This window comes from Pseudomonas sp. Pdm06 (assembly GCF_014851795.1).
Lineage (GTDB): Bacteria > Pseudomonadota > Gammaproteobacteria > Pseudomonadales > Pseudomonadaceae > Aquipseudomonas > Aquipseudomonas fluorescens_AA.
In genome coordinates, this window is record NZ_JACVAH010000008.1 from 113,306 (window position 1) to 291,426 (window position 178,121).

Genomic DNA, 178,121 nt, shown 5'->3' on the forward strand with positions numbered 1-178,121 from the left:
TGCAACTGGTGACCCCGGGGATTCGTCCGGCGGGCAGCGCCCAGGACGACCAGCGTCGCATCCTGACCCCGCGTCAGGCGCTGGACGCCGGTTCCGACTACCTGGTGATCGGTCGCCCGATCAGCCAGGCCGCCGATCCGGCCCAGGCACTGGCGGCGGTCGTGGCCGAACTGGCCTGATCCAACCCTGAAGGGCCCTTGTGGGAGCGAGCTTGCTCGCGATAGCGGTATGTCAGTCAATAGCAATGTTGACTGACAGGGCCTCATCGCGAGCAAGCCCGCTCCCACAGTTGTTTTGTGTCAGACCTTGAGTACGAGTTTCCCGAAGTTCTCCCCGCTGAACAATTTGGTCAGCGTCTCGGGGAAGGTCTCCAGCCCTTCCACAATGTCTTCCTTGCTCTTGAGCTGCCCCTTGGCCATCCAGCCGGCCATTTCCTGCCCGGCGGCAGCGAACTGCGCGGCATAGTCCATCACCACGAAACCCTCCATGCGGGCCCGGTTGACCAGCAGTGACAGGTAGTTGGCGGGGCCCTTCACCGCTTCCTTGTTGTTGTACTGGCTAATGGCACCGCAAATCACCACGCGGGCCTTGAGGTTCAGGCGGCTGAGCACGGCATCCAGGATGTCGCCCCCGACGTTGTCGAAATACACATCCACGCCTTTGGGGCATTCGCGCTTGAGGCCGGCGTGGACGTCTTCGTTCTTGTAGTCGATGGCGCCGTCGAAGCCCAATTCATCGACCAGGAATTTGCATTTGTCGGCACCGCCAGCGATGCCCACCACACGACAGCCTTTGATCTTGGCAATCTGCCCGGCGATGCTCCCCACCGCACCGGCGGCGCCCGACAGCACCACGGTCTCGCCGGCCTTGGGTGCGCCGACGTCCAACAGGGCGAAATAAGCGGTCATGCCGGTCATGCCCAGGGCGGACAAGTAACGTGGCAGCGGTGCCAGTTTCGGATCGACTTTGTAGAAACCCCTTGGCTCGCCGAGGAAATAATCCTGCACACCCAGGGCACCGTTGACGTAGTCCCCGACCGCGAACCCCGGGTTGTTCGAGGCAATCACTTGGCCGACACCCAGCGCCCGCATCACTTCACCGATGCCCACCGGTGGGATGTAGGACTTGCCCTCGTTCATCCAGCCGCGCATGGCCGGGTCCAGGGACAGGTATTCGTTCTTCACCAGGATCTGGCCATCTGCCGGCTCGCCCACCGGTACTTGCTGATAGGTGAACGTTTCGCGGGTCGCGGCGCCTACCGGGCGTTTGGCGAGCAGGAACTGGCGATTGGTCTGGGCAGTCATGGTTGGCACTCAAGATGAATGAAGACTTGTTGATAGACCTTCGAGGCGGTTGCCGCAAGGTTCGCCGCCTCAGCGAATGCACTTCGATCCAACCCAGTGATAGTGCCTCCAGCGCCGTTATCACTGGCGCCCATGAACGTCCAACCGGCATCTGGATAGTGCTGCCGTGCCACGCCAGGCTGTGGCTACACTGGGGCGACCCCGCATTCTTCGAGGAACAGACAATGAGCATGACGTTTTCCGGACTGGTCGCCGTGGTAACCGGCGGCGCCGCAGGCATTGGCCGTGCCACGGCCCAGGCGTTCGCGGCAGAGGGCCTGAAAGTGGTCGTGGCCGACCTGGACGTGGCGGGCGGCGAGCGTACGGTGCAGTCGATTCGCGATGCGGGCGGCGAAGCGCTGTTCGTGCGCTGCAACGTGACGCTGGAAAGCGATGTGCAGCACCTGATGGACGAGGTGATCAAGGCCTATGGGCGCCTTGACTACGCCTTCAACAACGCCGGGATCGAGATCGAGAAGGGCAAGTTGGCCGACGGTACCCTCGACGAGTTCGACGCGATCATGGGGGTCAATGTGAAGGGCGTCTGGTTGTGCATGAAGTACCAGCTGCCCTTGCTGCTGGCCCAGGGCGGCGGTGCCATCGTCAACACGGCCTCGGTGGCCGGCCTGGGCGCTGCGCCGAAGATGAGCATCTATGCCGCTTCCAAGCACGCCGTGATCGGCCTGACCAAATCGGCCGCCATCGAATACGCCAAGAAGAAGATCCGCGTGAATGCGGTCTGTCCGGCGGTGATCGACACCGACATGTTCCGTCGTGCCTATGAGGCGGACCCGAAAAAAGGCGAGTTCGCCAATGCCATGCACCCGGTGGGGCGTATCGGCAAGGTCGAGGAAATCGCTAGCGCCGTGCTCTATTTGTGCAGCGATGGCGCGGCGTTCACCACCGGCCATTCCCTGGCGGTGGACGGCGGCGTCACGGCGTTCTGAGGACGTTTCCCTGAGCTTGTAGGACAAAGCCCGCACTGGTTGCGGGCTTTTTCTTTGGGCGGCGAAAAATCCTCGGAGCGGCCTATCAATGTGTTTCAAAGGGTGAGAATCGGCGGTTTTGGCGACGTTGTCGTACATCGTTCGGGAGTGCCCTGTGCTTAACTGTTTCCGGAAATAAAACAAACGCTTAGGAGCTTGGTTACTCATGGAGTTGAGAATCGACCGGCAGGCCTTGGTGCCTGTCGTGCAGCAAATCGTCGACGCGCTGACCGGCTGGATCCGACAGGATGCGGTTCAACCGGGGACGCGCCTGCCGTCCGTGCGCCAACTGGCGCGGCAGAACCTGCTCAGCCAATCCAGCGTCAATGAAGCATGTGAACGCCTGGTTGCCCAAGGCCTGCTGGCGTCCCGGCATGGCTCCAGCTTTTTTGTCGCGCCAGCCCCCACATCCGGGCAGGCGGGCATCGACCCGGAGCGGCGGCAGGATATGCCCGCCGAGGGCGTTGATTCGCCGCCCTGGGCGTTGAAGCTGGGGTGTGGCGGGTTACCCGAGAGCTGGCGTGAAAGCGATGACCTGGGTTATGCGATCCGGGAGGTCACCCGCACCGACATGGCGGGGTTGTTCAACTACAGCACGTCGCTGGGGTTGCCCGCCCTGCGTGAGCAGTTGTCCAGGCGCCTGAAGCAATTCAATATCGAGGCCGATAAAGACCTGATCCTGACCACCACCGGGGCGACCCATGGGCTGGACCTGATCGTGCGGACCCTGTTGCAGCCAGGCGCTTGCGTGGTGGTGGAGAGCCCCGGCTATTCAAGCCTGTTCGACCTGCTCAGGTTGCACAAGATCGACATGATCGAACTGCCCAGGACCCCACGCGGCCCGGACGTCGACGTGTTGCAAGACTTGTTGGCGACACACCGGCCCAGTGCGCTGTTCGTCAACAGTGCCTGTCACAACCCGACCGGCAGCAACCTGGCACCGGCCGTGGCCCAACGGTTGTTGCAACTGACGAAGCAACACGCCGTGCTGGTGATCGAAGACGATGCTTATGGCGACTTCCAGAACTCGGCGCGAACCCGGTTGGCAGCGCTGGATGCCGACGTGGTCTACGTGGGCAGTTTCTCGAAGACCCTGAGCAGTTCGTTGCGCGTTGGTTTCGTGGTGGCCGGGCCGTCCATTATCGCGCGGCTGAGCGAGGTCAAGGGCATCACCAGCATGGGTGGGTCGCGGTTCTGTGAGTCGGTGCTTGCCAACCTCCTGGCCAATGGGGCCTATCGCAAACTGGTCCAGCGCCAGCGCCAGCGTTTGGGCGTCGATACGGCGGCGCTGCTGCAGGTATTGGAGGATGCCGACTGGGAGGTCTTTGGCAAACCGGCCGGCGGGCTTTTCATTTGGGCAAGACCGCCCATCAGTGACTACGCTGGATTACAGCGTCTGGCCAAGCGGTTCGGCGTGTTGTTGTCCTCACCCACGGCCTTCAGCCCTTCGGGCACCGACAGCGACTGGCTACGGATCAACGTGGCCTATGCCCGTGATCCCCGGGCGCTGGGGTTTTTTCGGGCCGCGGCTCTGGATCGACCTCAAGTGTCCTGAAAACGACGCGGCTGTAGCTTTTTGCCATTATTCCGACGCCAGCATCTTGTGTTGCAGGGCGTCTCGTTGCGAATCTGCAATCAACACACACTGGCAGAGGACTGAGCGCAATGATTTCGGCCGTGCAAGGACGTTTTGCCAACCTGGGTATGGCAAAAAAACTGGGTATCGGATTTGTCCTGGTGCTGCTGTTGACCGCTGTGGTCGCGGCCATCGGCGTCTGGTCCCTGCAGACCATCAGCTATCGCTTCGATGGCCTGAAGCAGATGTCGTCCCTCAACAGCGGGTTGCTCAAGGTCCGGCTGCTGGAACAGGAATACGCCTCGCGTTCCGACCCCAAGACGGCCGATGCCCTGCGCCAGGGTGTCGACGGGCTGCTGGCCCTGGCGAACGAGCTCAAGGCGCAGTCGCCTGCCAACGTGCCGGTGATGAACGACGTCGAGCAGGCGCTGGGGGCCTATCGCAAGGCATTCGACGAGTTCGTCGGGCTGAGCCAGAGCAAGGACCTGGCGCTGGAAATGGCCAGTTGGTCGGTGTCCAGCGTGGCCAACAACCTCGATGTGTTGCAGGCCGGGCTGGCGGATGACGGTACCTATACGTTGAAAGACTCCGAAGGCAAGGAAGGGGCCGAATTCATCGAGCAGGCCAACCAGATCAGCGAAGTGTCGCGGTTGATGTTGCAGGCCATGAACGAAGCGCGGGTCCGTTTGGACCAGAGCCGCAAAGGCAACGTCGAGGGCGCCGGAGAAGGCAGCATCGAACAGGCCGAGCAGGCCATGAAACAGGCCGAAGCGCTCAAGACCACGGTCAAGGACCCGGGGTACCAGACCGTGCTTAATGAAGTGGCCGGGCACATCGTCGGGTTCAACGAGCAATTGGCCGAGTACACCGGCCTGTTGGCGAAGGAAAAAGTCGTCTACCAGCAACTGCACGAGCGTGCCGATCAAGTGGTGGCGCGGGTCGACCAGGCCTTCAGTGCCGAAGACCAGGCCATGCAGACCGAACTGAAGAAGAATTCGCTGCTGATCATTGGTTCGTCGGCCTTGGCGTTGCTGGTGGGGTTGATCGCGGCGTGGGTCATCACCCGGCTGATCGTGACGCCGCTGCGCAGTGTCATTCGCGTTGCCCAGCGGATCGCGGCGGGTGACTTGAGCGCCACGGTGGAAGTGACGCGTCGGGACGAGATTGGCCAGTTGATGCAGGCGATGCAACAGATGGGCGCAGGGCTGAGCAGTATCGTCAGCGGCTTGCAGGCCGGGATCGAGCAGTTGGCCAATTCGGCGCAGTCGCTGTCGGCTGTGACCGAGCAGACCAACCTGGAAGTCAGTAGTCAGAAAGAGGAAACCGAGCAGGTCGCCACGGCCATGAACCAGATGACGGCCACCGTGCACGATGTGGCGCGCAATGCCGAAGAAGCGGCACAAGCGGCCCAGACTGCCGACGACAAGGTCGAAAGCGGTCAGCAGGTGGTGCGCCAGAGCATGGTGCGCATCGAACAACTGGCCGATTCGGCCACGTCGGCCAGTTCCAGCATCGAAAGTCTCAGCGCCGAGATCCAGAACATCGGCACGGTGCTGAGTGTGATCAAGAGCGTGGCCGAGCAAACCAACCTGTTGGCCCTCAATGCCGCTATCGAGGCGGCCCGTGCCGGGGAGCAGGGCAGGGGCTTTGCGGTCGTGGCCGATGAGGTGCGGGCCCTGGCCAGGCGCACGCAACAGTCCACCGAGGAAATCGAGCGACTGGTGAGCGCCTTGCGTTCAGCGGCCCAGGCTTCCGTGCAGCAGATCCAGAGCAGTGGCGAGTTGGTGAAGATGGCGGTCAGCGACGCACTGCAGACCGAGAGCGCGTTGGGCAGTATTGCGGCGGCGGTATCGTTGATCCAGCAGATGAACCAACAGATCGCCGCGGCAGCCGAGCAGCAGAGCTCGGTGGCCGAAGAGATCAACCGCAGTGTCACCAGCATTCGCGCCAGCGCTGATCAATCGTCCCTGGCGATGCGCGGCAATGCCGCTTCCAGCATCGAGCTGGCGCAGTTGGGGGTTGAGTTGAAAGGGATGGTGGGGCATTTCAAGTTGTGAGTCCGCGATAGCGGATCCAACATGCCAACAGTTTTGCCTGCCTGGCGGTGTACGGGCATAGCTTACAGCCCCGTGGCGAGGGAGCTTGCTCCCGCTGGGCTGCGAAGCAGACCCAGGATTCGCGGGAGCGCTGTGCACTCCAGCGGGAGCAAGTTCCCTCGCCACAGAAACTCCACCCGCACAGGGTGGAGCCTTATCAGTCGTAGACCTTCTTCTTCTTCCACTCGTCGTTTATTTCGTCGTCCTTCAAGCCTTCGGTCAACTGGTTGACCTCGCCCTCGACCGGCTGGGTGCTGGCCAGGACCTGGGCATTGGCGCGGGCCAGGAGTTTCTCCAGGTAGGCCAGTTGTTCGGCGTAGACCTGTGGTTCCTGTTGCTTGCGCAGGTACTGCACGCCGCGCTCGAAGGCCAGGCGAGCCTGCCCGGGTTGTTCTTGCTGCAAAGCCTGCTGGCCGAGGTTGTTGAAGAACTCGATGTGCAGCAGCACCAGGATGTGCCGCACTTCACGGATCCAGCGCTTGGCTTCGTTGGGCGGCAGGAAACCGTCCTGGGCGGCGCGGGTGATCTGGCCATGCAAGGCCTCGAGCAGAAAGCGAACGTCCTTGGCCTTGGCTTCGGTCTGGATCGGTGCCGGTGGATTGCTCACCGGGATCGATTCACCCTGGGCAACCAGTGCGCTCAGTTCATCCAGGCGTGCCTTGACCGCGGAATTGGTTTTATCCAGGTTCAGCAGGCGCTGGCAGACATTCATCTCGAGGCGCGTTATCAACAACTTCAGGGCAGGGGTCATCAACTGCCCGGGAAAGGTTTCGGTGAGCTCGCCACAGCGACGCATGCGGTCGTTGAGTTCTACCTTGGTGCGGGCCTTTTCCAGCTTGTTGTTTTCCACCACGTGGTTCATGTAGCCAATGGCGATCAACAGGGCGATCCCGGCTACGACGAGCAGGGTGATCATGAGTGGTGTCACCGGTAAGACCTCTTTATTAGGGTACGCATGTCATGAGTGTAGTGGCTTGGCTTTTAAGCGCATAGGCCCGAGCGACGTGATTAGACGGGCGTCGTGCTGTTTATAGGACGCATGATCGGGTAGGAGCACATTGCCATCATTTGCTGGGCGCGACTATAGCGTCTCGGCGGGCGACAGAATATAGGCGTCAGAGACCGGACGAGCAAAATGTGCGGATCGCCCCCCAAACCGGGCGAAGTCATTGATTTAAATAAATTTATATCTGGGGGTTGACGACCCTTCAATCCATCCATAGAATGCGCGCCACTTACAGCGTAAAGCACTCAGCCAAACGCTCTAAGTAGTGAATGTTGTACGTGTGTCCCCTTCGTCTAGTGGCCTAGGACACCGCCCTTTCACGGCGGTAACAGGGGTTCGAGTCCCCTAGGGGACGCCAATGCGGGAATAGCTCAGTTGGTAGAGCACGACCTTGCCAAGGTCGGGGTCGCGAGTTCGAGTCTCGTTTCCCGCTCCAATTTTAAACAGTGTTGCTTTCGGGCAGTGCTGAGTGAAGCCAGAGCCGACATCTTCGGATGCGGATTTGGGCACTGAAATACACACCATGTGTTTCAGTTAGCGTGTCCCCTTCGTCTAGTGGCCTAGGACACCGCCCTTTCACGGCGGTAACAGGGGTTCGAGTCCCCTAGGGGACGCCATTTGCGGGAATAGCTCAGTTGGTAGAGCACGACCTTGCCAAGGTCGGGGTCGCGAGTTCGAGTCTCGTTTCCCGCTCCAAATTCAAAAAAACGCCGCTCATACGAGCGGCGTTTTTTTATGCGCGTGAAAAGGTCATTCAGCGCGTATAGATCTTTAACGGACGATTTTCGTTGTCTTGGGGGGCTTGCTGCGCTTTACCTTAATAATGAAGGTGAAGCGAAATTACTTCATGCAAAACTTAAGGTAAAACGCTCAGGAAGATTAATAGTTCATTCCTAAAAAAAAGCACTTCTCCTAACCTTCCAGTACCCATTCTGGAGGTGCACTTATGCTGATTTTTGTTAAATCGATGGTCATTGGGCTGTGCATCGCAGCCCCTGTGGGGCCTATTGGGCTGTTGTGCATACAGCGAAGCCTCATGCTGGGCTGGAGAGCCGGTTTCGCAACGGGATTGGGGGCCGCCACTGCCGATTCGATCTACGGATTCATCGGGGCCCTCGGGGTCACGGCCATCATTGCGACGCTGATCAGCTTCAAACCTTGGTTGTGTATTTTTGGTGGACTATTCCTCGCCTACATTGGCTATCAGACAATACGATCGAAGGGTGGCGCGACCGCCATGGCAGGTGAGCGTGCCAACATGTTCAAAGCCTACTCGACCACGCTGTTCCTGACCCTGTCGAACCCCATGACCATCTTGTCGTTTATCGCGATTTTTGCCGCGTTGAGCGATGGCATGGCCAGCGACCAAGGCGGCCAGCACGCCTTGCTGCCGATGGTGACCGGTATATTCCTGGGCTCGGCTGCCTGGTGGCTGGGCTTGAGCGGGTTCTCCTCCATTTTCAAGGCGCGGATTGCCGAGTCGAAGCTAAGGCTGATCAACTACTTTTCGGGGGCGACCATCACCGTTCTGGGGGCCTACCAGGTCGCCACTGGCGTCATGCTGGCTACGGCAACCTGATAAAAGAGGTCTTACTGCAGTCTGGACTCGACATACGCCCTGAAGCGGCCTATGGCTTGGGTGACGTCTGGGGCGGTGGCATTGCTGAATGAAAGCCTGACCTGATTAGCCGCCTCATTCGTCAGCGAAAATAAGGTGGTGGGGAATACGATCACCTTGAACTGCTGGGCGCATTCGCGCATTTCACAATACCCAAAGGCGAAAGGCAGCCGCAGATTGATGAAGAAGCCGCCTGTCGGATGATTCCAGCTGACCGTTCTTTGGGCGCCGACCTTGAGTGGGAATTCACGTTCGAGGCATTCAAGCATGTGGTCTCTTTTCTGCGTATAGGACAACACCCTGGGTTGGTTCAGCCCTTTCAGCGAGTAGTTGTTCTCGATCAGCAAGCCGGCGACGACCGCTTGGCACAGGGCAGGGGTGTTGACGGTGATCAGGCTTTTGGCCTTGCATAATCGGGCACTGAATGACATGACACCGGCGCCTTCCGGCGCGACCACATAACCCATGCGCAAGCCCGGAAAAATCGATTTGGCAAAGGAGCCGAGCAAGAATACTCGACTGCTGTCGATGGACTTCATGGACGTAATGGCATCGCCTTCGTATCTGAAGTAACGGTAGGCCGTGTCTTCAAGGACGAAAAAATTCTTTTCATTGGCCAAGGAAAGCATGGCTGTCCTGGCGTGATAGGAGAGGCTGTCGGCGGTCGGATTGCTAAAGTCCGGAACGGCATACAGTGCTTTGATTTTTTCCCCTTTGGATTCAAGTGCTTCAATGATTCCGCGCAGGGCGATTGGGTCGAGAAAAGCCGCCATGGGGACGGGGACTATTTTTATGCCCAGCAGTTTTGCGATGCCCGTGATCCCGGAAAACACCGGGTCAGGCACTAATAAAATCCCACCGCCTTCAAAAATGGACAGGAGCGTCAAGGTACAAGCTTCCTGAAACCCCAGGCACACCACGATGCTTTCAGGGTTGGAGACTGTTATCCCTTCATCCGCCTGCAAATAGGTGGCGATTGTTTCATTGATGATTCCCGAGGTTTTTCCATATTGGCAAAGCAGCGTCGCCAGTGACTGCCCAGTGCCGGCAACGTGAAGTTTGTATTGGGCCAGGCCTCTGTCGATGAGCGACGGGTCGCACTGCTGGTCATCGGGTCGACCGGAGGCCAGTGAAATGGCCTCCGGATTTTCCTGGGCGATGGAGTTTAGAAGGTGGATGACGTTCAGGAGGGGGTCTTCGAATATCGTGTTTTCGAATGCGCTGGACACTTTTCGCTTCTCCATAAAAAAGCAACGAGCCACTGAAGGCTCGTTGCTTGTGATGCCACGCTAGGCAGGATCGAGTGAGCTTTTCTGATCGACCTTGCTTTCCATGGTTTCGAATGCCTGGAGCAGGTCCTCCTTGAGGTCTTCAAGATCCTCCAGGCCAAAGCACAATCGAACCAGGCCTTTCTCGATGCCCATGTCCGCTTTTTCCTGATCCGTCATTGAGGCGTGGCTGCCGCTGAAGGGCTGGGCGACCATCGAGGTCACGCAAGCCATTCCGGTGCCGGTGCCAAACCATTTGAGCGCGCTGGTGAACGTTTTGTAAAAGGGCACCAGATCGGGCCGAATATCAACAAACACAATGCCGCCATAACCGGTCAATTGCCGACCATCGATGCGTGGGTAATAGACATGCTCGATAAAAGGCAACTCGCGCAGATAGTTGAGCATGCTTGCTGTCGTCTGGCTGTGTTTTTCCATGCGCAGGTTGAACGTCTGCATGCTTCTGCGCAGCAACCAGGCGCTATTGGGGGTGAGTATCGTGCCTGAATAAAAGCGACCCTCAAGGAGACGGTTGTAAATCGTTTCATTGTTGACCAGCACCAAGCCGCCCATGACATCACTGTGTCCAGAGAAGTATTTGGTGGCGCTGTACAGGGATATGTCGGCGCCAAAATTCAACGGCTTCTGAAATATCGGCGTGGCCCAGGTATTGTCAACGACCACCAGCGCCTGCGGGTTGTTTTGCTTGACGGCCCTGCTGACCGCATGGATATCAATGTCTTTCAGGAAGGGATTGGTCGGTGTTTCGAAAATGACCATGTCGACGTTGGCCGGCAAGGCCTTCAGCCCCTCTGCCGTGGTGAGATCCAGAATCGTCAGGTGTGCGCCGATACGTGCCGCATAGCGCTGGAACAATTTATAAGAGCAGCCATAGATGTATTTGTTGATGACCAGCGAAGCACCCGGTTTCAACAGTTCCAGCACCATGTAGATCGCGCTCATCCCGGTGCTGTAGGCCAGGGCATGCTCACTGCCCTCCAGGGACGCGACGACCTGTTCCAATTCCGTCACGTTGGGATTGGCTTTCCTGGAATAGAAGAAGGCCGAGTCAGCGTTGAAAGCGCTGCACTGATAAATAGGCGTTACCGAAGGATGGGCGTCCCGGTCATCCACCTTGATATGAAGTATTTCAGTAGACACTTTCATGCTTGGCTGACCAGTTTGATGACCTGTTCATACATGTTTTGCTTACCCTCGTAACCCACGGTCGGGGTGATGTCATTTTGCGAAATACCAATCTCTTCAATCGATTCTGTCGGGAAGTGGGCCCTGTCGAAGACTTCATGGAGGTTCGAGTTCACGCCGTTGGGAAGCCAGACCTCAGGGCCTGTTTCATCGATGCGAGCCTTGGCAACGATGAATCGATAGCTTTCATGGGGGCGCAAGGTCAGTGATTTCCAATCGCTGTTGTGCCCGTCCGTATAATTGCGTCGCAGGTAGACGGTCTGTTCGAAGTCTTCGGTATTCAGCACTTGGGCGTGCAGCGACACAATGTCTCCGTGCCACTCGAACTTTCGCTTCTCGTAGGCGCTCAACGCGTCCTCGCGCAACTCGACAGGGGCGTTCGCCTGGTGTTCACCCAGCAATTTGAAATGCGCATCATGTCCGCACTGAGAGCAGCATCCTTTGCTGTCCAGTCCGATGATTTCAGCGTTCAAGCCATAACGGGTGACGAGCAGGGCGTTACAGTGGTTGCAACTGGTATTGGTCCCTTCGACGTCATTCACGTTACCCAGGTAGACATGCTCAACGCCCATGCTCCGAGCAACGTCCCGAGCCTTCAGGAGCCTGTCCACAGGCGTGCGGATGCTGTTGCTCATCTTGTAATCGGGGTGAAACCTGACGAAGTGCAGCGGTACGTTCGGGCCCAGTTCATCCAGGACCCACTGGCTGATTTTCCTGGCCGTTTCCTCGTCGTCGCTGATGTCGGTCACCATCAAGGTGCTGACCTCGACATATTTGCCGGCGTCATAGACTTTCTTGATGCCCGCCAGAACGGGCTCTACCCAGCCGGTGGTGACCTTGCGGTAGTATTCCGGGGAGATGGATTTCAGCGAAATCGAGAAAATATCGATGACCGGCAATAATTCATCAATGGCCTCTTCGCTGATGAAGAATGCCGATTTATAGAGGTTGATCAGGCCCGCTTCCTTGGCCAGCTTCGCTGTGTCGAGGATGAATTCGTGCCAGACAACGGGGTCGTTATACGTCCAGGAAATGACGCGTATGCCGTGCTTGAGTGCGGTTTCCACCACCTGCTCGGGGGTGTAGTAGTAAACGTCCTTGTCGGTGACGTACTTGGCCTGCGATGTCTTCCAGTTATGACAGTAACCGCAGTTGAGCATGCAGCCGATATTACCCAGGGACAAGATTCGCTCCCCCGGGGCAAAGTGGAAAACGGCTTCGGTTTCGATTGTCTCTTCGGTGCTGTGAACGCCTTTACCGTAGTTTAATGTAACGAGCCTGCCCCCACGGTTTCCGCGCACTTTGCAAAAACCTAACTTGCCTTCCTGGATAACACAGTTGCGCGGGGAAAGATGACATTTCACAGCGCCCCCGGGGAGTATTTCTTCCAGTTTTGCCGGGCTGCTTTCCAAGGTCCAGTTTTTATTTTTTGTAGTGTCCATCTTTCACTCCTCATCACGGAAGTTGCCATCAATAGCATCGGTTTAAAAAGTCGAGGCGAAACGATCCTGCCGCCCTGCAGGGCAGTCATAGTTGTAGATTTATTAGTAAGCGGATGAAGCGCTCATCAATCCATAGTTTTTAAGTGCAAAGCGCTTGGCATTCATGTTCATGAACGGTTGAATAAGCGGGCCGATCACCAGCAGAAATGCAATCGTGCCGATACCGAAGGGCCCGCCTAAAAGCCAACCGCTCGAAAAGATGCCGATTTCAATAATCATTTTGGCTTTGGTGAACGACCAGTTCCATTTGGATACCATGGTCAATACCACCAGGTCCATGATCCTGATGCCGATACCGCTCATGATGATCAAGGCGGAGGAATAGGCACACAGCATCAGCCCCGAGGCCAATAACGCGTACTCATTCATTCTGACGATCAAATACTCCCCGAGCCCCAGCCACGACCAGAGATCAATCAGCAGCCCAGTCAGCGTCGTTGTAATGAAGGGACTTATCGGTGGGTATTTTTTGTTCCAGAGCACCCACCATGTCAGGAAAAACAGCGATACGATAGCCGAGCAAACGCCCATGCCCAGCATGAGTATTTTATCGATCGAGATGATCAGGACATCTAACGGGTCAGTACCCAGTTGGCTGATGATGAAACACTTGGCACCCAACGAAAAGAAACCGACGCCCATCAGGTACATCAGTAACTGATCTTTCTTGAAATGCCGGAGACTTAGGACTTGCGTGCCAATGTGCTGGACGAGCGGGTGAGGTTTTTTTTCACACTTTTTCTTTTCATCTTCCATGCGAACACCATCCCTGGAGAGAATATTTTATTATGAGTGCGTCACGCTAAAGAGCAGGGCCGTTGATTGCCCGGTTTCTTTTCAGGTTTTTCAGGCTGGAAATAGACTAGCGCCATGCTTTATTTTGGTGCATGCTTTTTTTAATGAAAAACGCGGGCTTTTCATTAAAATTTATACTTTTAACCGGGGAAAACGCACATGGATCGTATAGACGTCAAAATCCTGGGTAAGGTACAGGACTGTGGTCGCATTTCCATCACAGAGCTTTCCAAGCACGCGGGGCTTTCTATTCCTGCCACCAATGACAGGTTGCGCAAACTTGAAGACTCCGGGGTCATCAAGGGCTATTGCGCTCAGTTAGATCCAACCAAGCTGGGGTATGGCATATCGGCTGTCGTCGGCATCACCACCCTCAAGCCGGCGAAAGCCAAATTGATAGCGACACTCACCGACATACCCGAAGTCGTCGAGTGCCTGCACATCACGGGGAATGACTCCTATCTGATCCGCATCTACGCCAGGTCCATGGCTGAGATCGAGGACATTATTGCGAAAATCAATGCGTACGGTGAGACCCGAACCAGCATTGTCCTGTCCATTCCTATCGAGAGAAGAAAACTCGCCCCGTGAGTCAGGGCGCCTGTCAGGCAGCGGCGGGGAGTCGATCGACGAGGTCGTTCCCCGACCATGGGCGTCCGGTCTAGCTCTGGCACGGGTGGGGATGCTTATAGAAAGATGGCGATAACGCTACAAAACCTTTCAACCCTCAAGGCTGTGCACCAGGTTTTCAATCGCTTCCAGGGCGGCCTCATCCGGTGGCTCCGGTGCCGGATGTGCGTTGCGCATCTGGTACGCGAGACGGTATTCACTGGGCGTGCAACTGGCGTATTGCTTGAAGGCGCGAGCGAAGTAGGACGGGTCCTTGAAGCCGGCCTCGTAGCCGATGCTGGTGATGGGCATCTGGCTGTTATCGAGCAACTCCTTGGCGAAGCTCATGCGTTTGTTCAGCACGTAGTCGGTGAAACCGAGGCCATTGGCTTCCTTGAACACCCGGCTGAAACGAAACGTCGTCATGCCGCAACGCTTGGCCAGGTCGCGCTGATCGATGCTGTCGCGAAAATGCTGGTCGATGTACAGCATGATGTGGCTGAGGGCCTGGTGCTTCTGGTGCCCGGAGGTCAGGCGAATGCTGTCCGGCAGGGTCGGGGAGTGGTCGATCTGCGAGGTCTTTGCTCGGCCATTGGCATTGCGGCGCAGCTCGCACAGTTGCACCACGGCCGTGAGGTAGCGCTTTTTCTCGGCGGTGGACAAGGGCAACACCATGTATTCCCAGACGCTGGAGCGCATGGCCCACACCGCCAGCTCTTCGGAGTGCTGCACGGTGAACATGGTGATGGGCGTGCCAGGAACGGTTCGTTTGATCTCCAACAGGCGTCGCAGGCCCGGCGTGTCCGGGCGGTCGAAATGGATGCAGATCATGTCGACCTGTTCCGCGCTGGGCAGCATGGCGTTTTTTGCCAGGGTGCAGTCGCACGTGTCCTGGAACAGGGAGACGAGTTCCTGGGTGGACCGATCATGGGTCAGATCGACCCATAACAGCTTTGGCTTTGCAGTCGAATTGGACGCCATAGGACGACTACCCACAGGTGCTTGCTGCCCTTTAGCTAGCAGTATTGCCACTGTGCCATCATTTCGCCGAATAAATTTTTATAAAAGTCCGATCGTTTAGCGCCATCCGTCGTCATGGGACGCCCGTTCGCAGTGTCCCAGTGCTGGATTTCCCGCTCCGGCGCCTTTCCTGTCCGGCGCAAAAAAATCCTAGCGATGTGCAAAATCCTCCTAACGGCACTGACCACCTGCTGACTAGGGTTGCATCAGGCAGTTCGCAATGTACTGCCCTTGATAAACAACCCGATGAGGTGTGCGAAATGACTCTTCAAACAATCAAGGCTTCGGTGCTGAAGTTCGCCAAAGATGAAGATGGCCTGACCATTGTGGAATACGCCGTGGCCGGTGGGTTGATCACCGTGTTGGTGGCCGCCGCGTTTGTGCTTCTGGGCGGCGCCGTGAACACCAAGATCCGTGCGCTGTGCCAGGCGGTCAACGGCAACGTTGCCTGCTGACAGCGGCAACTTGCAGTGAAGGGGGCACGGTCACTTTCAAGGAAAACCGTTTGCGACTCTTTTGCAGTGAGTACAACGAATCAATCAAATGGACTTCGCGCTGTCCCCTCCAATCAAGTTCGTAACAGTACTTCTGACCCGCGTGAGGTTCATGAAATGACTCTCCAGACAATAAGCAACTCGATCAGCAAGTTCGCCAAAGATGAAGACGGCCTGACCATCGTTGAATACGCGGTGGCGGGAGGCTTGATCACGGTGTTGGTAGCGGCGGCCTTCGTCCTTCTGGGCGGCGCCGTGGATACCAAGATCCGGGCACTGTGCCAGGTCGTCAATAGCAACGTCGCCTGCTAACGAAAATCCCCCCAGGGAGACGCATCATGTCCATGGAACTGCTGGTGTCGACGGTACTGCTGCTAGGACTGCTGGGGGTGGCGGTGGTGAGCGATCTGCTTCGCCACCGCATCCCCAACACATTGGTCCTGTTGGGCCTTGCCCTGGGATTGGCCGGCCAGGTGTATACCGGCGGGATCGGTGGCCTGGGCGACAGCCTGTTGGGCATGCTGATCTGTTTCGCGCTGTTCCTGCCCATGTACGCCGTCGGTGGCATGGCCGCCGGTGACGTCAAGCTGATGACCATGGTCGGCAGCTTCCTGCCTTTTCATTACGCACTGTGGGCGGCGCTGTTCAGCCTGATCGCCGGCGGTGTGTGCGGTTTCCTGATCGTCCTGGCCCGCGGCCAACTGCTCCAGACCCTGGGACGCTACTGGTTGATTGTACGAGCCCAGGCCTATCTGGCGCCGACTTCGGATGAAGTGGCGGGCAAACCCTTTCCCTATTCGATTGCGATCCTGATCGGCACTTTGAACAGCGTTTACTGGCAACTGGTTGCCGGCGGCTGGGGAGTCTAGTCATGCACGTCATCAACGATAGCGATGCCTACCCCAGCGAACGAGAAGCGGTGCAACGCCTGGCACCCCAGCCATGTACCATTCGCGACACAGGCCTGACCGACAGTTTCCTGGGTGAACTGGTGTGCAAGCATCTGCATGACGCCGGTGTGCTGGACATGTCGCGGCTGGTCGAGCGCCTGGCCCTGACCGGCGCGGTGTTGGAGGAAGTCCTGGCGTTCCTGCGCAAGGACGGTCGTGTCGAAGTGCTGGGCCAGTTGGGGCAAACCGGTGGGCAGACGCTGCGTTATGGCCTCACCGAGCGCGGCCGCAGTTCGGCCCGTGATGCCCTGGCCCGCAGTGGCTACATCGGCGCGGCGCCGTTCCCGGTGAGTACTTATCGCTCGCTGATCAAGATCCAGACCATCCACCACGGTCGCATCACCGCCAAGGACATGAACCAGGCCTTGGCCGGCCTGGTGCTGAGCCAAGGCATGCTCGACCAGTTGGGCGTCGCCCTGAATTCCGGGCGGGCGATCATGATCTACGGGCCGGCGGGCACGGGTAAAACCTATGTCAGCAGCCGATTGATCCGGCTGTTCGCCGAGGCCATCTGGGTGCCCCATGCCATCGTCATCAACGAGTCGGTGATCGAGATCTACGACCCGCAGGTGCACCAGCGCTTGGACGACAATGGCCAAGCGAACAACCTGATGCTCAACGAAGGCATCGACCGCCGGCTGCTGTGCTGCAAACGCCCGATCGTCATCACTGGCGGCGAGCTGAGCATGGAGCAGTTGGACGTGCGCTACGACCCGTTCACCCGGCAATACCAGGCGGCGTTGCAGCTCAAGGCCAGCAACGGCCTGTTCATCATCGATGACATGGGGCGCCAGCGCATGGCCCCCGCTGAGTTGCTCAATCGCTGGATCGTGCCCATGGAGGAAAAGCGCGATTTCATCAACCTGGGCGGCGGTCGGCATTGCGAACTGCCGTTCGACCTGGTGCTGGTGTTTTCCACCAACCTCAATCCCCTCGAACTGGCCGACGAGGCCTTCCTGCGGCGCATTGGCTACAAAGTGCAGTTCGGCTACCTCAAGCCCGAGGATTACGAACGCATCTGGCGCCAGGAGTGCGAGCGCCTGGGCATCCCGTATGACGTGCTGTTGGTGCGCTATGTCCTGCAGCGGTTGTATGCAAGCGAAGGCATGCCACTGGTGCCTTGCCATCCCCGTGACCTGTTGAACATGGCGCTCGACCGCCAGCGTTACCTGGGCGGTTCCGGCCCCCTGTTGCCGCAAGAGCTGGAATGGGCCTGGCACAACTATTTCGTTCAGCTCGACTTCCTTTGATCTGGAGATACCGACATGAGCTCTCGTACGCTTCCGCTGATAGGCGTTTCCCTGGTAATGGGCCTTGGTGCCGCATGGATGGCTGACTCCTGGCTGAGCGCACGACTCAACGCGTCCCCCGATGATCATTTGCGAAGCGTGGTGGTCGCCACGGTGGAAATCCCCTTCGGGCAAATGGTCGAGGCCCAGCAAGTCACCACGGTGCGCATGCCCATGGACACGATCCCGGACGACGCTTTCGATGCCAGCGAACAGGCCGTGGGCAAGATCGCCACCTTCGACATCCTGCGCGGCGACATCGTGCGGGGCGCGCGTCTGAGTGAGCACTTGGGCGGCAGCACCCTGGCTTCGCTGATTGCACCGGACAAGCGCGCCATTTCGGTCCGCGTGGATGATGTGGTCGGCGTCGGGGGCTTTCTCTTGCCGGGCAACCGGGTCGATGTACTGGCGACCAAGACCACCAGCGCCGGCAGCAACAGCGCCACGTCCCGGACCATCCTGGAAAACCTGCGGGTGCTGGCGGTGGACCAGACGGCGGGCACCGACAAGACCCAGCCGGTTGTGGTACGGGCCGTGACCCTGGAAATGTCGGTTACCGAAGCCGAAGCGCTGGTCACGGCGCAAACCGAAGGCAAGCTGCAATTGGCCTTGCGCAACCCGTTGAACCTGGAGAAGAAGGCCGTGGCCGTTGCGCCGCCAGCCCCTGCGCCGGTCATGGCGATGGCGGCCGCCCCGGTGCCAAAACCTGTGGTGCAGCGCAGTGCCAAGCCGCAAGGCGGGGCGATCACGCTGATCCGCGGCGTTGAAAGCAGTGTGATCAATGTCCGCTGAGTGACGCCTCCATGCCAGGCCCGCCCGGGCCGTGGCGATGCCGATCCTCAAACGTTGTAGATGAGGGCTCGATGATGAATGCCAATATCCGGCGCCAGGGAGGGGCGGTGAGTGTACTGATGGTGATCGCGCTGGTAGCGATTTCCATGATGGCGGCCTTGGCCCTGGATGGCGGGCACATGCTGCTGAACAAGACGCGCCTGCAAAATGCGGTGGATGCCGCGGCCTTGGGCGGCGCCAAGACCCTGAGCCAGGTGAGTGGCGGCATCAACATGGCCAGCACCACCCGCGCGGCGGCCCTGGACACGCTGAACAGAAATGCCAACGCCTCAGGCAACACCGAGCTGGCCACCGCGGTTGCCGGCAACCCGGGGGCGTTTGCCGTGGTGGAACTGTCCAGCAGCGTCTATGGCCCGTTCTCCTATCCCGGGCCTAGCGATGCCAAATACGTGCGGGTGTCGGTGGCCAGTTATCAATTGAACGGGTTTTTCTGGAGTTTCGTGCAAACGATGGGCAGCGCCGGCTTGGGCAACAAGCGCGTGGCGGCGATTGCAACGGCAGGTCCCAGCCCCACCTCGCCTTGTGACTTGGCGCCGTTGATGGTGTGTGGCGATCCCACTCAATACAACCCTGGCGCCGGCAACTTCTGGGGCTACCAATTTGGCGATCTGGAGGTCTTGAAAACGGCGGCGGGGAACACATCGCCCATTGGGCCGGGCAATTTCCAATTGCTGGATTTCGGCTCGGGCGGCAGTGCGGTCCGGGAGGACCTGGCCGGTGGTGGCTCGGTTTGCCGCAGTGTCGGGAGCAACGTCCAGACGGCGCCGGGCAATAAAGCCGGCCCCACTTCCCAAGGCCTGAACACGCGCTTCGGTATCTACAATGGTCCGGTCAGTTCTTCGGACTACCCACCGGACCTGGTCACGGCGTCAGGCACTCCGGCGATCACCTACAACGATGCGCTCTCCCAGGCGCAATACAAAGGCAAAGCCGTCACTTCGAGCAACGGCGATCTTTCGGCGGGCGGCGAGGCGATACAGGACTACAACGACTGGCGGGCCAAGGTCGCCGCCTGTGTGGCGGGGGGCGCCAGCGGCTGCCAAAGCAACGGGGTTTTCGAGCGCCGGATGCTGAAGATCGTGATTGGCAATTGCACCGGCAAGCAGGGCGGCTCCACCTCGATTCCGGTCCTGGGGTTTGGCTGCTACTTCGTTGTGCAGCCGGTGGATGGCGGGGGCTCGGACTCGCTGGTTTTCGGCCAGTTCGTCAAGGAGTGCGAAGGCGACAACGTACCCGGTCCTACGCCCTCCACCGATGCCGGCCCGCAGATCATCCAGCTCTACAAAACCTATCTCAACGGCAGCGGCACTCCGAGCACTGACTCGTAGGAGGCGTCATGGGACTTTCTCAGTTCAAACCCGCGCAAGCCCAGCAAGGCGTGGCGCTGGTGGAGTTCACCCTGGTGCTGCCGTTGTTGCTGTTGCTGCTGCTGGCCTTCGGCGAGTTCGGCCGCATGCTCTACCAGTACAACGTACTGTTGCAGGCCAGCCGCGATGCCGACCGCTTCGTCGCCAGCCAGGCCTGGAACTCCACCCTTGGCGCCGTCGCCTTGGGTAGCACGCTCCTGACCCAGACGAAAAACGTTGCGGTGTATGGCGTGCCCAGCGCGACGGGAACCGCCGTGGTGTCAGGCTTGACCACGGCGAATGTGCAGGTCGCCGCCGAGGGCATCGATCATGTGCGCGTCACCATTACCTACACCTTCTGCCCGGTGATTGGCGCGGGCAACTGCGCGGGTTCGATCCCAGGTTTCTTCGGTAATGCCATCCCACTGGGCATCCAGTTGGTGGCGACCACTGTCATGAGGGCGCTGTGATGAATCACAAGCACATGCGCGGCACTTACATCGTGGAGTTTTCCTTCGTGGGCTTGCTGGTGTTCATCCTGCTGTTCGGCGTGGTGGAAATGGGCCGGCTGTACTTCACGGTCAATGCGCTGGATGAAGCGGCGCGCCGTGGCGCGCGGCTGGCGGCGGTGTGCAATGTCAGCGATCCGGTGGTCTTGCGCCGGGCCATCTTCAACGCCGCGACGGACGCCGGCACCAGCCAACTGATCAGCAACCTGGCGACCTCGAACCTGGCGCTGACCTACCTGGACGTCAACGGTGCCGTGGTAGCGAACCCCACCGACACGTCCGGCGCCACCGGCTTTCGAGCCATTCGCTATGTCCGGCTGAGCGTGCAGAACTTTGTTTTCAACCTGTTCATTCCCGGCTTGGGCGTGCCCATTACCTTGCCCACGTTCAGGGCAACCTTGCCACGCGAAAGCCTTGGGCGTCATTCCGATTCCGGGGAGATCACACCATGCTGAACACCAGGGAAAATCCGCTCTCGACCGCTACCGGTAAAGCCGGGCTGCGAATACTGATCAGCAGCCGCGACGCCACGTCCCTGCGCGACCTGCAATGCGTCTGCCAGCGCATGCCAAGCCTGGAAGTCAGCACGCGCCTGGTGAGCAATGGGCATGTCGATCCGCTCTACGGCCTGGACCGCATGCCCGACCTGTTGCTGTTGCGCGTCAGTCACCTGTGGCGCGAGGAATTGTCAGCCTTGCTGCAACGTCCGGCCCATGAACGTCCGCCGATGCTGGTGTGCGGTCCCTTGGGCGAGCAGGAAGGCATGCGCCTGGCGATGCAGGCCGGTGCCCGGGATGTGCTGCCCGAACCCATCGCCGACACGGAATTGGTGGCGGCGCTGAATCGCCTGGTGGCGGAAGTCCGTCTCGGCAACGGCAACGAAGGGAAGCTGGTCGCGGTGATCAGCGCCAAGGGCGGCTCCGGCGGAACCCTGGTGGCGTGCAACCTGGCCCAGCAGCTCAGCGCCCGGGCAGGCAATACGCTGTTGCTGGACATGGACCTGCAATTTGGCAGCGTGACCCATTACCTGGACGTGGCGCAGTCCCACAGCCACCTGGAAGTGCTGCAGCAGATCGATGAGATGGACAGTGTCGCGCTACGGGGTTTTTGCAGCCACTTCAGCCCGACCCTGCACGTCCTGGGAGGCCGGGCCGGTGAGTTGTGCCTGCCCCAGGATGCCCAACCCGAACAGCTCGACGCCCTGTTGCAACTGGCCCGCGCCAGTTATGACTGGGTGGTGGTGGACCTGCCGCGGCAGATCGATCACCTCACCGGTTCGGTACTGGAACAGGTGGACCGGGTGTACGTGGTGGTGCAACAGAGCGTCAGCCACCTGCGTGATGCCAGCGCTCTGGTGCGGATCCTTCGCGAAGACCTGGGCGTGCGCGGGGAGCAGTTGCAGATCGTGATCAACCGCTATGACAAAAACGCCGCCGTCAGCCTCAAGGACATCGGCGAGGCCCTGCGCTGCGCGAACCTGTCGAAATTGCCCAATGACTTCAACCTGGTCAGCCAGAGTCAGAACACTGGCGTGCCGTTGGGGCTGCATGCGCCGAAGGCGGCCATCACCGCTGCCCTGCGCGATTTGACCGAAGACCTGGTCGGTCACCAGATGGCCACGGACAAGGGCCTGCTTAAACGTGCCTTCAACCGTTTCTTCGGGGGATGACCCATGATCAGCGACTTTCGTAACCGCTTGCGCAAACAGCCCGCCAAACCTGGTGCCGCCGCGGGCGCCCAGCCCGGCGATGGCTTGCCGGACCCGACGGACGCCTTGATGGCCTGGGAGCAGGCCATCCCGGACGTGCTGTATGAAACCCGCAGCCAGGTCACGCCGGTGGAGGCCGAATGGCGGGAAAAGATCTACCAGCAACTGCTCAAGGTCATGGACCTGTCGTTGCTCGATGCCCTCGAGCAGGCCGAGGCCACGCGGCAGATCCGCGATATCTGCCAGCGCCTGCTCGAGGAACATTCGGCGCCAGTGAGTACCGTCAGCCGGCAATTGATCATCAAGCAGATCACCGACGAAGTGCTCGGCCTCGGGCCGCTGGAACCGCTGTTGGCCGACCATAGCGTGTCCGACATCCTGGTCAACGGGTTTGCCTCGGTCTATGTCGAGCGCTTCGGCAAGCTGCAACGCACCGACGTGCGTTTTCGCGACGATCAGCATTTGCTGAACATCATCGACCGCATCGTGTCCAGCCTGGGGCGCCGTATCGACGAGTCTTCACCGTTGGTGGACGCCCGGCTCAAGGACGGTTCGCGGGTCAACGCGATCATCCCACCGCTGGCCATCGACGGTCCGAGCATGTCGATCCGGCGCTTCGCGGTGGACCTGCTCAATACCGACAGCCTGATCCAGGTCGGCACGATGACCCCGGCCATTGCCTTGCTGCTCAAGGCTATTGTTCGTGGGCGCCTGAACGTGCTGATCTCCGGCGGGACCGGCAGTGGCAAGACCACCATGCTCAACGTGCTCTCCAGTTTCATCCCCCACAACGAGCGCATCGTCACCATCGAGGATTCGGCCGAGCTGCAACTGCAACAGCCCCACGTGGTACGCCTGGAAACCCGGCCGTCGAACATCGAGGGGCGTGGCGAGGTGAGCCAGCGGGAATTGGTGCGAAACAGCCTGCGCATGCGCCCGGACCGGATTGTCATCGGTGAGGTGCGTGGTGCCGAGGCGATGGACATGCTCACGGCGATGAACACCGGCCACGACGGTTCGCTGACCACCATTCACGCCAACACCGCACGGGATGCGCTGGGGCGAATCGAGAACATGGTGTCGATGACCGGGGCGACATTTCCGATCAAGGCCATGCGTCAACAAATTGCCTCGGCCATCGATGTGGTGATCCAACTGGAGCGTCAAGAAGACGGCAAGCGACGCGTGGTGAGCATGCAGGAGATCAACGGGATGGAAGGGGAGGTCATTACCATGACCGAAATTTTCTCCTTCGTGCGCCAGGGCATCGGCGAGCACGGCGAGGTGCTCGGGGAGTATCGGCCCAGCGGCATGATCCCGGCCTTCCGCGATGTGCTGGCCAAGCGCGGCATCGAGTTGCCGCTGACCTTGTTTCGCCCTGAGTGGATGGAGGGCCGCACGTCATGAACAATATCCCCAGCGAGTTCATCCTGATTTTCCTTGGCATGGTGTTCATCGCCGTGTTCCTGCTGTCCCAGGGCGTGGTGGTGCCGGTGTTCGGCGAAGCCGGCAAGATGCGCAAGCGTATTCGCGGGCGCCTGCATGTGCTGGAGAAGGCCAACCACTTGCCCAACATGCAAACCGTGTTGCGGCAGAAATACCTGACGCGCCTGTCCCCCCTGGAAGCCCGCCTGGAACAACTGCCGTTCATGGCCAACCTGACGCAGTTGATCGAGCAGGCCGGCCATGAATACCGGGCTTATCGGGTCATGCTGCTCGGTCTGGTCCTGGGGGTGGCGGCCGGTGCCTTGGTGCTGATGGTCTCGCCGGTCTGGTGGATGGCGCTGCTGGCGGCATTTGCACTGACCTGGGCGCCGGTGTTGAAAATCCTGCGTGACCGCAACAAGCGCTTCGCCGCGTTCGAGGAAGGTTTGCCGGATGCGCTGGACGCCATGTGCCGGGCCTTGCGCGCCGGGCACCCGTTCAATGAAACCCTGCGTCTGGTCGCCGAGGAGCACAAGGGGCCGGTCGCCCAGGAATTCGGCATGACGTTTTCCGACATCAACTATGGCAACGACGTGCGCCGGGCCATGCTCGGGCTGCTGGAGCGGATGCCGAGCATGACGGTGATGATGCTGGTGACCTCGATCCTCATCCACCGCGAGACCGGCGGCAACCTGACTGAAGTGCTGGAGCGCCTGAGTCGGCTGATTCGCGGGCGTTTCCGGTTCCAGCGCAAGATCAAGACGTTGTCGGCGGAAGGGCGCATGTCGGCGTGGGTGCTGGTGGCGATCCCGTTCGTGCTGGCGATCGCCATCGTGCTCACCAGCCCCAGCTACATGCCCGTGCTGATCAATGACCCCATAGGGCACAAGCTGATCATCGGCGCGTTCTGCGCCATGTTGATCGGGATTTTCTGGATAAGAAAGATCATCCGGATCCAGGTTTAAGCGCTGTTGCGCCGAGAGGTTTCAGTCATGGACTTTTTGCTCGGATTGTTGAGTCGGTTGACCGGTAACGAAGAACTGGCACGCCTGTTGTTCATCGCTGCGATTGGTCTCAGCACAGTGCTGGCGGCCGTCGCGCTCCTGCTATTGATGCTGGGCCTGCAGGATCCGGTGCAGCGGCGCCTGGCGCTGATCAAGCGCGGTTACGCTGGCAGCACGGTGGGGCAGGAGGCGCCCAGTAACCTGCAGCTGCTGTTGGAGCGGGTCGGCCAGCGCTTTGCTTCGACCGACCAGGCCCACACGTCCGCCACCCAGACCTTGCTGACCCACGCCGGTTACCGGTCTGCCTCGGCGGTGCAGATGTATTGGGCCGTGCGCCTGATGTTGCCGTTGTTGCTGGTCGGCATTGCGTTGTTGCTGCTGCCGATGGTCAAGGTTTCAGTGGCCATTGGTCTACTGGCGGTAACCCTCATCGCAGGTATCGGCTGGTTGCTGCCGGCGATCTACGTCGGCAAACGCAAGCAGGCGCGCCAAGGCCGGCTGCGCGCGGCGTTCCCGGATGCACTGGACCTGATGGTGGTCTGTGTCGAGTCGGGCCTGGCCTTGCCCACGACGATTGAGCGGGTGGCTGAAGAGATGTCGGTCAGCCAGGTTGAGTTGGCCGAGGAACTGGCGTTGGTCAATGCGCAGATCCGGGCGGGCATCACCAGTACCGAGGCGCTCAAGCAACTGGCCGTGCGCACCGGCCTGGAGGATATCCAGGGCCTGGTCAGCCTGCTGGCGCAAAGTATCCGTTTCGGCACCAGCGTGGCCGATACCCTGCGGATCTACGCCGATGAGTTTCGCGACCGGCGTACCCAGGCCGCGGAAGAAATGGGCGCCAAGATCGGCACCAAGCTGATCTTCCCGCTGATCTTCTGCCTGTGGCCGAGCTTCTTCCTGGTCGCTATCGGCCCGGCCATGATCGGCGTGTTCAGGGCCTTCGGGAATATGTAGACCGGTGAGTGTCCATGAGTCTTGTGTTCACCACAGGCCCATTGTGGGAGCGGGCTTGCTCGCGAAGGCGGCCTGACGGCTGGAGTTGCTCTTGTTGACTGAGTACATATCCATTGCTGCGGTAACGGCTGCTTAGGGTTTCGCCCTGACGGCGACTCACTTTCGAAAATCCGGAAGCCGGCCCAGGCGAAAGTTAGCAAAGCGCTTTTTGCCCCACCACTCGGTGCCTCGCCCAGGCTCGGCATGCCCGAACGAAGGCATTGCTCCGTGGGCCCGCCGCGAAGGGCCATCCATGGCCCAGCGCGGCTATCCCGGCATCCATGCCGGGATGCCCACTACGCAATGCCTACGTTCGGCCATCGTGGTTAACGGGGCGCCCGAGATCAACATCCACCCCGAGGCGGCCTAGTAGCCGACCTGGCTCTCGCGGTCGTACACCCCATCTGTTTGAGCAGAACCTGTGGCAGCAAAGCTTGCTCGCGATAGCGGTGGGTCAGTCCATGAAGATGTTGGCTGTCAGTCTGCCTTCGCGAGCAAGCCCGCTCCCACAAGTGATCTGGGGTGTTCATGAGTCTTGTGTTCAGCACCGGCCCATTGTGGGAGCGAGCTTGCTCGCGATAGCGGTGGGTCAGTCAATGAAGGTGTTGGCCGTCAGTCCGCCTTCGCGAGCAAGCTCGCTCCCACAAGTGATTCTGGGTGTTCATGAGTCTTGTGCTCAGCACAGTCCCATTGTGGGTGTTCATGAGTCTCTTGTGCTCAGCACAGCCCCATTGTGGGAGCGAGCTTGCTCGCGATAGCGGTGGTTCAGTCAATGAAGGTGTTGGCTGTCAGTCCGCCTTCGCGAGCAAGCTCGCTCCTACAGGTTTGCTCCTGTGATCTGCCGACCGTTCAAACCAAAAGACCACAGCCTCCGGGAGTGCCTACATTCGATCCAATGTAGGCACTCCCGGAGGCTGTGGTCTTTCGTTTGCCGCGTGTTTCATTTGCTGCTGGTGATTTCTCCACCCGAGTCCTGGTCAAAGAACTCCGGGATCGGGTAGTTGAAGCTGTTGAGCCAACGCTGCATGGCCATCTCGCGTTCGGCGGCCGAGGCGGTTTGCAGGTTGGTGGAGGCCACCACGCCGCGAATCTGCAGTTGCATCCAGCTCTCGGTGCCTTGCTGTGCGGCCGAGGAGGGGCCTGGCTCAATGGCCCAGGCGGCGGTGGACAGGCTCACCATGCACACGATCATCAATTGTTTGGTCATCATTTCTTGAACTCCTCGTAACGCTCTACTTGATTGCGCCGGTTGAAGCATCGACGACCTCGGTCAGGCGGTTGGCGGGTGACATCGCTGCCTGAGAGGCCGAACCCCTGATTTTTTCCGCACGGGCTTGGGCATCTGCCACTTGCTGGGGACTGAGCTTGGCCATGTTCGCGAGCTCGGCGGCCTGCTTCCAGTTGTCCTGATAAATCAGCAGGGTCACCATGTTGAGCGCGGCCAGCGTGTCGGACTGCTGGAGCTCCATGGCGGTCATGAACTCGAAGCGGGCTTCTGCAATGCGTCGCTGATTGAGGTAGACAACCCCCAGGTCATTGCGGATCTTGCCTTCGGTCGGGGCCATTTTCGCGGCGTGTTCGAGGTATTGCGTCGCGGCCGCGTTGTCATTCTTGGCAGCCGCCAACTGACCCAGGCCATGTTCACCGTCAGCGGCCAGGCATGTCCCCAGCAGGCTTTTGTACAGCGGTTCGGCCTCGTTGCGGCCCATCAGGCGCAGTACCCGTGCCTTGCGCAGGCGGACCTGGACCAAGTCTTCGGGCAAGCGTTCGAGGTTCGCCAGGCTGGCGTATAAGCGGCCCTCGTTGGCCATGTCTTCCGCCATGTTCAAGGCCAGTTCCTGGTCGGCTCCGGGCTTGGCGCAATCGGCCGTGCGTGAAGCCACCACGGCGTTGCTGGAACAACCGGCAAGCATCAAGGTCGCCGCTAATGCGATCACTGTTTTCATGGAATACCCCTTGGCGAACCGTTGGACGTCGCACGCGTTGCACACCAGGCGCCGGCTCATTGGGAAAGCCCGCTGCGGTTGTCGAACTCGCCATGTTCGAGGAAGTACATACGGTAGAAATTCGGGTCGTAATTGCGCAGTTGCTCACCCGGCAAGGTCGGCAGTTGCGCGTCGGCCGCCAACGGTTGGACCAGGTGCGGTGTGACGATCATCAGCAGTTCGCGCTCTTCGCGGTTGATGGAGTTGTCACGAAAGAACGCGCCGAGAATCGGCACGTCGCCCAGTCCTGGAAACTTGTTCACCTGGGCGCTGTTGCGGGTGCTGATCAGGCCGCTGATGACGAAACTTTCGCCATCGGCCAGGGCGATGCTGGTATCGGTACGGCGCACGGTGAGTGCTGGCACCAATGTCCCGGCGATGTTCACCGCGTTGGTGAAATCCAGCTCACTGACTTCCGGTGCCACCTTCAAGGCGATGCGATTCTTGCCGATGACGGTGGGGGTCAGGGTCAGGCGAATACCGAATTCCTTGTACTCGATGGACACATTGTCGCTGCCGGCACTGGGTACCGGGATCGGCACTTCGCCGCCGGCCAGGAAGCTCGCGCTCTGCCCGCTGAGGGCCACCAGGCTCGGCCGCGCCAGGGTATAGGCAAAACCGCTGCCTTCCAGGGCGTTGATCATCAACAGGGTCTTACCGGTGGCGAAAGACAGGTTGAACATGTCGTTATTGACCGGCAATGAAGGCCGGACAACACCGCCGATGGTGGGCAAGGTCCTCGGCGAGCCGAACAGGAAATTGCCACGGCTGCCGAAAATCGACGTCGAGGCTTCCTTGAGCTTGGTCCGGCTGACTTCAACGAAACGGATGTCGGTCTGTACCTGGGCGAGCAGCATCGGGTCTTCGGAAGGCATGCTCGCAGCGCCCGTCAGTGCCTCAGTGGCCCGGCCTTTGACAAAGACCATGCTCTGGCGCGGTATTTTCGAACAGTCGGTCCAGACCATCAGGCTGGTGGCGCCGGGCGCCAGGCCCGTGAGGATGAAGGCATCGCTGCCACTGGGTTGCACATCGGCAATTTTCGGGTCGCCGACAGCCAATTTCGTCACGGGTGCGAGGATACGCAGTTCGCTCTGGAGCCCTTGGCCGACCTCGAAGGTCGCCGGCAGATTGTCCAGTTGCGAACAATTTGCCGCAGCGGCCTGAGCCGCATCCAGGCCAAGGCCCATCCAGAACAGGCCATGAATGAAATGTTTTAAAACGGGGGCGGTGCGCTGGGTCATGAAGTGATCCTCGATAGAGAGGCCATCCTTAGGCTTAACCAGTGCCACGGATCACTTGAGAGGCCCGGGCTGCCCCTTCTATTTCATCCAACCCTTCAGCGGTCCGGGCACAGGCCTCGTTGCTACAAGCAAACGGGCGCATTACACCGGCCTGACCGAACGGCAGGCAGCTTACGAAAAAGCTTTATGGGAACCGGAATATCCGGGTTGTCGAGCAAGGAGACCGATGTCAATCAGGTCGTCTGAAGGGTGATTTGACCCTGCCTTGTTCTCGCTTCTTTTTGAAGGTAGTCCAAGCATGGCAAAGCGCCACGCCTCAAACAAAAAAAACGACTAAAAAGTGACGGAAGGAAAATTGGTGATCAGGTGACCGTCAATAATTTGTCTTTTGCGTGTTTTTCCCGTGACAGATTTACATGAGAAAGAGGGCCGCCTTGCGACGAAAAAATCAGGATCACCCCGTGGTGTATATTTTTTACGGCTTAGCGCTGGTGTTCTCCTGCAAGCGCTATCAGCAGTGCCTCAGGCTGGTCTGGCTCGTGGATCAGGCTAAGGCTCAGTTGCAGCAACGGGGCGTGGTGTGGGTGATCCGTTGATCCGATTTGGGCGACCTCGAAGACCACATAGGGGTTGTGTGGATAGGCCCGGCGAGTTTCGAAAGCTGCGCGCAATACGTTGCTCAGTCGATCGAACAGCCGTTTTTCAGAGTGATTTGAATGCTCAAGCAGTACTGCTCGCTGCCAGGCCTCAGGAGTGAACACTATGGGCAACTGAAGGGGGGGCAGTCTTTGCAGTTTGAGTGAACCGAACATGGTGTGCCTCTTTTGAGCGCGCGAAGAAACCGGCCCATGAGGGAAAGAGCCTTTCCCGTGGTGGGGTGTGGAGAAACATGAAGGGTTACCTGGGAAGCAGAACGCGCCGCTGATCGAGGTACTCGACGCCAAGGACCGGGGGCCGATCCGTCTAGGTCGAGTAGGCCCGAGAGCCGCGGGCCACGGCGGGTATCAGTCCACGTGGTAGTGAACCGACAAGGTGCCTTTCTTTTGTGAAAGCGAGGCAATGGTGACTGTTCCCAGTTCCTGCAGGCACCGTACGTGAGTGCCGCCGCAGCCATAGGCGGACAGCTCACCGAAACCGACTTCTCGCGTGCCTTCGCGCAATGCGATCAGGCGAGGCAAATCCTCGGCAATCCACTCATCGATGCCTTGCTGGATGATTGATCTGTCCAGCTCCTGAGGGTTTTCCCCAGGCTGGAATTGCACACGGCTTTCGCCGGGCCAGTGGTGGGCCTTGATCGGTTTCCAGCCACGGCTTTCGGCAAAATGGCCGATCAGGTGCCCGGCCGAGTGCAGGCGTGAATTCAATTGTCGCCGTTGCCCATCCACGCGGATCGTGGCCATGCCCGGGGCTACTGGGCGGTCGACGTAATGAATGATCTGTTGCCCGTCCTGAACGACGCGCAGTACTTGGCCGTCGTCGATCCATCCGGTGTCGCAGGGCTGCCCTCCGCCCTGGGGGTGGAACAGGGTGGCGCGCAGCACCACGGCGAATTCGTTTTCCTGGGGGCTGCAGTCCAGGACTTCCACGTTGGCCTTGAGGTCATCGCTATGGAAAAAAAGGCGAAGCGTCATGGTCCATATCCACATCAGAAATTGTGACGGGATTATAGGTAGCGTGTAAAAGGGTGATAATCCGTTCAAATTTCAAAGGACTGTTGCGTCATGAGCACAAATCTACCGTTGCCGTTGCTCGCCGAAATGGCGGTCTTCGTCAAGGTCGTGGAGACCGGCAGCTTTTCCGAAGCGGCCCGCCAGTCAGGCTCATCGCCGTCGGCCATCAGCCGCAGCATTTCTCGCCTGGAGAAAGCCCTGGCGACCCGATTGCTGCAGCGCACCACCCGCAAGTTGCGTTTGAGCGATGGCGGGGAAGAGGTGTTCAAGCGCTGCCAGGAGATGGTCGCCGCCGCTCGGTCAGTGATGGAGATCAGCGGCCAGTTCACCCAGGAAGCGGAAGGGCGCATCCGCGTCAGCGTGCCCAAGGCCGTGGGGCGTTTCGTGATTCATCCACACATGCCTGAATTTTTGCGCCGTTATCCGAAGGTCGATGTGGAGTTGTTCCTGGAGGATCGGCCGGTCGACCTGATCGATGATCACGTGGACCTGGCCATCCGGATTACCGATCAACCATCAGCCGGGCTGGTAGGGCGTCAGTTGCTGACCATTGACCACCTGCTCTGCGCCACGCCGCAATACCTGGCGGAACACGGTGTTCCCACGCATCCCCACGATTTGCTGGAGCACAGTTGCATTTACTTGGGCGAAACGCCCAATGACGCGCGTTGGAAATTCAAGAAAGGCAGCAAGTCGGTCACCGTAGGCGTGCGCGGACGCTATGCGGCCAATCACACGGGGGTACGGTTGGGGGCGGTCTTGCAGCACATCGGCATCGGTAGCCTGCCGTATTTCACCGCCCGTCACGCCTTGGAACAGGGGTTGATCGTGCAGGTGTTGGCCGACTGGACGTTCCTCGCTTCGTACCACGGTGGCTTGTGGTTGTTGCATTCGCCGACCCGCTACCTGCCGCCGAAGCTGCGGGTGTTCATTGATTATCTGGTGGAGTGCCTGGCGAAGGAGCCGACCTTGAACAAGGTGGCGGGAGGAGGGCGTTCCAGCAAGGTCGCGGCGCACTATGAGTTGCCGGAAAGTGACGGGTTGTTCTGACGGGCCCCATCGCGAGCAAGCTCGCTCCCACAGAAAGTCATGATCAACCGCAGCCAGTGTGGGAGCGAGCTTGCTCGCGATGAGGCCCGTCCAGGCAACACATTTGGGCAAGGCCAAAAAAAGGCCCGCCGGTTTAACCGTGCGGGCCTTTTGCATGACGGATCGCAATCAGTGCTTGCTGTCCTGGTCCGACATCGCCAGCAGTTGCTTTTCCTGGTTCCAGTCGAAAGGCTCGTCGTTTTGCTCGGCTTCGAAACGACGTTCTTCCAGGGCCTGGTACAGGGCGATTTCTTCGTCAGGCATGTAGTGCAGGCAGTCACCGGCGAAGTACCAGAGCAGGTCGCGAGGCACCAGGTGGGCGATCTGTGGGTAACGCACGATCACTTGGCACAGGAGGTCCTGGCCCAGGTACTGGCTTTCGATCGGGTCGACGGGCAATTGCGCGCGCAACTCGTCGAAGCGCTCCAGGAACAAGGCGTGGCTTTCTTCGGGCACTTGTTCGGCCTCACCCACGGCGACCAGGATGCTGCGCAAGTGGTCAAGCAAGACAAGGTGATCGGCAACGACATTGGACACGAGATAAGTCCTCAAGAGCAAAACGGGCGCAGGAGTATAAAGCCCTTGCGCCCGCTTTTATAGGTGAAGAGCTGTAGGTGAAGAGCTACAGGTGACGGCGTGCCTGGCCGTCAAGATCAACGGACCTTGTCTTGCGCCAGCGTCAGTTCGGCCTTGTCGAAATCATCCACGTCGATGACTTTGCGCCGCGCCGCCTCGGCCGCGCGCAAGGCCTGCGCCTCACCGGCTTGCAGCACGCCGGCCTCCAGGGCCGCATCGATGAGGGGTTCGCCAGGCGCCGGATTGAGCTGTCCCTGCTTGAGCGCACCGTGCAGTTTCTTGTGCAGCGGATGGGCGGCCGCCAGCAGGTCGGCGGCGTGTTGCAGGGCGCCCACCGGATCGTCGGTCGATTGCGGGCGATAGCAACCCTGCAGCAACTCTTCGAGAGTCGGATCACCCTTGGGCCGGCCGATGACCGCGGCCACCTCGGCGTCGAGCCTGTCGCTCGGGCCCTTGTGACGCCGACCGAAGGGGAACACCACCAGGCGCAACAGGTAGCCCAGTACCCGGTTCGGGAAGTTGCTCAGCAGTTCATCCAGCGCACGTTCCGACTGGCCGAGGCTTTCCTCCATGGCCCAGGTGAACAGCGGCGTCATGTGGTCCGGCGAATCCAGGTCGTGATAACGCTTGAGTGCGGCGGACGCCAGGTACAGGTTGCTCAAGACGTCACCCAGGCGGGCCGACAAGCGTTCGCGGCGTTTGAGCTCTCCGCCCAGCAGCATCATGCTCAAGTCCGCCAGCAGCGCGAATGCCGCGGCCTGCCGGTTGAGGGCGCGGAAATAACCCTGGCTCAAGGCATTGCCGGGGGCCTTCTCGAAATGCCCCAGGCCCAGGTTGAGCACCAGGGTGCTGGCGGCGTTGCTGACGGCGAAACCGATGTGCTTGAGCAACAAGGCATCGAACTCGACCAGCGCCTGGTCCTTGTCTTCACGGGTTGCCAGGGCCATTTCCTTGAGGACGAACGGATGGCAGCGAATGGCGCCCTGGCCGAAGATCATCAGGTTGCGCGACAGAATGTTCGCGCCTTCGACCGTGATGAAGATTGGCGCACCTTGCCAACTGCGACCCAGGTAATTGTTCGGGCCCATGATGATGCCCTTGCCGCCATGTACGTCCATGGCGTGGCTGATGCACTCGCGACCACGCTCGGTCAGGTGGTACTTGAGGATGGCCGACAGCACCGAAGGTTTTTCCCCCAGGTCCACGGCGTTGGCGGTCAACATGCGTGCCGCATCCATCAACCAGGCGTTGCCGCCGATGCGCGCCATGGCTTCCTGGATGCCTTCGAACGCCGACAACGGTACGTTGAATTGTTCGCGCACCTGGGCGTACTGGCCCGTCACCAGGCTGGTGAACTTCGCAGCGCCGGTGCCCACCGCCGGCAGGGAAATCGAGCGCCCGACCGACAGGCAGTTCATCAGCATCATCCAGCCCTTGCCGAGCATGGCCTGACCGCCGATGAGGAAGTCCAGCGGGATGAACACGTCCTTGCCCCAGTTCGGTCCGTTCATGAACGCGGCGCCCAGGGGCAGGTGACGGCGGCCGATATGCACGCCTGGGGTGTCGGTGGGAATCAAGGCGAGGCTGATGCCCAGGTCTTCCTCGTCACCCAGCAGGTGGTCGGGGTCATACGCCTTGAAGGCCAGGCCCAGGAGCGTGGCCACCGGGCCGAGGGTGATGTAGCGTTTTTCCCAGTTCAGGCGCAGGCCGAGGGTTTCCTGGCCCTCCCATTCACCCTTGCAGATGATGCCGGTGTCGGGCATCGCCCCGGCGTCGGAGCCGGCCAGCGGACCGGTCAGGGCGAAGCAGGGGATATCGTCGCCGCGGGCCAGTCGCGGCAGGTAATGGTCGCGTTGCTCGTCGGTGCCGTAGTGCAGCAGCAGTTCGGCCGGGCCGAGGGAGTTGGGGACCATCACGGTGGAGGCCAGGTCGCCGCTGCGCGTGGCCAGTTTCATCGCGACCTGGGAGTGGGCATAGGCGGAGAAGCCCTTGCCGCCATATTCCTTGGGAATGATCAGCGCGAAGAACCCGTGCTCCTTGATATGGGCCCAGGCTTCAGGGGGCAGGTCCATGGCCTGACCGATCTGCCAGTCACTGACCATCGCGCAGAGGGCCTCGGTAGGGCCGTCGAGGAACGCCTGCTCTTCCTCGGTCAGTTGCACCTTGGGGTAGGCCAGCAGCACGTCCCAGTCCGGGCGGCCGCTGAACAGTTCGCCATCCCACCACACCGTGCCGGCATCGATGGCGTCACGCTCGGTCTCGGACATGGGCGGTAGGGTTTTCTGGAACCAGTCGAACATCGGCGCGCTGAAATATTTGCGGCGCAGGTCCGGTAGCAGCAGCGGGGCCGCGACAGCCGCGAGCACCACCCAGAGGATCAGCATCAGCCAGCCGGGCGCATGGCTGAAAATGCCCATGGCCAACAGGTAGGCCGCGACGATACCCAGCGCGGGCAGCGGGGCGGTGCGCCGATGCGCCAGCCAGGCGATCCCGACAACCAGGACCAGTATCCACAACAACAGCATATGTAATCCTCCGTGAACCAAGGCAAAACCGACTTTCAGAGCTTAGACGGCATCTGCAAAACCGGCAGTCGGCGCGATGTGATTGAATTCCTGGGAAACCCTGGTTGCATTGCGCCAGTCTGGTTGGCAACAGCCGCGGGAAATCGTTCGTTAACAAGGTGAGAAAACGCCATTGTTTGGCCGGAATGCCGTTATCCCTGGGCCGGGGCGGTGGATAAACTCGAGGCAAGCCCTCCGTAGGAGCTGCCGAAGGCTGCGATCTTTTGATCTTGATCTTTCGCTTGCGATTCAACTGTCTGGGACAAGATCGCAGCCTCGTTGCACTCGACAGCTCCTACGCGGGGGTGATGTTTTTCCAGAGGTCTTTCCTTATATGCAGCAATACCTGAACCCCGGCCGCTTCATCGACAGCGATCATCCTGCGGTCATCGACTTCGCCGAAACCCACCGCGGTGCCGAGCGCGACCCGCGGGCCCAGGCGGTCAGCCTTTATTACGCCGTACGCGAGGCGGTGCGCTACAACCCCTATACCTTCAGTCGCGACCCGGCAACCCTGCGCGGCAGTTACGCGCTGGCTGCGAGTGAAAGCTATTGCGTGCCCAAGGCCACCTTGCTGGCCGGCTGCGCCCGGCATTGCGGCATCCCGGCGCGTATCGGCCTGGCGGATGTGCGCAACCACCTGTCCACCCCGCGTCTGCTGGAATTGCTCAGGAGCGACGTGTTCGCCATGCACGGTTATACCGAGCTGTACCTGAACGACCGCTGGGTCAAGGCCACGCCGGCTTTCAACCAGGGCTTGTGCGCGTTGTTCGACGTGGCCCCGCTGGAGTTCGACGGTCGCCACGACAGCGTCTTCCACCCGTTCAATCGGCAAGGGGCGAAGCTGATGGAGTACATCACCGACCATGGCCAGTTCGCCGACGTGCCCGAGGCATTCTTTTTCGAACACCTGGAGAAGTGCTACCCGCATCTGTTCGGCGAACAGGTGCCGCGCCTGCTCGGCGACATGCAGGGCGATTTGAGTCGCGCCTGATCCGGCGTATGCTGCTGCGGCATTTATCCATCGAGGACGCCGTGATGCTGAAGATATGGGGCCGGAAAAATTCATCGAATGTGCGCAAGGCACTATGGTGCGCGGAAGAGTTGGGGCTGGCCTACGAGGCCATCGATGCGGGCGGGGCGTTCGGTGTGGTGGACACGCCCGAGTACCGCGCGAAAAACCCCAACGGCCGCGTGCCGATGATCGAGGACGACGGCTTCGTGCTCTGGGAATCCAACACCATCGTGCGTTACCTGGCGGCCCGTCATGCGTCGGGTTCGGCCTGGTATCCTGCTGACGTACAGGCCCGGGCCCAGGCTGAAAAATGGATGGACTGGACCACGTCCAGCTTTGCCGCACCGTTTCGCACGGTGTTCTGGGGCGTCTTGCGCACCCCGGCCGAACAACAGGATTGGACGGCTATCCATGCGGCGATCAAGGAGTGTGACGATTTGCTGGCCATGGTCGAGCGGACCTTGAGTGAACAGCTTTACCTGTCGGGTGATGAAATCGGCATGGGCGACATTCCCTTGGGCAGTTTCATTTATGCCTGGTTCGAGATGCCCATCCAGCGCGCCGAGCGGCCTGCCGTACAGGCCTGGTACGCGCGGTTACAGCAGCGTCCGGCCTACCGCAAAGCCGTCATGACCGCGTTGACTTAATACCTACTATCAACACACTTGACTGTACTTGTGCGGCGACGCCAAGCACCATTGCCTTGGTGCGCCGTGTTGCATTGCTCGCCGCCCGCCCTTATCTATTCTTTTCTTCCCTCCCTTCTTGGTGCGTAATCCGATATGAGTTCCGCTCTGTCCATCCGGCAGCTAACCAAAACCTACGGCAACGGTTTCCAGGCCTTGAGTGGTATCGATCTGGATGTCGCCGAAGGTGATTTCTTCGCCTTGCTCGGCCCTAACGGTGCCGGCAAATCCACCACCATCGGGATTCTTTCCACCTTGGTGAACAAGACCAGCGGCACGGTGAACGTGTTCGGTCATGACCTGGACCGCGAGCCCGCAGCCCTCAAGCGCTGCATCGGCGTGGTGCCCCAGGAATTCAACTTCAACCAGTTCGAAAAGACCTTCGACATCGTCGTGACCCAGGCCGGTTACTACGGCATCCCGCCAAAGATCGCCAACGAGCGCGCCGAGCAGTACCTGACCCAATTGGGCCTGTGGGACAAGCGTGACGTGCCGTCCCGTTCACTGTCCGGCGGCATGAAGCGTCGCCTGATGATCGCCCGCGCGCTGGTGCATGAGCCGCGCCTGCTGATCCTCGACGAACCGACCGCGGGTGTGGACATCGAGCTGCGTCGCTCGATGTGGAGCTTCCTGACCGAGCTGAACCAGAAAGGCATCACCATCATCCTCACCACCCATTACCTGGAAGAGGCTGAGCAGTTGTGCCGTAACATCGGCATCATCGACCATGGCACCATTGTCGAGAACACCAGCATGCGCCAGTTGCTCAGCCAACTGCATGTGGAAACCTTCCTGCTGGACCTGAAACACGACCTGAAGACCGCGCCCCAGCTCGTCGGCTATCCGGCCCGCCTGATGGACAGCCATACCCTGGAAGTGCAGGTGGACAAAGCCGTGGGCATCACCGGGCTGTTCACCCAACTGGCCCTGCAAAACATTGAAGTGCTGAGCCTGCGCAACAAAACCAATCGCCTCGAGGAGTTGTTCGTGTCCCTGGTGGAGAAGAATCTGGCGAAGGTGGCGGTATGAGCATGAGTTCCGAACTGCGCCCCAACCTCATCGCCCTCAATACCATCGTTTACCGTGAAGTCCGGCGTTTCATGCGGATCTGGCCGCAGACGCTGCTGCCGCCGGCCATCACCATGGTCTTGTACTTCGTGATCTTCGGTAACCTGATCGGCCGGCAGATCGGCGACATGGGTGGCTTCACGTACATGGACTACATCGTGCCGGGGCTGATCATGATGTCGGTGATCACCAACTCCTACGGCAACGTGGTGTCGAGTTTCTTCGGCAGCAAGTTCCAGCGTTCGATCGAAGAGTTGATGGTCTCGCCGGTGTCGCCCCATACGATCCTCATCGGCTACACCTTGGGTGGTGTCCTGCGCGGCCTGGCGGTAGGCCTGATCGTGACCCTGCTATCGTTGTTCTTCACCGATTTGCAGGTGCATCACCTGGGGGTGACGGTCTTGGTGGTGGTGCTCACGGCCACGATCTTTTCGCTGCTGGGTTTCATCAATGCCGTGTTTGCGCGCAACTTCGATGACATCTCGATTATCCCGACGTTCGTGCTCACGCCGCTGACTTACCTGGGCGGGGTGTTCTACTCGATCTCCCTGTTGCCGCCGTTCTGGCAGACCGTATCCCTGGCCAACCCGGTGCTGCACATGGTCAACGCGTTCCGCTACGGCATCCTCGGGGTGTCGGACATCAAGATCAGCATCGCCATCACCTTCATGCTGGTGGCAACCGTGGTGCTCTACATCGGCTGCGCGCGGTTGCTGGTCAGCGGGCGCGGCATGCGCACCTGACCCCAGCCCCCTGTGGAAGCGAGCTTGCTCGCGATGGCGTCGGGTCATTCAGTCATTTTCTGGCTGGCACACCGCTATCGCGAGCAAGCTCGCTCCCACATTGAAATGCATTCCCTTGCGGGAGCTTGCTCGCGATGGCGTCAGTCGAAACACCACAAAAAAGGCCTCCATTCCCAGGAGGCCTTTTTTGCATCTCACATCCGGCTTTTCTTGCGCCGCCGCCACTGTCGGGCCACCCACCAGCGCCAGTAACTCATGGTGACGAAGTAGGCCAGGGCGCCGAGCACCAGGCCGGTCACCACCGAGCCCAGCAGGAATGGCTGCCACAAGGTGGACAGCTGGCCGCTGATCCATTCCCAGGTCAGCTCTTCGGGCAGTGTCCGGGCGGGCACGTCCATCAGCCAGGCGCCGGTCTGGTAGGTGCAGAAAAACACCGCAGGCATGGTGATCGGATTGGTCAGCCACACCAGGCTCACCGCAATCGGCATATTGCCGCGCACCGTGACGGCCAACGCGGCGGCCAGCAACATCTGCAACGGGATCGGCAAGAACGCGGCGAACAGGCCAACAGCCATCGCCCGGGCCACGGAGTGCCGATTGAGGTGCCAAAGGTTGGGGTCGTGCAGCAGGGTGCCGAGAAAACGTAAGGACTTATGTTCCCGAATGCTCTCTGGGTCTGGCATGTAACGTTTGAATAGGCGCCGGGGCATAGGCTTCTCGGTCGGTTCAACGCAGTAAAGGCCGCAAGTATGTCTGGATTCTACGGCTGGCAGATTCAGACTTTGTGACAATTGATAACGCCGGGGGTGCCGCCGAGCGTCTATGCCTGAAGAGGGGCACTCTCAAGGACGGGTTATGCGCACAGGGTTAGTCGCGCTTGCATTGGGGTTGTTGGCCCCGATTTGTTTACCGGCACTGCCGCCGTTGTGGCTGGTTGCAGCCATGCCGGTGCTGGGGCTGATGGTGTTGCCGTTTCGAACCTACCCGTTGGGTTTTTTCCTGTTCGGGCTGGCCTGGGCCTGCCTGTCGGCGCAGTGGGCGCTGGACAATCGATTACCCGCCGCCCTGGACGGAGAAACCCGTTGGGTCGAAGGGCGCGTCGTCGGTTTGCCGCAACAGGGCGACGGCGTGGTGCGCTTCGAACTGGCCGATGCCCATTCACGTCGTACCCGATTACCGACAACGATGCGCCTGGCCTGGTTCGGGGGGCCGCCCATCAACAGTGGCGAACGATGGCGATTGGCGGTGAAGCTCAAGCGGCCCGCCGGGTTGTTGAATCCACACGGCTTCGACTATGCCGCCTGGTTGTTGAGCCGCGGCGTTGGCGCGACCGGTACCGTCAAGGACGGGCGGCTCCTGCAAGCGGCCCGGGGCGCCTGGCGTGACGAGGTGCGCCAGGCGCTGGCACAGGTCGACGCCCACGGCCGCTCCGGCGCGCTGGCGGCATTGGTCCTGGGCGACGGCGGCGGGCTGAGTCGCGAGGATTGGCAGGTTTTGCAAGACACCGGCACCGTCCATTTGCTGGTGATCTCCGGGCAACACATCGGCCTGCTGGCCGGCCTGGTGTACCTGTTGGTGGCCGGCGCGGCGCGTTATGGCCTGTGGCCGGCGGGGCTGGCGTGGTTGCCCTGGGCCTGTGCGCTGGCCTTTTGCGCCGCCCTGGGCTACGGCTTGCTCGCCGGCTTCGAGGTGCCGGTGCGACGGGCCTGCGCGATGATTGGCCTGGTGTTGCTGTGGCGCTTGCGCTTCAAACAGCCGGATCCGTGGTGGGCATGGCTGCTGGCTTTCACCGGGGTGCTGGTGTTCGACCCGCTCGCCAGCCTGCGGCCAGGGTTCTGGTTGTCGTTTGCGGCTGTGGCCATCTTGATGTTCACCTTTGGCGCTCGCCTGGGGCCCTGGCGCTGGTGGCAAACCTGGACCCGTGCCCAGTGGCTGGTTGCGGTCGGCTTGTGTCCGTTGTTGTTGATCGTGGGCTTGCCGGTCAGCCTCAGTGGGCCGCTGGTGAACTTGCTCGCGGTGCCCTGGATCAGCCTGCTGGTCTTGCCGCCAGCGCTGCTCGGCACCGCATTGTTGCCGGTGTCGATCATCGGTGAAGGCCTGCTGTGGATCGCCGGCGGGTTGCTCGATCTGTTGTTCAAAGGGCTGGGTCTGATTGCCGGACGAATACCCGCCTGGGTCCCCGTTGCGGTCCCGCCGTGGGCCTTGGGCATCGCCGCTTCAGGGGCATTTTTGCTGCTACTGCCCAAGGGCGTACCGCTGCGTGTGCTGGGGTGGCCGATGGTGCTGCTGATGGTGTTTCCCCCGCGAGAACACCTGCCGCAAGGGCACGCCGAGGTCTGGCAACTGGACGTGGGCCAAGGGCTGGCGGTGCTGGTACGCACCCGGCATCACAGCCTGCTTTACGACGCCGGGCCGCGCTTTGGCGAGGCCGATGCCGGCGAACGCGTCGTACTGCCGACCTTGCGCAAGCTCGGTGTGCACGGCTTGGACCTGATGCTCCTCAGCCATGCCGACGCCGATCATGCCGGCGGCGCCCGAGCGGTGCGCAATGGGCTGCCGACGATGGAAGTCATCAGTGGCGATCCCGACGCGCTGCCCGATGAACTGCAAGCCGGGCCTTGCGACAGCGGCAGGCGCTGGGAATGGGATGGCGTCGGGTTCGAGCTGTGGCGCTGGGCATCTGCTGTCGAAAGCAACCAGAAGTCCTGCGTCCTGCTGGTGGAGGCCGGCGGCGAACGCCTGCTGTTGACCGGCGATATCGACACCCCTGCCGAGCGCGCCTTGCTCGACGAGGCCCTGGCGCTACCGATCCAGTGGCTGGCCGCGCCTCATCACGGCAGCCGCAGTTCGTCGTCGATGGCGTTGTTGTCGCGCCTCAAGCCGCACTCGGTGTTGATCTCTCGAGGGCAGGGCAACGCGTTCGGTCATCCCCATCCCCAAGTGATGGCCCGCTACCGCCGCTCGGGCCTGGCGATCTACGACAGCGCCGAGCAGGGCGCCATTCGTCTGCAACTGGGTGCGTTCGAGTTGCCGCGCACCGAGGCCGGTCATCGACGTTACTGGCGCGACCCGCCCGCCGTCGGGCCACCGGGGCAACATTGATCCAGCGCAACCGGCTGATGCGCTTATCGGCGGGGCGGGTCTGCAAGGCGAGTCTGTGTGATAAAGTGGCGCACTTTTTCGAGGGGGCAGTCACTGTGTGGGAATTGGTCAAATCCGGCGGCTGGATGATGTTGCCGATCATTCTGAGTTCCATCGCGGCACTGGGTATCGTTGCCGAACGCCTGTGGACCCTACGGGCCAGCCGCGTGACCCCGGAGCATCTGCTCGGGCAGGTCTGGGTCTGGATCAAGGACAAGCAGCTGAACAAGGACAAGCTCAAGGAGCTGCGGGCCAGTTCGCCGCTGGGGGAAATCCTCGCCGCGGGCCTGGCGAACTCCAAGCATGGTCGCGAGATCATGAAGGAGTGCATCGAGGAAGCCGCCGCCCGGGTCATCCATGAACTGGAGCGCTATATCAACGCCCTGGGCACCATCGCCGCCATGTCCCCGCTGCTGGGCCTGCTAGGGACGGTGCTGGGCATGATCGACATCTTCAGCGCGTTTACCGGCTCCGGCATGACCACTAACGCCGCGGTACTGGCCGGGGGGATTTCCAAGGCCCTGATCACCACCGCCGCCGGCCTGATGGTGGGTATTCCGGCCGTGTTCTTCCATCGGTTCCTGCAACGGCGCGTCGACGAGTTGGTCGTTGGCATGGAGCAGGAAGCCATCAAGCTGGTCGAGGTGGTGCAGGGTGACCGTGACGTGGACCTGGCTGGGGGCAAGCAGTGAAATTCCGCCGCAAGCCACGGGAAAACATCGAGATCAACCTCGCGTCGCTGATCGACGTGGTGTTCATCCTGCTGCTGTTTTTCGTCGTGACCACCACGTTCACCCGGGAAACCCAGCTCAAGGTCGAATTGCCGCAAGCCGTCAGCGGCTCGCCGGCCGAAGACCAGCAATTGAAGAACCTGGAAGTCACCATCAGCGCCGAAGGGGCGTTTTCGGTGAATAACCAGTTGCTGCCCAAGAGCGATCTGGCGAGCCTGATCGAGGCCCTGCAGAAAGAGTCCGGCGGCGACACCAACCTGCCGCTGTCCATCAGCGCCGACGGCAAGACCCCTCATCAATCGGTGGTCACCGCCATGGACGCGGCCGGCAAGCTCGGTTTCAGCCATCTGCGCATGACCACGGTCGAGGCGGCTCCCGCACCCTGATGGCCATGTCCGATCGATTGCTTGCCGCGTGGTACCAAGGCCACCCGGCCCTGACCCTGCTACGGCCGCTGGAGTGGTTGTACCGGCGGGTGGTGGTGAGCAAGCGCGAGCGTTTCCTGGCGGGTGAAGGCCCGATCTACCAGCCCCCCGTGCCGTTGGTGGTGGTGGGCAATATCACCGTGGGTGGCACTGGCAAGACGCCGTTGATCCTGTGGCTGATCCAGCACTGCCAGCGCAGTGGCTTGCGGGTCGGGGTGGTCAGCCGGGGCTATGGCGCCAAGCCGCCGCAACTGCCGTGGCGGGTCGCGGCCGAGCAGGGCGCCGACGTCGCGGGGGACGAGCCGCTGTTGATCGTCCAGCGCACGGGTGTGCCGTTGATGATCGATCCCGACCGCAGTCGCGCGGTCCAGGCGCTGCTGGAGGCCGAGCCGCTGGACCTGATCCTGTCCGACGACGGCATGCAGCATTATCGGCTGGCCCGGGACCTCGAGCTGGTGCTGATCGATAGCGCCCGGGGCCTGGGCAACCGGCGTTGCCTGCCCGCCGGACCGTTGCGCGAACCGGTCGAGCGCCTGCAATCGGTCGACGCCGTGCTGTACAACGGCGCCAGTGCCGACCGCGAAGACGGCTTCGCCTTCCAATTGCGCCCCACCGAACTGGTGAACCTGGCCAGTGGCGAACGCCGCCCCCTCGACCATTTTCCACCCGGCCAGGCCCTGCACGCCGTGGCCGGCATCGGCAACCCCCAGCGTTTCTTCAAGACCCTCGAAACGCTACACTGGCGGCCAATACCGCACGGGTTTGCCGACCATGCCGAATACAGTGCCCAGGCCTTGAACTTCACGCCAGCCCTGCCGGTGGTCATGACGGAAAAAGACGCGGTCAAATGCCGTGCCTTCGCCGCGCCCGACTGGTGGTACCTGGCGGTGGACGCCGCGCCGTCGCCGGCCTTCGCGGCCTGGTTCGATACGCAGTTGATGCGCCTGTTGCCGGATCGGCTCTTGCCTTAACACCTTTTACCCCAGGGGAACTCCATGGACACCAAACTGCTCGATATTCTGGCCTGCCCGGTCTGCAAAGGTCCGCTCAAGCTCAGCGCCGACAAGACCGAACTGATCAGCAAGGGCGCCGGCCTGGCCTACCCGATTCGCGACGGCATCCCGGTGATGCTCGAAAGCGAAGCCCGTACCCTGACCACCGACGAGCGTCTGGATAAATGACCACCGCCTTTACCGTTGTCATTCCGTCGCGCTTCGCCTCGACGCGCCTGCCCGGCAAGCCGTTGCTGTCGATCGCCGGCAAGCCGATGATCCAGCACGTCTGGGAGCAAGCCAGTAAAAGCAGCGCCCAGCGCGTGGTGGTGGCGACTGACGATGCGCGCATCGTCGAGGCCTGCAAAGGCTTTGGCGCCGAGGTCGTGCTGACGCGCGAAGACCATAATTCCGGTACCGATCGCCTGGCGGAGGTCGCGGCGAAGCTCGGTCTTGCCGCCGACGCGATTGTGGTCAATGTGCAAGGTGACGAGCCGTTGATCCCGCCGAGCGTGATCGATCAGGTCGCCGCCAACCTCGCGGCCCACACCGAAGCGCGCATGGCCACCCTGGCCGAGCCGATCGAGGATGTGCAGACCCTGTTCAACCCCAACGTGGTCAAGGTGGTCAGCGACCTCAATGGCCTGGCGTTGACCTTCAGCCGTGCGACGTTGCCCTGGGCGCGGGATGCATTCGCCCAAGGTCGCGATGTGATGCCGGAAGGCGTGCCGTACCGTCGTCACATCGGCATCTACGCCTACCGCGCCGGCTTTCTCCAGGACTTCGTCGCCTGGGGCCCGTGCTGGCTGGAAAACACTGAAGCCCTGGAACAGCTGCGAGCGCTGTGGCATGGCGTGCGGATCCATGTCGCCGATGCGCTGATCGCCCCGCCGACCGGTGTCGACACCGCCGAAGACCTTGAGCGCGTTCGTCGCCTGCTGGAGGCCTGATGCGGGTCCTGTTCGTCTGCCTCGGCAATATCTGCCGCTCGCCCACCGCCGAAGGCATCTTGCGCCACAAGTTGCGAGAGGCCGGGCTGGCCGGGCAGGTGGAAGTCGCTTCTGCCGGCACCGGTGACTGGCACGTCGGCAAGGCCCCGGACAAGCGCAGCCAGGCGGCGGCCTTGAAGCGTGGCTACGACCTGTCGGCCCAGCGCGCGCAACAGGTGACGCGCGCCGATTTCGCCGCCTATGACCTGATCCTGGCGATGGACAGCAGCAACCTGCGCAATCTCCAGGCCCTGCAACCGGCCAATGGCAAGGCCGAGCTGGATCTTTTCCTGCGGCGCTACGAAGCCGAACTCGATGACGTGCCGGACCCGTACTACGACGGCGAGCAGGGCTTCGAGCAGGTGTTGGACTTGATCGAGCGGGCCACCGATCGCCTGGTGATCGAATTGAAGGGGCGGTTATGACCTTGCAGGTACGGTCGGGCGTCAGCCTCAAGCCCTTCAACAGTTTTGGCGTGGACGTCAGCGCCCGGTTGTTCGCCGAAGCCCGCGACGATGGCGAAGTTCGCCAGGCGCTGGCCTATGCCAGCGAGCATGCCGTGCCGTTGCTGGTGATCGGCGGCGGCAGCAACCTGTTGCTGACTGGCGACATCGACGCCTTGGTGCTGCGCATGGCCAGCCAGGGGATTCGCCTGCTCAGCGATGATGGCGAACGGGTGGTGATCGAGGCCGAAGCCGGGGAACCCTGGCATCCCTTCGTCCAACATACACTGGCGCAAGGCTGGTCGGGCCTGGAAAACCTCAGCCTGATTCCCGGCACCGTAGGCGCGGCACCGATGCAAAACATCGGCGCCTACGGTGTGGAGATCAAGGATGTCTTCGCCGGCCTCACCGCCCTGGATCGCCAGACCGGCGAGCTGAGGGACTTCACCCTTGAAGACTGTCGGTTTGCTTATCGCGACAGCCTGTTCAAACAGCAAGCGGGCCGCTGGTTGATCCTGCGGGTGCGCTTTGCCCTCAGCCGCGCCGCACACTTGCACCTGGAGTACGGCCCGGTCCGCCAGCGATTGACCGAACAGGGTATCGATCAGCCGACGCCCACGGATGTGAGCCGGGCCATTTGCAGCATCCGCAGCGAAAAACTCCCCGACCCGGCCATGCTGGGCAATGCCGGCAGCTTCTTCAAGAACCCGCTGGTGCCGGCCACGCACGTGGCGTATCTCAAGCAGCAATACCCTGATCTTGTGGCTTATCCACAGCCAGGAGAGCAGATGAAGATCGCCGCTGGCTGGCTGATTGAACGGGCCGGCTGGAAGGGTTTTCGCGAGGGGGATGCCGGGGTGCATAAGTTGCAGGCGTTGGTGCTGGTCAACTACGGCGATGCCACGGGCGCGCAACTGTTGGACCTGGCCTTGCGCATCCAGAAAGACATTGCCGAACGTTTCCAGGTCGAGCTGGAAATGGAGCCCAATCGGTACTGAATTCGGTGGGAGCAAAGCTTGCTCGCGATCAACTGAACAACGCCCTGCCACAATCACGCACAGATCATTTGTGCAGGATTGTGCAGGGCGTTTTGCTTGATCCTGGGTTAATTTAGTTCGCTAACGATGCGACTATCGCATCCTAAAGGCCCGATGCAGACGCCTGTGTGCGCCTGCATAAGAGAGCCCGATCAGCCTGAGCCAGTCTGCGACAACCGACCTGTTACCCAAGCGGCAGATTGCTCGACCCCATCACTCGAATATTGTGCGGGCGTGCCCATGATTACCCTGAAACTCAATGGAAAAGACCATCAACTGGATGTGACCGAGGACATGCCGCTGCTGTGGGCTATCCGGGATGTAGCCGGTTACAACGGCACCAAGTTCGGCTGCGGCCTGGGCCTGTGTGGCGCCTGTACCATCCACATCGACGGCGCCCCGGCGCGCAGTTGCATCACGCCAATCGGCTCGGTGAAAGGGCAGGACGTCAGCACCATCGACGGCCTTCATGCCGACCCGGTCGGGCAAATCGTCCAGAAGGCCTGGCTCGACACGGCGGTGGCTCAGTGCGGTTACTGCCAGGGCGGGCAGATCATGTCCGCCACCGCGTTGCTCAAGACCAACCCCAACCCGAGCGATGAGCAGATCGAAGAAGCCATGGTCGGCAACATCTGCCGTTGCGGCACGTATAACCGGATCAAGACCGCGATCCGCCAGGCTTCCACTCACCTGAAGGAGGCCAAGGCATGAGCCGCTTGCCCGATGATTTCGTGCTGAGCAACCTCAGCCGCCGTGGTTTCCTCAAGGGTGCGAGCGCCACCGGCGTGCTGGTGCTGGCGGCGACGTGGGGCCTGCCGGATGCCTTTGCCGAGGAAAAGAAATTCGGCGCCGAGGGCATGCCCCATGGTGCGGTCGACGACCCGAAGGTGTACGTCAGCATTGCCAGCGATGGCAGCGTGACCGTGATCTGCAACCGTTCGGAAATGGGCCAGGGCGTGCGCACCAGCCTGAGCATGGTGGTCGCCGACGAACTGGACGCTGACTGGGCGCTCGTCAAGGTCAAGCAGGCGCCGGCCGATGAGGCGCGTTTCGGCAACCAGGATACCGACGGTTCGCGCAGCATGCGTCACTGGTACGAGCCGATGCGCCGTTGCGGGGCTGCCGCCCGGACCATGCTGGAACTGGCCGCTGCCGCTCAGTGGAAGGTCCCGGTGGGTGAATGCCATGCCCAACTGCACAAAGTGCTGCACCAGCCTTCGGGGCGCGAACTGGGCTATGGCGAATTGGCAACCGCCGCCAGTGCCTTGGCGGTGCCGGCCCGTGACAGCTTGCGTCTCAAGCAGCCATCCGAGTTCCGCTACATCGGCAAGGAAGCGAGCCGGGCCATCGATGGCGCGGACATCGTCAACGGTCGTGCGGTGTTTGGTGCCGATGTGCATTTCGACGGCATGCTCTATGCGGTCATCGCGCGTCCGCCGGTCTATGGCGGCAAGGTCAAGAGCGTGGACAGCAGCGCGGCGTTGAAAGTACCGGGCGTGGTCAAGGTGGTCCAGATAGAGGGGCGTCCGCTGCCCTCGGAATTCCAGCCGTTGGGCGGCGTAGCGGTGGTGGCGAAGAACACCTGGGCGGCGATCAAGGGCCGCGAGGCGCTGAAAATCCAGTGGGACGACGGCCCGAATGCCGGTTATGACTCCATTGCCTATCGCAAGGAACTGGAGGCGGCCGCCCTCAAGCCCGGAAAAGTCGTGCGCAGCAGCGGTGACCTCGACGATGCGCTGGCCAAGGCTGATTCGACGTTGGAGGCGTCGTATTACTTGCCGCACCTGTCCCAGTCCCCCATGGAGCCGATGGTTGCCGTCGCCCGGTTCAAGGACGGCCAATGCGAGGCCTGGGCGCCGAGCCAGGCGCCGCAGGTGACCCGTGAACGTGTCGCCGAACGCCTGGGCATTCCTTTCGAGAAGGTCACGGTGAACATCACGTTGCTGGGCGGCGGTTTCGGACGCAAGTCGAAACCCGACTTTGTCGTCGAGGCGGCGGTCCTCGCCAAGGAGTTTCCCGGGCAGGCAGTACGGGTGCAATGGACCCGCGAGGACGACATTCATCACTCGTACTTCCATACCGTATCGGCCGAATACCTCAAGGCCGGCCTGAACCAGGACGGCATGCCGTCCGGTTGGCTGCACCGCACCGTAGCCCCGAGCATCACCGCACTGTTCGCACCGGGCATGACTCACGAGGCGCCGTTCGAAATAGGCATGGGCGTGACCAACATGGCCTACGCCATTCCCAACCTGCGCCTGGAAAACCCCGAAGCGGTGGCCCATGCCCGGGTGGGTTGGTATCGCTCGGTGTCGAACATTCCTCACGGCTTCGCAATCCAGAGCTTCATTGACGAACTGGCCCACAAAGCCGGCCAGGATCCGCTGAAGTACCAGGTCAAATTGCTCGGGCCGGACCGTAAGATCGATCCGCGTACCTTGAGCGAAGAATGGAATTACGGCGAATCCCCCGAGCGTTACCCGATTGATACGGCGCGGATCCGCACGGTGCTGGAAACCGCCGCGAAGGCCGCTGGTTGGGGCCGGGAACTGCCCAAGGGGCGTGGCCTGGGGCTGGCGGTGCACTACAGCTTCGTCACCTACGTGGCGGCGGTGCTCGAGGTGGAGGTCAAGGACGATGGCACGGTGATCGTGCACAAGGCGGACATTGCCGTGGACTGCGGCCCACAGATCAACCCCGAACGCATCCGCTCGCAATTCGAAGGTGCCTGCGTCATGGGCCTGGGCAATGCCATGGTGGGCGAAATCAGTTTCAAGGATGGCAAGGTGCAGCAGGACAATTTCCATATGTACGAAGTGGCGCGCATGTCCCTGGCGCCCAAGGAAGTGGCCGTGCACCTGGTCACGCCGCCGGGTGAGGTGCCGTTGGGTGGGGTTGGCGAGCCGGGCGTGCCGCCGATTGCGCCGGCCCTGTGCAACGCGATTTTCGCCGCCACCGGCCAGCGTATCCGTAACCTGCCTGTGCGCTATCAGCTGCAAGGCTGGCAACAGGCCAAGGCCTGATGGACAGCGTCGATCTGAATGTCCTGCGCAGCGTGCTCGAGTGGCGCCGCGCCGGGCAGCGGGTGGTGTTGTTCACCGTGGTCCAGACCTGGGGCACTGCGCCAAGACCGCCGGGGGCGATGCTGGCCCTGCGCGAAGATGGCGTGGTGATCGGTTCGGTGTCGGGCGGTTGTGTCGAGGATGACCTGATCGCCCGGCTGCACGACGGCCGTATTCCGGCGGACGGTCCGCCGGTGCAACTGATCACCTATGGCGTCACCCGCGAAGAAGCGGCGCGCTTCGGCCTGCCGTGCGGCGGCACCCTGCGCCTGACCGAAGAGCGGGTGGGCGATCCGCAGTGGGTCGCAGCGTTATTGGAGCGCTGCGAAGCCCATGAAATCGTCGCCCGTGAGCTGACGCTGACCAGTGGCAACGTGGTCCTGACCCCGGCCAGCAAGACCGACGCCCTGGTGTTCGATGGGCAGGTGTTGCGGGCCATTTACGGCCCGCGTTGGCGGTTGCTGCTGATCGGTGCCGGGCAATTGTCGCGCTACGTGGCGGAAATGGCCCGGCTGCTGGACTTCGAAGTGCTGATCTGCGATCCGCGCAAGGAGTTCGTCTATGGTTGGGAAGAGCAGCATGGGCGCTTCGTCTCGGGGATGCCCGACGAAGCCGTGTTGAGCATCCAGACCGACGAGCGCACGGCCATTGTGGCGCTGACCCATGATCCACGCCTGGATGACATGGCGCTGCTCACGGCCCTGGACTCCAAGGCTTTTTATGTCGGCGCCCTGGGTTCGCGGGTCAACAGCCAGAAACGCCGGGACAACCTGGCTCAGCTAGGCTTGTCTGCGGAGGCGATTGACCGCTTGCATGGACCGATCGGCTTGCACATCGGCAGCCATACCCCGGCGGAAATCGCCTTGTCGCTGTTGGCCGAAATCGTGGCCATCAAGAATGGCGTGGAACTGCGGCAGAAAAAACCGCTGTAAGCCGTGGATAAGGAGGGCGTATGAGCGAGTCGATTGGCGCGATCATCCTGGCGGCCGGAACGGGCAGCCGTTTTCGCCAGATTGCAGGCCCCGACAAGGATAAATTGCTCGCCGATTGCACCGGGCGTGACGGTGCCGTGCGCTCGGTGATCGAGCAGGTGCTGGTGAATCTGCCAGCCTCCCTGGAAAAGCGCGTGCTGGTGACGAGCAAGGATCGACCGCAAGCCATTCGCATGGCCCAGGCCTATGGCTGCGATGTCGTGGAACTGGAGTCCCCCGGCCTGGGCGACAGCATTGCTGCCGGTGTCCAGGCCTGCCCTGAGCTGGATGGCTGGCTGATGGTGCTGGGGGACATGCCCTTCATCCTGCCGTCGAGCATCGAGCAGGTGGTGGCGGGGATTCGCGCGGACGGCATCAGCGTGCCGGTCCTGGCCGGTGAGTACGGGCATCCGGTGGGGTTTGGTCGTGGGTTTGGGCCGAAACTGATGGCGCTGACCGGTGATCGCGGCGCTAAGGTATTGTTTGCCGGGGCGCAGGTGGTCGAAGTGCCGGTGGATGACCCTGGCGTGACGTGGGATGTGGATGTGCCAGAGGCACTGGCCTTCAAATAACAGGCGACGCAGAACCCTGTAGGAGCGAGCTTGCTCGCGAAAGCGGTCTGACTTCAGTATTGATGCAAGCTGACCCGGCGCTATCGCGAGCAAGCTCGCTCCCACATTGGATCTCCAGTGGGCATAAGTCTTGTGCTTGGTCCCGGTCCCCTGTGGATAAGTCTGAAGGCATAAAAAAGCCCCGCCTGGGGTTACCAGGCGGGGCTTTTTACTGGGCGGTGGAATCAGGCGTGAGGTTTAGGCTCGTGCTCTTTTTCCAGGGCTTCAGTGTGACGCGGCGCGATTTCTTCAGCGGTGTGCTGAGGCTCGTCGAACGTCGGAGCCGATTCAACCGGGGTTTCGGCGGCCGGGGCAGGGGCTGCCTCGGCGACTTCTTCCACGACTGGCGCAGGCTCGGCAGCAGGCGCTTGAGCGGCGGCAGCGGCAGCTTGCTCGGCTTCCTTCTGCAGACGCTCGGCTTCACGCTTGCGACGACGCACTTCACGTGGATCGTTCGGTGCACGGCCATTCGCGGTCAGGGCGCTGGCAGGTGCAGGCTCTTCCACCGGGGCCGGGGCTTCGGCAACCACCGGCGCCTCGACCACTGGAGCAGGCTCGACCACTTCTGGCTCGACCGCTTTCACGGGCTCTGGTGCCGGCTCAGGCTCGGCAACAGGTGCCGGTGCGGCTGGCTCGGCGGTCCAGTTGAACGCAGTCTGCTCTTCGCGGACAGGTTCTGGTGCCGTTTCCTCGGCCGGTGCTTCGACGACCGCTTCGGCAGCAACGACTGGAGCCTCGACGACCGGTGCTGGCTCGGCGGCGACTTCAGCTTGAGGCTGGGCGTCAGGGGCCGGTGCGAGTTCCACTTCTGGCGAGGCGGTGGCTTCTACCGGGGTAGTGGCTTCGACCACAGGCGCTTCAACCGGCGCGCTTTCCACCGCAGCGGTGGCACGTTCGGCTTGTTCGTGAGCCTGGGCTTCAGCCGGAGCGCTGATCGCGCTGCTGGCAACGGCCGCAGTCACGGCCAGGCCGGCGGCCAGGTCCGCGGCGCTTGGCGCTTCGGCGTTCTCGGTGGATTCGGACTCTTCCGAACCTTCGATCACGTTGCCGTTGGCGTCGCGCTGACGTTCACGACGGTTGCTGCGACGACGCTGGCCACGGGAGCGGCGGCGTGGACGATCGCCTTCGGCGGTGTCCTGGCCATCTTCCTGCAACTGCTCTTCGGCGTTCAGCACTTCTTCTTCGCTGGCAGCGGCGGCTGCCTGCTCGGCGCGTGGCTGGCGTTCTTCACGTGGAGGACGCGGTGCGCGTTCTTCACGAGGCTGGCGGGCTGGACGCTCTTCAGCGGTGGCGGCAGCCACAGCCGGGGCGGCATCCAGTGGCTCGCGCAGTTCACGAACACGTTCTTCACGCTCGCCACGTGGCTTGCGGTCTTCACGCGGTGCGCGTGGCTGGCGTTCTTCACGGGGCGGACGCGGTGCGCGTTCTTCGCGGGCTACGACTGGCGCTTCCTCACGGGCTTCGCGCGGCTGGCGTTCTTCACGCGGTTCACGTGGCGCACGTTCTTCACGCGGTGCACGTTCTTCGCGAGGCTTGCGCTCTTCATCGCGACGACCGTTGCGGTTGCGGGTCTGCTGGCGACCGTTGCGGCGTTCTTCGTTGCGGGCAGGGCGCTCGGTAGCGGCAGGCTTGGCGACGACGGCCGGGGTAACGGGTTCTTCCTTGGTGGCGAACAGGCTGACCAGCGACTTTACCAGGCCTTTGAACAGGCTTGGTTCGGGGGCTGCGGCCGGGGCGGCAACCGGAGCGGCCACTTCGGTCGGAACCGGAGCGTTGGCGCGGGCCGGAGCAGTCTTGACCGCGGCTTCCTGGCGAACCAGGGTGCGAGTGGCGGCAGCCGGCTGGACTTCTTCCACTTCGGCGGCGGCAGCAGCGATTTCGTAGCTGGACTGGTTGGTGTGGGCTTCCGGGCTGTCATCGCGCAGGCGCTGCACTTCGAAGTGCGGCGTCTCGAGGTGATCGTTCGGCAGGATGACGATGCGGGCGCGGGTGCGCAGTTCGATCTTGGTGATCGAGTTGCGTTTTTCGTTGAGCAGGAACGCGGCCACCGGGATCGGCACTTGGGCGCGAACTTCGGCGGTGCGGTCTTTCAGGGCTTCTTCTTCGATCAGGCGCAGGATCGCCAGGGACAGCGACTCGACGTCACGGATGATGCCGGTGCCGTTGCAACGCGGGCAAACGATGCCGCTGCTTTCGCCCAGGGATGGACGCAGGCGCTGACGGGACATTTCCAGCAGGCCGAAGCGCGAGATGCGACCGACCTGTACGCGGGCGCGGTCGGCTTCCAGGCATTCACGGACCTTTTCTTCCACGGCGCGCTGGTTCTTGGCCGGGGTCATGTCGATGAAGTCGATGACGATCAGGCCGCCGATGTCGCGCAGGCGCAACTGACGGGCGATTTCTTCGGCCGCTTCAAGGTTGGTCTGCAGGGCGGTTTCTTCGATGTCGCTGCCTTTGGTGGCGCGGGCCGAGTTGATGTCGATGGACACCAGGGCTTCGGTCGGATCGATGACGATGGAGCCGCCGGACGGCAGTTCGACGACGCGCTGGAAGGCGGTCTCGATCTGGCTTTCGATCTGGAAACGGTTGAACAGCGGAACGCTGTCTTCGTAGAGCTTGATCTTGCTGGCGTACTGCGGCATCACCTGGCGAATGAAGGTCAGGGCTTCGTCCTGGGCTTCGACGCTGTCGATCAGCACTTCGCCGATGTCCTGGCGCAGGTAATCGCGGATAGCGCGGATGATCACGTTGCTTTCCTGGTAGATCAGGAACGGCGCGGAACGATCCAGCGAGGCTTCTTTGATGGCGGTCCACAGTTGCAGCAGGTAGTCGAGGTCCCACTGCATTTCTTCGCTGCTGCGGCCCAGGCCGGCAGTGCGCACGATCAGGCCCATGTCGGCTGGCGCGACCAGGCCGTTGAGGGCCTCGCGCAGTTCGTTGCGTTCTTCGCCTTCGATGCGGCGGGAGATGCCGCCGGCACGCGGGTTGTTCGGCATCAGGACCAGGTAACGGCCGGCCAGGCTGATGAAGGTGGTCAGGGCGGCGCCCTTGTTGCCACGTTCTTCTTTTTCGACCTGGACGATGACTTCCTGGCCTTCGCTCAGGACGTCCTTGATGTTGACGCGGCCTTCAGGGGCTTTCTTGAAGTATTCGCGGGAGATTTCTTTGAGGGGCAGGAAGCCGTGGCGCTCGGAGCCGAAATCGACAAAGGCAGCCTCAAGGCTTGGTTCGATGCGAGTAATCCGGCCTTTATAGATGTTGGCCTTCTTCTGCTCGCGTGCACCGGATTCGATATCCAGGTCGTAGAGGCGCTGGCCGTCTACCAGTGCAACACGCAACTCTTCGGGTTGAGTTGCGTTAATCAGCATTCTTTTCATGTAGTACCGTCGGTTTCCGGGCTGCCGGAAACGGCGTTCGGCACACACGACTTCTCACGGTCGGTGTCAGGTGCGTCCTGGAGATGGCGAGGCCATTCCAGTGTCCAGCGAGTTCGGCCCAATGATGGCGAAGTCGCGACGGACGCGTCCTGCTTGCTGGTACTCAAGCACTCAGTCAGGAGGAGGAATCAACCGGCGTCTGTGGACGAGATGAAGCGTCTAAATATAAGCCTAGTGCTACACAGTCCGACGGTTGTACGTCTCCACCCTACACGTATCCCTGATAATTCGGGTGCTGCCGCGCGCAGAATCCGCAGCGGGTTGGCATTTACCGTGAGCTCCGGAAGGGGAGGTCACGCATCATGGCTAATTTAGGCGTTGTTTCCGAAGCTCTCGCTCGGGGTCGTTCGCAGATGACTGCACTTTGTGAACTGGCCGTGAATGTGGCGCGCAAGGCGAGTCAAAACTCTGCTTTGCGGCGTATTTCAGGCCTCATGTCACCTGCGCTCGTTACACCTGAAAACTCTACCGTTACGTAGCGAAAGCCCCGTAGGACGGCCTCTCGTCCTCGTGAATTGCGTTGGTCAGGGCCGGTTTTTGACCGCTGGTCCACTGTCCAGCCACTTTTGGCGGCGTTCGCGACTATAGCAGCAATGATTAAGTGCTTCAATTCCATAAAAAATTGTTATGATCGCCGCCATGACAACTACTGCCCCTTCGACCCCTGGCGTTCAACTGCTCGAGGTCTCGCCGGAATATGCCGGCCAACGAATCGATAATTTCCTGCTGGCCCGGCTCAAAGGCGTGCCCAAGACCTTGATCTACCGCATTTTGCGCAAAGGCGAAGTGCGGGTGAACAAAGGTCGGATCAAGCCCGAATACAAGCTCCAGGCCGGTGACATCGTGCGCGTGCCGCCGGTTCGCGTGCCCGAGCGCGATGAGCCGGTGCCCTTGGCCCAGGGATTGTTGCAACGCCTTGAAGCTTCGATCGTCTACGAAGACAAGGCCCTGATCGTGATCAACAAGCCCGCGGGCATTGCGGTTCACGGCGGCAGCGGCCTGAATTTCGGTGTGATCGAAGCCTTTCGTCAGTTGCGTCCGGACGCCAAGGAGCTGGAACTGGTCCATCGCCTCGACCGCGACACCTCCGGCCTGCTGATGATCGCCAAGAAGCGCAGCATGTTGCGTCATCTGCACGAGCAGTTGCGTGGCGACGGTGTCGACAAGCGCTACATGGCGCTGGTGCGTGGCCGCTGGGAAACCTCCATCAAGCAAGTTCGTGCGCCGCTGCTCAAGAGCAACCTGCGTTCCGGCGAGCGCATGGTCGAAGTCAACGAGGAGGGCAAGGAGGCGCTGACGGTGTTCAAGGTCTTGCGCCGTTTCGACGACTTCGCCACCTTGGTCGAGGCCAAGCCGGTGACCGGGCGCACGCACCAGATCCGCGTCCATACCCTGCACGCCGGCCACTGCATCGCCGGTGACAGCAAATACGGCGATGACGATTTCACCAAGGAAATCCGCGACCTGGGCGGCAAGCGCCTGTTTCTCCACGCCTATATGCTCACCGTGCCGTTGCCCGATGGTGGCGAGCTGAAATTGCAGGCCCCGGTGGATGACATGTGGGCCAAGACCGTGGAGCGGCTGAGTGCATCCTGATTACAAATTGCTGATATTCGATTGGGACGGCACTCTTGCCAATTCCATCGGTCGGATCGTGGAGTCGATGCATGTCGCATCGGATCGCTCGGGTTTCGCCCGGTGCGACGATTTTGCGGTGAAGGGCATCATCGGCTTGGGGTTGCCGGAAGCGATTCGCAGTTTGTACCCGGAGATCGACGACGATGAGTTGGTGGTTTTTCGCCAGCACTATGCCGATCACTACATTGCGCTGGAGGCCGAGCCTTCGCCGTTGTTCGAGGGCGTGGTTCATACCCTTGAAACCTTGAAGGGCGAGGGTTATCGCTTGGCGGTCGCGACCGGCAAGGCTCGTCGTGGGTTGGATCGGGTATTGAAGGCCCATGGTTGGGACGATTATTTCGATATCACCCGTGCCGCCGATGAGACGGCCAGCAAGCCGCATCCGCTGATGCTCGAGCAGATCCTGGCTCATTGTGGGGTGCTGCCTGCGCAGGCGTTGATGGTGGGGGATTCCTCATTCGACCTGCAGATGGCGCGCAATGCCGGCATGGGTTCGGTGGCTGTCAGCTATGGTGCGCAGTCCATCGAGGCGCTCAAGGCGTTCGAGCCGCGACTGGCGATTGATCATTTTCCTGAATTGCACGCCTGGCTGAGCCAGCGCGCCGATTAAAGTCTGTTGAGGATGCATGTATGACCGATGAATGGAAGGCACCGGCCAAGGCGAGCGCTGACAACGGTGACGAAAAAAGCTGGAAGCTGCTGGAAAAGACCCTGTTGGCCGGGGTGGAGGAGCAGCGTCGTGCGCGGCGCTGGGGGATCTTCTTCAAGTGCCTGGTCTTCATTTATCTGTTTTTCGGCTTGGCGTTGATCTTCCAGGCGGTTGATGGCAAGAAGAGTCCGGGAGGTGGTTCGGCCTACACGGCGGTCATCGACATCGAAGGCATGATTGCCGACAAAGAGGCGGCCAGTGCGGACAATATTATCGGCAGCCTGCGGGCCGCGTTCGAAGATTCGAAGGTCAAGGGCGTGGTGCTGCGCATCAACAGTCCGGGTGGCAGCCCGGTGCAGGCCGGCTACGTCTATGACGAAATCGTCCGCTTGCGCGCGGCGCATCCGGATATCAAAGTCTACGCGGTGATTTCCGACCTTGGTGCCTCGGGTGCCTATTACATCGCCAGTGCGGCGGACCAGATCTATGCCGACAAGGCCAGCCTGGTGGGCTCCATTGGCGTGACGGCGGCGGGTTATGGCTTCGTCCAGACGCTGGACAAGCTTGGGGTGGAGCGCCGGGTCTATACCGCGGGCGAGCACAAATCCTTCCTCGATCCGTTCCAGCCGCAAAAGCCTGAGGAAACGGCGTTCTGGCAGGGCGTGCTCGACACTACCCATAAGCAGTTCATCGCCAGCGTCAAGAAGGGGCGTGGCGAGCGCCTGAAAGACAAGGAGCATCCGGAACTCTTCTCCGGGCTGGTCTGGTCGGGCGAGCAGGCGTTGCCGCTGGGCTTGATCGATGGCTTGGGCAGTGCCAGTTCGGTGGCTCGGGACGTGATTGGCGAGAAGGAACTGGTGGATTTCACCATCGAGGAGTCGCCGCTCGACCGTTTCTCGAAAAAACTGGGCGCCAGCATCGCCGAGCGTCTGGCGATGTGGATGGGGTTCCAGGGGCCGACGTTGCGCTAATTGCCAGCGCTGCTCTGAAAGATCGTACCGATCCTTGTGGCGAGGGAGCTTGCTCCCGCTGGGCTGCGCAGCAGTCCCTTTTGTTGCGTTCGCTTCGCAATCGAGCGGGAGCGAGTGCCCTCGTCACACAGGTATGCAGGCCCAGGCTTCAGGGGATTTGCACGCCCTCGGCCAGCAACATGTCCACCAGGCGAATCAGCGGCAGTCCGACCAGGCTGGTGGCGTCCGGTCCTTCGGTGCTCTGGAACAGGCTTACACCCAGCCCCTCGGCCTTGAAGCTGCCGGCGCAATCGTAGGGTTGCTCGGCGCGCAGGTAGCGTTCGACGCGCTCTGGATCCAGGGTGCGCATATTGACTGCAAATGCAACGCAATCGACCTGGCAGGCGCCTGTCTGGCTGTTGAGCAGCGCCAGGCCGGTCAGGAACGTGACCTTGGCGCCGCTGGCGGCCAACAGCTGTTCGCGGGCGTTCTCGAAGGTGTGAGGCTTGCCCAGGATGCGCTCGCCGAGCACGGCGACCTGGTCTGAGCCGATGATCAGGTGCCCTGGATAGCTTTGGGCCAATGCCAGGGCTTTTTCCCGGGCCAGGCGTTTGACCAGTTCGAGGGCGGGTTCGCCGGGCCGATGGCTTTCGTCGATATCGGGTGAGTGGCAGACGAACGGCAGCCCCAGACGGGCGAGCAATTCCCGGCGATAGATCGAGCTTGAGGCAAGTAATAAAGGCAGCATGGGCATCTCCAGGAGTCGGGGACGAATTCTAGCGAGGCACGCAAGTGACGGACAGGGCTGAATTTCCTTTGACATGGCCGGGGGCATCCCTATAATGCTGCGCCTATGTTGAATGACCCGATTCCACCTCACGTTGACCCGCGCAAATTGGCTGACCGTGGCACCACCCTTCAAGGTGAACTGCTGCTGGCCGATTTGAAGAGACTCTGCGACCCGCTTTCCGACGATGTCGGTACGGTCCAGGCCAAATTCGTTTTTGAACGAGATGAACGTAAATCTGTGGTTATCCACAGCTTTATCGACACTGAAGTCAAAATGGTTTGCCAGCGTTGTCTTGAGCTGGTCACCCTGCCGATCCACAGCGAATGCAGTTACGCCGTGGTGAAGGAGGGTGCGAATACCCAGTCGTTGCCGAAAGGTTATGACGTGCTGGAACTGGGCGAAGATCCATTGGATCTGCAGTCACTGATCGAGGAGGAGCTTCTGCTCGCCTTGCCCATTGTGCCTGCTCATCATCCGGAAGAATGCCAGCAGCCGGCGGGAGCAGATGAGCCCGAACCGAGCGAGGACGAGGTAACGCGGTCCAACCCGTTCAGTGTATTGGCGCAGTTAAAGCGTGACCCAAACGTTTAGGAGTTAATCAATTATGGCTGTTCAGCAGAACAAAAAATCCCGCTCTGCCCGTGACATGCGCCGTTCGCACGACGCTCTCGAGGCTAGCACCCTGTCCGTAGAAAAGACCACCGGTGAAGTTCACCTGCGTCACCACGTATCGCCAGAAGGCGTATACCGTGGCCGTAAAGTGATCGACAAGGGCGCCGACGAGTAATCACTTGTCCGCTCAAGTCATCGCGATTGACGCAATGGGCGGGGACTTCGGTCCCCGCAGCATTGTTCAGGCCAGCCTTGCTTGTCTGAATGCTACACCCTCGCTGCACCTGACCCTCGTCGGTCAATCCCCCCTCCTGGAAGACATGCTCAGCGGCCAATCGGCTGTGGATCGCGCGCGCCTGACGATTGTCCCTGCGTCCGAAATCATCACCATGGACGAAAAGCCGGCCCAGGCCCTGCGCGGCAAGCCTGACGCCTCGATGCGGGTGGCCCTTGAGCTGCTGCGTGATGGCAAGGTCCAGGCTTGTGTCAGCGCGGGCAATACCGGTGCGCTGATGGCGCTGTCACGCTATGTGCTCAAGACCTTGCCGGGTATCGACCGGCCCGCGATGGTGGCGGCGATCCCGACCCAGCGTGGGTTCTGTCAGTTGCTCGACCTGGGGGCGAACGTCGATTGCAGTGCCGAGCATCTGCTGCAGTTTGCGGTGATGGGCTCGGTCGCGGCTGAAACCCTGGGCATCGTGCGCCCTCGCGTGGCGTTGCTGAACATCGGCACCGAAGACATCAAGGGCAATCAGCAGGTCAAGCTGGCGGCCACGTTGTTGCAGGCGGCGCGGGGCATCAACTACATCGGTTTCGTCGAAGGCGATGGTTTGTACCGTGGCGAGGCCGATGTGGTGGTCTGTGACGGTTTCGTGGGCAATATCCTGCTCAAGTCCAGCGAGGGGCTGGCGACCATGATCGGCCAGCGCATCGAGACCTTGTTCAGGCAAAGCCTCGCTTCGCGGGTGGTTGGCGCCCTGGCGCTGCCGTTGATGCGTCGCTTGCAGGCCGACCTGGCGCCGGCGCGGCACAACGGTGCGAGTTTCCTCGGGCTGCAAGGTATCGTGATCAAGAGTCACGGGTCGGCGGGCGTGCAGGGTTTTCAGAGTGCGATCAATCGAGCGGTGATCGAGATCCAGGAGAACCTGCCGGAGCGCTTGCACGGTCGCCTCGAGGATTTGTTAACTTAGGCGTTTTCGTCCGACAATGCTTAAATGTGACCGGTCGGTTCAACCCGCCATCCAACTTTCAGTTTGCTAGCGCCCCCAGGGGCGTCAATTTTTGACGACAAGATCATTAGGGGCTTTGTTTTCATGTCTGCTTCCCTCGCATTCGTCTTTCCAGGGCAGGGCTCGCAGTCCCTCGGCATGCTGGCCGAGCTGGGCGCGCAATACCCGCTGATCCTCGAAACATTCAAAGAAGCTTCCGATGCGCTCGGCTATGACTTGTGGGCACTGACCCAGCAAGGGCCGGAAGAGCTGCTCAATCAAACCGATAAAACCCAGCCGGCCATCCTCACCGCCTCGATCGCCTTGTGGCGCCTGTGGCTGGCTGAAGGCGGCGCGCGCCCGGCATTCGTCGCCGGTCACAGCCTGGGCGAATACAGCGCCCTCGTGGCCGCTGGCAGCCTGAGCCTGGGTGCCGCGGTGAAACTGGTGGAGCGTCGTGGCCAGTTGATGCAGGAAGCCGTTCCGGCCGGGCAGGGCGGCATGGCCGCGATCCTCGGCCTGGAAGACGCCGATGTACTGGCGGCCTGTGCCGAGGCGGCGCAAGGCGAAGTGGTCAGCGCGGTGAACTTCAATTCCCCGGGCCAGGTGGTCATCGCCGGTGCCAAGGCGGCTGTCGAGCGTGCCATCGAGGGCTGCAAGGCCCGTGGTGCCAAGCGCGCCATGCCACTGCCGGTCAGCGTGCCGTCGCACTGTGAACTGATGCGTCCGGCCGCCGAGCGCTTTGCCGAGTCCATCGCTGCCATCGACTGGCAGGCCCCGCAGATTCCCGTGGTGCAGAATGTCAGCGCCAACGTGGCGCCTGATCTCGAGACCTTGAAGCGCGATCTGCTGGAACAACTCTACAAGCCGGTTCGCTGGGTCGAATCGGTGCAGACCCTGGCAGCCAAGGGCGCGACCGAACTGGTCGAGTGCGGTCCTGGCAAAGTGCTGGCAGGCCTGAACAAACGCTGCGCCGAAGGCGTATCGACTTCCAACCTCAATACCCCAGATGCCTTTGCTGCCGCCCGTGCAGCGCAGGCCTGAACAGGAGAAACTTGCATGAGTCTGCAAGGTAAAGTTGCACTGGTGACCGGTGCAAGCCGTGGCATCGGCCAGGCCATCGCCCTGGAGCTGGGTCGTCAAGGCGCCATCGTCATCGGCACCGCGACTTCCGCTTCGGGCGCCGAGCGTATCGCCGCGACCCTGAAGGAAAACGACATCCAGGGCACCGGCCTCGAGCTGAACGTCACCAGTGACGAATCCGTTGCGGCGGTGCTGGCAAGCATTCAGGAGCAGTTCGGCGCGCCGGCGATCCTGGTCAATAATGCCGGTATCACCCGCGATAACCTGATGATGCGCATGAAAGATGACGAATGGTTCGACGTCGTCGACACCAACCTGAACAGCCTGTTCCGGCTGTCCAAGGGCGTTCTGCGTGGCATGACCAAGGCTCGCTGGGGTCGAATTATCAGTATTGGCTCGGTTGTGGGTGCCATGGGCAACGCAGGCCAAGTAAACTATGCTGCGGCTAAAGCCGGTCTGGAAGGTTTCAGCCGTGCGCTGGCGCGTGAAGTGGGTTCGCGCTCGATTACGGTAAACTCGGTTGCACCGGGTTTCATCGACACCGACATGACCCGTGAACTGCCGGAAGCACAGCGCGAAGGCTTGTTGACACAGATTCCGCTGGGTCGTCTGGGGCAAGCTCAAGAAATCGCGTCCGTGGTCGCTTTTCTTGCGTCGGACGGTGCGGCATACGTGACCGGGGCTACAATCCCGGTGAACGGCGGGATGTACATGAGTTAAATGTGACGGATTGCTTCAAAAAAATGTCATACGAGCTGTCTAAAATCCGTTATAAAGCTGCAATCAATTTATAGACGGCGGGCCGCAGGGTTTGAGGAGTGAAGCTTTCGGTTGAAAAACCGAAAAGTTCTTCTATACACTTACCCACCGGCCAGCTGCCTGAATTTGTCCATTAGGAGTGAAAACAAGGTATGAGCACCATCGAAGAGCGCGTCAAGAAAATCGTTGCCGAGCAACTGGGCGTTAAAGAAGAAGAAGTTGTGAACACCGCTTCCTTCGTAGAAGACCTGGGTGCCGACTCCCTTGACACCGTTGAGCTGGTGATGGCTCTGGAAGAGGAATTCGAGACCGAGATTCCTGACGAAGAAGCTGAGAAGATCACTACTGTACAAGCTGCTATCGACTACGTTACCAGCCACCAGGCGTAATCGTATTCAGTCGTCGCTAGCTGTCATGGAAAAACCGCACTGCCGTCACGGCGTGCGGTTTTTTCTTTAGGCCTGATGCAAAGTCGTCATTAGAAAAAGGAGAGTGCTGTGTCGCGTAGACGCGTCGTAGTCACCGGTATGGGTATGTTGTCGCCACTGGGCACGGATGTGCCGAGCAGTTGGCAGGGCATTCTGGCTGGCCGCAGTGGCATTGGTCTGATCGAACACACCGACCTTTCTGCCTATTCCACCCGTTTTGGCGGCTCGGTAAAGGGCTTCAATGTCGAGGAATACCTGTCGGTCAAGGAAGCCCGCAAGCTCGACCTGTTCATTCAGTACGGCCTGGCAGCCGGTTTCCAGGCCGTGCGTAACGCTGGCCTGGAAGTCACCGACGCCAACCGTGAACGCATCGGCGTGGCCATGGGGTCGGGTATTGGCGGCTTGACCAATATCGAAGAAACCAGCCGCACGCTGCACGATTCGGGACCGCGACGGATTTCTCCGTTCTTCGTGCCGGGCTCGATCATCAACATGATTTCCGGTTTCCTGTCCATCCACCTGGGTGCCCAGGGACCCAACTACGCCATCGCCACGGCGTGCACCACCGGTACCCACTGCATCGGCATGGCCGCGCGCAACATCATGTACGACGAAGCCGACGTGATGATCGCCGGTGGCGCTGAAATGGCCGCTTGCGGTCTTGGCATGGGCGGTTTCGGCGCGTCCCGTGCGCTGTCGACCCGCAACGACGAGCCCGCCCGCGCGAGCCGGCCATGGGACAAGGGCCGTGATGGCTTCGTACTGTCCGACGGTGCCGGTGCGCTGGTGCTCGAGGAGCTGGAACACGCCAAGGCGCGCGGCGCGACCATCTACGCCGAACTGATCGGCTTCGGCACCAGTGGCGACGCGTATCACATGACCTCGCCACCGGCCGATGGCGCCGGTGCGGCCCGTTGCATCGCCAATGCCTTGCGTGACGCGAAAATCAACGGCGAGCAGGTGCAGTACATCAACGCCCACGGTACTTCGACCCCGGCCGGCGACCTGGCCGAAGCCCAGGCGATCAAGACCGTGTTCGGCGAGCACGCCTACAAGCTGGCGGTCAGTTCGACCAAGTCCATGACCGGTCACCTGCTGGGTGCGGCTGGAGCGGTGGAAGCGATCTTCAGCGTACTGGCGATCAACAGCCAGACGGCGCCGCCGACCATCAACCTCGATGAGCCGGACGACGGCTGCGACCTGGACTTCGTGCCGCACACTGCCCGCGGCATGGACATCGATGTGGTGCTGTCCAACTCCTTCGGCTTTGGCGGGACCAACGGTTCGCTGGTGTTCCGCCGGTTCGCCGGTTGATGGAAAGCTGGGTCGACGGTCAGCCAGCCGACGTCCTGTCGCTGAAAGATCGCGGCCTGGCTTACGGGGATGGGGTGTTCGAGACCATCGCCGTGCGCGGTGGCAACCTGCTGTTGCTGGAGCGTCACCTGCAGCGCCTGGAAGCAGGTTGCCAGCGGTTGGCGCTCAACGTCGACATGAGCGCGTTGAGCGCAGAGCTGGACGCCTACGCCCGCGGCCTGGGTGACGGCGTGGTGAAGTTGATCGTGACCCGTGGCGACAGCCTGCGCGGTTATGCCGCTGATCCCTCGACGCCGGCCAGGCGCATCCTGCAAGGCAGTCCGCCGGCCGCCTATCCCGCCGTCCATGGCGACCAAGGCATTCTTCTGTTTCCCTGCACCGTGCGTTTGTCCGAGCAGCCCTTGCTCGCCGGGCTCAAGCACCTCAATCGCCTGGAACAAGTGCTGGCACGTGCCGAATGGCGCGATGCGCAGTACGCTGAAGGCTTGATGCTGGACGCGTCCGGACGGGTGATCGAAGGTGTGTTCAGCAACCTGTTCCTGGTGCGCGATGGCGTCTTGTTCTCGGCGGACCTGAGCCGTTGTGGTGTGGCCGGCGTGATGCGCGCCGAATTATTGTTTCAAGCCAAGTCCCAAGGCATCGTCACGCAAATCACCGACATCAGCCTCGAACAACTGCACCAGGCCGATGAAGTCTTCGTCTGTAATAGCGTTTATGGCGTGTGGCCGGTGCGCGGATGCGGTTCGGCGCGCTGGTCGGTTGGCCCGCTCACCCGTAAACTGCAGACCCTTGCCCGTGCGCTATTGGATGTTTGATTCGTGAGACGTAAATTCTTGCTGCTGCTGGAGACCGGACTGGTCCTGGCAGGGCTGTTGTTGGGTGCTTCGGCCTGGAAGATTCATTCGGCGCTGCAACAGCCGCTGAACATCACCCAGGAAGAATTGCTGGACGTGCCCAACGGGACCACCCCGACCGGAACCCTCAAGCGCCTCGAAGCCGATGGCTTGATCAAGGACGCTTTCTGGCTGCGGATCTATTGGCGCTTCAATCTCGCCGACCAGCCGTTGCACTCCGGCGAGTACCGTATGGTGCCAGGCATGACCATGGAAGGCCTGATCGCCGTCTGGAAGCGCGGCGAAGTGGTGCAGTACAGTGTGACGCTGGTGGAGGGCTGGAATTTCCGCCAGGTGCGCGCTGCACTGGCCAAGGATGAAAAGCTCCAGCAGACCCTCACCGACCTGAGCGACAGCCAGGTCATGGACCGTCTCGGTCATTCGGGCGTATTTCCCGAAGGCCGGTTCTTCCCGGACACCTATCGCTTCGTGCGTGGTACCTCGGATGTCGACCTGCTGAAGAAAGCCTACGACCGCTTGGAAGACGTGCTCGCCAAAGAGTGGGCACAGCGTTCCGCCGATGTGCCTTACACCTTGCCGTACCAGGCGCTGATCATGGCGTCCCTGGTGGAGAAGGAAACCGGCGTGCCCCAGGAACGCGGGCAGATTGCCGGCGTCTTCGTACGGCGCATGCGCTTGGGCATGCTGCTGCAGACCGATCCCACGGTGATCTACGGCCTGGGCGAGCGTTACACGGGTAAACTCACCCGCGCCCATTTGAAAGAAGAAAACCCCTATAACACCTACCTGATCCCGGGCTTGCCGCCGACGCCGATCGCGATGGTGGGACGCGAAGCGATTCACGCCGCGTTGAACCCTGCGCCGGGCAACAGCCTTTACTTTGTCGCGCGTGGCGATGGCAGCCACGTGTTTTCCGATGACCTGGAGTCGCACAACAACGCCGTGCGCGAGTTCCAGCTCAAGCGCCGTGCCGACTACCGCTCCAGCCCGGCCCCGGCAACGCCGGGCGAGCAGGCGCCGATTCCGGCGGCATCGCCCGATACGGCCCCCGAAGCGGTGCCCCAGGTGCCGCCACAGGTACCGGCCCCCGAACCGGACGCCAGCGAGCCCCCGAGCCCGCAATGACTTTGATTAAGGATCGCCCCGTGACTGGCTTGTTTATAACGCTGGAAGGCCCGGAAGGCGCCGGCAAGAGCACTAACCGCGAATACCTGGCCGGACGCCTGCGGGCCGCCGGCATCGAGGTGGTATTGACCCGTGAGCCGGGCGGCACGCCGCTGGCCGAGCGCATTCGCGAGGTTCTGCTGGCCCCCCTTGAAGAGGTCATGAACCCTGACACTGAGCTGCTGCTGGTGTTCGCTGCCCGGGCACAGCATCTGGCCGAGGTGATTCGCCCGGCGCTGGCCCGTGGCGCCGTGGTGCTCTGCGATCGTTTTACCGATTCGACCTACGCCTACCAGGGCGGCGGCCGGGGCTTGTCCGTGGAGCGCATCGCCGCGCTGGAAACCTTCGTCCAGGGTGACCTGCGACCAGACCTTACCCTGGTGTTCGACCTGCCGGTGGAAATTGGCCTGGCCCGCGCCAGCGCCCGTGGCCGGCTGGATCGTTTCGAGCTCGAGGGCCAGGATTTCTTCAATGCCGTGCGCAACGCCTTCCTGGGGCGCGCGAAGGCCGATCCGGCGCGTTACCTGCTGATCGATGCCGCGCAGCCGCTGACCCAGGTCCAGCAATCCCTGGATGGCTTGCTGCCACGTTTGCTGGAGCGTGTCCGTGGCTGAAGCCTATCCCTGGCAAGACGGTCTCTGGCAGCAACTGGCCGGTCGTGCCCAACACGCCCACGCCTATCTGCTGCACGGCCCGGTCGGCATCGGTAAGCGGGCACTGGCCGAACGCCTGATGGCCAGCCTGCTGTGCCTGCGTCCGGGTGCTTCGAACGCCTGTGGTGAATGCAAGTCCTGCCTGCTGCTCAAGGCCGGCAGCCATCCTGACAATTACGTGCTGGAACCGGAAGAGGCGGACAAGGCGATCAAGGTCGACCAGGTCCGGGACCTGGTCAGCTTCGTGGTTCAGACCTCGCAGATGGGCGGACGCAAAGTGGTGCTGATCGAGCCGGTCGAGTCGATGAACATCAACGCTGCCAACGCCTTGCTCAAGAGCCTCGAAGAACCCTCCGGCGATACCGTGCTGCTGCTGGTCAGCCACCAGCCGAGTCGCTTGTTGCCGACCATCAAGAGTCGCTGCGTGCAACAGGCCTGTCCGTTGCCGAGCGAAGCGATGAGCTTGCAATGGCTGGCCCAGGCCTTGCCTGAGAACACCGATGAAGAACGTATCGAGTTGCTGACCCTCGCGGCCGGCTCGCCCCTGGCGGCTGTCAGCCTTCAGGCCCAAGGCGTGCGTGAGCAGCGGGCCCTGGTGGTGGATGGGGTGAAGAAACTGCTCAAGCAGCAGCAATCCCCCACGCAATTGGCCGAGGGTTGGAACGCCATCCCGCTACTCCTGCTGTTTGACTGGTTCTGCGACTGGTCGAGCCTGATCCTGCGTTACCAGTTGACCGAAGATGAGGCGGGCCTGGGGCTGGCGGACATGCGCAAGGTGATCCAGTACCTGGCGCAAAAAAGCAGCCAGGATAAAATCTTGAACATCCAGGACTGGATTCTTGCCCAACGGCAGAAGGTGCTGAGCAAGGCGAACCTCAATCGGGTGCTGTTGCTCGAGGCGCTGCTGGTGCAGTGGGCGAGTTTGCCTGGTCGAAACTGACAGACACGGCCCAGCTACTAAACTCAGCTCAACCGCAGCGGAGATCAGCATGAACGAACCTGTCAGTCCCGGCCCACGCAACGGCATCCTGTCCCTGACCATCAAGGACAAGTCAGTGCTTTACGCCGCCTACATGCCCTTCATCAAGAACGGCGGCCTGTTCATTCCGACCAACAAGCATTATCGCTTGGGCGACGAAGTGTTCATGCTCTTGAGCCTGATGGACGAGGCGGAGAAAATTCCGGTCGCCGGCAAGGTGATCTGGCTGACCCCCAAGGGCGCCCAGGGCAATCGGGCCGCCGGCGTAGGCGTGCAGTTCAACGACGGCGACAATTCGGCCCGCAATCAGATCGAAACCCACTTGGCCGGCTCCCTGAAGTCCGACCGTCCCACCCATACGATGTAGCCTGGCCTTTTATGCTTGTAGACTCCCATTGTCACCTTGACCGTCTCGACCTCGCTGCCCATGGCGGTTCCCTGGATGCTGCGCTGGACGCGGCCCGTGAACGGGGTGTGGGGCACTTCCTGTGCATCGGTGTCAGCGCCGACAACGCCGCCGACGTCAAGGCCTTGGCCGAGCGGTATGCCGATGTCGACTGTTCAGTCGGTATCCACCCACTGGATGTCCAGCCCGACGCCGCGCCGGCGCTCGATTGGCTGTTGCGTGAGCTCGATCATCCGCGGGTGGTCGCCATTGGCGAAACCGGCCTGGACTATCACTACGAGCCAGAAGCCGCCGACGTGCAGCAAGCCTCGTTCCGGCTGCACCTGGAGGCCGCCCGGCAGACCGGCAAGCCGGTGATCATCCACACCCGTGGCGCCCGGGCCGACACCCTGGCCCTGCTGCGTGACGCCGCGCTGCCCCAGGCCGGTGTGCTGCATTGCTTCACCGAAGACTGGGACATGGCCAAGGCGGCCCTGGACATGGGCTATTACATTTCCTTGTCCGGGATTGTCACGTTCCGCAATGCCGATGCCTTGCGCGACGTTGCGAGCAAAGTGCCGGCTGATCGGCTGTTGGTGGAAACCGACTCGCCTTACCTGGCGCCGATTCCGTATCGCGGCAAGCCGAACCTTCCGCAATACGTACGGGAAGTGGCGGAATTTCTGGCGATGTTGCGCGGTGAGTCCTACGAACGGTTTGCCGAGCAGACGACGGAGAACTTTAAGCAATTGTTTCCGCTGGCTCACGTCCGTTCGGTGGATGCCTGAATTTCATGCAAAAAAAACCCGGGTTCTGGGGGGTGAATCCGGGTTAAGACCATTAGGAGTAAAACAAAGGCACGCGGTCCGTTGGTACCTTTATCAGCGCGTCACTTGGGGGAGATGTCGCGCCGACAGTTCAAGTATTGATCAGTATGCCAACGCGTCCAGTCGGGCCGGGGCGGTTTTTAAACAAATTTGGAATACGCTCGCTTCGGATAAGTTCTCACTGTCGGCAAAGCTCGCCAGTGCGGCGCATTGGCCCGGGAAACGGCGAGCCGGGTGTGTACGGTTTTATGAAGAACAGTGGCCGAGAACGGATGATCCGTGCATTTTTGCGTAAGTTAGGCATAATACCCGGCTTCGAATTTTGACCCTTCAGACCTTTTTCTTATGCACAAAGAACCCCGTAAGGTCCGTGAGTTTCGCCGCCGCGAGCAGGAAATTCTCGACACCGCGCTCAAGTTGTTCCTCGACCAGGGTGAAGACAGTGTCACCGTCGAGATGATTGCGGATGCCGTGGGTATCGGCAAAGGCACGATTTATAAACATTTCAAATCCAAGGCGGAGATCTACCTGCGCCTGATGCTCGACTACGAGCGCGATTTGAACGAGCTGTTGCATTCGGCCGATGTGGACAAGGACAAGGAGGCCCTGTCCCGGGCCTACTTCGAGTTCCGCATGCGCGACCCGCAGCGCTACCGCTTGTTCGACCGTCTGGAAGAGAAGGTGGTCAAGGGCAACCAGGTGCCGGAGATGGTCGAGGAACTGCACAAGATCCGCGCCTCGAACTTCGAACGCCTGACCCTGCTGATCAAGGGCCGGATCAGCGAGGGCAAGCTCGAGGACGTGCCGCCTTATTTCCACTATTGCGCTGCCTGGGCGTTGGTGCATGGCGCGGTGGCGCTGTATCACTCGCCGTTCTGGAGCAACGTGCTGGAAGACCAGGAAGGTTTCTTCCAGTTCCTGATGGACATCGGCGTGCGCATGGGCAACAAGCGCAAGCGCGACACCGACGTCCCGAGCAACTGACTGGCCGCAAGGCAACAAGACATTCAGCTGCCTTATTGCGCCATGTCCGCTTACATGGCGCAGTGCCCCAGTAATATACTCAGGCTTGGGTCTTGCGAAATCTTGATTTTCAGGTCAATTATCGCGAGTCCGATTTTTCTTGTGCCGGAGTGATCCATGATCGTTGACCGTCAAGGCAGGCGTTTCCGTAATTTGCGGATCAGCCTGACCTCAGCCTGCAATTACGCCTGTACCTATTGCGTGCCTGATGGCAAGCGGTTGGTGGCTGCGCAGGATGAATTGTCGGCCGATGCCATGGCACGCGGCGTGGCCTATTTGATCGAGGCCGCCGGTATCGAGCGGCTGCGCATCACGGGCGGCGAGCCGCTGGTCAGCCCCAAGCTCGAGCGTTTCATGACGGCTGTAGGGCAGATGGGCCTGGAAGACATCAGCCTGACCACCAATGGCCAGTTGCTGGCGAAAAAACTGCCCTTGCTGGTGGACGCCGGTATTCGTCGCATCAACGTTTCCCTCGACACCCTGGACCCCGTTGCGTTTCGCAGCATCGCCCGTGGCGGCGACCTGGCGACCGTGCTCGACGGCATGGAACAGGCTCGGGCCGCCGGGTTGAAGATCAAGGTCAACATGGTGCCGTTGCGCGGACAGAACCTGGACCAAGTGATGCCGTTGCTCGAATACTGCCTGGAACGTGGTTATGAGTTGCGTTTCATCGAGTTGATGCGCATGGGCCACCTGGCCAGCGATTCCAACGCCTTCCTGCAGCAGTTCGTCAGCCTCCAGCAACTGCTCAGCCTGATCGGCGACCAGTACGAATACCTGCAAGCCGATGCGCCGGTGGATGCCACGGCGGTGCGCTATGAAATCCCGGGGCTGGGGCATTTCGGCGTGATCGCCAATGAAAGCGTGCCTTTCTGCCGGACCTGCTCGCGCCTGCGGCTGTCCTCTACGGGGTGGTTGCATGGCTGCCTGTCCTCCAGTAACCGTCACTTTGTCGGCGATCTTCTGGACAAGCCGCGTCACCAGGCGTTGCCCGCTCTTCAGCGATTGCTGGTCAAAGCCTTGGGAGATAAGCAGGAAGTGGCGTTCTCCGGCGGCGCAACCATCATGAAGATCATCGGCGGCTGATCTATTGCTATCGCGGGCAAGCCTTGCTCCCACAAGTACGATGCTTACCATGTGGGAGCAAGGCTTGCCCGCGATAGCAATTTCCCATTCCCCTGGGCACATCTGACCCCATCTCGATGAGCTGGCGCAAAAGCTGCATCCCACGACCATTCGCCGGTTTTCCGACACCGGTTTCTGGAGGGTAGGATGCGTAGCCTGGTTTTGCTGCTGGCCGTTTTGGTGCTTGGCGGTTGCATGAATGTCAGCGACATGGGAGAGGGCGTTCGTTATCACATGAGCGACGCCGGCCTGCTGGACCATAGCGACAGCCGTCGTGTGAACAACCTGCGTATTCAGCCTGACTCGTTCATCTACATCGCCCAGGGCGCCTTCGCTCCGCCGGGCAGTGCCTATCCGCGTCCCAACGTGGTGGCCGAAGAAGCCTTCAATGGTTTCATCGAATATTTCCCCATGGTCCGTCGCGCCCGTGTTCCCGAAGGCCTCGACCAGGCCATGGGCGAAGCCCGTTCCGCCGGTGCCCATTACCTGTTGTACACCCGCTTCGCCAAGGCCGATAACCGCATCGGCAACACCGACGAATGGCAGGATGAAGAGGCCGTGGATCGCCTCGGTGTCGATACCAGCGTGATTCAAATCATGTTGATCGAGACCAGTACCCAGTATTTGATTGATACTGCACGGATCAAGAGTCGTGGCGGTTTACTGACGTTGCACGACAAACAGCCCCAGGACCTCATCGCCACGCCGTTGCGTGAGTATGCCCGCAGCCTGCTGGGGATGAGCGACGAGTAATCACAAGGAGTCACCATGAGCGGACCGCAAAAAGCCAATGACTTGCTGGGGCAGATCCCCAAGACCAAAGGCCTGCCGCCGGTCCACTTGTGGAACCCGGATTTCTGCGGCGACATCGACATGCGCATCGCCCGGGACGGTACCTGGTACTACTTGGGCACGCCCATCGGGCGAAAACCGATGGTCAAGCTGTTCTCCACCATCATGCGCCGCGACGGCGATGATTACTTCCTGATTACCCCTGTGGAAAAAGTCGGCATCAAGGTCGATGACGCGCCGTTCGTGGCCGTGACCCTCGAAGTTGAAGGGCAGGGGGAAGGGCAGTTGTTGCGCTTCACCACCAATGTCGAGGAAACCACTGAGGCTGGCGCCGAGCACCCGTTGCGGGTGGTGATCGATCCCCAGACCCAGGAACCGGCGCCGTATGTGCATGTGCGCAGCAATCTCGAAGCGCTGGTCCATCGCAATGTGTTCTACCAACTGGTGGAGCTGGCGGTCAGTCGCGAGATCGACGGGCAGCGCTGGTTGGGCGTGTGGAGTAGTGGCGTGTTCTTCCCGATAGGCCTGGAACCCTGAGCCCTTGTGGGAGCGATGGTTGATCCAACATCTGTGTTAGCTGGACGTCCGCTATCGCGAGCAAGCTCGCTCCCACAGGGAATTTGGGGGGCCTGCAATATTTGTGTACGCCACCAGACCCTGTGGGAGCGAGCTTGCTCGCGAAGGCGTCGGCACATCCAGCATCTTCTTGACTGACCCACCGCTATCGCGAGCCAGCCCGCTCCCACAGTGGCCAAGTGAAATTCAAATTGACACCCAATCATATGATGATTAGCGTGGGCCTCCAATAAGAGTGGCCCGCGGGGTTTTCATGTCCAGCAGTTTTCATGCGTCGACCGTCGATTGGCTGGGGGGCTGGATAGCCGCCGGCCAGGTCAAGCCTGGGCAAACCATCAAGGTCGAAGCGGACCTGGGCGAGCAACTGGGCGTCAGTCGCACGGTGATTCGCGAGGCGATCAAGACCCTGGTGGCCAAAGGGATGCTGGAAGTCGGGCCGAAAGTCGGCACGCGGGTGTTGCCGGTGCGCCGCTGGAACCTGTTCGACCCCCAAGTGGTGGGCTGGCTGTCACGCAGCGGCCTGCCGGAAAACTTCGTCGATGACTTGCTGGACCTGCGCCGTACCATCGAGCCGATGGCGGTGCGCTGGGCCTGCGAGCGGGCCACCGCCGACCAGGTGCAGGCGATCCGCCTGGCCTACCATGCGCTGGAACGGGCGGTGGACAGCGGCGCCGATTACAACCGCGCGGACCAGTTTTTCCACGAGTGCATTCTGGCCGCCAGCCATAATCAATTCATCGAACAAATGGTCCCGGCCCTGGGGGCGCTGCTGGCGGTGTCATTCGAGGTGTCGGCGGCCGACCCGGATGAACTGCGCCGCACCTTGCCCATCCACAAGGACATCGCCGACGCCATCGCCGCCCGTGACGCGGCGCGGGGCGTCTGGGCCTGCATGACCCTGATCGATAACGCCGACCTGGCGATCAAACGCTTTTACCCCAATGTCATGGCGGGTCGAACAGACGCCGCCGGGCAAGTCGGGAACGGGAGGTTTCAATGAAGTGGACGGCTGTGACGGAACACCGGGCGAAATTGGGCGAAGGGCCGTTCTGGGATGCGCCGACCCAAGCCTTGTATTGGGTCGATATCGCCGGCAAGCAGGCCCTGCGGCTGATCGGCGCCAATGTGGAGATCTGGCAGATGCCCGAGCATGTCTCCGCTTTTATACCGACCCAAAGTGGCGACGCGCTGGTGACCCTGAGCAGTGGCGTCTACCGCCTCGATCTTGATTCGCCGGGCCTGGAACCGCGCCTGACATTGCTGTGCATGGCCGACCCCCAGCCAGGCAATCGCGCCAACGAGGCCCGTTGCGACCCCCAGGGTCAACTCTGGCTCGGCACGATGCAGAACAACATCGGTGCCGAAGGCGAGGACTTGCCGATCGAGCACCGGTCCGGCGGCCTGTTTCGCGTCGGGAGCGATGGCCGGGTCCTGCCCTTGTTGCGCGGGCTGGGCATCCCGAACACCCTGCTCTGGAGCCCCGATGGCACCACGGTGTATTTCGGCGACAGCCTGGATGGCACGGTGTATCGGCACTTTATTTACCCGGAAGGCAACCTGGCGCCTGCCGAGGTCTGGTTCGGTCCGCACCCGCGTGGCGGCCCGGATGGCTCGGCGATGGATGCCCGAGGGCATATCTGGAACGCCCGCTGGGACGGCAGTTGCCTGTTGCGGCTGACCCCGGACGGGCAGGTTGATCGGGTGATCGAATTGCCCGTCAGCCGCCCGACCAGTTGTGTATTCGGCGGTGAAGACCTCAAGACGTTGTACATCACCAGCGCGGCGAGCCCATTGGGTCATCCGCTGGACGGTGCCGTGCTGTCGATGCGTGTCGACGTGCCTGGCGTGGCCTGTACAAGGTTTGCCGGCTTAATCCCAGAATATGGGATGTAAATATATATATTGAGATTTTTTGGCGACCGGGTTTATAGTCGGCTCCATCGGCAATACGCACTCACACTAAAAAAACAAAACAGGTGAAGTGATGCAACGATCTTTCCCCGTACGCCCCGGCGGCGTACGCCGGCCGCTGTTCTTTCAAGCGCCTTCGCGCCGGTCATCCGTGGATGCCCGGTTTTTGTCGTGCCTGGGCACAGGAGCCTTGAGCCATGGCTGAGCCCTTGGTCTTGCCACCCGTGCCGGAGCCACCCAAGGGTGAACGCCTGAAGGACAAGGTGGTGCTGTTGACCGGTGCCGCCCAAGGCATTGGCGAAGCCATCGTCGCGGCATTCGCTTCGCAACAGGCCCGGCTGGTGATCAGTGATATCCAGGCGCAGAAAGTCGAGGCGGTGGCCGCCCATTGGCGTGAACGCGGCGCCGATGTGCACGCACTGCAGGCCGATGTTTCGAAGCAGCAGGACTTGCAGGCCATGGCCCGTCGTGCCGTCGAGCTGCACGGCCGCATCGATGTGTTGGTCAACTGCGCGGGCGTCAATGTCTTCCGTGACCCGCTGGAAATGACCGAAGAGGACTGGCGCCGCTGCTTCGCCATCGACCTGGATGGCGCCTGGTACGGTTGCAAGGCGGTGCTGCCACAGATGATCGAGCAGGGCGTGGGCAGCATCATCAATATTGCCTCTGTCCATTCGTCCCACATCATTCCCGGCTGTTTCCCTTACCCGGTGGCCAAGCACGGCCTGCTGGGCCTGACCCGCGCCCTGGGCATCGAATACGCGCCCAAAGGGGTACGCGTCAACGCCATCGCCCCGGGTTACATCGAAACCCAACTGAACGTCGACTACTGGAACGGCTTTGCCGATCCCCATGCCGAACGCCAGCGTGCGCTGGATCTGCACCCGCCACGGCGCGTCGGGCAACCGATCGAAGTGGCAATGACGGCCGTGTTCCTGGCCAGTGATGAAGCACCGTTTATCAATGCCTCATGCATCACCATCGATGGAGGACGTTCGGTCATGTACCACGACTGAATATTCCTGGATTGCGGTGGGAAACTTCGCCTGTAATCCAATCATCATACGATATGACTATTTAGGCCTATGCTGTGTAGCAACTTGATGTAACCGCCCAGCCTGCGCACTTCCACCGTCGGTGGAGCAGACCCTGGACGTTTGGCTTTCAATAAAAAAAACAAGGAGTCAACTATGAATCATCGTCGTGGGATCCGTTCCCTGTGTCGCGCCGCCCTGGCGGTCACCGCGGTCAGCCTCAGCAGCAGCTTGCTGGCGGCCGATCCCGTAAAAATCGGTTTCCTGGTCAAGCAGGCCGAGGAACCTTGGTTCCAGACCGAATGGGCGTTCGCCGAGAAGGCGAGCAAGGACAAAGGCTTCGAGCTGATCAAGATCGCCGTGCCTGACGGCGAGAAGACCCTCTCGGCCATCGACAGCCTGGCCGCCAACGGTGCCAAGGGCTTTGTGATCTGCCCGCCGGATGTGTCCCTCGGCCCGGCCATCATGGCCAAGGCCAAGCTCAACGATCTCAAGGTGATTGCCGTGGACGACCGGTTCGTCGATGCCAACGGCAAATTCATGGAGGACGTGCCGTACCTGGGCATGGCTGCGTTCGAGGTGGGCCAGAAGCAGGGCGCCGCCATGGCCGCCGAAGCGAAAAAGCGCAACTGGGAGTGGAAAGATACCTACGCGGTGATCAACACCTTCAACGAGCTGGACACCGGCAAGAAGCGCACCGACGGTTCGGTCGATGCCCTGAAGAAGGCCGGGATGCCGGCAGACCACATCCTTTATTCGGCGCTCAAGACCCTCGACGTACCCGGTAGCATGGACTCCACCAACTCGGCGTTGGTGAAGCTGCCAAGCGCCGCGAAAAACCTGATCATCGGCGGCATGAACGACAACACCGTGCTGGGCGGCGTGCGCGCCACCGAAGCGGCCGGGTTCAAGGCGGCCAATGTGATCGGCATTGGCATCAACGGCACCGACGCCATCGGTGAATTGAAGAAACCTGACAGCGGCTTCTTCGGTTCGATGCTGCCAAGCCCGCACATCGAAGGCTACAAGACCGCCGAAATGATGTACGAGTGGATCACCACCGGCAAGGAACCGCCGAAGTACACCGCCATGGACGAGGTGACGCTGATCACCCGGGAGAACTTCAAGCAGGAGCTGGAAAAGATCGGCCTGTGGAACTGACGGTCGGTTGATTCAAAAGCGGCCCTGGCCACATGAGTGGCGGGGGCGCTTGATCTCTGTAAGTTCGAGGTGGTTATGCAAGCGCAAACAGCGACACGGCAACACAACATCGGCGGGAGCTTGCGGTTCAACGGGATCGGCAAATCCTTTCCCGGCGTGCAGGCGCTGGCCAATATCAGTTTCGTCGCGCATCCGGGGCAGGTGCATGCCTTGATGGGCGAGAACGGCGCGGGCAAGTCCACGTTGCTGAAGATCCTCGGTGGCGCCTACATCCCGAGCAGCGGCGACCTGCAGATCGGCGAACAGACGATGGCCTTCAAAGGCACCGCCGACAGCATCGCCAGCGGGGTGGCGGTGATTCACCAGGAGCTGCACCTGGTGCCGGAAATGACCGTCGCTGAAAACCTGTTTCTCGGCCATTTGCCGGCGCGTTTCGGCCTGGTCAACCGTGGCGTGCTGCGCCAGCAGGCGCTGACGCTGCTCAAAGGCCTGGCCGACGAAATCGACCCGCAGGAAAAAGTCGGTCGCCTGTCCCTTGGCCAGCGCCAATTGGTGGAAATCGCCAAGGCTTTGTCCCGTGGCGCCCACGTCATTGCCTTCGACGAACCCACCAGTAGCCTGTCGGCCCGGGAAATCGACCGTTTGATGGCGATCATCGCTCGCTTGCGAGACGAGGGCAAAGTGGTGCTGTACGTCAGCCACCGCATGGAAGAAGTGTTTCGTATCTGTAACGCGGTGACGGTATTCAAGGACGGTCGTTATGTCCGGACCTTCGAAAACATGAGCGAGCTGACCCACGATCAGTTGGTCACGTGCATGGTCGGTCGCGATATCCAGGACATCTATGATTACCGCCCTCGGGAGCGCGGCGATGTGGCACTGCAGGTGAAGAGTCTGCTGGGGCCGGGCTTGCGCGAACCGGTGAGTTTCCAGGTGCACAAGGGTGAAATCCTTGGATTGTTCGGGTTGGTCGGTGCCGGTCGTACCGAGCTGTTTCGCTTGCTCAGTGGCCTGGAGCGCCAGAGCGAAGGGAGCCTCGTGCTGCACGGCAAGGAGTTGAAGCTGCGTTCGCCACGGGATGCCATTGCCGCCGGCGTGCTGCTGTGCCCGGAAGATCGCAAGAAGGAAGGCATCATCCCACTGGGCAGCGTGGGCGAGAACATCAACATCAGTGCCCGTCCGGCCCATTCCGCGCTCGGCTGCCTGTTGCGCGGCGACTGGGAGCGGGGCAATGCCGACAAGCAGATCAAGTCGCTGAAGGTGAAGACCCCGGCGGCCAGCCAGAAAATCATGTACCTGTCCGGCGGCAATCAGCAGAAGGCGATTCTCGGTCGTTGGCTGTCGATGCCGATGAAAGTCCTGCTGCTGGACGAACCGACCCGCGGCATAGATATCGGCGCCAAGGCGGAGATCTACCAGATTATCCACAACCTGGCGGCCGACGGCATCGCGGTGATTGTGGTGTCCAGCGACCTGATGGAAGTGATGGGCATTTCCGACCGAATCCTGGTGCTCTGCGAAGGGGCCATGCGCGGCGAGCTGTCGCGTGACCAGGCCAACGAATCCAACCTGCTGCAACTGGCGCTGCCGCGCCAACGCGTTGCCGACGCGGCGAACTGAGAGGTAAATCATGACCATTCAAAACAATGCACTGCCAACGGCACGCAAACCCCTGGACCTGCGCCGTTTCCTGGATGACTGGGTCATGCTGCTGGCGGCCATCGGTATCTTCGTGCTCTGCACCTTGATGATCGACAACTTCCTGTCGCCGTTGAACATGCGCGGCCTGGGCCTGGCGATTTCCACCACCGGCATCGCCGCGTGCACCATGTTGTATTGCCTGGCATCCGGGCACTTCGACTTGTCGGTCGGTTCGGTGATTGCCTGTGCCGGCGTGGTCGCAGCGGTGGTGATGCGCGACACCAACAGCGTGTTCCTCGGCGTCAGCGCGGCGCTGGCGATGGGGCTGATCGTCGGCCTGATCAACGGCATCGTCATCGCCAAGCTGCGGGTCAACGCCTTGATCACCACCCTGGCGACGATGCAGATCGTCCGTGGCCTGGCCTACATCTTTGCCAACGGCAAGGCGGTGGGTGTCTCGCAGGAATCGTTCTTCGTGTTCGGCAACGGCCAATTGTTCGGCGTGCCGGTGCCGATCCTGATCACCATCGCCTGCTTCCTGTTTTTCGGCTGGCTGCTGAACTACACCACCTACGGGCGCAACACCATGGCCATCGGTGGCAACCAGGAAGCGGCGTTGTTGGCAGGGGTGAACGTCGATCGCACCAAGATCATCATCTTCGCCGTGCATGGCTTGATCGGCGCCTTGGCCGGGGTCATCCTGGCGTCGCGCATGACCTCGGGCCAGCCGATGATCGGCCAGGGCTTCGAATTGACCGTGATCTCGGCCTGCGTGCTGGGTGGGGTGTCGTTGAGCGGTGGCATCGGCATGATTCGCCATGTCATTGCGGGTGTGCTGATTTTGGCGATCATCGAAAACGCGATGAACCTGAAGAACATCGACACTTTCTACCAATACGTCATCCGCGGCTCGATCCTGTTGCTGGCGGTGGTGATTGACCGGTTGAAGCAGCGCTGAAGCTTGCGTCGGCCGGGCTGCCCACGGGCATATTCGGCATTGATGCAAGCTGATCCACCGCTTTCGCGAGCAAGCCCGCTCCCACAGGTTTTTGTGTCCGGCACAACACCTCAACACAGCGCCGATCCCAGGTGGAAGCGGGCTTGCCCGCGATGGCGGTGGCATATTCGGCATTGATGCAAGCTGATCCACCGCTTTCGCGAGCAAGCTCGCTCCCACAGGTTTTTGTGTCCGGCACAACATCGCGGCACAGCGCCGATCCTATGTGGGAGCGGGCTTGCCCGCGAAGGCGGTGGCATATTCGGCATTGATGCAAGCTGACCCACCGCTTTCGCGAGCAAGCCCGCTCCCACAGGTTTTTGTGTCCGGCACAACATCGCGACACACCGCCGATCCCATGTGGGAGCGGGCTTGCCCGCGAAGGCGGTGGTGCATTCAGCATTGATGCAAGCTGACCCACCGCTTTCGCGAGCAAGCCCGCTCCCACAGGTTTTTGTGTCCGGCACAACACCTCAACACAGCGCCGATCCCAGGTGGAAGCGGGCTTGCCCGCGATGGCGGTGGTGCATTCAGTATTGATGCAAGCTGACCCACCGCTTTCGCGAGCAAGCCCGCTCCCACAGGTTTTTGTGTTCGGCACAACACCTCAACACACCGCCGATCCTATGTGGGAGCGGGCTTGCCCGCGAAGGCGGTGGCACATTCGGCATTGATGCAAGCTGATCCACCGCTTTCGCGAGCAAGCTCGCTCCCACAGGTTTTTGTGTCCGGCACAACACCTCAACACAGCGCCGATCCATGTGGGAGCCGGCTTGCTCGCGATGGCGTCCTCCCTGACGCCAACAATCACCCCGCTTTGCGCAACGCTTCGAGCAACTCCTGCTTGCGCATTTTCGATCGTCCGGGAATGTTTTTCGCCCGGGCCTCCTTCATCAGGCTGTCCACAGTCTGGGGCCCATGGGAGGCCTTGCTGCTGCGAGGGTGACCTTCGCGGGTCTTGGCGGCGCGTCGGGCCGATTCCTTGCGGTCGGTTTTCTTGGCCGCCGCCGGTTTTGCCTTACCCGAACCACCGGAACGTTCGCCGCCACCGGACTGTTTGTTTACCGTCGCCCAGGCCCGTGCCTCGGCTTCGTTCTGCGACACGCCTTTTTTCTCGGAACTCTTTTCAATGTGTTCGGCCTTGCGTTTTTGCTCGGCGGTGTATTTGTCTTTGCTTCCACGAGGCATGGGGTTTTCCTCCTCAAGTGTCTGAGCAGAAGCTGCTTACTGGCTGGCAGCGCCACCTTCGGAGCCCGAGCCACCGGTCGTGGTTTTCGAACCCACGCCGGTCTCGGCGTTGTCAGGGGCGGTGGAGTCAGGCGTATTCATGCCGCCCTGGCGTCCCATGTCATTACCCTGCACGCGGGGATCGGTGCCGGTGGCAGGTGGCTGGCCATTGTTCAGACCGCCGCCGGTGCCGTCGGTATTCAACTTGGGCAGGCCTTGCGTGGCTGGAGAATTGGGCGCCTGTACCGGGTCGGTGGGGCCTGTGCCGGAAGTGGAAGCCGCGAAAGCCACCGAAGACAACAGCGTGGCGAGTGTGAATGCAGTCAGCCTTGAAGTGATCATGGTGTCGCCTCCATTTTTCAGAATGCTTACCCGATCTTGGGCCGTGGTGGCTTGGGGTTGGTGCCTCGGGCGCGACGAATGGCACTTGTGATGGAAGCTCGCGTCCGCGATCAATTAGTTGGATCGGTATGTGACGAGCGCCGCGCAGCGGCTTAGTATGGCGCTTTCAATTGGCTACAAGGCCTGTTCATGTCGATCGAGATCCGTCCTGCGCAACCCAGCGATGCGCCTCAAATCCTTGCCTTCATCACCGAGCTGGCCGATTACGAAAAGGCCCGCCACGAAGTCATCGCCAGTGTGGCCGACATCGAGCGCAGCCTGTTCAGCGAAGGCGCGACCGCCCACGGGCTGATCTGCCTGCGTGATGGCGTGCCGATTGGTTTCGCGGTGTTTTTCTTCAGTTATTCCACTTGGCTGGGCAGCAACTGTTTGTACCTCGAAGACCTGTACATCACGCCTGACCAGCGCGGCGGCGGGGCGGGCAAGACGTTGTTGCGCCACCTGGCGAAGATCGCCTGCGACAACGATTGCGGTCGCTTCGAATGGAGCGTGCTGGACTGGAACACGCCGGCCATCGAGTTCTACAAATCCCTCGGCGCGCAACCCCAGGAAGAGTGGGTGCGCTACCGAATGGACGGCAAGGTGCTAAGGGATTTCGCTAACGGCCACTGAGCACTTCATGAGTGTGCGGCAGACGCGTACTCGGCAAACCCCGGTCGTTGCTCGAGGCGTTTGCAGTAGGCCGCCACGGCCGGATAGTCGGGACGCTCCATAGGCGCCTGGCGCCAACGGTGTACGGACAGGCCGATGAGCACGTCCGCGAGGGAAAACGCCGTACCGGCCACGTAGGCGCCGGTGCGGTTCAACTGCTGCTCCAGCAACCCCATCTTCTCGTTCCAGCCCTTGATGCCGGCGGCGATACGCTGCGGGTCCTGGAAGTCCGGATTCTTGCGCACCAAGGCGTGGAAGGCGTAGCCCCAGGACGGGTTGAGTTCCGTGGCTTGCCAGTCCATCCACTGTTCGATTCGCGCCCGGGCGGCAGGCTCGACAGGTAGCAGATCGCTGGGCCCATGCTTGCCCACCAGGTAGCGGCAAATGGTATTGGATTCCCAGAACACGCCGTTCTCATCAATGATCACCGGCACCTGGGCATTGGGATTCAAGGCCAGGAACGCCGGGTCCTGGGTCGAGGCAAAGCCGATGCCCCAATCTTCGCGCTCATAGGCGATGTCCAGTTCCTGGCAGGTCCACAGCACTTTTCTGACGTTGATCGAAGACGTGCGGCCGAGGATTTTCAGCAGTTGTCCCATCACTTTTTCCCTAGTTGTTTGGCGTCCGGCCAGAAAACGTAGCAGGGTCTTGGACGGATGGCGATTGGCTTTGTAGGTGATGTATTTTTATCCCAATATATGGGAGTGATATTTATATATTGAGATTTGGTTGATCCCAGGTTTATAGTCCGTCTCACTCACTGCCAAAAAACAAAACAGGTGAAGCGGATGCAGGCGCAATTGATCGCGCTCGATTGGGGGACCACCTCATTACGGGCTTACAAACTCGCAGCCGGTGGCGAGGTGCTCGAGCAGCGTTCGCTGTCATCGGGGATCATGCAGTTGCCGTCCGGGCCGCGAAACGTGGCCGGCCAGGTGTGCATCGACGGTTTCGAGTTGGCCTTCGACGAGGCCTGCGGCGACTGGCTCGATGCCCAGCCAGGTTTGCCTGTCATTGCCTGTGGCATGGTCGGCAGTGCTCAGGGCTGGCGTGAAGCGCCGTACTGCGACACACCCGCCAACGTCGCCAATCTCGGACATTCCCTACAAACCGTTCGCAGCCTTCGCGGTGTCGATGTGCACATCGTGCCAGGCGTGATTCAGCGTTCGCGCTTGCCCAATGTCATGCGCGGCGAAGAAACCCAAGTGCTCGGTGCCTTGCACAGCCTGCCGGACGAAGCGGTGCTGATCGGCCTGCCCGGCAGCCATTCGAAATGGGTGGAAGTGGCCGATGGCCGCATCGTGCATTTCGATACCTTCATGACCGGCGAGATCTTCGCCGTGCTCAGTGACCACAGCATTCTCGGTCGTACCCAGCAACGGAGTGTGACCTTCGATGGCGTGGCCTTTGATCGCGGCGTGCAAGTGGCGTTGTCGGTGGACGGCCAGATCGGCCCGTTGTCCACCGTGTTCAGCGCCCGCAGCCTGGGCTTGACCGGCGAGTTGGGCGCCAGCGCCCAAGCGGACTACCTCTCGGGCCTGTTGATCGGCCATGAGCTGACAGCGCTGGCCCAGGTACAACGCCGACGCCGCGACAGCCTGCACCTGCCGACGGTGGTGCTGATCGGCAACTCCCAACTCTGTGTCCGTTATCAACGGGCCCTCGACGCCTGCGGCTTCGCCCGGGTGGTCCTGGCCGAACAGGCCACCGAACGCGGTTTGTGGCAACTGGCCGTGGCGGCCGGGTTGCTCGATTCCACCGCCCCCTGAACCTGACTGGAGGTCTGACATGCTCACACAAGCACTGGCGCACAACGGGCTGATCGCGATCCTGCGTGGCCTGCGTCCCGAAGAGGCGGCGGCCATCGGCGAAGTCCTGTACAGCGCCGGATTTCGCGTCATCGAAGTACCGCTCAATTCCCCTGAGCCGTACGAAAGTATTCGCATCCTGCGCAGTACCTTGCCCGCCGATTGCCTGATCGGTGCCGGCACCGTGCTGACGCCGGAACAGGTGGAGCAGGTGAAAGCCGCCGGTGGCCAAGTAATCGTCATGCCCCACAGCGATCCGAAGGTGCTGCGTGCGGCGAAAGCGGCGGGCTTGTACCTGTCGCCAGGCGTCGCCACGCCCACCGAAGCCTTTGCCGCACTGGCCGAAGGCGCCCATGTGCTGAAGATGTTTCCCGCCGAGCAAATGGGCCCGGCGGTGGTCAAGGCCTGGCTCGCAGTGCTGCCGGCCGGGACCGTGCTGGTGCCGGTGGGCGGGATTACGCCGGACAATATGGCGGTGTTCGTCGAAGCCGGCGTCAAGGGTTTCGGCCTCGGTTCCGGGTTGTTCAAGCCGGGCCTGACAGCGGATGAAGTGGCGGTGCGCGCCAAGGCCTATGTGGCCGCATGGAATGCCTTGAACTGAAGACTTTTCCAGCGCCCCGTGCGCTGCATCTGACAAGAGAGACAACAAGATGAAAATCACCAAGCTGACCACGTTTATCGTTCCGCCGCGCTGGTGCTTCCTCAAGGTCGAGACCGACGAGGGCGTGACCGGTTGGGGCGAGCCAGTGGTCGAAGGTCGTGCTCATACGGTGGCGGCTGCCGTCGAGGAATTGTCCGACTACCTGATCGGCAAAGATCCCCGCAACATCGAAGACATCTGGACCGTGCTCTATCGCGGCGGCTTCTACCGCGGCGGGGCCATTCACATGAGCGCCCTGGCCGGCATCGACCAGGCGCTGTGGGACATCAAGGGCAAGGCCCTGGGTGTGTCGGTCAGCGACCTGCTGGGCGGCCAGGTGCGGGACAAGATCCGTGTGTATTCGTGGATCGGCGGCGACCGGCCGGCGGACACCGCTCGCGCGGCGAAAGAGGCGGTGGCGCGGGGCTTCACGGCGGTGAAGATGAATGGCACCGAAGAGCTGCAGTTCCTCGACACCTTCGAGAAAGTCGATCTGGCCCTGGCCAACGTGGCGGCGGTGCGCGATGCGGTCGGGCCGAACGTCGGCATTGGCGTGGACTTCCACGGCCGCGTGCACAAGCCGATGGCCAAGGTGCTGATGAAGGAGCTCGACCCCTACAAACTGATGTTCATCGAAGAGCCGGTGCTCAGCGAAAACTATGAAGCGCTCAAGGAACTGGCGCCGCTGACCAGCACCCCGATTGCCCTGGGCGAGCGGTTGTTTTCCCGCTGGGACTTCAAGCGCGTGCTCAGCGAGGGCTACGTGGACATCATCCAGCCGGATGCATCCCACGCCGGTGGCATCACCGAAACCCGCAAGATCGCCAACATGGCCGAGGCCTATGACGTGGCGCTGGCGCTGCACTGCCCGCTGGGGCCCATCGCCCTGGCGGCGTGCCTGCAACTGGATGCGGTCTGCTACAACGCGTTCATCCAGGAGCAAAGCCTGGGCATCCACTACAACGAGAGCAACGACCTGCTGGACTACATCAAGGATCCGCAGGTGTTCGACTATGACAAGGGGTTTGTGAAGATCCCCAATGGCCCGGGCCTGGGCATCGAGATCAACGAGGAATACGTCATCGAACGCGCGGCCATCGGCCACCGCTGGCGCAACCCGATCTGGCGCCATGCCGATGGCAGTTTTGCCGAGTGGTGAGTGAGGCCTGATCACCCTGTGCAAGCCATGGAATCCTGTGGGAGCAAGGCTTGCCCGCGATGAACGATGACTCGGTCCGACTGGAAAACCCATCGCCTGTATCGCGGGCAAGCCTTGCTCCCACAGGGGCTTGCTCCACCTTTGCCATATTCGACAAATATAAAAAGAGGCACCTCACATGCAAGCGCACACCCTGAGCGCGCAGGCGTCGTTGGTGACGCCCAGCCGCAAGCGTTTTTTCATCATGGTCCTGCTGTTCATCACCGTGGTGATCAATTATCTGGACCGCAGCAACCTCTCCATTGCCGCTCCCGCGCTGACCAGCGACCTGGGTATCGATCCAATCCATGTCGGGCTGATTTTCTCGGCGTTCGGCTGGACCTACGCCGCCATGCAGATTCCCGGTGGCTGGCTGGTGGACCGGGTGCCGCCGCGCATTCTCTATAGCGTGGCATTGCTGTTGTGGTCGGTAGCCACGGTGATGCTGGGGTTCGCCGCCAGCTTCATCGCGTTGTTCGTGCTGCGCATGGCGGTCGGTGCCCTGGAAGCGCCGGCTTATCCGATCAACAGTCGCGTGGTGACCACCTGGTTTCCCGAGCGTGAGCGGGCCACGGCCATCGGTTTCTACACCTCCGGGCAGTTTGTCGGGCTGGCCTTCCTGACGCCGGTATTGGCCTGGCTGCAACACGCCTTCGGCTGGCACATGGTGTTTGTCGCCACCGGTGCGGTGGGCATTCTCTGGGCGGCGATCTGGTACGCGGTGTACCGCGAGCCACGGGATTTCAAAGGTGCCAATGCCGCCGAAATCGAGCTGATCCGCGAAGGCGGCGGGCTGGTGGATATCCAGGCCGACACCGCCAAGGTCAAGGCGAAATTCAGTTGGTCCGACCTGGGCATCGTCCTGACGCAACGCAAGTTGTGGGGCATTTACCTGGGGCAGTTCTGCCTCAACTCCACGCTGTGGTTTTTCCTGACGTGGTTCCCCACCTACCTGGTGAAGTATCGCGGCATGGACTTCATCAAGTCTGGCCTGCTGGCGTCGTTGCCGTTCCTCGCGGCGTTTGTCGGCGTGCTGTGCTCCGGGTTCTTCTCCGACTGGTTGATTCGCCGCGGCGCCACCGTGGGGTTCGCGCGCAAGCTGCCGATCATTGGCGGGTTGCTGATCTCGACCTCGATCATCGGTGCCAACTTTGTCGAGTCGACGCCGCTGGTGATCGCTTTCCTGGCCCTGGCGTTCTTCGGCAATGGCCTGGCGTCGATCACCTGGTCGCTGGTGTCGACCCTGGCGCCGGCACGACTGCTCGGGTTGACCGGCGGGGTGTTCAACTTCATCGGTAACCTGGCGGCCATCGCCACGCCGATCGTGATTGGCTTCCTCGCCAGCGGCGATTCGTTCGCCCCGGCCATTACCTATATCTCGGTCCTGGCACTGGCTGGCGCGCTGTCCTACATCCTGCTGGTCGGGAAGGTCGAGCGCATCGAGTTGTAGTCCGACGGGGCGGGCGACCATAATGCCGCCCGTTCCCCGCTCACTGTTGAAGGCCGGCTATGCAGCAAGACGATCCAAAAATCACCAAGGACGCCGCACCAACAGGCACGCAGACATTGCTGCGTGGTCTGGGCGTGGTCCAGGCGGTCGCCAGCGGCGCCCGTGACTTGAAGGAAATCGCCCGGCTGATCGGCACCACCCGCAGCACCACCCATCGCCTGGCCAGTTGCCTGGTGGACGAACGTTACCTGCGCGTGGTGCCGCAAGTGGGTTACCTGCTGGGGCCGAAGTTGATCGAGTTGGGCTTCCAGGCCCGGGAAGAACTGCCACTGGTGAGCCTGGCGGGGCCGTACCTGGACGAGCTGTCGGCGTTGACTGGGGACACCGTTCACCTGGCGATTCGCGAGGGCGACGAAGTCTTGTACCTGCTGAAGAATCCGGGGCGTAACGGCCCGGAAATGCGTTCGCGCGTGGGCCATCGCATGCCGTTGGCGCGCACCGGGATCGGCAAGGCGCTGATGCTCGATGACACTCAGGAACAATGGCAGCGGCTGTATGAAATCAGCCTGCCGGCGGGTGGGAAGCATCAGTTCTGGCCCCAGCATCAGGAGCAATCCTGGGAACAGTTCCAGCAACGGATGCTGGAGTATGTGGCGGGGGGCTATGCCTTCGACCTGGAAGATAACGAACCGTCGATTCGCTGTGTGGCGGCGCCGATCCGTGACGCCGGCAAGCGCATTGTCGCCGGTATCAGCATCGCCAGCACTGTGCCGTACATGCCGCTGGAAAAGATGGCCGAGCTGATTCCCCTGGTCAAAGGGGTCACAGCCCGGCTGTCGGCGGAACTGGGCGCCAAGGTCTGACGAACGTCAGGCCTTGAGCGTCGCCATGTCGATGACGAAGCGGTACTTCACGTCCCCGGCGATCATGCGGCTGTAGGCCTCGTTGATCTGGCGGATGTCGAGCATTTCAATGTCGCAGCTGATGTTGTGTTCGGCGCAGAAGTCCAGCACTTCCTGGGTTTCGGCGATCCCGCCGATCAACGAGCCGGCCAGGACGCGACGGCCCATGATCAAGTTGGCCGCATGGACTGGCGGATCGATCGGCTCGACCAGGCCCACCAGGATGTGTACACCGTCGAACCGCAGGGTACTGAGGTAGGGGTTCAGGTCGTGCTGCACCGGAATGGTGTCCAGCAGGAAGTGGAAACGTCCGGCCGCAGCGGCCATCTGCTCGGCGTCAGTGGACACGATCACATGGTCGGCGCCCTGGCGACGGGCTTCTTCGGCCTTGCTGGCCGAGCGGGTGAAGAGCGTCACTTCTGCGCCCATGGCCTTGGCGAACTTGATGCCCATGTGGCCGAGTCCGCCCATGCCTAGCACGCCGACCTTGTCGCCGGCCTTCACACCGTAGTGCTTGAGCGGCGAGTAGGTGGTGATGCCAGCACAGAGAATCGGCGCGGCGCTGGTCGGGTCGAGTGCTGCCGGGATGCGCAGCACAAAGTGCTCCTTGACCACGATGCTGTTGGAGTAACCGCCCATGGTGTGGCCGCCGCTCACGCGGTCCGGGCTGGCGTAGGTCTGGGTCATGCCTTGGTAGCAGTATTGCTCCAGGTCGGCGTGACAGGCTTCGCACTCGCGGCAGGAGTCGACCATGCAGCCAACGCCGACCAGATCGCCGACTTTATAGCGGGTGACGTCCGCGCCGACGGCGGTGACTTTGCCGATGATTTCATGGCCGGGCATCAGCGGGTAAACGGCGATGCCCCATTCGTTGCGGGCCTGGTGAATGTCGGAGTGGCAGACGCCGCAGTAGAGAATGTCGATCGCCACATCGTCGGCTCGCGGGCTGCGGCGCTCGAACTTCATCGGGGCGAGGGGAGCGGTGGGCGATTGGGCGGCATATCCGATGGCGGTGTACATAACGAACCTCGCTAAGCAGTGAATGGTAGGGCCCCATTGTGGGAGTCCGGTCCATGAACGGCGATGACGATTCCTACGGGTGTCATGCCTAATTCTCCGACCTTGGCCGTGGATTGGTCCTATGTGACGTTAGACCTGCGATGATGTTCCCATCCATTTTTTCGTGAAGTTTTCATCATGTTGTTGACCCGCCATCTCGATGCCAACGCGGCGCTGGTTTCGCTGATCGAACCTCTGGCGACCCGTGACGGTTTTATCCCGACCTCGCTGCCTGGGGTACAAGTCCTGCGGTGCAGCGAGGACATCGCCCGTGGTCCGCAGCTCTACGAGCCAAGCCTGGTGATCATTGCCCAAGGCAGCAAGCTGGCTTACCTGGGACCGCGCACGCTGGAGTACGGTGCCGGGCACTACCTGATCCAGGCGTTGCCGGTGCCGTTCGAGTGCGAAACCTATGCCATGCCCGATGCTCCGTTGCTCGGGATTTCCGTGGCGATCGATCGGGCGATGTTGGGGGAGCTGGTGCTGGCCATGGGGTTGACGCCGGGGCGAAGCCTGGCGGCGCAGACACTGGAGTCCATGACCAGCGCCGCGCTCGATGGTGCTATGCGAGGGTGTGTCGAGCGACTGTTGCACTGCTTGCACGACCCCTTGGAATGCCAGGTCATGGGCCAGGCGCGGCTGCGGGAGTTGCTGTTCGTCGCCTTGCGCGGGCCTCAGGCCGACGTATTGCGAGCGTTGGTGGAGCAGCATGGGCAATTCGCTCGGATTGCCGCGGCGCTGAGCCATCTGCATGCGCATTTCACCGAACCGCTGAACGTCGAGACACTGGCCAGTTGCGCGAACATGAGCGCCTCGACCTTTCATGAGCATTTCAAGCGCAGCACGTTGTTGTCGCCGGTGCAGTACCTCAAGCGCTTGCGTTTGCTCAAGGCCCAGCGGCTGCTGCTCATCGACGGCATGGGTGTGGCCCAGGTGGCACATCAGGTGGGGTATCAGAGCCCGTCGCAGTTCAGTCGGGAGTACAAGCGCTACTTCGAGCGCAACCCCGGGGAAGAGCGCGCCGCCTGATCCTGCGATGTTCCCCTGTGGGAGCGAGCTTGCTCGCGATAGCGGTGTATCAGTCGACATCTGTGTTGAATGAGAAATCGCCATCGCGAGCAAGCTCGCTCCCACATTGGGTTGCGGTGCTCCTTGGATGGCAGGCAACAAAAAGGCCCCCATTGCGGGAGCCTCGATGTTCAGCGTGTCGGCTTACATGTTCGGGTAAGTCGGCCCGCCAGCGCCTTCCGGGGATACCCAGGTGATGTTCTGCGCAGGATCCTTGATGTCACAGGTCTTGCAGTGCACGCAGTTCTGGGCGTTGATCTGGAAGCGTTTCTCGCCGTCTTCCTTGGTCACCACTTCGTACACGCCAGCCGGGCAGTAGCGCTGGGCCGGTTCGTCGTACAGCGGCAGGTTCTTGCCGATCGGGATGCTCGGGTCGGTCAGCTTCAGGTGGCAGGGCTGTTCTTCTTCATGGTTGGTACCGGAGATGAACACCGAGCTGAGTTTGTCGAAGCTGAGCTTGCCGTCCGGTTTCGGGTAGTCGATCTTCTTGCAATCGGCCGCCAGCTTGAGGCAGGCATAGTCCGGCTTGTTGTCGTGCAGGGTGAACGGTATTTTGCCGCCGAAGATGTTTTGGTCGAGCCAGTTGAAACCACCGCCGACAATCGCGCCGTACTTGTGGATCGCGGCACCGAAGTTGCGACTGGCGAACAGTTCTTCGTACAGCCAACTGCTCTTGAAATTGTCGACGTAGGCGGTCAGTTCATCACCGCCTTCGGACTCGGCGAACAAGCGATCGGCCACGGCCTCGGCGGCGAGCATGCCGGATTTCATGGCGGTGTGGCTGCCCTTGATCTTGGCGAAGTTCAGGGTGCCGAGGTCGCAACCGATCAGCGCGCCGCCCTTGAAGACCATTTTCGGCAACGAGTTCAGGCCGCCCTTGCAGATGGCACGGGCGCCGTAGCTGACGCGCTTGCCGCCTTCCAGGTACTGCTTGAGCACCGGGTGATGCTTGAGGCGCTGGAATTCGTCGAACGGCGACAGGAAGGTGTTGCTGTAGGACAGGTCGATAATCAGACCGACCACCACCTGGTTGTTTTCCAGGTGATAGAGGAAGGAGCCGCCGGTGTTCTCGGTGCCCATGATGTCCAGCGGCCAACCAGCGGTGTGCACCACCAGGCCGGGTTGATGCTTGGCCGGGTCGATTTCCCAGATTTCCTTCAGGCCGATGCCGTAGTGCTGGGCGTCGGCTTCGCTGTCCAGGTTGAAGCGCTTGATCAGTTGCTTGCCGATGTGACCACGGCAGCCTTCGGCGAACAGCGTGTACTTGCCGCGCAGTTCCATGCCAGGGGTGTAGAGGCCTTCCTTCGGGTTGCCTTCGCGGTCGACACCCAGGTCGCCGGTGATGATCCCGCGTACCACGCCGTTTTCGTCGAACAGCGCTTCCTGGGCGGCGAAGCCGGGGTAGATTTCCACGCCCAGGTTCTCGGCCTGCTGGGCCAGCCAGCGGCACAGGTTGCCCAGGGAAATAATATAGTTGCCTTCGTTGTGCATGGTCTTGGGCACGAAGAAGTCAGGGATTTTGCTCGCAGCCTCGGCGTTTCTCAGGACATAAATGTCATCGCGAACGACGGGCGTGTTCAACGGCGCGCCGAGTTCTTTCCAGTCTGGGAACAGTTCGTTCAGGGCGCGGGGCTCGAACACCGCGCCGGAGAGGATGTGCGCACCGACTTCGGAACCTTTTTCGACCACGCAGACGCTGATTTCCTTACCGGCTTCGGCGGCCTTCTGTTTCAGTCGGCAAGCGGCAGACAGGCCAGCGGGGCCGGCACCGACGATGACCACGTCGAATTCCATGTATTCGCGTTCCACAGGCTATCTCCTACTCAAGGCTCACAGTTTTTCTAATTGGAGGTTTGGCGTCGCATCCGTTGTTTCCTTCGCGAAAAGCGACGAAAGCGACAATGGATGAACCGCGGGTCTCTCTTAAGCGGCGCATTATATCTACACCACTCTCGGGGTCCAATACAAACGTTTGTTTGAAATTGCCGCAGCCCAGATAAATCACTGACGTACGGCTTATGACTGACCATTTTGCCGTATTGACCGGAATAGGTGTTCCGGTCAAGATACGGGCGGTTTTGCGCTCGCCGTAGGCTGACTGTTGGTTTCAAGAGCACCTCTAAAGACAGGGCGAAGGCAGCACAAAGTGACGTATTGCGCGGTTCCGAGGCGCAGTTTACACGCCGCGATAATGAATGACTCATCGGTCATCACTGACGAATGGTCTTCACTCCCGTGAGCAGGGTCATGTGTGGTTCATGCCGGCGTTTTTAGAGGTGCCCTTGCGCCCATGAGCATCAACCGCCAGGTTCGCCTAGGCGACTTTTTTTCACCGGAGAGTAACGAGGAATCCATGAAGGTTCTTGTAGCTGTCAAACGAGTGGTCGACTATAACGTCAAGGTTCGCGTCAAGGCGGACAACTCCGGCGTCGACCTCGCCAACGTCAAGATGTCGATGAACCCCTTCTGCGAAATCGCCGTGGAAGAAGCCGTACGCCTGAAAGAGAAAGGCGTGGCAACGGAAATCGTCGTCGTCTCCATCGGCCCGACCACCGCCCAGGAACAACTGCGCACCGCGCTGGCACTGGGTGCCGATCGCGCCATCCTCGTCGAATCCGCCGAAGACCTGACTTCCTTGGCCGTGGCCAAGCTGCTCAAGGCCGTTGTCGACAAGGAACAGCCATCGCTGGTGATCCTCGGCAAGCAAGCCATCGACAGCGACAACAACCAGACCGGCCAGATGCTCGCGGCATTGAGCGGCTACGGTCAGGGCACCTTCGCGTCCAAAGTCGAAGTGTCCGGCGACAGCGTTGCCGTGACTCGCGAGATCGACGGCGGCGCGCAGACCGTTTCCCTGAAACTGCCGGCCATCGTCACCACCGACCTGCGTTTGAACGAGCCGCGTTATGCGTCGTTGCCAAACATCATGAAAGCCAAGAAGAAGCCGCTTGAAGTGCTGACGCCTGACGCTTTGGGCGTTTCCACCGCCTCCACCAACAAGACCCTCAAAGTCGAAGCGCCGGCTGCACGCAGCGCGGGCATCAAGGTCAAGTCGGTGGCTGAACTGGTCGAGAAACTGAAAAACGAAGCGAAGGTAATCTAAACATGACTATCTTGGTAATCGCCGAACACGATAACAAGGTGCTGGCTCCGGCCACGCTGAACACCGTTGCCGCTGCCGCCAAAATCGGTGGCGATGTGCACGTCCTGGTGGCCGGGCAGGGCGCAAGCGCCGTTGCCGAAGCCGCTGCGAAAATCGCGGGCGTGGCAAAAGTGCTGTCGGCCGACAACGCCGCCTACGCACACCAGTTGCCGGAGAACATCGCGCCGCTGGTAGCCGAGTTGGGCAAGGGCTACAGCCACATCCTGGCCGCCGCCACTTCCAACGGCAAAAACATCCTGCCGCGTGTTGCCGCTGCGCTGGACGTCGACCAGATCTCCGAGATCATCTCGGTAGAAAGCGCCGACACCTTCAAGCGTCCGATCTACGCCGGTAACGCCATTGCCACCGTGCAATCGAACGCATCGGTCAAGGTCATCACCGTCCGCGCCACCGGTTTCGACCCGGTTGCCGCCGAAGGTGGCTCGGCTGCCATCGAAGCTGTTGCTGCTGCCCACGACACTGGGATCTCCAGCTTCGTTGGCGAAGAGCTGGCCAAGTCCGATCGCCCTGAACTGACCGCTGCCAAGATCGTCGTTTCCGGCGGCCGTGGCATGCAGAACGGCGACAACTTCAAGCACCTGTACGCCCTGGCCGACAAGCTGGGCGCTGCCGTCGGCGCTTCCCGCGCGGCGGTCGACGCCGGTTTCGTGCCCAACGACATGCAGGTCGGCCAGACCGGCAAGATCGTTGCCCCCCAGCTGTACATCGCCGTCGGTATCTCCGGCGCGATCCAGCACCTGGCCGGCATGAAAGACTCCAAGGTGATCGTTGCGATCAACAAGGACGAAGAAGCGCCGATCTTCCAGGTGGCTGACTATGGCCTGGTGGCGGACTTGTTCGAAGCCATCCCTGAGCTGGAGAAGCTGGTCTAATCCGGCGTCTTCACTTCAGGAGGGAGCCCGGTTTTTTGCCTTTGCTACTGCTTGTCCAAGTAGACGCTGGGTTCCCTTGAAAAATCCGATGCCAGATCGTGGCATCGGATTTTTTATGCCTGTTCAATGGGGCGTGGAGTGGATCTCAGGGCCAGTTTCTGACCAGGAGACCGTCGGGCCCAACCGTGTAGTTCGACGGGCGTCCCAGGCCAGGGATAATTGGCTTTCTTCCGAGGCTATCGAAGTTCTCATTGTCATGGCTGCCGTAGCATTCGATCGCAACGTTGTTGCTCGATCGATGAGCGGTTGAGCTACCCAGGCTCAAGGTGTTCCCTGTGGCCGCTTTATAGGCAGACGCGTCGAAGACGCAGTCAACGACACTGACGAATCCCACTTGAGGGGTGTCCAGGGAAATATCGTTATCGTTGTAGTTGCTTCCAAACTTCACGAGTACATTCTCGATACTCAAGCTTTTTAGCTGGGCGTGCCCACCCCAATAGCATCTGAGACGGCTAGCGCTGGAGTCGCGAATATGAATCTCCGATTTTCTGCTGCCCATCAAGAAGCCATAGACTGCATCGACATCGATCACTTTCAGGCAAAAATGCACTTTACTCTGGCGAGTGTCCGCTGCGCCAACGCGCAATATAAAACCGCGCGATGGTGGCATTCTTATTTTTTCAAGCCTGATATTGACGACGTCGGAATCGGCACCATTGAACGGAAGGAAGGCATAATCGAATGAGATACCGCCTTGCGCTGTCGTGGCGTCTACGCCGCTGATATTGATATTTCTCGGAGGGAGCAGTTTGCGTTGGTTGTTATAGTGATCCTCAGTGGGGAAACTGATCAGTTCGCAGGCCTGTTTGCTGAAGATTTTTATATTTCTAATAAAAATGTTCGCAGGTAGTGCGTAGGTTTCAGGTTGATCCACCAGTCTTATTGCGCTGTCGTCAAGGACCAGTATGCACGTTGTTCGCGTCTGCGCTTTATCTACGAACTGAAAGGTGCAGTTCTCTACGATCAGCGTCCCTCGTAGTTCTCCATAGTCGGTGCGCATGCCCAGGGCGCTCCAGGAACGTGTCATGAACTTGCAATCGAGGATCTCGATGACTGAGTCATCGCTGCCTGTTCCAAATGAGCAGCCTTTTCCATGAAAGACGCAATTTCTGACCTGAATGTCTTGAGCATTGAAATGACAGTGGAAAGCTTCCAGTTCGGAATCAACGACGCTGACATTACGAACATTATTGCCGTCAATCGTTTTCCAGCCGGTATTTCCGGAGATGTTGGAGAAGCTCATTTTTAAACATGCATTGAGAATCACGTCATAGATGGCTTTCGGGGAAATTCCTGGCTGATAAGCCGGCCACCCGTATCCAGGAAGATTGACCCCGTAAAAGGAGACATCGTAACAGTCGCTGCAACTGGTGAGTGCATAGTAAGTATCGTCAAAAGTCTTGCAGATACAACGAAAGCCGATCACGTCTACCAGGTCTCGATTTATTTGAAAAATCGGGAAGGTGACCGGTCCCTTGACCTCTATGGAGGGAGCCTTGATCCGCAATCTGCTTTGCGGAAGCTTGCGTAATTTAATCGTTACCGTTGCAGACCTGGAGTAATCAAAGCTCAACGGATAGACCAATCGACCGTATTTGGTCATGAGCGTGACCGTACTTTTCTTTTGAGGCGCATTTCTGTCGCCATTGCGGAAAATATAAATATCGTCACTGGACACTACGACAAAACTTTCGGCATATTCATCAATGATATCGCTGGGCAGTGTGCCGCTGAGATCTGTGCCCAGATAAATCAGATGCGTGGGAGCAAAGTCACCCTTGGCGACAGAAAAACTCCGCTGTTTGCGTTGCTCCGGATGTTCCATGATCGCCAGGCCGCCTGAGTCCATGATCAAATGAGCGTTGGCAAAATCAATATTGGTGTAAATCAGGACTCGCTGTTTTATTAGAAACCGGCCCGTCGCCGAGATGGTTTTGTTCTCAAGGAAAGCTGCATCGGAGCACCGTTGAAAGGCGAGGGCATCGTCAGTGATGCCATCGCCAATAGCCCCGAAATCCCGAACATCAAGGTAGGAATTGTTCATTTTCTTTTCCTCATGTTTTTTGTTGTTTGCAGTACGTCGGAACCGGTCGTGATCCGGGTTGATTACTCAGTAAATCTACAGGGTAGATGAGTGTTAATTAGTGAAGGTGTTTTCGGTGTTGCGTTAAATTTCGGGTTAGCCCCTGAGATGCAGCGACTCATTTTTGTATTTGACTGGCGTCTTACCCTATGGTGAGGTCTCGAGTTTTCGATAGTTGCCCGTACCCGTGACATTTCCCTTTAGGAACAGAGATCATAACTGTCGGAGCGACATCCGCTTTCCAACCGGTATCTGCACAGGAATTAAAGATGGACAGGTTTTACATCGCTGCGCTGTCGCTACTGTTAGGCTTGTCCACGGTATCTTCGGACGTCTTGGCGTTGGGCAAATGTGAACGCCTGATCGCCACTGGCAGCCCGGACGCACCGCCTTACCTCTGGCAAGACCCTCAGGACCCCAAGCACCTGATCGGCGCTGGCGCAGACCTGCTGGCGCAAGTGGCAGGCGAACTGGGGATCAAGATCGAGCTGCTTTACGCTGGCAAGCGCGCCCAGGCACTGGATGAAGTGCGCAGTGGGCGTATGGACCTGCTCACCGACGCGCCCCTGACCAGCACGGGGCTTGATGCGTTGGACTACGTCCACCCGCCATTGCTGGAAAACGATTATCTGGTCTGGACCCGCAAGGATTCGACACTGGTCATCAACCAGCCCGAAGACCTCCAAGGACATCCCGGGGCCCTGTCGGAAAAGGCACGTATGACCCAGGTATTTGGCGTTTTTGCCGAGCAGAAATTGGCCTTGGTGCGCACGCCCAACCTGACCCAGGCCTTTCAGAAATTGCTGCTGGGAGAGGTGGAATATGTCCTGGCGGGTCGCTATTCGGGCCTGGCGATGGCGCAGACACTGGGCATGGCCAACGACCTGCAAGCCGCACCGCAACCGGTGGACAAACCCGGACTGTTCCTCGCGGTTTCCCATAACTCCGCCTGCAATGACCCATGGTTACGCGGACAGCTGGCGCAAAAGATGACAGAATTGGCCGCGTCCGGTCTGACGGAGGCTGTGTTGCAGCGCAATCTCGAGCGCTGGAAAACACAGTTGCAGCCACCTGTCAGTGCCCCAAAACAGTAGGGAACATTAGTGACTATTCGACCTCTTTTCGCTGCCCTGGCCGTTCTGGCTCTGGCGGGCTGCGCAGCCGATCCGGCGCCGAATGAACAGATCCGCCTGACCGAACAGGCACTGGAGCAGGCCCGGGCCGTTGGCGCCACCGCCGACGAAGTGCCCGAATTGAAACTGGCTGAAGAAAAATTCGCTCGCGCCAAATCCAACATGGCCGACGAATCCTACAAGAAGGCGCGCATGCGAGCCGAACAGGCTGAACTCGACGCCCGCCTGGCCGAAGCGAAGGTGCTGACCCTCAAGAGCCAGGAGCAACTGAACGTGCTCGACACCCGCATCAAGCGCTTGCGCAAACAGCTGAGGGAGGATGCCCAATGAAGCACTCCCACGTATTGGGCGGTCTGGTGCTCGCCGGCCTGGTCAGCTTGTATGGCTGCGCCGGCCAACGCAGCGAAGCGGCGCTCGAGCAGGCCAGCACCGATTTCCAGAAGGTCAAGGAAGACGCCAACGTATTGCGTGCCGCCCCCCGGGACGTGATCCGCGCCGGTGAATCCCTGGCCCGTGCCGATCGCTTGTCCAGCTATTGGGGCAGCGGCGAGGATGTGCAGCATTACGCTTACCTGAGCCAGCGCTACAGTGCGATCGCCCGGGAGCACAGCAATCAGGTGCTCAACGAAGAGCGTGCGGCGAAGCTCGAACTGGAGCGCCAGCGCCTGCAGCTGGCCCTGCGCGAATCCAAGTTGCTGAGTGTGCAGCAGCAGGGCAAATGGCTTGAAGAACAGATCATGGCGATGGCGACCACCCAGACCGATCGCGGTCTGGTGATGACCCTGGGTGACGTGCTGTTCGACACCGGCGAAGCGGAACTGAAGAACTCGGCCAACCGGGTGGTGCTCAAGATTGTGCAGTTCTTGCAGCTCAACCCCAAGCGCGTGGTGCGTATCGAGGGGTACACCGACAGTACGGGCGGCAAGCAGGAAAACCTCAAGTTGTCCCGAGATCGCGCACAGTCGGTAGCGGATGTGCTGGTGGACCTGGGGATTGATGAAAAACGCATCCAGGTCGAAGGCTACGGTGATGAGTACCCGGTGGACGTCAACGCTACCGAGCGGGGCCGTGCACAGAACCGTCGCGTTGAAATTGTGTTCTCCGACGAAAAAGGCCAGCTCGGCGCCGCCCGCTAAGGGTTGCGTCACTGGAAAACCCGGCCCCTGTAAAAGGCGCCGGGTTTTTTTGGCCCTGCAATCGATGCGCGATGAGTACAGTTAGAGCTGTCACTCCACTGTACTGTCGAGTAATCTGGCAACTGTCCCAGTACACTTCTAAACTGTTCCGGTATCGTTTCCGACAAGAATAAAATGCCCGTGAAATCGAGTGCTGCGTCATGACCAACCTCCTGCTCTATCAACGTATTGCTCAACAACTGGCTGAAGACATCCGGCGCGGTGTGTATCAGCCCGGTGAACGCGTGCCTTCGGTGCGCAAGATGAGCTCGCAGCTCAACGTCAGCCACGCCACGGTGTTGCAGGCCTACGCGAACCTTGAAGACCAGGGGCTGATTCGCGCACGGCCGCAATCGGGCTACTACGTGCACCAGACACCGGCCCTGACGGCACCGACGCCGGACATTGCCCGGGTAGAGCGCCCGGGGCTGGTGACGCGCAGCAGCATCATCCAGCAGGTCTTGGTCGAGTCGCGCCGTGAAGGGGTGTTCCCCCTGGGTGCGGCGGTGCCAAGTGTCGACTACCTGCCTGTCCGGGCCCTGCATCAGCAGTTGGCCAAGGTCACGCGTTTCCACAGCCCACGGGCGTTCAGCTACATGTTCAGCCCGGGCTTCGAGCCGTTGCGGCGCCAAGTGGCGATTCGCATGCGCGACGCCGGTGTCGTGGTAGACCCTTCCGAGGTGGTGATCACCCACGGTTGCGTCGATGCGCTGCAGATGTCCTTGCGGGTGCTGACGCGACCGGGGGACCTGATCGCCGCCGAGTCGCCGACCTATTACGGCTTGCTGCAACTGGCGGATCTGTTGGGCCTCAAGGTTATCGAGATCCCCAGTGATCCGGTCACCGGCATGAGCCTGGAGGCCTTGCAGTTGGCGGCCAACCAGTGGTCGATCAAGGCGCTGGTACTGACCACGCGCCTGAGCAATCCCCTCGGCGGCACCATGCCTGAAGAGCGGCAAAAGCAACTGCTGCGCCTGGCGTCGGACTTCGACATCCAGGTTGTCGAGGACGATATCTATGGCGAGCTGATGTTCGAGCAGGGGCGCACCAAGGCCCTCAAGGCCTACGATCGGCTGGACCGGGTCATCTACTGTTCGAGTTTTTCCAAGACGTTGTCGCCGGGTGTGCGCATCGGTTGGATGATCGCTGGGAAATTCCAGCAGGAAATCCAGCGGCTCCAGACCTTCAGCACTCACTCGGCGTGCAGCGTTACGCAGATGGGCATTGCAGCCTACCTGGAAAACGGCGGCTATGACCGGCACCTGCGCTACATCCGCCAGGAGTACCGCAAGAACCTCAGCGCCTTTCAGCTGGCGGTGCAACAGTACTTCCCCGAAGGCACGCAAATGAGCCGTCCCAACGGCGGTTTCATCCTGTGGGTCAGCCTGCCGGGACGGGTCAATACCCAGGAGTTGCACGTGCGGGCATTGCAACAAGGCATCAGTATCGCGCCAGGGCTGATTTTCAGTAACACCGAGCAGTTCAACCACTGCATTCGCTTGAACTGCGGTACCCCCTGGAACCGTGAGGCAGAGCGGGCCTTGATGACGCTGGGGTTGTTGGCGACTCAATTGTGCCAAGAAACGGCCAACGGGTTTCTATAGAAATCAGCGGCTTAGCTTGATGTGCTTGTCAGCGCCTCATTATCAGGCGAGCATGGGGTTTTCTGCCGTCAGTGCCGTTGTGTCTATGAAAGCCAATGTTCCTGTTGCCTGGGTTTTGATCGGCCTGTTCAGTGTCTTCCAAATGGGAGGCGTCGTCGTGGCGGCTCCGGCGCAGGAAAAACCTGCCGTCAGTGCCACGAAGAATACGCCGAAAAAAACCGCAGTGGCCAAGAAGCCTTCCGCTAAAAAGGCGACTGCGGCGAAGAAAAAAAAGCGTGCGCCCATTGCTTCCAAGAGCAAATCCGCCCACGAGGTCGCCAAGACTCCATTGCCGCCGGCCAAGCTGGACCTGAGCCTGCCCCATGACATGGTCGAGCAGTTGCAGCCGCCGGGTAAGGTTGCGCCGCTCAAGCGCGAACCGCTCTTGCCGTCAATGTTCGGAGCGAAACCCGGACCGTTTCAACTCAATGGCCGGTTGTTGAGCAATGAAATGCAACTGCCGCTGCGCAATCAGGAGCGCAACGAGGTGGAAGGCGCAGCGCTGGATTTCGAATTCAAGCAGTAAGCCTTCCATAGGGCATGCAGCTCGTCGCTGACCGTTCGGTCACTTGGCCAACGGTAAAAAAACACGCGGACGGTAATTTAAAACGGGTGTTTTAGCCGTTACTCTGTCTTCTGTTACTCATCATTACCCGCCGCGAGGATGTTGTCGTCATGAAGTGCCGTGAAGGCTGTGGCGCCTGTTGCATCGCCCCTTCCATCAGCTCACCTATCCCTGGCATGCCCCAAGGCAAACCGGCGGGAGAACGTTGTGTGCAACTGTCGGTCGATAACCTGTGCCGGATCTTCGGCCAGCCGGAGCGTCCGGCGGTGTGCTCGGCGTTCGAAGCCGACATCGAGGTGTGCGGCGGCAGCCGTGAAGAGGCCATCCGCTTGATCGGTTGGTGGGAGCAAGTCACGGCAGCGTAATGGGTCAATGAACAGATCCGAAATGAACGAACTTGGACAATAAGGAAAAAACTATGGGTTCGCTGCATCGTATGGCTGTGTTGTGTGGGTTGACCGTGTTGCTGGCGACGGCCACCGCTCAGGCAGAAGACTGGCAGGTTGCCAAGGAGAAGGAAGGTATCAAGGTTTCCCTCAGTGAAGTGGCGGGCTCCAAGTACAAGGCCTATCGCGGCGTGACGGTGATGAAAACCACCATGGCCAAGCTGCGGGCCCTGCAGGAAGACGTTCCCGGCGCCTGCGCCTGGATTCATGAGTGCAAGAGCCAGAAACTGCTCAAGCACGAAGGCGACAAGAGCTGGACTTATACCCAATTCAACACGCCATGGCCGGTGACGCCCCGGGACTCGGTGCTGGAAGTCACCACCGAGGAGGGGGCCGACGGCAGCCTGACCCGCAAGCTCAAGGGCGTGCCGACATACCAGCCTGAGGAGCAAGGTTTCGTACGGGTGGCCCAGGTCGATGGCTTCTGGAAATTCACGCCAAAGGGCGCGGACCAGATTGAAGTCGTTTATCAGGTCCACACCGAACCGGGTGGTGACGTGCCGTCCTGGCTGGCGAACAAGTTCGTGGTGGATGCGCCGTTCAACACCCTCAAGGCCCTGAAGGAACGCGCCGAAAAGTGATCGGCCAAGGCTGCACAAAGGAGACCGCCCCCGAGGCGGTCTTTTCATGTGTGCCGTCCAAGTACCCAGCGGAACGATTGTCCGCCCCTCAATGTCGAGATGAAGGTAAGCCCTGCCCTGAATTGATCAAGGAGACACTGATGCAAAAGTGGGAAATCACTTTCATTGACGATCACGGTGAAACCACCGTCGAGCAGTTCGACTATGACCACAAACCCACCATGGAGCAGGCCGCCCAACTGATCCGCGAAAGGCTGCTACCCGTGCTCAGCCAATTGGACCTCAACGATCTGGTTGACCGCACCGAAGATCCGACAGTCAAGAACCTCAAGTCCCAAAACAGTATCGAAATTCTCAGCATTACACCGATTTCATGAAACGGTGGCTGGTCTCGCTTGGCAGTGGCCACCACTTGCGGCTACTCTGCAATTGAGATCAGCGAAAGGATCGCCAAGGTCCGGTCTTGTCAGCTACATGCTTGTGTCCCGACGGCCATTTGATGCCGTATCGCTTGCAGCCTGAAGGCTTCACGCACGGGAAGACGGAAAGTCTATCCATCGGTTTTAGGAGGACGTTTCATGAGCACAGCCTATCAAGAAGACATCAGCACCAGCGTATTGCGCCGCATGAAAGAAGGCGGTTTCGATTTTTCCCGATTCCATCCCATTGAGTTCTACGCCATTTTCCCGGACGAGGAGCGGGCGCGCAGGGCGGCAGGTCATTTTCGGGGCGAATCGTTGAACGCGCAGATCAGTGCACGGGACGACGGGGCTTGGTCATTGGAACTGAGCCGGGTGATGTACGCCACTTACGATGATATTGGCGACTTCGAGCAAGACTTCGAGGCAGTTGTCGAACCCTTGGGGGGGGTTATCGAGGGTTGGGGCGTCAAGCAAGAGATCCGGCGCCTGCAGGCCTGACAGTCACTCACCGCAACCACAGCAACGGCTGACCTTTGTGTCGGCCGTTTTCATGTCTGACTTCCCAGGAATCCTGTGGGAGCGAGCTTGCTCGCGATGGCATCGACACATCCAACCTCGATGCAAGCTGACCCACCGCAATCACTCCCCCCAGGTTTTGTACCTAACTGTATCCAGACCAGGCCGCTTCGTTTTTCCATGGCTATGCTCAGGAGAGCGACGCCCCTGCGTCGCAATGAAGCGGGGGCAGCGGGTTGGGGGCATTTGCCGCACTATAAAAGTGCGCGGCCTCTCGGTGGAGATTCCAACCCTTTGATCATAAAGCGTTTATGCCGATGGCACGGGGCTTGCGAAGCCTTGCTGCCAGGGTGACAAGGAGCACGGCATGATCCGCAGCGGTTTTGATGAAATGTACGATGCCGACGGCCAGGTCCGCCCGCACTACCAGGCGTTTGCCCGCTGGCTGGCCGACACGCCTGACGAGCTTCTGGCGCAGCGCAGGCGCGAAGCCGACCTGTTGTTTCACCGTGCCGGCATTACGTTCACGCTCTACGGGGACGAGCAGGGGACCGAGCGCCTGATCCCGTTCGACACGATCCCGCGCAGCATCCCGGCCAGCGAATGGCGGGTGGTCGAACGTGGCTGCATCCAACGGGTCAAGGCGCTGAACATGTTCCTGGCCGACCTCTACCACGAACAGCGGATCATCCGGGCCGGCATCATCCCCGCCGAACAGGTGCTGGCCAACGAGCAATACCAACTGGCGATGCAAGGGCTCGATCTGCACCGTGACATCTACGCGCACATTTGCGGTGTCGACCTGGTACGCGACGGTGACGGCACCTATTACGTGCTCGAAGACAATCTGCGTACGCCCAGCGGCGTCAGCTACATGCTCGAAGACCGCAAGATGATGATGCGCCTGTTTCCCGAGCTGTTCGCCGCCCAGCGCATCGCCCCCATCGATCATTATCCGAATCTGCTGCTCGACACCCTGAAAAGCTCCAGTCCGCTGGACGACCCCAGCGTCGTGGTACTGACGCCGGGGCGTTTCAACAGTGCATTCTTCGAGCACGCATTCCTGGCCCGGGAGATGGGCGTGGAGTTGGTGGAAGGCGCTGACCTGTTCGTACGAGATGACAAAGTGTTCATGCGCACCACCGACGGGCCGAAGGCGGTGGATGTGATCTACCGTCGACTCGACGACGCGTTCCTCGATCCACTGGCCTTCAATCCGGATTCGATGCTCGGCGTACCGGGGCTGTTGTCCTCCTACCGTTCCGGCAACGTGGTGCTGGCCAATGCCATCGGCACGGGGGTGGCGGACGACAAGTCGGTGTATCCGTTTGTCACCGACATGATCCGTTTTTACCTGGACGAAGAGCCGATCCTGAAGAACGTTCCCACCTGGCAGTGCCGTAATCCTGCAGAGCTTTCCCATGTACTGGCGAATCTTCCCGACCTGGTGGTCAAGGAAACCCAGGGCTCCGGCGGGTATGGAATGCTGGTGGGGCCGGCCGCGACGACGGCGCAAATCGATGCCTTTCGCGAGCGGATCAAGGCCAAGCCGCACGCCTACATCGCCCAGCCGACGCTGTCGCTCTCGACGTGCCCGACCTTTGTCGAAAACGGCATCGCCCCGCGTCATATCGACTTGCGCCCGTTTGTGCTGGCCGGCCGTGAGACCCGCGTGGTCCCTGGCGGGCTGACACGAGTGGCGCTGCGCGAAGGCTCCCTGGTGGTGAACTCATCCCAGGGTGGCGGTACCAAGGACACTTGGGTGGTCGAGGATTGAGGAGCTGCCATGCTGAGTAGAACCGCCTCGGACCTGTACTGGATGTCGCGCTACCTGGAGCGGGCGGAAAACCTCGCGCGGATGCTCGACGTCAGTTATTCGTTGTCACTGATGCCCCAGGATGGGCGTGGCGACGGCCTGCACGAACTGGCCATGCCATTGCTGATCACTGGCACGCTGGACGATTACCGGGAGCGACACGGCGATCTGCACGCCGAGCGCCTGCTGCATTTTTTTGCCCTGGAAGCGGCCAACCCGGCCAGCATCTACAGCTGTCTCGGTTCCGCGCGAGCCAGTGCCCATGCGGTACGTGGCCGAATCACCGCCGACATGTGGGAAAACATCAACGCCACCTGGCTGGAAATTCGCGGTATCGGCGAGCAAGGCTTGAATCGCTACGGCATGAGCCGGTTCTGCGAGTGGATCAAGGAGCGCTCGCATCTGTTTCGTGGCGCGACCTACGGCACCATCATGCGTAACGACGCGTTCCGGTTCATTCGCCTGGGGACCTTTATCGAAAGGGCCGACAACACCCTGCGCTTGCTCGATGCCCGCTACGAAATGGCCGGCGACCAGGCCGACGCAGTCAGCGACGGCACGGCCCACGCCTACTACCAATGGAGCGCCTTGTTGCGGGCCTTGTCGTCCTTCGAGGCCTACACCGAGATCTACCGTGAGGCCCCGGGCGCTCGTCATGTGGCTGAGTTGCTGCTGTTGCGCGCCGACGTGCCGCGCTCGCTGCGTGCCTGTACCGAAGAAATCGACCAGATCCTCGCGAGCCTGCCGGGCACCAACGGTCGGCAGGCGCAACGGCTGGCGGCGGAAATGGACGCACGCCTGCGCTACACCGGCATCAACGAAATCCTCGACGGGGGCCTGCATGCCTGGCTCACCGAATTCATCCCACTGGTCCGTGAACTGGGCAACGCCATTCACAGTTCCTACCTGGAGGTCATATGAGACTCTCGATCAGCCACGAAACGGCCTACCACTATGAAGATCAGGTTCGCGCCAGCATCCAGTACCTGCGCCTGACGCCCCACGACAGCGAACGCCAGCATGTGCTGAGCTGGCAGCTTGATTTGCCTCGGCCGGTGCGGGCGCAACTGGATCCGTTTGGCAACATCCTGCATGTGCTGACCCTGGATGAACCCCACGAAACGGTCATCATCGGTGCCCGTGGACAGGTGGATATCGATCCGTTGCGCGAAGCCGAACACGAGAGCCAGTCGGCGCTGCCATTCCTGCGCTTCACCCGGCTGACCGAGGCGGACGAGGCCCTTCGAGCCTTCGCTGCGCAGCAGTGCCAGCAGCGTCGCGACCGCACCGCGTTGATCGACCTGATGCATGGCTTGAACCAGCACATGATCTACACCCCTGGCACCACCGCAGTCGAGACCAGTGCAGCCCAGGCGTTCGCCGGTCGTAGCGGGGTGTGCCAGGACCATACCCATGCCTTCCTGGCCTGCGCTCGTAGCCTGGGCGTGCCGGCGCGGTATGTGTCGGGTTATCTGTTCAGCGAAGAGAGGGAGCACCTGGCGAGCCATGCCTGGGCAGAAGCCTGGCTGGACGACGCCTGGTACAGCTTCGACGTGACCAACCAACTGGCTCGCCCGGAGCGCCACCTGAAACTGGCCGTGGGCCTGGATTACCTGGACGCCTGCCCAGTGCGTGGCATGCGCCGCGGCGGCGGTGGCGAGCAGATGCATGCCAGGATGATCGAGACCCCCGGCACCCCCGGTACCCCAGTGATTGCTGTGCAACTCCAGTAACCGCCTGGCGAACAAGCTCCCTCGCCACAAAAGCGATCTCATGGAGTCAGCGGCTGCTTGCGTCCCGCCATATGCTTCAAGTAACCCACCAGCAAATCCAGCTCCGATTCCGGCAACACCGCTACCGAGAACCCGGGCATCTTGCCCTGGGGCCAGCGTCGCAGGGCTTGCGGGTCGCGGATGTAGCGCTTGAGGAAGTCCCCGGAGAAGTATTCGGTGGGATTGAAAGGAATGTTCAGGTCAGGGCCGAACTGTGCATCGCCAGCGCCATTGAGCCGATGACACGCCAGGCAATTCTTCTGGAACAGCGCGAAACCTTTATTGATCGGGTCGTCCTTGGCCAGGTTGGGCGCTGGTAGCAGGGCTGGAAAGCGTTCAGCCACCGCCGACAGGCGCTTGATGCTTGCCACCGCATAGGGCCATTGTTCCGGGCTGATGCGGCCTGCCTGAGGGTCGGTCCAGACCAGATAGAAAGGCCCGGCACTGGACTTGCCTTCCCCCAGCGACGGCCACGGCTTGGCCGGGTCCTCGATCGCCAGCCAGGCCCGGGCCCCGCTCTTGTTGAGTAATGGCGCCGCGGGCATCTCGGCAGCGAAGCCGTCCAGGGCAACGGCCTGCAGGTGGTCGTCCGGCTGGATGCCCGGCAACAGGGACGTCAGCCGCACGGCTCGATAACTCATGGGTTTCTTGTAGGAAACATCCTCAGCAATCTCGACCGTTTGAGCGTCCGGATGCTTGAGCAGTTCTTCGGTTTGCCAGGTGCGCGTGCTCGCGCCCAACTCCAGCACCAGTTGCGCGGCATAAAGGGGCGTGCTGAGCAGCAACGCCCCGAACACAATGAGAGCTTTCAAGTCGATCGCCTTCCATGTCGAGGGGGTGGCCGCAAAGGTTGGCACAGCCATCGCAGCTCGAACAGTGAACCCATCACATTTTTTGGCGACACAACGTATTGGATGAAGCAGGTGCCCCCGCGCAGGATTCAGCCAATCACCTTGGTGATATTCGGCAAAATCAACAGCAGCGTCGTGGCAAAGAGAATGAGTCCGGCTTGACGAACTTTCGAATGTTTGAACATGGCTGATCCGCCTTTTTTGTTATGTCCTGAAAACCAGCCTGCATATCCATGATGGCTGGCGTTGCACTTCCTGTTCCGACAAGCGCCTCGGCAAAACCCGACGACTAACTTGTACAAGGATTACATTAGGGGCCGCGGCCGCCTTGGCTTAGATCCAATTCGTATCAACTGGGTACTTATCGCGATTAAAACAGCATGAGGCCTATTGCCACCTTCCTGCCGGCCCTTTTGCTAGACAGCTTGCCCTCCTGAATCGGTTAACCCGATAGCTCGCTACCGTTCGTCTGAGCGTGGTCGTCAACGCCATTGAGCGCTGTGGTCATTGAATCCGGCGCCGCTGGGCTTATGGTTGGAGGCGTCGCATTACCCCGTGGTTTCGAGGATGTCATGACCCAAGCTTTGATTTTCGACGCATTACGCACGCCTCGTGGCAAGGGCAAGGCTGATGGCGCCCTGCACAGCGTCAAGCCGGTGAACCTGATGGGGGGCCTGCTCAGTGCCTTGCGCCAGCGCATGGATTTGGACACCAGCCAGGTCGACGACATCGTGCTCGGTTGCGTGACGCCCGTGGGCGAGCAGGGTGCCGATATCGCCAAGACTGCTGCGTTGGTGGCCAATTGGGATGTCAGCGTGGCGGGGGTGCAACTCAATCGTTTTTGCGCCTCGGGCCTGGAAGCGGTGAACCTGGCGGCGATGAAGGTGCGTTCCGGGTTCGAAGACCTGGTGGTGGCCGGCGGCGTCGAATCCATGTCCCGGGTGCCCATGGGCAGCGATGGCGGTGCATGGGCGCTGGACCCGCAATCCAACCTGCAGGGTCACTTCATTCCCCAGGGCATCGGCGCCGACCTGATCGCCACCCTGGAAGGCTTCAGCCGCGAGGACGTCGACCGCTACGCACTGCACTCCCAGCAAAAAGCGGCACGCGCCCGGGCCGACGGTTCGTTCGATAAATCCCTGGTCGCCGTGCGGGACCAGAATGGCATCGTGTTGCTGGACCACGATGAATTCATCCGCGCCGACTCCACCCTCGAAGGCCTGGGCAAGCTCAAGCCGAGTTTCGAAGCCATGGGCCAGATGGGCTTCGACGGCACGGCGCTGCGGGTCTACAGCCATGTCGAACGCATCCATCATGTGCACACGCCGGGCAACAGTTCCGGCATCGTCGACGGCGCGGCGCTGATGTTGATCGGTTCCGAAGCCAAGGGGCGCGCCATGGGCCTGCAACCCCGGGCCCGGATCGTCGCCACGGCCGTCACCAGTACCGACCCGACCATCATGCTCACCGGCCCGGCGCCGGCCACCCGCAAGGCCCTGGCCAAGGCCGGGCTGCGGGTGGAAGACATCGACCTGTTCGAAGTCAACGAAGCCTTCGCCTCGGTGGTGCTCAAGTTCATCCGGGACATGGCCATCGACCCCGCCAAGGTCAACGTCAACGGTGGTTCCATCGCCCTGGGGCATCCCTTGGGGGCCACCGGCTGCGCAATCCTTGGCACGTTGCTCGACGAGTTGGAGGCGCGTCGCCTGCGCTATGGCCTGGCGACCCTCTGTGTCGGCGGCGGCATGGGCATTGCCACCGTCATCGAACGCCTCTGAGCCCGACTTCAAGGAACATTTTTCATGACCGCTGCCATCCGTTACGAAACCGGCCAGGACCGGATCGTCGTCCTGACCCTGGACATGCCGGGCCAGAGCGCCAACACCATGAATGCGCGCTACCGCGAGGCCATGGCCGCTTGCGTTACCCGTTTGAAGGCTGAAAAGGACGCGATTGCCGGTGTGATCATCACCTCGGCCAAGCAGACGTTCTTCGCCGGTGGTGATCTCAATGAATTGGTCAAGGTCGGCAAGCCCGAGGCCAAGGTGTTCTACGACATGGTCCTGCTGCTTAAAGCGCAACTGCGAGCCTTGGAGACCCTGGGCAAGCCCGTGGTGGCGGCCATCAATGGCGCGGCCCTCGGCGGAGGTTGGGAGATCTGCCTGGCGTGCCATCATCGCGTGGCGCTGGAGCAGCCATCGGTGCAACTCGGCTTGCCGGAGGTCACTCTCGGGCTGCTGCCGGGGGGCGGCGGAGTGGTGCGGATGGTGCGCCTGCTCGGTTTGGAAAAGGCCCTGCCGTATCTGCTTGAAGGTAAGAAGGTCAGTGCACAACAAGCGCTGCAGGCCGGGTTGATCGATGAGCTGGCCAAGGATCGTGAGGAACTGCTGGCCAAGTCCCGGGCCTGGATTCTGGCCAACCCCAGCGTCGTGCAACCCTGGGATGCAAAGGGCTATCGGCTCCCGGGCGGCACGCCGTCCGACCCGAAAGTCGGGCAAATGTTGGCGATCGCCCCCTCGATCCTGCGCAACAAGACCCAGGGCTGCCTGCCGGCACCGGAGAAAATCCTCTGCGCGGCGGTGGAGGGGGCCCAGGTGGATTTCGACACCGCGCACCTGATCGAAACCCGCTACTTCACCGAACTGACCACCGGCCAAGTGGCGAAGAACCTGATCGGTACCCTCTGGTTCCAGCTCAACGAGATCAAGGCCGGTGGTTCTCGCCCACAAGGTTTGGCGCCTTATCTGACGAAAAAAGTCGGCGTGCTCGGTGCGGGCATGATGGGGGCGGGAATCGCCTATGTCAGCGCCGTGGCCGGCATTGCCGTGGTTCTCAAGGACGTCGACCTGGCGGCAGCCGAGAAGGGCAAGGCCCGCTCGGCGGCGTTGCTGGATAAAAAGGTCGCCCGTGGCCAACTCACGGCCGAGCAGCGCGAAGCCACGCTGGCGCGGATTCAAGCCACCGACAGCAATGCTGACCTGGCCGGTTGCGACCTGATCATTGAAGCGGTGTTTGAAGATCGCGCCCTCAAAGCCAGCGTGTCGGCTGCGGCCCAGGCAGTGGCGGGCGACGACGCGGTGATCGCTTCCAACACTTCGACCTTGCCCATCACCGGCCTGGCCATGGGCGTGCCGGACCCGACGAAGTTCATCGGCCTGCACTTCTTCAGCCCGGTGGAAAAAATGCCCCTGGTGGAGATCATCAAGGGGGCGCGTACCAGTGACGCGACTTTGGCTCGGGGTTTCGATTTTGTCCTGCAGATCAACAAGACGCCGATTGTGGTCAACGACAGTCGCGGTTTCTTCACGTCGCGGGTGTTCGGTACCTTTACCAATGAGGGCATCGCCATGCTCGGCGAGGGCGTGAGTGCGCCGATGATCGAGACCGAAGCGCGCAAGGCCGGGATGCCGGTCGGGCCTCTGGCGATCTCTGACGAAGTTTCCCTCAGCCTGATGAGCCATATCCGCGCGCAAACCGCCAAGGACCTGCACGCAGAAGGGAAAACGCCGATTGAGCACCCGGCATTCGCCGTGATTGACTTGCTGCTCAACGAATACAAGCGGCCGGGCAAGGCTGCCGGCGCCGGTTTTTATGAATACCCGGCCAACGGGCAGAAGTACCTGTGGCCGCAGCTGAAGAGCCGCTTCGAGCAAGCCGATGGGCAGATTTCGCCCCAGGATATCCGTGATCGCCTGCTGTTCATCCAGGCCTTGGAGACCGTGCGCTGCGTGGAGGAGGGGGTGCTGACGTCGACGGCCGATGCCAACATCGGCTCGATCTTTGGCATTGGTTTCGCGGCCTGGACCGGCGGTGCGTTGCAGTTCATCAACCAGTATGGCCTGCAGGACTTTGTCGGTCGCGCCCAGTATCTGGCCGAGCAATACGGTGAGCGTTTCTCACCGCCGGCCTTGTTGCTGGAGAAAGCCGCCCGGCACGAACTGTTCTGACAGACCGGGGAGGGGCTTGCCTTGGAACCGTGTTTCAGGGCAGGCTCTGGGGTGTGCAATATTCCCATCATCGTGTCAGGTATTTTTTATGTCACTACGCATCTGCATTCTGGAAACCGATATCCTGCGTCCGGAACTGGTCGACCAATATCAGGGTTACGGGCAGATGTTCCAGCGCCTGTTTTCACAGCAGCCCATCGCGGCCGAATTCATCGTGTACAACGTGATGGAGGGGCATTACCCCAGCGATGACGAGGTGTTCGACGCTTACCTGGTGACTGGCAGCAAGGCTGACTCCTTCGGCACCGACCCTTGGATTCAAACCCTCAAGACCTACCTGCTGGAGCGCTACCAGCGGGGCGATAAATTGCTCGGTGTGTGCTTTGGCCATCAGCTCTTGGCGTTGTTGCTGGGCGGCAAGACCGAACGCGCCACCCAAGGCTGGGGTGTCGGCACCCATCGCTACAAACTCGCCGCCAAGGCGCCGTGGATGAGCCCGGTGATGGAAGAGCTGACCTTGCTGATCAGCCATCAGGACCAGGTCACCCAACTGCCCGAAAGCGCGACCGTCATCGCCTCCAGCGATTTCTGCCCGTTCGCCGCCTATCACATCAACGACCAGGTGCTGTGCTTCCAGGGCCACCCGGAGTTCATCCACGATTATTCCCGGGCCTTGCTGGAGATTCGTCAGCAACACCTCGGCGAGCAGATCTATAGCCAGGGCGTGGCGAGCCTGGCCCACGAGCATCATGGCACCACGGTGGCGGAGTGGATGATGCGTTTCGTCGCACACAAGCCGCACGCCGAAACCACCCAAGGCTAAAGATCACCACCCTCTAATGTGGGTGCGAGCTTGCTCGCGATAGCGGTGGAACAGTTGGCATTGATGTCGGATGTGCCGCTGTCATCGCGAGCAAGCTCGCTCCCACAGAGGATGAGCGGTGGGGAGCGGGCCTACAACCATCCCGACCGCTTGAAACTCGCCCACAAAGCCGTACATCCCACCCCGATGAATCCGAGCACCAGAAAGTAGCCGTAGTGCCAGGTCAACTCCGGCATGTTCTCGAAGTTCATCCCATAGATCCCGGCCACCGCGGTGGGGAATGCCAGAATCGCCGCCCACGCTGCAAATTTGCGCTGCACCACGCTCTGGCGCGAGGCTTCCAGCAGCACCCCGATTTCAATGGTCTGGCTGGCGATGTCCGCCAGGGTGGCCAAGTCTTCCATTTGCCGCGTGACGTGGATCTGTACGTCGCGGAAGTACGGCCCCATGTTCTTGTCGATAAAGGGGAAGTCCAGCCGCTGCAGTTCCTCGCTGATCTCCACCATGGGCGCCGCGTAACGACGCAGGCGCAATACATCGCGGCGCAGGCTGTGCAGGTTCTGGATGTCTCGCTCATTCAGGGCGCTGCACAGCACGTTGCGCTCCAGCTCATCGATCTCGGCGTGAATGGCTTCACCCACCGGCTGGTAGTTTTCGATCACGAAATCGAGGATGGCGTAGAGCACGAAATCTTCGCCGTGCTCCAGCAGGATAGGTCGAGCCTCACAGCGCTGTCGGACGTGGGCGTAGGAGGCTGAATGACCGTTGCGAGCGGTGATGATGTAGCCCTTGCCGGCAAAGATATGGGTTTCGATGAACTGCAGCTTGCCGTCCTTGCGTATTGGCGAATACGTGACAATAAACAGCGCATCGCCAAAGGTCTCCAGCTTGGGCCGGCTGTGTTTCTCCATGGCGTCTTCGATGGCCAATTCGTGCAGGTTGAATTGACGTTGCAGGTTGGTCAGCTCCAGGGCACTGGGCTCTTCAAGACCTATCCACACAAAATGACCAGGTTTGGCAGCCCAGGCGCTGCCTTCGTCGAGGGTGATGTTGGTGATTTTCTTACCGGCGCTGTAAACCGCAGCAGCAACGACTCTACCCATAATGGTGGTTCACTTCTTATTGGAAAATGGCAGTGGCAGGCAACGTCCAGCTTAGCGCGCCCTGTAGCTTGAGAGTCAGCAAAATCTGCGGAGTTCGGCGGCAAAAGAAAACCCGCCAAGGGGCGGGTTTTCCATTACGCGGCTTGTAACTGCCGGTCCATTGTTGCAATGCATTCACGCATTTGTTCACGGCATTGGGCGATGAGCCGGGGCATGTCATCCATGCTCAATCCGGCCGTAGGAATCGCCGGCAACGAGCGTATGAGGATTTCACCGCTGCGCCAGCGATTGAGGCGCATGTGCTTGATGTAGCTGCTGACGCACACCGGAATAATCGGGACTCCGGCGGCGATTGCCATCTGGAATGCGCCTTTCTTGAAAGGCAGCAGATCCTCGCCCAGATTGCGCGTGCCTTCCGGAAAAACCCAGATCGAGGTGTCCTCGTGCTGCAACGTATGGGTGGTGGTCAGCATTGACCGTCGTGCCTTGATCGCGTTGCCACGGTCGATCAACACATTGCCCGCCAGCCAGAACAACTGCCCGAACAGCGGCACCCATTTCAGGCTCTTCTTGCCGATGCACACGGTGCGGCGCGGCACTACGTTGCCGAACATGAACAAGTCATAGTTGGACTGATGGTTGGCGATGATGACGCAGCCGTTGGGCTTATCCACTAGCGTGTCGACCTGCGCCCGGACCCGCAGGCGCAAGATGCACATGGCCGGCAAAGCGTACAGCCTTGCGCATAAACGACTGTTGTCCGGATTGAACGGTCTGCACAGGCCCAGAATCACTCCGAGCACACCCGCCAGGACAAAGTGCAGACCCATCAACAACATACGCAATACAAACAGCATCTACAGGCCCCATCGGGACAAAAGGTGGCGCAGTGTACGGATGTGCACTGTTTTCGGCAATTGCCCCTATAGAGGTAGGAAATGGACGATGTTTAAGCGCATGTTTCCACATGGCGTGACGGAAGCAGCCTAGAGCGGTTGCGGACTTTTAAACGATGCGCGTAGGAAAAAGCCCTGCTCTAGGGGGAGGGGGACATCTGTGGGCCCGTAGGAGCTGACGAGCGGAGCGAGGCTGCGATCTTTCCCTTAGCAATTGAGTCCGGAGCAAGATCAAACGATCGCAGCCTCGCTCCGCTCGACAGCTCCTACAAGCGTCAGCCCATATGCTCCTGATCCAGCAAAATTGCAGTGTCCAGCGTCTCCAGCAGGGCCTTGCGAACTTTCAGCTTGGTGTTCTTGTGGGCGGACATGTTGATTTTCTTCAACTGGCGCGCTGCTTCCAGGGCCGCACCTTGTAGTTCCTCGGCCGACACCACCTTGTCGAGGAAGCCCGCATCCACAGCGCTCTGGGGATTGAACATCTCGGCATTGATCACCGAGCGGTGAAACGCCGACTTGCGCAGGCGGTCCCGGGCCAGCTCGATACCGGCGTGGTGCATGGTCATGCCGATCTGCACTTCGTTCAGGCCAATGCTGAACGGCCCTTCCACACCAATGCGGTAATCCGCCGAGAGCAGCAGGAACGCACCCTTGGCCACCGCATGCCCCGGGCAAGCGACAACGACAGGGAAGGGGTGCGACAACAGGCGACGGGCCAGCGTCGAGCCGGCCGTAACCAGGCTTACCGCTTCCTTGGGACCGGCGGTCATCACCTTCAGATCGTAGCCACCCGACAGAATCCCCGGCTGCCCGGTAATGATCACCACCGCCCGATCCGCCGTCGCCTGGTCCAGCGCAGCGTTGAACGCGGCAATCACGTCCGGCGAGATGGCATTGACCTTGCCGTTGTTCAAGGTCAGGGTCGCGATACCGTCTTCGAGATGGTAGGCAATCAAGTCGCTCATGACGCTATTCCTTGTAAGAGAAGTGTCGCAGACGTTACCCACCGCCGCAGGCCAGGTAAAGCACCGTGACTGACTCACCGGTCAGCCCCAAGCCCCGTAAACAGCCTGGCTCGCCCATCCCGCCAAGCCTTCATCTATAGAGCCTTGCCTATACAGCCCCGAAGATTGGCCGGTTTGCCCTGCCCAGACGGGTTTGAAATGCCCAACCAAGCTTAACCGCATGAAAATTCTGAAAAAAACCTTTGCCATCGGAAAAGCTTTCGACTACATTAGCGCGCCTCGACAGACTGAACAGTTTGCCGAGATACGGTGAAGTGTCCGAGTGGCTTAAGGAGCACGCCTGGAAAGTGTGTATACAGGAAACTGTATCGAGAGTTCGAATCTCTCCTTCACCGCCAAATTCGATACGCACAAAGCCCCTGGTTTTCCAAGAAAACCAGGGGCTTTGTGGTTTCTGCTGTCTGAAAAATGACGATAGGAGCAATGGCACCCAGGTGATACGCCGTCAGCGCTAAAGGTACGAATTACCAGTCTGAGTTTTGGTTGACCGCCGCCTTGCTTGGGGTCGGTTATGGTCTCAACTATTCGGTCATTAATGGCCTGGCTGCCAACGAAGCGCCACCTGGACTGACCGCACACGCACTGCTGCTTTTCAGCCTGTCCTACTTCATTGGTGTATTCGGGTTTCCCTTTATCACCGGAACGCTCATTAGCAGCACGGGCGTGAAGGGGATGCTGCTTAGTATCGGATTGATCGCTCTGTTTGCCTGGGCCTTGAGTGTCAGTCGCTGGCTGGCCGGGCGATTCTGGAAATCAGCCTCTCTTTCGGAATGAAAAAATCTCCCCTGGTGTGCGATAGCTTCCCGGTGTGGGGAGTTTGAGCACAGGTGCAAGAAGGTCGCTAAGACTGAAGGTAGAAAGGCACGGCAAATTGCTTGATGAACGGCTGCTTGTGCAGCATCGCCACTGAATAGCATCAGGCAACTTCACAGCAGTATCAGGCAAAGGTTTCTGGGCACATGCCGTTAAGGTTCTCCTGGAAGAGCGTCTTATCAACTGCATTGCTGTGAGAGAACATCATGACCAGATGGATGAATTTCGCTTGGCGCGTCCAGGCTCTTGCACTGTCTTTAATATTTTTTACGAACAACGTCTGGGCTTCGGAAAACACCCAACACGCGAATGCGACTCTGGTCCGCCAGGCGTTCACTAACTGGCAGCAGGGCAAAGGCACGGTGTTCGATCTGCTGGCGCCCAATGCGAAATGGACCGTGGCCGGGACGAGTCCTGTTTCAGGTGTCTATAACAGCAAGGCTGAGCTGGCCCAAGTCGTGCGGCCCATTACAGCGCGACTGGCAACACCGATCGTCCCCACGGTGCAGAGCATCGTTGCGCAGAATGATGTGGTGGTTGTTCTGTGGGAAGGAACAGCCACGGCGCTTGATCAAAAACCCTACAACAACACCTACCTGTGGCACATGACCCTCAAGAGTGGTCAGATCATTGAAGTCACAGCCTTTCTGGACACCTACGTGCTGAACGATCTTATCCGGCGCGTAACCCCCCCGCAGTAGTGGCTGGGCTATATTGTTGGCTGTGAAGCCGTTCGCTTTTCCGTAGCGTGCCCTCCAAAAGGTTTACTCGCTTCAGAACAAAAACCGGAAATGCGTGGTCTTTGTCAGTACCCCAAGTTCGTCTCTCCCTGAGGTCGCACAATGAGTCTGATCGATTGCCCTGAATGCGCTTCCCGAATCTCCGACAAAGCCTACGCCTGCCCACATTGCGGCAATCCTTTCCGGGAGCCGAGTTTCCGTCTGACCGAGAAGAACGTGGGGCAGATTGCCGGGGTGACCGGCGTCTGGCTCACCGCGCCGTGGATCGCGCGAATGGTCTTTGGCGTGGTGGCCGTGATTGCGGTGGCGGCGGTGCTGATCCTGCGGTGAGCCGTATTCGCGATTGTCGGCTTATGTATTCAACGGCAACTGCGGACTGTCCGGATTCAACTGCTGGCGCCTGAACTGCCCTGGCGGCTGTCCATGTATCTGGCGAAAACGCCTGGAAAAATAAGCCTCGTCGGCAAAACCGCACAACCTCGCCACTTCGCCCACAGGCCGTGTGCCATTGAGCAAGTAATTGCGCGCTGCATGCATTCGACGTTCGAGCACCAGTTCGGTAAAGGTCTTGCCGATTTCCTTGCGCAGCCAGTGGGTCAGGTAGGTCGGCGACAGGTAGGTCGCCGCCGCCACTTTGATCAGGTTGAGGTCCGGGTCGGCGATGTTCTTGCGCAGGTATTCGGACATCCGGCCCAGTGCATCGCGTCGGCTGACTTCGGCGGCGTTTTCTTCGGCCAAGCGCTTGAGCGGCTCGGCGTACAAGGCGCAGACGCTGCCGATCAGTTGCAGCAACAAGCCCTTGAGCATTTCGCGGGTGCCGAATTGTCGATTCTCGTCCAGTGCGCGCATTTGCGTGATCAACGCGCATACCTTGGCGAAATCGTCGTCGCCGAGAATGAAGTCCAGGTGCTCCTGGAAACGAAACGGCGAGAGTTCTGGCGCCAGCAGAATCGAGACTTCTTCCAGGTCCATCGGGTCGCACTGCAAATGTGGCAACAGGAACGTCTGGGAAAAATTGATCACCATGAAGTTGCTGTCCGCCGGATGTGGAATCACATGCACGCGGTGGGGCAGGATGAAGGCCAGGGTGTTGCGTGGAAACGGACGCTCGACGTTGCCAATGTGTTGCACGGTGTCGCCACCGAGGTTGATCTGGATCTGGAAGTACTCATGGCGATGCGGGCTGGTTTCGGCGCGCCGGCCCTTTTTGTCGCGGATGTAGAAGTCCGTCAATTCGCTGCGTTGCTGCATGACATAGGTGGGGACTCGGCTCGGTGATGACATCTCCTGTGAATCCTCTGCGGGGCATGGCGGTGACGACGATTGTGACGGTGCATCTGGCCGATTTTCAAGGCGTTATACGATGACAGGGTGCCGAGACTGAATTTTCTGTAGCCCGAGGATGGCGGTTGGTTGTCCAAAACGACAAATTCGTATTTATGCTATTTGTCATTTAAAAACAGTTAGTTACGTTGTTCTTAAAAGCGATTTTAAAAAACCCAGCGATCTTGTTTTTTTGGACAGGTTTCTTGGACACGGTTTCAACCGGGAAAAATGATCTAACACCTCAGTTGATTTTGAATGGTTGTACGACCACTGTTGGGCCACGCAACCCGACCCTCCATCCAAAAACAATCAAAAGGTGCGCACATCATGAGCCTGTTCCTGTTTCACGCTGACCCTCCCGACCGCTCCTGCGACAGATCCTGTTGCAAGGCCTCTCTGAACACCTGACACCGGCTGTTCGCGCCTCTCATTCCTGTAGCGATTGTTCTGCCCCGGCATCGAGGGCATTGATTTCGGCTGCTCGTAAACATTTCGACGCTTCTAACAATAATGAGGTCCACCATGTCGAACTCCCACACCTCCCAAATTGCCAGCGCCCGGGACGCCGTGGTGCCTGAGCGCCTGCCGTCGCGGCGGCGTTGGTTCATGCTGTCGTTGCTGCTGATCGCGACGATCATCAACTACATCGATCGAGTGAATATTTCGATTGCCGCACCCTTCCTCGCCAAGGACCTGGGCCTGGACAAGATCGAGATGGGGCTGATTTTTTCTGCGTTTGCCTGGACCTACGCCATTGCGCTGGTACCCGCCGGGTTCATCGCCGACCGCTTCGGTTCCCGGTTCACCTACGGGGTGTCACTGATCAGTTGGTCGACCGTCACGGTGTGCCAGGGCTTTGCCACGGGCTTCGCTTCGCTGTTCGGTCTGCGCCTGGCGGTCGGTGCGATGGAAGCGCCGGCGTTTCCGGCCAACAGCCGGGCGGTCACGGTGTGGTTCCCGGCGCGTGAACGGGGCCTTGCCAGCAGCATTTACGTTTGCGGCCAGTACCTGGGCACGGCGCTGTTTACCGGTGCGCTGCTGTGGCTGGCGACTACCTACGACTGGCGCCATGTGTTCTACAGCACCGGTGCGCTCGGCATCGTTTTCGGTGTGGCTTGGCTGTTCCTGTATCGCGACCCGATGAACTGCAAGAAAGTCAGCAAGGAAGAACTCAAGTACATCGAAGCCGGGGGCGGGCTGGTCAAGAGCAGCCAAGAGCGCACCCGGTTCAACTGGCGGCAGATCGCCGAGCTGTTCAGCTATCGGCAGGTCTGGGCGATTTGCATCGGTAAGTTCGCCAGCACCTCGGCGCTGTACTTCTTTCTCACCTGGTTCCCCACGTACCTGATCGAAGAGCGTCAACTGACCATGATCAAGGCCGGGATATTCGCCGTGCTGCCGTTCGTGGGCGCGACAGTGGGGATCCTGCTCGCCGGGATCGTCTCCGATCTGCTGATACGCCGCGGTTATTCGCTGTCCTTTGCCCGCAAGTTGCCGCTGGTGGTCGGGTCGATGCTGGGCATGTCCATCGTGCTGGTGAACTTCACCGATTCGAACGTGATCTGCATCGCCGTGCTGACGATTGCCTTCTTTGCCCAGGGCATCGCTTCGTCCTCGTGGGCGGCGGTGTCGGAAGTGGCACCCAAGGAACTGATCGGGCTGACCGGCGGGATCACCAGCCTGGCGGCCAACATCGGCGGGATTGTCACCCCCATCGTGATTGGCGCGATTGTCCACAAGACCGGCTCATTTGCCTTGGCCTTCTGGTTCATCGGCGGTGTGGCGCTGATCGGCACCTTGTCCTATTCGTTGCTGCTTGGCCGTTTGTATCGCATTGAACTCAAGGCGCGCTGAGCCCGGAAAAAAGCTGTTTTTCTCCAACACGAGGCGGCATTCCTCCAACTTAGCCAGGGATTGCCGCCGTACGCTGACGCTTCTATCAGGACTTTTACCAGGATGAACATGCCCGAGTATGTCTTTACCCCGGACTTGCCAGTGACCCTGCCGGTTGTTGGCACCCCACAGCGTTTTCCCGTCGGCCGGGTCTTTTGCGTCGGTCGCAACTACCCTTGGCCCGATACCCAGGGTGAATCCCGAGTCCCACCCGTGTTTTTCATGAAACCTGCCAGTTGCGTGGTGGAGGCGACCGGCGACGTGACGTTTCCACCGGTGACCGAGGAGTTCGCTCACGAAATCGAATTGGTCGTGGCCATCGGGGAGGGCGGCGCCAACATCCCTGAGAGCCAGGCGCTGGCCTATGTGTGGGGCTACGCGGCGGGTTTGGATCTGACCCGGCGTGATGTCCAGCGCCTGGCCAAGCGCAACGGTTTGCCGTGGGAGGGCGCCAAGGTGTTTGACGGCGCCGCGCCGATGACGGCCATCGTGCCGGTGTCGCGGGCGGGGCACCCCGAAGGCGAGTTGTGGCTGAACGTGAACGGTCAAGAGCGCCAGCGCGACAGCCTCGACAGCCAGATCTGGTCGGTCAGTGAAGTGATCGCCCGCATCTCCCAATCGGTAGCGCTGCGGGCTGGCGACCTGATCATGACCGGCAGCCCGGCAGGCGTCGATGTGCTGCAGCCGGGGGATGTCATCACGGCCGGCATCGATGGCATCGGCGAACTGGAAATGCGCGTCGGTCCGCGTTCATCTGACTGAATTCGAGAAGGGAGAATCCACATGTCCAACACATTGAAAGTGGCTCTGGTGACTGGCGCCGGCAGCGGGATTGGCCGCGCGGTGGCCCTGGGCCTGATGGCAGACGGCTACACGCTGGTGCTGGCCGGGCGCCGCCCCGAGCCCTTGCAGACATTGGTCGAGTTGGCGGCCTGCGAGGGGCGCGAAGCCCTGGCGGTACCCACCGATGTGCGCGATCCGGCCAGTGTCGATGCACTGTTTGCCGCCATCGCCGAGGCCTACGGACGCCTGGACGTCGTGTTCAACAACGCCGGCGTCAATGCGCCTGCCGTGCCGCTGGATGAACTCACGTTCGAGCAGTGGCGAAACGTGATCGACACCAACCTCAACGGCGTTTTCCTGTGCGCCCGTGGTGCCTTCGGCCTGATGCGCCGGCAACAGCCCCAGGGTGGGCGGATCATCAACAACGGTTCGATTTCGGCCCACACCCCGCGGCCATTCAGCAGCGCCTACACCGCCAGTAAACACGCGGTGCTGGGGCTGACCAAATCCCTGGCCCTGGACGGACGCGAATACAACATCGCCTGCAGCCAGATCGACATCGGCAACGCCCTCACCGAAATGTCCGTGCGCATGACCAAGGGCGTGCGTCAGGCCAACGGCAGCATCGCGGTGGAGCCGATGGTGGACGTCAAGCACGTGGCCGACGCGGTGCGCTACATCGCGGGCCTGCCGTTGTCGGCCAACGTCTTGAACATGACCGTCATGGCCACGGCCATGCCGTTTGCCGGTCGCGGTTGAGCCTGGGCGCTGTTCATTTTTGAGGCGGTGCATGCGTGGCGAGCACACCTGATTACGCTTGAATCAGTTTTTTCCTATTCCGTTACGAGGTCTACATGAAGCCAGAAGTCTTGCAGCTCAGCCCGATCCTGATCCCTGAAATCAATACCCGGCTCAACGAGCTGTTCACGGTACGGCGCTATTTCGAACAGGCTGACAAACAAGCCTATCTACAAGAACATGGCGCCAACATTCGCGGTGTGATCACCGGTGGGCATACGGGCATCAGCCAGGCGCTCATGGCGCAACTGCCCCAACTGGAAGTGGTGGCGGTCAACGGCGTGGGCACCGATGCGGTGGACCTGGCCTACGCCAGGGATCGTGGAATCCGCGTGACCGCCACCATCGGCGCGCTGACCGAAGATGTCGCCGACCTGGCGATCGGCCTATTGATTGCGGTGTGCCGAGGGCTGTGCACCGGTGACCGCTACGTGCGCTCCGGCCAATGGCCCCAGAGCCCGACGCCATTGGCTCCGTTGCCATTGGCCCGGCAGGTGTCCGGCATGCGCATCGGCATCGTCGGCATGGGCCGGGTCGGTCGCGCCGTGGCAACCCGCGCCGCCGCGTTCGGTTGTCCGATCAGCTATACCGATCTGCAACCGATGAGCGACGTGAACCACACCTTCGTCGCCGACCTCAAGCAACTGGCTCGCGACAGCGATGCCCTGATCCTTGCGGCGGCCGCCGACAAGGCTGAAGCCATCATCGATGCCGAGGTGCTGCGCGCCTTGGGCCAGGGCGGTTACCTGATTAACGTGGCCCGCGGCAAACTGGTCAACGAGCCCGACCTGGTGGCGGCGCTGACCGCCGGGGAAATCGCCGGTGCGGCGCTGGATGTGTTTGTCGATGAGCCGCACGTGCCCGAGGCGTTGTTTGGCAATGAGCAGGTGGTACTGCAACCACACCGGGCGAGTGCGACGTTGCAGACCCGCACGCGGATGGGGGAGATGGTGGTGGCGAGTCTGGTGGACAGTTTTGCTGGGAAGGTGCCGCAGGGGTGTGTGACGGGGTGAGGTGTGGAGCTTCAAGGCGGTTGCGAGACGGTCAAGTTGAGTGAACTTGCTGTGTTGAGGCGCAAGCGGAGGTGAGGTCCCGGGTGGTGTGATGGTCTGCGCTTTACCCGGGCAGTCACTAAAGACCAAGATAACGACCTATTTTGAGGGAGCCTCCTCCATGCAACTCGTTTTGGCTGATATGGCCGTCAGCGTATCCGAACTCAAAAATCGATAGAAGCAGGCTAGGAGTGATAGTCCACTTTAAGTTAGGTGGACACCGTCGCATTTGACGTCGAGATCAGGAAGGTATGTTGGCCAGCCGCATACCGTTGTTTTTGGGGGATTGCGCCTTTATGTCAAACCGCTCGACCGACGCTGCATCTGATGTATCAAGGCATCTCGCCCGTAGTGATCAAGTTCAAAAACTGTTCCGCATCGAAGATAAAAGCACCAGCCGCTAGTGCCTTTGTAACCTTAGTCGGACCGGCGTTATCACCATAGCAAAGAAACGTCAGAGTCTTGCCTGGAGTACTCATCACCCTTAACCCAAAATCCTGCGCCTTCTGTTCGAGCTCTGCCCGATGCGCAGCAGCAAAACCAGTGAAAAGAATTTGATTTATTCCGTCGGGCGGCGACTTGGGGCGCGGACAATTGGAGGCGGTCTCCAGCGCTGCCAAAGCAGACGGCTTTGGTTTTGGCGAAAGCCTTGGAGCGGGAGGGGCGGCGTCGTTCAGTAATAGCTCTGCCCCCAACAATATCTCGACAATTCGATCCTTTCGGAAGGTTTTTGGGAATGAGTCGCCAGTGGATCGTCCCTGAATGTAGAGTGAGTTCTCTGACCACTGGATCAGTTCTCGGACACTCAAACTACCCTTCGCATCTTTGTAGCTGAACTTGATAATCGTCACTAATCTCACTCCTTGTGATTGTCAAATTGCCGGCTAAACCGGCATCTACACGAAATCCTTCCGCCTTCAATTCGATCAGTGAATCTGCACCATCGGCGCTCTGTGTACCCTTCCGGTATTCGTTAGGGTTGGGCAACGTTTGATCCTCAACGCATGCTGCCGAAATCTACCACCATTATTTCGTCACGAGGCAATGCAGTTGTATCAAGCATATTCAGATGGAAGCCGCGTTGCGATCAGGCTCCAACACCTGTCGATCTCTCTGGCAATGCCGCCGGTGCCTTTCTTCCCCTTTGGCTCCTCGAGCGCTGTGAGGTGCTCCAGCAACCACTCATCTGTCCATCCCGCCCATTCACCTGCAACGGACCTGAGGTTGGCTTCGAGCACCGGGAATACTTCATTCCACAAGATGCTGCGCATTTCACTGGGCGAATAGCCGCTTTCAAGGACGACGCGAGCGATGTAATCGTAGGTCAGGTCGTCCATCTCAGTGTCGAGAAAGAGCGAAGAGAGGGCTTGCCAGGTTTTCAGGCGGTTCGAGTCGAAAAGGTCCATGTTTTGTCTCCGGATGTGTAGGTGATCACCCATTTGGCCCAATGCTGCCGGCCAAATCGCCTACTTGCCACAGTATGAGTCCAACTGCCGCCAACACATCGATGTTGTGAAAAAACACAACCGGAATACCATTGGCTCAAAGACAAGGAAGCCTATGGATATACTCACGCCATCACGTTTTGACGACGCTGCAATTTTGTACCCGAACGACAAGACTGGACTTGATCGTTGCCTGCGCATTTTGAAGATGGCTCGCCCCAAGGCGTTCGCGGACCTGCAAAAGCTTTTCGGTACGCACGGTGTCGATTTGTTCAATCCCCGAGCCGCAATGAATTGGGTTGTGATCGACGTAGGCGCAAATAATCTCAGGGTGATAGGGGGTATCAACTACACCCGGCAGAAGTTCTACGTCAAACACATCTACACGCATGCTGATTACGACGTGGCCAACGCCTGGTATGCAAGAAACAAAGGGGTAAAACGATGAGCGCAGACCGGAACGATTTCCAGACCGTGATCGCAACGCTTGGTGAGCTGCATGCGGTGCTAGAGCGCTTGCGCGGCGAGTTTGTGCATGGCATCGAGACCCCCGCCGACTATGAGCGTGCGACCGACTTGCTCGATGAACTCACCGATGGGCGTGAACTGAGCAAGACCGAGGAGAAAATTCTCGTTGAACTCGAGGATGAAATCCTGGCCTACCAGCGCGACTCCGACCAGTTTCGCCAATCGAATGCCGCTTTTGAGGCGACCTGCACCCCTGTGCAACTGATCAGGGATTTGATGGAGACGCTCGGACTCACCGGTTCAGAGCTCCCTGAAATAGGTGATAAAACAGCGGTGTCCAAGGTGCTCAGTGGGGATCGGCCCATCAGTCACAAGATGGCGTACGCACTGGCAGAGCGCTTTGCGATGGAGCCGAGTGCTTTCTTGCCGCCAGCCTCGGCAAAGGCGACGCCTATCCAAACCGTTCGCCCTCCCGCCAAGAAAACCTCAGCTCATTACCGCTTTCGTAGCGACCCTTTGACCGCACATTCGGTTAAAGAGGCTCGTACCGGTGCATACAAAGTGGTGGCTTCGAAAGGCCGCAGAAAGACAGTTGAAGATCCGGAAAACGGCTAGGCAATAATTCTCCCCTTCCATCCAGGGGCAGCCCAGCTAATGCAACATTCACAATGAGGATCGTGGCTCATGGCAAACATTCAAAAGGCCGCCCAGATTGGATTCTCATCGCAAGCCCACACCTATGCCAAGGGGCGCCCGAACTACCCAAGTGAACTGAGTGCCTGGCTTGAAAAAGAATTGGATCTTCTTCCGGGATCGGCAGTTATTGATCTAGGGGCCGGCACAGGAAAATTCACTCGATTGTTGAAGTCCATGGCGCTCGATGTCATTGCAGTCGAACCGGTTGAGGCCATGCGTGCCGAGTTTGCCCAAAGCCTGCCGGACGTCAGGATTGTGGAGGGGACGGCAGACAGTATCCCGTTCGAATCTGGAATGGCACAAGCAGTGGTGTGTGCCCAGGCCTTCCACTGGTTTGCAAATGAAAAAGCGCTTGCCGAGATTTACCGAGTGCTCAGGGCGAATGGCCGGTTGGGCCTGATCTGGAACGTACGTGATGAGTCGGTGGACTGGGTGGCTGCTATCACTGATATCATCACTCCATACGAAGGCGATACCCCGCGTTTTCATACCGGGTCGTGGCAGTCACCCTTCACAGGAAACTACTTTTCGACTCCTGAACTGACCTGCTTTCGATACACACATTCAGGAAGCGCCAGGGAAGTCATCATGGACCGCTTCCTGTCGGTGAGTTTCATCGCCGCCTTGCCTGCCGCCGAAAAGGCCAAGGTGAGTGATCAGTTGCAGCATCTTATCGACACGCATCCCTCCTTGAGGGGGCGTGAAACTATTGATTTCCCTTATCAAACCCAAGCCTATCTGTGTCGCCGTCTGGATTGAGGACAACGCTGGAGTGGGTTGTTTTTCAAGGACACCATGATGTTTGAAAAGGACTTTCATGATGCAAACCATCCCCACATTCCAAACCCGCCGTCTGATCCTCACACCCCTTGAGCTGACGGACGCACCGGTGATTCAACGGTTGTTCCCACACTGGGAAGTGGTCCGTTACCTGGACAGTCGCGTGCCCTGGCCTTACCCGGATGACGGCGCGCTGACATACGTGCGCGACCACGCGCTCCCCGCTGTCGCCGCCGGATGCGAGTGGCACTGGATGATCCGGATGGCCGACGATCCGCCACAGAGCATCGGCAGCATCAGCCTGTACGACCAGCCTGGCAACAACCGGGGTTTCTGGCTGGCGCCGCAATGGCAGGGAAAAGGCTATATGCGCGAAGCGTGCGAGGCGATCAACGCCCATTGGTTTGAAACCCTGGGCCGCCCCGTCATGCAAGTGCCCAAGGCGGTGGGCAACCTGGCTTCACGTAAAGTTTCGGAACATGAAGGCATGCGCATGATTGCGACGCAGCAGGGGGACTTCGTTTGTGGGACGTTACCTAAGGAAATCTGGGAAATGACGCGGGAAGATTGGCTTGAGAGATAGCCATTATTGACCCGCCAAAGGACGCCACGCGGTGGTCTGCAGATGAGGCCACTGTTTGAGCAGTAGACCGCGGGTTGTTTCTACGCCCTGCAAGGTTTCAGTGCAATTGACCATCGCGGTAAAGCTGCGAGTGGTCAGCATGAAGCTCTCCGACCCTAGCGCCTGGCACTGCTCGCTGGCGCCGATGGGTTGGCAGAACATCGGTTGCATTTTCACATCGTAGCCTTGGGCCCGAGTGAATGCCTGGAACTCCGGCATGGCAAGACGAGCCGGTGTGCCGCTCAGTGCCGGGCCTTGCCAGACGGGGGTGATAAGGCCCCTTGCTGGATAGTCGCTCAGCCCCTGGACTTGCCTGGCCTCGAACAGGGCAAAACAGAACGAAGTATTTGTCGCGCTATTGCTCGCTGGCGATGTCACGGGGGCGGCCAGGGGGAGGCTCGGCGTCGGTGCGACGACTGCCGCAGGCGCAGGCGCTACCGGGGGCGCCATGCCCGATGAGTCGCCTACTTCCACCAGCACATCGATGGGAGCCCGATAACGCCACACCTTCAGCGGCGCCGCGAAACCAGGTCGAATACGGCTGGCGACAGCGGTCAGCTCGGCTGGGCTATTGACCGAAGTCCCGGCAATTTGCAAAACGATATCGCCGGCCAACATGCCTGCCTTTTCAGCGCCACTTCCTGGTACGGGTCCCAAGACCAAGACGCCACTGACAGCGGCTAAGCCGAATTGCCGAGCCACCGTCGGTGTAACAGGGGTGATGTGCAGGCCCAAGGTTCCCGACTGATTGGACACGGGTACGGGCATTGCCGCTGGCGTCACGGATGTCGGAGCCACCGTAGCCGCGCTGGGCACAGGAGCGCTGCCGGCTGAACAGTCGCGTTGTGTGGCGACCTGTTGGATCACGAGGTTAACGGGGTCGGCGGCCATGTTGGGGTATTGTTCCCAACCCCGTTTGGTTGCCAGGAACGTTTCACAATCCATGGCGTAGTAGGTCGCCGGGTCTCTGACCTTGCGCAGGTATTCCGCTGTTTCGGCTCGCTCGGCGTCGCTGTACATGGGGTTGACGCAAGACGCCAGGAGCGGGGAGAGCACCAGTATTGCGGTAAGGCATTTTGTCGACATGGGCTTCTCTGGGGTCGTGGCGTTCAGGCGGGTCCAGGCAAGGTACTATTTGGCCATCATCCTGTCCAACCTCAAACCAAGCACTTCGTTGCCGTGGTGATTGAGACGGGCGGCATCCGGGCGAACGTGCATTCGATATACAACTTAAAGGCACTTTGCCATGATGCGCCACGATCCATTCGAATCCATCACCGAGAAGCGAAATGTCTGCTCCTGCCTTCAAATCAAGCACCAGGCTCGCCGTTGCACTTTCGCTCACTGCCTTGGCTGGCTGTGCCTCTGATGGCGGTCTCGGTGAGGCGGCGGTAGTCGGTGCGATGCTGCTTCCCATGGGGGGAGTGGACACCAGCGTAATGACCAGTGCCGTAGGCCTGGCGGCCGGCGCCTATGTGGTCTCCTCGGTCGCGACAGCGGACTCTGCCAGCGTCTCTCCCGCGACCTCCACCATTGCCGCGCCCCAAGGCCTGCCGCCCATTGACCTGCAAAAACTGGTGACCCGGGAAACGCCTGACCGCTATCGCTCCAAGTCCTGTGAGTACATCGAAATGTCCCTCAGCGAAGTGCCGATGTACCAGGCGAGCGCCGAGCCGGTCATGAAGCAGGTCGCAACGGCTCGAAAAGAAGCGGCCAGCCAGGTATGGCTGGAAAAAGCTTGCCAGCCCGCCAATTTACCTCGTGGCCGGATCGGCGCCAGCATCGACACCATCGATCCGAAGCGGGCCATGGCCCTGTCAGCTCCCCCAGCTGGGGTTGTGGTGTTGTCAACTGTTCCGGGGAGCGGTGCGCAACAGGCCGGGATCTTGTCTCAAGACGTGATCGTGGCAGTGGATAACGGGCTTATCGCCGATTCAATCGATTTCAGGGTGGCCGTTGCAAAAGCGCCAATTGGTTCGCGGGTGAACCTGAAGGTATGGCGCAACAACGCGTTCAGCATCGTGCCGGTTCTGGTGGGGCCTGGCGGGACTCAAGTATCGATGACGCCGACGGTGATGGCGAACGGCGTAGCCGCTGCGGTTCCGGCCGATGCACTGTATTGCACCGCCGCGCTGTCCACCCAGCATACTTACGGCGCTAGCGTCAGCCCGGTCAAGTTGATCGCCGGAGCCGCGAGCGACATGCAGCCCTCGCTCAAAAACTACATCGCCAAGGTGAAGCAGGAACAACCTGGCGTTTGGGGGGATTTCAAACTGAACAGCGCTGTTTGTGCGCCGGGTGCGGTGGTGTGCATGGCCGAGGCCAAGGGGCCGAGCGGCAAGACCCAGAACGCCTTCGAGTTCTGCCACGCGACGCAAGCCAAGGCGGATGCTGAGCTGGCCCAGATGCGCCAGGGCGATCCGAAAGCAGTGATTGTTGATTGGCCTTGAGCTGCAATCGTCTTCTGCGGTTATGATCCAGCAGTTTGAAGTGCTGGCGTGCCTGGAGGCATGCGCATGATGGGGGACGCTTTAAGGCGGTGGGTAATCGGGAATACCTGTCACCGGCGATTGGCGTCCAAATCCGTTAACGACGATGTACAACAGTGGACCGATTGATACGAAGATGGCCGTGATCAGGAAGTAAGGCAGCAGCGATGTGAACGACCTGCCTTTCGAACGTGTGTCCTTGTACATCCAGATGCACGCCATGCAAGCGAGCAGATAAAGGTCGATGACGACCTGTGCGGTGTCTGGGCGAGACATGAGCCCGATGCCGAACGCCAGGAGCGATTGATCGGCGAGAAACAAAGTACTCGCTGTGTACACGGAAAAAAGCAGCAGCGTGACAAGTGCGATGTAAGGTTTCTTCACTTTGCCTCCTTGGACAAGTTCATTGATCAGTGGAGATAGGCTAGTGATTTGACCGTCATGGTTTCAATGACCTCAGAGGTCATCGACGCCGCTCACCCGCAATGCCAGAGTCAACGGATGACCAGTCGACCTTTTTCTCGAACGACGCCGCCAACCTCGGCCGGTGCGCAACTGCGTCACTTGCGCCAACAGGCTGGACTGAGTCAGCTGGACTGCGCACTGATCACAGGCATCTCCCAGCGTCACCTTAGTTGCATCGAGACGGGGCGCGCCAAGCCAAGCCCCGGCACTCTGCATAACTTATTGACTGCCCTGGATGTACCTTTGGAGCGATGCAATGACATCTTCCTGGCCAGTGGTTACGCCCCTCGCTACGAAACGACGCCGCTCACGTCGTCGTCAATGGAAGTGGTACGTGATGCCATTGACCATGTACTTCACGCCAATAACCCCGCCCCGGCGATTGTTCTGAATGCTCAATGGGACATCCTTGCCGCGAATGCCAGCGCGGGTGTCTTGTTCGATCTGGTTGGGCTTGCCAGGGAAGCGACAGAGGGACTCAACCTCTTGGTGACACTGCTGCAACCCGGCGGCTTGGGCGATCGTATGAGCAACGCCGAGGAAATAAGAGTAGTGGCCTGGCAACGGGCATCTCGGGAAGCCTTGAGCAATCCCGCGTTGGCTGAGATTCTGAAGAGCCTGCCGGCCCCACGCAGCGCTGCGGCGCTGGCGAACGAACTGCCTCCGTTGTTGCTGACACGAGTCGACTCTCCCCAGGGTGAGCTGACGTTCATGTCAACGTTCACAACCTTCGGCATGCCGTTCGACATCACCATGAGTTCATTGCGTATCGAGCATCTGATTCCTGCCGACGCCAAGACCTGGGCGGTCATGACCAAGGCATATGGGCAAGCGCAACACTCACAATGATCAAGGAAGACCCCATGCAACCGTCACTCAATCGAATCATGCTGTATGTCCGGGACGTTCAAGCGACCTGCGATTTTTATGAGCGTCACTTCGGTTTTACCAGTGAAAGAAAAGTCGATGACCGCGTCACCGAATTGAGCCCTGCAAACGGTGGCGCGATCCTGATGGTTCACCCTGCGGGGAAGGCCGTTAAAACGGGGCAAGTCACCGTAAAGCTTGTCTTTGATCTCCAGGATGTAGAAGGTTTCAAGGCAAAATGCCTGGCCCAGGGCCTGAAGTTTGGCGCGACGCACAGGGCGGACGGTTACTCTTTTGCCAACGCCAAAGACCCTGACGGTAATTCCATTTCTATCTCCAGCAGGGCGTTTGCATGCAACTGAGCTTTCACAAGATGCATGCCAATGGCGATGACTTCGTGATTGTCGATTCGCGAAATTCGGCCAGTGCGGTGACGAGTGCCATGGCCCAGCGGATGGGGGATCGGAATCGGGGCATAGGCTTCAACCAACTCGCGGTGTTGCTCGATTGCGACGATGCCGATGCGCGGGTGATGTTCTGGAACGCAGATGGTTCTGCACTGGATGTTTGCGGCAGCGCGACACGAGGTGCGGCGGACCTGCTCATACGCGAAGCAAATGTGACTTCGCTAGTACTGCGCACTAACCGTGGTTTGCTTACTTGCGAACGTACGCCAACCGGCGCCATTTCCGTCGACATGGGCGTGCCGCTTTTCGGCTGGTCGGACATTCCCTTGGCGCAAGATCTGGACACCGCTGCCTTGCCACTTGCTGACAGTCCAGCCGCCTGCAGCATGGGAAATCCCCACTGCACTTATTTTGTCGATGACCTGGCTGGCGTTGATATCGCGACGATCGGACCGGCCATCGAAACCCACGCGCTGTTCCCGCTCAAGACCAACGTTCATTTCGTCCAGATCATTGATCGTACGCATATTCGGTTGCGCATCTGGGAGCGTGGGGCGGGTATTGCGCTGGGGTCGGGGTCCTGTTCGTGCGGTGCGGTTGTCAATGGGATTCGTCGTGGTTTGTTGGACAGTACCGTCGAGGTTGAATGTGATGGCGGCAGCGTGACGGTGCAATGGGATGGCCTGGGCGCGGTCTTTCTCATCGGGCCGGTGGAGGCGAGTTTTTCGGGGACGATGAGTTAAGGTTGAGTGGATAGGATGAACTCCACAGAACCGTTACCCACCGCCAATCTCCTGTGGGAGCGAGCTTGCTCGCGAAGGCTGCAGCAAGTTACATACATAGCCTTAAAGATCGCACTCCGTGGCGAGGGAGCTTGCTCCCGCTCGGCGGCGTAGCCGTCGTAGACCGGTCGATGCCGTTTGTCTGGAAGAACGTTTTGGGGCGGCTTCGCCACCCAGCGGGAGCAAGCTCCCTCGCCACAGGATTATGGCGGTTGCATCATTTCTCCATAATGCTGAGCCACGGCCAGCGAGCCTGATAACTTTTCGCCTTCTCATCGAACAAGTCCGGCTGGGGATTTCTTGGATTCATGCGAAGAACGCCTTGCTCTATGTCGTCCAGGCCATAGGGCGCATAGACCTCACCGGTTTCAACATCCAGCCCAATACACGTACCCGCAATCAAGTAACGATCAATGCCATCCTTGGCCGACTGAAGCTGAGGGTAGGGCTTGCCAAACCGCTGACCGTACCAAAGGTGGACGCGCGCCTGGTTCTTGATCTCGATGTTGACGTCGAGGTCCTGGAAGAGACGCTGGGCGGCATGGATCACTTCATCCTCGGCCTCCCAGGACAGGTCGGGGTCGAAGTAAAAAACATCGTAATCCTTCACGCCCCAAGCGGGTGGCCGCTGCGACTGATGATTCCAGACGGCTTGGAACAGGCAGCCAGCGGTGAGCATGCATTGATTCAAACCGAGTGAAGGCAAGCGCGCGGTGATTTGTGCGTTGATTGGGTTGGTCATTGCTATGCTCACCAAACTTTCGACCGTCAACGTCATATTCATCCTTTTGAAATCGATCCAAGCGTAGTGACTGAGCCTACATCAATTGCAATTTTCGGATAGGAACGCCCATGAATTTCTTCAAGAAGCTCTTCGGTTCATCGAAAATCCCTGAAACCCAAAACGACCAGCCTGCGCCGCAGTCCCACGAGCTTGGCGACCTGACCGAGGCTGAAGCAGCCAATCTGGCCATCCGGGAAGCCGGCGCAGCGTGCCTGGATCGTCATTGGAGCGCTGTCGGCACGGTCGAGCGGGATGTTCTGTCCTACTTGATCAGTCCGACCTTTTCCGGCGGCCCGTACTGGCCTTCGACCCGCCAGGCCTACCGCGTGGTTCGCCGCGGCGACGCGATCATTCTCGCCACTGAAGGCCTTTCCGATCCATTCGATGATACGGAAGGAATGGGCAACGGCTTCGAAATGGAATTGTTCGTCGAAACCGCGGATATCCCCGAGCACGCTTACGGCCCGGTGGGAGAGGTCGACCCTTTCAAACGCAGCTGGGCATTCGAGCTGGTGGAACACGTCGCCAAAACGGTGGCCGATGCGGGTGGCATCACCCACCAACTCGACCAGCACGGGGCGCTATCCCTTGAACTGCCCGGGCTGAGCCAATCGCACCACATGAGCGATCAATTGCCCAAACTCTTCGTGACCGATGACGACTCCACCGGCGTTCTGCTCGGCGCCCCGGCACCGGATTTTCCTACCCAACTGGATGACATGCCCTTGTCCCCGGTCAGGTTGGTACCGGTGGTCTTGATCACCGCTGCGGAGCTGGAGTACGTGCGTTCAGGGGGGCGAACGGCTAGGGAGGATCTGGTGAGTCGGTTGAAGGCGGCGGGCGTTGGGCATATGAGCAGTCTGCATCGAGCGAGTGTGGTGTGAGGCCAGGAGGGGCGGCCGAAAACCAACCCGAGTGAACGGTCGCTTTTTTTTTGTAAGATCGATTGATACCGCGTCCCATCCCATACCCTTTCGAGACATCAATGACTGACTATCGTGGACTCATCCTCGAAGACACCCGTGAAGGCGCCACCGACCTTGCCATCGCGCAACTGGAAGCCAGCCTGGGTGCCCGCTTGCCAGACGACTATCGCCAGTTCCTCAAGACCTGCAACGGCGCCTACGTGGAATACGATGTGCTGGCCACGCTCGCCAATGGCGATGAGGAGTTGCTCAGCTTTTCACTGTACGGGCTGGATCCGGACAAAGAGTATGAATTCAACCCCTTCGAACTGGAGCAACTGCGGGCTCAGCCCGGCTTCCCCGCGACGGGATTGTTGCCGATCGGGCGTGACGGCGGCGCGAGTATCTTGCTGCTGGATTTGCGTGAAGGGCGCCAGGACGTGGCGGCGATGGTGGCGGGCTTACCGGCCTGGACCGGGCGCCGTCAGCAGGGCGATGAGTATGTGTTGCTGGCGGATTCTTTCAATGGTTACTTGGACGCGCTGCATCTATCGCAAGAGCGGATCGAGGAGCATATCAATCACTTCATCATCAGCCCTGAAAGTGTTGAGGCGACGTTGGAGTGGCTGGATAAGGGAAGTCCGGGGTGGCGGGAGCGGTATCGGGAGTTGTGGAATGCGAGGGTTGTGGATCGGTTGATCTGAAGCCTGATCCGATGGCTGAAACCCGATTTGCCGAATGACGCCAGTCTTCAGTCGAGACGGTCGATGGCGCGTGCAAGATTGGCCCGTGCCTGCTGCTCGAATGCGTCGAAGTACGGTGCAGTCGTATAAATGCGCCCCCGTGCCAGAAAACCTTCAAGGACCTGGCGGCGCTTTTGGCGGTACACAGACAGCGGCACAAACTGGTACTCGCGGCGGATTTGTTGGTCGTATTCCTCGAACCGCTCGAACGCTGCCCCAAGGATCGCCAGATCCGTATCCACCAGCACCGCTTCGTCTGCCGACGTCGGAGCAGCGTCGTGCCGCGTCACCATCACCAGCTCGTAAAGCCTGCGTCGCGTTTCATCGTCCAGGCCGTTATCACGTGCCACATCATCCAACCATTGGGCACTGCGCAGCTCGTTGTCGCTGCGAAGAGGGTCGTAGACCGCATCATGGAACCATAGCGCGAGGTCGACTTCGGCGGGGGCCGGGCAGGCCGCGTTGACGAACCGGCGCACCTGAAGGCATTCCTGCAGATGCTGGAGGGTGTGGTAAGCGCGATGCGGCTCGCCGTAGCGTCGAATGAGGGCTTCGTACGTCTCCTGGGGCGCGCATCCGACGCCAAGCTCCGCCCAGACGCGAGCCCAGCCAGCGAAACCCGTGCCATCAGCCACGTCGAGGTCGCCGTGTATGCTGGCCGGCAACAGCGCACTCCCTGCTGGCGAGTCCGTCATTGTTTCTCCTGCGCTTCAAAAAATGAAAAAGGGCACACCCATTTTGAATTACTGGGCATCGCCCGCTGGCGCTCCGTAAGGTACACCAATCTCGACCCGGTCCGCCTTTACCCAACCGGTGTAGTCGTCGCCACTCTTGGCAATGAAGTTCACTTCCAGCCATGATTCGTCTTCAAGGCTGGCGTAAATGGTGAGAGAGTCGCCGGGTATTACGAAAATCTTTTTATTGGCACAGGCTTCATCCGGCGCTTCGTGAAAATGCAGGCGTCCGGTGCCGATGACCTTGCCTTGCACCGACGGATGAAACTCAGGCACGGTGCCAGAGATCTTTTCCGCCAGGGCAGAACAGTTGACAGCGGCCTGGCTCAGGGTGCTGAAAAGGCACAGGCATAACACGCTTGAACGCAGATACATCTTGGCGAATCCGTTTTGGGGGGAGCTTAGGATAGTTAAGTCGGAAACTATTGGGGAAGAGTCATACCTTGACTCCTATGAAAAATGGAGCATGAAAAAATAGGGACAGTTTTATTTTCACGAGTCTCGACGTGAACTGATGATTCGCCAGCTGGTCGTGGGCTACTGCTACGCTATTCGCTCCGAAGGCAGGTTGTGCGTATCGCTGCTTCTGTCGAATCGGCCGATAGCTTCCGGTCGCGGCGGCCAGTAATTGGGTCAACGCGGCAGGGTCGTTGACGAACAGCCCGTTACTTGTGGATAAGTCAGGCAAACCAGTGTCAATTTATTCTTCGGTTCAAATCCGTGATCAATCATGCAGCGTTGGGCTTTGGCAGTGCTTCCAATGCTTGCGACATCTAGATTCGACCCCAGTGGTTTGGCATAGCCGCATGCGTACATTACCGGCAGGGCTTCACTATCATTGGCTACCTGGACTGAGAAATGCTGTGATGCTCCCGCTTTACGCCAGGAGACCTGCATACGTTCATCTCGGCCTGAATTTGGCTTGATTGGGTGAAATGCCTCATCTTCGACAAAAGGCAAAGCTTCGAGCTGGGACAAGCTTAGAGGATGGCCCTGCCTTTCTTCGACGCAGGCTGGCATATGCTTCATTATTTCACAGTATTCAAAACCGTCTTTGCGAATAAAGCCAAGACGCTGCATACACTGAAAGTGAGTTATCTGTACATTTATTGGGAAATGGTTCTGGGGCCCTGTTACAGGATCGCCACATTCTGCCATTGCGGCTTTGACGCCCTCTACAGATGTCGAAGCGCGTTTCCATTGTGTGAACGACGCTGGGGGTGGGCAGCCCGTGAGTAAAAGTGTCACTGTGATTAGGGCTGGTATGGTAATGACCTGAGATTTGCTGAACATATTTTGTCCTTAAATTATGTTAGTACCATGCCAATGGTATCCAAATCTCTGGGAGCATAACTGAGATCTATAATCCGCATGACTCCGATGTCTACAAACGACCTTCTTCATAGCCCGATGACTGCGCCAAAAACTCTGCGATCAGCGATGCAACCTGCCGCTGAATCACCCCCCGAGCACGACCGCCATCACCATCCCGACAAATGATCCCATCCCCCGGCACTTCCTCTTCAAGCATTTCCTGCGCCCCAGGCTTACACATCGACATGAAGCTGAAATGGCTCGCATCGCTGATCTCGATGTAACGGCTCGACGCTGGGGGCAGGCGCTTGGCCAGGTTGGCAGACTCCAACTCAGCGGGAAGCTCTTGCGACGGTACACCGGCCGCGATCACCAAGGTGGGGACAGGCAGCGCGGCCAGGCTTTTATCGGTCAGGCCCCGCGAAAGGCCCAGGTCCAATGTCACCACCGCAGTAACACGTTTATCGCGCCAATCGGCGGCCAATTCGGCCTTTGAATCAGCGGTGCTGGCGGGGTTCATTTGTTTGTAAACCGTGCAGCTGGATAACTGCGAATGGGCTTTGCAGTCTTGGGCGAAGCGCTCTGGATCGAAGCGAGCGCCGGCGATCTCCAGGGCGGTCCAGCCGCCGAGTGAATGGCCCACGGCTGCAATTCGATCATTGGCGACCCGACCAAATTTTTCAGGTTGAGTCGTGACCGCATCGATGGCTCGGCGCAGGTCGACGGGTCGCTGCCATAACTGCGCCGCTGCTTGGGGGCTGCGGTCATGGGTAGTGCTGCCGGGGTGGTTGATGGCGGCGACGATGTAACCCTTCTGGGCCAAGGCGCTGGCCAGCCAAATCTGGTTGCTCCAGTTCCCCCTGTAGCCATGGGAGAGCACCACCAGTGGGTGTTCGCCCGCAGTTGGCGGCGCGTTACGCACGGCGGACGCGCCGACAAACACCGCATTATCGGCGATCAGTTGCGGGACTGCGGTTGTTGCGCTCGGGTACCAGACCACCATTTCCAGTGCACGGCCATTGTGTGGATCCGGCAGGGTGGAAGATTGAAAACCGATGGGGGCTTCGTCAGCCAATGCGGTCGTTGTCAGGCAGGCCAACAACAGGGCGCCGAAAGCTGTTTTCAATGCCGTTTCTTCCTTGATCAGACGAATGGGGTTCTCAAAAAGCACGGGCATTAAAGCTCAGATTCGAACCGTTGCGCACAACTTTCATCGACCCAAAAAACTAGCCCTCGAAAGTAAACTCCGCAGGGGCGAATCGCTCGCGGGTGTCCATACGAATATTGCGCAGCGCCACGGTTTCCAGGTGTGACGCGTAGAGCGATTCCGAGAAGTAGCTGATCAGGATAGAGCGACGGCGTGCGCCAATCGCGTTCAGGCTGCCCGCGTGCACCAGGTCCACATCGAACACCAGGATGTCACCGGCACCGCCTGAAAGCTGTACCGCGCGTGACTCGTCATTGAAGTCGAAGGGTGGCGCATCCGGCTCGGTGCGATGGCTGCCGGGGACGATCCGTGTCGCGCCGTTCTCGGGGCCGTAATCGTCGAAGAACGCCAGGGCGACGGCGATGTCGCCTGGTCGTTGGGCCGACAGATCGCGGTGCAGTGGTTGCTGGCCGCCACCGGCAAGGGGCTCGCGGCCTTCCACTTGGGAGAGGAAGAATTGCTCGCCGATCAACTCACCTGCCACCGCCAGTAGCTGGGGTAGACGACACACGGCTTGAATCCTCGAATCATCGTCCAGCATCGAATAGCGCCAGTCCATGCCACGGGGCACTGGCCATTGATCCGACGGTCGCACGCCTGCATCGAACACGCTACGCAAGTCAGCCAGCCACTCGTTCGGGATCGCTCGACGGAGCAGGGCGTAGCCGTCTTGGTGGAGTTGTGTGCGGTCAGCCATGGTTCGTCCTTGTGCGGGCATTTGGAAGGCTAGTCTGTAAACCAAAGTGGGACCACCCGAAAACGAAGGTGACCAGAGACAATCCCGGTAGGTTTGCAGTTATCATCCAGCCACCATCCAAGAAAAGGACTTCACCGATGAAGCGTTTGCTCGCCTGCACCCTCCTGACACTGGCCGTCGTCAGTTACGCCAAGGCCGACCAGAGCACCTTCGAAGAAACGAACTCGTGCTCGGAAGACATCGATTGCCAAGGCGATTTCATCTGCAAAAACGGCCAATGCGACAGCCCTCAACTCCAGCGAAGCCCTGTTGCAAAAACCACCGCCAAGACTCAAGCCGCACCACCCGCGCCGCCGGGCGTTACCTATCAAGCGCTGCCCGTCAATACCGAACGTGCCGGACCTTTCACGACTCAGACTGAGGCGATGGCAACTGCGCTGAATTATCAATCGCGGGCGGGTGTGATGAACGTCATGGAATCCGTTGTCGAGCAGGCCGAGTACACCGGTTATGTGACGATTGAAAAGGCTTACACGTTTGGCCCGAGCAAGTATGTGTTGGTTGTTTCCACGGGCGAGGGCGGCAATGCTTGCCCGGCGTCGACCTATGTATTCAGTTTCGACACCCAGGCCGAGCGCGTTGATGGCAAGCGTGAAGTGGAGGGGTGTTCTGAATTGGTCGAGGCCATGGCGGAAGGGAACAAGCTCATGGTCAAGAAGGAGGGCGGTGTGACTGTTGTTTATAACGGGATTGTCGAGTAGTTCAGGTCGACGATGCGCTCGTGGCGAGGGAGCTTGCTCCCGCTTGAGTGCGCAGCGCTCACAAAAGGGGCCGCTGCGCAGCCCAGCGGGAGCAAGCTCCCTCGCCACAGGTTGTCGGCGGGCAGGCTTATGGCGTGGAACCTGCCGGCGCCGCATCCAATCGTCGTGCAATCACATCCATCACGTCACACCCATCACGCAGCGGGATGCAGCAAAGCTGTGCCAGATCTTGCAAGGTTGCGGGATCGATGGTCAGTTCATCATGCATCGCCAGGTTCTCCAGGAATTGGGTGGCGGCACGGATTCGATAGGCGGCTGAGTCGAGCAGGATGTGTAGCGGGGCGGTGGTATCGACGTAGAGGGGTTGGTCGTCGGCGTTGCTGGTCAGGCCCATATATTGGTTCATAACAATTCCCTGTGTTGTTGGAATTGTGTCAATCGAGTCGCCAAACCCGGTCGCCATTTGGGCGACGCCAAAACTATAGACGTCACCACAAAAAATACGCAAGGGATTGATAGCGAAGGGGATTCCCAATCATATGTAGGATGTTGCCATCGTCGTAAGCATTCGAGCTGTATGTCTTACAACGTTGCAGCCTCTTCACCTACATCAAGCTCATTCCCAACGATATGTAAGACATTTCTGTAGCCTAACCCCCCATTTCCGCCCTTCACCCCCCATTTGGCCCCCGACGCATCCCACAATCCAATCGCGCATTCCCATCCTGCGCGGGATAATACGGCCCTGCCTGGGGTCACAAGCGTTTCCCCCTCGTTGGTATTGGCGTCTCAGAAGGATCGAACGCAATGACAGATTGGCTTCAGAGCTCTGGAGAAATGGCTGAGCGGGTTCGGCGCCATCCTTGGGAGGGCACGCCGCTCGGGCCGCCTGCGCAGTGGCCTGATGTGCTGAAGACCACCGTGGCGCTGAGCCTCGCCTCGCATTTTCCCCAGGCCATCGTGTGGGGGCCGGACCTGATCACGTTGTACAACGATGCGTTTCTGCCGATCCTCGGCAGCAAGCCTGAGGCGCTGGGGCGGCGGTTCGATGAGGTGTGGCGGGAGGTCTGGAACGATATCGGGCCGATCGTGCACGCGGCCTTCGATGGGCAAGCCACTTATATAGAGAACTTCCCCCTGGTCATCGAGCGCGGCGGCGGTCCTGAGCAGGCTTATTTCACGTTCTGCTATAGCCCCATCCGTGACCAGTTCGGCACGGTAGTGGGCATGTTGGATACGGTCACCGAAACCACGTCCACGGTGTTCATGACCCAACGGCTGGCCGTACTGGATGCCATTGGCAATGCCGTGGCCAACGCCACCGACCCGCAGGCCATCATGGCGACCACTACGCGGATTCTCGCGGCGCACCTGAACCTGTCCAATTGTGCCTACGCGGACATGGATGAGGACGAGGACGGTTTCACCATTCGCGGCGATTGGGCCAGGGCGGGGTCGCCCCATATTCTCGGGCATTATCAGCTGGCTGATTTTGGTCGGCTGGCCGTCGCCAACCTGCGGGCCGGCAAGCCGCTGGTGATCAACGATAACCTCAAGGAGCTGGCGCCGGAGGAAGCGGCGACGTTTCAAGCCATTGGTATCGCGGCCACCATTTGCGTGCCGTTGATCAAGGGTGGGCGATTGACCGCGCTGATGGCCATTCACGACAAAACGCCGCGGGTCTGGTCATCCAACGATCTGGCGCTGCTGATGGAAGTCACCGAGCGCTCCTGGGCCCACATCGAGCGCGCCCGTGCCGACGCTGCCGTGCGCGAAGGCCTGGCGGCCCTGGCCGAATTGAACGCGACGCTGGAGGAACGGGTCGAGGAGCGCACCACGCGCTTGAAACAGACCGAAGCGGCGCTGCGCCAGTCGCAAAAACTCGAAGCCATCGGCCAGCTCACCGGCGGCGTGGCCCATGACTTCAACAACCTGCTGACGATCATCCGTTCTTCGGTGGACTTCCTGCGCATGCCCAACTTGTCCGAAGAGCGCCGGCAACGCTACATGACGGCGGTTTCGGAAACGGTGGAGCGCGCCTCCAAGTTGACTAGCCAGTTGCTCGCGTTTGCCCGGCGCCAGCCGTTGAAGCCAGAGGTCATCGATGTGGGCAAGCAAGTGCAGAGCCTGGGGGACATGCTGCAAACCGTCACCGGGGCGCGGATCCAGGTCAACGTCGAGTTGTGCGATCAGCCCTGTTACATCCGCGCGGACCTGAGCCAGTTCGAGACGGCGTTGATCAACATGGCCCTCAATGCCCGGGATGCCATGAACGGCCAGGGCACGCTGTGGCTTCGGCTCAGTTGCGGCGGTGGCATACCGCCGATCCGTGGTCATGCCGGGGCCGGGCAGTCCTTTGCCGCCATCGCCTTGGCTGACACCGGTACCGGTATTGACTCGCAAGTGCTCGAACACATCTTCGAACCCTTCTTCACCACCAAGGAAGTGGGCAAGGGCACGGGGCTGGGCTTGTCCCAAGTGTTCGGTTTTGCCAAACAGTCCGGTGGCAACGTCGATGTTTCGACTGTGGTGGGCGAGGGCACGGTGTTCACCTTGTACCTTCCGGAAGTGGCGCCCGAGCAAAACCACGAGCCGCTCAGGGAAGAGGTCGCGCACCTGGTGCTGGAAAAGGGCAAGCGCCGAGTGTTGATCGTGGAAGACAACCTGGAGGTGGGGCGTTTTGCCAACCAGATCCTCCAGGACCTGGGCTACGAAACCGCCTGGGCGACCAACGCCGAAGAAGCGTTGGAAATGGTCGGGCCGGATGCGATGGCATTCGACGCGGTATTTTCTGACGTGGTGATGCCAGGCATCGGCGGTATCGCCTTGGCCCGGGAGCTGCGCCAGCGTCGCCCGGATCTGCCAGTGGTGCTCACTTCCGGCTACAGCGAAGAGTTGGCCCACAGTGGTCATGAAGGGTTTGAGTTCTTGTCCAAACCCTATTCGGCCGACCAGGTTTCCCGGGTTTTGAACCGGACGATGCTGGGCGCTGAATGAGTGTTTCCTTTTTGAAACAGCGAGTTCCACTCGTCGGCGAAGAGGCTTGTTGAATAAACAGTCTGTTGATGACCGGCTAGTCTCATTGTTGTGAAGGTCGATATTGTCAGGCAACCGGTTGTTGTCGGTATGGACCTCAATGAAAGGGGAAATGCAATGGGAGCATCGTACAGCGAGGAGCAAGGAGCCGCGTATCCGATCAATGAAGGATTGCAGTGTGGTCAGTCGACCTACCATGCAGACTTTGGCGACGAGCCGATCAAGTCCATCAGGACGAAGGTGGCCAAAGTGCAGCGAGGGGAGAAAGCCAAGTTCTTGCCCAGGGTTCCGGTCAAGAAGTGACAGGCTCCCACCGGGCTGCGATCTTTCCCCTGTCGATTGAATCCAAAGCGAAAGATAAAAGATCGCAGCCTTCGGCAGCTCCTACGGGGAGCAATTCCGGTCTTTGCGGAAATATTTTTCATCTTTTCTCAACCGGCGGTTTCTTTCACGTTTCTTTCACAAGCAGGTACGTATTCTCAGCTCATCCGTTAGAAAGCAGTACCTGCCCGTTTCCCCAGCGGGCTTTTTTTTGCCTGTCATAAAATAATCCGCCGTTTCGTTGTCCAACCGTCATGGCTGACGCGTTTGGCGTACACTCGCGCCCGCGCGCACTGGCCATTTCTCCCCGATGCGGCATTCTTGAGGTTTCTATCATGCGTTTGACTTTGTCCACCTTGGTACTGGGGCTGGTGGTTGCCCAGGGCGCGATGGCTGCCGGTGACGGTACCGCTGCAGTCGGCGGCGGTCTGGGCGGTGTGTTGGGCAACGTGGTCGGCCAGCAGATGGGCGGCAGCACAGGCGCCGCGATCGGCGCGGGTGTCGGCGGCGCAGCCGGCAGCGCCGTGGGCGCGCGCAAGGGTAGCCGCACGGAAGCCGCCATCGGCGGTGGCCTGGGGTCGGCCGGTGGTTCGATCGTCGGTAACCGTCTGGGCGGCTCCACCGGCTCCACCATCGGCGCTGGCGTCGGCGGCGCGGCGGGCGGCGCGTTGGGCAGCAACCTGTCCAATGACAACGATGGTCACTCCGGCGGCAAGAAGCACAAGTACAAGCACAAGAGAAATCATCGTTAAGCGGATGCTTGGATGAAAAGACCCGGCCTTGTGCCGGGTTTTTTATTGACCTGCCATTCCCGTGTACAGGGCTCCCCTGAACATTTCTCCGGAACGATTGCCGCCCCCCCACCTCAAATTCATACATCCATCAGCAATCGCGAGGTGTGCCATGACGCCGGAAACCGAAGGCAAGGAAGAAAAGGGCCCGACGGGCGTGCCCTTCATCAATGATCCAGGCCCCAACGACCCGGGCAACGAAGACCCCGGTTCCCTGATGGATGACGCCCAGGTGCCCTTGCTCGACGATGAAGACGCTGAACTCGAGGACGAATCCTACGAGTGAAGGCGTTCAAACTGATCGCCCGCGTTCTCTAAGCTGCAGGACAGGTGCGTGCACCTGTCGGGAGATTGTATGACTGCCGATTCCCCCGTTTCCAATGATGAAGAAACCCCAGAATACCCGCTACCATCGCCCACCAACCCGCTGAGCCGCGACCAGCTCCCGCCCGATGACGAGGCGGGCGTCGAGCAGGTGCCCAGCGACGACGAGGATGTCGAAGCGACTCCGGATGATCCGGACATCGCCGGTGACGACGCCTCTGGCACGCCGAGCTGATCGGCAGGCCCGTCTGTCGATCCATTGGCACCATCGCCCCGCCCCGCGTGCCAGACATCAGGTAAGTATCTTGAAAAGGAGACTCACCATGATGAAGTCCAACATGACAGCGCTGACACTCGCCGGGATTCTTTCCGTCAGTTCATTAGCCGCTTTCGCACAATCTTCTAGCGGCACGCCCCCCGTGGATAAGGGCGGGATGCCACCTTCCTCGGAAATGGAAGCCGGCTCCAAGTCCGGTGCCAGCGAGAACGCCTTGCCTCCGGGCTCTGTAGGCGGCGGCAATGGCGGCGATGCCAGCGGCAGCAGCACCAGCCCCGGCACGGGTAGCGGTTCGCTGAGTGGCGGTAGTACGATGGGTGGTGCCGACGCGGGCGGTGGGACCAACGGCGGAACCGGTACCAGTGACAGCGGTGGCAGTTCGGGCGGCAGTGGTTCGGGGTCGGGTGGCTCCGGTCAGTGATCTCCCATCATCAACCTACATTAGTGGCGAGGGAGCTTGCTCCCGCTGGGTTGCGAAGCAGCCCCACGATCCTACGGTCGCTGCGCAACCGAGCGGGAGCAAGCTCCCTCGCCACAAAGCTCATCCTCAGATTTCCCATTGCCGGTTCCAAGCCCCCTTCGTTATCCTGCTGAATCCTTTAAGGCGAACACGCTGCCCTGGCCGCACCTGAGCCATCCCTGGAATGTTGTGTTGATAACGGATCAGATGCGATGAATGCACCGCTGAAAGAGTTTGGCCCGATCAAGGCTGTGATTTTCGACATGGATGGGCTGTTGCTGGACACCGAGGGGATCTACACCGAGGTCACCTCCATCATCGCCGAGCGCTACGGGCGCACGTTCGATTGGAGCGTCAAGCAGAACATCATCGGGCGCGGGGCCACGGACCTGGCCAATTACGTCGTCCAGGCCCTGGAGTTGCCGATCACCCCCCAGGAATTCCTGGTCATCCGCGAGCCCTTGATGCGCGAGCGTTTTCCTCACGCCCTGGGCATGCCCGGCGCCGAGGAACTGGTGCGGCATCTCAAGGCCCACAACATTCCCATTGCGGTGGGTACCAGTTCGTCCAGCCCCACGTTCGCGCTGAAAACCACGTTGCACCGGGACTGGTTCGCGCTGTTCGATTGCATCGTGACGGCCGATGATCCGGAGGTCGGTGCGGCGAAACCGGCACCGGATATCTTCCTCACCGCCGCCCGGCGCCTGGGTGTCGAGCCGCGCGACTGCCTGGTGTTCGAAGATTCGCCGTTCGGCGTGACAGCCGCGAAAGCCGCCGGCATGACCGCCATCGCCATTCCGGACTCAGCCATGGCGGACGAAAAATACGCCCATGCCGACGGGATCATCCGCTCCTTGAAAATGTTCCAGCCGAGCCTTTGCGGTCTGCCGGAGCTGGAGTGGGCCTGACAGCGAAGGGCTGCTGCGCAGCCCCGCGGGAGCAAGCGCCCTCGCCACAATGATCGGCTCGGGTCAGGCGCCGAAACCACCGTCGATGGTCAGGCTGGCGCCGGTGATGTAACCGGCTTCCGGCCCTGCCAGATAGGCGACGAAACTGGCGATTTCATCGACATTGCCGTAGCGCCCGACGGCCATCAGCGACAACAGGCTGGAGGCGAAGTCACTGTCGGCCGGGTTCATGTCGGTGTCCACCGGGCCGGGCTGCACGTTGTTGACGGTGATGCCGCGCGGGCCGAGGTCGCGGGCCAGGCCTTTGGTCAGGCCCACCAGCGCGGATTTGCTCATGGCGTAGGTCGCGCCGCCAACGAAGGGCATGCGGTCGGCGTTGGTGCTGCCGATGTTGATGACCCGGCCGCCTTCGCCCATGTGCCGCGCTGCCGCCTGGGTGGCGACGAACACGCTGCGCACGTTGACGGCCAGGGTCTGGTCGAAATCTTCGAGTTTGAATTCATCCAGCGGCCCCATGGCCAGCACGCCCGCGTTATTGACCAGGATATCCAACCGCCCAAAAGTTTCGACGGTGGCGGCGACGGCGTTACGGACGGCGTCGGCGTCGGCGCTGTCCGCCTTGATTGCCAAGGCCTTGCCGCCCGCTGCGGTGATGCTGTTCTGCAGTTCTTCTGATTTTGCGCCAGAGCTGACGTAGGTGAAGGCCACGGCGGCGCCTTCTGCGGCAAGGCGTTTGACGATGGCGGCGCCGATGCCGCGAGAACCGCCCTGGATCAAGGCGACTTTACCGTTCAGTGCTTGGGTACTCATGATGTTCTCCAAAAAGTGCCGGGGCGAAGTGCCGCGGTGATGGAGCGAGTATCAAGAAGGTGTCATGGGCTGTGTAGACCGTCATTGCTATAGTCTGTCTAAACCAAAAGTTTAGAGTGAGGCCCATGGAGACCTTCAACAGTATCGAATGCTTTGTGCGCAGCGCCGAAGTCGGCAGCTTTGCCGAAGCGGCGCGACGCTTGAGCGTGACCCCGGCGGCGGTGGGTAAAAGCGTCGCCAAGCTGGAGGCGCGGATGGGGGTGCGCCTGTTCCAGCGTAGTACCCGCAGCCTGAGGCTGACTGAAGCCGGCCAGTTGTTCCTGAGGGAAGTCGGCAGCAGCTTCAACACCATCCAGAACGCCGTCGCCAACCTGGCCAGCGCCGGCGGGCAACCGGCGGGAACGCTGAAGGTGAGCATGGGCACGGCGTTCGGTCGCTTGTATGTCGTGCCATTACTCGGGGAGTTTTTGCGGCGCTACCCGGCGATCAACCCCGATTGGCATTTCGATAATCGCCAGGTAGACCTGATCGGCCAGGGGTTCGATGCCGCCATCGGCGGTGGTTTCGAGCTGCCCCAGGGCGTGGTGGCGCGCAAGTTGACGGTGGCCCATCGGGTGCTGGTTGCATCCACGGACTACCTGAACACCCACGCTGCATTGATGGAACCGGAGGATCTGGCGCAGCACCAGGGCATCCTGATTCGCTCGCCACAAACCGGCCGCGTGCGCTCCTGGCAACTGACCAGCCGAACCCAGCAACACAGCCCGCTCATGCTCAAGACCCGCATGACCATGAGCGATTCGGAAGCCGACTGCGCGGCCGCGGCCCAAGGGCTGGGCATCGGGCTGGTGAGCATGCCGGTGGCCGTGCCCTATCTGGAGTCCGGCGCGCTGCAACGGGTGCTGCCGGACTGGTACGTTGATGACGGCAATATCTCCATTTACTACGCCGAGCATAAGTTGCTGCCGGGCAAGACGCGGGTGTTCGTGGATTTCATCATCGAGCAGTTTGCCGAGCAGGGGTTGGCGCGGCGGTTCAGTGCGGTTTGAGTTGGGCGCTGGACTGCGTTGGCCTCAATCGCCGAGCAAGCTCGCTCCCACAGTTGGAGGGGCTGATCAGCAGTTTCGGGAACACCACAAACCCTGTGGGAGCGAGCTTGCTCGCGATTCAAGGCACCTCGGTCCAAGTCTGTGAGCTCACCGCCCAAACCGCCCCGGCCAGCCAATGATGGTCTTGGGCCGAGGCGTGGCGTAGGTGCGCACTTTCGAGGTCGACAACCCCAGCCGCACCAGCGACTCGGCAATGGTCACCGCCGCCGTCACGCCATCGACCACCGGCACTCCGGTGCGCTGGCGGATCTGCTCATCGAGCCCGGCCATGCCGCCGCAGCCCAGGCAGATCACTTCGGCCTTGTCCTGGCTGACCGCCAGTTCGGCCTGGCGCACGATGGCCTCGACCGCCCGTTGCGGGTCCTGCTCCAGTTCCAGCACCGCCAGGCCGCTGGCCCGTACCGAGGCGCAGCGGTCGAACAGGCCGGACAGCTTGAGCCGGTCTTCGATCAGCGGCACGGTGCGGTCCAGGGTGGTGACCACCGAATAAGCGTGGCCGAGGAACATGGCGGTACTGGCGCCGGCATCGGTGATATCCACCACTGGCACGTTCAGCAGTTCTTGCAGACCTTCGCGGCCATGCTCGCCGTAGCCGGCCTGGATCACCGCGTCGAATGGCTGGTCGTAGGACATCACCCGGTCCATCACCGCAATGGCCGCCAGGTAACTTTCAAAATTGCCCTCGATGGAATCGGCGCCGAAATACGGCGTGAGCCCGACGATCTCGGTGCCCGGCGCGGCCACGGCCTGGGCCTGGCGGGCGATGGCCTGGGTGATGGATTCGGTGGTGTTGACGTTGACCACGAGAATTCGCATGAGCTGTCCTCCTTGATGCATGAAAGTAGGCGGCCCGTACCGGCCGGGCCGTTTGAGGGATCAATGATGAATGTTATCCACAGCGATGGATTCGCCGCTGACGTCCTCGTAATACGCTTCGCGTTTGGCGATGATCAGGTACAGCAGCCCTGCAATCGAAGCGCCAATCAGCCAGGAAAACGGTGAAACGGCGTCAAAACCGGGTACCAGGGCCAGGATAATCGCGATCAGCGCGGCCGGAATGAACGCCGCCACCGCACGCAGGTTGACCCCATTGCTGTAGAAATACGCACCGTTCGGGTCCTCGCTGTACAGTTGCAGCACGTTGATACGGCCTTTTCGCAGCAGCCAGTAGTCGACCATGATCACCCCGTACAGCGGCCCGAGCAGGGCGCCGAGGCCGGACAGGAAATACACGATCACCAGCGGGCTGTTGTACAGGTTCCACGGCAGGATCAGCACGGCAATGGCAGCGCTGATCAGCCCGGCGCGGCGGAAGGTCAGGTATTTGGGCGCCAGGTTGCTGAGCACGAACGCCGGGGCGACGAAGTTGGCCATGATGTTCACGGCCACGGTGACGATCAGGAAGGCCAGGCAACCCAGCACCAGAAGAAACGTGTTGGGGATCGAGGCGACGACCTGGGTCGGGCTTTCGATGATTTGCCCGTTGATCTGGAACTGCGCACCGCAGAGCAGGATGGTGATCCCGGCAAACACCAGGATGTTCACCGGCAGGCCCCAGAAATTACCGACGATGATGGTTCGGCGGCACGGCGAGGAGCGGGCGAAGTCGCAGAAATTGAGGATCAAGGTGCCGTAGATCGACAGCCACAGCGCGCCGCCGGCAAAGATATTGCGCCACATTTCGCCACCGGTCAGCGGCTCGCGGATCGACCAGGCAATGGTGGCGCCGGCCTGGGTGTACATCCAACCGGCCAGGGTCGCGACGGTCACCAGGATCACCGGACCGGCGAAACCTTCATAACGGCGCACCGTCTCCATGCCGTAGGCCAGGATCACCAGTTGCACGAACCAGATCGCCACGAAACACACCCAGCCCAGGCTCGACAGGCCGAGGATCGAGTCGCGGTCGTAGTCGGCGAAGCCCGGATGGATCGCCACCAGCAACACGCGGAACACCACCGACGCCAAGTAGGTCTGGATCCCGAACCAGGCAATCGCAATGACCGCCCTGATCAACGCAGGAATCTGCGCGCCGTGGATCCCGAAGCTGATCCGGCTGATCACCGGGAACGGCACCCCGGTTTTCTGACCCATGTAGCCGGACAGGTTCATGAAGCCATACACCAGTGCCGCGCCTATCCCCAGGGACAGCAAGATCTGCCAGCCACCCAGCCCCAGGGCATACAGGCCGATGGCGAAGGAATAGTTGGCGATGTTGTGCACGTCGTTGGTCCACAGGGCAAAGATGCTGTAGCGGCCCCAGCGGCGACCTTCGGCCTTGGTCGGCGCCAGGTCCTTGTTGTGCAGCCGCGGGCTCAAGGCCAGGGAGGCTGCGGCGTTGTCATCGGGGGCAGTGGTGGAGGAGGGCAGATCCAGCGCGATGTTATTGGAGAGACTTGTACGCATTCCGGCAGGCTCCTGATTCTCGGCGCTGCGATGACTGTGCATGAGCGCGGGGCTCGACAAATCTTCGTCGCGGCGGGCGAGCATCATTGGTTACGGGGCATCTGCAGCCTGTACGGGATAGGGCGCTTCAGGCTTGCGGATCTAAAGTGTGTGTATGTTTTATAAATGTTGTATACAAAACACTTGGCGACTCAAGCCAGATTTATGCCACTTAAGGATCTATCCAACGTAACGCTAATTTCGTTTCGTTATGGTCTTTGAATAACTAGCTGAAATACGGCGATTTAAAGCTGACCGTTTAAACAGGTATTTATTTTTTGGCGAACGCCAGTGGAGGAAGGAAGCCAGGCGGGGCGGGGAATTGGGTGTAACTTTTCGGGGCAGTAACGACATAAGTGCACACAAAAATGCCACTTGTGGTGACATTTTTGTGTACAGAGACGGTGGGTGCTTACACGGTCTTGGATTTGGCGATGATGTTTCCGGCGTGCAGCCCGCATTCTTTCTGCGTGGCTTCTTCCCACCACCAGCGACCTTCGCGTTCGTGCTGGTTCGGCAGCACCGGGCGAGTGCAGGGTTCGCAGCCGATGCTGATGAAGCCGCGTTCATGCAGGCTGTTGTAGGGCAGTTCCAGCATGCGGATGTAACCCCAGACTTCTTCGCTGGTCATCTGCGACAGCGGGTTGAATTTGTACAGGGTGCGCTCCGGGGTGGAAAACGCCGTGTCGATTTCCAGCACGGCCACCTGGCTGCGGGTGCCGGGGCTCTGGTCGCGGCGCTGGCCGGTGGCCCAGGCGCGGACATCGGTCAGCTTGCGGCGCAGCGGCTCGATCTTGCGGATGCCGCAGCACTCGCCGTGACCGTCCTTGTAGAAGCTGAACAGGCCTTTTTCCTTCACGAAGGGTTCAAGTTTCGTGTAGTCCGGCGAGACCAGTTCGATGTCGATCTTGTAGTGCTCGCGCACCTGATCGATGAAGCGATAGGTCTCCGGGTGCAGGCGACCGGTGTCGAGGCTGAACACCTTGACGTTCTTGTTCAGTTTCCAGGCCATGTCCACCAGCACCACGTCTTCGGCGCCGCTGAACGATATCCACAGCTCGTCGCCGAATTCGGCGAAGGCCAGCTTGAGGATGTCCTGGGGGGACTTGTTGGCATAGGTCGTGGCGAGTTCCACGACGTCGAACGATGGGCTCATCAGGGCGGTTTCCTACAGGTCGGTGGCGCTGGGCGCTCTATATGGGGCTGATGGTAACAAAAGCTGTCGGGGCTGGCGCGCTCCTGTGCGTTGCGCGGGCTCTGGCGAATGGCTAGAGTCGGCAAGCCTTTTATTCGCTCAACCGATAAACATCAGAAAAAATGGGAGTGTCTTGTGGAAATTGCCTGTCTCGACCTGGAAGGTGTGCTGGTCCCGGAGATCTGGATCGCCTTCGCCGAAAAAACCGGGATTGAATCCCTCAGGGCAACCACTCGGGACATTCCCGACTACGACGTGCTGATGAAGCAACGGTTGCGCATCCTTGATGAGCATGGCCTCAAGCTCTCCGACATCCAGGAAGTCATCGCCACCCTCCAGCCGCTGGACGGCGCCATCGAATTCGTCGACTGGCTGCGCGAGCGCTTCCAGGTGGTGATTCTTTCCGACACGTTCTACGAATTTTCCCAACCGTTGATGCGCCAGCTGGGCTTCCCGACTTTGCTCTGCCATCGCTTGATTACCGATGACAGCGGGCGGGTGACGGGGTACCAGTTGCGTCAGAAAGATCCCAAGCGTCAGTCGGTTTTGGCTTTCAAGAGCCTGTACTACCGAGTGATTGCAGCGGGCGATTCCTATAACGACACCACGATGCTGGGCGAAGCCGACGCCGGGATTCTGTTCCATGCGCCGGAGAACGTGATCCGTGAGTTCCCGCAATTCCCGGCGGTGCACACGTTTGCCGAGTTGAAGCAGGAATTCCTCAAGGCTTCGAACCGCCATCTCAGCCTGTAAGTAAAAAGCCTGTGGGAGCGAGCTTGCTCGCGATAGCGGTGTACCAGCCAGCATTGATGTTGACTGACACACTGTCATCGCGGGCAAGCCTTGCTCCCATAGGGGTACAGCGCCAGTCTGTGGGAGCAAGGCTTGCCCGCGATGCTTTTAGAGGCTTTGCAAGGTTTCCAGCAACACCCGAACCTTGGTAATCGACTCCTGATACTCGGCCTCCCAGTCCGAATCCGCGACAATCCCGCCGCCGCCCCAGCAGCACACCTGCCCATCCTTGACCAGCAAACTGCGGATGGCGATGGAACTGTCCATTTCCCCGCGCACGTCCAGGTACAGCAACGAGCCGCAATACAGCCCGCGCCGGGTCGGCTCGAGTTCGTCGATGATTTGCATGGCGCGGATTTTCGGCGCGCCGGTGATCGAGCCGCCGGGAAAGCTGCCGGCGATCAGGTCCAGGGCGTCCTTGTCGTCGGCCAGTTCGCCGGTCACGCTGCTGACCAGGTGATGCACGTTCGGGTAGCTTTCCAGGCTGAACAACTCCGGCACCCGCACCGAGCCGATACGGCAGGTGCGGCCCAGGTCGTTGCGCAGCAGGTCGACGATCATCAGGTTTTCCGCCCGATCCTTGGGGCTGGCCAGCAGTTCGGCGGCGTGGGCCGCGTCTTCCTCGGGCGTTGTGCCGCGGGGGCGGGTGCCCTTGATCGGCCGGGTTTCCACCTGGCCTTCGCTGACTTTGACGAAGCGCTCTGGGGACAGGCTCAGTACCGCGCCGCCCTCCGGCAGGCTCTGGAAGCCGGAAAACGGTGTCGGGCAAGCCGCCCGCAACGCCTGGTAAGCGGCCCAGGCATCACCTTGGCAGGGCGCGCGGAAGCGTTGGGCGAAGTTGACCTGATAGCAGTCGCCGGCCTGGATGTACGCCTGGATACGTTCGAACGCCTGTCGGTAGGCTTCGGCACTGAGGTCTGGCGTCATCGGTCCTTCAAGGCTGAACGAGGGAACGGTGGCGTTGGTCGGCTGGCTGAACAGCGCGATCAGGCGCTGGCGTTCGTCTTCGCCGCAATGGGGATGGAACACCAGTTGGCTGGTGCCCGCCTGGTGATCGCTGATCAAAGCCCAGTCGTACACGCCAAAACGTGCGTCGGGCAGTTGCAGGTCGTCCTGGGCGTGGGACGGCAGGGTTTCGAGGTGTCGGCCGAAGTCGTAACTCAAGTAGCCGATCAGGCCGCCGGCGAAAGGCAATTGCACCGTGGCCGGCAGTACCGCATCGCCCAGTTGCGTCAGCTGAATGCGCAGGCGTTGCAGGAAATCGCTGCCGCTCTCGTTCGGCAACACCGCCAGTTGTGCCAGCGGCCAGGCGCTGAGCAGGTCGTAACGCCCACGCTCGGCACTCGGCCGGCCACTGTCGAGCAGCACGCTGCCCGGGGCATGACGGATCGCCGCGAAATACTCGGCGGGGTTGGTGCGGTAGGGCAACGGGTGTACGGAGCAGGTTGGCATGGGCGGGGCGGGTCAGCCATTCAGGCGGGGGAGCGATTGTAATCCCCTGTAGGATTTGCTCCTAGGGGGATGTCGGAGATGGGTAAGTATGGGGGCTATCGAAGATATTTGGGTGTGAACACCTTGTGGCGAGGGAGCTTGCTCCCGCTGGGTTGCGCAGCAACCCCCAGGCAGTTGAACGCGGTCAGCCTGATGCACCGCGGTGCTGGGTTTTGAGGGGCGCTTCGCACCCCAGCGGGAGCAAGCTCCCTCGCCACAGGAGCAAACTTCAAACCTCAGTCTCAGCCTTCAACCGGCGGAATATGCCCAAACAGCTCCTGGGCAAACGCCACGCGCTCTTCCGCGGTTTCGATAACGCCCCGTTCCTTGAGTTCTTCCAGGCGGGCTTCCACCGCGTGGGTGCGCAGGGTCAGGCCGCAGTCGTTGGCGATCTGGATGTTCAGGCCCGGTCGGGCATTCAGTTCCAGGATCAACGGCCCTTTCTCCTGGTCCAGCACCATGTCGACGCCGATGTAGCCCAGCCCGCACAGTTCATAGCACCCGGCGGCCAGTTTCATGAAACCGTCCCAGTAGGGCAGTTGCACACCGTCCACCGCGTTGGTGGTGTCGGGGTGTTTGGTGATGATGTTGTTCAGCCAGGTGCCGCGCAGGGTCAGGCCCGTGGCGAGGTCGACGCCCACGCCAATGGCGCCCTGGTGCAGGTTGGCCTTGCCGCCGGACTGCCGGGTTGGCAGCCGCAGCATGGCCATCACCGGATAGCCCATCAGCACGATGATGCGGATGTCCGGCACGCCCTCGTAGCTGATGCTCTTGAAGATCTGGTCCGGCGTCACGCGGTACTCGATCAGCGCCCGGTCACGGTGCCCACCCAGGGAATATAGGCCCGTGAGGATACTGGAGACATGGTGCTCGATTTCCTCATGGCTGATGATCTTGCCGGACACCGTGCGATAGCGGCCTTCGAAGCGGTCGGCGATGACGATAATGCCGTCGCCGCCAGCGCCCTGGGCCGGCTTGATCACGAAGTCGGTGCGCCCGCCGATGATTTCGTCGAGCTTGTCGATTTCTTTCTCGGTGGAGATCACCCCGTACAGCTCCGGCACATGGATGCCGGCGGCGATGGCCCGCTCCTTGGTGATGATCTTGTCATCGACGATGGGGTACAGGCTGCGCTTGTTGTACTTGAGCACATAGTCGGCGTTACGCCGATTGATGCCCATGATGCCCCGGGCTTCCAGGGCCTTCCAGGTCTTCCAGAAGCCGAACATCAGGAGTCTGCCTTGAGGAAGGCCTTGAACCGGACCAGCTCGGTCAGGCGGTAGCCGCGATAACGCCCCATGGCCAGCATGAAGCCCACCAGGATCAGCAGGATCGCCGGGAAGGTGAACACGAAGTACACCAGTTCCGGCACGCTCATGATCAGGTGCGCCAGGGACGCGGCGAACAAGGTGCCGATGGCGACTTTCATCGCGTGGCCGGCGCCGCGTTCTTCCCAGGTGATGGACAGGCGTTCGATGGTCATGGTCAGGATCACCATCGGGAACAGCGCCACCGACAGGCCACGCTCCAGGCCCAGCTTATGGCTGAACAGGCTGATGGCGGCGATCAGCACCACCACGAACGTCAGCACCACCGAGAGCCTTGGCAGCATCTGCAGCTTGAGGTGTTCCAGGTACGAACGCAGCGACAGGCCCAGCGTGGTGATCACCGTGAACAGGATGATGCCGAAGCCCAGTTGGGTTTCACGGAAGGCCAGGGCGATCAGCACCGGGGTGAAGGTCCCGAGGGTTTGCAGGCCGATCAGGTTGCGCAGTATCAGGATCACCAGCACGCCGATCGGGATCATCACCATGATCATGAAGGTTTGCTGGGTTTGCAGCGGCAGGCCGTAGAGCGAGTATTCGAGGAAGTTGGCGTCGGTGTTCTCGTCCGTCAGCTTGGCCAGGCGAATGGCGTTCATTTCGCTGTTGTTCATGCTGAAGGTGACGGTGGCTTTCTTGCCGCCATCGACGGTGATCAGGTTTTCATCGCCGGTCCACCACAGCAGGCGGTCGGTGGGCAGGCCTTGTTCGCCGGAGTCCGGGTTGAAATACAGCCAGTCGGTGCCGTTGAAGCTGCGCAGCCACAATTCGGGCATCTGCGGCTGGTCGGCCACCAGGCGGATGGTGTGGACCTTTTCCACCGGCACGTGGGCGATGGACAGCACCAATTCGACGATGCGCGCCTTGTTGGCCGAGGAAGGATCACCGGCCAGCAACAGCTTGACGTTGTCGTCGTTGAGGTTGTTGACCCGCTTGATCGCTTCGCTGATGAACGTCTCGACGTCGGCCGAGTGCTGGCGGATCGGCGCGAGCAGGGCTTCGGCGGCCAGTTTCTCCGGACCTTCGACGGCGATGCTGTCGCGGAAGGTCGGGCCCTTGACCTTGGTTTTCTCGGCGCTGTAGCGCTTGGTCAGCACCAGGCGGTAATAAAGGGTCTGGTTGCCCTTGGCGCGACGGGCTGACCACGTCACTTTGCGGTTACCGTCGACCCGGTTCACCGCCACGCCGTAATTATTGGAAATGAAACTCTCGTTGAGGCTCACGTAGTCGCGGCTCAGGGGCGGCACGAACATCTGGATCTTCACCGGATCCTTGGCGTTGGGCACGAATTCGACCTTGGCGTCGATGTTCCACAAATCGTCGGTGGCGTCTTCGGTGACCGGGATGCCGAGCACGAAAATCTGATAGGCCGTCACCGACAGGCCCAGCACCACCAGGATGGCGATCAGCATTTTCAGATGGAGGGTAAGGGAGCGCATTGGAATTACTCTGCGGTTTGAGCGGCATTGGCGCAGGCGGGTTTGCCGGCAGCGTATTTAAGACTGGGGTCGACCAGCGCGTCGAAGCGCTTGAGCGCCTCGGAACCGATCAGCAACGGGTATTGGAAGGCGCTGCGGTCGGTCAGGTTCACTTCGATGCTGCGCAGGGCCGAGCCCATGCAGATGTCCAGTTCGATGACCGGCCGGGCCGTGTATTTCTTGCCTTCTTCCGGGTCGTAGTCACCGGCGCGGCGTTTGATCTTGCTGACCCGGGCCAGCGGACGTTCGATGGGGTGCGAGTGGGCTGCGTCGATGGCCAGGTAAAAACGCACCCAGGATTCGCCATTGCGTTTGAAGCGCTTGATGTCCCGGGCGCTGAGGGATGCGGTCTTGGCGCCGGTGTCGAGCTTGGCGGCGACCTCCAGGTCGATACCCTGCAGGGCGGCGTATTCGTTGAGGCCGTACACGGTTTTTTCACCCGCCACGGCAAGCCCCGGCAGGCACATGAAATAGAAAGCGGCAGATAAGGGCTTGAGTGTCATAGATCCTGGTGCGCAGCGTTCCGTTTATCGGTTCAGGCCCTGGCATTACTGCACAAGCTCCCTAGGCAGCCTTTCTCTAATAAAAGGAGAGCGGCGAATAACCGCGGCATTCTAGCACGGTGGTTTTCTGACGCCACCGCTGGCCGGAGGCTACGAGTCTTCATGCAGCAGGGTTATCTCCAGGGCGTTTATTAGACGATTGTCGACAATGTTGATTTTTGTTTTGACGTAAAGGCCGTTGTTGGTTAGTTTTTGCCATATTGATTTCAAAGGTGTCGACAATATGCTCGATCAGCTCGAAACCCCGGTGATGGTCCAGGACGACTCGGAGACCCTGTCCGAGAACGTCTTCCGGCGTATCCAGGCCGCCATCGTCAAGGGCGAGATCGCCCCCGGCAGCAAGATCTCCGAGCCCGAGCTGGCGCGCACCTACGGCATCAGCCGCGGGCCGCTGCGCGAGGCCATTCACCGCCTGGAAGGCCAGCGCCTGCTGGTGCGGGTACCCCACGTCGGTGCCCGGGTGGTGTCGCTGAGCCACGCCGAGCTGCTGGAACTCTACGAAATCCGTGAATCCCTCGAAGGCATGGCCTGCCGTCTGGCGGCCGAACGCATGACCCTGGAAGAAATCGACGAACTGCGCCGGGTGCTGGAAACCCACGAGCGCGATGCGGCGTTCCAGGCCGGTGTCGGTTATTACCAGCAGGAAGGCGATTTCGACTTTCATTACCGGATCATCCAGGGCAGCGGCAACCGCACCCTGACGCAGATGCTGTGCGGCGAGCTGTACCAACTGGTGCGCATGTACCGGATCCAGTTCTCCACCACGCCCAACCGTCCGCGCCAGGCCTTTGCCGAGCACCACCGGATTCTCGACGCCATCGCCGACCGTGACGGCGAACTGGCTGAATTATTGATGCGCCGGCACATCGGCGCCTCCAAACGCAATATCGCGCGTCATTTCCAGGACAGCGCCGCCACTGAACGAGGTGAGTCATGAGCAACAGCACTCCAGGCCAGCGTTTCCGCGATGCGGTCGCCAGCGAGCATCCGCTGCAAGTGGTGGGCACGATCAACGCCAACCACGCGCTGCTGGCCAAGCGCGCCGGTTTCAAGGCGATCTACCTGTCGGGCGGCGGCGTGGCGGCCGGTTCCCTCGGCGTGCCGGACCTGGGTATCACCGGCCTGGATGACGTGCTGACCGACGTACGGCGTATCACCGATGTGTGCGACCTGCCGCTGCTGGTGGACGTGGACACCGGCTTCGGTTCCTCGGCGTTCAACGTGGCGCGCACGGTCAAGTCGATGATCAAGTTCGGCGCCGCGGCGATTCATATCGAAGACCAGGTCGGCGCCAAGCGTTGCGGCCATCGTCCGAACAAGGAAATCGTCTCCCAGCAAGAGATGGTCGACCGTATCAAGGCCGCCGTCGATGCCCGTACCGATGACAGTTTCGTGATCATGGCGCGTACCGATGCCTTGGCGGTGGAAGGCTTGGAATCGGCCCTGGACCGCGCCGCCGCGTGCATCGAGGCCGGTGCCGACATGATTTTCCCCGAAGCCATCACCGAGCTTGAGATGTACAAGCTGTTCGCCAGCCGCGTGAAAGCGCCGATCCTGGCCAATATCACCGAATTCGGCGCGACCCCGCTGTACACCACCGAACAGCTGGCCGGGGCCGACGTGTCCCTGGTGCTGTACCCGCTGTCGGCCTTCCGGGCCATGAACAAGGCGGCCGAGAATGTTTATACCGCGATCCGCCGTGACGGCACGCAACAGAATGTCATCGACACCATGCAGACCCGCATGGAGCTTTACGATCGCATCGACTACCACACCTTCGAGCAGAAGCTCGATGCGTTGTTCGCGGCGAAGAAGTAAGGCGCGACTCCCCTACAAATTCAAGAAAATGGAGACAGCAAATGGCCGAAGCAAAAGTACTCAGTGGCGCCGGGCTCCGTGGCCAGGTGGCCGGGCAAACCGCATTGTCCACCGTGGGCCAATCGGGTGCCGGCCTGACCTATCGCGGCTACGACGTTCGCGAGCTGGCGGCAGATGCGCAATTTGAAGAGGTGGCCTACCTGCTGCTGTACGGTGAACTGCCGACCCAGGCACAGTTGGACGCCTACACCGGTAAGCTGCGCCAGTTGCGTGACCTGCCCCAAGCCTTGAAGGAAGTGCTGGAGCGCATTCCCGCCGACGCCCACCCGATGGACGTGATGCGCACCGGCTGCTCATTCCTGGGCAACCTGGAACCCGAGCAGGATTTTTCCCAGCAACATGACAAGACCGATCGCCTGCTGGCCGCGTTCCCGGCGATCATGTGCTACTGGTATCGCTTCAGCCATCAAGGCCTGCGCATCGAATGCGTGACCGACGAAGTGTCCATCGGCGGCCACTTCCTGCACTTGCTGCACGGCAAGAAGCCGAGCGAGCTGCACGTCAAGGTGATGAATGTCTCGCTGATCCTCTACGCCGAGCACGAATTCAACGCCTCGACCTTCACCGCCCGGGTCTGCGCCTCCACGCTGTCGGACCTGTTCTCCTGCATCACCGCCGCCATCGGCTCGCTGCGTGGCCCGTTGCATGGCGGGGCCAACGAAGCGGCGATGGAAATGATCGAGCGCTTCAGCTCACCGCAGGAGGCCATCGAAGGCACCCTCGGCATGCTGGCGCGCAAGGACAAGATCATGGGCTTCGGCCACGCGATCTATAAGGACAACGACCCGCGCAACGAGGTGATCAAGGGCTGGTCGAAAAAACTCGCCGACGAAGTGGGCGATACCGTGCTGTTCCCGGTGTCCGAAGCCATCGACAAGACCATGTGGGAACAGAAGAAGCTGTTCCCCAACGCCGATTTCTATCATGCCTCGGCGTACCACTTCATGGGCATCCCGACCAAGCTGTTCACGCCGATCTTCGTCTGCTCGCGCCTGACCGGCTGGGCCGCCCACGTGTTCGAACAACGCGCCAACAACCGCATCATCCGACCGAGCGCCGAATACACCGGCGTCGAACAGCGCAAGTTCGTGCCAATCGAACAACGCTGAGCTGGAGGGTTTTAGCCGCCGGAACTGAATGACCCCGAAACCCTGTGGGAGCGAGCTTGCTCGCGATTGCGCACTGACATTCAACATTGATGTCGACGGATGCGCCGCTATCGCGAGCAAGCTCGCTCCCACAGTGGCCGGGGGGACTTCAAGTACTGCGCCAGCCCCTTCTGAAACCACCGTGACCGAGTCCTGACGATGAACACAGAATTTCGCAAACCGCTGCCTGGCACTTCGCTGGATTATTTCGACGTTCGCGGCGCAGTGGAGGCCATCCGCCCCGGCGCCTATGATGGCCTGCCGTACACCTCCCGCGTGCTGGCGGAAAACCTGGTGCGTCGCTGCGACCCGGCCACGCTGCGCGAGTCGCTGCTGCAACTGATCGAGCGCAAGCGTGACCTGGATTTCCCGTGGTTCCCGGCCCGCGTGGTGTGCCATGACATCCTCGGCCAGACTGCCCTGGTGGACCTGGCCGGCCTGCGCGACGCCATCGCCCTGCAGGGTGGTGACCCGGCGCAGGTCAATCCGGTGGTGCCGACCCAACTGATCGTCGACCACTCCCTGGCGGTGGAAAGCGGTGGTGCCGACCCGCAAGCCTTCGCCAAGAACCGCGCCATCGAAGACCGCCGCAACGAAGACCGCTTTCACTTCATCAACTGGACCAAGAAAGCCTTCAAGAATGTCGACGTGATTCCGCCGGGCAACGGGATCATGCACCAGATCAACCTGGAAAAAATGTCGCCGGTGATCCAGCAGCGTGACGGCGTGGCCTTCCCCGACACCTGCGTCGGTACCGACAGCCACACCCCCCACGTCGATGCCTTGGGCGTGATTGCCATCGGCGTCGGTGGCCTGGAGGCCGAAAGTGTCATGCTCGGTCGCGCCTCGTGGATGCGCCTGCCAGAAATCGTCGGCGTCGAGCTGACCGGCAAACTGCAACCGGGCATCACCGCCACCGACATGGTGCTGGCGCTGACCGAGTTCCTGCGCAAGCAAAAAGTCGTTGGGGCATGGCTGGAGTTTTTCGGTGAAGGCGCCAGTGCCCTGACCTTGGGCGACCGTGCGACCATTTCCAACATGGCGCCGGAATATGGCGCCACGGCGGCGATGTTCCATATCGATCAACAGACGATCGACTACCTGAAGCTCACCGGCCGCGAAGACACCCAGGTGCAGTTGGTGGAAACCTATGCCAAGCACGTGGGCCTGTGGGCCGATAGCCTCAAGGGCGCACAGTACGAGCGTGGCCTGACCTTCGACCTGTCCTCGGTAGTACGCAACATGGCTGGCCCGAGCAACCCCCACGCCCGCGTCGCGGTGTCGGAGCTGGCCGCAAAAGGCATTTCCGGCCAGTGGGACGATGTGCCCGGGCAAATGCCCGACGGCGCGGTGATCATCGCCGCCATCACCAGTTGCACCAACACCAGCAACCCGCGCAACGTGATCGCCGCAGGCCTGCTGGCGCGCAACGCCAACCGCCTGGGCCTGGCCCGCAAGCCGTGGGTCAAGTCGTCCCTGGCCCCGGGTTCGAAAACCGTGGCGCTGTACCTGGATGAAGCCGGCCTGACGTCCGAACTCGAGAAGCTGGGCTTCGGCGTGGTGGCATTCGCCTGCACCACCTGCAACGGCATGTCGGGCGCGCTGGACCCGGTGATCCAGCAGGAAATCATCGACCGCGACCTGTACGCCACCGCCGTGTTGTCGGGCAACCGCAACTTCGACGGGCGTATCCATCCGTACGCCAAGCAGGCGTTCCTGGCATCGCCACCCCTGGTGGTCGCGTATGCGATCGCCGGGACCATCCGCTTCGACATCGAAAAAGATGTGCTGGGCGTGGTGGACGGTCGCGAGATCCGCCTCAAGGACATCTGGCCGAGCGACGAAGAAATCGACGCGGTGGTCAAGGCTTCGGTGAAGCCGGAGCAGTTCCGCCAGGTGTACATCCCGATGTTCGCCATCCAGGAAGATACCGGGCCGAAAGTGACGCCGCTGTACGACTGGCGCCCACAAAGCACCTACATCCGTCGTCCGCCGTATTGGGAAGGAGCGCTGGCCGGTGCGCGGCCACTCAAGGGCATGCGCCCGCTGGCGGTGCTGCCGGACAACATCACCACCGACCATTTGTCGCCGTCCAACGCCATCATGCTGGACAGCGCCGCTGGCGAGTACCTGGCGAAAATGGGCCTGCCGGAAGAGGACTTCAACTCCTACGCGACCCACCGCGGCGACCACCTGACCGCGCAGCGCGCCACCTTCGCCAACCCGAAACTGTTCAACGAAATGGTCCAGGAAAACGGCAAGGTCAAGCAGGGCTCCCTGGCCCGAGTCGAGCCGGAAGGCAAGGTCATGCGCATGTGGGAGGCCATCGAGACCTACATGGAACGCAAGCAGCCGCTGATCATCATTGCCGGTGCCGACTACGGCCAGGGTTCGTCCCGAGACTGGGCGGCCAAGGGCGTACGCCTGGCCGGTGTCGAGGCGATCGCCGCCGAAGGTTTCGAACGCATCCACCGCACCAACCTGGTGGGCATGGGCGTGTTGCCGTTGGAGTTCAAGCCCGGTACCGATCGCAAGACCCTGGGCATCGACGGCAGCGAAGTCTATGACGTGATCGGCGAACGCACGCCGCGGGCGACGCTGACCCTGGTCATCACTCGCAAGAACGGCGAGCGCGTCCAAGTGCCGGTGACCTGCCGTCTCGATACTGCCGAAGAAGTGTCGATCTACGAAGCCGGGGGTGTGTTGCAACGCTTTGCCCAGGACTTCCTGGAATCGGCGGTGGCCGTTTAAATCGCTTGGGTGGCCCGTTCTCCGGCCACCCTTTTTTTCAGGAGTTAGAGCACATGGCTCACTCGCCTCAAATCAAGATCCCTGCGACCTACATGCGTGGCGGCACCAGCAAAGGCGTGTTCTTCAGCCTGCAAGACCTGCCCGAAGCGGCTCGCGTTCCTGGCCCGGTCCGGGATGCCCTGCTGTTGCGGGTGATCGGCAGCCCCGACCCGTACGAGAAGCAGATCGATGGCATGGGCGGCGCAACGTCCAGCACCAGCAAGACCGTGATCCTGTCCAGGAGCACCCGGGCGGATCACGATGTCGATTACCTGTTCGGCCAGGTGTCCATCGATAAGCCGTTCGTGGACTGGAGCGGCAACTGCGGCAACCTCTCGGCGGCGGTGGGGTCGTTTGCCATCAGCAGTGGTTTGGTGGCGTCTGACCGTATTCCGCAAAACGGCGTGGCCGTGGTACGGATCTGGCAGGCCAACATCGGCAAGACCATCATCGCCCATGTGCCAATCACCGAGGGCGTGGTGCAGGAAACCGGGGACTTCGAACTCGACGGCGTGACCTTTCCAGCGGCCGAAGTGCAATTGGAATTCATGGACCCGGCGGCCGAGGAGGAGGGTGGTGGTGGCTCGATGTTTCCCACCGGCAACCTGGTGGACGACTTGGAAGTGCCTGGTGTTGGCACCTTCAAGGCGACGCTGATCAACGCGGGGATCCCGACGATTTTCATCAATGCCCGCGATGTCGGCTACACCGGCACTGAATTGCAGGGGGCGATCAACAGCGATCCCAAGGCGTTGGCCATGTTCGAAACCATTCGCGCCCACGGTGCCTTGCGCATGGGCTTGATCAAGCACCTGGACGAAGCGGCCCAGCGCCAGCACACACCGAAAGTGGCGTTTGTAGCGCCGCCGGCGGATTACCTGTCCTCCAGCGGAAAAGCCGTGGCGGCGGGGGATGTCGACTTGCTGGTGCGGGCGTTGTCCATGGGCAAGTTGCACCACGCCATGATGGGCACCGCAGCGGTGGCCATCGGCACGGCCGCAGCGATTTCCGGCACCCTGGTGAACCTGGCCGCCGGCGGCATCGAACGTAACGCCGTGCGTTTCGGCCACCCGTCCGGCACCCTGCGCGTCGGCGCCGAGGCCAGCGTGGTCAGCGGCGAATGGACCGTTAAAAAAGCCATCATGAGCCGCAGTGCGCGGGTGTTGATGGAAGGGTTTGTGCGGGTGCCGGGGGATGTTTTGGGCTGACAGCCAGCCTCAAGTGAAACCTGTGGGAGCGGGCTTGCTCGCGAATGCGATCATACAGTCAACTTTTATGGCGACTGACACACCGTCTTCGCGAGCAAGCCCGCTCCCACACAGGGATTGCGTTTCTGCAATCAGCCCTTCTTCGTCAGCGCCGCGACCACCAGCCCTGCATTACTCTCCAGCTCCGCCACCGGGTCGTCGGCATCGATGCTGAGCACCAGCAACTGGCTGCCGCCCTCGGCAATGGCTGCCTTCAGCGCATCCGAAGGCTGGCGATGATGGAGCACCAGCGCCACGTCGTTGTCCTTCAACGTCGCACTCAATTGCTTGAGGGTTTCGGTTGTCCATTCGCCATCGGGCCGGGTATCGGTGCTGATGGCGTCCAGGTTTAGCCCGCTGATCAGGTAGCCGAAGTGTTCGCTCAGGCTGACCACGCTCAGGTTATCGGCGCTGGCGAGGCGTTTTTCGCTGTCGGCGCTGAGTTTGAGCAGGCGCTGCTTGAGTGCCACCAGGTTGGCGTCGATTTTCGGTTTGTCCGCCGGGGCCAGGCGCACCAGGTCGGCGGCGATCACGTCGGCCATGCGCCCCAGGTTATGGCTAGCCATCCATGGCTGGCTCGCAAGGCCGTCGGTGCTGCCCGGTTGCAAGGCGATACCGGGAAGGGCGCCGTCCACCGGGCGCGCGGCATCGACTTCGACGATGCGGATATTGCTGCGTCGGGCCATGGGGTACAGCGGATCGTCCGGCCATAGCGAGCGCAGGCCGATCACCCCGTCGGCAGCGCTGGCCAGTTTGCTCAAGGCCGGCGCGCCACGGCCGCTGAAGTAGGCACTCTGGCGGGTGCCGGGCAGATTGGCGGGCGCGGCCCGCTCCAGGCTGACCTCGGTGCCCTTGAGCAAAGCTTCGCCCAATCCATAGGTGACTGGCAGCGATGCCAGCAGACGAACCTTTTCGCTGGCGAATGACGAGGTGACGGCCACGCCGCACAACGCGACGGCCAGGGTCAGTTGTCGCAATGAAAAAACCATTTATCCAAGATTCCCTTTGAGGCTGGGGACGACACCACGGGCGATGGCGCTCAGGGCGAAGGCGATGCCGGCCACCAGGATGATCGCGGCGCCGGACGGGATCGGCAGGTCGAACACAATCGGCGCGAGGATCCCGCACAAAGTGCTGACGGTGGCGATCAACACTGAACACCAGAAAAAGCCTTTCAATGATTGACTGAGCAAGCGCGCCGCCGCAGCGGGGATCACCAGCAACGCGCCCACCAGAATGGCACCGATGACTTTCACCGCCGCCACGGTGATCAACGTCACCAGGACCACGAACAGGTAGTCCAGGGTCTTGACCGCCACCCCGCGCACCGCTGCCAGTTGGGGGTTGAAGCTGGCGAGCATGATGCGGTTGTACAGCGGCAAGGCCAGGGCCATCACCAGCGAGCCGACCACCGCCAGCACCAGCAGGTCATTGCCATTGACCGTCAGCACCGAGCCGAACAATACGTTTTCCAGAATGTGCACATTGATCTTGCCCGCCAGGATCAACAGCAGGCTGGCGCCCAGGGCCAGGGACACCGACAGGAAGACACCAATCAGCGTATCGGGCGCCAGGCCGGTGCGGTTGCGCAGGTAATTGAGCAGGATGCCGAACAACAGGCAGTAGCCGAACAGGCTGCCGTAAGGCCCGGTGTAGGGTTCGCCGAGCAGGATGCCGATAGCCACGCCGGTGAGCGCCGCATGGCCCACCGCCTCGGAGAAAAACGCGAAGCGCTTGACCACCACCAGCGTGCCGAGGCCGCCCAGCACCGGGCCGATCAACAGCCCGGCCAACAACGCATTGACCACGAACCCATAGGCCAGCGCTTCAGGCAGGTAACCGGCCGAGGCCCAACCCTCGACCATCAAGCGAAAGGCTTCATAACTCATCAGGCCGCGCTCCCGTTCGTGCGTGGATGGGTGGAAAACAGCGTCAGCAGCCGTTCTGGGGTCAAGGTCTGGCGTGGCGGGCCGTCGAACAGCACGCGACGATTCAGGCCGGTGACACGGTCGGCCAGGCGCCCGACGGCTTCCAGGTCATGTTCGATCCACAGCACGGTGATTCCGGCCTGGCGCCAGTCCTGCAGCAACCGTTCGAACACCTGGATACCGGCCTCGTCCAGGGCCGACATCGGTTCATCCAGCACCAGCAATTGCGGCGAGGGAATCAACCCCTGGGCCAGCAACACCCGCTGGCGCTCGCCGCCGGACAGCGCGCCCATGCGCCGCTTGCGCTTGTCCTGCATGCCGACCCGCTCCAGGGCCTGGCCGATGGCGCCGGCGTAATGCTTGCTCAAGCCGAGAAAGGCCGGCCGCCGCTGACACATCGCCGCCATGAAATCATCCACGGTCATGGGCAGGCCCCGGTCGAATTCCAACGCCTGGGGGACGTAGCCGATCACCCCGGGTTCGCCCGGCCATTGCAGGCTCAAGCGTCCCTGGTGCGGCATCTGTCCCAGCAAGGTCTTGATCAGCGAACTCTTGCCGCCGCCATTGGGGCCGACCAGGGCATGGATGCTGCCGGGTTCCACCTGAAAGGCCACGTTGTCGAGAATGGTGGTGCGGCCCAGGTTCAGGCTGACCTCGGTGAACTCGATCAAGGGGCCGACGCGTTGCAGGGTGAGGGGTTCCTGGACGGTCATGCGCCCGACTCCTGGATCGCCCGGACCACGGTGTCGAGGTTGCCGGCCATTTCCTTTTCGTACTTCTCGGCGCTGTAGTCGCCGTAGGAAATGTGCGAGAGCGGGTACAGCTTCACGCCCGATTCACGTTGGATGGTGTCGACGTAGGTGGAGGGAAAATCCATCTCCGAGAAGATCACCTTCACGTCCAGCTCCCGCAGTTGGTCGATGGTTTTCTTCAATTGGCTGGGGCTCGGTTCGATGCCATGGGCCGGCTCGACCACGGCGGTCACTTCCAGGCCGAATTCGCGCAACAGGTAGTCGTAGGCGGCGTGCACCGTGGCGACCCGCAATTCGGCATTGGGGGCCTGGGTCAGCTTCGCCAGGGCGGCGGCGCGCATCTGCCGCAGGCGCTTGCCATAGGCGCGGGCGTTCTGGGTATAGGCCTTGGCGTTGTCCGGGTCGAGCTTGCCCAGTTCCCGGGCGATGTTATTGACCTGGGCGATGGAGGCGCTGATGGACAGGAAGGTGTGCGGGTTCACGACCTTGCCCGCGCCTCGGGCCGCCGTGCCGGTGGCGGCCAGCAGGGGGACGTTTTCGTTGGCCTCGATCACTTTCACGTTCGGGGTTTCGCTGGCGGCGATCATGCGGTCGGCGAAGTCGTCATGGCCCACGCCGTTGAGCACGATCACGTCGAGGCCGCTGATGCGTTTGATGTCTTCGGCCCGTGGTTCATAGGCGTGGGGGTTGAAACCGGCCGGGATCAGCGGCACGACCTCGGCCTTGTCGCCGACGATGTTGGCCACGTAGCTGTAATACGGGTGCAAGGTGATGCCAATCCGCAGGCGCTTGGCTGTTTCGGCGCTCACCGGCGAGGTGAACAGGCAGGCCAGCAGGCCGATCAACAGCAAGCGCAGCAAGGGTCGGCGTTGAGATGCAATAGGCATGGGCAAACGGTCTTCTCTCGAATGAGGGCGTGGGGTCAGTGCCGGTGCTGGCGGGTTACGCCGGCATCGAATTGCGCGACGATCTGTTGCCAGCCGGCGGCGGACAAAACTGCATCGTCCAGCATGGTGGGCGTGGCGAGGCCAGTGCCGCGGTTGAGCCAGATGTCCGGGGCGGCGTCGGACGCTTCGCCGATGCGCATCAGAAACGAACCGGCCACCGACGGATTGGCACTGGCGCCGAAGTAGGCTTGGTCCTGCAGCTGTTGCCAGGCGTGGCCGCCCCGGCTGACGGAGCTGGCGTCCTGGGCGAACGGCGCGAAGCCTTCTTCGGCCAGGGTTTGTGGGCTGGGCAGGGTGGGTTGGTCTTCGCGCAGCAAGCGGATTTCATCCAGGGTCACCCGCAGGTCGGCATAGATGCCTTGCTCGGCGGCGCTGAGGTCGCGGCGGGCGTCGAGCTGGTTCGAGGCCAGGTGAGGCGTGTCCTCGGCTTTGCCATGCCAGGCCACCACGGACCCGGCCACCAGCACGATGACCAGGCACAACAGCAACACATACAGGGTTTCATGGCCTGCGCCGGCGGGGCGGATGACTTGAGTCGTGGCGTTGCTCATGGGGCCTCGATGTCGGCTTGGTCGATTTCCACCACGTGGCCGGGGCCGGCGTCGAAGAGCACGTAGAATTCAGCGTTCGGTTTCTTGAAGGTCAGCTTCGAGTCGGCACCGAGCTTGCCCGGAACGAGGATGGTTTCGTCATAACCGATCACGTCCAGGGTCACTCCGGGTGCACCGCTGCCGTCGGAAAAACCGCCGGTGCATTGGATCTGCTCGGCGTCGATGGCTTTGCACTCGCACATCGGGTTGTGGGCCAGGACGCTGGTGCTTGCGCCTGCGCAGAACAGCAGCGCCAGGCCCTTGGATAAAGCGCGGAAGGTCATGGTTTGGGTCCTTGGTTCTTCAGCCAGGTGACGGTGGCCGGGGAGGCCTGGCTCAGGGGAATGGAGGCCTGGTGCATCGAACCGTCCCAACCCTCGAGGGTTATCCACAGTTCGGCATCGGGCTGGGTCTTTGGCGGGACCGGCAACAAGGCGCCCATGCGATAGGGCGAGCCGAAGAAAATCACCCCGGCGGCCCGCAGGCTACGAGGCTTGCCGATGCGCAGGTAGGTGGCCTTGACCTGGCCGATACAGCTCTGGCAGAGGGCCGCGTTGAAGTGCTTCATCGGCCCGGCGGGCCCTTCGGTCCGTGGGGCTTCGTTGCGAAACTCCGCCAGGCGCAGGCTCCAGGGACCGACCTGGACTTCGCCGACTTCCCGCTCGCCAAGCCCTGCATCGCCGCGGAACAGGGCGGCTTCGGAGAGGTACTTGGGCATGAATCCCAGGGGGATCAGCAGCAGCAACACGTTGAGATGGAAGCGCCATTTATGCCAGAACAGGCTCAGGCGTGACGGTGAGGAAGCGGTATTGGACGGGTTCACAGGCTGCCCTCCGACGATTCACGGTGGACGGACGGTTGCAGTGCCTGCGCGATTCGGGCGCCACGGTTGGGTTTCTGGCTTCGCTTGAAGGCATTGGCGGTGGCCAGGGCCGTGCGTTTGGTCCAGATCAGCAGCCCGCTGAGGACCATCATGCTCAGGATCAAACCGAAGAAAAACCAGATGAGCTTGATCCAGAGGCCGCCGAAGTCCCCGGTGTGCAAGGGCCGCATGGATTCGGTGACGAACTCCAGGGTCGTGCGGTCCGACAGCAACCGGGAGGCGGCCACGTCGCCGTTGTAGGGATTGATGGTGGCGGTCTGGAACATCAGCGGATACCAGCCGCGGCCACCGATTTCCAGATGGCTGTAGGCATTGCCGGGCAGACTGATGAAGCTCGCTTCCAGTCCCGGGATGCGTTGCTGGGCGATTTCGATGGCCCGGTCCAGGTTCAACTGCGGTGGCGCCTGGCCGTCAACGGCCAACGGCACGTTTTCACGGGCCACCACCGGGATGACCGGTTCGCTGGAAATGGAGATCTGGTTGTCGCCCAGCAAGGCCTGGATCAGGAACCAGGTGCCGGTGACGGAGATGACCGCGATGAACCAGATCGACCAGATCCCGCTGAGCCGGTGGAAATCACCCCAGAAAATCCGTGCGCCATGGCGAATCCGCAGGGTCGGACGGAAGAAGCCTTTCCAGAAACGCTTGTAGACCACCAGCCCGGTCACCAGGGACGCGAGCAAGGGCAGGCCCAGGAACGACACCAGGTACCAGCCCCAACTGTAGCCGTTGGTGAACGGCACCAGCCACCAGCCATGCAGCGCGCGGGTGAAGGCCTGGAAATTGAATGTCGGCGCCGAGCCCTGGATGACGCCGCTGTACGGGTTGACGTAGACCGTATCCGGGCGTCCGTCGGGGTAGGTCACGCCGACTTCCAGCGCAAAATGCGACTCGTCCGGACGGATGATGCTTTGCACCTGGGTTTGCGGCTGGGCCTGCTTGATCGCGGCGATCACCTGGTCATAGCTGAGCGACGTGGCCTCGTCCGAGGGCTTGTTGGCCCGCATGTCGGGGTTGGCCAGCCAGACGATCTCCTGGCTGACCACCGCCAGGGTGCCGGTGACGCAGACGATGAGCACGAAGAACCAGATGGGCAATGCCAGCCAGCTATGGACCAGGAACCAGAGTTTGGAGCGGGATTTCTTCGACATGATTGAACGTCTTGATTCGATGAAAGGTTCTGTATTACGGGCTTCGCAACACCGTGAACCCAAAAAGGCAGGCCGTGGCTTTTGCCGACGCGGCCTGCTGCATCTAATTAAGACGAACGAGCGAGCAGAATCCCGAAAGGGAAGTTGAAAGAAAATGTTTCGCGTTTAGTTTCAGTGTCTTCTGTGGCTAGGGAGCGGGGCCCCTAGCCACAGACACGGTCAGTCCTGTTGAAACATCTCCCTGGCCCGTTGCTCGATCTGCTCCTGGCTCAGATCTTCCTTGTGCGTCGCGAGGAACCACAGATGCCCATAGGGATCCTTCAGGGTGCCGCTGCGATCTCCGTAGAACTGGTCCTTGACCTCGGAAATCACCGTGCCGCCGGCGGCAATGGCCTGGGCAAATGCGCTGTCCACGTCCTCGACATATAAATGCAGGCCGACCGATGGCGATTGGTCCGGATTGCTCAAGGGGCCTTGATCGCAAGGCGTGCCAAGCATGATCGGATAACCGTTGATCCGCAGCTCGGCATGCCCGATGCCCCCGTCGGGCATGGCCAGGCGCATGACCTCGGTGGCATTGAAGGCCTTTTTGTAGAAGTCGATGGCTTCGGCAGCTTTTTGAATGCCCAGGTAGGGCGTGATGTTATGGAAACCTTCGGGAATGGCATTGACGCCCATGACGTTTCTCCTTTTGTTATAGGGAGGCGAAGAGAGTCTTCGTCGATTTGCGCTCCACCACTATAGGCCAGCGACTCTGGCTGGACTCGGGGGCCGACGAACGCTTCAAGGCTGTTCCAGCAGATGAGCCCCCGGCCCGTGTTGGCCCAGTACGTCGCCCTGATTGCGCAGCGGACAAGCTTCCATCGACAGGCATCCGCAGCCGATGCAGCCGTTGAGTCGATCACGCAGCGCCACCAATTGGTTGATGCGTTCGTCCAGGTCCCGGCTCCACTGCGCCGACAAGGTCTGCCAGTCGGCGGCCGTTGGGGCGCGGTTGTCCGGCAGATTGTTCAGCGCCTCGCCGATTTCCGCCAGCGGAATGCCCAGGCGCTGGGCGACCTTGATCAGTGCCACGCGACGCAATACCGCCCGTGGATAGCGCCGTTGGTTACCTGGGTTGCGCGTGCTTTTGATCAGCCCCTTGGACTCGTAGAAGTGCAGGGCGGTGACCGCTACGCCGCTGCGGGCGGCCACTTGGCCGACGGTGAGTTCCTTGTGGATATCGATCTGCGCCATCGTTTCAATTCACTGCTTGACCTCAAGTTAACTAGAGGTTTTATCCTGCACGCCTTCGGATCGCAAGATTCGCCTGACCTGCATAGGGGACCTTTCATGCAATCGCCAAGGAACAATCGCAGTTTCACCCAACTGATGGAATTCGACATCGAACCTCAATGGCAGCAGGCGCTGGTAACCGCCTTGTCGGAACAGACCGAGCGCCTGGCCCGGGACCACCAGGGGTTCCTGAGTGCCAGTATCCAGGCCAGCGACGATGGTCGACGCGTGCTCAACTATTTGCAGTGGCAGACCCGCGAGGCAGGCGAGGCGGCACTTCGAAGTGTCGAAAAGGGCGAGCAGGGTTTCTGGCGGCTGATCCAGGCTCACCGCGCCAAAGCCGTCACGTTCGCCTCGTTCCAGGTGTTGCGCAACATCGAGCGCAGCCTGGATAACGCGCTGCATTGCCAGTTGGTCGATTAAGCGCAACGGCTGATCCAGGCAGGCAATACCCACTATCGAGAGGGTTGATTTCTGCCGCGCAGGACCGGCGGGTAGCCTTTGTTCATCGCCCAACTCCAGAACACCGGACACCCGCCATGAACCGTACCTTTGCCGTTTTGCTGCTCTTGACCGCCACCCTCCTGGGCGGCTGCGCCAGCTCTTCCCCGGAACTGCGCCCCTACACTGCCGATGAGACCCGCGAGCTGGCCCTTGAAGCCTTGAATCGCCGTGGCCTTTCGTTCGAGGAATACCACGCGAAAAAAGCCGAACTGCTTGGCTCGTCGCAGAAAAACGTGGGGTTCGACGATCAGGGCCAGATGAGTGCCGAGCAGGTCGTGCAACAGCCTGGCCGGTCTAGCTGAGGGACTGTACCGCTCAAAGTTTTGCCCAACTGTCCGTGGGTTTGGGTCTGGACGTGGGGTAGGGTCATGACTTGACTGACCGCCCCTGATGGACTGACCTGACATGACCCTTTCGCTTGACCTGCTGCTGGGCTTCGCCCTGTTTGCCCTGGTGACTTCGATCACGCCGGGTCCTAACAACACCATGTTGTTGGCCTCGGGTGTGAATTTCGGTTTCAACCGCACCATTCCGCACATGCTGGGTATTACCTGCGGCTTCTTTTCCCTGGTGCTGGCGGTGGGCCTTGGCCTGGGCGCGGTGTTCCAGACTTATCCACTGCTCTATACCGCGTTGCGCTACATCGGCGCGGCGTACCTGTTGTACCTGGCGTGGAAAATAGCCCACTCCGGGCCGGTTTCGGAAGGCCAGCCGGGGAACAATACGCCGATCAGCTATTGGGGCGCAGCGGCGTTCCAGTGGGTCAATCCCAAGGCCTGGATCATGGCCATCGGCGCCATCAGTACCTACACGCCCCTCCAGGGGTATTTCTTCAATGTGCTGGTGATTGCGGCGGTGTTTGCCTTGATCAATCTGCCAAGCGTGAGCCTGTGGGTGGTGTGCGGCAGCCTGTTGCGCAACCTGTTGCGTGATCGCCTCTGGCTGCGCGTGTTCAACTGGGGCATGGCGCTGTTGTTGGTCGCGTCGATGTATCCGTTGTTGCTGGAAAGCATCAGTTGAGGGCTGAGCTTCGAGGCGATGCCTGCTAAGCTCGCTGTTCAGGAGCGTTCCTACGCACTTTTAAACGAAGTCCGACTTCTTTAAGGTCTTTGATCAGGTATTGCTTGTCTCGAACCCAACGAGGGCGCCTGATCCCGGAGCAGGCTCTGCGAGTTTCCTATGAATAAACGTCCTTTGTATTTCGATTACGCCGCCACCACGCCGGTGGATGAGCGGGTCATCCGCGTCATGGTCGAGTGTCTGGGGTTTGACGGCAACTTCGGCAACCCGGCTTCCAGTTCCCATGCCTTCGGCCAGGAGGCCCGGCGCTCGGTGGAGCGTGCCCGCCAGCAGGTGGCGCAATTGGTGGGGGCCCAGCCCGAACAGATCGTCTGGACTTCCGGCGCCACCGAATCCAACAACCTGGCCCTCAAGGGTGTGGCCCAGGCACGCAGTGGGTCCGCCGGCCATGTCATCACCAGCCTGATCGAGCACAAGGCGATTCTCGATACAGCACGCCAGCTCGAGGAAAGTGGCGTCGCGGTTACCTGGCTGGCGCCGGACGCCGAGGGCCTGATCAGCCCGCAAGCGGTTCGCGAGGCGTTGCGCGAAGACACGTTCCTGGTCTCGCTGATGCTGGTGAACAACGAACTGGGCACCGTCAACGACGTCATCGCCATTGGCGAGATCGTTCGCGAGCACGGTGCGTTGTTCCATGTGGACGCGGCCCAGGGCGCAGGCAAGGTGCAGATCGACCTGTCTCGCTGGCCGGTGGACCTGATGTCTTTTTCCGCGCATAAAATCTACGGCCCCAAGGGCATCGGTGCGCTCTACGTCGGCGACCGTGCCCGGCCACGGCTAGCGGCGCAGATCCATGGCGGTGGACATGAGGGCGGTTTGCGCTCTGGAACCCTGGCGACCCACCAGATTGCGGCCATGGGCGCCGCATTCGAACTGGCAGCCGCGGCATTCGACGAAGAACTCGCTAAAATCGCCCGGTTGCGCAATCGTTTGCTCGAGCCGCTGCTGGCGTTGCCTGGTGTGCGTATTAACGGCAGTGCGAGCCGCCGGATTCCCCACACGCTGAGCCTGACGTTCAACGAAGGTGAGTTCAACCCGGCGACATTGGGCGCATCGATTGCATTTTCAGCGACCTCGGCCTGCAATTCGGCGCACAACACCCCGTCCCACGTGCTGCTGGCCCTGGGGCACGACGCCCGTGCGGCCGGGCGGACCATCCGCTTGAGCCTGGGGCGCTTTACCACCGAGCAGGATATCGACGAGGCGGTTCGGCTGATCAAGGCGGCGTGCGCGACTGCGCCGGCGTTCTGGGCCACGACCCCATAAGCCGAATTCGGCATCGAACAACAATATCAATGAGCAGGAGAAACAATGAGCACCGAGCCTTTGCCCCATGGACTGGTTCCCCAGCGCCTGGCCCGAATCCGCCAACTGATGAGCCGCGAGGGTATTCACGCGTTGCTGGTGCCATCGGCCGACCCGCACCTGTCTGAATACCTGCCGGGCTATTGGCAGGGGCGGCAATGGTTGTCGGGGTTCCATGGTTCGGTGGGGACCTTGATCGTGACCGGCAGTTTCGCCGGCGTCTGGGCCGACAGCCGTTACTGGGAGCAGGCCACCAAGGAGCTGGAGGGCAGTGGGATCGAGCTGGTCAAGCTGGTTCCAGGCCAGCCCGGTCCCCTGGACTGGCTGGCCGAACAAACGCCTGAAGGCGCAGTGGTTGCGGTCGACGGTGCGGTCATGGCCGTGGCATCGGCCCGCACCCTGGGCGGTAAGCTCGCCGAGCGCGGCGCGCGGTTGCGCACCGATATCGACCTGCTCAAGGACGTCTGGACCGATCGCCCAGGCTTGCCGGATCAACCGGTCTATGCCCATTTGCCGCCCCAGGCGACCGTCAGCCGGGTCGAAAAACTCGCCAAGCTGCGCGAATCCCTCCAGGAGCGTGGTGCCGACTGGCATTTCATCGCCACGCTGGATGACATCGCCTGGTTGTTCAACCTGCGCGGAGCAGATGTGTCATTCAACCCCGTGTTCGTTTCCTTTGCCTTGATCAGCCAGCAGCAAGCAACGCTGTTCGTGGCCCTGGACAAGGTTGACGCAGCGCTGCGTGCCGTTCTGGAGCAGGACGGCGTTACCCTGCGCGATTACAGCGAAGCCGCCACCGCGTTGCGCGAAGTGCCGGACGGCGCGAATCTGCAGGTCGACCCAGCGCGGGTGACGGTCGGCTTGCTGGATAACCTGGGCAGTGGCGTGAAGCTGATCGAAGGTCTTAATCCAACGACGTTGGCCAAGTCCCGTAAAAGCCTGGCCGACGCCGAGCACATCCGTCGGGCCATGGAGCAGGACGGCGCGGCGCTCTGTGAATTCTTCGCCTGGCTGGAAGGGGCCTGGGGGCGCGAGCGTATCACCGAGTTGACCATCGACGAGCACCTGACTGCCGCCCGCACACGTCGGCCGGATTTCGTCTCCCTGAGCTTCAATACCATCGCCGCCTTTAACGCCAACGGCGCGATGCCCCATTACCATGCCACGCAAGAGGCCCATGCCGTCATCGAAGGTGATGGCCTGTTGCTGATCGATTCCGGGGGCCAGTACTTGGGGGGCACCACTGACATCACCCGCATGGTGCCGGTCGGAACGCCCACCGCCGAGCAGAAACGTGACTGCACCCGTGTGCTCAAGGGTGTGATTGCCCTGTCCCGGGCCAAATTTCCGCGGGGCATTCTTTCGCCCTTGCTGGATGCCATCGCCCGTGCGCCGATCTGGGCGGAGCAGGTCGATTACGGCCACGGTACCGGCCACGGTGTCGGCTATTTCCTCAATGTCCACGAAGGCCCGCAGGTGATTGCCTATCAAGCCGCTGCCGCGCCGCAAACGGCGATGCAGGCCGGCATGATCACCTCGATCGAGCCGGGCACTTATCGTCCCGGCCGCTGGGGGGTGCGCATCGAGAACCTGGTGTTGAACCGCGAAGCCGGAAGCAGCGAGTTCGGCGAGTTCCTTGAGTTCGAAACCCTGACCCTGTGCCCGATCGACACCCGTTGCCTGGAGCCTTCGCTGCTGACCCAGGACGAAAAAGACTGGTTCAACGCCTACCACGCCGAGGTTCAGCGTCGATTGAGCCCGTTGCTGGACGGTGACGCACTGCAGTGGCTCAACACCCGGACGATAGCGATTTGAGGTAGAGGATCAGGCGAGGGCTTCACGGACGAAGTCCAGCCGATCCTGGCCGAAGAACAACTCGTCGCCGACAAACATGCTCGGGGCACCGAACACGCCGCGTCCGATGGCGTCTTCGGTGGCGCTCTTGAGTGCTTGCTTGACCTGCTCGTCACTCGTCAGGGCCAGCACATGGTCGGCGTCGAAACCGCCTTCGTTCAGGACCGCTGCGACAGTCGCGGGGTCATTGAGGTTGCGGGCGTCCACCCAAAAGGCACGGAACAGGCAATCGACGAAGGCCTCGAAGCGTTCGGGATCGCGCAGTTGCATGGCGGTCACCGCGCGCATCAGCAGCAATGTGTTGACGGGGAAGTATGGATTGAACTGGAAGGCGACGCCGTAGCGCTTGGCGAAGCGATTCAGATCCTTGAACAGGTAAGGGTTCTTGGCTGGCACTGTCGCCGGTGATGCGTTGCCGGTTGCCTTGAAGACGCCGCCCAATAACATCGGACGATAGATCAACTGGCTGTTTGTCTGCGCGCACAGCGCTGGCAACTGGGTGTAGGCCAGGTACGTGGTCGGGCTGCCGAGATCGAAGTAAAACTCCACTGATTTGCTCATGGTACCTGCTCTCTTGTTGTTGTGAGGGAGGGCTTACCAGCGTTCATTCCAGGGGCGCAGGTCCAGCTCGAAGGTCCAGGCGTCGCGAGGTTGGCTGTGCAGATACCAGTAGTTGTCGGCGATGTGTTCAGGATTCAGGATGCCGTCCTGATCCTTGGTGGCATATTTTTCCGGGAAATGATCGCGGATGAAGTCGGTGTCGATGGCGCCGTCCACCACCACATGGGCCACATGAATATTCAGCGGCCCCAGCTCCCGGGCCATGCTTTGGGCCAGTGCGCGGATGCCATGTTTGGCGCCTGCGAATGCAGCGAACCCTGAAGCGCCGCGCAATCCCGCCGTTGCCCCGGTAAACAGGATGGTTCCGCGTTGGCGCTTGACCATGCGCTTGGCCACTTCCCGTGCATTGAGAAAACCTGAGAAACAGGCCATCTCCCAAATCTTGAAATACTTGCGTGCGGTTTCTTCGAGGATGCTGCAGGGAACGTTGGCGCCGATGTTGAACACAAAGGCTTCGATCGGGCCGATCTGGTTCTCGATTTGCTCGATGAGTGCGATCACATCGTCTTCTTTACGTGCATCACAGGCAAACCCGTGGGCTTCGCCGCCTTGAGCACGGATTCCATCCACAAGCGGCTGGAGTTTGTCAGCGCTGCGACGGGTAACACAGGCCACGAAACCTTCCTGCGCAAAGCGTTTGGCAATCGCTCCGCCGGTGGCATCGCCCGCGCCAACAACCAGTACGACCTTCTTGTTATTCATGGTCTGCCTCATGGGTAAACGATCGTTAACTAAACGGACGTTATGCTAAGGTCCGGCAAGCGTCAAGGTGAGCAATCAGGGGCAGGACCATGCGTTATTCAGCCAATCACAAAATGGAAACCCGCGAGAAACTGCTCGCCAGCAGTGCCGTGTCCGCCAAAAAATCCGGTTTCTCTACGGTCGGTGTCGACGGCCTGATGAAAGCGATCGGGTTGAGTGGCGGTGCGTTCTATAGCCACTTCTCGTCCAAGGATGAGCTTTTCAGAGCCATTGTTGAGCGAGAGTTGGCTCAAAGCCTGGATCGCTTGAGCGGCGATGGCGCCATGGACTCGATGAAACTGGAGCGCTGCCTCAAGCAGTACTTGAGCATGAGCCATGTCGAGCAGCCCGAGGCAGGATGTGCGTTACCGGTACTGGGCGCTGAGATCGCACGATCGGATGTTCAGGTGAAGGAGGCGGCGCAAACATGGATCTGTCGTTTGCACGAAAACTGGGCACGGATATTGGGAAGCGACAGCCTGGCCTGGGCCATTCTGTCTCAATGCGTGGGGGCGTTGGTTGTCGCGCGGATGCTGGTCACGCCGCAGGTCCAGCGTGACGTCCTCAGGTCCAGCCATGAGGAAATCAGTCGTCGAATCGCCGAACAGGGGCTCGGTTAAGGTGATTTATTTGCAGATGACGATCATGCTGCGGCTCGTATAGCCGGCGGGATTGAGCCCGAAGGGATAATCCCCAGGTTCTTCGACGGCGTCGCCGGATTTGGCAATGACCTTGTAACTCTTGGGAGCACATGAATTGGCGGCACTGGCAGCGCACTGGTCCCAGGATGAGGACAGGCCGGAGCAATTGATGTGCAGACCCTTTTTGCCGCGTTTGACTTCACTTTTCGATGTTGCCGCACAGCCCGCTATTGCAAGTACGGCGATCAGTATCAAAATTCGTTTCATTCCCGTCCTTATGACCGCCGCGGATCTTATGTCTGCGTGCGATCGTGTGCGCTCTTGCTTGAAGCGTTCATGACGTCCTGTATGAAAAAATCCATGTCTGGCATTAGGTTACTGGCCTAAACATGGCCTAAATGCGCGGCAAATGCCAGACCTTCGTTAAATCCCGATTCAATCTACCGCGACAGCAGGCTTTGCGGTGCTGGCCATGGTCAGCGTTGCGCCCACCGACGCGAGGATGATGCAGGTAATGGCCATCCACTGGGCCAGGGACAAGTACTCCTGGAGAAAGACGAGCCCCGACAAGGCCGCGATTGCCGGTTCGACGCTCATCAAGGTGCCGAAGGTGCGGGCAGGCATTCGAGTCAGGGCGATCATTTCCAGCGTGTAGGGCAGGGCTGTGGACAGGATGGCGACGCCGAGGGCGATTGGAATCAGGCTCGGTGTGAGCAGTGCGGCGCCGGCGTGGACAATGCCGATAGGCGCGACGAACAGGGCCGCGATCATGACGCCCAGTGCGGCGGTCTGCACGCCATTGTCCGCTCCGGCTTTCTGACCGAACAGGATGTACAACGCCCAGCAGACACCGGCACCCAGCGCGTAGCCGGCGCCAACCAGATCGATGCCGGCACTGGTCGCGCCGGTCGGTATGAGCAGCAGCAGGCCAACCACTGCCAGGGCAATCCAGAGAAAGTCGATTGCCCGGCGCGAGGCGTAAATGGCGACTGCCAGAGGCCCGGTGAATTCCAACGCTACGGCAATGCCCAGTGGAACCGTGCGAACTGACATATAGAAGAGGAAGTTCATACCGCCCAGTGCCATACCGTAAACGATCACCGTGCGCAGGGATTGACCGGTGAGCTTGGCACGCCAAGGGCGGAGCATTAACAGCATGATGAGGCTGGCAAAAATGAGGCGCAGCGTCGTAGTGCCTTGTGCCCCCACTACCGGGAACATGCTTTTGGCGAGGGAGGCTCCTGCTTGAATGGAAGCCATGGCTATCAATAGCAAGGCAACCGGGTACAGGGTGGAGGCCAGGCTGCGATGTGGGGGGAGCGTCATTACGAAGTGTCGTCCAGAATAAAGGCGGGGGAGGCTGCGTTGAGCAGTATATTGCGCATATGCGGCGATTCCGTCTATATACCGGGCATATTTAAGTGTCATGTCGGGCTGTAGATAGAAAAATCAAATTAAGGGTTGACGGCAAATTCTGGACGTCTATAATTCGCCCCACTTCCGGCGCAGTCGAAATGGAAAACTCCTTGAGATTCAACGAGTTAAGTAGGTTTCGAAGGTGCAGGGCTTCAGTTCATCGAAGTCTGGAAGGAGCAGGTAGAGCGGTGTTGTTTGGCTCTATCGGCGGTTCGATCTTCTCGGTCGAAAGCGGTGAAAAAGAGGTGTTGACAGCAGCGAGTAACGCTGTAGAATTCGCCTCCCGCTAACGAGAGATCGGAAGCGCAAGTGGTTGAAGTTGTTGATGTTTCGGAAGCGAAACTTTGAAAACTTCTTAAAATAACCGCTTGACAGATACACGGGGCGCTGTAGAATGCGCGCCTCGGTTGAGACGAAAGACTCAGCCAACCGCTCTTTAACAACTGAATCAAGCAATTCGTGTGGGTGCTTGTGGAGTCAGACTGCTAGTCAACAGATTATCAGCATCACAAGTTACTCCGCGAGAAATCAAAGATGTAACCAACGATTGCTGAGC

Annotated in this window: 184 protein-coding genes, 5 tRNA genes and 1 pseudogene (1 of these 190 cut by a window edge); 129 read left to right on the forward strand and 61 right to left on the reverse strand. The window is 60.6% G+C overall.

Translation table 11 applies throughout. The annotated features are described in order from the left end of the window. Positions 1-179 carry the 3' portion of an orotidine-5'-phosphate decarboxylase gene (pyrF, locus tag IB266_RS14885; RefSeq protein ID WP_060741184.1) on the forward strand. The gene continues 520 nt to the left of window position 1, outside the view, so 179 of the gene's 699 nt are visible here — the last part of the coding sequence; its start codon lies beyond the left edge, outside the window; it ends in the stop codon at positions 177-179. Positions 180-299: 120 nt separating this feature from the next. Here the strand turns inward: pyrF and IB266_RS14890 are convergent, their stop codons facing one another. Then, positions 300-1,304, reverse strand: coding sequence for an NADP-dependent oxidoreductase (locus tag IB266_RS14890; RefSeq protein ID WP_192261633.1), 1,005 nt, complete (start codon positions 1,302-1,304; stop codon positions 300-302). Between the two features lie 224 nt (positions 1,305-1,528). Between IB266_RS14890 and IB266_RS14895 the strand changes: the two genes are divergently transcribed. From IB266_RS14895 to IB266_RS31185, 4 genes and pseudogenes are all read left to right on the forward strand, one after another. After that, a complete protein-coding gene (locus IB266_RS14895; protein WP_192261634.1) occupies positions 1,529-2,290 on the forward strand; it encodes an SDR family oxidoreductase in 762 nt (253 codons plus the stop codon). A 205-nt stretch (positions 2,291-2,495) separates the two neighbouring features. Then, positions 2,496-3,884 (forward strand): PLP-dependent aminotransferase family protein, encoded by a 1,389-nt coding sequence (locus IB266_RS14900; RefSeq protein ID WP_192261635.1) that lies wholly within the window; start codon positions 2,496-2,498, stop codon positions 3,882-3,884. A gap of 992 nt (positions 3,885-4,876) precedes the next feature. Beyond that, positions 4,877-5,053 (forward strand): annotated as a pseudogene (locus tag IB266_RS31180) (HAMP domain-containing protein); the annotation flags it as partial. 204 nt (positions 5,054-5,257) lie between these two features. Next, positions 5,258-5,962, forward strand: coding sequence for a methyl-accepting chemotaxis protein (locus IB266_RS31185; protein ID WP_371914243.1), 705 nt, complete (start codon positions 5,258-5,260; stop codon positions 5,960-5,962). Positions 5,963-6,158: 196 nt separating this feature from the next. Here the strand turns inward: IB266_RS31185 and IB266_RS14910 are convergent, their stop codons facing one another. After that, complete coding sequence (locus IB266_RS14910; RefSeq protein WP_192261637.1) at positions 6,159-6,917, reverse strand: hypothetical protein; 759 nt, start codon at positions 6,915-6,917, stop codon at positions 6,159-6,161. Between the two features lie 372 nt (positions 6,918-7,289). Here IB266_RS14910 and IB266_RS14915 point away from each other — a divergent pair. From IB266_RS14915 to IB266_RS14935, 5 genes are all read left to right on the forward strand, one after another. Continuing rightward, a tRNA-Glu gene (locus IB266_RS14915) sits at positions 7,290-7,365 on the forward strand. A 2-nt stretch (positions 7,366-7,367) separates the two neighbouring features. Continuing rightward, positions 7,368-7,443 (forward strand) — tRNA-Gly (locus tag IB266_RS14920). Positions 7,444-7,548: 105 nt separating this feature from the next. Beyond that, positions 7,549-7,624 (forward strand) — tRNA-Glu (locus IB266_RS14925). 3 nt (positions 7,625-7,627) lie between these two features. After that, positions 7,628-7,703: transfer RNA gene (locus IB266_RS14930), tRNA-Gly, on the forward strand. A gap of 250 nt (positions 7,704-7,953) precedes the next feature. Further along, positions 7,954-8,586, forward strand: coding sequence for a LysE family translocator (locus IB266_RS14935; RefSeq protein WP_192261638.1), 633 nt, complete (start codon positions 7,954-7,956; stop codon positions 8,584-8,586). Positions 8,587-8,597: 11 nt separating this feature from the next. Here IB266_RS14935 and IB266_RS14940 read toward each other — a convergent pair whose 3' ends face one another. From IB266_RS14940 to IB266_RS14955, 4 genes are all read right to left on the reverse strand, one after another. After that, a complete protein-coding gene (locus tag IB266_RS14940) occupies positions 8,598-9,854 on the reverse strand; it encodes a PLP-dependent aminotransferase family protein (protein WP_192261639.1) in 1,257 nt (418 codons plus the stop codon). A gap of 60 nt (positions 9,855-9,914) precedes the next feature. Further along, a complete protein-coding gene (locus tag IB266_RS14945) occupies positions 9,915-11,060 on the reverse strand; it encodes a trans-sulfuration enzyme family protein (RefSeq protein WP_192261640.1) in 1,146 nt (381 codons plus the stop codon). After that, positions 11,057-12,541 carry an AmmeMemoRadiSam system radical SAM enzyme gene (amrS, locus tag IB266_RS14950; protein WP_092168422.1) on the reverse strand — a complete coding sequence of 495 codons (1,485 nt, stop codon included), beginning with the start codon at positions 12,539-12,541 and terminating at the stop codon, positions 11,057-11,059. Before amrS ends, IB266_RS14945 begins: the two co-directional genes overlap by 4 nt. A gap of 102 nt (positions 12,542-12,643) precedes the next feature. Continuing rightward, a complete protein-coding gene (locus tag IB266_RS14955; protein ID WP_060741194.1) occupies positions 12,644-13,357 on the reverse strand; it encodes a YczE/YyaS/YitT family protein in 714 nt (237 codons plus the stop codon). A 198-nt stretch (positions 13,358-13,555) separates the two neighbouring features. Here IB266_RS14955 and IB266_RS14960 point away from each other — a divergent pair, with 198 nt between their 5' ends. Continuing rightward, positions 13,556-13,987, forward strand: a complete 432-nt coding sequence (locus IB266_RS14960) for an Lrp/AsnC family transcriptional regulator (protein WP_060741195.1) — start codon at positions 13,556-13,558, stop codon at positions 13,985-13,987. Positions 13,988-14,116: 129 nt separating this feature from the next. Here IB266_RS14960 and IB266_RS14965 read toward each other — a convergent pair whose 3' ends face one another. Beyond that, positions 14,117-14,986: a DNA-binding response regulator gene (locus IB266_RS14965; RefSeq protein WP_192261641.1), complete on the reverse strand. Its 870-nt coding sequence runs from the start codon at positions 14,984-14,986 to the stop codon at positions 14,117-14,119. 299 nt (positions 14,987-15,285) lie between these two features. Here IB266_RS14965 and IB266_RS14970 point away from each other — a divergent pair, with 299 nt between their 5' ends. From IB266_RS14970 to IB266_RS15025, 12 genes are all read left to right on the forward strand, one after another. After that, entirely contained in the window at positions 15,286-15,480 is a 195-nt protein-coding gene (locus tag IB266_RS14970; protein WP_008070254.1) for a Flp family type IVb pilin, read from the forward strand. 156 nt (positions 15,481-15,636) lie between these two features. Beyond that, positions 15,637-15,831, forward strand: a complete 195-nt coding sequence (locus tag IB266_RS14975) for a Flp family type IVb pilin (RefSeq protein ID WP_060741197.1) — start codon at positions 15,637-15,639, stop codon at positions 15,829-15,831. Between the two features lie 26 nt (positions 15,832-15,857). Continuing rightward, the gene (locus IB266_RS14980; protein WP_072406384.1) at positions 15,858-16,388 is read left to right on the forward strand and encodes a prepilin peptidase; all 531 of its coding nucleotides are present in this window, start codon (positions 15,858-15,860) and stop codon (positions 16,386-16,388) included. Between the two features lie 2 nt (positions 16,389-16,390). Continuing rightward, positions 16,391-17,719 carry an AAA family ATPase gene (locus IB266_RS14985; RefSeq protein ID WP_192261642.1) on the forward strand — a complete coding sequence of 443 codons (1,329 nt, stop codon included), beginning with the start codon at positions 16,391-16,393 and terminating at the stop codon, positions 17,717-17,719. A gap of 15 nt (positions 17,720-17,734) precedes the next feature. Continuing rightward, complete coding sequence (gene cpaB, locus IB266_RS14990) at positions 17,735-18,550, forward strand: Flp pilus assembly protein CpaB (RefSeq protein ID WP_192261643.1); 816 nt, start codon at positions 17,735-17,737, stop codon at positions 18,548-18,550. A 71-nt stretch (positions 18,551-18,621) separates the two neighbouring features. Next, positions 18,622-19,938, forward strand: coding sequence for a TadE/TadG family type IV pilus assembly protein (locus tag IB266_RS14995; RefSeq protein WP_192261644.1), 1,317 nt, complete (start codon positions 18,622-18,624; stop codon positions 19,936-19,938). 8 nt (positions 19,939-19,946) lie between these two features. Next, entirely contained in the window at positions 19,947-20,426 is a 480-nt protein-coding gene (locus tag IB266_RS15000) for a TadE/TadG family type IV pilus assembly protein (protein ID WP_192261645.1), read from the forward strand. Beyond that, positions 20,426-20,920, forward strand: coding sequence for a TadE family protein (locus IB266_RS15005; RefSeq protein WP_060741203.1), 495 nt, complete (start codon positions 20,426-20,428; stop codon positions 20,918-20,920). Before IB266_RS15000 ends, IB266_RS15005 begins: the two co-directional genes overlap by 1 nt. Further along, on the forward strand, positions 20,914-22,134 hold the full coding sequence (locus tag IB266_RS15010) for an AAA family ATPase (RefSeq protein ID WP_192261646.1): 1,221 nt from the start codon (positions 20,914-20,916) through the stop codon (positions 22,132-22,134). The genes IB266_RS15005 and IB266_RS15010 overlap by 7 nt, the downstream gene beginning before the upstream one ends. A gap of 3 nt (positions 22,135-22,137) precedes the next feature. After that, positions 22,138-23,580: a CpaF family protein gene (locus IB266_RS15015; RefSeq protein WP_192261647.1), complete on the forward strand. Its 1,443-nt coding sequence runs from the start codon at positions 22,138-22,140 to the stop codon at positions 23,578-23,580. Continuing rightward, positions 23,577-24,563, forward strand: coding sequence for a type II secretion system F family protein (locus IB266_RS15020; RefSeq protein WP_060741206.1), 987 nt, complete (start codon positions 23,577-23,579; stop codon positions 24,561-24,563). Before IB266_RS15015 ends, IB266_RS15020 begins: the two co-directional genes overlap by 4 nt. A gap of 27 nt (positions 24,564-24,590) precedes the next feature. After that, positions 24,591-25,556, forward strand: coding sequence for a type II secretion system F family protein (locus tag IB266_RS15025; protein ID WP_103310913.1), 966 nt, complete (start codon positions 24,591-24,593; stop codon positions 25,554-25,556). A 979-nt stretch (positions 25,557-26,535) separates the two neighbouring features. Here IB266_RS15025 and IB266_RS15030 read toward each other — a convergent pair. The 5 genes from IB266_RS15030 to IB266_RS15050 form a co-directional block, all read right to left on the reverse strand. Then, the gene (locus IB266_RS15030; protein ID WP_060741209.1) at positions 26,536-26,805 is read right to left on the reverse strand and encodes a DUF3613 domain-containing protein; all 270 of its coding nucleotides are present in this window, start codon (positions 26,803-26,805) and stop codon (positions 26,536-26,538) included. 22 nt (positions 26,806-26,827) lie between these two features. Further along, the gene (locus tag IB266_RS15035) at positions 26,828-27,541 is read right to left on the reverse strand and encodes a hypothetical protein (RefSeq protein WP_192261648.1); all 714 of its coding nucleotides are present in this window, start codon (positions 27,539-27,541) and stop codon (positions 26,828-26,830) included. A gap of 56 nt (positions 27,542-27,597) precedes the next feature. Further along, complete coding sequence (locus IB266_RS15040) at positions 27,598-28,821, reverse strand: type II and III secretion system protein family protein (RefSeq protein WP_060741210.1); 1,224 nt, start codon at positions 28,819-28,821, stop codon at positions 27,598-27,600. A gap of 482 nt (positions 28,822-29,303) precedes the next feature. Further along, the gene (locus IB266_RS15045; RefSeq protein ID WP_192261649.1) at positions 29,304-29,633 is read right to left on the reverse strand and encodes a hypothetical protein; all 330 of its coding nucleotides are present in this window, start codon (positions 29,631-29,633) and stop codon (positions 29,304-29,306) included. Positions 29,634-29,825: 192 nt separating this feature from the next. Next, entirely contained in the window at positions 29,826-30,452 is a 627-nt protein-coding gene (locus IB266_RS15050) for an alanyl-tRNA editing protein (protein WP_192261650.1), read from the reverse strand. A 90-nt stretch (positions 30,453-30,542) separates the two neighbouring features. On the opposite strand from IB266_RS15050, the gene IB266_RS15055 reads away from it, so the two are divergent. Then, positions 30,543-31,541: a LysR family transcriptional regulator gene (locus IB266_RS15055; protein WP_060741212.1), complete on the forward strand. Its 999-nt coding sequence runs from the start codon at positions 30,543-30,545 to the stop codon at positions 31,539-31,541. A 168-nt stretch (positions 31,542-31,709) separates the two neighbouring features. Here the strand turns inward: IB266_RS15055 and IB266_RS15060 are convergent, their stop codons facing one another. Both IB266_RS15060 and IB266_RS15065 read right to left on the reverse strand, forming a co-directional pair. Beyond that, positions 31,710-32,117: a PA2817 family protein gene (locus tag IB266_RS15060; RefSeq protein WP_003204309.1), complete on the reverse strand. Its 408-nt coding sequence runs from the start codon at positions 32,115-32,117 to the stop codon at positions 31,710-31,712. 116 nt (positions 32,118-32,233) lie between these two features. Continuing rightward, positions 32,234-34,681, reverse strand: a complete 2,448-nt coding sequence (locus IB266_RS15065) for an acyl-CoA dehydrogenase (protein WP_192261651.1) — start codon at positions 34,679-34,681, stop codon at positions 32,234-32,236. 373 nt (positions 34,682-35,054) lie between these two features. Between IB266_RS15065 and IB266_RS15070 the strand changes: the two genes are divergently transcribed. The 4 genes from IB266_RS15070 to IB266_RS15085 all read left to right on the forward strand — a co-directional run bounded on the left by IB266_RS15070 (position 35,055) and on the right by IB266_RS15085 (position 38,232). Continuing rightward, entirely contained in the window at positions 35,055-35,714 is a 660-nt protein-coding gene (locus IB266_RS15070; protein ID WP_192261652.1) for a transglutaminase-like domain-containing protein, read from the forward strand. 44 nt (positions 35,715-35,758) lie between these two features. After that, on the forward strand, positions 35,759-36,382 hold the full coding sequence (locus tag IB266_RS15075; RefSeq protein ID WP_060743154.1) for a glutathione S-transferase family protein: 624 nt from the start codon (positions 35,759-35,761) through the stop codon (positions 36,380-36,382). 135 nt (positions 36,383-36,517) lie between these two features. Beyond that, positions 36,518-37,450: an ABC transporter ATP-binding protein gene (locus IB266_RS15080; protein ID WP_192261653.1), complete on the forward strand. Its 933-nt coding sequence runs from the start codon at positions 36,518-36,520 to the stop codon at positions 37,448-37,450. A 2-nt stretch (positions 37,451-37,452) separates the two neighbouring features. Next, positions 37,453-38,232 carry an ABC transporter permease gene (locus IB266_RS15085; protein WP_053124195.1) on the forward strand — a complete coding sequence of 260 codons (780 nt, stop codon included), beginning with the start codon at positions 37,453-37,455 and terminating at the stop codon, positions 38,230-38,232. A 194-nt stretch (positions 38,233-38,426) separates the two neighbouring features. On the opposite strand, the gene IB266_RS15090 is transcribed toward IB266_RS15085, so the two are convergent. Further along, positions 38,427-38,942, reverse strand: coding sequence for a DUF2062 domain-containing protein (locus IB266_RS15090; protein ID WP_046063671.1), 516 nt, complete (start codon positions 38,940-38,942; stop codon positions 38,427-38,429). Positions 38,943-39,087: 145 nt separating this feature from the next. Here IB266_RS15090 and IB266_RS15095 point away from each other — a divergent pair, with 145 nt between their 5' ends. The 12 genes from IB266_RS15095 (at position 39,088) to IB266_RS15150 (ending at position 50,595) form a co-directional block, all read left to right on the forward strand. Beyond that, on the forward strand, positions 39,088-41,334 hold the full coding sequence (locus IB266_RS15095) for a DNA internalization-related competence protein ComEC/Rec2 (protein ID WP_192261654.1): 2,247 nt from the start codon (positions 39,088-39,090) through the stop codon (positions 41,332-41,334). A 95-nt stretch (positions 41,335-41,429) separates the two neighbouring features. After that, positions 41,430-42,065, forward strand: a complete 636-nt coding sequence (locus IB266_RS15100) for a MotA/TolQ/ExbB proton channel family protein (RefSeq protein WP_162491247.1) — start codon at positions 41,430-41,432, stop codon at positions 42,063-42,065. Continuing rightward, positions 42,062-42,490 (forward strand): ExbD/TolR family protein, encoded by a 429-nt coding sequence (locus tag IB266_RS15105; protein ID WP_192261655.1) that lies wholly within the window; start codon positions 42,062-42,064, stop codon positions 42,488-42,490. Before IB266_RS15100 ends, IB266_RS15105 begins: the two co-directional genes overlap by 4 nt. Then, the gene (gene lpxK, locus IB266_RS15110; protein ID WP_192261656.1) at positions 42,490-43,500 is read left to right on the forward strand and encodes a tetraacyldisaccharide 4'-kinase; all 1,011 of its coding nucleotides are present in this window, start codon (positions 42,490-42,492) and stop codon (positions 43,498-43,500) included. The genes IB266_RS15105 and lpxK overlap by 1 nt, the downstream gene beginning before the upstream one ends. A 24-nt stretch (positions 43,501-43,524) precedes the next feature. After that, positions 43,525-43,710, forward strand: a complete 186-nt coding sequence (locus IB266_RS15115; RefSeq protein ID WP_003179363.1) for a Trm112 family protein — start codon at positions 43,525-43,527, stop codon at positions 43,708-43,710. Further along, on the forward strand, positions 43,707-44,471 hold the full coding sequence (gene kdsB / locus IB266_RS15120; protein WP_103307996.1) for a 3-deoxy-manno-octulosonate cytidylyltransferase: 765 nt from the start codon (positions 43,707-43,709) through the stop codon (positions 44,469-44,471). Before IB266_RS15115 ends, kdsB begins: the two co-directional genes overlap by 4 nt. After that, entirely contained in the window at positions 44,471-44,935 is a 465-nt protein-coding gene (locus IB266_RS15125; protein WP_060741219.1) for a low molecular weight protein-tyrosine-phosphatase, read from the forward strand. Before kdsB ends, IB266_RS15125 begins: the two co-directional genes overlap by 1 nt. Further along, positions 44,932-45,951 (forward strand): UDP-N-acetylmuramate dehydrogenase, encoded by a 1,020-nt coding sequence (murB, locus tag IB266_RS15130; protein ID WP_192261657.1) that lies wholly within the window; start codon positions 44,932-44,934, stop codon positions 45,949-45,951. The genes IB266_RS15125 and murB overlap by 4 nt, the downstream gene beginning before the upstream one ends. A gap of 279 nt (positions 45,952-46,230) precedes the next feature. Next, the gene (locus tag IB266_RS15135) at positions 46,231-46,701 is read left to right on the forward strand and encodes a (2Fe-2S)-binding protein (protein ID WP_060741221.1); all 471 of its coding nucleotides are present in this window, start codon (positions 46,231-46,233) and stop codon (positions 46,699-46,701) included. After that, the gene (locus IB266_RS15140) at positions 46,698-49,013 is read left to right on the forward strand and encodes a xanthine dehydrogenase family protein molybdopterin-binding subunit (protein WP_192261658.1); all 2,316 of its coding nucleotides are present in this window, start codon (positions 46,698-46,700) and stop codon (positions 49,011-49,013) included. The genes IB266_RS15135 and IB266_RS15140 overlap by 4 nt, the downstream gene beginning before the upstream one ends. Then, positions 49,013-49,984 (forward strand): XdhC family protein, encoded by a 972-nt coding sequence (locus tag IB266_RS15145; RefSeq protein ID WP_192261659.1) that lies wholly within the window; start codon positions 49,013-49,015, stop codon positions 49,982-49,984. Before IB266_RS15140 ends, IB266_RS15145 begins: the two co-directional genes overlap by 1 nt. Positions 49,985-50,004: 20 nt before the next feature. Next, entirely contained in the window at positions 50,005-50,595 is a 591-nt protein-coding gene (locus tag IB266_RS15150) for an NTP transferase domain-containing protein (protein ID WP_192261660.1), read from the forward strand. Between the two features lie 224 nt (positions 50,596-50,819). Here the strand turns inward: IB266_RS15150 and rne are convergent, their stop codons facing one another. Then, on the reverse strand, positions 50,820-54,011 hold the full coding sequence (rne, locus tag IB266_RS15155; protein ID WP_412548308.1) for a ribonuclease E: 3,192 nt from the start codon (positions 54,009-54,011) through the stop codon (positions 50,820-50,822). Positions 54,012-54,710: 699 nt separating this feature from the next. Here rne and rluC point away from each other — a divergent pair. From rluC to IB266_RS15170, 3 genes are read left to right on the forward strand one after another with little or no spacing between them, the layout of a single operon-like run. Next, the gene (gene rluC, locus IB266_RS15160; protein WP_060743156.1) at positions 54,711-55,667 is read left to right on the forward strand and encodes a 23S rRNA pseudouridine(955/2504/2580) synthase RluC; all 957 of its coding nucleotides are present in this window, start codon (positions 54,711-54,713) and stop codon (positions 55,665-55,667) included. Beyond that, positions 55,657-56,319, forward strand: a complete 663-nt coding sequence (locus IB266_RS15165; RefSeq protein ID WP_192261662.1) for an HAD-IA family hydrolase — start codon at positions 55,657-55,659, stop codon at positions 56,317-56,319. Before rluC ends, IB266_RS15165 begins: the two co-directional genes overlap by 11 nt. A 20-nt stretch (positions 56,320-56,339) precedes the next feature. Continuing rightward, the gene (locus tag IB266_RS15170) at positions 56,340-57,329 is read left to right on the forward strand and encodes a S49 family peptidase (protein ID WP_192261663.1); all 990 of its coding nucleotides are present in this window, start codon (positions 56,340-56,342) and stop codon (positions 57,327-57,329) included. A 148-nt stretch (positions 57,330-57,477) separates the two neighbouring features. Here the strand turns inward: IB266_RS15170 and IB266_RS15175 are convergent, their stop codons facing one another. After that, positions 57,478-58,056: a Maf family protein gene (locus tag IB266_RS15175; protein WP_192261664.1), complete on the reverse strand. Its 579-nt coding sequence runs from the start codon at positions 58,054-58,056 to the stop codon at positions 57,478-57,480. Between the two features lie 105 nt (positions 58,057-58,161). Here IB266_RS15175 and IB266_RS15180 point away from each other — a divergent pair, with 105 nt between their 5' ends. The 23 genes from IB266_RS15180 to araH all read left to right on the forward strand — a co-directional run bounded on the left by IB266_RS15180 (position 58,162) and on the right by araH (position 78,585). Next, positions 58,162-58,689, forward strand: coding sequence for a YceD family protein (locus IB266_RS15180; protein WP_003204262.1), 528 nt, complete (start codon positions 58,162-58,164; stop codon positions 58,687-58,689). 13 nt (positions 58,690-58,702) lie between these two features. Further along, on the forward strand, positions 58,703-58,885 hold the full coding sequence (gene rpmF / locus IB266_RS15185) for a 50S ribosomal protein L32 (RefSeq protein ID WP_003179396.1): 183 nt from the start codon (positions 58,703-58,705) through the stop codon (positions 58,883-58,885). A 4-nt stretch (positions 58,886-58,889) separates the two neighbouring features. Then, positions 58,890-59,900, forward strand: coding sequence for a phosphate acyltransferase PlsX (gene plsX, locus IB266_RS15190; RefSeq protein WP_072406324.1), 1,011 nt, complete (start codon positions 58,890-58,892; stop codon positions 59,898-59,900). Between the two features lie 123 nt (positions 59,901-60,023). Continuing rightward, the gene (gene fabD / locus IB266_RS15195) at positions 60,024-60,962 is read left to right on the forward strand and encodes an ACP S-malonyltransferase (RefSeq protein WP_192261665.1); all 939 of its coding nucleotides are present in this window, start codon (positions 60,024-60,026) and stop codon (positions 60,960-60,962) included. 15 nt (positions 60,963-60,977) lie between these two features. Beyond that, on the forward strand, positions 60,978-61,721 hold the full coding sequence (fabG, locus tag IB266_RS15200; RefSeq protein ID WP_192261666.1) for a 3-oxoacyl-ACP reductase FabG: 744 nt from the start codon (positions 60,978-60,980) through the stop codon (positions 61,719-61,721). A 191-nt stretch (positions 61,722-61,912) separates the two neighbouring features. Further along, complete coding sequence (gene acpP / locus IB266_RS15205; RefSeq protein WP_003175607.1) at positions 61,913-62,149, forward strand: acyl carrier protein; 237 nt, start codon at positions 61,913-61,915, stop codon at positions 62,147-62,149. Between the two features lie 108 nt (positions 62,150-62,257). After that, on the forward strand, positions 62,258-63,502 hold the full coding sequence (gene fabF, locus IB266_RS15210) for a beta-ketoacyl-ACP synthase II (RefSeq protein WP_092255817.1): 1,245 nt from the start codon (positions 62,258-62,260) through the stop codon (positions 63,500-63,502). Beyond that, positions 63,502-64,317 carry an aminodeoxychorismate lyase gene (gene pabC, locus IB266_RS15215; protein ID WP_192261667.1) on the forward strand — a complete coding sequence of 272 codons (816 nt, stop codon included), beginning with the start codon at positions 63,502-63,504 and terminating at the stop codon, positions 64,315-64,317. Before fabF ends, pabC begins: the two co-directional genes overlap by 1 nt. Before the next feature lie 3 nt (positions 64,318-64,320). After that, positions 64,321-65,481 (forward strand): endolytic transglycosylase MltG, encoded by a 1,161-nt coding sequence (mltG, locus tag IB266_RS15220; protein ID WP_192261668.1) that lies wholly within the window; start codon positions 64,321-64,323, stop codon positions 65,479-65,481. 20 nt (positions 65,482-65,501) lie between these two features. After that, positions 65,502-66,134, forward strand: coding sequence for a dTMP kinase (gene tmk / locus IB266_RS15225; RefSeq protein WP_092328468.1), 633 nt, complete (start codon positions 65,502-65,504; stop codon positions 66,132-66,134). After that, on the forward strand, positions 66,127-67,113 hold the full coding sequence (locus IB266_RS15230) for a DNA polymerase III subunit delta' (RefSeq protein ID WP_192261669.1): 987 nt from the start codon (positions 66,127-66,129) through the stop codon (positions 67,111-67,113). The genes tmk and IB266_RS15230 overlap by 8 nt, the downstream gene beginning before the upstream one ends. A 49-nt stretch (positions 67,114-67,162) precedes the next feature. Then, on the forward strand, positions 67,163-67,519 hold the full coding sequence (locus IB266_RS15235) for a PilZ domain-containing protein (protein ID WP_060741236.1): 357 nt from the start codon (positions 67,163-67,165) through the stop codon (positions 67,517-67,519). Positions 67,520-67,530: 11 nt separating this feature from the next. Then, positions 67,531-68,325, forward strand: coding sequence for a TatD family hydrolase (locus IB266_RS15240; RefSeq protein ID WP_060741237.1), 795 nt, complete (start codon positions 67,531-67,533; stop codon positions 68,323-68,325). Between the two features lie 384 nt (positions 68,326-68,709). After that, positions 68,710-69,348, forward strand: coding sequence for a TetR/AcrR family transcriptional regulator (locus IB266_RS15245; protein ID WP_060741238.1), 639 nt, complete (start codon positions 68,710-68,712; stop codon positions 69,346-69,348). Between the two features lie 156 nt (positions 69,349-69,504). Next, complete coding sequence (locus IB266_RS15250) at positions 69,505-70,473, forward strand: GTP 3',8-cyclase MoaA (protein ID WP_060741239.1); 969 nt, start codon at positions 69,505-69,507, stop codon at positions 70,471-70,473. 186 nt (positions 70,474-70,659) lie between these two features. Then, a complete protein-coding gene (locus tag IB266_RS15255; RefSeq protein ID WP_060741240.1) occupies positions 70,660-71,265 on the forward strand; it encodes a DUF4823 domain-containing protein in 606 nt (201 codons plus the stop codon). 15 nt (positions 71,266-71,280) lie between these two features. Beyond that, entirely contained in the window at positions 71,281-71,841 is a 561-nt protein-coding gene (locus IB266_RS15260; protein WP_192261670.1) for a DUF1285 domain-containing protein, read from the forward strand. Positions 71,842-72,133: 292 nt separating this feature from the next. Continuing rightward, entirely contained in the window at positions 72,134-72,880 is a 747-nt protein-coding gene (locus tag IB266_RS15265; RefSeq protein WP_060741242.1) for a FadR/GntR family transcriptional regulator, read from the forward strand. Next, positions 72,877-73,773, forward strand: a complete 897-nt coding sequence (locus tag IB266_RS15270; RefSeq protein ID WP_192261671.1) for an SMP-30/gluconolactonase/LRE family protein — start codon at positions 72,877-72,879, stop codon at positions 73,771-73,773. Before IB266_RS15265 ends, IB266_RS15270 begins: the two co-directional genes overlap by 4 nt. A 215-nt stretch (positions 73,774-73,988) precedes the next feature. Next, positions 73,989-74,807, forward strand: a complete 819-nt coding sequence (locus IB266_RS15275) for an SDR family oxidoreductase (RefSeq protein ID WP_060741244.1) — start codon at positions 73,989-73,991, stop codon at positions 74,805-74,807. Between the two features lie 174 nt (positions 74,808-74,981). Further along, positions 74,982-75,986, forward strand: coding sequence for a substrate-binding domain-containing protein (locus IB266_RS15280; protein WP_060741245.1), 1,005 nt, complete (start codon positions 74,982-74,984; stop codon positions 75,984-75,986). A gap of 75 nt (positions 75,987-76,061) precedes the next feature. Beyond that, a complete protein-coding gene (gene araG / locus IB266_RS15285; RefSeq protein WP_060741246.1) occupies positions 76,062-77,606 on the forward strand; it encodes an L-arabinose ABC transporter ATP-binding protein AraG in 1,545 nt (514 codons plus the stop codon). 10 nt (positions 77,607-77,616) lie between these two features. Further along, complete coding sequence (gene araH / locus IB266_RS15290; RefSeq protein ID WP_060741247.1) at positions 77,617-78,585, forward strand: L-arabinose ABC transporter permease AraH; 969 nt, start codon at positions 77,617-77,619, stop codon at positions 78,583-78,585. An 846-nt stretch (positions 78,586-79,431) separates the two neighbouring features. On the opposite strand, the gene IB266_RS15295 is transcribed toward araH, so the two are convergent. Both IB266_RS15295 and IB266_RS15300 read right to left on the reverse strand, forming a co-directional pair. Beyond that, positions 79,432-79,812, reverse strand: a complete 381-nt coding sequence (locus tag IB266_RS15295) for a Rho termination factor N-terminal domain-containing protein (RefSeq protein WP_192261672.1) — start codon at positions 79,810-79,812, stop codon at positions 79,432-79,434. Positions 79,813-79,848: 36 nt separating this feature from the next. After that, complete coding sequence (locus IB266_RS15300) at positions 79,849-80,193, reverse strand: hypothetical protein (protein WP_060741249.1); 345 nt, start codon at positions 80,191-80,193, stop codon at positions 79,849-79,851. A gap of 189 nt (positions 80,194-80,382) precedes the next feature. Here IB266_RS15300 and IB266_RS15305 point away from each other — a divergent pair, with 189 nt between their 5' ends. Then, positions 80,383-80,865, forward strand: a complete 483-nt coding sequence (locus IB266_RS15305) for a GNAT family N-acetyltransferase (RefSeq protein WP_192261673.1) — start codon at positions 80,383-80,385, stop codon at positions 80,863-80,865. A 5-nt stretch (positions 80,866-80,870) separates the two neighbouring features. Here the strand turns inward: IB266_RS15305 and IB266_RS15310 are convergent, their stop codons facing one another. Further along, positions 80,871-81,503, reverse strand: a complete 633-nt coding sequence (locus IB266_RS15310; RefSeq protein ID WP_092255838.1) for a glutathione S-transferase family protein — start codon at positions 81,501-81,503, stop codon at positions 80,871-80,873. Positions 81,504-81,692: 189 nt separating this feature from the next. Between IB266_RS15310 and IB266_RS15315 the strand changes: the two genes are divergently transcribed. The 5 genes from IB266_RS15315 to IB266_RS15335 all read left to right on the forward strand — a co-directional run bounded on the left by IB266_RS15315 (position 81,693) and on the right by IB266_RS15335 (position 86,863). After that, positions 81,693-82,673, forward strand: coding sequence for a 2-dehydro-3-deoxygalactonokinase (locus IB266_RS15315; protein WP_060741252.1), 981 nt, complete (start codon positions 81,693-81,695; stop codon positions 82,671-82,673). Between the two features lie 19 nt (positions 82,674-82,692). Further along, positions 82,693-83,313: a 2-dehydro-3-deoxy-6-phosphogalactonate aldolase gene (locus IB266_RS15320; protein ID WP_003204208.1), complete on the forward strand. Its 621-nt coding sequence runs from the start codon at positions 82,693-82,695 to the stop codon at positions 83,311-83,313. A gap of 49 nt (positions 83,314-83,362) precedes the next feature. Beyond that, positions 83,363-84,511, forward strand: a complete 1,149-nt coding sequence (dgoD, locus tag IB266_RS15325; protein ID WP_003179439.1) for a galactonate dehydratase — start codon at positions 83,363-83,365, stop codon at positions 84,509-84,511. Between the two features lie 178 nt (positions 84,512-84,689). Beyond that, entirely contained in the window at positions 84,690-86,000 is a 1,311-nt protein-coding gene (locus IB266_RS15330) for an MFS transporter (protein WP_063324934.1), read from the forward strand. A gap of 59 nt (positions 86,001-86,059) precedes the next feature. Further along, on the forward strand, positions 86,060-86,863 hold the full coding sequence (locus IB266_RS15335) for an IclR family transcriptional regulator (RefSeq protein ID WP_060741254.1): 804 nt from the start codon (positions 86,060-86,062) through the stop codon (positions 86,861-86,863). Positions 86,864-86,869: 6 nt separating this feature from the next. On the opposite strand, the gene IB266_RS15340 is transcribed toward IB266_RS15335, so the two are convergent. Next, positions 86,870-87,922: an NAD(P)-dependent alcohol dehydrogenase gene (locus IB266_RS15340; RefSeq protein ID WP_192261674.1), complete on the reverse strand. Its 1,053-nt coding sequence runs from the start codon at positions 87,920-87,922 to the stop codon at positions 86,870-86,872. Positions 87,923-88,099: 177 nt separating this feature from the next. Between IB266_RS15340 and IB266_RS15345 the strand changes: the two genes are divergently transcribed. Then, complete coding sequence (locus IB266_RS15345; RefSeq protein ID WP_192261675.1) at positions 88,100-88,990, forward strand: AraC family transcriptional regulator; 891 nt, start codon at positions 88,100-88,102, stop codon at positions 88,988-88,990. A gap of 183 nt (positions 88,991-89,173) precedes the next feature. Here the strand turns inward: IB266_RS15345 and IB266_RS15350 are convergent, their stop codons facing one another. Next, positions 89,174-90,838, reverse strand: coding sequence for an electron transfer flavoprotein-ubiquinone oxidoreductase (locus IB266_RS15350; RefSeq protein ID WP_192261676.1), 1,665 nt, complete (start codon positions 90,836-90,838; stop codon positions 89,174-89,176). A gap of 544 nt (positions 90,839-91,382) precedes the next feature. Here IB266_RS15350 and IB266_RS15355 point away from each other — a divergent pair. Both IB266_RS15355 and IB266_RS15360 read left to right on the forward strand, forming a co-directional pair. Beyond that, positions 91,383-92,132: an electron transfer flavoprotein subunit beta/FixA family protein gene (locus tag IB266_RS15355; RefSeq protein ID WP_014339477.1), complete on the forward strand. Its 750-nt coding sequence runs from the start codon at positions 91,383-91,385 to the stop codon at positions 92,130-92,132. A 2-nt stretch (positions 92,133-92,134) separates the two neighbouring features. Beyond that, on the forward strand, positions 92,135-93,064 hold the full coding sequence (locus tag IB266_RS15360) for an electron transfer flavoprotein subunit alpha/FixB family protein (RefSeq protein ID WP_060741258.1): 930 nt from the start codon (positions 92,135-92,137) through the stop codon (positions 93,062-93,064). A gap of 145 nt (positions 93,065-93,209) precedes the next feature. Here IB266_RS15360 and IB266_RS15365 read toward each other — a convergent pair whose 3' ends face one another. Next, on the reverse strand, positions 93,210-95,168 hold the full coding sequence (locus IB266_RS15365) for a hypothetical protein (protein WP_192261677.1): 1,959 nt from the start codon (positions 95,166-95,168) through the stop codon (positions 93,210-93,212). Between the two features lie 308 nt (positions 95,169-95,476). Between IB266_RS15365 and IB266_RS15370 the strand changes: the two genes are divergently transcribed. The 12 genes from IB266_RS15370 to IB266_RS15425 all read left to right on the forward strand — a co-directional run bounded on the left by IB266_RS15370 (position 95,477) and on the right by IB266_RS15425 (position 105,237). Next, positions 95,477-96,301, forward strand: a complete 825-nt coding sequence (locus tag IB266_RS15370; RefSeq protein WP_192261678.1) for a substrate-binding periplasmic protein — start codon at positions 95,477-95,479, stop codon at positions 96,299-96,301. A gap of 9 nt (positions 96,302-96,310) precedes the next feature. Then, entirely contained in the window at positions 96,311-96,670 is a 360-nt protein-coding gene (locus tag IB266_RS15375; RefSeq protein ID WP_003204190.1) for a DUF4398 domain-containing protein, read from the forward strand. Beyond that, complete coding sequence (locus tag IB266_RS15380; protein WP_192261679.1) at positions 96,667-97,476, forward strand: OmpA family protein; 810 nt, start codon at positions 96,667-96,669, stop codon at positions 97,474-97,476. The genes IB266_RS15375 and IB266_RS15380 overlap by 4 nt, the downstream gene beginning before the upstream one ends. A gap of 200 nt (positions 97,477-97,676) precedes the next feature. After that, positions 97,677-99,119: a PLP-dependent aminotransferase family protein gene (locus tag IB266_RS15385; RefSeq protein WP_192261680.1), complete on the forward strand. Its 1,443-nt coding sequence runs from the start codon at positions 97,677-97,679 to the stop codon at positions 99,117-99,119. 85 nt (positions 99,120-99,204) lie between these two features. Next, positions 99,205-99,684: a translation initiation factor 2 gene (locus IB266_RS15390; RefSeq protein WP_192261730.1), complete on the forward strand. Its 480-nt coding sequence runs from the start codon at positions 99,205-99,207 to the stop codon at positions 99,682-99,684. Positions 99,685-99,833: 149 nt separating this feature from the next. After that, positions 99,834-100,088 (forward strand): YkgJ family cysteine cluster protein, encoded by a 255-nt coding sequence (locus IB266_RS15395; protein WP_060741261.1) that lies wholly within the window; start codon positions 99,834-99,836, stop codon positions 100,086-100,088. A 53-nt stretch (positions 100,089-100,141) separates the two neighbouring features. After that, a complete protein-coding gene (locus IB266_RS15400; RefSeq protein ID WP_060741262.1) occupies positions 100,142-100,750 on the forward strand; it encodes an START domain-containing protein in 609 nt (202 codons plus the stop codon). A 140-nt stretch (positions 100,751-100,890) separates the two neighbouring features. Beyond that, positions 100,891-101,127, forward strand: a complete 237-nt coding sequence (locus IB266_RS15405) for a hypothetical protein (RefSeq protein ID WP_072406264.1) — start codon at positions 100,891-100,893, stop codon at positions 101,125-101,127. Between the two features lie 201 nt (positions 101,128-101,328). After that, positions 101,329-101,670 carry a ribonuclease E inhibitor RraB gene (locus IB266_RS15410; protein WP_003179463.1) on the forward strand — a complete coding sequence of 114 codons (342 nt, stop codon included), beginning with the start codon at positions 101,329-101,331 and terminating at the stop codon, positions 101,668-101,670. A 385-nt stretch (positions 101,671-102,055) separates the two neighbouring features. Further along, positions 102,056-103,465, forward strand: a complete 1,410-nt coding sequence (locus IB266_RS15415) for a circularly permuted type 2 ATP-grasp protein (protein WP_060741264.1) — start codon at positions 102,056-102,058, stop codon at positions 103,463-103,465. Between the two features lie 9 nt (positions 103,466-103,474). Continuing rightward, positions 103,475-104,425 carry an alpha-E domain-containing protein gene (locus IB266_RS15420; protein WP_192261681.1) on the forward strand — a complete coding sequence of 317 codons (951 nt, stop codon included), beginning with the start codon at positions 103,475-103,477 and terminating at the stop codon, positions 104,423-104,425. Further along, on the forward strand, positions 104,422-105,237 hold the full coding sequence (locus tag IB266_RS15425; protein WP_192261682.1) for a transglutaminase family protein: 816 nt from the start codon (positions 104,422-104,424) through the stop codon (positions 105,235-105,237). The genes IB266_RS15420 and IB266_RS15425 overlap by 4 nt, the downstream gene beginning before the upstream one ends. Before the next feature lie 38 nt (positions 105,238-105,275). On the opposite strand, the gene IB266_RS15430 is transcribed toward IB266_RS15425, so the two are convergent. Next, positions 105,276-106,088 (reverse strand): c-type cytochrome, encoded by an 813-nt coding sequence (locus IB266_RS15430; protein ID WP_192261683.1) that lies wholly within the window; start codon positions 106,086-106,088, stop codon positions 105,276-105,278. A gap of 611 nt (positions 106,089-106,699) precedes the next feature. On the opposite strand from IB266_RS15430, the gene IB266_RS15435 reads away from it, so the two are divergent. From IB266_RS15435 to IB266_RS15445, 3 genes are all read left to right on the forward strand, one after another. Next, entirely contained in the window at positions 106,700-107,905 is a 1,206-nt protein-coding gene (locus IB266_RS15435) for an acetyl-CoA C-acetyltransferase (protein ID WP_060741268.1), read from the forward strand. 24 nt (positions 107,906-107,929) lie between these two features. After that, positions 107,930-110,074 carry a 3-hydroxyacyl-CoA dehydrogenase NAD-binding domain-containing protein gene (locus IB266_RS15440; protein WP_192261684.1) on the forward strand — a complete coding sequence of 715 codons (2,145 nt, stop codon included), beginning with the start codon at positions 107,930-107,932 and terminating at the stop codon, positions 110,072-110,074. A gap of 88 nt (positions 110,075-110,162) precedes the next feature. Then, entirely contained in the window at positions 110,163-110,897 is a 735-nt protein-coding gene (locus IB266_RS15445) for an amidotransferase (RefSeq protein ID WP_192261685.1), read from the forward strand. Between the two features lie 131 nt (positions 110,898-111,028). Here the strand turns inward: IB266_RS15445 and IB266_RS15450 are convergent, their stop codons facing one another. The 3 genes from IB266_RS15450 to IB266_RS15460 all read right to left on the reverse strand — a co-directional run bounded on the left by IB266_RS15450 (position 111,029) and on the right by IB266_RS15460 (position 113,861). Further along, the gene (locus IB266_RS15450; protein WP_060741271.1) at positions 111,029-112,000 is read right to left on the reverse strand and encodes a magnesium and cobalt transport protein CorA; all 972 of its coding nucleotides are present in this window, start codon (positions 111,998-112,000) and stop codon (positions 111,029-111,031) included. Positions 112,001-112,134: 134 nt separating this feature from the next. After that, positions 112,135-112,857: a 1-acylglycerol-3-phosphate O-acyltransferase gene (locus IB266_RS15455; RefSeq protein WP_192261686.1), complete on the reverse strand. Its 723-nt coding sequence runs from the start codon at positions 112,855-112,857 to the stop codon at positions 112,135-112,137. A 314-nt stretch (positions 112,858-113,171) separates the two neighbouring features. Beyond that, the gene (locus IB266_RS15460; RefSeq protein WP_060741273.1) at positions 113,172-113,861 is read right to left on the reverse strand and encodes a crotonase/enoyl-CoA hydratase family protein; all 690 of its coding nucleotides are present in this window, start codon (positions 113,859-113,861) and stop codon (positions 113,172-113,174) included. A gap of 308 nt (positions 113,862-114,169) precedes the next feature. Here IB266_RS15460 and IB266_RS15465 point away from each other — a divergent pair. The 4 genes from IB266_RS15465 (at position 114,170) to IB266_RS15480 (ending at position 115,804) form a co-directional block, all read left to right on the forward strand. Continuing rightward, positions 114,170-114,259 (forward strand) — tRNA-Ser (locus IB266_RS15465). A gap of 145 nt (positions 114,260-114,404) precedes the next feature. After that, positions 114,405-114,695 (forward strand): hypothetical protein, encoded by a 291-nt coding sequence (locus IB266_RS15470; RefSeq protein ID WP_412548309.1) that lies wholly within the window; start codon positions 114,405-114,407, stop codon positions 114,693-114,695. Positions 114,696-114,952: 257 nt separating this feature from the next. Then, positions 114,953-115,435: a nuclear transport factor 2 family protein gene (locus IB266_RS15475; RefSeq protein WP_192261731.1), complete on the forward strand. Its 483-nt coding sequence runs from the start codon at positions 114,953-114,955 to the stop codon at positions 115,433-115,435. A gap of 141 nt (positions 115,436-115,576) precedes the next feature. Then, on the forward strand, positions 115,577-115,804 hold the full coding sequence (locus tag IB266_RS15480; RefSeq protein WP_003204158.1) for an integrase: 228 nt from the start codon (positions 115,577-115,579) through the stop codon (positions 115,802-115,804). Between the two features lie 21 nt (positions 115,805-115,825). Here IB266_RS15480 and IB266_RS15485 read toward each other — a convergent pair whose 3' ends face one another. Next, positions 115,826-116,758, reverse strand: a complete 933-nt coding sequence (locus IB266_RS15485; RefSeq protein WP_103307972.1) for a helix-turn-helix transcriptional regulator — start codon at positions 116,756-116,758, stop codon at positions 115,826-115,828. Between the two features lie 564 nt (positions 116,759-117,322). Between IB266_RS15485 and IB266_RS15490 the strand changes: the two genes are divergently transcribed. The 4 genes from IB266_RS15490 (at position 117,323) to IB266_RS15505 (ending at position 121,287) form a co-directional block, all read left to right on the forward strand. Further along, positions 117,323-118,654, forward strand: a complete 1,332-nt coding sequence (locus IB266_RS15490; RefSeq protein ID WP_060741315.1) for an MFS transporter — start codon at positions 117,323-117,325, stop codon at positions 118,652-118,654. Positions 118,655-118,756: 102 nt separating this feature from the next. After that, positions 118,757-119,455, forward strand: coding sequence for a fumarylacetoacetate hydrolase family protein (locus IB266_RS15495; RefSeq protein WP_192261687.1), 699 nt, complete (start codon positions 118,757-118,759; stop codon positions 119,453-119,455). A 21-nt stretch (positions 119,456-119,476) separates the two neighbouring features. Then, positions 119,477-120,235 (forward strand): SDR family oxidoreductase, encoded by a 759-nt coding sequence (locus IB266_RS15500; protein WP_103310963.1) that lies wholly within the window; start codon positions 119,477-119,479, stop codon positions 120,233-120,235. 95 nt (positions 120,236-120,330) lie between these two features. Next, on the forward strand, positions 120,331-121,287 hold the full coding sequence (locus IB266_RS15505) for a 2-hydroxyacid dehydrogenase (RefSeq protein ID WP_060741318.1): 957 nt from the start codon (positions 120,331-120,333) through the stop codon (positions 121,285-121,287). A 371-nt stretch (positions 121,288-121,658) separates the two neighbouring features. On the opposite strand, the gene IB266_RS15510 is transcribed toward IB266_RS15505, so the two are convergent. After that, the gene (locus IB266_RS15510) at positions 121,659-122,177 is read right to left on the reverse strand and encodes a BRCT domain-containing protein (protein WP_318646595.1); all 519 of its coding nucleotides are present in this window, start codon (positions 122,175-122,177) and stop codon (positions 121,659-121,661) included. A 204-nt stretch (positions 122,178-122,381) separates the two neighbouring features. Continuing rightward, positions 122,382-122,732 carry a hypothetical protein gene (locus IB266_RS15515; RefSeq protein ID WP_192261688.1) on the reverse strand — a complete coding sequence of 117 codons (351 nt, stop codon included), beginning with the start codon at positions 122,730-122,732 and terminating at the stop codon, positions 122,382-122,384. A 154-nt stretch (positions 122,733-122,886) separates the two neighbouring features. Here IB266_RS15515 and IB266_RS15520 point away from each other — a divergent pair, with 154 nt between their 5' ends. The 4 genes from IB266_RS15520 to IB266_RS15535 all read left to right on the forward strand — a co-directional run bounded on the left by IB266_RS15520 (position 122,887) and on the right by IB266_RS15535 (position 125,298). After that, entirely contained in the window at positions 122,887-123,219 is a 333-nt protein-coding gene (locus IB266_RS15520; RefSeq protein WP_192261689.1) for a type II toxin-antitoxin system HigB family toxin, read from the forward strand. After that, positions 123,216-123,854, forward strand: a complete 639-nt coding sequence (locus IB266_RS15525; protein WP_192261690.1) for a helix-turn-helix domain-containing protein — start codon at positions 123,216-123,218, stop codon at positions 123,852-123,854. Before IB266_RS15520 ends, IB266_RS15525 begins: the two co-directional genes overlap by 4 nt. A 69-nt stretch (positions 123,855-123,923) precedes the next feature. After that, on the forward strand, positions 123,924-124,694 hold the full coding sequence (locus IB266_RS15530; RefSeq protein WP_192261691.1) for a class I SAM-dependent methyltransferase: 771 nt from the start codon (positions 123,924-123,926) through the stop codon (positions 124,692-124,694). A gap of 61 nt (positions 124,695-124,755) precedes the next feature. Next, on the forward strand, positions 124,756-125,298 hold the full coding sequence (locus IB266_RS15535) for a GNAT family N-acetyltransferase (protein WP_103310967.1): 543 nt from the start codon (positions 124,756-124,758) through the stop codon (positions 125,296-125,298). A 3-nt stretch (positions 125,299-125,301) separates the two neighbouring features. Here the strand turns inward: IB266_RS15535 and IB266_RS15540 are convergent, their stop codons facing one another. Then, positions 125,302-126,357 carry a S1C family serine protease gene (locus tag IB266_RS15540; RefSeq protein ID WP_192261692.1) on the reverse strand — a complete coding sequence of 352 codons (1,056 nt, stop codon included), beginning with the start codon at positions 126,355-126,357 and terminating at the stop codon, positions 125,302-125,304. Between the two features lie 269 nt (positions 126,358-126,626). Here IB266_RS15540 and IB266_RS15545 point away from each other — a divergent pair, with 269 nt between their 5' ends. Then, positions 126,627-127,787: a PDZ domain-containing protein gene (locus IB266_RS15545; protein WP_192261693.1), complete on the forward strand. Its 1,161-nt coding sequence runs from the start codon at positions 126,627-126,629 to the stop codon at positions 127,785-127,787. Between the two features lie 81 nt (positions 127,788-127,868). Here IB266_RS15545 and IB266_RS15550 read toward each other — a convergent pair whose 3' ends face one another. After that, positions 127,869-128,210 (reverse strand): DUF2834 domain-containing protein, encoded by a 342-nt coding sequence (locus IB266_RS15550; protein WP_192261694.1) that lies wholly within the window; start codon positions 128,208-128,210, stop codon positions 127,869-127,871. Positions 128,211-128,327: 117 nt separating this feature from the next. On the opposite strand from IB266_RS15550, the gene IB266_RS15555 reads away from it, so the two are divergent. From IB266_RS15555 to dapF, 3 genes are read left to right on the forward strand one after another with little or no spacing between them, the layout of a single operon-like run. Beyond that, positions 128,328-129,140, forward strand: a complete 813-nt coding sequence (locus IB266_RS15555; protein ID WP_225613551.1) for a helix-turn-helix domain-containing protein — start codon at positions 128,328-128,330, stop codon at positions 129,138-129,140. 14 nt (positions 129,141-129,154) lie between these two features. Continuing rightward, the gene (locus IB266_RS15560) at positions 129,155-129,520 is read left to right on the forward strand and encodes a VOC family protein (RefSeq protein WP_060741326.1); all 366 of its coding nucleotides are present in this window, start codon (positions 129,155-129,157) and stop codon (positions 129,518-129,520) included. Further along, complete coding sequence (dapF, locus tag IB266_RS15565) at positions 129,511-130,308, forward strand: diaminopimelate epimerase (protein WP_192261695.1); 798 nt, start codon at positions 129,511-129,513, stop codon at positions 130,306-130,308. The genes IB266_RS15560 and dapF overlap by 10 nt, the downstream gene beginning before the upstream one ends. 256 nt (positions 130,309-130,564) lie before the next feature. On the opposite strand, the gene IB266_RS15570 is transcribed toward dapF, so the two are convergent. After that, the gene (locus tag IB266_RS15570; RefSeq protein ID WP_192261696.1) at positions 130,565-131,125 is read right to left on the reverse strand and encodes a nucleotidyltransferase family protein; all 561 of its coding nucleotides are present in this window, start codon (positions 131,123-131,125) and stop codon (positions 130,565-130,567) included. 74 nt (positions 131,126-131,199) lie between these two features. On the opposite strand from IB266_RS15570, the gene IB266_RS15575 reads away from it, so the two are divergent. Together IB266_RS15575 and IB266_RS15580 are read left to right on the forward strand one after the other, a co-directional pair. Continuing rightward, positions 131,200-132,015 (forward strand): suppressor of fused domain protein, encoded by an 816-nt coding sequence (locus tag IB266_RS15575; RefSeq protein WP_192261697.1) that lies wholly within the window; start codon positions 131,200-131,202, stop codon positions 132,013-132,015. A 101-nt stretch (positions 132,016-132,116) separates the two neighbouring features. After that, entirely contained in the window at positions 132,117-132,740 is a 624-nt protein-coding gene (locus tag IB266_RS15580; RefSeq protein WP_192261698.1) for an SMI1/KNR4 family protein, read from the forward strand. A gap of 47 nt (positions 132,741-132,787) precedes the next feature. On the opposite strand, the gene IB266_RS15585 is transcribed toward IB266_RS15580, so the two are convergent. From IB266_RS15585 to IB266_RS15605, 5 genes are all read right to left on the reverse strand, one after another. Next, positions 132,788-133,474 (reverse strand): hypothetical protein, encoded by a 687-nt coding sequence (locus IB266_RS15585; protein WP_192261699.1) that lies wholly within the window; start codon positions 133,472-133,474, stop codon positions 132,788-132,790. Positions 133,475-133,522: 48 nt separating this feature from the next. Next, on the reverse strand, positions 133,523-133,888 hold the full coding sequence (locus IB266_RS15590) for a hypothetical protein (protein WP_192261700.1): 366 nt from the start codon (positions 133,886-133,888) through the stop codon (positions 133,523-133,525). 258 nt (positions 133,889-134,146) lie between these two features. Continuing rightward, the gene (locus IB266_RS15595; RefSeq protein WP_192261701.1) at positions 134,147-134,806 is read right to left on the reverse strand and encodes a hypothetical protein; all 660 of its coding nucleotides are present in this window, start codon (positions 134,804-134,806) and stop codon (positions 134,147-134,149) included. Positions 134,807-134,897: 91 nt separating this feature from the next. Beyond that, a complete protein-coding gene (locus tag IB266_RS15600; protein WP_192261734.1) occupies positions 134,898-135,953 on the reverse strand; it encodes an alpha/beta hydrolase family protein in 1,056 nt (351 codons plus the stop codon). Positions 135,954-136,053: 100 nt separating this feature from the next. Further along, positions 136,054-136,731, reverse strand: a complete 678-nt coding sequence (locus tag IB266_RS15605) for a phytanoyl-CoA dioxygenase family protein (RefSeq protein ID WP_192261702.1) — start codon at positions 136,729-136,731, stop codon at positions 136,054-136,056. A gap of 137 nt (positions 136,732-136,868) precedes the next feature. On the opposite strand from IB266_RS15605, the gene IB266_RS15610 reads away from it, so the two are divergent. Next, positions 136,869-137,492: a hypothetical protein gene (locus IB266_RS15610; protein ID WP_192261703.1), complete on the forward strand. Its 624-nt coding sequence runs from the start codon at positions 136,869-136,871 to the stop codon at positions 137,490-137,492. Positions 137,493-137,619: 127 nt separating this feature from the next. Here IB266_RS15610 and IB266_RS15615 read toward each other — a convergent pair whose 3' ends face one another. Beyond that, entirely contained in the window at positions 137,620-137,898 is a 279-nt protein-coding gene (locus IB266_RS15615) for a short-chain dehydrogenase (protein WP_192261704.1), read from the reverse strand. A 401-nt stretch (positions 137,899-138,299) separates the two neighbouring features. Between IB266_RS15615 and IB266_RS15620 the strand changes: the two genes are divergently transcribed. The 7 genes from IB266_RS15620 to IB266_RS15650 all read left to right on the forward strand — a co-directional run bounded on the left by IB266_RS15620 (position 138,300) and on the right by IB266_RS15650 (position 143,609). Continuing rightward, positions 138,300-140,489, forward strand: a complete 2,190-nt coding sequence (locus tag IB266_RS15620; protein ID WP_192261705.1) for a response regulator — start codon at positions 138,300-138,302, stop codon at positions 140,487-140,489. A gap of 129 nt (positions 140,490-140,618) precedes the next feature. Next, positions 140,619-140,831: a hypothetical protein gene (locus tag IB266_RS15625; RefSeq protein WP_225613536.1), complete on the forward strand. Its 213-nt coding sequence runs from the start codon at positions 140,619-140,621 to the stop codon at positions 140,829-140,831. Between the two features lie 353 nt (positions 140,832-141,184). Next, positions 141,185-141,601: a glycine zipper domain-containing protein gene (locus tag IB266_RS15630; RefSeq protein WP_060741339.1), complete on the forward strand. Its 417-nt coding sequence runs from the start codon at positions 141,185-141,187 to the stop codon at positions 141,599-141,601. A 151-nt stretch (positions 141,602-141,752) separates the two neighbouring features. Continuing rightward, positions 141,753-141,926, forward strand: a complete 174-nt coding sequence (locus tag IB266_RS15635; RefSeq protein ID WP_170842313.1) for a hypothetical protein — start codon at positions 141,753-141,755, stop codon at positions 141,924-141,926. 69 nt (positions 141,927-141,995) lie between these two features. Then, a complete protein-coding gene (locus IB266_RS15640; RefSeq protein WP_192261706.1) occupies positions 141,996-142,199 on the forward strand; it encodes a hypothetical protein in 204 nt (67 codons plus the stop codon). Between the two features lie 88 nt (positions 142,200-142,287). Continuing rightward, complete coding sequence (locus tag IB266_RS15645; protein WP_192261707.1) at positions 142,288-142,662, forward strand: hypothetical protein; 375 nt, start codon at positions 142,288-142,290, stop codon at positions 142,660-142,662. Between the two features lie 251 nt (positions 142,663-142,913). Then, positions 142,914-143,609 carry an HAD-IA family hydrolase gene (locus IB266_RS15650; protein ID WP_060741342.1) on the forward strand — a complete coding sequence of 232 codons (696 nt, stop codon included), beginning with the start codon at positions 142,914-142,916 and terminating at the stop codon, positions 143,607-143,609. Between the two features lie 63 nt (positions 143,610-143,672). Here IB266_RS15650 and IB266_RS15655 read toward each other — a convergent pair whose 3' ends face one another. Beyond that, positions 143,673-144,419, reverse strand: a complete 747-nt coding sequence (locus IB266_RS15655) for a 3-oxoacyl-ACP reductase family protein (RefSeq protein WP_192261708.1) — start codon at positions 144,417-144,419, stop codon at positions 143,673-143,675. A gap of 125 nt (positions 144,420-144,544) precedes the next feature. On the opposite strand from IB266_RS15655, the gene IB266_RS15660 reads away from it, so the two are divergent. Continuing rightward, positions 144,545-145,468 (forward strand): LysR family transcriptional regulator, encoded by a 924-nt coding sequence (locus IB266_RS15660; RefSeq protein WP_192261709.1) that lies wholly within the window; start codon positions 144,545-144,547, stop codon positions 145,466-145,468. 147 nt (positions 145,469-145,615) lie between these two features. Here IB266_RS15660 and IB266_RS15665 read toward each other — a convergent pair whose 3' ends face one another. From IB266_RS15665 to IB266_RS15675, 3 genes are all read right to left on the reverse strand, one after another. Then, on the reverse strand, positions 145,616-146,344 hold the full coding sequence (locus IB266_RS15665; RefSeq protein ID WP_025214781.1) for an aspartate/glutamate racemase family protein: 729 nt from the start codon (positions 146,342-146,344) through the stop codon (positions 145,616-145,618). Between the two features lie 60 nt (positions 146,345-146,404). Next, positions 146,405-147,934 carry an NCS1 family nucleobase:cation symporter-1 gene (locus tag IB266_RS15670; RefSeq protein ID WP_192261710.1) on the reverse strand — a complete coding sequence of 510 codons (1,530 nt, stop codon included), beginning with the start codon at positions 147,932-147,934 and terminating at the stop codon, positions 146,405-146,407. 451 nt (positions 147,935-148,385) lie between these two features. Continuing rightward, positions 148,386-149,129: a phosphoadenylyl-sulfate reductase gene (locus IB266_RS15675; protein WP_013693959.1), complete on the reverse strand. Its 744-nt coding sequence runs from the start codon at positions 149,127-149,129 to the stop codon at positions 148,386-148,388. A gap of 174 nt (positions 149,130-149,303) precedes the next feature. Here IB266_RS15675 and thrH point away from each other — a divergent pair, with 174 nt between their 5' ends. Continuing rightward, positions 149,304-149,921: a bifunctional phosphoserine phosphatase/homoserine phosphotransferase ThrH gene (gene thrH / locus IB266_RS15680; protein ID WP_103310891.1), complete on the forward strand. Its 618-nt coding sequence runs from the start codon at positions 149,304-149,306 to the stop codon at positions 149,919-149,921. 147 nt (positions 149,922-150,068) lie between these two features. On the opposite strand, the gene pabB is transcribed toward thrH, so the two are convergent. The 4 genes from pabB to IB266_RS15700 all read right to left on the reverse strand — a co-directional run bounded on the left by pabB (position 150,069) and on the right by IB266_RS15700 (position 154,754). Further along, the gene (gene pabB, locus IB266_RS15685; RefSeq protein ID WP_192261711.1) at positions 150,069-151,412 is read right to left on the reverse strand and encodes an aminodeoxychorismate synthase component I; all 1,344 of its coding nucleotides are present in this window, start codon (positions 151,410-151,412) and stop codon (positions 150,069-150,071) included. Between the two features lie 281 nt (positions 151,413-151,693). Next, entirely contained in the window at positions 151,694-152,680 is a 987-nt protein-coding gene (locus tag IB266_RS15690) for an alpha-L-glutamate ligase-like protein (RefSeq protein WP_060741349.1), read from the reverse strand. Then, complete coding sequence (locus IB266_RS15695; protein ID WP_192261712.1) at positions 152,680-154,212, reverse strand: inactive transglutaminase family protein; 1,533 nt, start codon at positions 154,210-154,212, stop codon at positions 152,680-152,682. Before IB266_RS15695 ends, IB266_RS15690 begins: the two co-directional genes overlap by 1 nt. A 5-nt stretch (positions 154,213-154,217) precedes the next feature. Continuing rightward, entirely contained in the window at positions 154,218-154,754 is a 537-nt protein-coding gene (locus tag IB266_RS15700) for an ATP-dependent zinc protease (protein WP_053186065.1), read from the reverse strand. A gap of 283 nt (positions 154,755-155,037) precedes the next feature. Between IB266_RS15700 and IB266_RS15705 the strand changes: the two genes are divergently transcribed. From IB266_RS15705 to prpF, 5 genes are all read left to right on the forward strand, one after another. After that, a complete protein-coding gene (locus IB266_RS15705) occupies positions 155,038-155,751 on the forward strand; it encodes a GntR family transcriptional regulator (protein ID WP_053186063.1) in 714 nt (237 codons plus the stop codon). After that, a complete protein-coding gene (gene prpB, locus IB266_RS15710) occupies positions 155,748-156,632 on the forward strand; it encodes a methylisocitrate lyase (RefSeq protein WP_030137801.1) in 885 nt (294 codons plus the stop codon). Before IB266_RS15705 ends, prpB begins: the two co-directional genes overlap by 4 nt. 41 nt (positions 156,633-156,673) lie before the next feature. Next, complete coding sequence (prpC, locus tag IB266_RS15715; protein ID WP_192261713.1) at positions 156,674-157,801, forward strand: 2-methylcitrate synthase; 1,128 nt, start codon at positions 156,674-156,676, stop codon at positions 157,799-157,801. 198 nt (positions 157,802-157,999) lie between these two features. Continuing rightward, a complete protein-coding gene (gene acnD, locus IB266_RS15720; protein ID WP_192261714.1) occupies positions 158,000-160,591 on the forward strand; it encodes a Fe/S-dependent 2-methylisocitrate dehydratase AcnD in 2,592 nt (863 codons plus the stop codon). Between the two features lie 53 nt (positions 160,592-160,644). After that, the gene (prpF, locus tag IB266_RS15725) at positions 160,645-161,838 is read left to right on the forward strand and encodes a 2-methylaconitate cis-trans isomerase PrpF (protein WP_192261715.1); all 1,194 of its coding nucleotides are present in this window, start codon (positions 160,645-160,647) and stop codon (positions 161,836-161,838) included. Between the two features lie 131 nt (positions 161,839-161,969). Here prpF and IB266_RS15730 read toward each other — a convergent pair whose 3' ends face one another. From IB266_RS15730 to soxR, 10 genes are all read right to left on the reverse strand, one after another. Then, entirely contained in the window at positions 161,970-162,866 is an 897-nt protein-coding gene (locus IB266_RS15730; protein WP_192261716.1) for a metal ABC transporter solute-binding protein, Zn/Mn family, read from the reverse strand. Continuing rightward, a complete protein-coding gene (locus tag IB266_RS15735; protein WP_192261717.1) occupies positions 162,867-163,766 on the reverse strand; it encodes a metal ABC transporter permease in 900 nt (299 codons plus the stop codon). Further along, entirely contained in the window at positions 163,766-164,518 is a 753-nt protein-coding gene (locus IB266_RS15740) for a metal ABC transporter ATP-binding protein (RefSeq protein WP_192261718.1), read from the reverse strand. The genes IB266_RS15735 and IB266_RS15740 overlap by 1 nt, the downstream gene beginning before the upstream one ends. Then, entirely contained in the window at positions 164,515-165,444 is a 930-nt protein-coding gene (locus tag IB266_RS15745; protein WP_060741357.1) for a metal ABC transporter solute-binding protein, Zn/Mn family, read from the reverse strand. Before IB266_RS15745 ends, IB266_RS15740 begins: the two co-directional genes overlap by 4 nt. Before the next feature lie 35 nt (positions 165,445-165,479). Continuing rightward, on the reverse strand, positions 165,480-166,055 hold the full coding sequence (locus IB266_RS15750; RefSeq protein WP_192261719.1) for a DUF6162 family protein: 576 nt from the start codon (positions 166,053-166,055) through the stop codon (positions 165,480-165,482). After that, on the reverse strand, positions 166,052-166,378 hold the full coding sequence (locus IB266_RS15755) for a hypothetical protein (protein WP_060741359.1): 327 nt from the start codon (positions 166,376-166,378) through the stop codon (positions 166,052-166,054). Before IB266_RS15755 ends, IB266_RS15750 begins: the two co-directional genes overlap by 4 nt. After that, a complete protein-coding gene (locus IB266_RS15760; RefSeq protein WP_192261720.1) occupies positions 166,375-166,917 on the reverse strand; it encodes a thiamine pyrophosphate-binding protein in 543 nt (180 codons plus the stop codon). Before IB266_RS15760 ends, IB266_RS15755 begins: the two co-directional genes overlap by 4 nt. Then, positions 166,914-168,128, reverse strand: coding sequence for a PepSY-associated TM helix domain-containing protein (locus IB266_RS15765; protein ID WP_192261721.1), 1,215 nt, complete (start codon positions 168,126-168,128; stop codon positions 166,914-166,916). Before IB266_RS15765 ends, IB266_RS15760 begins: the two co-directional genes overlap by 4 nt. 219 nt (positions 168,129-168,347) lie before the next feature. Then, positions 168,348-168,806: a VOC family protein gene (locus IB266_RS15770; protein WP_192261722.1), complete on the reverse strand. Its 459-nt coding sequence runs from the start codon at positions 168,804-168,806 to the stop codon at positions 168,348-168,350. Between the two features lie 105 nt (positions 168,807-168,911). Next, the gene (gene soxR / locus IB266_RS15775; protein ID WP_192261723.1) at positions 168,912-169,364 is read right to left on the reverse strand and encodes a redox-sensitive transcriptional activator SoxR; all 453 of its coding nucleotides are present in this window, start codon (positions 169,362-169,364) and stop codon (positions 168,912-168,914) included. Between the two features lie 96 nt (positions 169,365-169,460). Between soxR and IB266_RS15780 the strand changes: the two genes are divergently transcribed. From IB266_RS15780 to IB266_RS15800, 5 genes are all read left to right on the forward strand, one after another. Then, the gene (locus IB266_RS15780; protein WP_060741364.1) at positions 169,461-169,826 is read left to right on the forward strand and encodes an antibiotic biosynthesis monooxygenase; all 366 of its coding nucleotides are present in this window, start codon (positions 169,461-169,463) and stop codon (positions 169,824-169,826) included. Between the two features lie 116 nt (positions 169,827-169,942). Next, positions 169,943-170,209 carry a hypothetical protein gene (locus IB266_RS15785; protein WP_053123631.1) on the forward strand — a complete coding sequence of 89 codons (267 nt, stop codon included), beginning with the start codon at positions 169,943-169,945 and terminating at the stop codon, positions 170,207-170,209. A gap of 103 nt (positions 170,210-170,312) precedes the next feature. Next, on the forward strand, positions 170,313-170,927 hold the full coding sequence (locus IB266_RS15790) for a LysE family translocator (RefSeq protein WP_192261724.1): 615 nt from the start codon (positions 170,313-170,315) through the stop codon (positions 170,925-170,927). Between the two features lie 159 nt (positions 170,928-171,086). Further along, positions 171,087-172,253 carry a cysteine desulfurase family protein gene (locus IB266_RS15795; RefSeq protein WP_092168715.1) on the forward strand — a complete coding sequence of 389 codons (1,167 nt, stop codon included), beginning with the start codon at positions 171,087-171,089 and terminating at the stop codon, positions 172,251-172,253. A gap of 45 nt (positions 172,254-172,298) precedes the next feature. Then, the gene (locus IB266_RS15800) at positions 172,299-174,107 is read left to right on the forward strand and encodes an aminopeptidase P family protein (RefSeq protein WP_192261725.1); all 1,809 of its coding nucleotides are present in this window, start codon (positions 172,299-172,301) and stop codon (positions 174,105-174,107) included. Between the two features lie 9 nt (positions 174,108-174,116). Here IB266_RS15800 and IB266_RS15805 read toward each other — a convergent pair whose 3' ends face one another. Both IB266_RS15805 and IB266_RS15810 read right to left on the reverse strand, forming a co-directional pair. Further along, a complete protein-coding gene (locus tag IB266_RS15805) occupies positions 174,117-174,707 on the reverse strand; it encodes a 2-hydroxychromene-2-carboxylate isomerase (RefSeq protein WP_192261726.1) in 591 nt (196 codons plus the stop codon). A gap of 33 nt (positions 174,708-174,740) precedes the next feature. After that, entirely contained in the window at positions 174,741-175,469 is a 729-nt protein-coding gene (locus IB266_RS15810; protein WP_060741370.1) for an SDR family oxidoreductase, read from the reverse strand. A gap of 89 nt (positions 175,470-175,558) precedes the next feature. Between IB266_RS15810 and IB266_RS15815 the strand changes: the two genes are divergently transcribed. Further along, positions 175,559-176,128 (forward strand): TetR/AcrR family transcriptional regulator, encoded by a 570-nt coding sequence (locus IB266_RS15815; RefSeq protein ID WP_192261727.1) that lies wholly within the window; start codon positions 175,559-175,561, stop codon positions 176,126-176,128. A 6-nt stretch (positions 176,129-176,134) separates the two neighbouring features. Here the strand turns inward: IB266_RS15815 and IB266_RS15820 are convergent, their stop codons facing one another. Together IB266_RS15820 and rhtA are read right to left on the reverse strand one after the other, a co-directional pair. Beyond that, entirely contained in the window at positions 176,135-176,416 is a 282-nt protein-coding gene (locus IB266_RS15820) for a hypothetical protein (RefSeq protein WP_060741372.1), read from the reverse strand. Positions 176,417-176,584: 168 nt separating this feature from the next. After that, entirely contained in the window at positions 176,585-177,475 is an 891-nt protein-coding gene (rhtA, locus tag IB266_RS15825; RefSeq protein ID WP_192261728.1) for a threonine/homoserine exporter RhtA, read from the reverse strand. Positions 177,476-178,121: the final 646 nt, after the last annotated feature.

Excerpts from the sequence above, each read along its gene's own strand:
- IB266_RS15515 (WP_192261688.1), bottom strand. The coding sequence starts at position 122,732 with ATGGACCTTTTCGACTCGAACCGCCTGAAAACCTGGCAAGCCCTCTCT.
- IB266_RS15500 (WP_103310963.1), top strand. The coding sequence starts at position 119,477 with ATGTCCAACACATTGAAAGTGGCTCTGGTGACTGGCGCCGGCAGCGGG.
- IB266_RS15035 (WP_192261648.1), bottom strand. The coding sequence starts at position 27,541 with ATGAAAACAGTGATCGCATTAGCGGCGACCTTGATGCTTGCCGGTTGT.
- IB266_RS15410 (WP_003179463.1), top strand. The coding sequence starts at position 101,329 with ATGAGCACAGCCTATCAAGAAGACATCAGCACCAGCGTATTGCGCCGC.
- IB266_RS15480 (WP_003204158.1), top strand. The coding sequence starts at position 115,577 with ATGAGTCTGATCGATTGCCCTGAATGCGCTTCCCGAATCTCCGACAAA.
- IB266_RS15415 (WP_060741264.1), top strand. The coding sequence starts at position 102,056 with ATGATCCGCAGCGGTTTTGATGAAATGTACGATGCCGACGGCCAGGTC.
- rhtA (WP_192261728.1), bottom strand. The coding sequence starts at position 177,475 with ATGACGCTCCCCCCACATCGCAGCCTGGCCTCCACCCTGTACCCGGTT.
- pabB (WP_192261711.1), bottom strand. The coding sequence starts at position 151,412 with ATGCCAACCTGCTCCGTACACCCGTTGCCCTACCGCACCAACCCCGCC.
- IB266_RS15040 (WP_060741210.1), bottom strand. The coding sequence starts at position 28,821 with ATGACCCAGCGCACCGCCCCCGTTTTAAAACATTTCATTCATGGCCTG.
- IB266_RS14960 (WP_060741195.1), top strand. The coding sequence starts at position 13,556 with ATGGATCGTATAGACGTCAAAATCCTGGGTAAGGTACAGGACTGTGGT.
- IB266_RS15390 (WP_192261730.1), top strand. The coding sequence starts at position 99,205 with ATGAAAGCCAATGTTCCTGTTGCCTGGGTTTTGATCGGCCTGTTCAGT.
- IB266_RS15795 (WP_092168715.1), top strand. The coding sequence starts at position 171,087 with ATGAATAAACGTCCTTTGTATTTCGATTACGCCGCCACCACGCCGGTG.
- IB266_RS15380 (WP_192261679.1), top strand. The coding sequence starts at position 96,667 with ATGAAGCACTCCCACGTATTGGGCGGTCTGGTGCTCGCCGGCCTGGTC.
- IB266_RS15330 (WP_063324934.1), top strand. The coding sequence starts at position 84,690 with ATGCAAGCGCACACCCTGAGCGCGCAGGCGTCGTTGGTGACGCCCAGC.
- IB266_RS15570 (WP_192261696.1), bottom strand. The coding sequence starts at position 131,125 with ATGACGTTGACGGTCGAAAGTTTGGTGAGCATAGCAATGACCAACCCA.
- IB266_RS15675 (WP_013693959.1), bottom strand. The coding sequence starts at position 149,129 with ATGAGCCCATCGTTCGACGTCGTGGAACTCGCCACGACCTATGCCAAC.
- IB266_RS14935 (WP_192261638.1), top strand. The coding sequence starts at position 7,954 with ATGCTGATTTTTGTTAAATCGATGGTCATTGGGCTGTGCATCGCAGCC.
- IB266_RS15280 (WP_060741245.1), top strand. The coding sequence starts at position 74,982 with ATGAATCATCGTCGTGGGATCCGTTCCCTGTGTCGCGCCGCCCTGGCG.
- cpaB (WP_192261643.1), top strand. The coding sequence starts at position 17,735 with ATGAGCTCTCGTACGCTTCCGCTGATAGGCGTTTCCCTGGTAATGGGC.
- pabC (WP_192261667.1), top strand. The coding sequence starts at position 63,502 with ATGGAAAGCTGGGTCGACGGTCAGCCAGCCGACGTCCTGTCGCTGAAA.
- amrS (WP_092168422.1), bottom strand. The coding sequence starts at position 12,541 with ATGGACACTACAAAAAATAAAAACTGGACCTTGGAAAGCAGCCCGGCA.
- IB266_RS15705 (WP_053186063.1), top strand. The coding sequence starts at position 155,038 with ATGCTCGATCAGCTCGAAACCCCGGTGATGGTCCAGGACGACTCGGAG.
- IB266_RS15320 (WP_003204208.1), top strand. The coding sequence starts at position 82,693 with ATGCTCACACAAGCACTGGCGCACAACGGGCTGATCGCGATCCTGCGT.
- IB266_RS15045 (WP_192261649.1), bottom strand. The coding sequence starts at position 29,633 with ATGTTCGGTTCACTCAAACTGCAAAGACTGCCCCCCCTTCAGTTGCCC.
- IB266_RS15435 (WP_060741268.1), top strand. The coding sequence starts at position 106,700 with ATGACCCAAGCTTTGATTTTCGACGCATTACGCACGCCTCGTGGCAAG.
- IB266_RS15615 (WP_192261704.1), bottom strand. The coding sequence starts at position 137,898 with ATGAACCAATATATGGGCCTGACCAGCAACGCCGACGACCAACCCCTC.
- IB266_RS14995 (WP_192261644.1), top strand. The coding sequence starts at position 18,622 with ATGATGAATGCCAATATCCGGCGCCAGGGAGGGGCGGTGAGTGTACTG.
- IB266_RS31185 (WP_371914243.1), top strand. The coding sequence starts at position 5,258 with ATGACGGCCACCGTGCACGATGTGGCGCGCAATGCCGAAGAAGCGGCA.
- IB266_RS14890 (WP_192261633.1), bottom strand. The coding sequence starts at position 1,304 with ATGACTGCCCAGACCAATCGCCAGTTCCTGCTCGCCAAACGCCCGGTA.
- kdsB (WP_103307996.1), top strand. The coding sequence starts at position 43,707 with ATGACCACCGCCTTTACCGTTGTCATTCCGTCGCGCTTCGCCTCGACG.
- IB266_RS15635 (WP_170842313.1), top strand. The coding sequence starts at position 141,753 with ATGACGCCGGAAACCGAAGGCAAGGAAGAAAAGGGCCCGACGGGCGTG.
- IB266_RS15765 (WP_192261721.1), bottom strand. The coding sequence starts at position 168,128 with ATGTCGAAGAAATCCCGCTCCAAACTCTGGTTCCTGGTCCATAGCTGG.
- IB266_RS15365 (WP_192261677.1), bottom strand. The coding sequence starts at position 95,168 with ATGAACAATTCCTACCTTGATGTTCGGGATTTCGGGGCTATTGGCGAT.
- IB266_RS15740 (WP_192261718.1), bottom strand. The coding sequence starts at position 164,518 with ATGACCGTCCAGGAACCCCTCACCCTGCAACGCGTCGGCCCCTTGATC.
- IB266_RS15420 (WP_192261681.1), top strand. The coding sequence starts at position 103,475 with ATGCTGAGTAGAACCGCCTCGGACCTGTACTGGATGTCGCGCTACCTG.
- IB266_RS14965 (WP_192261641.1), bottom strand. The coding sequence starts at position 14,986 with ATGGCGTCCAATTCGACTGCAAAGCCAAAGCTGTTATGGGTCGATCTG.
- IB266_RS15140 (WP_192261658.1), top strand. The coding sequence starts at position 46,698 with ATGAGCCGCTTGCCCGATGATTTCGTGCTGAGCAACCTCAGCCGCCGT.
- IB266_RS15055 (WP_060741212.1), top strand. The coding sequence starts at position 30,543 with ATGAGCACAAATCTACCGTTGCCGTTGCTCGCCGAAATGGCGGTCTTC.
- IB266_RS15605 (WP_192261702.1), bottom strand. The coding sequence starts at position 136,731 with ATGGCTGACCGCACACAACTCCACCAAGACGGCTACGCCCTGCTCCGT.
- IB266_RS15300 (WP_060741249.1), bottom strand. The coding sequence starts at position 80,193 with ATGATCACTTCAAGGCTGACTGCATTCACACTCGCCACGCTGTTGTCT.
- IB266_RS15175 (WP_192261664.1), bottom strand. The coding sequence starts at position 58,056 with ATGCTGCCTTTATTACTTGCCTCAAGCTCGATCTATCGCCGGGAATTG.
- IB266_RS15590 (WP_192261700.1), bottom strand. The coding sequence starts at position 133,888 with ATGTATCTGCGTTCAAGCGTGTTATGCCTGTGCCTTTTCAGCACCCTG.
- IB266_RS14945 (WP_192261640.1), bottom strand. The coding sequence starts at position 11,060 with ATGAAAGTGTCTACTGAAATACTTCATATCAAGGTGGATGACCGGGAC.
- IB266_RS15445 (WP_192261685.1), top strand. The coding sequence starts at position 110,163 with ATGTCACTACGCATCTGCATTCTGGAAACCGATATCCTGCGTCCGGAA.
- dgoD (WP_003179439.1), top strand. The coding sequence starts at position 83,363 with ATGAAAATCACCAAGCTGACCACGTTTATCGTTCCGCCGCGCTGGTGC.
- IB266_RS15125 (WP_060741219.1), top strand. The coding sequence starts at position 44,471 with ATGCGGGTCCTGTTCGTCTGCCTCGGCAATATCTGCCGCTCGCCCACC.
- IB266_RS15000 (WP_192261645.1), top strand. The coding sequence starts at position 19,947 with ATGGGACTTTCTCAGTTCAAACCCGCGCAAGCCCAGCAAGGCGTGGCG.
- IB266_RS15820 (WP_060741372.1), bottom strand. The coding sequence starts at position 176,416 with ATGAAACGAATTTTGATACTGATCGCCGTACTTGCAATAGCGGGCTGT.
- IB266_RS15050 (WP_192261650.1), bottom strand. The coding sequence starts at position 30,452 with ATGACGCTTCGCCTTTTTTTCCATAGCGATGACCTCAAGGCCAACGTG.
- IB266_RS15810 (WP_060741370.1), bottom strand. The coding sequence starts at position 175,469 with ATGAATAACAAGAAGGTCGTACTGGTTGTTGGCGCGGGCGATGCCACC.
- IB266_RS14895 (WP_192261634.1), top strand. The coding sequence starts at position 1,529 with ATGAGCATGACGTTTTCCGGACTGGTCGCCGTGGTAACCGGCGGCGCC.
- IB266_RS15660 (WP_192261709.1), top strand. The coding sequence starts at position 144,545 with ATGGAGACCTTCAACAGTATCGAATGCTTTGTGCGCAGCGCCGAAGTC.
- IB266_RS15395 (WP_060741261.1), top strand. The coding sequence starts at position 99,834 with ATGAAGTGCCGTGAAGGCTGTGGCGCCTGTTGCATCGCCCCTTCCATC.
- IB266_RS15170 (WP_192261663.1), top strand. The coding sequence starts at position 56,340 with ATGACCGATGAATGGAAGGCACCGGCCAAGGCGAGCGCTGACAACGGT.
- rne (WP_412548308.1), bottom strand. The coding sequence starts at position 54,011 with ATGAAAAGAATGCTGATTAACGCAACTCAACCCGAAGAGTTGCGTGTT.
- IB266_RS15370 (WP_192261678.1), top strand. The coding sequence starts at position 95,477 with ATGGACAGGTTTTACATCGCTGCGCTGTCGCTACTGTTAGGCTTGTCC.
- IB266_RS15020 (WP_060741206.1), top strand. The coding sequence starts at position 23,577 with ATGAACAATATCCCCAGCGAGTTCATCCTGATTTTCCTTGGCATGGTG.
- IB266_RS15355 (WP_014339477.1), top strand. The coding sequence starts at position 91,383 with ATGAAGGTTCTTGTAGCTGTCAAACGAGTGGTCGACTATAACGTCAAG.
- IB266_RS15475 (WP_192261731.1), top strand. The coding sequence starts at position 114,953 with ATGAATTTCGCTTGGCGCGTCCAGGCTCTTGCACTGTCTTTAATATTT.
- IB266_RS15770 (WP_192261722.1), bottom strand. The coding sequence starts at position 168,806 with ATGGGCGTCAATGCCATTCCCGAAGGTTTCCATAACATCACGCCCTAC.
- IB266_RS15305 (WP_192261673.1), top strand. The coding sequence starts at position 80,383 with ATGTCGATCGAGATCCGTCCTGCGCAACCCAGCGATGCGCCTCAAATC.
- IB266_RS15385 (WP_192261680.1), top strand. The coding sequence starts at position 97,677 with ATGACCAACCTCCTGCTCTATCAACGTATTGCTCAACAACTGGCTGAA.
- IB266_RS15735 (WP_192261717.1), bottom strand. The coding sequence starts at position 163,766 with ATGAGTTATGAAGCCTTTCGCTTGATGGTCGAGGGTTGGGCCTCGGCC.
- rpmF (WP_003179396.1), top strand. The coding sequence starts at position 58,703 with ATGGCTGTTCAGCAGAACAAAAAATCCCGCTCTGCCCGTGACATGCGC.
- IB266_RS15625 (WP_225613536.1), top strand. The coding sequence starts at position 140,619 with ATGGACCTCAATGAAAGGGGAAATGCAATGGGAGCATCGTACAGCGAG.
- IB266_RS15400 (WP_060741262.1), top strand. The coding sequence starts at position 100,142 with ATGGGTTCGCTGCATCGTATGGCTGTGTTGTGTGGGTTGACCGTGTTG.
- IB266_RS15805 (WP_192261726.1), bottom strand. The coding sequence starts at position 174,707 with ATGAGCAAATCAGTGGAGTTTTACTTCGATCTCGGCAGCCCGACCACG.
- IB266_RS15525 (WP_192261690.1), top strand. The coding sequence starts at position 123,216 with ATGAGCGCAGACCGGAACGATTTCCAGACCGTGATCGCAACGCTTGGT.
- murB (WP_192261657.1), top strand. The coding sequence starts at position 44,932 with ATGACCTTGCAGGTACGGTCGGGCGTCAGCCTCAAGCCCTTCAACAGT.
- IB266_RS15025 (WP_103310913.1), top strand. The coding sequence starts at position 24,591 with ATGGACTTTTTGCTCGGATTGTTGAGTCGGTTGACCGGTAACGAAGAA.
- IB266_RS15075 (WP_060743154.1), top strand. The coding sequence starts at position 35,759 with ATGCTGAAGATATGGGGCCGGAAAAATTCATCGAATGTGCGCAAGGCA.
- IB266_RS15655 (WP_192261708.1), bottom strand. The coding sequence starts at position 144,419 with ATGAGTACCCAAGCACTGAACGGTAAAGTCGCCTTGATCCAGGGCGGT.
- IB266_RS15495 (WP_192261687.1), top strand. The coding sequence starts at position 118,757 with ATGAACATGCCCGAGTATGTCTTTACCCCGGACTTGCCAGTGACCCTG.
- prpB (WP_030137801.1), top strand. The coding sequence starts at position 155,748 with ATGAGCAACAGCACTCCAGGCCAGCGTTTCCGCGATGCGGTCGCCAGC.
- IB266_RS15245 (WP_060741238.1), top strand. The coding sequence starts at position 68,710 with ATGCACAAAGAACCCCGTAAGGTCCGTGAGTTTCGCCGCCGCGAGCAG.
- IB266_RS15695 (WP_192261712.1), bottom strand. The coding sequence starts at position 154,212 with ATGCGCTCCCTTACCCTCCATCTGAAAATGCTGATCGCCATCCTGGTG.
- IB266_RS15530 (WP_192261691.1), top strand. The coding sequence starts at position 123,924 with ATGGCAAACATTCAAAAGGCCGCCCAGATTGGATTCTCATCGCAAGCC.
- IB266_RS15540 (WP_192261692.1), bottom strand. The coding sequence starts at position 126,357 with ATGTACAGCGACGCCGAGCGAGCCGAAACAGCGGAATACCTGCGCAAG.
- IB266_RS15250 (WP_060741239.1), top strand. The coding sequence starts at position 69,505 with ATGATCGTTGACCGTCAAGGCAGGCGTTTCCGTAATTTGCGGATCAGC.
- rluC (WP_060743156.1), top strand. The coding sequence starts at position 54,711 with ATGACAACTACTGCCCCTTCGACCCCTGGCGTTCAACTGCTCGAGGTC.
- IB266_RS15815 (WP_192261727.1), top strand. The coding sequence starts at position 175,559 with ATGCGTTATTCAGCCAATCACAAAATGGAAACCCGCGAGAAACTGCTC.
- IB266_RS15750 (WP_192261719.1), bottom strand. The coding sequence starts at position 166,055 with ATGAGCAACGCCACGACTCAAGTCATCCGCCCCGCCGGCGCAGGCCAT.
- araH (WP_060741247.1), top strand. The coding sequence starts at position 77,617 with ATGACCATTCAAAACAATGCACTGCCAACGGCACGCAAACCCCTGGAC.
- IB266_RS15580 (WP_192261698.1), top strand. The coding sequence starts at position 132,117 with ATGACTGACTATCGTGGACTCATCCTCGAAGACACCCGTGAAGGCGCC.
- IB266_RS15690 (WP_060741349.1), bottom strand. The coding sequence starts at position 152,680 with ATGTTCGGCTTCTGGAAGACCTGGAAGGCCCTGGAAGCCCGGGGCATC.
- IB266_RS15670 (WP_192261710.1), bottom strand. The coding sequence starts at position 147,934 with ATGCGTACAAGTCTCTCCAATAACATCGCGCTGGATCTGCCCTCCTCC.
- IB266_RS15645 (WP_192261707.1), top strand. The coding sequence starts at position 142,288 with ATGATGAAGTCCAACATGACAGCGCTGACACTCGCCGGGATTCTTTCC.
- IB266_RS15010 (WP_192261646.1), top strand. The coding sequence starts at position 20,914 with ATGCTGAACACCAGGGAAAATCCGCTCTCGACCGCTACCGGTAAAGCC.
- IB266_RS14985 (WP_192261642.1), top strand. The coding sequence starts at position 16,391 with ATGCACGTCATCAACGATAGCGATGCCTACCCCAGCGAACGAGAAGCG.
- IB266_RS14910 (WP_192261637.1), bottom strand. The coding sequence starts at position 6,917 with ATGATCACCCTGCTCGTCGTAGCCGGGATCGCCCTGTTGATCGCCATT.
- IB266_RS15490 (WP_060741315.1), top strand. The coding sequence starts at position 117,323 with ATGTCGAACTCCCACACCTCCCAAATTGCCAGCGCCCGGGACGCCGTG.
- prpF (WP_192261715.1), top strand. The coding sequence starts at position 160,645 with ATGGCTCACTCGCCTCAAATCAAGATCCCTGCGACCTACATGCGTGGC.
- IB266_RS15505 (WP_060741318.1), top strand. The coding sequence starts at position 120,331 with ATGAAGCCAGAAGTCTTGCAGCTCAGCCCGATCCTGATCCCTGAAATC.
- IB266_RS15080 (WP_192261653.1), top strand. The coding sequence starts at position 36,518 with ATGAGTTCCGCTCTGTCCATCCGGCAGCTAACCAAAACCTACGGCAAC.
- IB266_RS15315 (WP_060741252.1), top strand. The coding sequence starts at position 81,693 with ATGCAGGCGCAATTGATCGCGCTCGATTGGGGGACCACCTCATTACGG.
- prpC (WP_192261713.1), top strand. The coding sequence starts at position 156,674 with ATGGCCGAAGCAAAAGTACTCAGTGGCGCCGGGCTCCGTGGCCAGGTG.
- IB266_RS14975 (WP_060741197.1), top strand. The coding sequence starts at position 15,637 with ATGACTCTCCAGACAATAAGCAACTCGATCAGCAAGTTCGCCAAAGAT.
- IB266_RS14970 (WP_008070254.1), top strand. The coding sequence starts at position 15,286 with ATGACTCTTCAAACAATCAAGGCTTCGGTGCTGAAGTTCGCCAAAGAT.
- IB266_RS15485 (WP_103307972.1), bottom strand. The coding sequence starts at position 116,758 with ATGTCATCACCGAGCCGAGTCCCCACCTATGTCATGCAGCAACGCAGC.
- IB266_RS15270 (WP_192261671.1), top strand. The coding sequence starts at position 72,877 with ATGAAGTGGACGGCTGTGACGGAACACCGGGCGAAATTGGGCGAAGGG.
- IB266_RS15405 (WP_072406264.1), top strand. The coding sequence starts at position 100,891 with ATGCAAAAGTGGGAAATCACTTTCATTGACGATCACGGTGAAACCACC.
- IB266_RS15640 (WP_192261706.1), top strand. The coding sequence starts at position 141,996 with ATGACTGCCGATTCCCCCGTTTCCAATGATGAAGAAACCCCAGAATAC.
- acnD (WP_192261714.1), top strand. The coding sequence starts at position 158,000 with ATGAACACAGAATTTCGCAAACCGCTGCCTGGCACTTCGCTGGATTAT.
- IB266_RS15790 (WP_192261724.1), top strand. The coding sequence starts at position 170,313 with ATGACCCTTTCGCTTGACCTGCTGCTGGGCTTCGCCCTGTTTGCCCTG.
- IB266_RS15585 (WP_192261699.1), bottom strand. The coding sequence starts at position 133,474 with ATGACGGACTCGCCAGCAGGGAGTGCGCTGTTGCCGGCCAGCATACAC.
- IB266_RS15260 (WP_192261670.1), top strand. The coding sequence starts at position 71,281 with ATGAGCGGACCGCAAAAAGCCAATGACTTGCTGGGGCAGATCCCCAAG.
- IB266_RS15360 (WP_060741258.1), top strand. The coding sequence starts at position 92,135 with ATGACTATCTTGGTAATCGCCGAACACGATAACAAGGTGCTGGCTCCG.
- IB266_RS15780 (WP_060741364.1), top strand. The coding sequence starts at position 169,461 with ATGCAATCGCCAAGGAACAATCGCAGTTTCACCCAACTGATGGAATTC.
- IB266_RS15095 (WP_192261654.1), top strand. The coding sequence starts at position 39,088 with ATGCGCACAGGGTTAGTCGCGCTTGCATTGGGGTTGTTGGCCCCGATT.
- IB266_RS15650 (WP_060741342.1), top strand. The coding sequence starts at position 142,914 with ATGAATGCACCGCTGAAAGAGTTTGGCCCGATCAAGGCTGTGATTTTC.
- IB266_RS15085 (WP_053124195.1), top strand. The coding sequence starts at position 37,453 with ATGAGTTCCGAACTGCGCCCCAACCTCATCGCCCTCAATACCATCGTT.
- IB266_RS15785 (WP_053123631.1), top strand. The coding sequence starts at position 169,943 with ATGAACCGTACCTTTGCCGTTTTGCTGCTCTTGACCGCCACCCTCCTG.
- IB266_RS15065 (WP_192261651.1), bottom strand. The coding sequence starts at position 34,681 with ATGCTGTTGTTGTGGATACTGGTCCTGGTTGTCGGGATCGCCTGGCTG.
- IB266_RS15030 (WP_060741209.1), bottom strand. The coding sequence starts at position 26,805 with ATGATGACCAAACAATTGATGATCGTGTGCATGGTGAGCCTGTCCACC.
- IB266_RS14900 (WP_192261635.1), top strand. The coding sequence starts at position 2,496 with ATGGAGTTGAGAATCGACCGGCAGGCCTTGGTGCCTGTCGTGCAGCAA.
- IB266_RS15145 (WP_192261659.1), top strand. The coding sequence starts at position 49,013 with ATGGACAGCGTCGATCTGAATGTCCTGCGCAGCGTGCTCGAGTGGCGC.
- IB266_RS15240 (WP_060741237.1), top strand. The coding sequence starts at position 67,531 with ATGCTTGTAGACTCCCATTGTCACCTTGACCGTCTCGACCTCGCTGCC.
- IB266_RS14980 (WP_072406384.1), top strand. The coding sequence starts at position 15,858 with ATGTCCATGGAACTGCTGGTGTCGACGGTACTGCTGCTAGGACTGCTG.
- fabD (WP_192261665.1), top strand. The coding sequence starts at position 60,024 with ATGTCTGCTTCCCTCGCATTCGTCTTTCCAGGGCAGGGCTCGCAGTCC.
- IB266_RS15560 (WP_060741326.1), top strand. The coding sequence starts at position 129,155 with ATGCAACCGTCACTCAATCGAATCATGCTGTATGTCCGGGACGTTCAA.
- IB266_RS15425 (WP_192261682.1), top strand. The coding sequence starts at position 104,422 with ATGAGACTCTCGATCAGCCACGAAACGGCCTACCACTATGAAGATCAG.
- IB266_RS14955 (WP_060741194.1), bottom strand. The coding sequence starts at position 13,357 with ATGGAAGATGAAAAGAAAAAGTGTGAAAAAAAACCTCACCCGCTCGTC.
- IB266_RS15255 (WP_060741240.1), top strand. The coding sequence starts at position 70,660 with ATGCGTAGCCTGGTTTTGCTGCTGGCCGTTTTGGTGCTTGGCGGTTGC.
- araG (WP_060741246.1), top strand. The coding sequence starts at position 76,062 with ATGCAAGCGCAAACAGCGACACGGCAACACAACATCGGCGGGAGCTTG.
- IB266_RS15180 (WP_003204262.1), top strand. The coding sequence starts at position 58,162 with ATGTTGAATGACCCGATTCCACCTCACGTTGACCCGCGCAAATTGGCT.
- IB266_RS15800 (WP_192261725.1), top strand. The coding sequence starts at position 172,299 with ATGAGCACCGAGCCTTTGCCCCATGGACTGGTTCCCCAGCGCCTGGCC.
- IB266_RS15630 (WP_060741339.1), top strand. The coding sequence starts at position 141,185 with ATGCGTTTGACTTTGTCCACCTTGGTACTGGGGCTGGTGGTTGCCCAG.
- IB266_RS15620 (WP_192261705.1), top strand. The coding sequence starts at position 138,300 with ATGACAGATTGGCTTCAGAGCTCTGGAGAAATGGCTGAGCGGGTTCGG.
- IB266_RS15575 (WP_192261697.1), top strand. The coding sequence starts at position 131,200 with ATGAATTTCTTCAAGAAGCTCTTCGGTTCATCGAAAATCCCTGAAACC.
- IB266_RS15265 (WP_060741242.1), top strand. The coding sequence starts at position 72,134 with ATGTCCAGCAGTTTTCATGCGTCGACCGTCGATTGGCTGGGGGGCTGG.
- IB266_RS15440 (WP_192261684.1), top strand. The coding sequence starts at position 107,930 with ATGACCGCTGCCATCCGTTACGAAACCGGCCAGGACCGGATCGTCGTC.
- IB266_RS15150 (WP_192261660.1), top strand. The coding sequence starts at position 50,005 with ATGAGCGAGTCGATTGGCGCGATCATCCTGGCGGCCGGAACGGGCAGC.
- IB266_RS15730 (WP_192261716.1), bottom strand. The coding sequence starts at position 162,866 with ATGGTTTTTTCATTGCGACAACTGACCCTGGCCGTCGCGTTGTGCGGC.
- IB266_RS15450 (WP_060741271.1), bottom strand. The coding sequence starts at position 112,000 with ATGGGTAGAGTCGTTGCTGCTGCGGTTTACAGCGCCGGTAAGAAAATC.
- IB266_RS15090 (WP_046063671.1), bottom strand. The coding sequence starts at position 38,942 with ATGCCCCGGCGCCTATTCAAACGTTACATGCCAGACCCAGAGAGCATT.
- IB266_RS15335 (WP_060741254.1), top strand. The coding sequence starts at position 86,060 with ATGCAGCAAGACGATCCAAAAATCACCAAGGACGCCGCACCAACAGGC.
- IB266_RS15235 (WP_060741236.1), top strand. The coding sequence starts at position 67,163 with ATGAACGAACCTGTCAGTCCCGGCCCACGCAACGGCATCCTGTCCCTG.
- IB266_RS15005 (WP_060741203.1), top strand. The coding sequence starts at position 20,426 with ATGAATCACAAGCACATGCGCGGCACTTACATCGTGGAGTTTTCCTTC.
- lpxK (WP_192261656.1), top strand. The coding sequence starts at position 42,490 with ATGGCCATGTCCGATCGATTGCTTGCCGCGTGGTACCAAGGCCACCCG.
- IB266_RS15700 (WP_053186065.1), bottom strand. The coding sequence starts at position 154,754 with ATGACACTCAAGCCCTTATCTGCCGCTTTCTATTTCATGTGCCTGCCG.
- IB266_RS15295 (WP_192261672.1), bottom strand. The coding sequence starts at position 79,812 with ATGCCTCGTGGAAGCAAAGACAAATACACCGCCGAGCAAAAACGCAAG.
- IB266_RS15755 (WP_060741359.1), bottom strand. The coding sequence starts at position 166,378 with ATGACCTTCCGCGCTTTATCCAAGGGCCTGGCGCTGCTGTTCTGCGCA.
- IB266_RS15745 (WP_060741357.1), bottom strand. The coding sequence starts at position 165,444 with ATGCCTATTGCATCTCAACGCCGACCCTTGCTGCGCTTGCTGTTGATC.
- IB266_RS15555 (WP_225613551.1), top strand. The coding sequence starts at position 128,328 with ATGACCAGTCGACCTTTTTCTCGAACGACGCCGCCAACCTCGGCCGGT.
- IB266_RS15015 (WP_192261647.1), top strand. The coding sequence starts at position 22,138 with ATGATCAGCGACTTTCGTAACCGCTTGCGCAAACAGCCCGCCAAACCT.
- IB266_RS15535 (WP_103310967.1), top strand. The coding sequence starts at position 124,756 with ATGCAAACCATCCCCACATTCCAAACCCGCCGTCTGATCCTCACACCC.
- IB266_RS15345 (WP_192261675.1), top strand. The coding sequence starts at position 88,100 with ATGTTGTTGACCCGCCATCTCGATGCCAACGCGGCGCTGGTTTCGCTG.
- IB266_RS15455 (WP_192261686.1), bottom strand. The coding sequence starts at position 112,857 with ATGCTGTTTGTATTGCGTATGTTGTTGATGGGTCTGCACTTTGTCCTG.
- IB266_RS15460 (WP_060741273.1), bottom strand. The coding sequence starts at position 113,861 with ATGAGCGACTTGATTGCCTACCATCTCGAAGACGGTATCGCGACCCTG.
- IB266_RS15310 (WP_092255838.1), bottom strand. The coding sequence starts at position 81,503 with ATGGGACAACTGCTGAAAATCCTCGGCCGCACGTCTTCGATCAACGTC.
- IB266_RS15595 (WP_192261701.1), bottom strand. The coding sequence starts at position 134,806 with ATGTTCAGCAAATCTCAGGTCATTACCATACCAGCCCTAATCACAGTG.
- soxR (WP_192261723.1), bottom strand. The coding sequence starts at position 169,364 with ATGGCGCAGATCGATATCCACAAGGAACTCACCGTCGGCCAAGTGGCC.
- IB266_RS15610 (WP_192261703.1), top strand. The coding sequence starts at position 136,869 with ATGAAGCGTTTGCTCGCCTGCACCCTCCTGACACTGGCCGTCGTCAGT.
- IB266_RS15115 (WP_003179363.1), top strand. The coding sequence starts at position 43,525 with ATGGACACCAAACTGCTCGATATTCTGGCCTGCCCGGTCTGCAAAGGT.
- IB266_RS15340 (WP_192261674.1), bottom strand. The coding sequence starts at position 87,922 with ATGTACACCGCCATCGGATATGCCGCCCAATCGCCCACCGCTCCCCTC.
- IB266_RS15070 (WP_192261652.1), top strand. The coding sequence starts at position 35,055 with ATGCAGCAATACCTGAACCCCGGCCGCTTCATCGACAGCGATCATCCT.
- IB266_RS15545 (WP_192261693.1), top strand. The coding sequence starts at position 126,627 with ATGTCTGCTCCTGCCTTCAAATCAAGCACCAGGCTCGCCGTTGCACTT.
- IB266_RS15665 (WP_025214781.1), bottom strand. The coding sequence starts at position 146,344 with ATGCGAATTCTCGTGGTCAACGTCAACACCACCGAATCCATCACCCAG.
- IB266_RS15275 (WP_060741244.1), top strand. The coding sequence starts at position 73,989 with ATGGCTGAGCCCTTGGTCTTGCCACCCGTGCCGGAGCCACCCAAGGGT.
- dapF (WP_192261695.1), top strand. The coding sequence starts at position 129,511 with ATGCAACTGAGCTTTCACAAGATGCATGCCAATGGCGATGACTTCGTG.
- IB266_RS15520 (WP_192261689.1), top strand. The coding sequence starts at position 122,887 with ATGGATATACTCACGCCATCACGTTTTGACGACGCTGCAATTTTGTAC.
- fabG (WP_192261666.1), top strand. The coding sequence starts at position 60,978 with ATGAGTCTGCAAGGTAAAGTTGCACTGGTGACCGGTGCAAGCCGTGGC.
- IB266_RS15135 (WP_060741221.1), top strand. The coding sequence starts at position 46,231 with ATGATTACCCTGAAACTCAATGGAAAAGACCATCAACTGGATGTGACC.
- acpP (WP_003175607.1), top strand. The coding sequence starts at position 61,913 with ATGAGCACCATCGAAGAGCGCGTCAAGAAAATCGTTGCCGAGCAACTG.